Annotated in this window: 193 protein-coding genes, 1 tRNA gene, 3 other RNA genes and 43 pseudogenes (2 of these 240 running past the window's edge); 117 read left to right on the top strand and 123 right to left on the bottom strand. The window is 35.2% G+C overall.

Going from position 1 to position 230,686, the window contains the following annotated elements:
• From ltrA (NMD99_RS05835) to NMD99_RS08150, 8 genes and pseudogenes are all read left to right on the top strand, one after another.
• Positions 1–174 carry the final stretch of a group II intron reverse transcriptase/maturase gene (gene ltrA, locus NMD99_RS05835; RefSeq protein ID WP_265016383.1) on the top strand. The gene continues 1,062 nt to the left of window position 1, outside the view, so 174 of the gene's 1,236 nt are visible here — the last part of the coding sequence; its start codon lies off the left edge, out of view; it ends in the stop codon at positions 172–174.
• 474 nt (positions 175–648) lie between these two features.
• A complete protein-coding gene (locus NMD99_RS05830; protein WP_265016384.1) occupies positions 649–1,578 on the top strand; it encodes a hypothetical protein in 930 nt (309 codons plus the stop codon).
• A 12-nt stretch (positions 1,579–1,590) separates the two neighbouring features.
• Complete coding sequence (gene wmk / locus NMD99_RS05825) at positions 1,591–2,502, top strand: WO male-killing family protein Wmk (protein ID WP_265016385.1); 912 nt, start codon at positions 1,591–1,593, stop codon at positions 2,500–2,502.
• A gap of 161 nt (positions 2,503–2,663) precedes the next feature.
• The gene (locus tag NMD99_RS05820) at positions 2,664–3,344 is read left to right on the top strand and encodes a JAB domain-containing protein (protein ID WP_309165857.1); all 681 of its coding nucleotides are present in this window, start codon (positions 2,664–2,666) and stop codon (positions 3,342–3,344) included.
• Positions 3,345–3,550: 206 nt separating this feature from the next.
• Positions 3,551–4,861: a hypothetical protein gene (locus NMD99_RS05815; RefSeq protein ID WP_265016387.1), complete on the top strand. Its 1,311-nt coding sequence runs from the start codon at positions 3,551–3,553 to the stop codon at positions 4,859–4,861.
• 355 nt (positions 4,862–5,216) lie between these two features.
• Positions 5,217–6,048 (top strand): annotated as a pseudogene (gene wmk / locus NMD99_RS05810) (WO male-killing family protein Wmk).
• Between the two features lie 64 nt (positions 6,049–6,112).
• Positions 6,113–7,081 (top strand): WO male-killing family protein Wmk, encoded by a 969-nt coding sequence (gene wmk / locus NMD99_RS05805; RefSeq protein ID WP_265016388.1) that lies wholly within the window; start codon positions 6,113–6,115, stop codon positions 7,079–7,081.
• Positions 7,082–7,112: 31 nt separating this feature from the next.
• A pseudogene (locus NMD99_RS08150) lies at positions 7,113–7,244 on the top strand (WO male-killing family protein Wmk); the annotation flags it as partial.
• A 47-nt stretch (positions 7,245–7,291) separates the two neighbouring features.
• Here the strand turns inward: NMD99_RS08150 and ligA are convergent.
• Positions 7,292–9,358, bottom strand: a complete 2,067-nt coding sequence (gene ligA / locus NMD99_RS05800) for an NAD-dependent DNA ligase LigA (protein WP_309165855.1) — start codon at positions 9,356–9,358, stop codon at positions 7,292–7,294.
• 262 nt (positions 9,359–9,620) lie between these two features.
• Here ligA and NMD99_RS05795 point away from each other — a divergent pair, with 262 nt between their 5' ends.
• A complete protein-coding gene (locus NMD99_RS05795; protein WP_309165853.1) occupies positions 9,621–10,361 on the top strand; it encodes a helix-turn-helix domain-containing protein in 741 nt (246 codons plus the stop codon).
• Positions 10,362–10,784: 423 nt separating this feature from the next.
• On the opposite strand, the gene NMD99_RS05790 is transcribed toward NMD99_RS05795, so the two are convergent.
• The 37 genes and pseudogenes from NMD99_RS05790 to NMD99_RS05635 form a co-directional block, all read right to left on the bottom strand.
• Positions 10,785–11,135 (bottom strand): hypothetical protein, encoded by a 351-nt coding sequence (locus tag NMD99_RS05790; RefSeq protein WP_309165852.1) that lies wholly within the window; start codon positions 11,133–11,135, stop codon positions 10,785–10,787.
• A 5-nt stretch (positions 11,136–11,140) separates the two neighbouring features.
• Positions 11,141–11,950 (bottom strand): ankyrin repeat domain-containing protein, encoded by an 810-nt coding sequence (locus NMD99_RS05785; RefSeq protein WP_309165849.1) that lies wholly within the window; start codon positions 11,948–11,950, stop codon positions 11,141–11,143.
• Positions 11,951–12,251: 301 nt separating this feature from the next.
• On the bottom strand, positions 12,252–12,464 hold the full coding sequence (locus NMD99_RS05780) for a DNA adenine methylase (RefSeq protein WP_309165848.1): 213 nt from the start codon (positions 12,462–12,464) through the stop codon (positions 12,252–12,254).
• Between the two features lie 213 nt (positions 12,465–12,677).
• A complete protein-coding gene (locus tag NMD99_RS05775) occupies positions 12,678–13,001 on the bottom strand; it encodes a DNA adenine methylase (protein ID WP_309165846.1) in 324 nt (107 codons plus the stop codon).
• A 37-nt stretch (positions 13,002–13,038) separates the two neighbouring features.
• Positions 13,039–13,683: a hypothetical protein gene (locus tag NMD99_RS05770; protein ID WP_309165843.1), complete on the bottom strand. Its 645-nt coding sequence runs from the start codon at positions 13,681–13,683 to the stop codon at positions 13,039–13,041.
• Positions 13,665–14,585, bottom strand: coding sequence for a patatin-like phospholipase family protein (locus NMD99_RS05765; RefSeq protein ID WP_309165841.1), 921 nt, complete (start codon positions 14,583–14,585; stop codon positions 13,665–13,667). The genes NMD99_RS05770 and NMD99_RS05765 overlap by 19 nt, the downstream gene beginning before the upstream one ends.
• A 15-nt stretch (positions 14,586–14,600) precedes the next feature.
• Positions 14,601–14,822, bottom strand: a complete 222-nt coding sequence (locus tag NMD99_RS05760; protein WP_309165840.1) for a hypothetical protein — start codon at positions 14,820–14,822, stop codon at positions 14,601–14,603.
• Positions 14,823–14,882: 60 nt separating this feature from the next.
• Positions 14,883–15,440, bottom strand: coding sequence for an ankyrin repeat domain-containing protein (locus tag NMD99_RS05755; RefSeq protein ID WP_309165838.1), 558 nt, complete (start codon positions 15,438–15,440; stop codon positions 14,883–14,885).
• 105 nt (positions 15,441–15,545) lie between these two features.
• Positions 15,546–16,496 (bottom strand): contractile injection system protein, VgrG/Pvc8 family, encoded by a 951-nt coding sequence (locus tag NMD99_RS05750; protein WP_309165836.1) that lies wholly within the window; start codon positions 16,494–16,496, stop codon positions 15,546–15,548.
• A 1-nt stretch (position 16,497) separates the two neighbouring features.
• On the bottom strand, positions 16,498–16,707 hold the full coding sequence (locus tag NMD99_RS05745) for a tail protein X (RefSeq protein WP_309165835.1): 210 nt from the start codon (positions 16,705–16,707) through the stop codon (positions 16,498–16,500).
• Entirely contained in the window at positions 16,704–17,048 is a 345-nt protein-coding gene (locus NMD99_RS05740; RefSeq protein ID WP_309165833.1) for a phage tail protein, read from the bottom strand. Before NMD99_RS05740 ends, NMD99_RS05745 begins: the two co-directional genes overlap by 4 nt.
• A pseudogene (locus NMD99_RS05735) lies at positions 17,048–19,365 on the bottom strand (phage tail tape measure protein). The gene NMD99_RS05740 and the pseudogene NMD99_RS05735 overlap by 1 nt, the downstream one beginning before the upstream one ends.
• 115 nt (positions 19,366–19,480) lie before the next feature.
• Complete coding sequence (locus NMD99_RS05730) at positions 19,481–19,735, bottom strand: phage tail assembly protein (protein ID WP_309165832.1); 255 nt, start codon at positions 19,733–19,735, stop codon at positions 19,481–19,483.
• Between the two features lie 121 nt (positions 19,736–19,856).
• Entirely contained in the window at positions 19,857–20,141 is a 285-nt protein-coding gene (locus NMD99_RS05725) for a type II toxin-antitoxin system RelE family toxin (RefSeq protein ID WP_309165830.1), read from the bottom strand.
• Positions 20,142–20,144: 3 nt separating this feature from the next.
• Positions 20,145–20,393 carry a hypothetical protein gene (locus NMD99_RS05720; RefSeq protein ID WP_309165828.1) on the bottom strand — a complete coding sequence of 83 codons (249 nt, stop codon included), beginning with the start codon at positions 20,391–20,393 and terminating at the stop codon, positions 20,145–20,147.
• A gap of 96 nt (positions 20,394–20,489) precedes the next feature.
• Positions 20,490–20,995: pseudogene (locus tag NMD99_RS05715) on the bottom strand (phage major tail tube protein).
• Between the two features lie 31 nt (positions 20,996–21,026).
• Positions 21,027–22,174 (bottom strand): annotated as a pseudogene (locus tag NMD99_RS05710) (phage tail sheath subtilisin-like domain-containing protein).
• A 23-nt stretch (positions 22,175–22,197) separates the two neighbouring features.
• A pseudogene (locus NMD99_RS05705) lies at positions 22,198–22,572 on the bottom strand (hypothetical protein); the annotation flags it as partial.
• A 503-nt stretch (positions 22,573–23,075) separates the two neighbouring features.
• Positions 23,076–24,095: an IS110 family RNA-guided transposase gene (locus tag NMD99_RS05700; protein WP_309165827.1), complete on the bottom strand. Its 1,020-nt coding sequence runs from the start codon at positions 24,093–24,095 to the stop codon at positions 23,076–23,078.
• A gap of 120 nt (positions 24,096–24,215) precedes the next feature.
• Positions 24,216–24,410: pseudogene (locus NMD99_RS05695) on the bottom strand (hypothetical protein); the annotation flags it as partial.
• A gap of 20 nt (positions 24,411–24,430) precedes the next feature.
• Positions 24,431–25,870, bottom strand: a complete 1,440-nt coding sequence (locus tag NMD99_RS05690) for a hypothetical protein (RefSeq protein WP_309165826.1) — start codon at positions 25,868–25,870, stop codon at positions 24,431–24,433.
• Entirely contained in the window at positions 25,867–26,061 is a 195-nt protein-coding gene (locus NMD99_RS05685; protein ID WP_007301885.1) for a hypothetical protein, read from the bottom strand. Before NMD99_RS05685 ends, NMD99_RS05690 begins: the two co-directional genes overlap by 4 nt.
• A 222-nt stretch (positions 26,062–26,283) precedes the next feature.
• Positions 26,284–28,086, bottom strand: coding sequence for a reverse transcriptase domain-containing protein (locus NMD99_RS05680; protein ID WP_309165821.1), 1,803 nt, complete (start codon positions 28,084–28,086; stop codon positions 26,284–26,286).
• A gap of 508 nt (positions 28,087–28,594) precedes the next feature.
• Positions 28,595–29,780, bottom strand: a pseudogene (locus tag NMD99_RS05675) (hypothetical protein).
• Positions 29,781–29,791: 11 nt separating this feature from the next.
• Positions 29,792–29,920: a hypothetical protein gene (locus NMD99_RS08020; protein WP_373457544.1), complete on the bottom strand. Its 129-nt coding sequence runs from the start codon at positions 29,918–29,920 to the stop codon at positions 29,792–29,794.
• Between the two features lie 262 nt (positions 29,921–30,182).
• Positions 30,183–30,251 (bottom strand): annotated as a pseudogene (locus tag NMD99_RS08015) (hypothetical protein); the annotation flags it as partial.
• A 31-nt stretch (positions 30,252–30,282) separates the two neighbouring features.
• Positions 30,283–30,549, bottom strand: a complete 267-nt coding sequence (locus tag NMD99_RS08010; RefSeq protein WP_373457543.1) for a DUF4815 domain-containing protein — start codon at positions 30,547–30,549, stop codon at positions 30,283–30,285.
• Positions 30,550–30,653: 104 nt separating this feature from the next.
• Entirely contained in the window at positions 30,654–31,196 is a 543-nt protein-coding gene (locus NMD99_RS08005; protein ID WP_373457558.1) for a DUF4815 domain-containing protein, read from the bottom strand.
• A 13-nt stretch (positions 31,197–31,209) separates the two neighbouring features.
• Positions 31,210–31,335: a hypothetical protein gene (locus tag NMD99_RS08000; protein ID WP_373457557.1), complete on the bottom strand. Its 126-nt coding sequence runs from the start codon at positions 31,333–31,335 to the stop codon at positions 31,210–31,212.
• A 226-nt stretch (positions 31,336–31,561) separates the two neighbouring features.
• Positions 31,562–31,885 (bottom strand): hypothetical protein, encoded by a 324-nt coding sequence (locus NMD99_RS08145; RefSeq protein ID WP_482134907.1) that lies wholly within the window; start codon positions 31,883–31,885, stop codon positions 31,562–31,564.
• Positions 31,886–31,973: 88 nt separating this feature from the next.
• A complete protein-coding gene (locus NMD99_RS08140; protein ID WP_309165820.1) occupies positions 31,974–32,384 on the bottom strand; it encodes a hypothetical protein in 411 nt (136 codons plus the stop codon).
• 118 nt (positions 32,385–32,502) lie between these two features.
• A complete protein-coding gene (locus tag NMD99_RS05660; protein WP_309165819.1) occupies positions 32,503–32,703 on the bottom strand; it encodes a hypothetical protein in 201 nt (66 codons plus the stop codon).
• Entirely contained in the window at positions 32,700–33,191 is a 492-nt protein-coding gene (locus tag NMD99_RS05655; protein ID WP_309165818.1) for a hypothetical protein, read from the bottom strand. Before NMD99_RS05655 ends, NMD99_RS05660 begins: the two co-directional genes overlap by 4 nt.
• A gap of 40 nt (positions 33,192–33,231) precedes the next feature.
• Complete coding sequence (locus NMD99_RS05650; protein WP_309165817.1) at positions 33,232–34,038, bottom strand: AAA family ATPase; 807 nt, start codon at positions 34,036–34,038, stop codon at positions 33,232–33,234.
• Between the two features lie 22 nt (positions 34,039–34,060).
• Positions 34,061–34,870: an ATP-binding protein gene (locus NMD99_RS05645; RefSeq protein ID WP_309165816.1), complete on the bottom strand. Its 810-nt coding sequence runs from the start codon at positions 34,868–34,870 to the stop codon at positions 34,061–34,063.
• 17 nt (positions 34,871–34,887) lie between these two features.
• On the bottom strand, positions 34,888–35,388 hold the full coding sequence (locus NMD99_RS05640) for a sigma-70 RNA polymerase sigma factor region 4 domain-containing protein (protein ID WP_309165814.1): 501 nt from the start codon (positions 35,386–35,388) through the stop codon (positions 34,888–34,890).
• Between the two features lie 42 nt (positions 35,389–35,430).
• The gene (locus tag NMD99_RS05635; protein ID WP_309165813.1) at positions 35,431–37,488 is read right to left on the bottom strand and encodes an AAA family ATPase; all 2,058 of its coding nucleotides are present in this window, start codon (positions 37,486–37,488) and stop codon (positions 35,431–35,433) included.
• Between the two features lie 2,321 nt (positions 37,489–39,809).
• On the opposite strand from NMD99_RS05635, the gene NMD99_RS05630 reads away from it, so the two are divergent.
• The 12 genes and pseudogenes from NMD99_RS05630 (at position 39,810) to NMD99_RS05575 (ending at position 50,582) form a co-directional block, all read left to right on the top strand.
• Positions 39,810–40,277 carry a crossover junction endodeoxyribonuclease RuvC gene (locus tag NMD99_RS05630; RefSeq protein WP_309165812.1) on the top strand — a complete coding sequence of 156 codons (468 nt, stop codon included), beginning with the start codon at positions 39,810–39,812 and terminating at the stop codon, positions 40,275–40,277.
• Positions 40,278–40,389: 112 nt separating this feature from the next.
• A pseudogene (locus tag NMD99_RS05625) lies at positions 40,390–41,602 on the top strand (DNA modification methylase).
• Between the two features lie 13 nt (positions 41,603–41,615).
• Positions 41,616–42,094: pseudogene (locus NMD99_RS05620) on the top strand (hypothetical protein).
• 3 nt (positions 42,095–42,097) lie between these two features.
• Positions 42,098–42,769 (top strand): annotated as a pseudogene (locus tag NMD99_RS05615) (ankyrin repeat domain-containing protein); the annotation flags it as partial.
• Between the two features lie 75 nt (positions 42,770–42,844).
• Positions 42,845–43,933, top strand: a pseudogene (locus NMD99_RS05610) (IS481 family transposase).
• Positions 43,934–44,015: 82 nt separating this feature from the next.
• The gene (ltrA, locus tag NMD99_RS05605; RefSeq protein ID WP_309165811.1) at positions 44,016–45,506 is read left to right on the top strand and encodes a group II intron reverse transcriptase/maturase; all 1,491 of its coding nucleotides are present in this window, start codon (positions 44,016–44,018) and stop codon (positions 45,504–45,506) included.
• Positions 45,503–46,298, top strand: a pseudogene (locus tag NMD99_RS05600) (Rpn family recombination-promoting nuclease/putative transposase). Before ltrA (NMD99_RS05605) ends, NMD99_RS05600 begins: the two are co-directional and overlap by 4 nt.
• 224 nt (positions 46,299–46,522) lie before the next feature.
• Positions 46,523–46,984: a leucine-rich repeat domain-containing protein gene (locus NMD99_RS05595; protein WP_309165810.1), complete on the top strand. Its 462-nt coding sequence runs from the start codon at positions 46,523–46,525 to the stop codon at positions 46,982–46,984.
• Positions 46,985–47,155: 171 nt separating this feature from the next.
• Positions 47,156–47,572: a hypothetical protein gene (locus NMD99_RS05590; RefSeq protein ID WP_309165809.1), complete on the top strand. Its 417-nt coding sequence runs from the start codon at positions 47,156–47,158 to the stop codon at positions 47,570–47,572.
• A 4-nt stretch (positions 47,573–47,576) separates the two neighbouring features.
• A complete protein-coding gene (locus NMD99_RS05585) occupies positions 47,577–47,795 on the top strand; it encodes an ankyrin repeat domain-containing protein (RefSeq protein WP_309165808.1) in 219 nt (72 codons plus the stop codon).
• Positions 47,796–47,831: 36 nt separating this feature from the next.
• Positions 47,832–48,620: a hypothetical protein gene (locus tag NMD99_RS05580; RefSeq protein ID WP_309165807.1), complete on the top strand. Its 789-nt coding sequence runs from the start codon at positions 47,832–47,834 to the stop codon at positions 48,618–48,620.
• A 672-nt stretch (positions 48,621–49,292) separates the two neighbouring features.
• Positions 49,293–50,582 carry an ankyrin repeat domain-containing protein gene (locus tag NMD99_RS05575; RefSeq protein ID WP_309165806.1) on the top strand — a complete coding sequence of 430 codons (1,290 nt, stop codon included), beginning with the start codon at positions 49,293–49,295 and terminating at the stop codon, positions 50,580–50,582.
• 26 nt (positions 50,583–50,608) lie between these two features.
• On the opposite strand, the gene NMD99_RS05570 is transcribed toward NMD99_RS05575, so the two are convergent.
• Positions 50,609–50,803 (bottom strand): hypothetical protein, encoded by a 195-nt coding sequence (locus NMD99_RS05570; protein WP_309165805.1) that lies wholly within the window; start codon positions 50,801–50,803, stop codon positions 50,609–50,611.
• A 324-nt stretch (positions 50,804–51,127) separates the two neighbouring features.
• On the opposite strand from NMD99_RS05570, the gene NMD99_RS05565 reads away from it, so the two are divergent.
• Positions 51,128–53,413: an ankyrin repeat domain-containing protein gene (locus NMD99_RS05565; protein WP_309165804.1), complete on the top strand. Its 2,286-nt coding sequence runs from the start codon at positions 51,128–51,130 to the stop codon at positions 53,411–53,413.
• Between the two features lie 707 nt (positions 53,414–54,120).
• Positions 54,121–56,001 carry an ATP-binding protein gene (locus tag NMD99_RS05560; protein WP_309165802.1) on the top strand — a complete coding sequence of 627 codons (1,881 nt, stop codon included), beginning with the start codon at positions 54,121–54,123 and terminating at the stop codon, positions 55,999–56,001.
• 569 nt (positions 56,002–56,570) lie between these two features.
• On the opposite strand, the gene NMD99_RS05555 is transcribed toward NMD99_RS05560, so the two are convergent.
• From NMD99_RS05555 to NMD99_RS05430, 25 genes and pseudogenes are all read right to left on the bottom strand, one after another.
• Positions 56,571–56,969 (bottom strand): hypothetical protein, encoded by a 399-nt coding sequence (locus NMD99_RS05555; protein ID WP_309165800.1) that lies wholly within the window; start codon positions 56,967–56,969, stop codon positions 56,571–56,573.
• A 63-nt stretch (positions 56,970–57,032) separates the two neighbouring features.
• Positions 57,033–58,555 (bottom strand): annotated as a pseudogene (locus tag NMD99_RS05550) (recombinase family protein).
• Positions 58,556–58,564: 9 nt separating this feature from the next.
• The gene (locus NMD99_RS05545) at positions 58,565–58,993 is read right to left on the bottom strand and encodes a DUF2924 domain-containing protein (protein ID WP_309166955.1); all 429 of its coding nucleotides are present in this window, start codon (positions 58,991–58,993) and stop codon (positions 58,565–58,567) included.
• Positions 58,994–59,025: 32 nt separating this feature from the next.
• On the bottom strand, positions 59,026–59,607 hold the full coding sequence (locus NMD99_RS05540) for an ankyrin repeat domain-containing protein (protein ID WP_309165799.1): 582 nt from the start codon (positions 59,605–59,607) through the stop codon (positions 59,026–59,028).
• A gap of 185 nt (positions 59,608–59,792) precedes the next feature.
• On the bottom strand, positions 59,793–60,416 hold the full coding sequence (locus NMD99_RS05535; RefSeq protein ID WP_309165797.1) for an ankyrin repeat domain-containing protein: 624 nt from the start codon (positions 60,414–60,416) through the stop codon (positions 59,793–59,795).
• Positions 60,417–60,433: 17 nt separating this feature from the next.
• Entirely contained in the window at positions 60,434–61,171 is a 738-nt protein-coding gene (locus NMD99_RS05530; RefSeq protein ID WP_309165795.1) for an ankyrin repeat domain-containing protein, read from the bottom strand.
• Positions 61,172–61,338: 167 nt separating this feature from the next.
• Positions 61,339–62,492 (bottom strand): annotated as a pseudogene (locus tag NMD99_RS05525) (phage tail protein).
• Entirely contained in the window at positions 62,492–63,292 is an 801-nt protein-coding gene (locus tag NMD99_RS05520) for a baseplate assembly protein (protein WP_309165793.1), read from the bottom strand. The pseudogene NMD99_RS05525 and the gene NMD99_RS05520 overlap by 1 nt, the downstream one beginning before the upstream one ends.
• Positions 63,293–63,294: 2 nt before the next feature.
• The gene (locus NMD99_RS05515) at positions 63,295–63,630 is read right to left on the bottom strand and encodes a GPW/gp25 family protein (RefSeq protein ID WP_309166953.1); all 336 of its coding nucleotides are present in this window, start codon (positions 63,628–63,630) and stop codon (positions 63,295–63,297) included.
• 7 nt (positions 63,631–63,637) lie between these two features.
• Positions 63,638–64,675, bottom strand: a complete 1,038-nt coding sequence (locus NMD99_RS05510) for a PDDEXK nuclease domain-containing protein (RefSeq protein WP_309165791.1) — start codon at positions 64,673–64,675, stop codon at positions 63,638–63,640.
• A 29-nt stretch (positions 64,676–64,704) separates the two neighbouring features.
• Positions 64,705–64,959: a PAAR domain-containing protein gene (locus tag NMD99_RS05505; protein WP_309165789.1), complete on the bottom strand. Its 255-nt coding sequence runs from the start codon at positions 64,957–64,959 to the stop codon at positions 64,705–64,707.
• 11 nt (positions 64,960–64,970) lie between these two features.
• Positions 64,971–65,435: a phage baseplate assembly protein V gene (locus tag NMD99_RS05500; protein ID WP_309165788.1), complete on the bottom strand. Its 465-nt coding sequence runs from the start codon at positions 65,433–65,435 to the stop codon at positions 64,971–64,973.
• A pseudogene (locus NMD99_RS05495) lies at positions 65,422–65,901 on the bottom strand (hypothetical protein). The gene NMD99_RS05500 and the pseudogene NMD99_RS05495 overlap by 14 nt, the downstream one beginning before the upstream one ends.
• A pseudogene (locus NMD99_RS05490) lies at positions 65,898–66,403 on the bottom strand (phage tail protein). Before NMD99_RS05490 ends, NMD99_RS05495 begins: the two co-directional pseudogenes overlap by 4 nt.
• A 1-nt stretch (position 66,404) precedes the next feature.
• A pseudogene (locus NMD99_RS05485) lies at positions 66,405–66,709 on the bottom strand (head-tail joining protein).
• Positions 66,710–66,790: 81 nt separating this feature from the next.
• Positions 66,791–67,739: pseudogene (locus tag NMD99_RS08135) on the bottom strand (major capsid protein).
• 86 nt (positions 67,740–67,825) lie between these two features.
• The gene (locus NMD99_RS05470; RefSeq protein WP_265016608.1) at positions 67,826–68,194 is read right to left on the bottom strand and encodes a head decoration protein; all 369 of its coding nucleotides are present in this window, start codon (positions 68,192–68,194) and stop codon (positions 67,826–67,828) included.
• Positions 68,195–68,261: 67 nt separating this feature from the next.
• Positions 68,262–69,296, bottom strand: a complete 1,035-nt coding sequence (locus tag NMD99_RS05465) for a S49 family peptidase (RefSeq protein WP_309165785.1) — start codon at positions 69,294–69,296, stop codon at positions 68,262–68,264.
• Entirely contained in the window at positions 69,296–70,702 is a 1,407-nt protein-coding gene (locus tag NMD99_RS05460; protein WP_309165783.1) for a phage portal protein, read from the bottom strand. The genes NMD99_RS05465 and NMD99_RS05460 overlap by 1 nt, the downstream gene beginning before the upstream one ends.
• The gene (locus NMD99_RS05455) at positions 70,703–70,927 is read right to left on the bottom strand and encodes a gpW family head-tail joining protein (protein ID WP_174516715.1); all 225 of its coding nucleotides are present in this window, start codon (positions 70,925–70,927) and stop codon (positions 70,703–70,705) included.
• A pseudogene (locus tag NMD99_RS05450) lies at positions 70,917–72,750 on the bottom strand (phage terminase large subunit family protein). Before NMD99_RS05450 ends, NMD99_RS05455 begins: the two are co-directional and overlap by 11 nt.
• A pseudogene (locus NMD99_RS05445) lies at positions 72,747–74,229 on the bottom strand (ankyrin repeat domain-containing protein). The pseudogenes NMD99_RS05450 and NMD99_RS05445 overlap by 4 nt, the downstream one beginning before the upstream one ends.
• Before the next feature lie 19 nt (positions 74,230–74,248).
• Positions 74,249–74,698 carry a hypothetical protein gene (locus NMD99_RS05440; protein WP_309166952.1) on the bottom strand — a complete coding sequence of 150 codons (450 nt, stop codon included), beginning with the start codon at positions 74,696–74,698 and terminating at the stop codon, positions 74,249–74,251.
• Positions 74,699–74,761: 63 nt separating this feature from the next.
• Positions 74,762–75,968: pseudogene (locus NMD99_RS05435) on the bottom strand (DNA modification methylase).
• Positions 75,969–76,080: 112 nt separating this feature from the next.
• On the bottom strand, positions 76,081–76,548 hold the full coding sequence (locus tag NMD99_RS05430) for a crossover junction endodeoxyribonuclease RuvC (RefSeq protein WP_309165781.1): 468 nt from the start codon (positions 76,546–76,548) through the stop codon (positions 76,081–76,083).
• 858 nt (positions 76,549–77,406) lie between these two features.
• Here NMD99_RS05430 and rhuM (NMD99_RS05425) point away from each other — a divergent pair.
• Both rhuM (NMD99_RS05425) and rhuM (NMD99_RS05415) read left to right on the top strand, forming a co-directional pair.
• Positions 77,407–77,728, top strand: a pseudogene (gene rhuM, locus NMD99_RS05425) (RhuM family protein).
• An 8-nt stretch (positions 77,729–77,736) separates the two neighbouring features.
• On the top strand, positions 77,737–78,072 hold the full coding sequence (gene rhuM / locus NMD99_RS05415; RefSeq protein ID WP_309166950.1) for a RhuM family protein: 336 nt from the start codon (positions 77,737–77,739) through the stop codon (positions 78,070–78,072).
• A gap of 1,048 nt (positions 78,073–79,120) precedes the next feature.
• On the opposite strand, the gene NMD99_RS05410 is transcribed toward rhuM (NMD99_RS05415), so the two are convergent.
• Complete coding sequence (locus NMD99_RS05410) at positions 79,121–81,211, bottom strand: AAA family ATPase (RefSeq protein WP_309165776.1); 2,091 nt, start codon at positions 81,209–81,211, stop codon at positions 79,121–79,123.
• A gap of 231 nt (positions 81,212–81,442) precedes the next feature.
• Between NMD99_RS05410 and NMD99_RS05405 the strand changes: the two genes are divergently transcribed.
• The 5 genes and pseudogenes from NMD99_RS05405 (at position 81,443) to NMD99_RS05385 (ending at position 84,410) form a co-directional block, all read left to right on the top strand.
• On the top strand, positions 81,443–81,937 hold the full coding sequence (locus NMD99_RS05405) for an RNA polymerase sigma factor (protein WP_213864031.1): 495 nt from the start codon (positions 81,443–81,445) through the stop codon (positions 81,935–81,937).
• Positions 81,938–81,989: 52 nt separating this feature from the next.
• Positions 81,990–82,797: pseudogene (locus NMD99_RS05400) on the top strand (ATP-binding protein).
• Between the two features lie 21 nt (positions 82,798–82,818).
• Positions 82,819–83,625: an AAA family ATPase gene (locus tag NMD99_RS05395; protein ID WP_309165773.1), complete on the top strand. Its 807-nt coding sequence runs from the start codon at positions 82,819–82,821 to the stop codon at positions 83,623–83,625.
• 31 nt (positions 83,626–83,656) lie between these two features.
• Entirely contained in the window at positions 83,657–84,157 is a 501-nt protein-coding gene (locus NMD99_RS05390) for a hypothetical protein (RefSeq protein ID WP_309165771.1), read from the top strand.
• A gap of 103 nt (positions 84,158–84,260) precedes the next feature.
• Positions 84,261–84,410, top strand: coding sequence for a hypothetical protein (locus NMD99_RS05385; protein ID WP_265042263.1), 150 nt, complete (start codon positions 84,261–84,263; stop codon positions 84,408–84,410).
• Between the two features lie 618 nt (positions 84,411–85,028).
• Here NMD99_RS05385 and NMD99_RS05380 read toward each other — a convergent pair.
• The gene (locus NMD99_RS05380) at positions 85,029–85,847 is read right to left on the bottom strand and encodes a hypothetical protein (protein ID WP_309165768.1); all 819 of its coding nucleotides are present in this window, start codon (positions 85,845–85,847) and stop codon (positions 85,029–85,031) included.
• A 188-nt stretch (positions 85,848–86,035) separates the two neighbouring features.
• Between NMD99_RS05380 and NMD99_RS05375 the strand changes: the two genes are divergently transcribed.
• From NMD99_RS05375 to NMD99_RS05305, 15 genes and pseudogenes are all read left to right on the top strand, one after another.
• Positions 86,036–86,719, top strand: coding sequence for a hypothetical protein (locus NMD99_RS05375; RefSeq protein ID WP_309165767.1), 684 nt, complete (start codon positions 86,036–86,038; stop codon positions 86,717–86,719).
• A 6-nt stretch (positions 86,720–86,725) separates the two neighbouring features.
• Positions 86,726–88,657 (top strand): DUF4815 domain-containing protein, encoded by a 1,932-nt coding sequence (locus NMD99_RS05370; protein WP_309165765.1) that lies wholly within the window; start codon positions 86,726–86,728, stop codon positions 88,655–88,657.
• 7 nt (positions 88,658–88,664) lie between these two features.
• Positions 88,665–89,855: a hypothetical protein gene (locus tag NMD99_RS05365; protein ID WP_309165763.1), complete on the top strand. Its 1,191-nt coding sequence runs from the start codon at positions 88,665–88,667 to the stop codon at positions 89,853–89,855.
• Positions 89,855–90,048, top strand: a pseudogene (locus NMD99_RS05360) (hypothetical protein). The gene NMD99_RS05365 and the pseudogene NMD99_RS05360 overlap by 1 nt, the downstream one beginning before the upstream one ends.
• Positions 90,045–91,475, top strand: a complete 1,431-nt coding sequence (locus NMD99_RS05355) for a hypothetical protein (protein ID WP_309165762.1) — start codon at positions 90,045–90,047, stop codon at positions 91,473–91,475. Before NMD99_RS05360 ends, NMD99_RS05355 begins: the two are co-directional and overlap by 4 nt.
• Before the next feature lie 5 nt (positions 91,476–91,480).
• Positions 91,481–92,039 (top strand): annotated as a pseudogene (locus tag NMD99_RS05350) (hypothetical protein).
• Positions 92,032–93,217 (top strand): annotated as a pseudogene (locus tag NMD99_RS05345) (phage tail sheath subtilisin-like domain-containing protein). The pseudogenes NMD99_RS05350 and NMD99_RS05345 overlap by 8 nt, the downstream one beginning before the upstream one ends.
• 22 nt (positions 93,218–93,239) lie before the next feature.
• Positions 93,240–93,733, top strand: a pseudogene (locus NMD99_RS05340) (phage major tail tube protein).
• A 46-nt stretch (positions 93,734–93,779) separates the two neighbouring features.
• Positions 93,780–94,037: a phage tail assembly protein gene (locus tag NMD99_RS05335; RefSeq protein ID WP_264376465.1), complete on the top strand. Its 258-nt coding sequence runs from the start codon at positions 93,780–93,782 to the stop codon at positions 94,035–94,037.
• 109 nt (positions 94,038–94,146) lie between these two features.
• Positions 94,147–96,444: a phage tail tape measure protein gene (locus tag NMD99_RS05330; protein WP_309165758.1), complete on the top strand. Its 2,298-nt coding sequence runs from the start codon at positions 94,147–94,149 to the stop codon at positions 96,442–96,444.
• 29 nt (positions 96,445–96,473) lie between these two features.
• Positions 96,474–96,821 (top strand): phage tail protein, encoded by a 348-nt coding sequence (locus NMD99_RS05325; protein WP_309166947.1) that lies wholly within the window; start codon positions 96,474–96,476, stop codon positions 96,819–96,821.
• Positions 96,818–97,027 (top strand): tail protein X, encoded by a 210-nt coding sequence (locus NMD99_RS05320; protein ID WP_064085527.1) that lies wholly within the window; start codon positions 96,818–96,820, stop codon positions 97,025–97,027. Before NMD99_RS05325 ends, NMD99_RS05320 begins: the two co-directional genes overlap by 4 nt.
• On the top strand, positions 97,028–97,978 hold the full coding sequence (locus NMD99_RS05315; RefSeq protein ID WP_309165756.1) for a contractile injection system protein, VgrG/Pvc8 family: 951 nt from the start codon (positions 97,028–97,030) through the stop codon (positions 97,976–97,978).
• Between the two features lie 33 nt (positions 97,979–98,011).
• A complete protein-coding gene (locus tag NMD99_RS05310; protein WP_230609188.1) occupies positions 98,012–98,542 on the top strand; it encodes an ankyrin repeat domain-containing protein in 531 nt (176 codons plus the stop codon).
• A 66-nt stretch (positions 98,543–98,608) separates the two neighbouring features.
• Complete coding sequence (locus tag NMD99_RS05305; RefSeq protein WP_264735416.1) at positions 98,609–98,827, top strand: hypothetical protein; 219 nt, start codon at positions 98,609–98,611, stop codon at positions 98,825–98,827.
• Here NMD99_RS05305 and NMD99_RS05300 read toward each other — a convergent pair.
• Positions 98,818–99,336: pseudogene (locus NMD99_RS05300) on the bottom strand (phospholipase D family nuclease); the annotation flags it as partial. The gene NMD99_RS05305 and the pseudogene NMD99_RS05300 sit on opposite strands and share 10 nt — an antisense overlap.
• Here NMD99_RS05300 and NMD99_RS05295 point away from each other — a divergent pair.
• On the top strand, positions 99,323–100,249 hold the full coding sequence (locus tag NMD99_RS05295; RefSeq protein WP_309165752.1) for a patatin-like phospholipase family protein: 927 nt from the start codon (positions 99,323–99,325) through the stop codon (positions 100,247–100,249). The pseudogene NMD99_RS05300 and the gene NMD99_RS05295 sit on opposite strands and share 14 nt — an antisense overlap.
• 58 nt (positions 100,250–100,307) lie before the next feature.
• Here the strand turns inward: NMD99_RS05295 and wmk (NMD99_RS05290) are convergent, their stop codons facing one another.
• From wmk (NMD99_RS05290) to NMD99_RS05275, 4 genes and pseudogenes are all read right to left on the bottom strand, one after another.
• Positions 100,308–101,219 (bottom strand): WO male-killing family protein Wmk, encoded by a 912-nt coding sequence (gene wmk / locus NMD99_RS05290; RefSeq protein ID WP_264735347.1) that lies wholly within the window; start codon positions 101,217–101,219, stop codon positions 100,308–100,310.
• A gap of 25 nt (positions 101,220–101,244) precedes the next feature.
• A complete protein-coding gene (gene wmk / locus NMD99_RS05285; RefSeq protein WP_264735346.1) occupies positions 101,245–102,141 on the bottom strand; it encodes a WO male-killing family protein Wmk in 897 nt (298 codons plus the stop codon).
• An 85-nt stretch (positions 102,142–102,226) separates the two neighbouring features.
• Positions 102,227–102,691 (bottom strand): annotated as a pseudogene (locus NMD99_RS05280) (hypothetical protein); the annotation flags it as partial.
• Positions 102,692–102,711: 20 nt separating this feature from the next.
• Positions 102,712–104,037 carry an IS110 family RNA-guided transposase gene (locus tag NMD99_RS05275; protein WP_309165749.1) on the bottom strand — a complete coding sequence of 442 codons (1,326 nt, stop codon included), beginning with the start codon at positions 104,035–104,037 and terminating at the stop codon, positions 102,712–102,714.
• A gap of 493 nt (positions 104,038–104,530) precedes the next feature.
• Between NMD99_RS05275 and NMD99_RS05270 the strand changes: the two genes are divergently transcribed.
• Entirely contained in the window at positions 104,531–105,496 is a 966-nt protein-coding gene (locus NMD99_RS05270; RefSeq protein WP_309165561.1) for an IS110 family RNA-guided transposase, read from the top strand.
• Here the strand turns inward: NMD99_RS05270 and NMD99_RS05265 are convergent.
• Positions 105,437–106,942, bottom strand: a complete 1,506-nt coding sequence (locus NMD99_RS05265) for an ankyrin repeat domain-containing protein (protein WP_309165748.1) — start codon at positions 106,940–106,942, stop codon at positions 105,437–105,439. The two genes, NMD99_RS05270 and NMD99_RS05265, sit on opposite strands and share 60 nt — an antisense overlap.
• A gap of 322 nt (positions 106,943–107,264) precedes the next feature.
• On the opposite strand from NMD99_RS05265, the gene NMD99_RS05260 reads away from it, so the two are divergent.
• The 12 genes from NMD99_RS05260 (at position 107,265) to NMD99_RS05205 (ending at position 119,182) form a co-directional block, all read left to right on the top strand.
• Positions 107,265–108,494, top strand: coding sequence for a hypothetical protein (locus NMD99_RS05260; protein WP_265017582.1), 1,230 nt, complete (start codon positions 107,265–107,267; stop codon positions 108,492–108,494).
• A gap of 728 nt (positions 108,495–109,222) precedes the next feature.
• Complete coding sequence (locus NMD99_RS05255) at positions 109,223–110,077, top strand: IS982 family transposase (RefSeq protein WP_373457556.1); 855 nt, start codon at positions 109,223–109,225, stop codon at positions 110,075–110,077.
• A gap of 158 nt (positions 110,078–110,235) precedes the next feature.
• Positions 110,236–110,460 carry an acyl carrier protein gene (locus NMD99_RS05250; RefSeq protein WP_265042174.1) on the top strand — a complete coding sequence of 75 codons (225 nt, stop codon included), beginning with the start codon at positions 110,236–110,238 and terminating at the stop codon, positions 110,458–110,460.
• 2 nt (positions 110,461–110,462) lie between these two features.
• Positions 110,463–111,503 (top strand): ketoacyl-ACP synthase III, encoded by a 1,041-nt coding sequence (locus NMD99_RS05245; RefSeq protein ID WP_309165747.1) that lies wholly within the window; start codon positions 110,463–110,465, stop codon positions 111,501–111,503.
• A gap of 18 nt (positions 111,504–111,521) precedes the next feature.
• Entirely contained in the window at positions 111,522–112,289 is a 768-nt protein-coding gene (locus NMD99_RS05240; RefSeq protein WP_265042176.1) for an SDR family NAD(P)-dependent oxidoreductase, read from the top strand.
• Positions 112,290–112,723: 434 nt separating this feature from the next.
• Positions 112,724–113,218, top strand: coding sequence for an aromatic ring-hydroxylating oxygenase subunit alpha (locus tag NMD99_RS05235; protein ID WP_309165744.1), 495 nt, complete (start codon positions 112,724–112,726; stop codon positions 113,216–113,218).
• Between the two features lie 53 nt (positions 113,219–113,271).
• Complete coding sequence (locus NMD99_RS05230) at positions 113,272–113,856, top strand: RHO alpha subunit C-terminal catalytic domain-containing protein (protein ID WP_309165743.1); 585 nt, start codon at positions 113,272–113,274, stop codon at positions 113,854–113,856.
• A gap of 29 nt (positions 113,857–113,885) precedes the next feature.
• The gene (locus NMD99_RS05225) at positions 113,886–114,470 is read left to right on the top strand and encodes an LbetaH domain-containing protein (RefSeq protein WP_265032432.1); all 585 of its coding nucleotides are present in this window, start codon (positions 113,886–113,888) and stop codon (positions 114,468–114,470) included.
• Between the two features lie 3 nt (positions 114,471–114,473).
• Positions 114,474–116,228 (top strand): ABC transporter ATP-binding protein, encoded by a 1,755-nt coding sequence (locus NMD99_RS05220; protein ID WP_309165741.1) that lies wholly within the window; start codon positions 114,474–114,476, stop codon positions 116,226–116,228.
• A 232-nt stretch (positions 116,229–116,460) separates the two neighbouring features.
• Positions 116,461–116,907 (top strand): helix-turn-helix domain-containing protein, encoded by a 447-nt coding sequence (locus tag NMD99_RS05215; protein WP_309165740.1) that lies wholly within the window; start codon positions 116,461–116,463, stop codon positions 116,905–116,907.
• Between the two features lie 80 nt (positions 116,908–116,987).
• Positions 116,988–118,454 carry an IS4 family transposase gene (locus NMD99_RS05210; RefSeq protein ID WP_309166915.1) on the top strand — a complete coding sequence of 489 codons (1,467 nt, stop codon included), beginning with the start codon at positions 116,988–116,990 and terminating at the stop codon, positions 118,452–118,454.
• 494 nt (positions 118,455–118,948) lie between these two features.
• Entirely contained in the window at positions 118,949–119,182 is a 234-nt protein-coding gene (locus NMD99_RS05205) for a hypothetical protein (RefSeq protein ID WP_309165739.1), read from the top strand.
• Here NMD99_RS05205 and NMD99_RS05200 read toward each other — a convergent pair.
• Together NMD99_RS05200 and NMD99_RS05195 are read right to left on the bottom strand one after the other, a co-directional pair.
• A complete protein-coding gene (locus NMD99_RS05200) occupies positions 119,175–120,167 on the bottom strand; it encodes an ankyrin repeat domain-containing protein (protein ID WP_309165738.1) in 993 nt (330 codons plus the stop codon). The genes NMD99_RS05205 and NMD99_RS05200 overlap by 8 nt on opposite strands.
• Positions 120,168–121,632: 1,465 nt before the next feature.
• Positions 121,633–122,647 (bottom strand): annotated as a pseudogene (locus NMD99_RS05195) (IS110 family RNA-guided transposase).
• A gap of 384 nt (positions 122,648–123,031) precedes the next feature.
• On the opposite strand from NMD99_RS05195, the gene NMD99_RS07990 reads away from it, so the two are divergent.
• The 4 genes from NMD99_RS07990 to NMD99_RS05180 all read left to right on the top strand — a co-directional run bounded on the left by NMD99_RS07990 (position 123,032) and on the right by NMD99_RS05180 (position 127,934).
• Positions 123,032–123,478 (top strand): carbamoyl phosphate synthase preATP-grasp domain-containing protein, encoded by a 447-nt coding sequence (locus NMD99_RS07990; protein ID WP_373457542.1) that lies wholly within the window; start codon positions 123,032–123,034, stop codon positions 123,476–123,478.
• Between the two features lie 26 nt (positions 123,479–123,504).
• Positions 123,505–126,333 (top strand): carbamoyl-phosphate synthase large subunit, encoded by a 2,829-nt coding sequence (gene carB / locus NMD99_RS05190; RefSeq protein ID WP_373457541.1) that lies wholly within the window; start codon positions 123,505–123,507, stop codon positions 126,331–126,333.
• Between the two features lie 129 nt (positions 126,334–126,462).
• Complete coding sequence (locus NMD99_RS05185) at positions 126,463–126,624, top strand: hypothetical protein (RefSeq protein WP_264688451.1); 162 nt, start codon at positions 126,463–126,465, stop codon at positions 126,622–126,624.
• A 29-nt stretch (positions 126,625–126,653) separates the two neighbouring features.
• Positions 126,654–127,934 (top strand): hypothetical protein, encoded by a 1,281-nt coding sequence (locus tag NMD99_RS05180; protein ID WP_253309624.1) that lies wholly within the window; start codon positions 126,654–126,656, stop codon positions 127,932–127,934.
• A 291-nt stretch (positions 127,935–128,225) separates the two neighbouring features.
• On the opposite strand, the gene NMD99_RS05175 is transcribed toward NMD99_RS05180, so the two are convergent.
• Both NMD99_RS05175 and NMD99_RS05170 read right to left on the bottom strand, forming a co-directional pair.
• Positions 128,226–129,041 (bottom strand): SDR family oxidoreductase, encoded by an 816-nt coding sequence (locus NMD99_RS05175; RefSeq protein WP_253309623.1) that lies wholly within the window; start codon positions 129,039–129,041, stop codon positions 128,226–128,228.
• A gap of 5 nt (positions 129,042–129,046) precedes the next feature.
• On the bottom strand, positions 129,047–129,691 hold the full coding sequence (locus NMD99_RS05170; protein WP_309166945.1) for an alpha/beta hydrolase: 645 nt from the start codon (positions 129,689–129,691) through the stop codon (positions 129,047–129,049).
• A 253-nt stretch (positions 129,692–129,944) separates the two neighbouring features.
• On the opposite strand from NMD99_RS05170, the gene NMD99_RS05165 reads away from it, so the two are divergent.
• Complete coding sequence (locus tag NMD99_RS05165) at positions 129,945–130,100, top strand: hypothetical protein (protein ID WP_253309621.1); 156 nt, start codon at positions 129,945–129,947, stop codon at positions 130,098–130,100.
• Between the two features lie 501 nt (positions 130,101–130,601).
• Positions 130,602–131,832, top strand: a pseudogene (locus NMD99_RS05160) (IS256-like element ISWpi15 family transposase).
• Positions 131,833–131,876: 44 nt separating this feature from the next.
• Here the strand turns inward: NMD99_RS05160 and NMD99_RS05155 are convergent.
• From NMD99_RS05155 to nuoE, 4 genes are all read right to left on the bottom strand, one after another.
• Positions 131,877–132,224, bottom strand: a complete 348-nt coding sequence (locus tag NMD99_RS05155; protein ID WP_309165735.1) for a hypothetical protein — start codon at positions 132,222–132,224, stop codon at positions 131,877–131,879.
• 20 nt (positions 132,225–132,244) lie between these two features.
• A complete protein-coding gene (locus NMD99_RS05150; protein WP_309165733.1) occupies positions 132,245–133,720 on the bottom strand; it encodes a hypothetical protein in 1,476 nt (491 codons plus the stop codon).
• Positions 133,721–133,863: 143 nt separating this feature from the next.
• Positions 133,864–135,075 (bottom strand): tRNA guanosine(34) transglycosylase Tgt, encoded by a 1,212-nt coding sequence (tgt, locus tag NMD99_RS05145; RefSeq protein ID WP_253309318.1) that lies wholly within the window; start codon positions 135,073–135,075, stop codon positions 133,864–133,866.
• Positions 135,076–135,576, bottom strand: a complete 501-nt coding sequence (gene nuoE / locus NMD99_RS05140) for an NADH-quinone oxidoreductase subunit NuoE (RefSeq protein ID WP_253309317.1) — start codon at positions 135,574–135,576, stop codon at positions 135,076–135,078.
• Positions 135,577–135,918: 342 nt separating this feature from the next.
• On the opposite strand from nuoE, the gene NMD99_RS05135 reads away from it, so the two are divergent.
• The 3 genes from NMD99_RS05135 (at position 135,919) to rnpB (ending at position 139,405) form a co-directional block, all read left to right on the top strand.
• Positions 135,919–136,368: a hypothetical protein gene (locus NMD99_RS05135; protein WP_265016635.1), complete on the top strand. Its 450-nt coding sequence runs from the start codon at positions 135,919–135,921 to the stop codon at positions 136,366–136,368.
• A 261-nt stretch (positions 136,369–136,629) separates the two neighbouring features.
• On the top strand, positions 136,630–138,900 hold the full coding sequence (locus NMD99_RS05130) for a hypothetical protein (RefSeq protein WP_253309314.1): 2,271 nt from the start codon (positions 136,630–136,632) through the stop codon (positions 138,898–138,900).
• Positions 138,901–139,058: 158 nt separating this feature from the next.
• An RNA gene (gene rnpB / locus NMD99_RS05125) (RNase P RNA component class A) lies at positions 139,059–139,405 on the top strand.
• Between the two features lie 49 nt (positions 139,406–139,454).
• Here rnpB and NMD99_RS05120 read toward each other — a convergent pair.
• Entirely contained in the window at positions 139,455–140,225 is a 771-nt protein-coding gene (locus NMD99_RS05120; RefSeq protein WP_096616586.1) for a response regulator transcription factor, read from the bottom strand.
• Between the two features lie 325 nt (positions 140,226–140,550).
• Between NMD99_RS05120 and NMD99_RS05115 the strand changes: the two genes are divergently transcribed.
• The 4 genes and pseudogenes from NMD99_RS05115 (at position 140,551) to NMD99_RS05100 (ending at position 143,985) form a co-directional block, all read left to right on the top strand.
• Positions 140,551–141,534, top strand: coding sequence for an NAD(P)H-dependent glycerol-3-phosphate dehydrogenase (locus NMD99_RS05115; RefSeq protein ID WP_253309313.1), 984 nt, complete (start codon positions 140,551–140,553; stop codon positions 141,532–141,534).
• 19 nt (positions 141,535–141,553) lie between these two features.
• Positions 141,554–142,036 (top strand): phosphatidylglycerophosphatase A family protein, encoded by a 483-nt coding sequence (locus NMD99_RS05110; RefSeq protein ID WP_265016633.1) that lies wholly within the window; start codon positions 141,554–141,556, stop codon positions 142,034–142,036.
• Positions 142,026–142,806, top strand: a pseudogene (locus tag NMD99_RS05105) (GNAT family N-acetyltransferase). Before NMD99_RS05110 ends, NMD99_RS05105 begins: the two are co-directional and overlap by 11 nt.
• A 42-nt stretch (positions 142,807–142,848) precedes the next feature.
• Positions 142,849–143,985, top strand: coding sequence for a hypothetical protein (locus NMD99_RS05100; protein ID WP_187297077.1), 1,137 nt, complete (start codon positions 142,849–142,851; stop codon positions 143,983–143,985).
• Positions 143,986–143,988: 3 nt separating this feature from the next.
• On the opposite strand, the gene NMD99_RS05095 is transcribed toward NMD99_RS05100, so the two are convergent.
• The 6 genes from NMD99_RS05095 to NMD99_RS05070 form a co-directional block, all read right to left on the bottom strand.
• Positions 143,989–144,777 (bottom strand): succinate dehydrogenase iron-sulfur subunit, encoded by a 789-nt coding sequence (locus tag NMD99_RS05095; RefSeq protein WP_253309311.1) that lies wholly within the window; start codon positions 144,775–144,777, stop codon positions 143,989–143,991.
• Positions 144,778–144,863: 86 nt separating this feature from the next.
• Positions 144,864–145,316, bottom strand: a complete 453-nt coding sequence (gene ybeY, locus NMD99_RS05090) for an rRNA maturation RNase YbeY (protein ID WP_253309310.1) — start codon at positions 145,314–145,316, stop codon at positions 144,864–144,866.
• Positions 145,310–145,708 carry an EVE domain-containing protein gene (locus tag NMD99_RS05085; RefSeq protein WP_253309309.1) on the bottom strand — a complete coding sequence of 133 codons (399 nt, stop codon included), beginning with the start codon at positions 145,706–145,708 and terminating at the stop codon, positions 145,310–145,312. The genes ybeY and NMD99_RS05085 overlap by 7 nt, the downstream gene beginning before the upstream one ends.
• Positions 145,708–146,904 (bottom strand): cell division protein FtsZ, encoded by a 1,197-nt coding sequence (ftsZ, locus tag NMD99_RS05080; protein ID WP_253309308.1) that lies wholly within the window; start codon positions 146,902–146,904, stop codon positions 145,708–145,710. The genes NMD99_RS05085 and ftsZ overlap by 1 nt, the downstream gene beginning before the upstream one ends.
• Positions 146,905–147,142: 238 nt before the next feature.
• Positions 147,143–147,595, bottom strand: coding sequence for a hypothetical protein (locus NMD99_RS05075; protein ID WP_309165721.1), 453 nt, complete (start codon positions 147,593–147,595; stop codon positions 147,143–147,145).
• An 84-nt stretch (positions 147,596–147,679) separates the two neighbouring features.
• Positions 147,680–149,188, bottom strand: coding sequence for a YifB family Mg chelatase-like AAA ATPase (locus NMD99_RS05070; protein ID WP_264731608.1), 1,509 nt, complete (start codon positions 149,186–149,188; stop codon positions 147,680–147,682).
• Positions 149,189–149,313: 125 nt separating this feature from the next.
• On the opposite strand from NMD99_RS05070, the gene NMD99_RS05065 reads away from it, so the two are divergent.
• The 7 genes from NMD99_RS05065 (at position 149,314) to NMD99_RS05035 (ending at position 157,343) form a co-directional block, all read left to right on the top strand.
• Positions 149,314–150,153 (top strand): polysaccharide deacetylase family protein, encoded by an 840-nt coding sequence (locus tag NMD99_RS05065; protein WP_265016630.1) that lies wholly within the window; start codon positions 149,314–149,316, stop codon positions 150,151–150,153.
• Entirely contained in the window at positions 150,108–151,664 is a 1,557-nt protein-coding gene (locus NMD99_RS05060; RefSeq protein ID WP_264687761.1) for a penicillin-binding transpeptidase domain-containing protein, read from the top strand. Before NMD99_RS05065 ends, NMD99_RS05060 begins: the two co-directional genes overlap by 46 nt.
• A 126-nt stretch (positions 151,665–151,790) precedes the next feature.
• Positions 151,791–152,471: a hypothetical protein gene (locus NMD99_RS05055; RefSeq protein WP_309165719.1), complete on the top strand. Its 681-nt coding sequence runs from the start codon at positions 151,791–151,793 to the stop codon at positions 152,469–152,471.
• A 5-nt stretch (positions 152,472–152,476) separates the two neighbouring features.
• A complete protein-coding gene (locus tag NMD99_RS05050; protein WP_309165718.1) occupies positions 152,477–152,863 on the top strand; it encodes a hypothetical protein in 387 nt (128 codons plus the stop codon).
• Between the two features lie 1,295 nt (positions 152,864–154,158).
• Positions 154,159–154,584, top strand: a complete 426-nt coding sequence (locus NMD99_RS05045; protein ID WP_309165716.1) for an ankyrin repeat domain-containing protein — start codon at positions 154,159–154,161, stop codon at positions 154,582–154,584.
• Complete coding sequence (locus NMD99_RS05040) at positions 154,578–155,531, top strand: ankyrin repeat domain-containing protein (protein ID WP_373457555.1); 954 nt, start codon at positions 154,578–154,580, stop codon at positions 155,529–155,531. The genes NMD99_RS05045 and NMD99_RS05040 overlap by 7 nt, the downstream gene beginning before the upstream one ends.
• A gap of 297 nt (positions 155,532–155,828) precedes the next feature.
• Positions 155,829–157,343: a secretion system protein gene (locus NMD99_RS05035; RefSeq protein ID WP_253309243.1), complete on the top strand. Its 1,515-nt coding sequence runs from the start codon at positions 155,829–155,831 to the stop codon at positions 157,341–157,343.
• Positions 157,344–157,350: 7 nt separating this feature from the next.
• On the opposite strand, the gene NMD99_RS05030 is transcribed toward NMD99_RS05035, so the two are convergent.
• From NMD99_RS05030 to ffs, 7 genes and pseudogenes are all read right to left on the bottom strand, one after another.
• Positions 157,351–158,286 (bottom strand): outer membrane protein, encoded by a 936-nt coding sequence (locus tag NMD99_RS05030; RefSeq protein ID WP_253309242.1) that lies wholly within the window; start codon positions 158,284–158,286, stop codon positions 157,351–157,353.
• A gap of 66 nt (positions 158,287–158,352) precedes the next feature.
• Entirely contained in the window at positions 158,353–159,588 is a 1,236-nt protein-coding gene (gene mtaB, locus NMD99_RS05025; protein WP_309165712.1) for a tRNA (N(6)-L-threonylcarbamoyladenosine(37)-C(2))-methylthiotransferase MtaB, read from the bottom strand.
• 206 nt (positions 159,589–159,794) lie between these two features.
• Positions 159,795–160,018: pseudogene (locus NMD99_RS05020) on the bottom strand (transposase); the annotation flags it as partial.
• Between the two features lie 140 nt (positions 160,019–160,158).
• Entirely contained in the window at positions 160,159–160,830 is a 672-nt protein-coding gene (locus tag NMD99_RS05015) for a P44/Msp2 family outer membrane protein (protein WP_253309239.1), read from the bottom strand.
• 486 nt (positions 160,831–161,316) lie between these two features.
• Positions 161,317–161,630: pseudogene (locus tag NMD99_RS05010) on the bottom strand (YbaB/EbfC family nucleoid-associated protein).
• A gap of 21 nt (positions 161,631–161,651) precedes the next feature.
• A complete protein-coding gene (dnaX, locus tag NMD99_RS05005) occupies positions 161,652–163,136 on the bottom strand; it encodes a DNA polymerase III subunit gamma/tau (protein WP_265016627.1) in 1,485 nt (494 codons plus the stop codon).
• 19 nt (positions 163,137–163,155) lie between these two features.
• An RNA gene (gene ffs, locus NMD99_RS05000) (signal recognition particle sRNA small type) lies at positions 163,156–163,247 on the bottom strand.
• A 60-nt stretch (positions 163,248–163,307) separates the two neighbouring features.
• Here ffs and NMD99_RS04995 point away from each other — a divergent pair.
• Both NMD99_RS04995 and NMD99_RS04990 read left to right on the top strand, forming a co-directional pair.
• Positions 163,308–163,472: a hypothetical protein gene (locus tag NMD99_RS04995; RefSeq protein ID WP_187297265.1), complete on the top strand. Its 165-nt coding sequence runs from the start codon at positions 163,308–163,310 to the stop codon at positions 163,470–163,472.
• Positions 163,469–164,122 (top strand): glutathione S-transferase family protein, encoded by a 654-nt coding sequence (locus NMD99_RS04990; protein ID WP_064125276.1) that lies wholly within the window; start codon positions 163,469–163,471, stop codon positions 164,120–164,122. The genes NMD99_RS04995 and NMD99_RS04990 overlap by 4 nt, the downstream gene beginning before the upstream one ends.
• A gap of 1 nt (position 164,123) precedes the next feature.
• Here the strand turns inward: NMD99_RS04990 and NMD99_RS04985 are convergent, their stop codons facing one another.
• The gene (locus tag NMD99_RS04985) at positions 164,124–164,771 is read right to left on the bottom strand and encodes an O-methyltransferase (RefSeq protein ID WP_253309236.1); all 648 of its coding nucleotides are present in this window, start codon (positions 164,769–164,771) and stop codon (positions 164,124–164,126) included.
• A gap of 258 nt (positions 164,772–165,029) precedes the next feature.
• On the opposite strand from NMD99_RS04985, the pseudogene NMD99_RS04980 reads away from it, so the two are divergent.
• A pseudogene (locus NMD99_RS04980) lies at positions 165,030–165,307 on the top strand (DUF2671 domain-containing protein).
• A 29-nt stretch (positions 165,308–165,336) separates the two neighbouring features.
• Here the strand turns inward: NMD99_RS04980 and NMD99_RS04975 are convergent.
• The 3 genes from NMD99_RS04975 to ssrS form a co-directional block, all read right to left on the bottom strand.
• Positions 165,337–166,035, bottom strand: coding sequence for a DsbA family protein (locus NMD99_RS04975; protein WP_253309234.1), 699 nt, complete (start codon positions 166,033–166,035; stop codon positions 165,337–165,339).
• A 53-nt stretch (positions 166,036–166,088) separates the two neighbouring features.
• The gene (locus NMD99_RS04970; protein ID WP_253309233.1) at positions 166,089–166,550 is read right to left on the bottom strand and encodes a type II toxin-antitoxin system RatA family toxin; all 462 of its coding nucleotides are present in this window, start codon (positions 166,548–166,550) and stop codon (positions 166,089–166,091) included.
• Between the two features lie 19 nt (positions 166,551–166,569).
• A non-coding RNA gene (gene ssrS, locus NMD99_RS04965) (6S RNA) lies at positions 166,570–166,731 on the bottom strand.
• Positions 166,732–166,838: 107 nt separating this feature from the next.
• Here ssrS and NMD99_RS04960 point away from each other — a divergent pair.
• Together NMD99_RS04960 and NMD99_RS04955 are read left to right on the top strand one after the other, a co-directional pair.
• Positions 166,839–167,429, top strand: coding sequence for an MlaC/ttg2D family ABC transporter substrate-binding protein (locus NMD99_RS04960; protein ID WP_253309232.1), 591 nt, complete (start codon positions 166,839–166,841; stop codon positions 167,427–167,429).
• Positions 167,426–168,715, top strand: coding sequence for a bifunctional folylpolyglutamate synthase/dihydrofolate synthase (locus NMD99_RS04955; protein ID WP_309165704.1), 1,290 nt, complete (start codon positions 167,426–167,428; stop codon positions 168,713–168,715). The genes NMD99_RS04960 and NMD99_RS04955 overlap by 4 nt, the downstream gene beginning before the upstream one ends.
• An 812-nt stretch (positions 168,716–169,527) precedes the next feature.
• Here NMD99_RS04955 and NMD99_RS07985 read toward each other — a convergent pair.
• The 3 genes and pseudogenes from NMD99_RS07985 to ndk all read right to left on the bottom strand — a co-directional run.
• Positions 169,528–169,677, bottom strand: a pseudogene (locus NMD99_RS07985) (DnaJ domain-containing protein); the annotation flags it as partial.
• A 209-nt stretch (positions 169,678–169,886) separates the two neighbouring features.
• Positions 169,887–170,048 (bottom strand): hypothetical protein, encoded by a 162-nt coding sequence (locus tag NMD99_RS04945; protein WP_309165702.1) that lies wholly within the window; start codon positions 170,046–170,048, stop codon positions 169,887–169,889.
• Between the two features lie 560 nt (positions 170,049–170,608).
• On the bottom strand, positions 170,609–171,028 hold the full coding sequence (gene ndk / locus NMD99_RS04940; protein WP_253309229.1) for a nucleoside-diphosphate kinase: 420 nt from the start codon (positions 171,026–171,028) through the stop codon (positions 170,609–170,611).
• Between the two features lie 113 nt (positions 171,029–171,141).
• Here ndk and NMD99_RS04935 point away from each other — a divergent pair, with 113 nt between their 5' ends.
• From NMD99_RS04935 to NMD99_RS04925, 3 genes are all read left to right on the top strand, one after another.
• Positions 171,142–172,002 carry a hypothetical protein gene (locus NMD99_RS04935; protein ID WP_264687749.1) on the top strand — a complete coding sequence of 287 codons (861 nt, stop codon included), beginning with the start codon at positions 171,142–171,144 and terminating at the stop codon, positions 172,000–172,002.
• Complete coding sequence (gene hemH / locus NMD99_RS04930; RefSeq protein WP_253309227.1) at positions 172,003–172,950, top strand: ferrochelatase; 948 nt, start codon at positions 172,003–172,005, stop codon at positions 172,948–172,950.
• 78 nt (positions 172,951–173,028) lie between these two features.
• A complete protein-coding gene (locus NMD99_RS04925; protein WP_253309226.1) occupies positions 173,029–173,850 on the top strand; it encodes a hypothetical protein in 822 nt (273 codons plus the stop codon).
• Between the two features lie 3 nt (positions 173,851–173,853).
• Here NMD99_RS04925 and gshA read toward each other — a convergent pair.
• Positions 173,854–175,013, bottom strand: a pseudogene (gene gshA / locus NMD99_RS04920) (glutamate--cysteine ligase).
• 115 nt (positions 175,014–175,128) lie between these two features.
• Between gshA and hslV the strand changes: the two are divergent.
• Positions 175,129–175,683 (top strand): ATP-dependent protease subunit HslV, encoded by a 555-nt coding sequence (gene hslV / locus NMD99_RS04915; protein WP_096617344.1) that lies wholly within the window; start codon positions 175,129–175,131, stop codon positions 175,681–175,683.
• 1 nt (position 175,684) lies between these two features.
• Complete coding sequence (gene hslU, locus NMD99_RS04910) at positions 175,685–177,175, top strand: ATP-dependent protease ATPase subunit HslU (RefSeq protein WP_253309224.1); 1,491 nt, start codon at positions 175,685–175,687, stop codon at positions 177,173–177,175.
• Between the two features lie 68 nt (positions 177,176–177,243).
• Here hslU and NMD99_RS04905 read toward each other — a convergent pair whose 3' ends face one another.
• Both NMD99_RS04905 and NMD99_RS04900 read right to left on the bottom strand, forming a co-directional pair.
• The gene (locus NMD99_RS04905) at positions 177,244–178,185 is read right to left on the bottom strand and encodes an FKBP-type peptidyl-prolyl cis-trans isomerase (protein WP_264731576.1); all 942 of its coding nucleotides are present in this window, start codon (positions 178,183–178,185) and stop codon (positions 177,244–177,246) included.
• Positions 178,178–178,969 (bottom strand): polyprenyl synthetase family protein, encoded by a 792-nt coding sequence (locus NMD99_RS04900; RefSeq protein WP_253309222.1) that lies wholly within the window; start codon positions 178,967–178,969, stop codon positions 178,178–178,180. The genes NMD99_RS04905 and NMD99_RS04900 overlap by 8 nt, the downstream gene beginning before the upstream one ends.
• A 145-nt stretch (positions 178,970–179,114) precedes the next feature.
• Here NMD99_RS04900 and acpP point away from each other — a divergent pair, with 145 nt between their 5' ends.
• The 4 genes and pseudogenes from acpP to thyX all read left to right on the top strand — a co-directional run bounded on the left by acpP (position 179,115) and on the right by thyX (position 182,919).
• Positions 179,115–179,375 carry an acyl carrier protein gene (acpP, locus tag NMD99_RS04895; protein ID WP_341811841.1) on the top strand — a complete coding sequence of 87 codons (261 nt, stop codon included), beginning with the start codon at positions 179,115–179,117 and terminating at the stop codon, positions 179,373–179,375.
• Positions 179,376–179,388: 13 nt separating this feature from the next.
• Positions 179,389–180,655: pseudogene (fabF, locus tag NMD99_RS04890) on the top strand (beta-ketoacyl-ACP synthase II).
• Between the two features lie 122 nt (positions 180,656–180,777).
• A complete protein-coding gene (murA, locus tag NMD99_RS04885; RefSeq protein WP_264687745.1) occupies positions 180,778–182,055 on the top strand; it encodes a UDP-N-acetylglucosamine 1-carboxyvinyltransferase in 1,278 nt (425 codons plus the stop codon).
• A 9-nt stretch (positions 182,056–182,064) separates the two neighbouring features.
• On the top strand, positions 182,065–182,919 hold the full coding sequence (thyX, locus tag NMD99_RS04880) for an FAD-dependent thymidylate synthase (RefSeq protein ID WP_265017404.1): 855 nt from the start codon (positions 182,065–182,067) through the stop codon (positions 182,917–182,919).
• Between the two features lie 72 nt (positions 182,920–182,991).
• On the opposite strand, the gene NMD99_RS04875 is transcribed toward thyX, so the two are convergent.
• Positions 182,992–185,838 (bottom strand): ankyrin repeat domain-containing protein, encoded by a 2,847-nt coding sequence (locus tag NMD99_RS04875; protein WP_309165694.1) that lies wholly within the window; start codon positions 185,836–185,838, stop codon positions 182,992–182,994.
• Between the two features lie 742 nt (positions 185,839–186,580).
• Complete coding sequence (locus NMD99_RS04870; protein ID WP_253309217.1) at positions 186,581–187,402, bottom strand: hypothetical protein; 822 nt, start codon at positions 187,400–187,402, stop codon at positions 186,581–186,583.
• Between the two features lie 97 nt (positions 187,403–187,499).
• Between NMD99_RS04870 and NMD99_RS04865 the strand changes: the two genes are divergently transcribed.
• Together NMD99_RS04865 and NMD99_RS04860 are read left to right on the top strand one after the other, a co-directional pair.
• Complete coding sequence (locus tag NMD99_RS04865) at positions 187,500–187,721, top strand: hypothetical protein (protein WP_253309216.1); 222 nt, start codon at positions 187,500–187,502, stop codon at positions 187,719–187,721.
• Positions 187,712–187,987 carry a type II toxin-antitoxin system RelE family toxin gene (locus NMD99_RS04860; RefSeq protein ID WP_264687741.1) on the top strand — a complete coding sequence of 92 codons (276 nt, stop codon included), beginning with the start codon at positions 187,712–187,714 and terminating at the stop codon, positions 187,985–187,987. The genes NMD99_RS04865 and NMD99_RS04860 overlap by 10 nt, the downstream gene beginning before the upstream one ends.
• A 43-nt stretch (positions 187,988–188,030) precedes the next feature.
• Here NMD99_RS04860 and NMD99_RS04855 read toward each other — a convergent pair whose 3' ends face one another.
• Positions 188,031–188,534: a hypothetical protein gene (locus NMD99_RS04855; protein ID WP_309165689.1), complete on the bottom strand. Its 504-nt coding sequence runs from the start codon at positions 188,532–188,534 to the stop codon at positions 188,031–188,033.
• 75 nt (positions 188,535–188,609) lie between these two features.
• On the opposite strand from NMD99_RS04855, the pseudogene NMD99_RS04850 reads away from it, so the two are divergent.
• The 10 genes and pseudogenes from NMD99_RS04850 to NMD99_RS04800 all read left to right on the top strand — a co-directional run.
• Positions 188,610–188,887: pseudogene (locus NMD99_RS04850) on the top strand (IS630-like element ISWpi10 family transposase); the annotation flags it as partial.
• Positions 188,888–189,154: 267 nt separating this feature from the next.
• A pseudogene (locus tag NMD99_RS04845) lies at positions 189,155–189,599 on the top strand (IS110 family transposase); the annotation flags it as partial.
• Between the two features lie 215 nt (positions 189,600–189,814).
• Positions 189,815–190,780 carry an IS110 family RNA-guided transposase gene (locus tag NMD99_RS04840; protein ID WP_309165561.1) on the top strand — a complete coding sequence of 322 codons (966 nt, stop codon included), beginning with the start codon at positions 189,815–189,817 and terminating at the stop codon, positions 190,778–190,780.
• 83 nt (positions 190,781–190,863) lie between these two features.
• Positions 190,864–191,759 (top strand): annotated as a pseudogene (locus tag NMD99_RS04835) (transposase); the annotation flags it as partial.
• Between the two features lie 128 nt (positions 191,760–191,887).
• Positions 191,888–193,801, top strand: a complete 1,914-nt coding sequence (gene uvrB, locus NMD99_RS04830; RefSeq protein ID WP_309165688.1) for an excinuclease ABC subunit UvrB — start codon at positions 191,888–191,890, stop codon at positions 193,799–193,801.
• 195 nt (positions 193,802–193,996) lie between these two features.
• Positions 193,997–196,183: an ankyrin repeat domain-containing protein gene (locus tag NMD99_RS04825; RefSeq protein WP_265016692.1), complete on the top strand. Its 2,187-nt coding sequence runs from the start codon at positions 193,997–193,999 to the stop codon at positions 196,181–196,183.
• Positions 196,184–196,797: 614 nt separating this feature from the next.
• On the top strand, positions 196,798–198,378 hold the full coding sequence (locus NMD99_RS04815; protein WP_309165686.1) for a hypothetical protein: 1,581 nt from the start codon (positions 196,798–196,800) through the stop codon (positions 198,376–198,378).
• A gap of 141 nt (positions 198,379–198,519) precedes the next feature.
• Positions 198,520–198,699 (top strand): hypothetical protein, encoded by a 180-nt coding sequence (locus NMD99_RS04810; RefSeq protein ID WP_264687821.1) that lies wholly within the window; start codon positions 198,520–198,522, stop codon positions 198,697–198,699.
• Positions 198,700–199,038: 339 nt separating this feature from the next.
• Entirely contained in the window at positions 199,039–199,236 is a 198-nt protein-coding gene (locus tag NMD99_RS04805) for a hypothetical protein (protein ID WP_253309710.1), read from the top strand.
• 34 nt (positions 199,237–199,270) lie between these two features.
• Complete coding sequence (locus tag NMD99_RS04800; protein ID WP_309165684.1) at positions 199,271–201,466, top strand: hypothetical protein; 2,196 nt, start codon at positions 199,271–199,273, stop codon at positions 201,464–201,466.
• 10 nt (positions 201,467–201,476) lie between these two features.
• Here the strand turns inward: NMD99_RS04800 and terL are convergent, their stop codons facing one another.
• From terL to NMD99_RS04775, 5 genes are all read right to left on the bottom strand, one after another.
• The gene (gene terL / locus NMD99_RS04795; protein WP_265017484.1) at positions 201,477–203,018 is read right to left on the bottom strand and encodes a phage terminase large subunit; all 1,542 of its coding nucleotides are present in this window, start codon (positions 203,016–203,018) and stop codon (positions 201,477–201,479) included.
• Positions 203,019–203,194: 176 nt separating this feature from the next.
• Entirely contained in the window at positions 203,195–204,679 is a 1,485-nt protein-coding gene (locus NMD99_RS04790; protein ID WP_253309713.1) for a DegQ family serine endoprotease, read from the bottom strand.
• A gap of 3 nt (positions 204,680–204,682) precedes the next feature.
• The gene (gene hflC, locus NMD99_RS04785; protein WP_010962867.1) at positions 204,683–205,555 is read right to left on the bottom strand and encodes a protease modulator HflC; all 873 of its coding nucleotides are present in this window, start codon (positions 205,553–205,555) and stop codon (positions 204,683–204,685) included.
• Positions 205,556–205,557: 2 nt separating this feature from the next.
• On the bottom strand, positions 205,558–206,592 hold the full coding sequence (hflK, locus tag NMD99_RS04780; RefSeq protein ID WP_309165664.1) for an FtsH protease activity modulator HflK: 1,035 nt from the start codon (positions 206,590–206,592) through the stop codon (positions 205,558–205,560).
• A gap of 82 nt (positions 206,593–206,674) precedes the next feature.
• On the bottom strand, positions 206,675–206,890 hold the full coding sequence (locus NMD99_RS04775; RefSeq protein ID WP_264687826.1) for a hypothetical protein: 216 nt from the start codon (positions 206,888–206,890) through the stop codon (positions 206,675–206,677).
• 156 nt (positions 206,891–207,046) lie between these two features.
• On the opposite strand from NMD99_RS04775, the gene NMD99_RS04770 reads away from it, so the two are divergent.
• The 5 genes from NMD99_RS04770 to NMD99_RS04750 all read left to right on the top strand — a co-directional run bounded on the left by NMD99_RS04770 (position 207,047) and on the right by NMD99_RS04750 (position 210,427).
• A complete protein-coding gene (locus NMD99_RS04770) occupies positions 207,047–208,693 on the top strand; it encodes an actin-bundling T4SS effector WalE1 family protein (protein WP_309165663.1) in 1,647 nt (548 codons plus the stop codon).
• Positions 208,694–209,258: 565 nt separating this feature from the next.
• Positions 209,259–209,399, top strand: a complete 141-nt coding sequence (locus NMD99_RS04765; RefSeq protein ID WP_309165662.1) for a hypothetical protein — start codon at positions 209,259–209,261, stop codon at positions 209,397–209,399.
• Positions 209,400–209,441: 42 nt separating this feature from the next.
• A complete protein-coding gene (cutA, locus tag NMD99_RS04760; protein WP_253309717.1) occupies positions 209,442–209,777 on the top strand; it encodes a divalent-cation tolerance protein CutA in 336 nt (111 codons plus the stop codon).
• A tRNA-Gln gene (locus NMD99_RS04755) sits at positions 209,768–209,842 on the top strand. Before cutA ends, NMD99_RS04755 begins: the two co-directional genes overlap by 10 nt.
• 18 nt (positions 209,843–209,860) lie before the next feature.
• On the top strand, positions 209,861–210,427 hold the full coding sequence (locus tag NMD99_RS04750; RefSeq protein WP_309165660.1) for a hypothetical protein: 567 nt from the start codon (positions 209,861–209,863) through the stop codon (positions 210,425–210,427).
• 7 nt (positions 210,428–210,434) lie between these two features.
• On the opposite strand, the gene NMD99_RS04745 is transcribed toward NMD99_RS04750, so the two are convergent.
• The gene (locus NMD99_RS04745; RefSeq protein ID WP_264687830.1) at positions 210,435–210,722 is read right to left on the bottom strand and encodes a hypothetical protein; all 288 of its coding nucleotides are present in this window, start codon (positions 210,720–210,722) and stop codon (positions 210,435–210,437) included.
• Positions 210,723–211,542: 820 nt separating this feature from the next.
• Positions 211,543–212,190, bottom strand: a complete 648-nt coding sequence (locus NMD99_RS04740) for a heme exporter protein CcmB (protein WP_253309720.1) — start codon at positions 212,188–212,190, stop codon at positions 211,543–211,545.
• Positions 212,191–212,297: 107 nt separating this feature from the next.
• Between NMD99_RS04740 and NMD99_RS04735 the strand changes: the two genes are divergently transcribed.
• A complete protein-coding gene (locus NMD99_RS04735) occupies positions 212,298–212,690 on the top strand; it encodes a TraR/DksA family transcriptional regulator (protein ID WP_253302608.1) in 393 nt (130 codons plus the stop codon).
• 159 nt (positions 212,691–212,849) lie between these two features.
• Here NMD99_RS04735 and ubiB read toward each other — a convergent pair whose 3' ends face one another.
• Both ubiB and NMD99_RS04725 read right to left on the bottom strand, forming a co-directional pair.
• A complete protein-coding gene (ubiB, locus tag NMD99_RS04730; RefSeq protein ID WP_253309721.1) occupies positions 212,850–214,286 on the bottom strand; it encodes a 2-polyprenylphenol 6-hydroxylase in 1,437 nt (478 codons plus the stop codon).
• Positions 214,283–215,023 (bottom strand): metal ABC transporter ATP-binding protein, encoded by a 741-nt coding sequence (locus NMD99_RS04725; protein WP_064124826.1) that lies wholly within the window; start codon positions 215,021–215,023, stop codon positions 214,283–214,285. Before NMD99_RS04725 ends, ubiB begins: the two co-directional genes overlap by 4 nt.
• Here NMD99_RS04725 and NMD99_RS04720 point away from each other — a divergent pair.
• Complete coding sequence (locus NMD99_RS04720; protein ID WP_309165658.1) at positions 215,015–215,896, top strand: zinc ABC transporter substrate-binding protein; 882 nt, start codon at positions 215,015–215,017, stop codon at positions 215,894–215,896. The genes NMD99_RS04725 and NMD99_RS04720 overlap by 9 nt on opposite strands.
• 74 nt (positions 215,897–215,970) lie before the next feature.
• On the opposite strand, the gene NMD99_RS04715 is transcribed toward NMD99_RS04720, so the two are convergent.
• On the bottom strand, positions 215,971–216,246 hold the full coding sequence (locus tag NMD99_RS04715; protein WP_264687833.1) for a helix-turn-helix domain-containing protein: 276 nt from the start codon (positions 216,244–216,246) through the stop codon (positions 215,971–215,973).
• A gap of 25 nt (positions 216,247–216,271) precedes the next feature.
• Positions 216,272–216,472, bottom strand: coding sequence for a 50S ribosomal protein L33 (gene rpmG / locus NMD99_RS04710; RefSeq protein WP_064124823.1), 201 nt, complete (start codon positions 216,470–216,472; stop codon positions 216,272–216,274).
• A gap of 149 nt (positions 216,473–216,621) precedes the next feature.
• On the opposite strand from rpmG, the gene NMD99_RS04705 reads away from it, so the two are divergent.
• The 5 genes from NMD99_RS04705 to murE all read left to right on the top strand — a co-directional run bounded on the left by NMD99_RS04705 (position 216,622) and on the right by murE (position 223,560).
• Positions 216,622–218,385 (top strand): Rne/Rng family ribonuclease, encoded by a 1,764-nt coding sequence (locus NMD99_RS04705; RefSeq protein ID WP_264736208.1) that lies wholly within the window; start codon positions 216,622–216,624, stop codon positions 218,383–218,385.
• An 87-nt stretch (positions 218,386–218,472) separates the two neighbouring features.
• Positions 218,473–220,395, top strand: coding sequence for a molecular chaperone DnaK (gene dnaK / locus NMD99_RS04700; protein WP_264731144.1), 1,923 nt, complete (start codon positions 218,473–218,475; stop codon positions 220,393–220,395).
• Positions 220,396–220,483: 88 nt separating this feature from the next.
• Complete coding sequence (locus NMD99_RS04695) at positions 220,484–220,768, top strand: BolA family protein (protein WP_253309613.1); 285 nt, start codon at positions 220,484–220,486, stop codon at positions 220,766–220,768.
• Between the two features lie 7 nt (positions 220,769–220,775).
• A complete protein-coding gene (metC, locus tag NMD99_RS04690) occupies positions 220,776–222,017 on the top strand; it encodes a cystathionine beta-lyase (protein WP_264687837.1) in 1,242 nt (413 codons plus the stop codon).
• The gene (gene murE / locus NMD99_RS04685) at positions 221,992–223,560 is read left to right on the top strand and encodes a UDP-N-acetylmuramoyl-L-alanyl-D-glutamate--2,6-diaminopimelate ligase (RefSeq protein WP_253309615.1); all 1,569 of its coding nucleotides are present in this window, start codon (positions 221,992–221,994) and stop codon (positions 223,558–223,560) included. The genes metC and murE overlap by 26 nt, the downstream gene beginning before the upstream one ends.
• Positions 223,561–223,765: 205 nt before the next feature.
• On the opposite strand, the gene NMD99_RS04680 is transcribed toward murE, so the two are convergent.
• From NMD99_RS04680 to NMD99_RS04660, 5 genes are all read right to left on the bottom strand, one after another.
• A complete protein-coding gene (locus tag NMD99_RS04680; protein ID WP_253309616.1) occupies positions 223,766–224,497 on the bottom strand; it encodes a ComF family protein in 732 nt (243 codons plus the stop codon).
• Between the two features lie 121 nt (positions 224,498–224,618).
• The gene (locus NMD99_RS04675; RefSeq protein WP_253309617.1) at positions 224,619–225,221 is read right to left on the bottom strand and encodes a hypothetical protein; all 603 of its coding nucleotides are present in this window, start codon (positions 225,219–225,221) and stop codon (positions 224,619–224,621) included.
• A 54-nt stretch (positions 225,222–225,275) separates the two neighbouring features.
• On the bottom strand, positions 225,276–228,071 hold the full coding sequence (uvrA, locus tag NMD99_RS04670) for an excinuclease ABC subunit UvrA (protein ID WP_253309618.1): 2,796 nt from the start codon (positions 228,069–228,071) through the stop codon (positions 225,276–225,278).
• Positions 228,072–228,367: 296 nt separating this feature from the next.
• The gene (locus NMD99_RS04665) at positions 228,368–228,880 is read right to left on the bottom strand and encodes a hypothetical protein (RefSeq protein ID WP_253309619.1); all 513 of its coding nucleotides are present in this window, start codon (positions 228,878–228,880) and stop codon (positions 228,368–228,370) included.
• 203 nt (positions 228,881–229,083) lie between these two features.
• On the bottom strand, positions 229,084–230,686 hold the 3' portion of the coding sequence (locus NMD99_RS04660; RefSeq protein ID WP_309165652.1) for an AIR synthase-related protein. 1,520 nt of this gene lie beyond the right edge of the window; only the last 1,603 of its 3,123 coding nucleotides appear in the window; its start codon lies beyond the right edge, outside the window; the stop codon is at positions 229,084–229,086.

The following is a 230,686-nucleotide window of genomic DNA, read 5'->3' as shown; positions in this document are numbered from 1 at the left end:
TTAATGCGAGCCAGGAAAGCAAAGAAAGGGTTTGGGTGGAAGAAGTGGAGTAGCGAATGGATATACAAAACGCTGGGTCTATATTCAGACTACAGAATAAGGTATTACAAACCGAAAGCATCACCAGTACAATATGTTATAAACTTTGGTAAAGAATCTGCTAGGAAAGCGTAGTGCGGATGCTGCGTTTGACGAGGCGGGAGCTGGAAACGTTAACATGGGAATTTGGATTGAGGCCTATTGTGAAAACAATGGATCAGCCACCAAACCCTAAAGTAGGCGCGCCAGTTCTCGACCCTACAGATACGGCGAAAGGCGACATCATTCTTCGGATCGAGAAACTTAGAAAGAGCCATAACGAACTAACCTAAAAAGCATTAATAATTATACACAATTCTGAAGAAATGTTCAAGTTTTTTAAGTTTTGAATGCGTTAAAAACGGCTGTCAGAGATCATCTTAGAATAGCATTCTCTACTTTAGACGTCCCTTTTTTATCAACCCTTCTGTAAAGTATCTTAAAAGGCTAGTAAATGGATGCCATGAGTTTAGCAGTCTCAGAGATACCTATTTTAGATATGAGCCTACAAGTTTACTTTCAATTAAAAATTCTATAATATAGCGTGAGCATTTTCAACAAAACGCGCGTATGTTAGTACAACTTCTATCTAAAGCTTCCAAGCAACTAAAGGAGCATTGTGCATTATTAAGTAGCGAGGAAAAACAAAGTCTTTATAGCGAGGTGCTAAATGAAGTTAAAAATACACCTAGAAATTCAAGAGGCGGTATAGATCAGCTAAAGAAGTTGAGTAAAGTGGCTGTTGCGATAGAAGAAACTATTGATAGTAAGTTACTAGAAAAGTTTAACGATGGTCATCCATTAAGAGAAGTTAATATTGCAATCTATGCTCCTGAAGAAGCTAAGAACTACTTATTTAGCTTAAGTGATTCATCGGAACTGTATGATTTGAAAGAGGATAGAGAAAAAGCAATTTATCAGGCGATCAAATCAAACGATAGAGAGTTAGTGAAACATTTGCTGATGATCCTTACGTCAGGTGATATAGAGATTGAATTTTTTAAGGAATTAGAGACGTTGCTGTCGGAAATATATGAAGAATTAAAGGAAAAATTATCGCAGGATATGAAAAATTATCTAGAAAAAAATATAAGTTTAAAACGTTTTGTGTGTAATAATGTTGACGTATTAATAGCAAAGCCTGTTGATATAAGAGCAATGATAAACCTATTTATAGTTCAATCTGGAGTAAATTATAAAATAGATGAGTTATTGCTAATTAAAATAGCAGAAGGCTTAGAAGAAGGAGAATTACGCTCACAAATAAATCAGATGATAGAGACGCTAAAAAAACATGAAAGGTTTGTAGAATTGGAATATAAAGTAAGAAGATTAAAATCAGAACTTGCAAGTGGAGAAGAGCAAGCTGAAGCTATGAAGTCTAGCATAGAAGAACGAGAAAGAGAAATGAAAGAGATTGGGAACAAAAGCGACCAAGTAATAAGGGAAAGAGAGAAGTTATTATCAAGATTGAGCAATAATGCAAATAGAAGACATTAGTGGGCAAACGGTTTGAGGAGTGATGGCAGAGGCTACGGTTCTTTAGACTACAAAGTAGGGCAGAAAGTAAGGAGTTGTAGGCTAGCGAAGAAATATACTCAAGAGGATTTGGCAAGTAAAATTGGTACAAAATATCAGGTCATACTACAATATGAAAAAGGAACACGTAGAATTTCAATTAAGAAGTTATATGCATTGGCAGAAGCATTATCGACAAGTGCTAGAGATCTAGTTTCAACAGTATCAAAAAGGTATTTTGAAAATGAGGGAGAAGAGATATTAAATCTGGTAAGAAGACATAAAGAGATTAAGGATCAAGAATTACGCGAGATATTTTATTTATTAACCAAATTCATCCGTATTAGTGAGGAAAGAAGTGGAAAAGCGGTGAAAATAGAAGTAGCAAGGGGTTTAGTTAAAGAAGGAGTTTCTGTTGATGTTATCTCTCGAACAACCAATTTATCTATTGGTGAATATGAAGAGAAGAAGATTTTTATTCCGTACAAGGTAGGTCAAAGAATAAAAGAGTGGAGGTTGAGACGAGGATACACTCAGGAAGATTTAGCAAACAAAGTGGGCATAACAAATCAAAGAATATATGAATATGAACAAGGGCGAGCTGCTGTTTCACTTGAAATGTTGGATGAAATAGCAAAGGTGTTATCAATTAGTATCGTAGATTTACTTCCCGAAACAACAGAAAATGAAGATGGGGGAGAAAATGAGCTATCAAATTTGATAGAAGAATACAAAAAGATTGAGAGTCAGGAATTACGCCATGTACTAATCGAATCTTTATTTGAAGGCATACGTGTTTGTAGGGAAAAGGTTAGAAAAGCAAAGAAGATCGAAGTTGCAAAGAATCTAGTTAAAGAAGGAATTTCTGTTGATATTATCTTACAAACGACTGGCCATAAGTTTTAAATAAGATATTAATATCTTTTATATTTTCATAAAAAAAATAAACGAAAAAAATTGAAAAATTGATTTGACTTCACCCGGAACCTATGGCTTTATGCCAATACTGCTAAAAAAACAGCAGTAAATATTTAAAAAAAATTTATTATTAGTGAAGGATATATTATATGAATAACAAGAATAAAAGTAAAGATCGTAGAGAAGAAATAGAGTTTAGAGCATTGGTAAGCAAAGGAAATGCTTTACTAGATCATGAAATAATAGAAACGTTTCTGAGTGGAGCGCATGATGGGGTCGAAGCTCGTGTTATTGCTGAAAGGCTAATGGATCGTTTTAAAGGAATAGGAAAGATTTCAAGTCTGGAAATAGATGACCTGAAAACTATAGAAGGGGTAAACGACTCTACAGTTACAGCAATTTTATGTCTTAAGGAAGCTTTAAAGAGGGTGCCGAGAGAAGAATTAAAGAAAGGCCCTGTAATAGGTGGTAACTTAGAAAAGCTCGTAGAATATTTAAAGGCATGTATAGGGCACTTAGAAAAGGAATGTACAATAATAATATATTTGGATCAAAAGTTCCATTTAATAGGGGAAACAGTGTATGTTGGTAAAATGGATAGTGTACCTATTTGCATACATGAAGTGGCAAGAAAAGCAATAATAGAAAAAGCAAAGTTAATGATAATGTCGCACAACCACCCATGCGGAAGTGTAAAGCCATCTGATGAGGATCTAGCTGTAACTAAAAAATTGGCTAAAGCTTGTGAGACTATAGAGATTAGGTTATATGACCACATTATCATTACAAGTGCAAGTCATTTTAGTCTTAAGAAAGAAGGACTGTTATAGCATCCGAAAAGAAGAAATGAGCAGCTGTTCCAAAGCAAAAGATAGCTGCTCTGAATCTTAAAAGTCTTTTGTGATCAAGACTTGAATAATATTTGCAAGTACATTAATTACGCTTTATAATTAATGAGAAAGCATACATCTAGTTAACAATAAAGAAATAAAGCTCGGTGTAAACTTAGAAAGTATTTTAAATAGCGGAGGCTAATATGAGTAATAAAATAATTGTACCTTTTAATGATAAAGAGGGAAATACTTACGAATTAAACATTGATCTTGACGTATTGTCGAAGGATAATAGCATATCTAAAGCTATTGTAGGCATCTTTAAGAAAAACCAGCAGTCTATCCCTGCAGGCGATGATCTTAGCAAATTACCGGAGATATTAGATGCTATTGCTGGAAAGAAAAACCTGTTGTCCGCCTTTTCAAGTAAAACGACTAATAAGAAGGCTAAGAACCTTGAAAGTAAAAAGCCTTCTTCTCAAGATGGTCGTGACAAACCAAGCAACTCGGAAGAAGGACTTAATAATCATTATAGCAGACAAGGTCGTTCAAGGAAATCAAATCCATTTATCTCACCGCTGCAAAAAATAGAGCCAAGTTGGGATGAAAATGAGAAGTTGAACCGGTTTAAAAATGCAGTAATAAAAGCAGAAAACATAAATGAAGTGGTTGAAGCCTTAAAACAAGCAATAGGTAAAGGAGTAAGGATGAATGCATATTATGATGGACAGCGTAGTTTTGCTGATATCGTGATGTGTAAAATACTTTCGAACCAATTCACAAAAGATGAGCAGGAAAAGATTGTGGGTGCATTAATGCTGAGAGGCGCAACATTTAGTTACGATCTGTTAAAGGATAAACTCGCAAGTGAAATTTACAGCAAACTGCAACCAAATATTCAACCGCAGATAGATGGGCAACTTCAAAAACTGAAAGAAGCTGGTGAAAATGCTGTTCAAGGAGGAAGCGTAGAGGAGGTAGAAATAGATAATGATACATTTTATATGAAATTTTCTAAGAATAGCACAGTGGAGCCTGCAAAAGTAATAGAAGGTACAAGCAATTTAGGTCTAAACAAAGGATGGGTAGAATCTGGAGGTTACATCATAAAAATAGACAATGGAGAAATTGAAGTAAGAAGCGAGAAAGGAGGTGCAAGAAATTACATTGATGTATCAGATAATAGCGATTTTCAAATGACGCTTCATTCAAGCCTTGGAGAGCTAAAAATTAGATTGTGCCACGATGCAAAAAATTACGGTCAAGTGCAAGTAATAGTAGAAGACAAAGAAACGTGGGAGAAATTACAAGAAGAAGGAGGAGAAATAATGGAAAATTGTCTGTTAGGAGGAAAGACGGTCGAAAAGGCAATAAGAGAAGGAGGTTTCACACGGTGTGGCATATGGAGTGAAAAGAGGGCCACAGAAGAAATAAAGGCAGTTAGCAAGAATGAAACATTGTCGTGGGTGGATAGAGTACATGGGGGTAGTAAAGCAACCTCTGTGGAACGTTAAACAACTGAATTCCTTCTCCACTTACAACGATTACTTAAAAAGAGTGGAGAAGGAAGTTTTTAATTTTTATAAGATGTATACGTAGAAAAAAGTTTACAGTAGAATTTAAGGTGAGAGCTGTAGAACTAGCTAAAAAATCGGAGATGCCAATAACAGGGACAGCAAGAAAGCTAGGTTAGTGGATTAGGGCGATGGATAAAAGAGTATAAAAAAGCTCTAAGATTAGCTTCCGAGCGCTTACCTCTTTCTTGGCCGATTTGCATGTCTTAAGTTTTTGCAGTTAAAAGTTAAGGAAGAACTTTAATAAAATCTTAGAACAGGATATATATTTGTTTTAAAGTTCGTGTAAAAAAGAGTGGCTCCTGATTCTATAAACTACAGAGTAAGGCAAGAAGTAAGAAATTGTAGGTTAAAGCAAGGATATACTCAGAAGGATCTAGCGAATAAAATCGGTGTAAAGTACTGGCTAATATTGCAATACGAAAAAGGTGGACGTAGAATTCCAATTAAAAAATTATATGCCATAGCAGAAGCATTATCAGTTAGTGTTAAAGATCTAGTTTCCGGACAAGCAGTATCAAAAAGTTATCTTGAAGGAGAAGAGATAGCAAGAAGATATAAAGAGATTAAGAGTCAAGAATTACGCAAAATATTTTACTTATTAACAAAATTCATCCGGGTTAATGAAGAAAGTAGTGGAAAAGCAGTGAAAGTGGAAAAGGGGTTAGAAGGAGTTTCTGTTTCGCGCTTATCTATTGGTGAATATGAGGAGAAAAAAATTCCTATTCCATACAAGGTAGGGCAAAGGATAAAAAAGTGGAGGTTGAGACGAGGATACACCCAAGAAGATTTAGCGAATAAAATCGGGGTGATAACAAACCAAGGAATATACGAATATGAACAAGGACGAGCTGCTGTTTCACTTGAAACATTAGATGAAATAGCAAAGGCATTATCAATTAGTATCATAGATCTACTTCCCGAATCGACAGAAGATGAGGTAGAGCTATCAAATTTAATAGAAGAATACAAAAAGATTGAGAGTCAAGAATTACGCCGCATACTAATAGAATCTTTATTTGAAGGCATACGGGTTTGCGAAGAAAAGGTTAGAGAAGCAAAAAATTGCAAAGAGTCTAGTTAAAGAAGGGGTTTCTGATCTCGCAAACGGCTGGTTTATCTGTTAAAATTTTTATAGTAAAATAGTCTAGCGTGCTGTATATATAGGTTTGTTTCTGTAGATGAGGATATATGTTTACTTCTGTAAGAAAAAGCGATTTTAACCCGGTTGGTTCTATAAACTACGAGATAGGACAAAAAGTAGAAAGTTGCAGGTTAATACAAGGGTACAATCAGAGAGAGTTAGCAAGTAAGATTGGGTCAACGTACCAAGAAATAAACAACTATGAGCTGGGGTATAGCCCTATTCCAATTGAAGAATTATATAGAATAGCAGGGGCACTATCAGTTAGTGTTATAGATCTACTTCCAGGACCAACAGAACTGAAGGAAAACAGTTGGTATGAAGATGAGGATGAAGAAATAGTCTATCTAACAAAAATACATATAGAAATTAAGGATCAGGAATTACGCAAGAAGCTTTATCCATTAGTAAGATTTGTATATGTTAGCGAAAAAATTAGTCAAGAAGAAGTTAGAATAGAAGTAGCAAAGAATCTAGTTAAAGAAGGAGTTTCAGTTGATATTATTTCCCAAGCGACTCGCTTATCTAGTTACGAATATGATGATACAAAGAAAGAAATTTGTACTGATTCTGTACTCTACAAAGTGGGAAAAAGGATAAAAGAGCAGAGATTAATACGGAGATACACTCAAGAGGAGTTAGCAAATAAAGTCGGGTCAACATCTAAAGAAATACACGACTATGAACAAGGATACACCGACATTCCAATTGAAATATTAGATAAGATAGCAAAGGTATTATTAGTTAACATTAAAGTTCTATTTCTTGGACTAACAGAATATGAAAATGAGCTATTGAGGTTCATAGATGAATGCAAAAAAATTGAGGATCAAGAATCCCGGGATGTATTGAATACGGTAGTCAGATCCTTATCTGAAGGTATGAAGACTAGCAAAGAAAAGGTTAAAAAAGCAGAGAAAATCAAGGTTGCAAAAAGTCTACTTAAATTAGGCGTTTCTATCAATATTATCTCACGAACAACTGACTTAACTGCAGAGGAACTTGAAACCAAATAGGCATCCATAGCAAGAATTTCATATAGAGCTTATGGTTTCAAAAAAAGCTAACAATAACACAAAGTGTGCTACAAGGTATGAAATAGCACAAAAAGTAAGAAGCTGTAGGTTAAAGCGAGGATATACCCAAAAGGACCTAGCAAATAAAATCGGACTATTATTTGTGCAGAGGAAATGACGCAGTAGATACAAGAATTGATCGAGAAGGGTTTATTCTTCTCCCAAGATTAATTTATTAAATTTTTCCTCAGTTAAAATTTTAACACCCAGCTTTTTAGCCTTTTCGAGCTTTGACCCAGGTTTTTCGCCGACAACCAAGAAGTCCGTTTTATTTGATACACTTGAACTCACAATTCCGCCTAAAGATTCTGCCTTTGCTTGCGCTTCCTTTCTTTCCCTTGTCAACAGCTTGCCAGTAAAAACCACTATTTTACCGCTAAGAGGGGAATTACTAGTATTAGCACTTACAGGCTCAATCTTTAGTTGAGAAGCAAGGTCGTTTACCATTTTGATGTTGTCTTCCTCGCAAAAGAAATCTCTTAAAGACCCTGCCTTCTTTTCGCCAACACCACTAATTTCAGCTAACTCAAAGAAAGCTTTGCCATCGCTCACCACTCTTACGGTTAGCGATATCGTGATATCATCGTTAGCAGAATCTTTGGCAACAGGATTGAAGGAAATCTTACTTGTTCTAGATACACTAGACGATAATTGAGCCATGGCAGATTGCCAATTTTCATAAGATTTATAATGCTTTGCTAGTAATTTTGCTACATGTGGTCCGACGTATCGAATCCCTAGAGAAGATATAAATCTGTCAAGGGTTATGGTTTTTCTACTATTGATAGAATTCAATAAGTTAGATATTAATTTTTCACCCCACCCTTCTTGTTCACTTAAGTTGAAATTTTTTAGTTTTTCTTCCAGAGTAAAAATATCAGGGATCTGTTTTACTAAACCAAGATTATAGAGAGATTCCAGTTGTTTGTCACCAAAGCCAGTAATGTCAAAAGCATCATTGGAAACAAAATATTTTAACCTTTCTATGATTTGAGCTTTACAGGTAACCCTTGAACATCTTATTGCTGCTTCTTCTGGAACTTTGTATACTGAACTGCCACACTCTGGACAAATCTTAGGAAATTTAAATTTAGGTGTGTTTTCAGGGCGAGAACTTTTATCAACTTCTACAATCTTTGGAATGACGTCTCCTGCCCGCTCTACTACCACGATGTCGCCCTTGCGTATATCTTTGCGCTTGATTTCATCTTGATTATACAGGTTTGCTCTAGTAACGACCACACCACCTATGTTTATTGGCACTAATTCAGCGATTGGAGTGAGTACACCAGTTTTGCCCACTTGTACTGATATCTTCTTTATCTTGGTTTTTCCACGCGCTGCAGGGAATTTATGTGCCATTGCCCAACGTGGTGCTTTGTTGGTGTTTCCCAATTTATCATGTAGTTTCAAATCATTAACCTTGTAAACTATGCCATCGATATCATAGCCTAAAGTATGACGATTACTATAGATTCGATCATAGAACTCCAACATTTCGCCTACATTGTTTGCTAAAAATTTATATTCATTAACACAAAAGCCAAGTTCTTTCAGTCTATTTAATACTTCAAATTGGGTGTTTTCCTTTCCACCAATTAGGGAATATGCAAAATATTTCAGCGGTCTCCTAGCGGTAACTTCTGGGTCCAATTGTCTTAATGAACCGGATGCTGTGTTTCTTGGATTTGTAAATTTGTTATCCTTATTTAATTTTAAAAAATCGTCATTTCTTATGTATACTTCCCCTCTGATTTCCAATCTACCCTTTATGTCAGGTAAAACTTGGGGAAAATCCTTTATGGTTGAGATATTGTGAGTGATGTCTTCTCCCACAAAACCATCACCGCGCGTTGCAGCTTTAATGAGCACACCATCTTCATAAATTGCAGTGAAAGCTAAACCGTCTATTTTCAGCTCACAAACTATTTCCAGTTCATGTACATTTAGAAGTTTTCTAACCCTAGCAAGGAATTCTTCAACTTCTTTTTTGTCATAAGCGTTAGCCAATGAGAGCATAGGCACGACATGTTGTACTTCTGAAAACCTTTCATCAGGTGCAGCACCTACAACCTTTATACCTGCTTTTCTTACCAACTCATCGTACTCTGCATCGGTTATTTCTGACGTATTTTCCCGATAGTACAGATCGTTGTGGCGTTTTATTTCCTTTTGTAGTTTTAATGTATTTTCAGTCATAATTTTTACCTCAACCACTGTTTCAGTATACAGCGTCAATCGTGAATCAATTATTAACTTGCGCACTCGTTTTACTAGAGCTTTACAAGTAAAACTTTTAATTTACCGCTACTTTGTATTTAATATATAATATTTAAATAGAAAAAGAAAAATATTTAATTAGTAGAGATCTCTGCTCGCTTCAACATCAGCTACCCAAGAATGCGAATTGGTTAGTAGTAAAGTTTTAATAAAACTCAATAATACTGTATTATATATTTGTCCTGCAATTGTGTGAAAAATGACCACTACCGAAAAGAAAGTTGCTGCTGGCTCTCTAGGTTACCAAATAATTCAAGAGATAAAAAAATTGAGGGTATTAAGAGGATACTCTCAGGCAGAGCTAGCAAAGAAAGTTGGTATATCAAAGTCACAAATGGCAAAGTATGAGCAAGGGGTATACAACATTTCACCTGAAAAGGCAGAAGAGATGGCAAGAGTATTATCGGTTGAATTTGAGGATTTACTTCCTAAGTCAACAGATTATGTAAGTAGCGAAGATGAGAAGATGTTAAGCATAGTGCAAAACTTCAAAAAAATTAGGGACCAAGAATTTCGCAGTGTGTTTTGTTCATTAGTAAAACTTTTGTCAGAAGGAATTGAAATGGGCAAAACTGATACAAAGTCTATAAAATACAAAATGGGACAAAAGGCAAAAGATTGGCGGTTAGTAAGAGCATATACTCAGTTGGAGTTAGCAAACAAAGCCGAGCTATCAATTCAACAAATAAACAGGTATGAACGAGGTATAGATTATATGTCGTTTGAAAGGGTACCTGAAATGGCAAAAGCATTATCAGTAAACTATGGAGTGCTACTGCCAAAATCAAAAGAAGAGACTTATTATGAAGATGAAGATAGTAAAGGGGAAATGAAGGTATTAAATCTAATGAGAGAATGTAAAAAAATTGAAGATCAAAGATTAAAGGACTTATTGTGTGGGTTTTTGTCCGAGGTGGTAAAAATTAACGAAGAAGGTTGAGATAAAATTTTTATAGACAGGGTATATCTTTATAGACAGGGTATATCTTTATAGACATTTGTATATAATATTTTTTTTACGTATGGCTTTAATATCTAGGAGCTAAGAGTGGAAAAACTACAGAAAATAATAAGAGCTATAAAAGGTGTATCTATAGAGTGATACATTATCTGAATTGTATAAAGCTGTTTCAAGCAAAGATTTGGAAAAAATAAAGTCATTGGTAGAAAGTGGTTAATGAATGTAGCAGTAACACCTCTGCACAACGCTATAATGTTGGCTGTTGTAAAACTTTTTATAAAGAATAAAAAAGGCATACGATTTGTCTAAGGATAAAGCTTCAGTGCAAAGCCAGCGAAAGAGAAACAAACAGGGATCCCGCATGTAATTCAGGAAGCCAACAACAATGGGAAACTTTCGGAGCTACCGCCCTCTTCCCTTATACTTACCCTGGGTTGAAGATTGAGCTCTCACAAACAGCTCCCAATATCCCTTCTGATCGCCTTCTTCCTTTATCAATCGTGCCAAACGCTGCATCAATTCATTATTGAGTATAGCCATTTTTGTCCATTTGCCCACTGGTTTTGCAATAGCAACTATTTCCGGATTCTCTTTATAAACCTGGATGTCGTCAAAGTTATATTCTGTTTTCTTTTCACTCTCTCTCAATGGAGCCTTTCTGACGAGATTTTTGTATATTCTTCTGAAAAAGAGAAATATTTTAATAGCAATAATTAATATTATACCGTATATAACGATTTGCTCGTAGGACATCTTCTCTACTCTAAAATGATTCCATGAAGCAGAAACAATGCTACAATTTTTTTGTTTCGATTTGCTACAGCGTTTTCCAGTGCTGTATAACCTTCTTCAGAGTTATAAAAACATTTCAGATGAGCGTTTGCCTTCCTATCTAATAATAACTCGACAATTTCTTTATTGCCTTTCATAACAGCAAGGTGCAGAGGAGTACAACTATCTCTTCCGATTGCGTTAATATCTGCTCTATTTTGCAATAAAAGCTCCACATGATCTTTTTTATTCAATGAAACTGCAAGGTAAAGAGGGGTACTTCCTTCTATATTTTTAATTTCAAGAAAAGCGTCCCCTTTGATCAGCAATCCCAACGTTACTGTGTCAGCATATTTTACAGCCATGTGAAGAGGAGATTCACCAAGACGATTCTGGCAATTGATATCTGCACCGCATTGTAACAACTTTTGCATAACATCAAGGTGCTTATACTTTATTGAATAATGCAAAGGAGTGTCGCCATCGATATTCTGAGCATTAACATTTTTGCTCATAACTACAGCAACCTCTGCTATTGCTGTGGATTCATATTGAGAGGCAACGTGTAATACTGTATTGCCCTTTTTATTTACGGCATCAACGTTAGCATCATATTCCACAAGGAATAGAAATAAGTTGTAAAGATTGCGTTTTGCAGAGAAATGTAAAATTTTAGTACCAAATCTACTATTGATAATCTCTTTGAAGGCTGCACGAACTAATAAAGAAAGAATACTAGGATGTCTGAGGTGATAAATTTTCTTTGCAGCCTTTTGTAAAATTTTTTCTACTGTCATAGCAACTCCACAAAAAATGTGTTTGTATTAGAGTATGCAGCGATAAACGTTTTTAAATTATTAACTCGCGCACTCGTTTTGCTAGAACTTTACAAATAAAATCTTTAAATTGCCACTACTTTTATATTGAATAGATAATATTTAAATAAAAATAGGAAAGTATTTAATTAAATATGAAAGTCTATTCTTTAGAAATTCGTTTGGATTCTTTTTTCGCTGGCTACAGCTTCTCTGGCTCAGCCACTTCTGCCTCTTTGGATTTTGCTACTAATTTGCGTTGTTTAAACGCCTTTCCACTTAGTCACCTATAGTCTTTACTCAAGATTAAAACCTCATTTGATTTTTTAGAGTTGCCCATCCCATAAGTCCACTTGGGTGTAATAATACGATACCCTGTATACATATCCCGTATTTCTTCGCAATCATTGTACGACAAAATCCATCCATCACGAGTCGCTAAAAGTTTGGCAAGTCCTTTATGATCAACCTCTTTTTCCATATAGTTTTTGATCAATTAGATAGGGAGGATCACAATATATTTGCGTGTTTAGGAATACTTTTTTTAAAGTCAGCTAAATCCACAGTAAGATTTTTAATTGAAAATTTTGCCAATCTTTCTATTGAACTTGGTGTAAAACGTCTGGAGACATACCGCCCGACAATGTTGTAACGCTGAAAGATGAGCGATTTAATGCAAAAAATGCTGCAGCAATTTCAACTCTATCTTTCAAGGTGAAAAATGTTTTTTGTAAGTATGATAGATGTCATATTTTGATACTTCCGCACCACCTCTGCAAGGATCTTTTAAAAGCACCTGCCAAAATCTTACTAATGGTTCAAAGGCGTCATAACCATAAACTTTTGTTCCTCTGCTGGCTAACGCTAACTCTATTGATCCTCCGCCTATAAAAGGAGAGCAAAGCGTAGGTAACCCTCTTGGAATATATTCATTAACAATTTGAGAAACAGCACGACTCTTACCTCCAGGATAACGAAGTGGAGATTTTATGGGCAAAATTTGTTTCTTTTTCTTTAAAAAATCATTTGGCAACACTTAGGGAGCTAGTTGTAAAACATCTGCTGCAAGTCTATTCTCTGGAAATTTGTTGTTTTACTGGTTCAACCGATACATCTTGAATTTCTTCTGGCTTCTCTGGTTCATCTGACTCTTTAGTTTCTGCCTCTTTAGATTCTGCTGCTAATTTGCGTTGTTTGATAACTTTCTTCAATGTTTTGACTGCGATGAAGTTAATACTGAAAACACATGCCGAAGTTATGGCTAAGGCTGGAAAAGGGGCCAAATTGAACATCGGCAAAATTGCCACAATCGTGCCAGATGTCAGTAAAAGCGCTAACTTTTTGCTTCCAATGATCTTATTTTTCTTAACCTTTATCGGGTTTAATTTTTTTACTTTTCCTTTTAGCTTTTTGAAGCCCTTTTTGAACACGTTGCCCTTTTTCAGCTCTTTCTCTACGGGTTTCGTTTTTAAGCTTTTTATTTTTTCTTTTATTCCTTTTTTATCTTTTTTTACTTTAGAGGTTACTTCTGAGCATAGGCTAGGTTTCACCACAATTTCAGAGAGCGGTTTTGGCTTATCGTTTGAAATTTTAGCTTCTTGCCCCTTAGTATGTTTTTTGGGCGAAACTATGTTTTTTAAACCTTTCTTTGCTTTGTGGTATAATTTCTTTAGTTTGCTTGGCATTTTTATGTAAATTAAGATACGATATCGCAAAATTTATCGATTACTTTTTGATTACCTTCTATCATTGCATTTGCCTCCTGCTGCAGACATTTAATATTTTTAGGTGTTACATTATCCATCTCAGCCGACGCTATTGTCAGTTGTGATTGTATCCTTATATATCTGTCGTCCATTACATTACTCATCTGATAATTTACTACATCAAGGCTCGAAGCAAACATCACATTTAATAGAGGCTTTATCCATGCTATTTTCCCTAATTTCCTATACTTTATTGGGTTGGATAGTCTACCAGTGCCAATTGACACCAGCACTATTTCTTCATTAGGGAAAAGTTTTTTACTATTCGCATACGCACAAGCCGCTGGGTTATTGGCAAATACTCCTCCATCTACTAATACTCTATCTGCCTGGCTAATTTTTAGACGTTTTGGTATAAAATAGGTAGGTGCTGCTGTTGTGGCTCTGAGTGCATCTTTCAACTTGATAAAATTTTTATCTTTCTTCCAGCTCTTAAAGAAAAATGGGCAGTTATTGTGAATATCATAACTTGTTATCAGTACCTTGCTTAAAGTATTTTTTAGAATATCGTCACCAAAATACTTCTCCAATATCGACTCGATGTTTTCATATGGGTATTGTGCACAGTTAAACCAAGATAGTATTGATCGCCTAAAAAATGAAGACTTGAAAATATATGCCCCATACTCTTGGTAAAGCTCAACTAAATCATTTGCAGAGTATTGAGGATTTCCTCGTTCATCTTTCTTGCATAACCCAGCCACAACAATCCCACCGGTTGAGGTTCCTGCCATCAGATCAAAGATTTTAGCTATCGGTTTCCTTGCTCTCTTTTCTATTTCTGCTAGTATTATGGCTGGTATGATGCCCCTTATGCCTCCGCCGTCAACGGACAAGATATATCTAGTCATTGTGAAATTCAGTCGTTATTTGTGTTTGTGAATAGCTTCAAGTTCATTGACTTCTTCAGTGAGGTTTTTTACTCTCTCTTCAAGTCGATAAACTATTTCTGTTAGTCCTTGGTTTTGTTCTACAAATTTATCATGCATGTGAACCCGTAAATCTAGCTTGGCAAGCCACCATATCACTCCTATTGTTTGAATTAGCATAGTAACTATTACAGTGATTGGTATTTTTTGGTTTTGCATAATGTAATAATTTATTGTAGATAATTGTTGAAAATTTGTACTGTTTGTTGTACGTACGGTTTATTGTTCTGGCTTATACTGTTTTTCTGCTTTAGCAAGTAGATCTATAATTTCTTTATAAGGCTTATTGCTATTTTCGTTATTCAACGACATCGCAATTACTCGACCTCTAGCTAAGTCTCTTGGTTTCTTTTCCCTAAATTCTTTGGCATTTGGATTTGCCCCCTTTTGTAATAAGAATTTGACAACTTCTAAATTACCTTGCTCTGCAGCATAGTGCAAAACTGTTCTGTTATTTAAGTTACCGCCTGTAGAATTGATATCAACTTTTTCTTCTATCAAAAATTGAACAGCTTCTAAGCACCCTTGTTTTGTAGCATACTGTAATAACATTATCCCGGAATTTCGAGTATCATTAATATTTACTAAGTTTTTTACCAAGAATTTCTCAACCTCCACACTGCAATTTTTAGCAGCAATCCATAATATCGATTCATAATTCTTAGCAGCTTTAGCATTTGCTGACTTAACTTCCTCTTTATAACTATCAAAAAGACTGATAACCCAAAGAACAAAGCATATTATAAGCCCCACAACAATAGCCTTACCTGATGGCATAATACTTGGGCCTGAAGTTGCGCGAAGAAACCGTCTTAAATGCTTATTCATACACACCTATATCACTTCTACTTAGCATTAGACTATTATTAAATTAAGTTTCCCTTAATTGACTTTGTTTCTTGTTGCTTCTACTGTAGTTTGGTATCCCCTACTGTCTAGAGTATGTTCTGCTCTATCAATTACCCATTCACCATCTATATCTTGATTGAACCCTACAAGATTAAGTTTTGCCTCTGCAAATAACTTTGGATTACCTGGTATTGTCATTTCTAAAGTCTCATTATTACGCTGTAGTTGTTTAAATTTGGCATTTGCTGCACTAATTGCTGATTCTGCATTTGGGTAAATTGTTTGTATAGGGTAACTTGGTTCACCGCTACCTGCTGTTTCTGATATTGGTTCTCCCTTCTCATAGCTATGCCATTTTGCTATCACTGAATTATATTTATTACGTACAGTAAAATGCACTTTCCAATTGATTGTATCTTGAGGTCTGATAGTTGTCGTTCCTAAAGCTTCTCCTGTTGCTGATTTTGCTGCACCTTTTGGAATAAACAATATATATCCTCCTGCCAGTTTCGCCATAGCTTCGCGCTCTATAGCTATTCTAGTTAACAAATTTATATCACTTTCTTCAGTCTGATCAATGTGTGGTATCAATATATCTTTAAATTCTTCAGCAACTTTATATCCATACCCATGTTTATTTGCTATTTCTTTGACTAAATCACCTAGTGTAATCTGATGCCATTCCCTAGATACTTTTTCCTTTAGTGATATCATCAAATTTGTTGCATGACCTTTGATCATCAAGGTTTTTGGTGGACTTTGCACCGTAACTTCATTAACTGTATATACACCTATGGGTAGTACTCCTGTTTCTCTATATCCCAAAGCAATCTTTAACTCTTTTGGAACTTTTATGTTATCATCCCTGTAATCAACACATATTTCAACTACATCTTCTATAGTCCCTGATTCATCAGTAATATGCATTGACACTAAGCGGTCTTTTGTTAATTCATACCCTTCAATGACAAAGTCTGGTTGCATTTTATTCCCAAACCTTTAAAGTTGACTTTTGTAGAGGCTTTTCTATTACAGGCAATTTAATTTTTAGTCCTGCCGGTAAAAAACTTCCATGTTCTGCAAGTCCAGGGTTTTCCTCTAATACTATTTCTACTGCTCCTGAAGTAAATCCATAGTGCTTCCAGCAAATATAGTCCAATATATCATTTGCTTTTGTCGAATAATATATAGTCATGAATAAAGCTTCAAACTTAAATTAAATTCAACTTTCTTTGGTAACCCGCAAGGGAAAAATGACGTTCGCTTTTCTTCAAAACGAGTAATTACAAATTGTCCTAAAACATTTCCCATGCCATCAACTAAAGTGCGGGGTATTTGATTTGCTTCTGCTTCTTTCATATTCTTTAATTCACTTAAATTATTAAGATAAATAACCCCTTCTAGGTCTATATTTTCTGCCCCTTGGCCAATATTCTGTAGTAATTGCTTACCAATACACTCAACCACACTCCAACGCTTCTCTTTGCTATACTTTAAACTCGTTGGGGAAATTTTATATGGACCAAGGGATAGCATCAGTAAATGGGATCTACCGTATCGAACATAACATCTCGTGATTTTTCTCTTATTCTTTTTATTACTGTATCAGCAAGACTACGTACATCTTGGTTAGGTTCTGCTTTTATACTTATATTAAATGTGAAAGTTTGATTGAAAATTTTTGATTCTTTTTGTTCACACTTACATTTTTCACAGTCTTTTAAAACTTTCTCTAAGTCATCTGCTACAGAACTTTTTTCCTCAATAATGCTACCGATTTTAGTATTTCCAATAATACTCTTTCCGCTTTCAGAAATTTCCTTATTATTTAATAAAGGGTTTCCATTACTCAAAACATTACTTTCAGTAACTACCTTGCCAATTTTTGTTTCTACTGGTATCTCAAATGCTTTTAGCGGACTATCATTAAACAATTTTCCTATACCAATCCAATTGAAAAATTCTCCTATAGGTTTTACAATTGATTTCCAGATGCTAGAAAAAAGTCCTTCACCTTTTGCCAATTAGCGATTACAAGCGCTGCACCAACTGATAGTCCAGCAACAACAGCTCCTATAGGATTAGTAACCATGGCTAGCGTTAAAGCTTTCAGTCCCATAATTACTGCTGGAATTACTCGTGCTGATAATGAAGTTAATACTGGCAGAAGTGTTCCATGCAAAATAGCCTTAAAAGTTAGTATTCCACCTCCAGCTAATGCAAATGCATAACCAAAACCTACTACTGCAATCTTACCAATAATAAGAGCTGAAATTATGCTCATTATTCCTGTAGTAATAACTGGAAACTTTTCTGCAAACCAAGCTATGGGGTTAGTTATCTCTCTTAGAATATTACTTATCCACTTTAAAGGAGGTAGCATTACTGAGCCCAGGTTCATTCCTACTTCTGCTATCGCATTTCTCAGTAGTCGTAAATTATTTGCTGTAGTTGCTGCACGATTGTTAAACTCATCTTGCATTGAAGTTTCATATTTTTTCTCATCAGCTAAGTGACCTATTGCCTCTTTATATTTCTCCAAACTTCCTACTAATAGTGCTATATCATCTTGATATTCTTGACCAAATAGCTTGAGAAGGATTTGTGAACGTTCCTGTTTATCTACTTTCTCCAGAGTTTCAAAAAAATAAAGTAGTGCATCTTGGCCGTTTTCGCTAATCCTTTGTGTCATCTCTTCTGCAGTGATTCCCATATCTTCCAATGCTGCTTTAAACTCTTTGCTCTGTCCCTCAGCGGTCTGGAGTTTACTAAGTAGAGCGTTTATTGCAGTTGCTGCTTTTGCAGGTTGTTTGCCTAGGCTAATAAAGGCATTTACTAAACTACTTGTCTGTTTAATATCAAAACCAAACTGTTTTGCAGTACCACCAACTATAGCAAGTGCTTGGACCATATCCTTTGCTTTAGCAGCACTATTATCTGAAAGGTGATTTATAATATTACCTACTCTTTCCATGCCTGCTACCTCAATTCCATAAACATTGGCAAGCTTAGCTATAGAATCACCTGCTTCTTCTGCAGACATATCAAATGCTGTGGCCATTTTAGCTACTGTTGTTGTAAATCCAATTAACTTATCTTTTTGAATCCCAAGTTGTCCACCACTTGCAGCTATTTGTGCTAACTCTGCAGCCGATAATGGTATTGTACGGGATAATTCCTTTAATGTCTGACCAAATTCTGCTGCTCCTTGGTTATGGGCTGCATCATCCTTAGCAAATCTCACTACTTTTTTTACATCAGCCATGGCAGATTCAAAGTCAATCGCAACTTTAATTGGTGCTGCAAGTGAAAGCCCTAGCCCTATAGTCTCCATTACTTGTGATCTATAATGCGCTTTTTTTGCCAAGGCGTTTTGCTGTTTTTGTATTACAGATCCTAGTTTACTGTATTTCCCTTTTAGTACTTCAATGGATGAACCAAGTTTAGTTTGATCCCTCACTAAGAATTTAATATCTTTTCCACTTTTCCTTACTTCTTCATTTAATGTGTGAAGTGCATCTCTCTTTTTAATATAAGCCTCTTTTGCCTTTGATGCCGATGCTTTCAATTTTTCAAATTCATTTTTCAGTGCTTTGCTCGGTTCTTTTTTTTCCTTCTTCTCTTTAGCAATTGCTGTAGCTGATTCTTTCGCTTTCTTCTCCGCTTCCTTCCAATTCTTCATGGCTTCAAGGGCATCATGATTTAATCGCTTAAATTTGGAGACTGATTTCATTGACGAATCAAGCTGCCTTATACTATCACCCAGCTTAGAAAGCTTAGCTGTACTACCTATCATTGCGCTATTAAAGCTACCATCCAATGCAGCACCTATCTTTATTGAAAGCATTGACATTTATTTATTACTCCTTCACTTACTTCTAACCATTTTAGAAATTCTTTTATACCCATATTAATAATCTGCTCAATTCCACTTCCTGTTATTGAACTAAGCTTTAAAACATTGAATCTTAAGTCCTCTGTTCTAAAGGCGACAAAAAATCTCTGAGTAACTTTTGTATTTTTACGTAGTCTTTGATAAATAATTTCTCTATTACCTCCCTTGGCATAGATGTTAGGTTAGCAGCTAAAGCTACTTCTTTTCTGGCTTCACCTTCTACACATTCAATAGCCAGCAGATCTTCCACTGTAGGCTCACGCATAGATAATTCTGAAACAGAAATACCATCAACTGTTATTGGATTATCAAGTTTTACTGTTGTCATGTTTCCCCTAAAAATTAATTAAATAAAAGTCTGTATGGCTTTTACATAACTAATTTTTTTTACTTGAATTACAGAAGCTATGTTCAATTGGAAAGATAAATGGCTGTATAGAAAATGTTTATTACAACAAATCCAAGGGTGTCTTATCGTATACGTTTTTTCTGTATCCTACTGAAGCAGGAATTATCTTATGTTCTGCAATGTTTATGCGGTACACAATACGACAATCTCTAGTTCTTAGGCTTCTATACCCTTTCAATTTACCACTTAATGGCTTACCAACTTTGAATGGATTAGCTGCAATTTTGTCCTCTATGAGTTTTTTTATCTTTTTTCTTATTTCTGGTGATAAGGGGAGAAAATCTCTCTTAAGAATTTTTTTTGGGTAGTCAACCTCATACTTCACAATTTATAGTCTTGCTTCTGCAGATAATAGTGTATCCCAGTCTACATCCCCACTTCTAATCATCTCTGCATCAGAAGAATCAGTTTCTTTGATAATTCTAGAAAGCGCGATATTTTCAATTTCACACTCAATCCCATCTATGACTAACCTTTTTGCTAGTTTTTCAATGGACTCTTTATTAAATGCAGCTAGCTGAGTCAGATTATGTAAAGCTTTTGAATTAATAGTTATAACAACTTTTGAATCTGCCATATATTTTACCATAGTCTACTACTATAGCCATTTTATAACATCTTTCTAAATTTTTCAATAAAAAAAGATACACACACTTTATTTTTGTTAACTATATCAAATACCTAAAACTGCTTGTAACAAAGCCATCTGGTCAACACCATTAATCTTGCGAATCATGTTCTCAGCATCGATTTCGATAAGTTCTCTAGTACCGATAGTAAGTTTGTAATAATGCGCAGCTACGGTACACTTCAGCGTTGCTTTTTCAGCCGGCTTCCAACTGCCAAAATCAAACTCTTTAAATATTCCCCTAAGGTTGATAATTACTCCTTCAATATCATTACTTCCACTGCCTTGAAGACCACCCCTTAGCGTCAAAGAAACCGAATTTCCATCTATTAAACCAAACAGCCTAAAAGCTCTGAATCATATTCGGCAAAAGTAAAATCAGCTTCGAGCTTTTCCATGCCCATATCGATATTTATTGGAATATCCATACCACCAGCTCTATATTCTTCGGTTTTTATCGTAAGTTTTGGCAAGGTTACTTCATCTATTTTTCCTGCATATCCTCGGCCATCAACAAATACGTTAAAATTCTTTAAAATCTTTGGTAACATCTTTTTCCCCTTCTTTTCCCCTTTGTAAAATTTACAATATTTCGCTATTCACGAGATGCGAACGGAAAGTAATCTGTTCAGCCGGATATGGTGGTGTAAACTCAAAGTCAAAATACACTTTCCCGCTTGCAATATTTGCCGGTGTATTTAACTCTGGTGTCGCATAACATCTTCCATTGATAATTGCTCCTTGGGCTTTTAAATGGGCAAGATAAGAATTCACCCCCTCAATCACATCATCTATATAAGTTTTGGTGATATTTCGATCAACTGCCCATAAATGAGCTCGCAGTAGACTATCATTGATTAGATCTGCAGTACGCCTCACCGACAGAAAAGCCCATCTTTCATCGTTTGAACATGTCCTATTTCCCCAGAGTCTGTAGCCATTTTGATGGATTATCGTTGTTACTTCATTTTCATTTAAGTGGTTTGCTCGACAACTTGTATCACCGAGGGTAAAATCAATAGCCCTACTTGTCCCAACAATACCATTTATCTCTTTATTTGAAGGTGATTGCCAAAAGCCTTGCTCACTATCTACTTTGGCTATTAAACCAGCTACAAATGGGCTTGGCGGTTTTTCTTCCCCTTCAAACACTTTAACCCATGGATCAACTACGTAAACTCTTGAGCTACCTACACTTTTTCTCCACTTTATTGCTTCTTCATCATTGGTATTTGGCCCATCTGCTACTATTATTGCTCTTAGCTTTTCTGCTATAGGAATTAAAGCGCTAATCACTGGATTTACAGACCCTTCGCTATCTGTTTCGGGTAATTGATGAGTAAACTGAGGGGCAATCAGTATTCTTGGCGCAACATTGACTATACTTTCACTGCTGAGGAATGCTTGAATCCCTTGATATTCCCGGTTTCTTCATCAACTCCTCCAATGATGTTTTTCAGCGTCTCTTCTGATTCCTCAACTCGAATAACTACTACTGTTGCACCAGCTTGGGAAAATATTCCATTTACTGCAGACGGCAAAGTTCCTCTTTTTCCAAGTTTTGCTGCCTCTTTTAAGCTTCCCGCTATTAATACTGGACTATTGAGTGGAAACTTTTGCTCGTCAGCATCAGGCGCAGTACCAATTACACCTATCACTGATGATTTTGCTGTGCATACTGTTCTTGCTCCAGAGGTAACCTCTATAACATTTATCCCATGTAAAAACATCTTTCCCCCTTTTTCCCCTTACTTTACGAAGTGCCCTTTTCTAAAACCTTTTGCATTCTTTGTTTAAAATCGTCGAGCAAAGCCTGTAGCTCTACTTCACTTTTGACTTCTTCAATTTTCCTCTTGGCTATATCTTCCAATTCTTCACATTTGGCTATTGCTTTTTTTGCTTTTTCCTTAATTATTCTTGCCATTTCTACTACTGAAATTTCACGGACTTTTGCTAAAGGTTCTACGATTTCTGCATCTTTTTCGTCTATAGATTCTGGTGCTGCTAAAATGTTCTCTGCGGCTTTTGCTTGTATTTCATACGACTTAGACTTCTGATGAGAATATCCTGTGTATTGGTGAGTATAGTTATCATAATAAGCACGAAGACTAGAAAATGCAGAAAGTTCTCTAATTGCATAAAAGTCAATAATAATTTTTTATATCATTAAAAATATTTTCTGACATCAAGCCTGGCTATAGTACAAATTTTATCTGCTATTATATTATCTTACTCAACTACAAATCGCTTTATTGGCAAAAAAACACCTGTACTAAATTTTTAATGACCTTTCTAAATCAATATAGTTAATGAATATGTGGATAAGTACGTCCACACACATTAAAAGTACTTATTCACATATTCATTAAACTCATAAAAATTAAGGTGTCATACTTTCCTCATAATCCTAGTGATTTTACATAAGTTAAAGTAGCATGCTTCCAAAGTTCTCTCCGCGGTCCAATATGGCTAAAACTTTAGTTCGCCAAGCCGCACTATACTTGTTAGGCGGAAGTGGACGGCAACATGTTTCGCACGAAGTCTAAGCTTCACTTTCTGCTCTTGCTTGTCCCTTCCATCGGCATTACTATCTTCACTTTCAATAAAACTATTGTTCTATACTCCTCTTGTTTATTGATAACAAAATTCTGTTTTATCAACCAACATCCTGTGCATAATTACAGCTAATTTTCTCGCTACTGCTACAATTGCTTTTTTCATCCCTTTTTTCTTTGCTAGCTTTAATCCCCAGCTTTTTAACTTAAATTTCTTCTTATTGACTACAAGTAAGACTTGTGCAGCCTCATACAACATACTTCTGCACTCCACTGGTCCCATTTTTGATATACTGCCATGATGATTAACCTCCCCAGAAGCGTACTGCCTTGGTGTCAATCCTATATAGGCTCCAACTGTATAAGATGTTTCAAATCTATATGGATTATCTATTGCAGCTTTAAATGTCATTGCTACTATCATACCAACTCCTGGGGTAGTAGTTAACAATTTGCAATCTTCGTCTTTTTCGCCTTGTCCTGAAAGTATTTTGTCAAGTTTTCTTATTGATTCTTCTATTGTTTCCAAACTACAAACTAATGCTTCTATTGAACTCCTACTGATTTCATCCAAATTATTCATTGCATCTTGTATTCTTAAGGCAAAAATTTCAAATTTTGCTCCTTTACCGAGCTTTATTCCATATATCTTCAATAATCCTCTTATTGTTCCAATGATTTGCTGCTTGTTGCATATTAACTGCCTTCTGCTTCCAAGCGCTACCTTAATTTTGCAAGATTCGTCTGATTTTACCAATACTTCTTTGTATAACCCAGCTCTCATCATTTGTGCTATACCTCTTGCATCATTTTTATCATTCTTATTGATCCTTGCAGATAATGCTGCTGCCATATGTCTTGCATCTACACAAATTACTGGTAATCCAAAATTCCTTAATTCTTTGCACATTGATATTGATAGCTGTCCACTTTCTATCCCTATCACTTCATATTCTTTGTCTTGGCCAAGCAAGCACTTAGCTATTGCATCACTCTCACTTGCAACAACTTCTTCTTTAATAATTTTTCCTTTCTCATCAACGATACTGATAAAAGTTTCTTTGAGTGAGACATCTAATCCGCTATAATATTTCATGAGACTACTCCTACTATAAAAGTTTAAATTATTTTTGAAGAACTTATTCTACTGAATTTGTTACTTCGCGCCAAAATAATGGAGTATGTCTCTCCATTATTCAACAGCAATTACAGTATGTTTCGCATTTTCCAATAATTCCAGCTCAATATCTTCTTGACTCCTTTCAACAATTTTCCCTCCTTCTGTTAACCGATAACTCTTTTGCCAGTCGAAATTCTTTGGCGCTTCGTACCAATCATTCCCAGTTGGCTTGCTTTCAAGCGTTGTTGTTTCTACTTGTTTGTGATTTTTAAAGCGTATGTAAATGCTCACAGTTTTTCTCTCTATTTTATTCACTGCCAAATTTCATGTGTGCTAGATAACCCAGGACATTGCCAAGCTTTTAGCGTTCTCTCTACATCTATTTCAAGCCCCGTGGTTAGAAAATTGCTACGTATGTTATATATTCCCCACTGGATAAATTGACCATAAGTATATACATTACCTGAGAGCACACCTTGACTAACTTTTGTTCTGGAACATAGGTAAGATGATGTATAAAGTAATATTGCAACTGTTTTTCCTGCTGGAATCTCCACATTTCCAGATCCAGCTAACTTGCTATCAGAACTCGTGTATTGGTAAACATTTTTCCATACTATTTTTGAAATACTTGATTTATTAGAATTAGTGTTATCAGGAGTTCCCACAAATAATCCTGCTCCCCCATACTCCGTACTCGAATACGATGATCCAACAAATTCCATTGTTTTATTTATGTTCACATTGGTTGTATTTTTTACAAATACTACTCCAAGTGCAGCATATGGGTAATAGTATATCTCATCATAACTACCCGAAAAGCTTTTTGTGCATAACTCTCCGTAAATAAATGTTCCCTTGCTTCCCTCTATAAAACTTAGTTGTCTTGGCCGATAAAAACTAACGTAATCTGTATTGTACGTATGGCTACCTGCTAGTAGTTGTAACATATAGTCAGTTTTTGTTATATCACTACTCCACTTTCCAAGCTCTGTCGTAAAAGTTCCGTGGCCAAAGTAATTATTTTTTCTGCCAAGTACACCAAATAAGAAAGGTAATGACCCTGATTCAACCATGTTGCGCTTTCTTATTTCATTTATAAGAGACGCTTTTAACTGTTCATCCCGAGTTTTTACCTCATTTATCAGGGATGTTTTTAATTGGTTATCACGAGTTTCTATTTCCCTAATAATTGATGAGCCAGATGGTACATTATTAACAGCACGAAAATCTTCTACTAAACCTTTAAGACCATCTTTATGACTGTTGCTAATACTATTTATTGCTGCAATATTGACATTCTTTCTCGTATCAAGTAGTGATAAATTTGTTGTTCCTTTTTCATCAATTCTCTTTAATAACTGCTTCTCTGATTCAGAGATCACTGCTAAAGAACTAGCTTTTTTATTATCCAGATCAGTTAAGTGTTTTTTTGCACTATCAAGAAGTTCTTTTAGCTTACCATCTGTCATCTGCACAATTTCAGAAACAGCACTTTTGTCGACTATTGATTCCAATGCCTTAGCAAGATATGCAAGCTGATCTGGTGTACTATTTGCTGCTAAATCCTTAAGTCTTTTTTGTAGCGCATCAATTATTCCTTTTACTTCAATCATCTGCACAACGTTGGAAATTGCTTTTTTATCTATTATCAATTCCAGGGATTTTGCAAGATATGCCAGTTGATCAGGTGTGCTATTTGCTGCTAAATCCTTTATCCTTTGATGTAACGCTTCTATTGCTTCTTTCATTCCCAAAAATTCAAAAAAGTTTCAAATCTAAATCGTTTAAAATTATTTTTTAGTTGATTGTGCTCATCTTCTCTTTCGGTAATATCTTCATCTATTTTCTCAATTGTGGTACGGATACGAACAACATCCTGCACAGCAATATTTTCTGGATGAGGTAGTGAATATCCTCTGCTTGTTTTATCATCTGACATTCTGCTAGTTATCTAAGGAGAGAAAGTCGCCCTTTCCCTCGACTTCGAAACCTTACTATTACCCACAAATAAAAACATAGTATTGTATTTACTCAAATAATTTAATTTTATTAACCTGAAAGCTTATTGGATTAAAATTATTAAACTAAGAGTTATAATTTTAGCAACTAAAAGCTGTAAATTGCACCATATAAACAGTTATTTCAAGCAAAAGTTATGCCATTAAGAGCTATGCAACAAACATTTATATTTGTGGGTAATAGTAAGCTTCGAAACCGGACTTGATAGTTTTCCATCATCCGGCTTCTCTCTAATTTGGTGCTTGTCATGCATACTTTTGTGTAAATTATCGTGACAATGTCCATGTAACAAAGACAAGTTTTTGGTGATATTATTTCGTCTATTTCGGTCTTTATGATGTACTTCCAAAATATCATCATTCTTAAACCAAAGTTGACAATGATCACATTTGCCTTGTTGTAACTTCAGTAATTTTATTACTCGTGGTGATTTTCCTTGTATTTTACTTAAACGATTTCCCCAATATATCCAATCCCCATCATATGGAGATTTTGTTTCGAGGACCTTGACGTGTCGTTTAATAGCATGATCTCCATGTTTAATAAGATACACTCCATTATTAGACATAAACCTCCAATTATCGTTGTTGTACTTTTTGAAGTACTTTCTTTTGATCCAAATCTTTCCTTTGTTTTGGTGCCTAAAAACTGCCCATTTCCAAAGTTTTTTAAACATAATGTCATCTAATAAACTAAAGGTTGCTTTTGAAACCGCAGAATTGTAGTACTGACTCCAACCTCTCACAACTGGGTTGAGGTTTCTTATTACACCTTCTTGTGGTGCTCCACGCATTTTCCTCAGTTTTTGCTTAATGACTAATGTATGCTGTTTCATAGATTTACGACTTGGTTTTATCAATAATTTATATGGTCTCTTATTTCGTTTGATTGGAAATTGCCGTATTGTGAATCCAAGAAAATCAAAACCTGGCTTTTCCCCATTTAGGGGGTTTAATGTGTGTAGGATTCTTGTTTTTGATGGGTTTAATTCTAGTCCAACAGTTTTTAACCATTTTTCAGCTAGAGTCTTCGCCTTTAAAACAATTTCTTCACTCTCATGTAAAACCACAAAATCGTCAGCATATGTAATTATGCTTATTGTTTTTTGTGCGCTTTTGTACGATATAGAACCATATTTCTTCTTCGCATACTGAAAAAGTTCTTCCTTGAGTTTTTCTTTGATATTTTGTTCTAATCCATATAGTGCAACACATGCAAGCAAAGGTGAGATTGTTCCTCCTTGAATTGTGCCGTATTTAGTGGATTTAAACTTTCTGTCTTCCATAACACCTGCCCTCAACCATCCTTTTATAATTTTCTTTAAGGTTGGTGTGGTATTGAGTTTTTCTAACAATGCATTATGATCGATATTATCAAAGCATCCAGAAATATCAGCATCTAGAATAAATGCTGTTTTCCTTCCAAGTGCAATAAATAAGGCTGCTCTTACATCCTGACATGATCTACCAAGTCTGAACCCATAAGTGTTTGGCTCAAACTTTGCCTCCCATTCAGGTTCTAGTACCATTTTTACAAGTGTTTGTTTTGCTCTATCCGCTATTGTGGGTATCCCCAATGGTCTCTTCTCAGTTTTTCCAGATTTTGGGATCCAAACACGTCTTGATGGCTTTGCTTTTTTCCTTATATTCAAAGAATGTGCTAATAGCAATCTTTCTTTTTGATTAAGACTTGCTTTTCCATCAATACCTGCCGTCTTTTTTCCTCTGTTATCTTGAGTGATCCTCCTAACATCGAGCATTCTTGCACTTGTCGATTTGAGTAATAATCTCTGAAGATTGTGTGCCTTTCTGATATCATTACATTTAGAAGCTTGGTAAATTCGTTTTTGTAGCTTAAATGAAGATTTCTCCAGCTTGCGCCAAGGAATTTCATTCCATTCATACCTAACTTTTTGTTGGTCCATAACATATTCACTACTATTCACAACTTTACCTTCCAAACTACAGTGTCCACGTCTGCATATCCTAAGAATTACCTTAGGCATTAGCTTCTTAGACAATCCCTCCACAATAAAAGCCTGCGGCTGGCTACCTGCTTATTACCCTCGTAGAGAAGAATAATAAGAGCTTCTATGTGGTTACTCCGTTCCATGAAATCGTTTCACGATTAGACTTAGGTCCTTACTTTTTGCCGGAAACTGAGAACATCAATAATCAAGTATCACGAACTTGATTCCTCTTTTGTTTCGTACCATTTTGGTCTATGCGTATCAACCTTGTTTCGCATATTAATCGTGACGACAATTCAATCATAAGTTCCTCTCGTAACCATATCTAACTCTGTTTGCAGGGATTTACCATAAGGTTAGGTATTACCTGCTTTTATCTCATGCTTGCACCTCAGAGGTTGCAACTCTCTGAAATGTGAGACACACATTATCCCCGATGTCTAGGGAAGATGGAATTTAACCATCACAAAATCATGACTTCGGGTCACACCGTGACAATGATTCGTAGATTTTTGACTTTAGGGCGATAAACAACCGCTCCACTTAAAACCAATTTTACCCTCGTCTCATTAGCACTAAAATTTGATAGTACATGAGTTCTCTCCACCCAGCTTTCTCCAATTGGTTTTCCTGATGTTAAATTTACTAATTGCCAATCCACGTTTTTTTGTACATATGCTTTAACATCTGCAGTGCCAGGTATCAGCGCATCATATGTTATGGTAATCTTAGTGTTAGCTCCTGCTGTAATACTTCTTGTAACATAATCTCCTTTTTCCCCTATATTACCCATAACTAGCTGTAACCCAGGATATAGCACTGGACTTTTTTCTCGCCCTCCTTTTAGGCTTGCTTTTACCGTTAATTCCCCATTTATTCTTTCATGCAGTGCGAGCGGTAAGTTATCAGACAAAAAGTTTTCTCTTCCCTCTTCATCTGTCAGAATAAATTCTACATTGGTATCAAATGCTACTTTTTCAACATTCGTCAAAACAATTAAATCTGAAGTATTGTTTGCAGTAACTTTACCAAGATCAATAACGTAAGAATTTTCAGTGAACTTTGCAGCTAGTAATCGAAACGTTAAATCTAAATTTTGATGTGGAGTCCAGGTGCTTGCATTGCTTGATGACAGTAATACTCCTACTTGATAAGGTTGGCTTGTGACCCACCTGCTATTTACTGCATCATACTTGCCAAGTTCTGCTATTTTTACTGCAGTACCCGGATCATCAGTAAGCAGTACTATTGCATACTCTTCGTCCTGCATGGCAAAACACTGGTGACCAAGTTATACGTGTTGCTGTGCCATCTATCTTTATATCTTTTGGCTCAATATAACTTTCAGCAATGACAGTCTGCGAGGGCATTCCCACTGCTGTTCTCTAATCTGCACAACAACACGTTTTTTGCCGTTATTTACAAACCATAACTCTAGACCTCCTATGTGTCTGCTCTCATTTAAAGTAAATGTTTGCGCTAAAGGATCAACTTTTCTTGCTGCAATAACTCTTCTTCTTCTTCTATGGTAATTGTTTTTTTACCAGTATAGTTGCTTCTCCATAGCTTCCTTTATCCCCATAAAATTGTACTAATTTAGTACCTGCTGGAATATTTGCTGGTACTTTCACCTTTCCCTTTAATTTTCCATTGTTGTTAGCTGTGAGCATTTTTTTACCTTTTACGCAGTAGGCTGAATGAAGATACCATCAACTTCACTCCTTAGCTTTTCATTTGGCTCAAAACCTTCAATTTCAAAATTCTGTACTGCTTCTCTCATAAATTCAGCTTCATAAGAATTACTTGACATCAGCTCTGTTGTTTCTCTAGTATTAAATACTCTGGTTACTGGACTTTTCCAATTCGTGGTAACCTCTGTCCAGTGATCAATGTTTTTATTTATGGTAATTTTGCGGTTACTTTATCAAAAGCTTGATATGGATTAATTTTTTCACTTTTAGTCTGTAAAAGCTGTTCCAATACCGGCTCAAGTTCATATGGCAAAAATATCTTTCCCACCTTTTTCAATATCTGCAACTTCTACATCTATTGGCAGAACTAGCTCTTATTTACTATCGCTGCAGCTGCACAATTCCTTGATCACGCATATCATCATCAAAGAATGGATCAACAAATACTCCTTTTTTGCTGGTAGGTTCTCTTGAATTTGCATCACTGCGTAGACGTTCCTTGAAACCCTAATGCATAAAGATCATTTATTCCCCTTTTCATTGCTTCAAGCTCATTCATCGGTACAGCATGAATAGCACTATTCACTACTTTCACTTTTTCGCCTTCTTTCCATATCTGATGAATATAGCAAAGCAAAAGTTGTCCGTTAGGTGCTTTAGGCATTGATGGTCTCCAAGGGTGAGAAATTCCTTTTATTCTTCTTACCACCCCTTTGCCATCGATAGTAATTAAATCATAGCGGGGCATTTCCAGGTGTAATCAATCAGAACCAAGCTGTTATCAACTGCTCCCTTTTACTTTACACCCCTGTTCACTTATATCTTCAGGACTTACATGGTCGCAACGATAAGTTATTTGATAACTACTTCCAGGAGCTGGTCTTTGCCTGGTAATAACCAATCAACGTTTCCTGCGTTTAGTTTATAATCTACACTATTTTCATAAATAACATTGCCTTGTTTAGTTTGAATAATCTCAAGTACTGCAGAGTCAGGTATCGGATCAACAGCTCCTGAATATGAACCGTGAGTCACAGTAATAGTTTTCTGAACAGTTATATCTACTTTTTTAATTTCACTTATTGGAAAATCATTAACCTTCAGTTCCATTACTCTTTGGCTATTTGGCTGAAAAGTATGTGGTTCTGATTCAACTGATTTTATATCTGGATCTTCATCAAAAGAAATGCGAATACTGTGAGGTAACTCAATCTCATAGCCATCAACATGAGCTTTGCCCTCATTAATCACAAATACTTTTTTTCCTCTTCCCCTCTTCCTTTTGCAGAACATTACTTCAAGGCCATTTACAACATAGGAACCATTTGCTTCTTTGTCATAACGAGCAAGAGCAGTAGTTACTATATTTGCTTGTGGTGGCGGTGAATGTTCTATTAATACTCCATTTTCAATATTGTAAATTGGATAAAATCTCCTTCAGAAAAACGTGAGAAAGACCTTCATATTGATAACCCCAAATGGTGGAAACTTTAAGCCTTGCAGCTCCTACTTCCTGATAGTTTCTTGTACCAATAGCAGGATCACGAAGATTTTCATCCTCAAGTTCTGTAATCGTAGATTCTAGTAATAAACACCTATGCGAACTATAGTATTAAGAGGAATAACAAACTCTTCTTTTTCACTTTTCTAACTGCACCACGAAGATAGATTTTTCCTCTCAAGTGTAACTTTACCAGTTTCTCTATTTATAATACAATTGCTTCCTGTTATAACATCGCCATCACGAAATATTGCATCGCCTATGCCTTTAAGCTTAGAAGAGCATATTCTTGCGTCTCGTTTAATTCTGCTGACTGTAGACCTCTTCCAGCAAGAAACAAGCTTTTCTCATATTCTTTGTCAGGATTAAAGCGGTTATAATAGCTATTTAAGGTCATCTTTTTTTTTTCAAAAAGTACTACAAACGAAAAAGTTTCCCGAGTTGCAGTGTTCTGATAAGTGGCACAGTGTGTTCTAAAATCAGCAAGATTCCCGGATTTTCCACGTCTTTGGCTCAAAATATCTCTGCCCAGATGGCCTTTTTCTTTCCTTGTACCAACCATAACCCCGAGCTCCCTTATCACTTGATTTGCTGCGTCCGTGAAATCGAAAGTGAATTTGAGAAAAAGTTATTAGTTGGTACATTTGAGGGCCTAAATCTTCCAGAAGGAGTTACAAGTTCGCCGTTTTCATCACCTGTGCAAAAAGCACTTCGTCTGCAGTACGTCTGCCAAGTTCATTCAAGAGCTTTATAGAATTTATAGATTCAGGTGGTGTGCTTTGAGTATATTCTACAGTAACTGCACTATTTGCCGTGATAGAGCTATTTTCCGTAAGTTTTATTACACCAGTACTGCTATCAACTGTATAGTCAACACTTGACTGATACACTGTTTGCCCTGTAACAACCTTCACATCTTTAATAGGTTGATGATCAAATTTTATTTCACCCTTAACGAAAGTTTTTTCTACTTTATGGCTACTTCCAGAGCTTGAATCACCACTTCCCCAAGCAAGATGTAGAGACTGCTCTTTTATACTTGCTGCTATTGCTGCTCGACCTGATTGTGTGAGTATTGACATGTTTGCCCCTCTTACTATATATATACCGGATTTCTCACATGTTTTTCCGGAAAAAATGAAAATTTTTTTTGAAGTGCATTTTTATGCTTAAACATCCTTTTATCTTAAGAAACCAGAGCTACTTTTTTCTTTTGAGAATATCGAAACAATGCTTTTTGATATATTGAAAATCAAGGTTAGCTAGCTCACAAACAGTTTCAAAAGACTCCGAATTTAACCATTTTATCGCTTCTTCTTTCAGCTTTACGTTTTTTCCTACTGCATCTTTCATAGCTTTCTCAATTACAGCAATCCAGAGCTTCTCTTCATCGTATTTCAAAATGGTAACCAATCAACTTCAGATTGTTCTGGAGTAATAACAGTAGCAATCTTGTTTTTCTCTCCATATCGATCAGCTTCAATACCAACTTTTGCAGTAAACTCTAACCCGTTAAAATCAGCTATAGAGTTGACTTTTCTAGCAATAACTGCTTTTTCTGAAGTGTCATTTGAATGAATGTTCCGTGCTGATTCCAAAATACTTCTAAGCATAGAATGACCAGATTTTCCCCAAACATCTTCTCCTTCAATACTTGCTTTGCCACTTTTGACACCTATAATCTGAAAAATCTTGCGTTTTGCATATGGACCTTCAGTGACAGTAAATTCAGCGTTTAAATAGATGCTGCCAGTAGTATAGCTTTTCGTGAACCAATTTTCATAACCTCCAGGTTTAATGGCCATTTTGACTTTCACCGTTGTACCTTTTGGTATTAAATTACTTTGTGATTTTGCAGTATTAAAATCAGTTAAAAAATCTGATAGCATATTATCCTCCTATAAATTAATTGCAAAACGAAAAAAAGAATCAACTCCATTGGTCTACAAGTTTCCAACGACCATTTATCTTATCGACAAGCTTGCTTGCCACACGTTCACCATTTCGCAGCTCAAACACTATTTGACGGGTAGTACTTTCTTCATCATGAGCAAACATCACCATGCCAGTGCTATAAAATCCACGTAAAGATCCAGCACCGCTTAGGCCTTGAAATGGATCTTCTTCCAGCATCTTTTTGGACAGTTTTTTTGTGTGGTGGGTGAGGATTATACCTGCATCTGGATTAATAATGTTCCTCAGTCTTTCAAGCGTTTTTTGCAAAAAGAATAGCATAGCGCTGTTGTCATTTTCATTACCATATTCACTTGAGTTAAAAATGTTACGAAGAGGATCAATCGCAATAATATCAGGTTTGAAACGCTCTTTAACAACATTTTTAATTTCATCTATTTCTTCACTACTAAATGATAATTGCACTCTTGGCGTGATAATTAAGTTATTGGCAGCTACATTCAAAAGTTCGTTATCCAGTTGAAGTTGTTGCAACCGTTCTTTCATATATTCATACTCAATTTCAGTTTGCAGGTAGAAAATTTTCATAGGCTTACTTGGAGTCATACCCAAAAATGAAGCTCCAGCAGCCATGTGGACGAGCCAAGAGATCAAAAAGTCGCTTTTGCCAATTTTAGGTGGGCCACCCAGTACCAATAGACCTCTTTTCGTTAAAATTCTTGGTGAGATTATATCTTCTGGTATTGGCGATTGATCACTTAAATATTCCTTTACGCTATAAAAAGGGATTTTTTGACCGATGTTGAAAAAGCTTTGTTCCATATTACTCCTTTTAAAATTAAATTTAGGCAACAGAAGCCAAGGTTTTGGCTTTAATTTTCGCAAGTAATCTACCAAGATGCGGTTCTTCAACCATATTCAGGCAGCCACTTCGATCTTTAGCAGGGTATCCCCAAGTATTAATAGTCTGACAGACAAATGAACGTTTCTCTGTTCCATCATCTTTCTTGATTCCAACCATGCTGATTACCTCATCAACTATCCCTGGAATCTCACTAGCAGTTTTAGCCCCTTCACATTGAGGTAGCCAAATTGGACGATTGCAGTCATCGAGATATTGACCTAATGTTCCAACTATGATAGTGTCTTTGTCTCTGATATGTTGAAATTGATTGAGCCAAGCCATCATCTCTTGAGCAAGTAATCCATATGCAGCTCTCATATCCTGTTTTCCCGATCTCTCAGAAAAAGCTTCAGGTTGCATTTTTGCCCATAAAAGACATAAACGTGATGCAACAGTTATGCTATCAATAAAAATAGAGCGGTATTTAGAAACTTCAGAAAGAAGATCTTTATACTTACCAGATACATGTTCATAGTGCTTTTGACTATATGCATGATCAGATCTCAATGCAGGATTAGGACCACCTATGAGACATGCAATATCTCTTGCCTCATTCCAAGTACGAATACTTACAGAATCCCCTTGCCAATCTTGAACAGCAAGTAACCCTGCTTCAAAATCAAGACAAAGTGTTGTTGATTCATCAAGAGTTTTAAGTAGGCTAGTTTTACCGATTCCATAAGGTCCAAAGATTACTATCTTCACACCTGTGACAATTTTCGCTCTTTCTTTGCTGTTTATTATTTTCATATTTTCCCTCCTTATAGTTAGAAATCTCGTTTTAGGTATGTTTTAAGGTGGGAAAACTCTTTGCGTAACTTGTTGATTGTGTCGTAGAGAGTTGATTTTGGTATACCAGTTCTTCTGGAAATTTCACAAATGCTGTGATCTTCTGCCAATAGTTTACATATTTTTCTTAACTCTCTAGGTAATTTTGCAATTGCTTCATTTACGTCAATGCGTACTGCGGAGCTATATTCAAGACTTTCATCGCTCTCTTCGTATAAAGCTTCATCAACAAAATTAATGGTACGTTTTTTACATAGTTCTTTCTCTTTTAAATTAAGAGCACGGCATTTAACGTACTGTTTTATAAAATGTCCTTCAAGTTCATTAAGGCCAGGCAAACAGTCAAGTAAAAGATCTTGCTCAACATCTTCAATGTCTTTATAAGCAAAAGCTTTACCTCTTTTCAGAAGTTTAGCATAGTGTCGTATGTGTTTAACAACTTTTGGGTTAATACCAGTATAGGAATTTTTAGAATGCATATTTTCCCCCTCTAATTAAGAAATGATTAAAGTGTTAATAGTTTAATTGTGATAAACCCAAGTATTTGGATTTTCTACAGGAATTACGCTGCCATAATGCGGTGATTTGTAGTGTGTGGGTAGTAACCTGTGATAGACTGTAACCTTTTTGTTCTTCTCTGGATCAAGTATTTTTTGCCCAAATTCCATACCTTCAACGCAAAGTACTCCGTATTTGTTTCTTGCAGCGTTTTTGCCTTCTTTGTTGAATTTAACGTAGCCTTTGGTAGCAAGAACATCGAGACGATCACGAATAGAATGTGTACTGCCAAGACCTTCTTTATTTTCAAATACCTGACAAAATTGATTAATTGTATAAACATGACCCTTACGTCCTTCTGCAAATATTAAGTCCAAGATGATGTCATATCTACGAGAACGTTCGGCATCTAGTTTTTCACCATAATCTTTATTTATTAACCTTTGTGACTCAGTATCAACTTCGTACCAATGACCATTAATTTTATCAACAAATTTTGGCATAACAGAATTTCCATTACGCAACTCAAACATCAGTTGACGATAGCTGTTCTTCTCATCAGGCCTAAACATGATCATTCCAGTGGTATAGAATCCTCTTAAGCTGCTAGCGCCACTAAAACTTTGAAATGGATCTTCTTCTAATAGTTTCTTTTGCATTTTCTTTGTATGGTGCACAAGAATAACTCCAGCATCTGGATTGATTAGAGAACGCAGTTTTTCAACTCTCTCCTGGAGAAAGAAAATCATGGCATTATTATCATTTTCGTTACCGTATTCATCAGCATCAAAAACGTTACGCAATGGATCTACCGCTATGATATCAATGGTGTTTAGGTCAAAGTTTCTTTCTGCTTCAGTTACGATATCTTTAATGCCATTTTCATTTAAAAGCAGCTTAGTCTGTGGTGTAATAACTAAATTATTTGCAGCAAGTTTAATAAGCTCTTCACTAAGTTTCATCTGTTGCAGCCGTTCACGCATATAGTGGTAACCGATTTCAGTCTGAAGGTAGAAGATTCTTAAGGGCCTTTTTGGCACCATATCAAAAAATGGAATTCCAGATGCCATATGAAAAAGCCAAGAAATAAGAAAGTCACTTTTTCCCACTTTAGGCGCGCCAGCAAAAACTAAAAGACCACTAGGAGTTAAAACTCTAGGAGCAATTATGTCTTCTGGCATTGGTGATTTGTCATTTAGGTACTGCAATACAGGAAATGAAGTAACGTTTTTTGTATATGGGAGAGAAACAGTTGAGGTTAAAAATCTTTTGACGTCTACTCCTTCTTCAATACAATCAGCAGCATCCCAAGCTTTTGGTTTATCTTGTGGAATTTTAAGAATAGAAAGCGATGCAACGCCTATATCTAAAAGCTTCTTTGCAACATTTTCAGCATATTTCTGACCTGAACTATCGTTGTCTGGCCATATGGTTATGTGTTTACCTTTTAGCGGAGCCCAATCTGTTTTATTTACAGGTGAATTTGCTCCAAACATCATTGTTGTGGCTGTTATGCCCTTACTGATTAAACTTTCAGCACATTTTTCACCTTCAACGAAAACAATTTTATCGGATTTAATTATACCTGGAACATTGTACAAAGGCCTTGGATCTGGAGCAGTACTACTTGAGTTTTTTACATCAAAACAGCTATATCGTTTTTTCCCTGAAGTGCTATCATAACGGTAAATTTTAGCTATTACTTGATTATTTTCATCATGATAGCCCCAACATGCTATTAAACGTTCTGAAAATTCTTCTTTATGGTTTGTTGAGTGACCAAGCCATTTTTCTATATCTTCTATGGTATCAAGAAACTTAGTCTGACTAGTAACATCCCACCAGAGATTAAGTATATCTCCGCCTTCACCAGTAGCAAAATCGTGCCATAATCCGGCTCTTTCTCCTCTTGTTTCTACTACTAAACTTTTCCCTTTATCTCCTCTAATATTACCAACATAGAACTTACCGCCGTGGAAAGTACCATTTGGTAATAAGTAGGATAAAGATGATTCTATTCTTGAGAGTAGTTCTGCTTTTACTTCTGCTGCTCTTTCAAATAAAGCTTGCTTATCATGCATATTGTTTTCTCCTGTTAAAATAAGCTATGTTTGTTGACAAAATGTCTCTGCTACATAGCTCATGATGATGTTCTTAAAGGCTGGTAATTTAAAATACAGTCATAAATGGGTAGAGAGATGTCTCTGTACCTTTTACTATAGTAATACCGGATTTCTCATAGGTTTTTCCGGAAGGGTAGAGAAATTTTTTTTCAAGCATAAGTTGATACTGCCCATATTTACTCCAAATATTTGCAATTCAGAAGACCAGGTTTGCTAGGTCTTACTATAGTAAGTTCAACAAAATTACAAAAACTGTTCACTTTTTTTAAGAATTTTGCACAACTCCGCTTTCATACTCCACTAAATGACCTACTTTTCTAACGACTAAAAATGCAGTCCGAAATATGATTTGCTCTAAAAATTTTTCATTGAAATTACAAAAATGAACAGGTAACGCAAATTCTGTAAAGGACAATGGTGGTATTGAAAATTTAACTCTGCTCTCAACTTACACTCTTCAAAAAAATTACAAAATTTAATTTCATTTTAACTTTAAACAAAAAGGCCGCCTATAAGTTGCATCTGCATTATGTTGCAAAATATACTATACTTTGCTTATGAGATACTTGCATAACCAAATAAGCCATCCTTTCTTCTCCTCCATAACAGATATATACTGTAAATGTGGTTTGAAATATGAATTGCTCTAAAATTTTTTTCATTACGATTTTTCTATTAAACTTTAATAGAGCTTAACGTGTTTACAATATACCCAGGGAAGAGACTTTCCGTCTATAAGAAGTAGCCACAAAATGCTGTATTAGTAAAATTATTCATAATAATTATTTATGAATTAAGTACTTTAGATTCGAGATTACATAGATTTTTGGCAGTTTAAGCCATTTTAGATTGGGAAATGAAATCTCCTAAAAGGAAAAAACCCGGCTATATTAAAGGATTAAGAGTAATTTAAGTTTGAAATTCAAAAAAACTTCTTAATTGCTTTAAAAGCTAGGATTATAGCGGATTTTTGAGTGTAGCACAGTTTCAGGTAAAACCTTATATATTATATATATAATAAATAATAATATATAATAATAGAACATATAGGATATGTACCTTTCATAATACCTACCTAAATATTATTAACGCGCTTAAATGTTTAACTTATTACTTTTTTAACTTTTAAATAACAAGTTAAGCAAAAAAACATGAACTGTAATAAGTTTTAACCTGGTGCTCAACTGAAATGGTTTTCAAAAAGGCTGATATACCGTCCATTTTAATTTTTAACCGAAATATAAAAGTCGTTTTAACCGCGTTTTTAAAGCTACTCATGACTTAGATGAAGGAGAATACCCCTTAGTCGAAGAACGCTTGTAACATAGCTTAAAATTGAAATAAATGGCATTACTAAGTATCTCCTACCACAATAAATCTCTTCTTAGCAAAAATACACGTTTAATTCTATCATATCTTTTATTTATTGCAAAGATTTTTTTCACGTGGTAGGAGTGCTGTTGGTGTTCATAGAAATTAAGAGCTACTTAAAAAGATACAAAAAAAGGGAGGGACAAAAAAGCACTACCCTTTAAATGAGTTTAAATGCTATTTATAGAGTTGTTTGTAGTTAAAGCAATAGGAGGCTACCTGTCCTTGTAAAGATATTCTAGCAGGTTTCTTCTCCTTCCTTTCTCAATTCTTTTGCTTATCTCTATTTAAAGTTAAAATATAAAGAACTCTTATTATTATAACAACTATTTTAATGAATTTAATTAACTAATTTTGACAATTTTGAAATTTATTTAAACTTTTTTGAAAAATTTCCGGAAAAAGTAGTAAGAAATCCGGTATATATATATAATAGAAGGGCATTGTTTCAACGAGGTAGGTGCGCTTTAAGTACGAGAGCTTCAAGAAAATGTCAATCCTACCACTAACAAACAAACATTTAGTAGAAAGGAAATTTGGTAAGCTTGAGAATTTATATTTTTTTAGATGAGATAAAAACTTCGTTTTAAAGCTAGATGTGATTCTATGGGTATATACAACAGCACTTCACCAAAGAACGCATATAACACCCTTTAAAACTTAATTAAATGGCATTGTCAATAACCTTACTACTATAGAACAAACCTGTATATAAGTCTAATACGATTTTTGTACTTTGCAAATAAAAAAAAATTGAACAGTTTTCGTAATTTTGGTGAATATATATAACAAGAAAACAACTTTCTGCAGTAGCACATAATTCTCATTGTTGGACTACAAAAACCTATGAATTGCTGGTGTGCTTTGCAGGACCAAACAATATTTAGTGCTACTTGTAATTTTAAATAATGTCAATCCTAACACTAGACCTCGGCAAGCAAACGGGCTGGGCAATTTTAACAGGTGGAGTAATTGAAAGTGGAAGCGAAAGTTTTCATGGTAGTCGTTTCAGTGGAGGTGGCATGTGCTTCTTAAACTTTCGTAATTGGCTTAATTCTTTGAAACATGAGTTCACTGCAGTGTATTTTGAAGAAGTGAGAAGACACCTAGGAACTGATGCAGCGCATTGCTACGGTGGTTTTCTTGCAGTTCTATCTGCTTGGTGTGAAGAACATCATGTGCCATACAAAGGTGTTTCTGTAAAGACTATAAAACGCTTTATAGCTGGTAATGGCAATGCAAGTAAGAGTGAAGTTATTGAAGCGATACGTGAAAAAAGTTTTTCACCTCGAGATGATAATGAGGGGGATGCTTTGGCATTAATGTTCTACGTTATGGATTTTAGTAAAGATATTAATAAGCTGAAAAATCCATAAAAGTGGGTCCTTTCGGCCATACTGGCGGGTTTGGTGGGTCGGACCCCAGGCCTTCTTTAGCGTCAGAGATATTTTGAATATTAACTTTTTAATTATTAAGGATTTAAATTATATGAATTTAGCAATCCACTACTATCCTACTCGAAAATCTAGTCGAATATGAGCGTAATCCACGTAAAAATGACGATGTGGTCAACAGAATGTGTGCTTCTATTCGGGAATTTGGCTTTCGTATACCAATAGTTGCAAAAAGCGATGGAACTGTAGTTGATGGTCATTTAAGACTTAAAGCAGCAAGAAAACTTGGTATGGAAAGTATACCAGTGGTCTTAAGTGATAATCTAAATGAACCACAAACCAAAGCTTTTCGATTACTGGCAAATCAATCAGCTAATTGGGCAAAGTGGGATGATGATCTTTTAAAAGGTAGAAATTCAAGAGTTAGAAGATTTACAGTTTGATCTTAAAATGACTGGATTTGAATTAGAAAAAGTTCAACATTTCCTTGATGATTTAGATAGTGAAAAAGAAGATTTTTCTGACTTGGTTGGTGATGAAAGGTAGAAATAACAAAACCAGGGGATTTATGGATTTTAGGTGATCATAGAATCTATTGTGGTGATAGCTCTGTAGTTGAATCATATAAAGCGCTGTTAGATGATAAAATGGCAGACATTACTGTTTGTGATCCTCCATATAACGTTGATTATGGTAATAGCCAAGACAAAAAGATATTAAATGATAATCAAGGTGAAAAGTACGAACTTTTTCTCTATGACATCTGTTCCAATATTTTAGCATATACGAAAGGTGCAATTTACATCTGCATATCATCATCAGAGTTTTCAACGTTGCAAAAAGCATTTGAGGAGGCAGGAGGAAAATGGTCAACTTTTATCATTTGGGCAAAGAATCATTTTACGCTAGGCAGGTCTGATTATCAAAGACAATACGAAGCAATGCTCTATGGGTGGAAGAGGGGCAATAAACGTGAGTGGCATGGAGGTAGAAATCAAAGCGATCTATGGTTTTATGATAAGCCAATACATAACTCACTGCACCCAACAATGAAGCCAGTAGAGCTAATGGAGAAAGCAATAGTTAATAGCAGCAGACCTGGGGATACTGTACTTGATCCATTTAGTGGCTCTGGAAGTACGCTGATTGCATGTGAGAGAACAGGAAGAATTTGTAAAACAATAGAGCTAGATTCAAAATTTGTAGATGTAACCATAAAGCGTTGGCAAGTATACACAGGTAGGGAGGCAATTCTTTCTGGTACTGACAAAACTTTTGCACAAATTCAAGAAGAAAAACAGCAATAAAGGGGCAAAAAAAGTGGAAAAGATCACACAAACAGAATGGGCAGAGAGATAGGAGTTTCAAAGCAATATGTCTGTTATTTAGTAAAAAAAGGAATAATTGAGTTGGAGAATGGTTTGGTAAATAGAGAACAAGCAAATGAAGCAGTGGCAGCAATACGAGATCCAAGTCAGCCACTGAGGAGGAAAAATCCAGAAAACGAAAATACAAGTAACCTTTCCACGATGTTGCTAAAAACTAGAATAAAAAATGAAATGGAACGAGGTAAACTGCTTGAGGCAAAGGCAAAAGCTGAGATTGGTGAACTTGTAGCAGTAGAGGAAGTAAAGCGCGAAGCATTTAATGTAGCAAGAGTTGTCCGTAATAATTTGCTTAATATTCCAAATAGAGTTTCAGCACTACTTGCATCACTGAGTGACACTGAAAAGATTCATATGGCGCTAACCGAAGAGATTACAAACTCATTACAAGAATTATCTAATATTAAGTTTTAAATAATGTCTGCTAACTTAAGTTTAGAATTAATAAAGTGTCTCATTAATCAGCAAGGAGTGGATGTAAATGTTAGAGGATTAAATGGAAAGACACCGCTACATTATGCAGTAGAAATTAACGAGCTTAGTATGGTTGCGCTCTTACTAAATAGGAAAAATATTAATCCACTGATCACTGATGATGATGGTAAAAGTGCGCTCTCTTGTGCAAGAGAAGAGATATTACAAGCACTAATCAATCACAAATATGGATTGAGAAAGATAGCTTACTTCATTTAGCTGCGATGTTGAATGAAGCAAATGCTGTAAGGTTTTTACTCAACAAAGGAGTTAATGTTAATGAGCAGAATGCTTTACTACATACACCGTTACATTTAGCGGCAGGAGCTGGACATGAAGGGATAGTAGAAATTTTAATTAGAGAAGGAAATGCGGATAAAGATGTTCTTGACGTGAGAAATCATGCAGCAATGCATTATGCAGTTAACAACAAAAAATTGGAGATAGTAAAGTTATTACTGGAGCTAGGAGCAGATGTGAATAGCGCACGATGTAGGACAAAACTCGATGAAATTATCACCTGTGCATATAGCTGTAAGTAATACTAATTACGATGAAAGAGACTTATGTCTTGATATCCTCAAATGCTTAATAAAGGAGCCTAATGCTCAAGTGTAATAGTTTAGACTTGATCTGACATACGAACAAAGTAAGATAAAAATATGAACAAATTTAAAAGGAGTGTCAGATATGAGTACAACACAAGAAAAAATACTAAAACCAAAGTTGGGATTGCTAGAACTTGCAAAGCAATTAGGAAATGTATCACAAGCGTGTAAGGTAATGGGGTATTCAAGGGATACATTTTACCGCTTCAAAGAACTGTATGAAACAGGAGGAGAAGAAGCTTTACACGAGATAAGCAAAAGCAAGCCATTATATGCAAATAGAGTGTCAGAGGATATAGAAAAAGCAGTAATTGAAATAGCAATAGAATTTCCAGCATATGGACAAGAAAGAGCAGCAAACGAACTGAATAAAGAGAGGAATTCTCATCTCTGCAAGTGGAATAAGATCAGTGTGGCAAAGAAACGATCTTGAAAATTTCAAAAAGAGATTAAAGGCATTAGAAGCAAAAGTTGCACAAGATGGCATAGTTTTAACAGAAGGACAACTAACAGCTCTGGAAAAGGCTAAGGAAGAAAAAGAGGCCCATGGAGAAATTGAAACAGAGCATCCAGGATACTTAGGTAGCCAAGACAGTTATTATGTAGGTAATATCAAAGGTATTGGACGAATTTACCAGCAAACCTTTGTTGATACTATTCTAGAGTTGCTTTTGCTAAGCTTTACACGGAAAGGACTGCTATCACAGCTGCAGATCTTCTTAATGATAGGGTAGTACCGTTTTTTGATGAACAGAAAGTATCATTGCTACGCGTTTTGACTGATCGTGGTACAGAGTATTGTGGCAGACCTGAAAATCACGCTTACCAGCTGTATTTGGGGGTAGAAAATATTGATCATTCTCGAACCAAAGCTCGTTCTCCACAGACTAATGGCATATGTGAAAGGTTCCACAGAACTATGCAGGATGAATGTTACAATATTATCTTTAGAAAGAAAATTTACACCTCTTTGGCAGAACTTCAGTTAGATGTAGACCATTGGGTGCATTCTTACAATAGATCTAGACCGCATTCAGGTAAATATTGCTATGGTAAAACACCTATGCAAACCTTTTTTGATAGTATGCATATTGCTTATCAGAAAAATATTGATAGCATTAAACAGGATGCTGATTTTGGTTTTGACTTTGTCAATTCTTCTGTCAGTTAATTCACGCCCGTCAGATCAAGTCTAAACTATTACAGATAAAACTGTAAGTGCACCTACCGACAACTCCGAAGCATGGAAACAATTGCCATGGAGGAAGTGCCAAAAAGTTGTTATAAGGCTACAAAGACGTATTGTTAAGGCTGTCCAACAGGGAAGATGGGGTAAGGTAAAAGCTTTACAGCGTCTTCTCACACGCTCCTTTAGCAGCAAAGCTTTAGCTGTTAAAAGAGTAACTGAAAACCAAGGAAAAAACACGGCAGGTGTAGATCGTCAACTGTGGTTAACTTGCAATGCTAAATTTCAAGGAATAAAGCAGTTAAAGCAAAGAGGATATAAACCTTCTCCGCTAAAACGGATTTATATCAGTAAATCTAATGGCAAAAGAAGACCTCTTGGAATACCAACGATAAAAGATAGAGCCATGCAAGCATTATATCTGTTTGCCCTGGAGCCAGTATCTGAAACGATCAGCGACCGTCACTCCTATGGCTTTAGACCTAAAAGATCCTGCGTGGATGCTATTGCTGCTTGTCACTTATTACTGGCAAGACGCAATCGACCACAATGGATACTAGAAGGTGATATCAAAGGGTGCTTTGACAACATTAACCATGAATGGCTTATGAAGCATATTCCTATGGAGAAGAAAATTCTGCATAGTTGGTTAAAGGCTGGTTTCCTAGAGTCAAAAACCTTGTATCCCACAACTGCTGGCACTCCGCAAGGAGGTATAATTTCTCCAATACTAGCTAACTTTACCTTAGATGGTCTTGAACAGTTATTAGAAAGTCGCTTTGGTAAATTAGGTAGCAAAAGAAGAGGAAAAATCAGAAGTGGAGTGAATGTAATCAGGTATGCAGATGACTTTATTATTTCAGGTTTTACACATGAACTACTGGAAAATGAAGTTAAGCCATTAGTATCATCTTTCCTTCATGAGAGAGGTCTAGCTCTGTCAGAAGAGAAGACAAAGATTACATTTATTACAACAGGGTTTGACTTTCTTGGTTGTAATGTACGTAGATATAATAAGAAGTTAATTATTAAACCTTCGAAAGAAAGTATTAAAAAACTTCTTAATAAAGCACGTACATTGATAAAAGCAAATATAGCGAACACTCAGGCTATAGTAATTAAGTCACTTAACTCTCTACTGAGAGGATGGGGAAATTACTATCACCATGTGTGTGCTAAAAAAGCGTTTAGAAAAATCGACAATGAAATTTGGCATAGTTTATGGAAATGGGCAAAGAAAAGACATCCTCGTAAAGGATTACGTTGGATAAAGAATCGTTACTTCAAAGTAATGGGTCAACGACAATGGGTTTTTGCTGCACCCATATGCAAGAACAAACCAAAAGAGATACGGTATTTAAGACTGCTTAAGCTGATTGATATACCTATCAGACGACATGTTAAAATCAGAGCGGATGCAAATCCCCTTGACTTAAAATGGAAAAAGTATTTTGATGAGAGAGTGAAACGAACAAGAATGTTAGCAAGCTCCTTTTCAAGAGAAGGTTCTCTACTGTTAGTGTCACCACTAAAGTTGATGTATTCTGAGGATTTATGAAAGACAAGCCGGTTCGAGAAAAGAAGAACTTAGATAAGGGGCTCAAGCGTAGTGTGGGGAAACCTGCATGCTGCGTTTCTAAGGGAGGGAGTAGTAGTAATACTGCTTCCTTACCTGACCAGCTCGCTAAAACTAAGGGCTTTGAAAAACGTGCACAATACTATGCTGCCAAAGCTTATTCAAGACAGGCTGATAAAGGTGATCAATACCATGACCTTAAGGAAATTATCTTTATTGCTATAGCAGATTGTATTTTATTCCCTGATAAGTCTGAGTACAAATCAAAGCATACTATTCGCGATGAAGATACTAATGAACATGATCTAAAAGATTTTTACTTTATATTTATTGAGTTGCCTAAATTTCCAAAAACCAAAGAAGATCAGCTTTCAAGTATAGTTGAAAAATGGGTCTACTTCTTTAGATATGCAGATGAAACTAGTGAAGAAGAGCTAGAGAATAATAGGAAGTGATCTAATAATTAAAAGAGCATATGAAGAACTAAATAGGTTCAACTGGTCTGAAAAAGAATTTATAGCCTACGAGCAAGAGATCAAGCGTATTCGTGATGAACAGGCTGTCCTAGCTCAAAAACTTGATGATGCTACTGAAAAAGGTAGACAAGAAGGCATCCAAATCGGCCATCAAAAAGGTAAAATTGAAGGTAAAATTGAAGTTGCAAAAAACTTACTTAAAGCTGGCATCTCTATTGACGTCGTATCGCAAACTACAGGCCTTCCTCCTGATGAGATCAAGCAGTTACAAGCAGAAAAGATCCCCCTCGACTCATAGCTCTAACACACTGCTTATTCCTTTAACTACTGATGTTCCATTTAAGAAAGTATCAGGCTTTTTAGATAACTCTACTTTTCCTGAAACCTGCTGATCTAAGATCTTAGAAGGCTTTTCTACTTTCTGTTGTAACAGTGCAGTTTCTTTTTCCTCTTTTAAATTGCTTCTTAAATGAGCTAGAAACTTATCAGTTTGTTTAAATTCCGGACAAGCTTCTTTTGCAAATGAATATTAAAGGTACTGTAGTGAACATAAAAAGATTGGTAAGCTTTTTACAAAATAATACAGACATTAAAAAGCTTTCTCTAGTCGATTTAGATATTGGTGATGAAGGTGTAAGAGAATTAGCTAATGCTAATCTTTTAAATCTTACTTCTCTTCATCTGGAATGGAATAAAATTGGTAATGAAGGTGCAAAAGCTTTAGCTAACGGCAATCTTACAAAGCTTACTTCGCTTAATTTAAGGGGTAGCAAAATTGGTGCTGAAGGTGTAAAAGCTTTAAGTGAAGCATTAAAAGATGGTAAGCTTTCAAATTTTACTTCTCTTGATTTGGAATGGAATGAAAAAATTAGTAAAGAGAAGCAAAAGGATTCTAATGTAGGTAAATGGGCTATTGTTAAGAGTACACTTTCTGGTATATCTACTGCTAAGCATTCTACAACGTTGCAGGCTTCATCCAAATGATTAAGTATACACAACAAGCTCTTCTTTGTAGTAATCCAGCATAACGCAGAATTGGCCTACTTTTGCCATATGGACTGCTGATCTTCTATGAAAACTCAAACATTGCAAAATAATAAAAATATTATGTTGAAATTAGCTTGACACATATTATAATTGTGTATAATATATTATTTGTTTTGGCTGGGAGGTGGTACGGTTTCTACTACAAAGTTAAAAGAACATTTTTTAAAATTTAAGCAAAGGTTAGAAACAATAAAAGGAGGAGAGGAATTAAGTACTGAGCAAGAGTATTCTGAAAAAGATGAGTCATTTGATGATGGATATGAGCTCATTAAAGGAGAATATCTGTTACAAGTTTCATATAATGATCGGTTAGAAACCTTAAGGACTCTAGGATATTCAAAGAGTGAAATAGATGAAATATGTAATCAGGGTGATTCTTGGTGGACTCAAACAGTCATTTCGCCATTTGAAAGTTATAATATGGTGCCACCATCTTTGATGGATAGTCGAGATTCATTACGTAAACAAGTGTGTGTTTGGTTTGTTCAAGAGCACGATCTTACGGACAGTCGGTGCTGTTGGTAATAGTGTGGTAATACAAGCTCTAATAGGAGCAGGGGCTAATGTGAGAGCAGAAGTTACATATGGCCTAAGTCCCTTGCATTTTGCTGCTGGCAATGGTAATTTAGAGATAGTAAAATGTTTGGTAGAAGCAGGAGCTGGTATTAATTTTTGTGATTCTTGTGGAAGTACCCCATTACACCTTGCTGCTCAATATGGTAAAAAGGGATACTCGAATGTTACTTGATAGATTTGGAGATTTTTCGGTTTGGAGGTAAGTTAAGTGTTAAGTGTCAATACTAAAGAATACAACCTAGCATTGGGTGAAACTACAGTTAAACTTTTGATTGACGATAGTGGAACTGGTGGAATGAACTTTATTAATGTACATCAAAATGAGCAGACTTCAAAAAAGGCAGGCAAGCACATAATCCAACAAATTGGTGGAAGGATGTTGTATATTGCTCATGGAGGAGGTAATTCTCGTAATGTAGAATTTAGTTTAAGTGGTAAAAAATATGAATTCGATCCTAATCGTATGTTTAGTGATGTAGGTGCAAAAGCTAGTTTAAAAGATTTTGGTAATTTTTCAGAAGATGCTTTGAGAATCGTCAGAAACTTTGGAGAAAAAATTTTGGGCTTCTTGCTTCCCAATCAAGATCACATTATTGCTTTGCACAATAACTATAATTCTTCCAGTTATTCATTTAAAAGCTATTTTTCTCCGCCACTTTCTCATGATGTGCTAAAGATTTATCCAGAAGTATGTCCAGAAAGTGGAACAGGCGAGTTTTTCTACACTGCAGTTAAAGATTGGTTTAGCGCTTTAAAGCAGGAAAGAATTTTTAATATAGTGTTGCAAGATAGTAAAGCAGTAAAAGATGATGGATCCTTGTCTGTATATGCTGGAAAGAATAACATTCGATATTGCAATGTTGAAGCACAACATGGTAATTTAGATCAGCAAGTTAGTATGTTATCCTCTTTGCATAGTATTATTGTAGAGCGTGCTCGAACTGAACTGAGCGGGTGCTCACAAGTCCCATATGTTCAAGGAATACGGAAAGAGTAGAAATAAATAGTAAAGGATAACAGCTAGATCTCTTTTGAAACTCATATAGAGCTCAAGATTGCGATTTCCAGAAGGTATCATTACACCAGCACTCTGCATCAAGTAAATTTTTCAGTAGAGTTTGAGAAGGATAACGGGAGAAAAGCTTTATCTATTTAAAGTAGAAAATTATCATAAGTTTTATATTAATTTTAAATTAATTAGTATTAAAAATTTAAGTGATCTAGCTATTTTCAACAACCAAAACCAGCTAGCGTGAGAAGAAGTTTTTTTGGGATGCATTGGTCTACCACGTAATACATACGAACTTTTTTGTATGGTAATTTTGCTATACGCTAAAATCAGCTATATTAGCCTACTTTGTCCACATTTATATATGAACTCATTTGCTTAACTTTATCGCAAAAATTTAAAGTCTTTATTTTTACAAACACGTTTTCACGCAACTCGTTCTCACAAGAATATGTACTTTTTTTGTGTTTTTTAAAAAAGTAAATGATTAAATTTTTTGCTACGCTAATTTATAGTACGTTTCTATATTAATCAAGCTAAAGTGAGCTAAAGTAACTATTAGTAACTTTATATAAGGTACAAAAAACACATAAATATAGACTTTTTTAATTAAAGCATATAATAATTAGATTATATTGTTTTTTAATATGAGGAGATTATATGTTACAATCGAAGTGGAAAGAAGCATTAAGTGCAGTAGATGCTGATAATGATTTAAATGAGAGTAATGTAATTGACAAAATAAAAGAGAAGTTAAAAGCAGCAGATCAAAGCGAATATGAAAGGTGGAAAAAGTTTGATTTTGACCTAGCGTATCTATTACACAAGGCTGTTAGAGGTAACTTTATAGAGATAGTGAGTGCTCTAATAGAAAAGGGAGCTAATGTTAATGCTATAGATACAGTGGAAAATACTCCTTTACTTGTAGCCGTTGAACGGGGCTATATAGAGATAGTGAATACTCTAATAGAAAAAGGGGCTGACGTTAATGTTGAAGGAGGATTTCATTCATCCACTCCATTATATTGTGCTATTGAAAGAAATAATGCAGAAATAGTAAAATCTCTAGTGGAGAAAGGGGCTGATGTTAATGCTGCAGATTTATCTTCTCAATATGCTCCATTACATTGTGCTGCTAGATATGGTAATGCAGAAATAGTAAAATCTCTAGTGGAGAAAGGGGCTGATGTTAATGCTGTAGATTTATTTTCTCAATGTACTCCATTACATTATGCTGCTAGACATGGTAGTGCAGAAATAGTAAAATTTCTAGTGGAGAAAGGGGCTGATGTTACTCGTGCTGTATCTGAAAGAACTCTTTGTACATATCGTCTAAGTCTGGACGTAGGAGAAGTTCTAGTTAGGCATATTTTAATAAAAAATCCTAGAATGAAAAAGCCAAACTCTGTAATAGAAAAACTGTCAGAATATTGGGACAGGTGTCTAGATGAAGTCAAGAGACTTGAAGAAGAGGAAAATAAACCACTATATGATTTTCTGAAAGCAAGCAATACTAATACATTAATTAGTATGTGGAAAAAAGATGAAAGTGTACGCGGTAAGTTTGATAACCAAGAAAGCTTACAAGAGCAATACCCAGAATATGCTCATACCTTGATTGACCAAGCCAACAAAGTGAAAAAAGAAATTTTCCTGCACAGCCACAAACCATTGATTGATGCTTTATCAACATATTACGAGTATGATCTTAAAAAAATGACATTTGACGACATGAAGAAATTCTTTGAAATGCACAGAGATAAAATTGTAGTAGAATTTGGAGGTATAGAAAAATCTCTTATTGAGTTTGTTGATTTTAAAGATATTAAAGAGATATACGTTCCTAAACTAGAGCTACAAGCATTGGCAGCGCGAATAATCCATGTAAATAGCAACCTTAAGCATCCAGATTCCGAGCAACATCAAGGATTGTATCGATCTCGGTTCTAGTAAGTCCAGTTTGTTTGGTTATTATACTAATTTGTGTGATTTATAGAGGTTAATATAACTGACTTGTCTGGAGTATTTAACTGTACAGTCAAATTAAAGAAAAGTAGTAGGAAGAAGGGAAGACCACCTTTTTCCTTCCTTTCATGTTTTTTGTCTGTAGTTGTTGCAACAATTTTACGCTTTTGTTTATACAAAACTATTTTTACGCAGCTTGTTCTCACAAATATACGTACTATTTTTATATTTTTGAAAAAAGCAAACAATTAGATCTTTTATGACGCTAATTAACTTATGTTTTTGCTAAAATATTTTATGGTATAGGTTCAACTATTTCTTTAATATTAATTTGGGTAAGTCTGCTCTAACTGAAACTTTGGTATCTTCTTCAACTGCGTGTAAAAAATAACTGATCAATCGGAAGTGGTAGTAATATGTCAGCTATTTTCGCCATAGTAGTCGAGTCTAGAATCGTTTTGAGCTTTTTTTCTTGATTTTTGCGAGTTAATTTGTTAGACTAGCATTATGTAAATTTTTTTATTGAAGTGATGAATATACAGAAATTAACGGAGTTTTCTGAATTGCATAAAAGCTTTATGCGGAACAGAAGGCCAAGTAAATTGGAAAAGCAATTGTTCGAGATGGGTGAAGAATTTAAAGCGGAACACCCTGAAATCAGATTGAATGAACGCAGTAATGTGATTGATAGAAGAACTTTTGTTGCACACGGTACCAATGCCTGGACGCTTTTTTCAGCATTTGCTTTTACAAATGGCCAATTACTACCAAAAAATGAAGCGAAAGTAAGGGGAATACCTATTGTTGCAGGTGAGTTAATACCAGAGAAACAGAGAGCCAAGCTTTGTGGATACTCCTACCCCAATACAGTGAGTCAAAATAGTGTATCAACTATCCACCTAAACAGTCGAGGATCGTATTTGCTTGATGCATTAAGTTATGCAGAAAATGCAACAAATTATCACAGTTGCAGTTATAATGATTTTCGTGAAAAATGGCTAAAAAAGTACTGTAAACAAGGTGTAGATACAAGTGTGATAAAGAAAGCTGATAAGCTTTTGGCAGATCAATCTATGAAAGATGCATATTGCAAATTATCTAGTATTCCGGTAGTAGCTTTGGGAGATGGAATTGGACAAATCTATATAGGTAGAGGCAAGTATGGAATAGAAAACGAATGCTTGTATGAGAGATTTAACATCAGAGTTATCGTAGTAAGTCAAAAAGATAAAGAGTATATCAAAAATTTGATTGATCAAATCAACCCTAAAATAGCTAAAAGTGTAATGTATTTAACCCGAGAAGAAATTTGTGATTTTGAAGACAAAAGGAGTCCTGGTTCGAATAATTCTATGTTTAGAACAGTTGGGACTAAGTCCATTCCTTGCAGTTATAAAAACAGCTTCGTACATAACTTTTCAGAAGCATTTGAAGATAAACTAACTTTCAGTTTTTCTGATCAGTTTGATATAAAAAAAATAGAAAAGAAAGAACTACTAAAGCGAATAGTAGGAGGTAAACATGAAGAAAATAGTAGTACTCTATCTTATTATCACAATTCAAGCCAACCCTTAGAAGCAACAATTGATGATATAGATTATAGTGTAGTATTTACTAAATCATCTCAATCAGGCGATCATGTACTTGATGAGCAGCTAATAGATTCAGTTAAAAGTGGAGATATAGAAAAGGTGAAGTCCTTGTTAGATGGGGGAGCAAATCCTAATGCTACAAGTTTCAATCATGCTTTGTCTATAAAGCTCGGAGTATTGATTACAAAAGGCAATACTTTAGCTTTGGGGTATGCTATTTACTTTGGACATACAGAAATTGCTAAGTTGCTTATCAATAGAGGAGCATGTATTAATCGTTATAGTTGTTCTTCTGGTGAAAAATCGCACCTAGCTAATGCTGCTGAACATCTTTGCGCAGAGATAATTGAGCTACTTTTAAAGCAAGGAGCAGATGTTGATGTTCAGGATTCTCAAGGTAAGACGCCAATAAGTTTAGGACTTAGAAGTAACATCTTCTGTTATGACAAGGTCTCCAAGATCGACGTTCTCTTTATTTTTTTAGTTCACGGCGCAACTTTAACTGAGGATGATAGAAGAGAAATCAATAAAGATCCTAATTTGCAAGATTGTTTAACAGCGTTCAGAAAGATCAAATCATTGCCTCATTTTGGTAAGCTAATAGAATCAAATAAAAATGGAGATACAAGCGTCATTTTTCAATATATAGGTAATGAAAACAATGCACAGGAACTGATTGAAGAGTTCCAAAACATTAAAAAAGATTATGGTTTTCAGAAAGGACTATCATTTATACCAAAACGCTTGTTGGGTTTTTTAGAATGTGTAATCTCAAAACGTGATACAGGTGTTGCTAAAAATGGGTACGATGATTTAGAGATAGGGGAAGAAGCGGCAAATACATTACTAGGTAAGTTGAAAGAGGTTGTTAAAAAAGATAATTCACAATCAAAAACAAATTCTGTACGGCTTTTTTCTACAAGTGAGCAAGCGCAGGATGCTAAGGGTGAAAATGTAATACGGCTTCCGAAAAAGGCAAAAACTAAACCCAGTAAAGCAATAAAAACTGCTGTTATTTGTGGTGTTATAGCTGCATTGACAGTCGGTGTTGGGTTTGGTATTGCCAATGTCGGGTTATCAACGTTAGTTATAGCTGCTGCACTGGTAGTTGGAATTGTTGCTTTTGGTATTACGTATGCGGTATCAAGACCTAGTGACAAGCTAAATGAAACCTACTCAAAGGCGGCATTTGCCCAACCAACTAGATCACCTTTCTTCTCTTGATAATAGATGGATTAGGGTTATAGGTAAATTAAAGCTTTTAAAAAAGTAATACAGTGAATATAACAAAATAAATGTATAAGTTGCACGTGAGAGTTTATGACTATTGACCATTACGGAGTATTAGCAATGAGTAAGGATGTTAATAAGGAAGCTATTTTCTATGGAGCAGTGGGAGCAACTTTCTGTTTATTCTGCTGAAGTGGCTCCATGCAGCTTTGCTGTAAAAACTTCAGCAGCTTTTGCACTCCTTTAAAGCATAATCCATCATATTCTTATAATAGTGATATTAAATATAGATGGTGGTTCTCAATTTTGTTGATCTATAGTAAAATCAGTTCAAACTCGCAGTTGTAAGAAATTTTTTCACCTACAGCTAATCGACGAAAGATTTCTCTAGAAAGGATAAATGAAGTATAAAATGGCTTTAAAAAAGGTAGAAAAATGTCAAAGTCATATAGTGAAGATTTGAGAGAACGTGCTTTGAAAGTAGTAGACAAAAAATGACTATGAGCAAGATGTTCAAAATTGATAGAAAAACAATATATTGATGAAGGAAAAGAAACAAGAAACATAAAACCATCTTCAGGCTATCAAAAGGCACATAGTCTTAAAATCAAAGATTTATTCTGAAACCATACTCAATTTTACTTGATGTAATCGTTATTTAGTGATATACTAATTAAATAGGTTTGAGGTGAATAAACATCATGTTAGGAAACACAATTATTGATGGTGGTGGTCAACAAGCTAATTTTGATTTATCAAGGAATAGTCTAGCCTTTATTTCTTGCTCTAGCCAGGATGATAAATCGCTAGGACAAGTAGTACAGTCTATTATTGGCAAAGTTGACTCTAATAAAATCGCAGAAATTAGCGAGTTCTTCTCAGGAAGAGATGGCAAAGAAGGTTGGTATGATAATATAGGAATACGCTTCTCATTATTTGATTTATGTTCTGAGAATGATGATAGCGGTAACAGCAGAAATAAGCCTATAGTTAAGGTTCAAGATGAAGGTTCAGCATTTTCTAATGAATTAAAAGAAATGTTTGAATTAATAAGTAAAAAAAATAGAGATGTACTCTACATTAGAAGGCGTCCTGTAGAACAAGGGCAACATGAAAATCACTGGGTTGTTTTCTACTTTTTTGTAGATCAGAATAAAAAAAATATATTATTTGTAGATGCTCAGAATCCAGCTATAGGTGAGAAAAATAGCTTTAGAGATTGTATTAATGACTTCTTAACCCAACAAGATTGTAATCTATATGTTTCAAACACTCAATTTCAAAAGGATGACTACTCGTGCGGTCTTATAGCATCTGAAATAGCAAGAATGCTCTGGAATGATCATGAAGGAGTAAAAAAAGTTTTATCTCAATATACACCAATAAATAGAGAAAAAGTTGAACTTGCCTCTCTAATGGGTAATAAGTTTGAACAGTTAACTAATCTTTGTTCAACAAAGGGATCTATTAATTACGGTAAGATAAATAAAGAGTTTAATGCTGCTAGCATCAGAACAGCACACTTTGCAACGGCATTGTATATTGGTCTAGAAGGATTGTTTGACGGATTGTTCGACATAAGTATCCAAGATATAAAGGACTCGATTGAAAAAATTAGGTCATGTTTTATTAATAATCTCGATAATGTTGCTTCGTTTAATGAGCAAATAAAAAAAATATCTCAAAGAGAACGTAAAATGCCGAAAACTCAAAAACTTAAAAGTCCTCAAGAAACTACTACGGGTAGCTCTGATGTAAAAGCAAATGATACTATTCCCTGTCCTGTCCAGCAGAAAATAAGTAATGATATTCACACAGCTGAAAGCTCAGAGTATGAAAGTAATGATAATTTGGAGCAAAATACTTCATCTCTAGAACAGTTAAAAAATGCTCTTCAAAATCAAGATCTTGAAGATATATCATTTCTAAATGAAGAATTAAGAAACGCAAAGCTGCAGATATTTTACAAAGACATGAGTCTTACTATTTCTGATCGATTACTCCAATTTCATTCTGATCAATTACTCCAATGTAAGGCTCAGCTTGCTACTTCAGACAGTTATGCTCAAAAATTATCACAAGAGATTAAAAGTCTTACTGATGAACGAGATGAATTATCCGAAACTATTTCTATGCAAGAACAGAAGATTGAAAATCTTAATCATCAAAACGTTCAACTTGGAGAAGAAAGAGATTTGACTTTGGCTCAAAGGGTGGAACAAGAGGATGAACTTCAAAGGACAAAAGCTCAGCTTGAGCGGAAAGAAGGGGAGCTGAATAGAGCACAGCAAAACTTGGCTAGACTACAAGAAAATGAGGATGAAAATACAAAACTCCCAGTAGCAAGTGATCAGAGTAGAAAACAGAGTAACTATGCTTCTGCTGCTTTTGTAATAGCTGGAGTGTTTGCTGTTGGTGCAAGTTTAACAATACCTTATTTAGCAATATGTCTCACACTTGCTGTAGCTGCATCAATTTTTCTTATAGCAGGGGGTTGCTGTTTATATAAAGCAAACACAGCACTTAGCGATGTTAAAGCTGATCAAATTGCAAGCGTTGTAGGTGCACTTAATAATTTTTAGAGTTTTCAACTTGTATTGGTTTTTAGCAAGTTTAAAAGTATGTGCTGTGAGCCCTAAGCTCAAGTTAGGGAAGTAAGTTAATATTACAGGAAGCCTTCTAAAGAAGTTATCTTATAAAGTAAGGAGAAGCTCCTCCACAATATCCTGACTATGACGATGAGTAATAGAGTTTAGGTGTTACTTCCTATCAAATTCTTCTTAAATCTTATTCTTTTAAACTTTGTAGTACGTTAAAGAAAAAAATAACCCTCAGAGGTGACCTTACAATCGCATTTTAGGCTTTAGATGTACTTTTTAGGTCATCTCTTACAACTATTTCTGTAAACCCCATAAAAACCCTAGCAAATGAATCTGTGGATTTAACGGCGTAAAGGACTTCAAAAATGCCAATTGTTTTGTTAGCAAGTAGTAAAATTTTCATATTTTTCGAGTATACACATTTTATGCCAGATTCAAAAAAGGCTGAGTGGTGAGTTGTTCTACATCTTCAACTTTTTCGAGTTTAGTATTGGGCTTTATAAAGATTGTACAGCGCAAAACCTACATAAGCCAATCCCCGCCAATTACCGCTATAACGTGCATTTCCAGGATATAGCAACACTACTCACTAATAACGCTGTACCAACAAAACCAGTTAAGATTGTTTGTCTTTGCTGCGTTGTTTTTATTGATGGGTTGTCTTTTTTGTCTGTTGCATCGCCATCAAAACATACAGCTAAAGAGGGGCTGTCAGTGGCATTTGGCGTTTCTATTGAGGAGTTTTGGGCTTTTTCGCTGGTTTCACATGTAGGTTGAAGTATATTAAGATCATCACTATTTTCGTTGATATTTTCACACAATTGAGCTGTAGCTTTTTCAGCATTAGTTTGTTCTTTTACCTCAACATCTTTTGGTACATCAGAGGTCCTTGATTCCTCTGTATCAACTGCAGTAGCGGCAATTTGGCTACCTTTCTTATTTCTCAGCAATACCTTTCAATAGTTTTGGTGTTCATAGTTTCTCTCCTTTTGTTGTTTTTATAAATGGTGTAATTACGCCGCTAATCCATAAAATTTCTCTAGTTGCTCACTCCATAACATCGGTATTTCCCTCAAGTCAGCTAACTTCAAACCCCTTGGCTGTCTCCCATTTATTATGTCTTCCTTTATTTTTGGAGCTAAATAATTTAATCTTAAAATTTGTTGTATACGTCTTGTACCTATATTAATTTTAACGCTCAGCTCTTTCACACTTCCATATTTGCCCTCTTCTAGCTGACGTTTCCAAAGGTGTGCTCTCACCACTGCTTTCAGTAGCGCATTATTTGTTTTTCCTTCTGGTTCTACTACTGTGCATTTGTTTCCTTTCTTCTTTAAATTCATTGGTATAAATATCTCTCCTGATTCAGAACTTACTACTATTCCATCGTCTCTTACCATTACCCCACTTATTAAGTTCTTTACTACTTCCTTCTGTTTTCCGAAGCTTAACTCTTCCCATTCTTCCGCTTTTTCTTGCCAATTTTTGTATAGGTGCTCTGCTCTCTTCATTACTTCTTTTTCTACTTCTCCGGCTACTATATTCCGACTCTTTGACGCACAGCTTTTTCCAACTAAATGATTGTTGCATACGTAATATCTATACCTTTTATTCTCTTTTTTGCGTACGTCAGCGTCATATTTGCATTACAGCTCTTGCACTTTATTATTCCCTTTAGCAATGCTTCTTCATATTTTGCTTTTCTATATGGCTGATTCTTTATCAATTCTTGCGCTTTTTTCCATTTTTCTTCTTCTACTATTGATTCATGCTTTCCTCCGTACTGTTTATCATAATGCCTTATTTTTCCCATGTATACTGGATTTGTTATTATTCTCCTTACTGTCGCTTTCTTAAATATCTCTCCTCCATACACTTTTCCCGATTTTGCTTCAAATCTCTTTGTTCTGTGCCCTTCGCTGTTTAACTCCCTTGCCAATTCTGCCATTGATCTCAGCTCCAAATATCTTTCAAATATATGTTTCACCGTCTTTGCTTCTTTCTCATTTATTATTAATTCTTTATCTTTTACATCATACCCTAGCGGCAAAGTTCCTCCCATCCACAACCCTTGCTCTTTTGATGATGCTATTTTATTTTTTACCCTTTCTACGATCATTTCTCTTTCTAGTTGTGCTGCTCCTGATAACACTGTTTGTACAAAATTTCCCATTGGCGTATTATTGTCAAATATTTGTGTTACTGCTATAAAATTTACTCGGTGCCTTCTAAAAAATGATGTAACTTCTATACTATCTTTTGTTTCCCTTGATAGTCTATCTAATGTATATACTACTACACAATCTACTTCTCCTGCCTTTACATCTTCAAATAATTCCTTTATCGCTGGTCTTTCTAAATTTTTCCCTGAATATCCTCCATCATCGTACCTTCTTGCCAATGCTACCCAGCCCTCTCTGCTCTTTATGTACTTTTCACATGCTACTCGCTGTGCATCAAGACTGTTAAACTTTTGTTCTAGTCCATCCTCATTTGATTTTCTTGTATATATCGCACACCTTACCTCTTTTAGCATTCTCTCTCCTCAATTTCCACTTTTATCACGCATCCCGAATAATAAAGGTCCGTTGTAGCTCATTCCCATTATTTTTCCTGCCACTGCTGATAATGACGTATAAAACTCTTCTCTGTAGATTAAACCCTTATCTGTTACCATTACCGCGTGAGTCTCTTCCCCTCTCTCTAGTATTAATTCTGTCCCTTCTACTGGTAATTTATCGCTACTTATTCTTTTTCCCTTCTCTAGCCGATCTGTCAGATACTCTAGTCTTTTTGCTACTTTTCTTGACATTTCTCCATACGCTTTTTCTTGCATTCTATAAGCTAATCTTGGTATCAGATATTTCTTTGAGTATCTAGGCGCTTCTTTCCCATATACCTTCTTCCATATTTTTCTCAGCTCTTCCAACGCTTTTTTCTCTAAATTCATTACTTTCTTTTCTATTTCTTCCATCCTAGCTTCTGAATTTAAAAAAAAGTTACGGCTCATAGCACTTTTTCATCCATAGTTTCTACCTCTTCTTTTGCCACTATCACACCTGCTGCTGTACTTTCCGATATAACCCTTATTCTTTCTATAAACTCCCTCTGTTTATTTGCCATTTTTACGTTCTCTAACACTTCTTTTATCTCTTTATTATTTCTCGCATAATCCATTGGGGTTTTGCCAGATTTATCCTTTTGCTCTACATTCGCTCCCGCCTTTACTAGCTCTTCTACTACTTTTATCTCTGCTACCATGCATGCCAGATGTAACGCGGCAAATTTGCTACTTCGTTCCACTGCGTTTACATCGGCTCCTGCCTTTATCAGCTCCTTTGTATTTTCTAGACGTTGTCCCATTACTGCTAAGTGCAGTGGTCTATATTTCCCGGCATCTGCTGCATCTACATCTGCTCCCTTTTTGATTAATAACCTAACTTTTTTTGGATCTGGCATTCCCACCGCGTAATGCAATATCGTCCTTCCTTTTGTGTCTTTTTTATTAATATCTTCTATTGAGTTATCTAATACTTCTTTCCATGAATTATTAAATTCTTCTCTTTCTTTCTTACTAAATTTTACCATAACGTTCCTCAGCTATTAATGCAATATAAAGTGGCTCCAATTTGGCTCACTTTAGCGCTTGATAATTCTTGTTTGTTTACCAGCTACTTTTTCACTTATGGCTGTTTTGGCATAAAAAGCAAGTTTTTTTTTACAAAATATACACATTTTTTCCACATATTATATTAAGATATAAATCTATATGCTTAATCTATTAAATCCGCCTCCTTTAGTTGTAATTCATTCACGTTTCGTTTCTCTATTATCTCCTCTATTGCCTCTTTTGCCCTATCGTACATTTCTGGTATTTCTTTCATATTTACACCTTTCTTTTCTAGAAAACTTGCTACCCTTTTATAAACTTTAGCATAGTGTAGTGGGCTACATCCAAATTTATCTACTGTATCAAGATCTCCTCCTGCATTTATCAGCTCTTCTATTGTTCCTATTCTTCTTGCTAAACAGGCTAAGTGTAGTGGTACTGCTTTATTGTTTGATTTTGCATTTACTGTAGCTCCTCCTTCTATCAGCACTTTCACATTTTTTCTTCTTCCTAAAAACGCTGCTAGGTGCAACGGTGTCTCGCCTCTATTGTTTCTATCGTTTGTACCTGCACCTTTTTCTATTAATAACTTTATTACTTCTGGCTCTGACACCTGTGCTGCTCGGTGCAATATTGTGCAACCTGCTGCGTCTTTTTCATTTATTTGTTGAAACCTGTTTTCTGATAATGCTTTCAATAACCTATCAAAAACATTCCTTGCTTCTTTCCTTGACATAACATACCTCACTTTCCCTTTGAAATTTTCGCAACCAAACTCTTTGCTCATCTTTTTGAGCTCCCTTCTCACCACATCTTGCTTAAGTCTGCCTCCACCACTTCATCAATCATTTCATTCACTTGGCTGATTATCTTGCTTGCTAAATTTTTACATTCTTCCTTTATTAGTGATTTGTCTCTCTTCCTTATTTCTCCTATCTCTATTATTTTTAACTCAGGTAAATAGCTCCTATCCAACATATCTGCTATTTCTCCCACTAGACCCTCTATTCCATAGCACGTCAGTTTTCTACTTTTTGTTATTCCACCTTGCTTTCCCAGAAATTTCCTCGCCTTTTCATTCTCTCCATTATCCCATAGGCCATACCTTTCACTCTCCCATATATAATACATTGGTGTTGCACCATATTTATCCAGTTGATTAACTCCAGCTCCTGCTTTTACTAGCTCTTTTATTATTGCAATTCCTGCCCCTAGCCTACATGCAGAGTGCAGTGGCGTACATCCGTTGATATATTTAGTGGCATTTATTTCTCCTCCTCCCCTGATCAGCACTTTTACATTTTCTAAACTTCTCGCAAATACTGCGCAGTGCAGTGGTGTATAACCCTTTTTATCTCTTGCATTGATGTCCGCTCCTTTTGTTATTAATAACTTCACTGTTTTGCAATCGGAGATTTCTACTGCATGGTGCAATACTGTTTCCCCTTTTTCATCTTTTTCATTAATATTCTTAAACGAGTTCTCTAATAATTCATAAAATGACTTATTAAAAGCTTCTCCCTTTTCCTCACTGAACTTCATACTTACCTCACAAAATTAGCTTTTCTAGCGCCAGACAAATTTCTTATATTTACCTGCTGCTATTCAAGTCATGTCCTTTTTAGCATGAGAAAGCAAGTCCTTTTCTTTTTATTTCATACACTTTTACCTATTATTAATATAATATATGAGGATCTAAATATAAGTATTTAACTTATTACACATATTGCTTGATTATCTTTCCAACTTCTGTGCAAATGTCGATGTTCGTGCCATTTCAGTACTCCTGGATAAAACACTAAAATGTGATTTTCTAATTCGTGTATTGAGTCTTTCTGCTCTAAATCATTTTTATAGTAAACGTTGTGTTCTGCTAAACCATATCTTGTGATCTGCTGATTGGTATAATTTTCTACTTTGTAATCATGGATAACGCTAAACCTTCCTAAAATTGGTTTATATTTTAAATTCCAACGTTGACCTGAAAGTTTATCGCTTTCCAATACAAATTTATTCCCTTTTTCCTCTACACTACCAACTGGAAAGCATGCGTTTATTTCTCCTAATCTCCAACTATCAGATAATACTATCTGTGCTTTCGCAAACTTTATTTCTGGTAATAAATTCTGTGGTAATGGATATAGTGCTTTTAAGTTATACCACTGATGATTTCTTTCATAGATGCCTTTGTAATCCTTCGTATGAGGCTCTGTTTCTCCAAGTACTGCTACATCTAACCGATATATATCATTACTAAGCGCTTGTTCATAATGGTTGCGTAGATAACTCTCTATAACCTTAATTGATTCACCACTGAACCTGAAAAAATTTACTCTTCCAAACGATAATACTGGTCCGTCTTTTTCAATTTTTATCCCTGAGTAATCCGATAACAAACTTCCAAAAAAGCTTTCATCTAAAATAAATCTGCTAATATTATAGTGATCATTGAAAATCCTCATTAGCCGCGATCTTGCTGGTAGTGATAGTTTTGCAAGTTCTACTACTGCATCTACAAAAAAGTCATTTGGAACATCTTTTATTCCTATTTGCAGTTCAAAAAAATGTTTACCAGATGGTTCTTCGATAATTGTAATATCTTCTATATTTGCCCATTTTAGTGCTATTTTAAGTGATGCAGGCGTTCCACGTAGTCTTTGAAACTTTACTCCTTCTACTATCGCTCTTCTTTTATCTTTTACCCAGCGTAGTATCTCCCCAATTCATATTCCTCAATCAACCACGGCAATGTTTCTTCTTTAAGACTAAACTTAAACCCTCTGATGCAACTTGGATCAACTTTATAATCCGTTGCATCTACTAGCGCTTTTTCCTGTTTTGTTGCATTTGGTGGCAATAACATTAATTCAACCCAATCTCTAAGTTTCTTAAAGCAGCACACTCATTACCTAGCACCACAACATCTTCTTTTGGCTCGATTAATTCCACATTTTCTACACCATCTACAAATAAATTCGCTATTATCCATGATCTTGTCACACTCCACCCCAATCTCTTTGCTAACTCAAATTTTTCGATAAATTGTTTCTTTGCTATTTCAATAATTTCTGGTAGTGCCTGTGAATTAACACTGATCCTGCTGTGAATATCTATTTCCGTAATATTGCAACCTACCACTGTTACTGTATCGGTTAAAACCCTTATATCATCTCTAGTAACCTGCTTTTTTACAATTTCAAGTAGTTCTTCTGACACCATGCCAGTTGTGGATAATTGTGTTGATAAGATTGAAATTTGTACTTTCCCTGGTATAGGCGATTCTACTAGCGCATCCTTTACTCTTCTATCTGCCGAAAGTGCATGATAACGATAATATTCTTTGCTTCCTCCCTTGCTTGAGCCTACTATCTTTGCTTTAATTCTTTTTCTAAATCGTTCATCCTCTTCTTCTTTCTGCCTCTCCACTCCATAAAACTCAGCTAAATTATCAAGATCTTCTCCCGTTGCAAACTTAAGTAAATTACTTTTTATTGCTTCATTTATTCTTTCTCTGAGTAGTAATTCCCTCCATGCTGCAACTTCCAAAACCTTCATCGCTGGGTCACTTTCTACTAATGCTGTAAAACTTTTCACTAACTCTTCCTTCATCCGAGAAAAAATCTCTTCAAAGTTCAGTGGTTCGATAATGTTTGGCTGCTGCATTTTTAAACAACTACTCCATTAATATTTATGAACTTACCTTCTGAAAGATAGACACCTTCTAAATTCAATGTTACTCTCCCTTCTTTTATTCCTTCAACTTTTACTTTTTCCAATTTAAACCTCTTTTCCCATTTTTCCAAAGCTTCTGCAGTTGCTGCGTAAATTTCCAAAGTTAAATCCCTATTTATTGGCTTATCTACTAACTCAAATAATCTTGATCCATAATCTCTTCTCATTATTCTACTGTTAATAGGAGTGGTCAGTATATCAATTATCGACTGCTTTAAGTGCTCTATTCCTTCTAACGTTTTTCCTGTTTTAGCATCCATTCCTCGCATATATTTTTCATGGCTCTGACTTAATACTTGCATGTTTTTCACGTGCTATAGAGATAGCCTTTCTCAACTTCTTCTCAAGAATTTCTTTAGAAGGAAGCTGTGTTAAATACTGTGCAACATGAATATTAGAGCCTTCAAGTTCAAGATATTCTATATCTTCTTGATCCTTATCAGCACATAAAATAATCCCTAACGGCTTTTCTTCACCTGCTTTTCGTTCATTTTTATTCAACCAATTTAAATACCATTCCATCTGTCCTTTATAAGCTGGTTCAAAACGACCTATTTTTAGTTCTATTGCTATAAGGCGTTTTAATCCTCTGTGAAAAAATAGCAGGTCCAAATACCTGTCAGTTGCTTTAGTACTCATCCTTTTTTGACGTGTTACAAAACAAAAATCATTTCCAAACTCTTGTAAAAATTTTGTCAGTTCATCCAAGATTGTATTTTCTAGATCAGTCTCACTATAACTTGATGGCAATTCCATGAAGCTAAGGAAGTATGGGTCATGAAAAATGAATTCTGGTGCTAACATATTTTCTTCACGTAAATTTTTTATACTCCTTCTTATGAAATCTTCAGGTTTTTTTGCTAGTGCTGTACGTTCATACAACATAGTATCGATTTTACTACGTAGTGCCCTAACACTCCACCTTTCAATACGACACATTTCTATATAATAATTACGCTTCAGCTCATCAGAAATTGCAATAATTTCTACAAAATGTGACCAACTCAATTGTTGTGACAGTGTCGCGACAATCTCTTGATCAGGAAAGAATTTAGAAAATTGTACCATACGAAATAATGACGTTCTATCAAATCCACGTCCATATTTAATCTGAAGTTCTTTTGCAAGTTGAGAGATGATTTGCTTCCCATAATCTGCACGTTTGTGCTTTAGGATATCTTGATCAATTCTGGAGCCAATTTCCCAGTTTAACAATACTAGAGTAGAGTTGAATTGAACAGAAAGATGATTCTTTGCTCTATCTATTAAATTACTAATGTCTCCTAATAGACTAGTAGTTATATCGATATTCATAACTTTATTTTTGATAAGTATAGCATATTTTATCCTGAAAAAATGTTACTGCTACCACTGATCACCTTGGAACCACAAGAAACCATATCACCAACTCTTCCCACTCCAAACCCATTTGCAAACACTGTTTTTGATCCTTCAGTTAATATTCTACCTTCTGTAAAATTATCTCTTTTCCGGCAAACTGGCTTACCATTTACAAAAACATTGTTACTCCCACTAATGCAAAAATGCAGTGTTGTTTCTATACAATAATCCCCTAACCGCACAACTGATTTATTCATTCCTTTTCCGTTTAATTTAGATTTATTCTTTTTGCTTTTAGGTTTATTTCGCTCTTTGTCATTTCTATACTCGATCCTCCAGCCTTCAGTGTTATTTTGTCTGCTACTTCAATCTCTAAATGATGCTTACCTTTATCATATGTAAACTTTGTTCCATCTTGAAACTTCACACTATTTATTTCTTTTTTATTCTCTGGTGCAGCGTATTTTTCCTGATATATTCCTCCTAATATCACTCCTAATGATAGTTCACCAAGAGGAGAAAATACCATTACTTGTTCATCAATATCTGGCGGAGACCAATCTCTATCTTTTCCTGCTTTGCTTGTTATCCATGGCAGATAATCTGTTACAATACCTCCTATTTTTACTCTTACTTTTGCTTTTTCATAACCTATTTCTTTTACCACTCCTATACGAATGATGTTCGCTAATTTTCTATTTAGCTCTGAAATTGCAAAACTATGATCCAACATTTATATTTCCTACGTTTATTGTATGTGGCTTAATTTTTCCCTCTAACCAGACTGATTCTCCCACATGCAGATAGTGGACCCATTCAATCAACCACACTAAATACGCATCTAACTCTGGCCTAAATCCGTCATTTCCCAGATATAAATTCTCCTGGTGAAACATTTTCCACGTTCCAAGTATTTTTATTTACTACTCTTGCTACTTCTGCTGCTAATATTCTGACAACTACCGAGGAATCCTCGACTGTTCCATCAACTACAATCCTTGCTTCAAACCTGGCTTTCAAGGCTAATTCTTCTGTTCCAGGATCTTTCCCCGATTCTAAACTCAAGCTTCTACAAATACCGCTGGCGCTAATAATTCTTTTCTTATCGATGGATAAATTTCACATGTCTGTATAGCCGATATTTCTTCCTTCAGTGTGCTGCAAATTGCTTGATGTAAATCTGTCCAGAACTTTGTCATATCTTTAAAATATAGTTTAGCTCATGCTTAAAGTATTTCTCAAACTCTCTCTCACTCTCATAATTAACAAGGTCTTTTATTATTCTTGAGCCTTCAGGTTCCAGCGGTAGTTTTACTTCCTTTATTGGCAATGCTGCTCTTCCTTCACGTTTAAACATACCGCTATTTCCTTTTGGCATAACTGCTGCAAATCCTCCTATAAACTCATGCTTTCCTACTTTCGATCCTCTTCTTGTTTTTTGTATTTTGCCAATTGCCGATGCTCTAATGTCATAGAGATTTGCTCTAATTAACACTTCTAATCTGCTAGTTTTCGCCTTAAAAATTCTTAATCTCTTTCTTATCAAACTTAATTTTATCTTCTTTTCCTCACTGATTTCCTTAGCTGCTTGCGCTTTTAACCATAGTGCCGTTCTGTTTAATGCCTCACTATTGCTAATTCTACTTTTCTTCTTTTAGCTTTAATACTTTCTATTACCTCAACTTCTATATGAACAGACATTTTACACCCCATACGCTTCGATTCGCCAGACCATTCCAGATTTATCTCTAAGTGGTGGTGTGTGTATTTTGTATTTGCGATCACCTATAACAAAAATATCTCCTACAATTGGCCTCAGTATATCAAAAATGCTTACCTCAAGAAAAAGCATCTCTCCCACAAATTGTCCTTACCAATCTCGTATAATTTATCTGGCTGTTGCTTTAATACCTGTACCATATATGACTTATCCTTTGATTTATATAAAGCCACTTCTCCTAAATGGGCAAAACAATCTTTTAGTAATCTCTTAATATTCTCTTGCATTCTTTCATAAGTATGCTAACAAGGTATATACTAGTAGAGTCTTCTTATGCCTTACCAACTTGTAATTACTCTACCAGTATGTTAAGCTATGGCGACTTTTACTAATACGCCAGGTCTATGGCACATTGGCAATGGATTCGACTGCGTATGCAAATCAGTTCCTCTATCAAACCTCCTTGGTTCTTGTTTTGCATAGAGTGGCTGTCCAAGAGTATTTACTGTCTCATTAAAGTCTGCTGGTGCAAAATATGTTGTAAATGTGCTCGCTGTTCCTAGTGGAAAACAGTGCCCTGTATCTCTTTCTATAAATCTTCTCACTGTTCCTTCAGGGTCAGTTGCTTGCCCTCTATATTCCTCAAATGTTATTCCGCAAAATGTAAATCCTGATCTCATGTCGTTCCTTAGCGCTGCTCCTTCTTGCCATCTTTCATATGCTTCTTTCACTTTACTATGCGAAGTTAATGCATCAAAAAATTCAGGGCTTACCAAGGCATGTACTCCTGTCATATATTCACCACTTAATTATCTTCTATATGCCGGAGTACTTCCATACACTTACGCTTTACATCTGTTGTTGCTGTTCCAAGGGCAAAATTTACTACTTTTGGCGTGATTTCAAATTCGTTGTACAAATTTAATAATTCTGACCCATCTGCATCTAAAATTATTCCTTTCAGCGCTCCCATTCGCAAATGCTCTAATGTTATTGCATGTTTGTTCCTCATCAATTGCAAATGATCGGTTATTACATCTGCCAGCGCTTTAAGTTCACTCTCTGATCCAAATGCCCTTATTCCCTGTACTTCCTCTGGTAACACTACATCATCATGCGGAATATGTGGAATCGTAAATGTTCTTACCTTTCTTTTTCCTCTTTTCCTACTGTTGCTGGCGCCCCTGGTACTTGCGTTGGTAATAAACTTAATACTCCGTTGTGTTCTTCTATGGTAATATGTCTAAATCTTACTGACCTACTTGGAAACAAATTTAGATTTTCAACTCGTCCATAATTTATCGGCAATATATTCATCGCATTTGTTAGTGCCGTCATGCTAAATGCTGTATTTGTAAATGGATTTTGCATTTTTTCTCTCCTTTTTTTCCTATTAATTTTAGTTAAATTCCCTTGCGGACAATGATCCCTCGTGCTTCAAGTTGCTTTATTGCTGCAGCTTTCTGCTCTTCAGTGATATTTGCTGGCCACACAATTGCATGATCTGCTAGTATTGCACCACGAGTAATAATTACTGCTTTAGCATTTTCTGTCGCATTTACATCACTTACTACTGCACCTATCGCTGTTTGTGTACCATCTGTGGCAGTTGGATTTATTATCTTAACCATGCTATCTTTATCGAGAGCCACTACTGTACCAAGCTTTAGGTTCTGCCCTTTTGCTACTGTTATCTGATCTCTTGAATATAGACTTGATGTCTCATACTTTAATAAGTCACCCAGATTATTTTGTTCGCTTATACAACTCATAAATTTCTCTCCTTAACTGCTTACCGCCGCTTTTATCAATGCTATATACGGCGGTTATAAAAATACTTTAACTCCTACGACTTTTCGCTACCTGCATCATCAATTCTTCTCCTGAATTCTGTGGTATTGCACTCAGTATCTCTGTCTTCTTTGTTCTCTCTGCAAGTAATTCCATTAAAACTTCCCTAGCTTGCTCAACACTTACACTTTGCTCAATAAATTCTCCTATCTTTTCTGGCATCTTCGATAAATTACATAAACGTATTAATTCAAGAACTTCAGTACGATACTTGGTTAAATTATCAGTTTCTAGGTCATTTGTAGTTTGTTCATTCATAGTAATACTCCTGTTTTTATTAATAGATGAAAGAATTGTCATTCCGTCTGCAAGGCCTATTTCTACTGCTTTCTCCCCAAAATATAGCCCTGCCTCTGTTAATCGAATCTTTTCAATTGAAAGACCTCTGTTCCTTGCTATTAGCTGCAAAAACATTTCATATAGTCGGTCTACTTCTTTTTGTAAGCTTTCCAGACTTTCAGACGTCATTGGCTCATGCGGATTTAAATCATTCTTTCGACTGCCAGCAAAGATTGTGGTGTATTTTATTCCCTGTTTTTCATCAAACCCACTTTGATCTATATGACTTGCTATTACTCCAATACTGCCAACACCAGAAGTGCGGGTGAGAAAAATCTTCTCAGCGCTAGAGGCTATAGCGTACGCAGCAGAATATGCATCATCATTTGCTAATGCCACAATTCTCTTTTTTGCTCTTGATTCATAAATAAAATCAGCCAGGTCAAATATACCGTTTACCTCTCCTCCTGGGCTGTCTATTTCCAGTATAATTGTCTCTATGCTACTATCTGCTAATGCTTGTGTAATTTGCTCTTCTATTTGCTCATATGATGTCATTCCCAGAAAGACGTCAAAAGCTCCTGGTTTTTTAGTCAGAATTCCATGAATTGGTATTATTGCAGTTCTTTCTACGTTACTTTTGATGGAGTGCTTTATGTTTTTAAACGTGGGATGTTTTTGATTGTTCAATGACAATAGCTCAAAACTTCTTGGCTCAAGCATTAATGGTTTTCCTAAGAGCATCATAACCCTTTACAATCAGAGTCAAACATTAAATTGAGACTATTTGCACGCTTTTGATCTTCTGCTATTTCTTGATCAATTTCTTCAACATCGTAACCCATTTCTGATACTACTTCTGCTCGACTCTTAAATCCATTTCTTACTGCCATTTGCTGTGCTTGCTGATCTTTCAGTGGATCCACCCAATCAAATCCCTGTGGTATCCATTTTACTTCTTCTTTCGCTGCTTTTACTACTTTTTCATCTATACTCAGTTCTCCACAAAGCACTGCTAATTCTAGCCATCTATTCCAAATAGGTCTACAAAACTGGAACACTATCACGTTATGCTGTAACATTTCACACCTTCTGCGAAACTCTATCAGCCCTGCTCGAATGGATGAATAATTAACACCTGTTAAATCTCCTGTTAGCTGCTCATATGTTATTCCCGTACCTATTGCTATTGCCCTCAGTTGCTGTCTCATGAATGCTTCATAACTTCCTCCAACATCTGATGGCTCTGAAAATTTTATGTCCTCTCCTGGGTCTAAAAGCTGCATTGTTCCAGGTTCCAGGCCAGATAGTGCTACTCCTTGCTCACTTGCTTCACCTTCTCCCATGATATTTGCTTCTGGATCGAGTCTCGTAATAAATCCAGCAAACATTGCTGCAGTTTTCTTTCTCACCAGCTCTGCATCATCATATTGATCAAGCTCATAAAGCTTCAGCAGTATATTAGAAAGCCAAGGCTCCCCTCTAACTTGCCCAGGTCTTAGTGGTCTGTAAATATGTAAAACATCATTTGCTGGCACTCTCACTGATTCTCCAAACATACTTTCACCAGGGTGTTCTTTAAATAGGTAGTATGCTTCTCTTTGCCCAAGCCTGTTAAACTCAATCCCGTTTCTTATTACATTACCATTTCCTAAAGTTTGATTTGTTTTATTATCTAAATGTTCAGACTCAAGTACTTGCAGTTGTAATGGTACAGAAAATCTATCTTCCAGCTTTCTCGTTCTTAAACGTACAAAACATTCTCCTCCCTCTATCATACTTCTGCACACTAGAGCTTGTAATCCATAAAAATCACTTACTCCGTTACTGTCTGCTTCATCTGTCCATTTTAGCCATAATTCTTGTACTTTCTTTCGAAATTCTCCATCTCTTGCTTTTGATTGTGGTTTTATTCCTGTTCCAATAGAGTTACTTACTATCGTATCAATTATATTTGCAGCGTAAGGATTTTTTCTCACCATATCACGTGATCTACTACGTAAAGCTTCAAGGTTTTGAGACAGCAAATTGTTTATACTTCCTAACTCTGGTTGAAAGTGAAAAAATCTTCTTCCTGAGCCTGCTGCATCCCAGGCTGAACTTTTGATTTTTGGCTTGTTGAATAATTGTTTGAAGGTTTTTAATAGCATTTATAAAATTCCTTTACTCGTTGAAAAAACAATTTTCCTCTTTGGCCTCATGCCTGCAACTTTTAACCCCGCTTTTATTCGTTGCCTGAGCTCCAATAAATCCTTTATTTGAACTTCCCCGTACCGCACAACATGGTCACCATATGCAATTGAGACAACTCTTTCTCCGCTTTGCAGTTTTTGAATTGCTTTCTCAACTTGAGTTAAATATTTTTCACTGTACATTTTGATTACCAAGCCACTTACTCTGTCTTACTTTTTTAGGCTTTTTGCTTTCCATTTTTCCACTCAAACTATTCCATTTACTCTCTGGCCAACGATCAATTCCAAGCGCAATAGATGCTGCTCTCGCATAAATTCGGCAATCCAGTACTTCATTTCTTTCTCTTACCTTTTGCCACTCTTGTTTAGTGTATCCTTTTACTACCTTGCTGACTAATTGCTCTGCCGTTAGCTGCTTAAAATATTCAGGTGCATACTCAGGAAAATGACAATATCCTGCTGGAGCTTCTTCACCTTCTTTCAAAATATTAAGTAATTGAAAAAGCTCTGACTTTAATATCGATACTCCAACTGGCCAGAGCTTTATTCCTCTTTTCAGCTTTTGACCACCAACTGTTATATCTACTCTACTTGGGCTGCTAAGTGGCACTAGAGCTTTATTTACACCTTTTACTGCCATTACTCTTCCAGAGCCTTGATGACTCCTTACCCAATTATACACTTCCTGCGTTGCATACCCTGCATCAACCGCCATCATGCTTATCATGTATTCAAGCCCATTTTCACCAATAAAATGATGATTTAAGAGCTCAGAGAGTTTTCCCCATACTTCCCTACCTCCTGTATCTCCTTCAAATACTCGGTAGTCTATTGACCAACTTTCACGGCTTTTTCCCCATGCTACAACTTCTACTTCTAAACGATCTTTTTGGACATCAACACCTGCAGTAAGTACCACTTCTCTCCTTGGTACTGTGCCAATCTGAAAAAATTCTCTCCTGTTAAATAATTGCTTCCAATCAGGTACTTCTCCTTTATCTACCCAAGTTTCTCCTAAAGTGGTATTTATCCAAACTTTAGTAATTGTTCACTTTCCTTTGCATGGAGAAAATCCTCTACTGCTTGTTGCCAACTATACCAGCCAACTGGACTATAAAGACTTGAAAGATGAAATCCTTTTTTCTCACCTTTTACTCTATTAGTAGGCCTCCATTCTCCACGCTCAAGCATCTCTGTCTTTTGATGATTTTCTATCTTTTTACCACATTCTATACATATATAGTGTGCTGTATTTGGATTTTTATCTTCCCATTTTATTTGTGACCATTTTAATATTTGGTAATAATTACAATGCGGACATGGTACAAAAAAATATCTCTTATCTGTTGCTTCAAATTCTTTCTCAATTCTGCTTATTCCATGAATCGTTGGTGTTGATACTAAAAAAATCTTTCGCCGTGCAAATGTATTGGTACGAGCTATGCTGAGTAAAACTGGATCTCCTTCACCTCCTGAATCTCCTGGATAGGCATCAATCTCATCAAGAAAGAGATATTTTACTGGCATAGAACGAAGTCCTACACTGCTATTTGCTCCAGTTATTACTACTATTCCACCTGGAAACTCCTTACTTTGCACAGTATTGCCCGAATCTCTTGACCTTGGGTCTTTTACTTTACTTTTTAAACATGGTGTACTCTCTATTAACGGTGCAAATCTTCCCTTTGACCAACGCTTTCCCATTTCAACTGTTGGCTGTACTACCAGCATTGGACCAGGAGTCTGATCTATGATGTAGCCAATCCAATTGTTACCAGCTTCTGTTCCCCAATCTGCGCTCCTTTCATGAATACTATTTTCTCTGCTGGTGAAGATGGAGATAGTGAATCCATGATTTCTTTTAAATAAGGAGTTCTTTCCGTTCTCCATTTACCTGGCTCTGATGCTGCAGTTGGAGCTAAAACTCGATACTCATTCGCCCACTCTGACACTTTAAGCTGCGGATCTGGTCTTAAACCTTCAGAAAAAGCTCTAGCGTATATCATTGTCTGCATCTACTCATAACTGGTTCTATCTCAACATCATTAACAGTAGAACTACACTCCTCCAATTCCATAAACATCTTTTTCTGAAATTCGTTTCTATATATCTTTTGCTCATCTCACTTATCATTATTGCTATAACAAGCGCAAATACCCCTGTTATTGTTGCAAAAATGATTGCACTGCTTATTGTTGTTGTTATCAACCCTATATATACTGCTACTGCTATTGCGCTGACTGTAGTATAGATGCAGATAATATTATTATGTTTTTTCGTCCTTTTATCTGCTATTTCTCTCTGTGCTATATATTTATTATGAAGGGTTGGAAAATTAACAACGGTATCTCTGCAGAGCAAAGACCCATTTTTTTCAGTAAACAAAACTTTAAGTAACTCTAAATTGTTTGATTTGATTGCTAAGTGAAAAACAGGTGTATAATTTGCCCCTTTTTTCAGCAATAACTTTACTACATGTAAATGCCCTTTTTCCGCAGCAAGGTAAATCGGTGATAAACCTTTATTATTTACAATATCAATATCGATTTCTTCTTTTAAAATTGCATCTACAAGCTCAATTTCTCCCATTTGTGCAGCTAAATGGAGTAGACTATTCTTTTCAGAACCGTATTTATTACTCATCAAAGCCTTCTTTATCTCAGGTTTAGCGTAATCAAATGGTGTTTTACCGCTATCGTCTTTTACCAGAGGGTCTATATCTTCTCGCGTTAGTAAAACTTCTATTGTTTTCAGTCTTTCAGCATAATGTAGTGGTGTTTTATTTTCGTAGTCCTGCAAATTTACTTGAGCATTAGGCTCCTTTATTAAGGATTTGAGGATATCAAGACATAAGTCTCTTTCATCGTAATTAGCATTACTTACAGCTATATGCACAGGTGACAATTTCATTGAGTTTTGTCCCATGCGTGCACTATTCACATCTGCTCCAAGCTTCAGCAGTAACTTTACTATCTCCAACTTTTTATTATTAACTGCATAGTGCATTGGTGTCTGATTTCGTGCATCAAAGACATCTATTTCAGCTTTTCCTTCTCTTATCAAAATCTTTACAACTTCTGCATGTCCTATGCCTGCTGCTAGATGTAATGGAGTATGGTGCAAAGCATTTCGTACATTAACGTCAATACCTTTTCCTATCAAATATCTAACTGCATTAACTTCACCTATCATTGCAGCTAAATGAAGTAAACTATCTTGTTCTGACCCGTACTTGTTATTAATTAGCGCTTGTAATATTTCTGCTTTTTCCCTTCTTTGGCGTAATCAAGAGATGTTTTACCTTCATTATCCTCCACAAAAGGATTAATATTCTTTTTTGTGAGTAACAAATCCACCATGCTTAATTCGTCAAATTCTATAGCGCAATGTAGTGGGGTTTTTCCATTTAATCCTCTAACATTAACATCTAATCCAGGTTGATTAATGAGACACTTTATTAACTCTAAACTTAAGTTATCAGCCATTTTATATTCAAAATCTTTCTTATATTTGAAATTTAGTATTAGATAATTCTTGTAATGAGTTTGTAATCTCTTCAGTTAGCGCCATATGAATCTTTTCAGTGTCACTTAGTGATGCAAGCAATGCTGAAACTCTATTTGGAATATTAAGTAAATTATTACGGACAACTCTTGCTACATTAAATGCATCGCGCTTTACTTCTTCTACTGCTACAAGTTCTCCTATCTCAGCCCTAGCTTTTGCCTCAAGAAGTTTACCTCGTTCCATTTCATTTTTTATTCGAGTTTTTAGCAACATCGTGGAAAGGTTACTTGTATTTTCGTTTTCTGGATTTTTCCTCCTCAGTGGCTGACTTGGATCTCTTATTGCCGCTACTGCTTCATTTGCTTGTTCTCTATTGATCAAACTATCCTCCAACTTAACTATTCCTTTTTTTACTAAATAACAGACATATTGCTTTGATACTCCTATCTCTCTTGCCCATTCCGTCTGCTGATTTTTTCCACTCTTTTCCTCCTCTCTTTTTGCTCCTTTTTACGAATTTTCTTCTTGAATTTCTGCAAAAGTTTTACCAGTACTGGCTAAAAGGGCATCTCTTCCTGTATATATTTGCCAACGTTTTATGGTTACATCTACAAATTTTGAATCTAGCTCTATTGTCCTACAAATTCTTCCTGTTCTCTCACATGCAATCAGTGTACTTCCAGAACCGCTAAATGGATCAAGTACTATGTCTCCTGATCTGCTGCTGTTTACTATTGCTCTCTCCATTAGCTCTACTGGCTTCATTGTTGGATGTAATGAGTTATGTGTTGGCTTATCATAAAACCACAGATCACTTTGATTTCTACCACCATGCCACTCACGTTTATTGCCGCTTTTCCATCCATAGAGCATTGCTTCATATTGTCTCTGATAATCAGATCTGCCTAGTGTAAAATGATTCTTTGCCCAAATGATAAATGTTGACCATTTTCCTCCTGCCTCCTCAAATGCTTTTTGCAACGTTGAAAACTCTGATGATGATATGCAAATGTAAATTGCACCTTTCGTATATGCTAAAATATGGGAACAGATATCGTAGAGAAAAAGTTCGTACTTTTCACCTTGATTATCGTTTAATATTTTTTTATCTTGGCTACCACCATAATCAACATTATATGGAGGATCACAAACAGTAATGTCTGCCATTTTATCATCTAACAGCGCTTTATATGATTCAACTACAGAGCTATCACCACAATAGATTCTATGATCACCTAAAATCCATAGATCACCTGGTTTTGTTACTTGTTTGTCATCAATAGCTAAGTCAGAAAGATCTTCTTTTTCACTATCTAAATCATCAAGGAAATGTTGAACTTTTTCTAATTCAAATCCAGTCATTTTAAGATCAAACTGTAAATCTTCTAACTCTTGAATTTCCACTTTTAAAAGCTCATCATCCCACTTTGCCCAATTAGCTGATTGATTTGCCAGTAATCGAAAAGCTTTGGTTTGTGGTTCATTTAGATTATCACTTAAGACCACTGGAATACTTTCCATACCAAGTTTTCTTGCCGCTTTGAGTCTTAAATGACCATCAACCACAGTACCATCGCTTTTTGCAACTATTGGTATACGAAAGCCGAATTCCCTGATTGAAGCACACATTCTATTTACTACATCGTCATTTTTACGTGGATTACGCTCATATTCGACTAGATTTTCGAGTAGGATAGTAGTGGATTGCTAAATTCATATAATTTAAATTCTTAATAATTAAAAAGTTAATATTTAAAATATCTCTGACACTAAAGAAGGCCTGGGGTCTGACCCACCAAACCCGCCAGTATGGCCGAAAGGACCCACTTTTATGGTATTTTTAATGTGTTAAAATCTTTACTAAAATTCATAGCGTAGAACATTAATGCCAAAGCATCTGCCTCATTATCATCTCTAGGTGAAAAACTTTTTTCACGTATCGCTTCAATAACTTCACTCTTACTTGCATTGCCCTTGCCTGCTATAAAGCGTTTTATAGTTTTAACATTAACACCTTGATAGGGAATATTGTTCTCCTCACACCAAGCAGAGAGAACTGCAAGAAAACCACCGTAGCAATGCGCTGCATCAGTTCCTAGATGTCTTCTCACTTCTTCAAAATACACTGCAGTGAACTCATGTTTCAAAGAATTAAGCCAATTACGAAAGTTTAAGAAACACATTCCACCTCCACTGAAACGGCTACCATGAAAACTTTTGCTCCCACTTTCAATTATTCCATCTGTTAGAATTGCCCAGCCCGTTTGTTTGCCGAGGTCGAGTGTTAGGATTGACATTTGCTATTATTAAAATTACAAGTAGCACTTACTCTAAAATATCGTCTGGTTTCTGCAAAATACACTAGAAATTCATAGGTTTTTGTAGACCAACAACGGAAATTCGAGAATTATGTGCTACTGCAGAAAGTTGTTTTCTTATTATATATTCACCAAAATTACGAAAACTGTTCAATTTTTTTTGCAAAGGATAAAAACCGTTGCTCGCAAGTTCGTTTTGTAACAGTAAGATTACTAAGAATACCATTTAATTAAGTTTTAAAGGGTACTACGTGCATTCTTTGATGAAGTGCTAAGATTTGACTATAAAATTACATCTAGCTTTAAAATGAAGTTTTTACCTCATCTAAAAAAATACAAGTATACTCAATGTTTGTTTGCCGAGTTTTGAATTGACACTTAAAGCTTTTGTATTTGAAGCGCATCCACAAACTATATCAATACCCTTCTATTATATATATATACCGGATTTCTTACTACTTTTTCCGGGGATTTTCTAAAAAAAAGTTAAAATAATTTTAAAACTGCTTATCAGCTAAAGAATAAAGCAGATAGTCCTCTATTTTTAGAGTTTTACAGTTGCTTGTCTTTTTTACAAATAACCTATATGCTACTTGAAGTAAGGTAGAGCAGATATGATAATAAATGGAAACGAAATTTTATTATATACAACTCCAGATGGAGACGTAAGAATTGATGTTTTGTATCGAGATGAAAACATTTGACTTACACAAAAAAGAATGGCGGAGTTATTTGGTGTTAACATTAGAACAATTAGTGAGCACTTACAGAACATATTTGCTAGTCAAGAGTTAGATAAAGATTCAGTTATCCGGATTTTCCGGAATACTGCTGAAGATGGTAAACAGTACCCTACACAATTTTATAATTTGGATAGCTATTGGTTATCGAGTTAATTCTAAAAAGGCTACATCTTTTAGAGTATGGGCTACGAAAATTTTAAAGATCAAAGGATTTGCATTAGATAGCGAACGGCTAAAAAACGGCCCAAAGTTTGGCAAAGACTACTTCAATGAATTACTTGAAAAAATCAGGAGCATCCGAACGTAGGTTTTACCAGAAGATTACTGACATTTATGCTGAATGCTCTGCAGACTATGATCCAAATTCAGAAATAACAAAACAATTTTATGCAAAAGTACAGAATAAATTATATTGATGGCCTAACTGCAGCAGAGCTCTCGAGTTGACCACAAAAAACCAAATATTGGGCTAACTACATGGAAAGATGGTTCTGGCAACAAAATTCATAAGAGTGATGTGAGTACTGCAAAAAACTACTTGACTGAAAAAGAGTTGAGTGCATATTGTTTCCTAGATTATGCGGAACTTCAAGCAAGAAAGCATCGGCTAATGAAAATGCAGAATTGGGTTGAAAAGTTGGATGCATTTCTATTGTTCAATGATTATGAAGTACTTAAAGATGCTGGTAAAGTTAGTGCTGAAGTTGCAAAAGCTCTAGCTGAAGGAGAATACGAAAAGTATAGAGTTATACAAACATGAATCTGACTTTGATGAATTAAGTAAAGAAAGTGAGAAAATAACTACAACAAAAACCAGCTTGTAGTTGAGCTATCTGTGTTTGACATCTTGTCTATCACCTTTTGTTTTAATTTCAAGGGGGGTGAAAAATTGTCCCCACCCTTTAGAAAGCCCCGTATCTCTGCTTTTTATCTACCAATAATATAGTAGAAATTTTGTCTCCATTATACTAGATAAACCTGGAGACGTAAATAAATAAATTTTGATCTTTGTCTCCATCTTGAACTATTGAGAGGGTTTTGTAGCTTATGTTTGCAGCAATTTCAAACTTTTTTCTTTATCTTCACCTACAATTTGTTTATAGAGATTATCTGAAATATTTCCTTAAGAGTTTTAAATAAAAGTCGTTATCTTTCAATAAGACCTCCAAAATAACCAGCTCTTGTTTCACCGAAATTACACAAACCGTTCACTTTTTTGAAAAAATATTTTACAATAAATAAAAAATATGATAAAATAAAACAAGGTTTTTTGTAGCAAGTCAAAGTTTAAGGTAAGAAATAATTTAAAAATGGCTCTTAATCGAGTTTTAAGCTACCTCACATGAGTAACTTGGGTCCTAGTTGTACAATTGTACCCTGAAGTCGTAGAATCTTTTTAAAACGCTATTATCAGCCATCTTGTTTTTTGTAAGCATTTATCTTTCATCTTTTTTTAGGTTATCCAAAATGCAATAGTAGGTTTTTCATATTTTTGTCTATTGAGATTTTGTAGTAAGCTAAAAGCTAAAGGTAGTATGTGTTAATTCATACTACTTAATATTATTATTTATAATAATAGGAGTTATTTTGAAAACTGAAAATCGGACAAAACCCTCTATATTTCTAGCCTTTTATCTCTTTTTTCAGTCTACGATTTCACAGTCTGACGATTTCTTAAACTATTGAAAATCTAGTACTTTTTAATTATTAACAAATTCTGACTTCGTAGACTGAACACATTCTGACAAAAACTGGCCAAGACTGAAAACTGAAATATTTAAGTAATAAAGAATTTTAGTGAAAAAGTTCTAGATATCTAAAATTTGATCGTTATAAACCCAAATATTTGGATTTTCTTCTGGAACAACATCCTCACTTTCCGATGATTTGTAATCAGTAGGTAAAATCTTTTCATAGACTATAACATTCTTGTTTAGTTGATTTGTTACTCTTTTTTCCATACCTTCAACACAAAGTATTCCATATTTTGTTCTTGCAGCATTTTTACCTTCTCTGTTGAATTTTATATAACCTTTTGCAGCAAGCACATCGATACGGTTACGAATAGAATGCTGACTACCAAGACCTGCTTTACCTTCAAATATCTGACAGAATGAATTAATTGTATATACTTTTCCTTTTTCTCGTGCTTCTTCATAAATCAACTGCAAAATAACATCATGTCTACGAGAACGTTCTGCATCTAACTTTTGACCATAACCTTTATTTATAAGCCTCTGTGATTCATAATCAATCATATGCCAGCAGTTATTAATTTTATCTATATATTTTGATGGAATAGCATGACCATTACGTAATTCAAACATCAGTTGACGACTACTTTGCCGTTCATCTGGCTTAAACATTATCATTCCCGTAGTATAAAAGCTTCTTAATGAACCAGCACCACTGAAACTCTGAAAAGGATCTTCTTCTAATGATTTCTTTTGCATCTTCTTCGTGTGATGTACTAAAATGACTCCTGCATTCGGATTAACTAACGCTCTCAATTTTTCAACTCTTTCTTGCAGGAAAAATAGCATAGCATTGTTATCATTTTCACTACTGTTCTCGCCAGCATCAAAAACGTTACGTAGTGGATCAATAGCTATAACATCAACGATATTTGAACCAAATGATTTCTTTATTTCACCAAGAACTTCATCTATACTATCATCATTTAAGAGTAGCTTTGTTTGAGGTGTAATGACTAAGTTATCCAAAGCAATCTCAAGCAGTTCTTCATTGATTTTTAGTTGCTGTAGACGTTCACGCATATAGTGATAGCCAATTTCAGTTTGAAGATAAAAGATCCTCAAAGGCCTTTTAGGTACCATATCAAGAAATTGAACTCCTGCTGCCATGTAAATTAGCCAAGAAATTAAAAAGTCACTTTTTCCTACTTTAGGTGCTCCAGCAAACACTAAAAGTCCACTTGGAGTTAAAATTCGAGGAGCAACTATATCTTCTGGCATCGGTGATTTATCGTTAAAGTATTGCCTTGCAGAAAATGAAATCAAACTTTTTGTACTTAGAGTATTAGTAGTAAGTGCAGTTGAAGCTAAAAATTCTTTAACATTTATTCCTTCCTCTACACAATCAGCAGCATCCCAGCCTTTTGTTTTATTTTGTGGAATATTAAGAACAACAAGTGATTCAACTCCGATTTCTAAAAGCTTTTTTTCAGCATTTTTAGCATATTTCTTACCTGCTTCATCATTATCTGGCCATATAATAATGTGTTTACCTTTTAGCGGAGTCCAATCAGTTTTCTCAATAGGTGCATTTGCTCCAGACATCGCTGTTGTTGCAGTTATTCCCTTCTCTATCAGCGCTTCTGCACATTTTTCCCCTTCCACCAGAACAATTTTATCAGACTTTAAGATTCCTGGAATATTATATAGAGGCCTTATTTCTGGTGATGCAAACTTAGATTGTTTGATATCAAAAGGCTTGTATACTTTTTTCTTTCCAGGAGGATCAGAACGATAAACTTTTACAATCACCTGACCATTTTCATCATAATAATTCCAACTTTGGGTAATGAATTTCTCAAAGTCTTCATCAACATATTGTTTCTCTCTGTATTTTTTATTATTTCCGAGCCATTCACTTATTGAAGCTATTACCTCAGGAAACTCTGTCCTTGCATTCTTTCTATGTACAGCTGCCCAAAGGTCGATAATGTCACCACCTTCTCCAGTTGCAAAATCATTCCATAACCCGGCTCTACTGCCACTTAGTTCTACTCTTAAACTTTTTCCTTTATTACCCCATATATCACCTACTTGAAACTCATTTTTGTGAAAAGTTCCGTTAGGTAGCAAGTACAAAAGACAAGATCTTAAGTTTAATAGAAGTTGTGCTTTAAGTTCTTGAACATTGTATGAATCACTCATGAAATTACCTGTAAGTTGAAAGTCTTGTTCTATATATTCACCGGATTTACAAAAACTGTTCAGTTCGTAGGTGCATTGTCTGATCAAAGTTTTGAGTGTCTGAGGTTTGAAAAAAGATTCCAGGTTTTCAGAGGGTAAAAAACTCACGATTGTCTGAGGTATTTTTTTCATGTCCTACAATATTTACTAAGAAAGTTTCATCCTTAAGTCTTTCATTTAAGGACACATCTTATGAAATCTCGAAACTCTTATTCAGGTATTGATCCTAAAGTTGTTAATTTAATAAAATTTTACGCAAAATATTATAAATCGCTTACTGATCAAGATATTGAAGACATAGAACAAGACCTCTTCTGTGAGTTTCTTTCATGCATAGATCAGTATGATAAAACTAAGGGCAGTCTTTCAACCTTTGCTAAGCAAGTTGTTAAAAATCGTATTAATAATCTAGTCCGTAAACACTCACGTACTACTCCTAAGCTTGAAAATAATGTGCAACAAGAAAGTTACTGCTTTGAAGATGAAACGATACTACGTATTGATGTTGAGCAAATTATTTCAAAATTACCAAAGAAGTGGCAAGTTTTATGTGAACAACTTAAACATCACAGCATTGCTGAAGTTGCAGACATGAACAATATGTCACGGACTACTTTGTACAACATTTTCAAGAAAATGCGATCTAAATTTGCACCTGTTTACGGAAAAAAGCATAAGAAAAATTGAACAGTTTTTTGAAATTTGGTGAATTTATATATGAGTGCATATAGGTAAAAACATGAAAATAATAAACAGCGAAGAAAGAGCAAAAATGGTCACAGGTGTGAAGATAGTAATCTTTGGCCCTTATGGAATTGGTAAAACTAGCTACTCAAAACTCTCGATGAATCAACAACACTTTGCCTTGATTTTGAAGCAGGACTTCTAGCTGTACAAGACTGGAAAGGAGATTCAACTGAGATTCGCACTTGGAATGAGGCCAGAGACATTGCTTGTCTTATTGGTGGTCCTAATCCTGCATTAAGGTCTGATCAAGCGTATAGTCAAAAACACTATGAACATGTATCTGGAAAGTATAAAGATCTTCTTTCTAAGTTTCTAAATACCGATGCATCTTTGTGGATAGTATAACCGTTGCCTCACGTTTATGTCTATTATGGGCAAGAATGCAACCGGAAGCTTTTTCAGATAGATCAGGAAAAGAAGATAAAAGAGCTGCTTATGGGTTACTTGCTCAAGAAATGATGGCTTGGCTCAATCAGTTTCAACATATCAGAGACAAAGACATTATCATAGTTGGCACATTAGGTCAATATCTTGATGACTGCAATCGTTCAACATGGCTGCCTCAATGTGAAGGAGCTAAAACTGCTAGTGAAATTCCTGGGATAGTTGATGAAGTAATCAGTATGGTTGGAATCAAGAAAGATGATGGAACGGAGAAACGTTCATTTGTCTGTCAGACTATTAATACTTGGGGATATCCAGCTAAAGACCGCAGTGGCTGCCTGAATATGGTTGAAGAACCGCATCTGGGTAAATTACTTGCGAAAATTAAAGCCAAAACCTTGGCTTCTATTATTTAATTAAAAATTGGAGAAATTATTATGGAACAAAGCTTTTTCAATATCGGTCAAAAAATTCCTTTTTTCAGCGTAAAGGAGTATTTAAGTGATCAAACGCCAATACCAGAAGATATAATCTCACCAAGGATTCTGACAAAAAGAGGTCTATTAGTACTGGGTGGCCCTCCTAAAATTGGCAAAAGCGATTTTCTAATTTCATGGCTCGTCCACATGGCTGCTGGTAGATCATTTCTTGGTATGACACCAAATAGACCTTTGAAAATCTTCTACATGCAAACTGAAATTGAATATGAATATATGAAAGAACGGTTGCAACAACTTCAACTGGATAACGAACTTTTGAATGTAGCTGCCAATAACTTAATTATCACGCCAAGAGTGCAATTATCATTTAGTAGTGAAGAAATAGATGAAATTAAAAATGTTGTCAAAGAGCGTTTCAAACCTGATATTATTGCGATTGATCCTCTTCGTAACATTTTTAACTCAAGTGAATATGGCAATGAAAACGACAATAGCGCTATGCTATTCTTTTTGCAAAAAACACTTGAAAGACTGAGAAATGTTATTAACCCAGATTCGGGCATAATACTAACCCACCATACAAAAAAACTATCCAAAAAAATGTTAGAAGAAGATCCATTTCAGGGTTTAAGCGGTGCTGGATCTTTAAGAGGATTCTACAGTACAGGCATGGTAATGTTTGCTCATGATGAAGAAAGCAGTGTACGCCAGGTAGTATTTGAGCTTCGTAATGGTGAACGTGTGCCAAACAAACTTGTTGATAAGATAAATGGTCATTGGAAGATTGTAGACCAATGGAGTTGATTCTTTTTTTACTTAATTTATAGGAGACAATATGTTATCAGATTTTTTAACTGATTTTAATAATGCGAAACTGCAAAGCAGTTTAATACCGAAAGGTACAATAGTCAAGGTAAAAATAGCAATAAAGCCTGGAGGTTATGAGAATTGGTTCACGAAAAGCTACACTACTGGTAGCATCTATTTAAACGCTGAATTTACGGTCACTGAAGGTCCATATACAAAACGTAAGATTTATCAAGTAATTGGTATTAAAAGTGGCAAAGCAAGCGTTGAAGGAGAAGATACTTGGGGAGAAATGGGTCGTTCTATGCTTAGAAGTATTTTAGAGTCAGCACGGAACATTCATTCAAATGACACTTCAGAAAAAGCAGTTATTGCTAGAAAAGTCAACTCTATAGCTGATTTTAATGGGTTAGAGTTTACTGCAAAAGTTGGTATTGAGGCTGATCGATATGGAGAGAAAAACAAGATTGCTACGGTTATTACTCAAGAGCAACATCAAAATACTGAGCGTGATTGGATACCTTTCTAAAGCTGCTGTGTTTATTTGAAACAATTTTTATAGATGAATAAATCCCAAAAAACACTATTGATTTAAAGAATGTCTGTCTTATTTATCGCCTGGTATTAGTGATATGAATGCTGAACAACAGGTTTCTAAAGATAAAAACGGGGATATAGCTGAATTTTTGAGTTCAATTATAAGTGACATAAACCTTGTTAAATTACTAAACATAAAGGAACCATACGCTGGAAGAGAGAATATGATACTGTTTTACAGTTAATTAATGAGGAAGGGACGCTTTTTTACTAAAACCCAATTTTGCTATTTTTTTGAATGGTCTTAAGAGTCATCATTCTATTCTTAGATATATTAATGCCTTAGTTACTGAAGGTTATATAAAATTTCGTGAAAAACAAGAAATAACAGACGCGTTAAAGTTATGTTACCATTAGACTGTTTTTAGCAATAGGGCTAGCTAGCACTTAAGTTAATGGTAGATGGATTAAGCCGTGCTTTTGACAAAGGTAATCCATACGTATTCCTAAAAAAACTTAAAATCTTCACGTTCTTTTTTATCAAGTACATTCTGAGTAGTTAATTGCTATATAGCTTGAGTCCTGTACTCGAAAGGATAAAGTAACCTTTTTGTTTTTAAATATCACCTTCACATATTGAATAAGGGAAACCTCATGTAACACACTACCAACTGAAGGTTCTAATATGTTCAACCACTTTTCAACTTCATTTGTATTTAATGTAATAAGGTCTGTGGTTTAGCTAAAGTAAGTTTAAGTTCACATATGCTAATATCATTAAGTCCTGTTTTTGGTATACATGAACATAGGAAGGTACTACTTGTGCCACTGTGTTTTGGCTATGTAAACTGACAAAAGAGCATTCAAGAGCAAAATAAAGGCTGACATCTATTTGCTATTTTTAAACCGTGTTTAATATTTTTAGTGGATAAATGTACTTGATTAGCATTAGAAGAAAAATCAAAAATGATCCAATCAGGCTTATAACCATGTATTACTTTATTTAAACTTATCACAAAATCTTTATCTTTACTAGCACGTCGTATAAATAAGTAAATACTATTTTGGTAGTAAAAGAGTTCTTGAAACTGACTTTCAAAACTATCATTTTCTGAGAGATCATGCTGTTTTAATATTTCCTGTATTGTACTTTCTGATAAAAAATTCTTAAATGAAGTGGACTTTTGTCTTGGAGGATTTTTTAATACGAAAGGTAAAAACCCTTTTTTCTGTACTTGATTAAAGCAGAAAATTTGTTTTAGTAAGTTACGATTAGTTATAAAGAGAGTGAACAACAAGGACTTTTTGTCATATTTGTTATTTTGTAGCAGAAATGACTTCAGAAGATCTTGGCCTAATACAGACTGTGCTACTTCAGCTATAGTTGTTTCTGATTTTGCACGACTAAAACGATTGACTAAATAATAATCAAACAGAGATTCAGAAATTTTAATAAGCATCTTGCGTTTTTGCTGAGTTGAAATATCATCGCATTTTTCGTGGTCTTTAAATAATTGCCTATTTTGCTTATTCTGAAAATAATGGTTAAAGATCACACTTAATTGTCTACCAGAAAGAGAATCAAGCCAACTTTCACGTAAACTTGGATTTTGAAAGTCCTTAAGCAAAAAGGATACTGGCATTTCTAAACTACTTTCCCAAAATTCTCTATTAGTTATCATATATCTAAAAGTAAGTATATTATGTCTAAAGTAGATTAAAGATTAGTCAATAAAAACTTATTATGAAAAAAAGAATTGCAAAAAAAAGTGAACACATTTCTGAAAAAAGTTGAACTTATATATATAAGGGGGCTTGAGTTAACAATTGGTATTTGAAGCAATTGCTTTGCTATGAAATAAGGTAATTAATGTCAATACTCACACAATCAGGTCGAGCAGCAATAGCCGCAAGTATAAAAGAGCAATCTCTACATCTTGCTTGGGGAAGTGGTGATGGAAGCTCTGGAAGTAGCCATAAAGTAGAAAAAACTTTCGTTAAGGGTGAAATAAAACTTGATCATCAACCTATTAAAGATGTGAAGGTTGTTACAGGACAAACAATGCATCAGCCAAGTGTTGACTATACAGTTGATAGCAGTACTGGTGTAATTAAACGTACGGAAAATAGCTCCATTGCGGCAGGTAGTACAGTTACCATAGAGTATACTGAAAGCACACCACCGGAGCCTATTACTTCTCAAAAACTACTCAATGAACTTGGCAGACGTACTGCGGATGAAGTGCTTTTCTGCACAGGTGATGAAAACGGCGAACTTGTAACTCCTTCTGGAAGGTTTAGGCCCTCAAATGTACCAACCAATAACTTGTACCTTAAATTTACTTTCGATTTCACGGACGCAGCAAATCAAGTAATCAGAGAGCTAGGAGTTATGGTTGGTACTAAAATAAAAGAAGGATTACCTGAAGGACAGAGATATTTTGAACCTCAAGATATAGAAGACCCAGGGATCTTATTAGTTTTAGAACATACCGTACCACTTATCAGAACATCTGCAACTCGGGAAACTTTTTCATTTGTTGTAACTTTTTGAAACAAAATGACCTTAAATAGTTATTATAATCGCTTTAATCCTGACAAAGAATACGAAAAAAGCTTGTTTCTAGCAGGAAGAGGTCTACAGTCAGCAGAATTAAACGAGACGCAAGAATATGCTCTCTCTAAGCTTAAAGGCATAGGCGATGCAATATTTCGTGATGGCGATGTTATAACAGGAAGCAATTGTATTATAGATAGAGAAACTGGTAAAGTTACACTTGAGTCAGGAAAAATCTATCTTCGTGGAGCGGTGAGAAAAGTAGAGGCAAAAGAGTTTGTTATTCCACTGAGTACCACAGTTCGTATAGGTATTTATTACCTAGAATCTACCATTACAGAACTTGAGGACGAAAATCTTCGTGATCCTGCTGTTGGTACAAGAAACTATCAGGAAGTAGGAGCTGCAAGGCTTAAAGTTTCCACCATTTGGGGATACCAAGTAGAAAGTGTTACTGTTAACTCTACAAATGGCGAATTTTACCCAATTTACAATATTGAAAATGGAGTATTGATAGAACATTCACCGCCACCACAAGCAAATATAGTAACTACTGCGCTTGCTCGTTATGACAAAGAGGCAAATGGTTCCTACGTTGTAAATGGTCTAGAAGTAATGTGTTTGCAGAGAGAAGAGGGAGACGAAAAGGGAAAAAAAATATTTGTGATTAATGAGGGCAAAGCTCATGTTGATGGTTATGAAATTGAGTTACCTCATAGTATTCGTGTTTCTTTTGATCAAGATCCGAATATAAAATCAGTTGAATCAGAACCACATACTTTTCAGCCAAATAGCCAAAGAGTAATGGAACTTAAAGTTAATGATTTTCCAATAAGTGAAATTAAAAAAGTAGATATAACTGTTCAGAAAACCACTACTGTTACTCATGGTTCATACTCAGGAGCTGTTGATCCGATACCTGATTCTGCAGTACTTGAGATTATTCAAGTTAAACAAGGCAATGTTATTTATGAAAATAGTACAGACTATAAGTTAAATGCAGGAAACGTTGATTGGTCATTACCAGGTAAAGAGCCAGCTCCTGGAAGTAGTTATCAAATAACTTACCGCTGTCGCACTCATATAAGTCCTGAAGATATAAATGAAGAGGGATGTAAAGTAAGGGGAGCAGTTGATAACAGCTTGGTTCTGATTGATTACACCTGGAAGATGCCCCGCTATGATTTAATTACTATCGATAGCAAAGGGGTGGTAAGAAGAATAAAAGGAATTTCTCACCCTTGGCGACCATCAATGCCTAGAGCTCCTAGTGGACAACTTTTACTCTGCTACATTCATCAGACGTGGAAAAAAGGCGAAGGGGTAAAAATAGTGAATAATGCTATTCATGCTGTACCGATGAATGAACTTGAAGCAATGAAAAAAGGAATAAATGATCTTTATGCGCTGGTTGCACAGGAACGTCTACGCAGTGATGCAAATTCAAGAGAACCTACCACCAAAAAAGGAGTATTTGTTGACCCATTCTTTGATGATGATATGCGTGATCAAGGAATTTCGCAGTCTGCAGCAATAGTAAATAAGGAACTAATTTTACCAATAGATGTAACGATTGCTGATATTGATGGAGGAGAAAAAACTTATTTGTTGCCGTATAAACTTGAACCGGTACTGGAGCAGCTTTTACAGACTAAAGGAGAAAAGATTAATCCATATCAAGCTTTTGACCCAGTACCGGTTCAAATTACTCTAAATAAAAACATTGATCACTGGACGGAGGTTACCACGAATTGGAAAAGTCCAATAACCAGGGTATTTAATGTTAAAGAAACAACAGAATTGCTGTCAAGTACTTCATACGAAGCTGAATTTATGAGAGAAGCAGTACAAGATTTTGAAATTGAAGGTTTTGAGCTAGGTGAAAAGCTTAAGGAAATAAAATTTGATGGCATCAGTATTCAACCCATAGCATAGAAGGCAAATGGAAAAAAGAGCTAACAACCAGGGAAAATTAAAGGGAAAAATAAAAATCCCAGCAAATATTCCAGCAGGTACTAAATTAGTACAGTTTTACGGTGATAAAGGCAGTTATGGAGAAGCAACTTATACTGGTAAAAAAACTATTACCATAGAAGAAAGAAGAAGAGTTATTACAGCAAGAAGAATTGATCCTTTAGCCCAGACATTTACACTAAATGAAAGCAGACACATAGGAGGTGTAGAGATATGGTTCACAAATAGCGGCAAAAAACGTGTTGTTGTGCAGATTAGAGCAACAGCAGTGGGAATGCCCTCGCAGACTGTCATTGCTGAAAGCTATATTGAGCCAAAAGATATAAAGATAGATGGCACAGCAACACGTATCACTTGGTCACCAGTGTTTTGCCATGCAGGAGAGGAGTATGCAATAGTTTTGCTAACCGATGATGCAGATACAGCAGTAAAAATAGCAGAGCTTGGCAAATATGATGTAGTAAATAGCCGTTGGGTAACAAGCCAGCCATATCAAGTAGGAGTATTACTATCATCAAGTAATGCAAGTACCTGGACTCCGCATCAAAATTTAGATTTAACGTTTCGACTACTAGCTGCAAAATTTAGTGAAAATTCTTATGTTATTGATCTTGGGAAAGTTACTGTAAACAACGTATCAGATTTAATAGTTTTAACAAATGTTGAAAAAGTAGCATTTGATACCAATGTAGAATTTATCTTAACAGATGAAGAGGGAAAAGAAAACTTTCTGTCTGATAATTTACCACTCGCACTGCGTGAAAGATTATCTGGAGAGCTAACGGTAAAAGCAAGCCTAAAAGGAGGGCGAGAAAAAAGTCCTGTTCTCTATCCTGGGTTACAGCTAGTTCTAGGTAATCTTTCAGAGTCCGGAGATTATGTAACGAGAAGCATTACAGCAGGAGCTAACACCAAGATCACCATAACATATGATGCGCTAATACCTGGCACTGCAGATGTTAAAGCATATGTGGAACAAAGCGTCAAAGGATGGCAATTAGTAAATTTAACATCAGGAAAACCAATTGGAGAAAATTGGGTAGAGAGAACTCATGTGCTGACAAACTTTAATGGCAATGAGACTAGGGTAAAATTAGTTTTAAGTGGAACAGTTGTTTATCGCCCTAAGGTAAAAAATCTCAGAGTGATTGTCACATAATGACTGTTGACCAAACCAAACGAGGATATCCACTGCCTCATCCAGAAAATATTGCAGTTAAGATGTGGTACGTATTCGAAGAGCTATAGAAAAAATAGATGAAGATATTACCGAAAGAGAAGATGAGCATAATCAACTAAAAAATAATTTTAAACGATTTAGATTTGAAACTTTTTTGAATTTTTGGGAATGAAAGAAGCAATAGAAGTGTTACGTCAAAGGATAAAGGATTTAGCAGTAAGTAGCACAGCTGATCAACTGGCATATCTTGCAAAATCACTGGAATTGATAGCAGATAAAAAAGCTATTTCTGATATTGTGCAAATGGCTAAAATAAAAGAAATAATTGATGCACTACAAAAAAGACTTAAGGATTTAGTAGCAAACAGTACTCCAGATCAATTAGCATATCTTGCTAAAGCATTGGAATCAATAATCGACAAAAGTGCGGTTTCTGAAATTGTGCAGATGACAGATGGTAAGCTAAAAGAACTTCTTGATAGTGCAAAAAAACACTTAACTGATCTGGATAATAAAAAAGCTAGTTCTTTAGCAGTGATCTCTGAATCAGAGAAGCAGTTATTAAAGAGAATTGATGAAAAAAGGACAACAAATTTATCGCTACTTGATACGAGAAAGAATGCCAGTATTGCAGCAATAAATAGCATTAGTAATAGTCATAAAGATGGTCTTAAAGGTTTAGTAGAAGATTTTCGTGCTGTTAATAATGTACCATCTGGCTCATCAATTATAGGAGAAATAGAAACTCGAATTGAAAACATCTCTAATGAGGTAAAAACTCGGGATGAACAGTTAAAAGCGTCTCTTATAAATGAAATAAGAAAGCGCAACATGGTTGAATCAGGGTCATTACCTTTCTTATTTGGTGTACTTGGAAGAAAAAATAATTACTTTGGCCACGGAACTTTTACAACAGAGCTTGGAAAGTGGAGTAGTGATATAACAAAAACCGACTATATGTTGCAATTACTAGCAGGTAGCCATACATACGATACAGATTACGTTAGTTTTTATCGGCCAAGACAACTAAGTTTTATAGAGGGAAGTAAAGGAACATTTATTTACGGAGAGTTATGCACAAAAAGTTTTTCGGGTAGTTATGATGAGATATACTATTACCCATATGCTGCACTTGGAGTAGTATTTATAAAAAATACAACGAATGTGAACATAAATAAAACAATAGAATTTGTTGGATCATCGTACTCTAGTACGGAGTATGGGGGTGCAGGACTATTTGTGGGAACACCAGATAATACCAATTCTAATAAATCAAGAATTTCAAGAATAATATGGAAAAATGTTTACCAATACACGAGTTCTGATAGCAAATTAGCTGGATCTGGTAATGTGGAGATTCCAGCAGGAAAAACAGTTGCAATATTACTTTACACATCATCTTACCTGTATTCCAGAACACAAGTTAGTCAAGGTATGCTTGCATCAAATTATGTACACAACTATGGTCAATTTATTCAGTGGGGGATTTATAACATACGTAGCAATGTTCTAACTACAGGACTTGAAGTGGATGTGGAGAGAACGCTAAAAGCTTGGCAATGTCCAGGATTATCTAACACGTATGAGATTTGGAGGTAAAAACAATGTCTATCTACATTAGATTTGAAAATGATAAACAAGTAGAAACAACAACACTTGAAAGCAAGCCAACTGAAAATGATTGGTATGAAGCACCAGAAGATTTTGATTGGCAAAAAAGCTATTGTTTAACAGAAGGAGGAAAAATTGCTCAGCGTACTAAAGAAGATATACAAAAGGAGTTACTGGATAATGCGAAGCTTTATGCATTTGATAGTATGCGTTTCTATTATGATAATCATACTCACCAATATGCAGGTCATTCTCACCAAAAAGCTAAATCTTATGAGATTCAAGCGGAAGCCGCAAAAAGCATTCTAGCAGCACCAGAATCTATAGATGAAAAGGATAAAGAAATTATAGAACCTTAGCAAAAGTCCGTGGTATTACGGTTATTGAAATGGCAAGAATAATTGAGGAAAAAGTGAAAAAAGCAGTAAAAGCAATAATTAAATGTGAAGAGCTTGAAGATTTAGCCAAAAGAAAGTTGAAGAAGCCAAAAGTGAAAATGAGCTACAGACTTTGCTAGATGATTTCAGGAAAAAAATACAAAGAAATGGCTGAAGAATTTTTACATGGCGTAAATGTTATTGAGGTAACCTCAGGAGCAAAGACAGTACGTACAGCTAAATCATCAGTGATAGGTGTAATTGGTACTGCACCTGAAGCAGATGAGCAAAAATTTCCGCTAAATAAACCAGTGTTAGTTGCAGGAAGCTTAAAGGAAGCAGCAAAGCTCGGAAAGAGTGGCAGTTTACCTTCTGCAATAAATGGAATATTTTCCCAGATTGGTGCAACAGTAGTAGTTATTCGAGTTAAAGAAAGTGAAAACAGCGATCCAAAGCTCAAAGAAAGTGAAACTATTCAAAGTATAATCGGTGGAGTTGATAAAGAGACTGGAGAATATCAAGGGATAGAGGCATTCCTCAGTAGTGAAAGTATAGTTCATGTTGCTCCAAGAATATTAATTGCACCTCAGTTTACTCATCAGTTACCTGAAATAGATGGAGTAAATCCAGTAGTGAGTGCTTTAATTTCCATAGCAGAAAAATTAAGAGCAATTATTGTTGCAGGGACCAAATACTAATGATGAAGAAGCAATAAATGGAGAAAAAGTGTAGGCAGCTCAAGAGTTTACGTAGTTGACCCATGGATTAAGTTATTTATTGAAGGAAAAGAAAAAATCTTGCCATCGAGTCCATTTGTAGCTGGTTTAATAGCTAAAATAGACAGCGAACAAGGCTTCTGGCATTCACCTTCAAATAAAGAGATAAATGGTATTGTTGGGGAAAAAGCAGGCCTATTGATTTTACGCTCGGTAATACAAATTGTAGAGCAAACCATTTAAATGAAAATGAAGTAACAACGGTAATTCATCAAAATGGCTATAGGCTTTGGGGCAATAGAACATGTTCAAATGACTCGAAATGGGCTTTTCTATCAGTGAGGCGCACTGCAGATTTAATCAATGATAGTCTACTTCGAGCTCATTTATGGGCAGTTGATCGCAATATCACCAAAACTTATATAGATGATGTGATTGAGAGGGGAATTCTTATTTGGCCAATTTAAAAGTACAAGGAGCGATTATTAGCGGAAAATGTTATGCAACTCCAGAGCTCAATACACCAACAAATATTGCAAGCGGGAAAGTATATTTTGATTTCGAATTTACACCACCATATCCGGCTGAGCAAATAATATTCAGGTCTCATCTTGTAAATAATAGTATAATAAGTTAGGAGAAAGTAAAGTGTTACCAAAATACTGAGAAATTTTAACGTATTTGTTGATGGCCGGGGTTATGCAGGAAAATAGATGAAATAACCTTGCCGAAGCTTACCATAAAAACCGAAGAGTACAGAGCTGGTGGTATGGATATTCCAATAAATATTGATATGGGCATGGAAAAGCTTGAAGCAGATTTCACTTTTTCTGAATACGATACAGAACTCTTTAGGCTATTTGGTCTAATAAATGGGAATTCAGTTTCTTTGACACTCAGAGGTGGAATGCAAGGGAGTGGTAGTAATGATATTGAAGCAGTAATAATCAATTTAAGAGGCATTTTTAAAGAGTTTGATTTTGGTAACTGGAAACCTGCTGAAAAAGCAACGCTGAAGTGTACTGTAGCTGCTCATTACTATAAACTTACTATAGGTGGTAATGAATTAATAGAAATCGATGCTGAAAATATGATTAGAAAGATAAATGGTGTTGATCAAATGGCCTTGCTGCAAACGGTTTTAGGTATTTAGGTTTAGTTTTAAAAAGATTTTAGAATTTTATTTTTTAGGAGAAAGTATGACAACAGTAAAACTTGATAATCCAATAACAGTTGATGGTATTTCTATCTCAGAGCTTACCATTAGACGTCCAAAAGTTAGAGATTATCTAGCTATTGAGAGACTTAATGGTAGTGATCTAAGTAAGGAAGTAACTTTGACTGCCAATTTGACATCAGTTGCAAAAGAAGCGATTGAAGAGTTAGATATTGCTGATTATGTGAAAGTTCAAGAGGTATTAAAGGATTTTTTTTCACCGATTATCCAAAAAACTTGAGATTAGAAATACTAGTGCTTGGCTCTATCATAGGTGGTGGAGTTGAGCACATTCTTGATATGGAGATTAGTGAGTTTATTTTATGGAGCAAATTAGCTAGGAAGTTCAAATGTCAGTATTATCGATAAAAATAGGTGCGGTACTTGATGGCAGTTTTAATACTGTAATAAAGGGAAGTAGTAGTCAACTCTCTAATCTTGGTGAGAATATAAGAAAGCTTGATTCATCTTTAAAGTCAGTATCAAAGTTTAAACAGTTAGGTCATGATGTTTTGACCAGCAGGAGGTCGTGGAAGGGCTTTGAAGATCAAGTAAAATCTTTAGCTAAACAAATGAAAGCGGTGGAGAAACCAAGCAAAACTTTAAAAGCAGAGTTTGACAAGGCCAAAACCTCCGCAACAAAAGCAAAAGAAGCATACTTAAAAAAGAGAGATGCTTTACATTCATTTAATGAAGAAGTAAGAAAAAGTGGAAGAAATATTAAGTCATTAGTAAGTGATCAATATAAACTTGGTTCTTCTATTGAAGTGCTAAAAGGTAAGTATGGTAAGCTTGGGTCTGCAATACGTAGTCACCAAAGTTTTTTAGCAAGTAAAGCACATTTTAAGTCACAAATTATAGAGACTATTGGGCTAGGTCTTTCGCTTGCAGCTCCAGTTAAAGTTGCGATTGATTTTGAATCGGCTATGGCTGATGTTAAGAAGGTAGTAAAGTTTGATAATAAAAAAGATGAAGTAACTAAATTTGCTGAAGGGTTAAAGGAAATGTCAAGAACAATACCATTATCAGCCGCAGAATTAGCACAAATAGCTGCAAGCGGTGGTCAACTTGGTATCAAGAAAGAAGATCTTTTTAAGTTTACAGAAACAGTAGCAAAAATGTCTACAGCATTTGATATGTCTGCAGAGCAAGCAGGTGATTCCATAGCTAAACTTTCTAACGTTTATGGAATTGATGTTAGTGAAATGGAGCATGTTGGTAATGTAATCAACCACTTATCAGATAACACTGCTGCTAAAGCAAAAGATATGGTTGAAGCTCTAGCAATAGTTGGTGGTACTGCAAAGCAGTTTGGATTAAAGTTTGAACAAACAAGCAGCTTAGTAAATGCTTTTATTAGTTTAGGTAAACAACCAGCAAAAGCTGCAACTGCTATAAATGCACTGCTTAGCAAACTTCAAACTGCTGAAGGTCAAGGAAAAGAATTCAAAGCAGCACTAGAAGAAATGGGCATAACCGCGGAAGAAATGGTACAAAGGATCAGTGAAAGCGGAGAAGAAGCACTACTTCACTTTTTTCAAACTCTAAAGAAAATGGATAATCAGGAACGTTCTACAATCCTGATGAAACTTTTCGGTCAGGAATATCAAGATGATATTGCATTATTAGCTGGAAGTTTTAATAAGTATGAGGATGCAATAAAGTTACTGGCTAATACAGAAAAGTACGGAAGCTCTCTGCAAGAAGAATTCAAAAATCGTGCAGACACTACAGCTAATAAATTACAATTACTTAAAAATGCAATAGTTGAAGCTGGCATGAATCTAGGGTCAGTAATGTTACCTACCTTGAATTATGTAGCTGGAAGTTTGAAAACAATAACAGAGCATATAGCTTCTTTTGCAGAAAAATATCCAACTTTAACCACGACGATCATGGGTACTGTAGCAGCTTTGATAAGTTTAAAAATTGCAGCAGTAGGACTAGGATACGGATTTACATTGCTAGGAAGTACGATTTTTGGTCTGAAAGCAAACCTACTTGGAGTATTTTCATTTTTATCAGCTACAGTTTTTCCTGCAGTAGTAACAGGACTAAGAGCAATAACGCTTGCTGTAATGAGTAATCCTATAGGGCTTTTAATTGCTGGACTTGTTACTGGCGCAGCTCTTGTTATCACTAACTGGCAAAAGGTGAAAGACTTTTTCTCTAGCTTTTGGAAATCGATAATAAAACCCATAGAAGAAGCTTTTTCATGGATAGGGGAAAGTGTATTTGGAAAAGTATTAGGGAATAGCCCACTGAAAGAGTTTGAAAAAAGAAAAACTGAAGTAAAAGCAGTACATAGTCCCCTAAAGAGTAATATTCTCAACAGTGGAAATCCTTTGCTAAGTAACAGTATAATTAAAGAATTTTCCAAGAGAAATCAGAATAATTTCAGAATCAAAAGCCTTATTGAGGAGAAAAAGTTTACAGAGAGCGATAATGATAAGATATTTGCAGATTTTGGAAGGAGTAAATTTGAAAATAAAGAACAAAATAAAACTCAGAACATCACTAATAATTACACTATCAGCATTAAAGCAGAGCCAAATCAAGATGTTCGTAGTCTTGCAGATGAAGTAATAAAAAGGATAAGAGAAAAATCACGTGATGTTTTATTTGATACAGTAGAGACGTTTTATTGATCAACTATGTTTTTAAAAATTTTTTATTTGTGTTATCTCTTGGTCCATATAAATTTACTCCGATAAGTTTGAAGTATAGTAAAGAAAATCGTTGGAGTGTAATTGAATGTATCGATAAAATGCCGTCACTACAAAATATTGGTCGAGGAGTGGAAAATGTAGATATAGAAGGAGTTATTTACCTTAATATTCTCAACAGAGTAAATCAATTAAAGAATACGAAAGAAGCTGAAAAACCGCATGTTTTAGTAGATAGTCTAGGTAATATTTTAGGACAATTCGTAATTACTAGGTTAGAAGAAAAGCAGATGTATTTTTTACCTAATGGACTACCAAGAAAAGTTGAATTTAGTTTGAGTTTGAAGAGCTATAGATGACTATATATTACTTAACTAAAGAAGGAGAAATGCTAGATCTGATTTGCTGGAAACATTATGGATTTACCGATGGAATAGTGGAGGAAGTATTGCTTAAAAATCCAGGCCTTGCAGAACATGGAAGTTTTTTACCGGTAGGACTAAAAATTAAATTGCCTGTAACAGAAAAACCTCTACAAAAGTCAAAATTAAAAGTATGGGAATAAATGCAGCCAGATTTTATAATAGATAAATGTGAATCAATTAGAGATAGAGTTATATCATTGCGCCTTACAGATGAATCTGGAACTATAGATGATGTAGTTGAAGTACATGTTGATTATAGGGATGAAAACACAGATGTTCCGAATGAATTAAATATCGCTCTAGGTTACAGAGAAACTGGAGTCTTACCAATGGGCATATATACAGTCAACGAAGTTACAATACAAAGTCCACCTAAGACTCTACTAATCAAAGCTCATGCAACAAATTTAAGACTATCATTAAAGGAGAAAGCATCTAAAGAATGGCATCAAATTACTCTAGGTAGCTTGGTTAAGGAAATAGCAGAAAAGCACGGATATGGGTGCAGAGTTGCAGAAGAATTTGAAAATGTGTTGATTCCACATATTAACCAAACAGAAGAAAGTGATATAAGTTTACTAACAAAAATAGCAATAGAACGCGAGGCAATGGCAAAGTTAGCTGGCGGATACATACTTTTTATTCCAAAAGGCAAAGCAAAGTCGGCAACTGGAAAAGCTTTAGGAACAACAGCTATTAGACCTCAAGACACAATAAATTGGAAGGTTCACTTTACCGTGAGTAGGTACAACTCAGTAATTGCAAAATGGCATAGCTATGAAAAAGGTGAAACTATATTAGAAATAGCTGGTTCTGGTAGTCCAAGTTATACTATACAAACGCTTTACTCTAATGTAGAATCAGCATTAAGTGCAGCAAATGCTAAGTTAAAACAATTAAAGCGAAATAATGCAGTATTGGATGTCACTATGCCTGGTAATCCAGAACTATTTGCAGAGGCAAAACTTAGCTTGTTAGGATTTCATCAAGACATAGATGGTGAATGGGTAATCGACAGAGCAGAACATGTGTTAGATAGTTCAGGTTATCGCACTGTGTTATCAGCATCAACGTTAAAGAAAAATCAGTAAAACAAATGTTTAATATTGAAAAAGGTATTGAATATGAATAGAGACTCAAGAAATAAGCTACATTTTTGGTGGTTTATAGTAACAGTAGTATGTGTTATTATTACTTATTGCTATATGAAAGCAAAAGCTACAGATAATTATAAAACAATATTACAAATTGCATCTGAAAATTGTAACTTAGAGATTGTTAAATTCTCAGTAGAAAATTTGTTAGATACTAGCGTACAGATTAATAAGTTAACAGCATTACATCATGCATCTGATTCTGGGTGTCTAAGAATTGTTGAGTTTTTAGTGAAAGAAAAAGCAAATATAAATGCTACAGGTGGGTATATGGGATGGACAGCTTTGCACCATGCAGCAGATAAGGGACATTTGGAAATCGTTGAGTTTTTACTAAGCAAAGGAGCAAATCCTACAGCTACAGCCCAAGACGGAAGAAGACCTAGAAATATGGCTGTAGTGGAATCGCGACACAATAAAAATAACAAACATTACGATAAAATCATAAAGCTACTTGCTAAAGCAGAGGATCAATACGAATCAACAAAAAGTAATCACTAAAGCTGTAAGTTTTCTATGATCTCTATATAAATCCTCAAACTATCCATAATAGATTAATACTTTCACATGAAAAAGCAAAAAATCCCAATAGCGTTAATAATAACAATAGTTCTACAGACTGTAGGATTCATATGGTGGTTGTCCAAGCTAGACTCAAGGGTACAGCTTCACGATAAACTTATTGAATATGGTTTAATGGAAAAAGTGTTAGTACTTGAGGAAAGGGTAAAAAATCTTTCTGAGGAATTAGATGAATTCAAAGATAACTTAAAGTCTGGTGTATAATGCTTAGACTGCGATTGGCGATTTTTCCAATTTTTGACGTATTGTTCAACTAGTGGAGAATCTCCTGTTATGATCAGTAGGTTTTCAGCATTTCTTTGCTGAGCGGCATCTGAAAAGTTAAATGATCCGGTTATGATTTTTTGCTCATCAATAATAATTACCTTGCTATGAGCAATAGCGGGTTTAAAATCAATCCATATCGGGATTTTGTGCTCAAATAATTCGTTAATTACACTATGTTTTGAACTAGTTTGTGATTCATCTAGAATAACCTTAATATCAACTCCACGCTTTTTAGCTTGAACCAAGGATTCAGCAATAGGCTTTGAGGTAAATTGGTATGCCTGAACCAACACGGATTTTTTAGCATGATCCACAGAATCAATTATTAGATTGGTGCAATTTTCCCCAGGAGTGAAATATACAGTAGTAGTTGGACAAGAAACACAACCTGATAAAAGTGAGCAAGTTAATAGAACTAATAAATATCTAATCATGACTAAATACATCCTTTCAGTTGACGGAGGAGGCATAAGGGGCATAATACCAGCCATTATTCTAGCAGAAATAGAAAAAAGAACAAGAAGAACTATAGCTGAAATCTTTCACTTAATGGCAGGAACCTCAACCGGTGGAATTGTTGTAGCAGGATTATGTAAAAAAGATAAACCTCAATATTCTGCTAATGATTTAGTCGAGTTCTATCGGGAATATGGACCATATATTTTTAAGTCTTCATTTTTGAGAAGATCAATATTTTCTTGGCTTAATTGCGCACAATACCCACATAAAAATATTGAATCTGTATTGGATAAATATTTTGGTGATAATACTTTACAAAGCACCTTAAGTAATGTACTGCTTACCAGTTATGATATTCATAACAACCGTCCTTTCTTTTTCAAGAGCTGGAAAGAAGATAGAAATTTTATCAAATTGAAAGATGCATTACGAGCTACAACTGCAGCACCTACTTACTTTACACCTAAATATCTTAAAATCAACCACAAGGAAATGGTATTAGTGGATGGAGGGGTGTTTGCCAATAATCCAGCGGCTTGTGCATATGCAAGTGGTAAGAGGTTATTTCCAAATGATGATATTGTACTGTTATCGATAGGTACTGGAAGAACAGATAGAAGCATAGAGTATGCCAATTCAAAGAGATTTGGAAAAATAGGCTGGATAAAACCACTAATACATGTGATGTTTGCTTCAAGTTTAGATGCAGTAAACTATCAACTTAATCAAGTTATAGCTGATAAATATATACGCATACAATCGCAATTAAAAATAGGATCACCTGACATGGATAATATTACATCAAAAAATATCAAATCTCTTCAGCAAGAAGCAAATGCAATGATAGAGGACAACCAGAAAATGATAGAGAAATTCTGTATAGAAGTATTAAATATATAACTATTTTTACTTATATCTTAATATGTTATTTAACACTATTAACTGTCTTTAACACAATTTAATTTTCACAATCACCCAACTCATCAGCAGTTAGGCCACTTGCTCGCACAATAATATCAATTGCAACACCTTCCTTTGCTAGATTTTTCGCAACTTTGATTTTTTCTATTTTTTTAACCTTTTCTTTACTATCCTTCATATCCCTAGATAAAAATTTCTTCACTAATTCCTGCTCTTCAGTTTTTCTTAGTAAATTGAGTAGTTCACTATCTTCATTTGTTTTAGGTAGCAGAACTTTAATATTCACTGATAATTCCCCTGCTATTTCATATAATTTATCAAATGATATGGCAGTATATCCTTTTTCATATTCGTGTATTTCCTTGAGTGTTACACCAACTTTGTTTGCTAAATCTTCCTGAGTATACCTTTTTATCAATCTCCATTCTCTTATTCTTTGCCCTATTTTGTAATATATAGAATCAGTGCAGATTTCTCTCTCTGTATTATCATACTCGTAAATAGATAAGCCGGTTGCCTGGGAAATTATGTCAACTGAAACTCCTTCTTTTACTAGATTTTTTGCTATTTCCAACTTTGCTTCTTCTTGATTAATTTTCTCGCTAATATGAACAAACCTGACTAATGAAGGTACTATTTTGCCTAACTTTTGATCCTCGTATATTTTCGTTAGATAGAGTATTTCTTCGTCTTCATCTTTATACTCTCTTACTACTACTGATTCAGGTAGCAGATCTATAGTATTAACCGATAGTTCTTCTGCTATTGTATATAATACTTTAATTGGAATAGCAGTATATCCCTGTTCATAGCTGTTCACCTTTTGGTATGTTAAACCTATTTTACTTGCTAATCCTATTTGAGTGTGACCTCGCATTAATCTGCTATTTTCTATTTTTTGTCCTATTTTGTAGCTTATAGAACTAATATCTCTTACAGAAACAAACATATATACCTTACTTAGAAACAAATTTTCATGCAATTTGATCAGCAGATAAGCCGACTATTTGCAAAATAATATCAATAGAAATTCCCCCTTTTACTAGATCTCTTGCAACTTTAATCCTTTCCGCTTTTCTCACTTTTTCTTCACAAATCCTTATACCTTCAAATAGAAACTCTCTTAATGCACTACGTAGTTCTTGGCTCTCAATTTCTTTGTATTCTTTAATCAAATCAGGCAGCTCATTTTCTATCTTATCTCCTGTTAGTTCAAGTAGGTCCATAATGTTAATTGATAACACCTTTGCTATTCCATATAATTTATCAAGTGGAATAGAAGTCCTTCCTTGTTCATAGTTGCTTATTTCGTGACGTGTTGTACTCATTTTCTCTCCTAAATCTTTTTGAGTATACTCTCTCACTAGCCTCCATTCTTTTATCTTCTTTCCTATTTTGTAGTAGATAGAACCTGTTTTTTCTTCAACACATTCATCAGCAGAAAGGCCAATTGTTTTTGCAACAATATCAACAGAAACTCCTGCTTCAACCAAACCCTTTGCAATTTTTATTTTTTCCGATTTTCTACTACTTTTCTCACTAACTTGGACAAATTTGGTTAGCAAACAAAACATTCTACGTAACTCCTGATCGTTAATCTTTTTATATCTTCTTACTAGATTTAGTATTTCTTCTCCCTCATCTTCAAGACAGCTTTTTGATACAGGAATAAGATCGGTAATACTGATTGATAGTGCCTCAGCTATAGCATACAACCTTTCGATCGAAATTCTACGGTTCCCTTTCTCATATTGCAGTATTACCCAGTACTTTACACCAATTTTCTCTGCTAAGTCCTTCTGAGTATAACCTCGCTCTAACCTCCAATTTTTTACTTTTTGTCCTACCTCATAGTCTAGATTTCCTTTCACGAAAAGAACCGCACATATAATATTTTCTACTATAGCTCAATTTTGTTAAGGCTCCAATAAACTCTGGAACCTTAAAATAAATGAACTAAATTTTCCGAAAGGTTTCTTTACTACCTCCATATATTCTATTTACCCACGAAGGTGGAGAGAGTACTTCATCATTGCTAATCTCTTTTATAGCATATTTTTCACTCCATATGCCACATCTAGTGAAATTACCTTTCTCTACTGCTTCTTGAAGTTTCACTCCCCCAAAAAGGCAATTTTTTCCAATTTCTTCTCCTCTTTGTTGTAATTTAGCCCACAGTTCCTTATCTGCTACTTTTACTTGTATTTGATCGTAGTTTTTTACATCCTGGTACAATACAATATTTAGCTTACCAATGCTCGTAGGAAATTCTAATACAATAGAGCTTCCATCTGACATATCAGTATAGTTTCTTATACCTCCCTTCTCACTTTTAACTTCAACTGCATTATTGCCAATTTTTAAAATATTACTTCCTAACTCTCTGTTTGCTTTCAGTACTTTGGCAACTTCTACCTTGCTTCTAAGAAACTTCCCATTAGTTATTCCTGTTGAACTAAGATATAACCGAATTCCTGTGCCTTTTTGATTAAATTTTTTACAACTTTCTCTTTGTAACGTGTTTCATAATAATCTATTCCTCTTTCTACATATTCTTGTCCATACTTCAACATACTATAAAAGATACATGCTAATTTCCTTGCCGTAGCAGTAATCGCTTTTGGTGCACCTAGTCGTTTTTTTAACCTTCTACAATATGCACCTATTCCGCTATTGCTTCTTGATACACAGTGAGCAGCCATTCGAAATGCATTCGCGGCACGATTAATGACTTTACGTGTTCTTGTGCTAAACACTTTTTCCCCTGTAATTTTATTAGCAGGGCTTAGCCCCAACCACGAAGTAAAATGCTTTTCTGATCGCCATTTATTATAGTTAATACCAACTTCCGAAATGATAGTTTGTACAGTTAGTATATCCAATCCAGGAATTTTGGTAAAATCTATACCAGTTACTCGATATAATTCTTCATGCAAAGCAAAGTTTGGTTTACTTTTTCTGTGCTTATTTTTCTCTTCACCTAACTTTTTACTCTCATCAGACTTTGTCTCAAATGTTTTATAATATTCTTCAATGCTCCTGTCACATTCTGCTACTTTTTCCTGATAAATATTATATAGCTCAAATTCTTGCTTTAATGTAAATAGGTGTTCTTTTCTATAGTTTCCTGCTAATGCTTTTGCAATAACAGATTTATCACTTTTTATTCGTCCATCTCTTAGTTCAGCCAATTTTTCAGGATTATTCTCACCATCTATTATTGCTTTAATAATTTGCATTCCAGTTACACCAGTTGTATCGCTTATAACTTTATGTAGTTGAATATTCATTTGTGTTAGCGCTTTTTGCATACGCAAAGTATGTGTAGAAGCATTTTCAATTAAATTTTTACGTTGCCGAACATAACTACGCAATACACACATTTGATCATCTGGCCTAAATGACCCTTGGAGTAACCCGTAACTGTGTAGTTGTTGAATCCATTGACAATCTTGCACATCTGATTTTCTCCCAGGTACATTTTTAACATGTTTTGCGTTTACCAGTTTTACTTCAAATCCGTGTGATTCAAGTACTTGAAACAAAGGAATCCAGTACACTCCTGTTGACTCCATGGCTACTGTATTAACTTTACATTTTTTCAACCATTTTGCTATGTTGTAGAGATCTTCCGTAAAGCAGCTAAATTTTTGTATACGTTGTTCATCGCTTCCTTCGGGTACACATACATAATGTACAGCCGAGCCAACATCGATTCCTGCTGCATTAGGATTCGTTATCTCTAATTTACTTTTGAACTTTGCCATTTTTAATCTCCATTATATAATAATCCATAATTGAGAAGTGCTTAAGCTTGGGACGATTGAGTTATACATTCTTCTAATCGAGGTAGCCCAAAAGGCTCCATCAGTGGTTCGACCGTTCCTCCAAAGCCACGCTGTCCTACGGGCACTTAAGGCACCATTGCACAGTTCGGCTATAACTGCAAAAAGCTCTTCTCTACAAAATTATACATAAAATTTGCCATACACTCAGCTAGGAAGTTTCTTTTTGGTTTGACAGGTTTTATCTGTCCGGCGCTCTTATATGTTAAAAACAAGTCTTTATAAATGTTACGAAATAGCGGTATAAAGACACGCAGAGAGGAGGAACCGTACATATTCTTGGTCATAAGGACCGTTTTGCAGCAAGGTTCTCCTCTCTGGTTTATTATACTGAAAGTTCCGAACAACTGGTTGAGCTTTTAGGCTCGTATATAAGGGTGGAAAATGCAGTATACACATTATTTATGGAGGGATTATGAATTTATCAAATATTATTACTGGCATTGATATTAGCAAAAATAAACTAGATATCCATATTCATCCACTTGGACATCATAAAGTATTTGAAAATAACGTTCAAGCTATTGATCAAATACTTGACTTTTTGCGTTTACATAACGTAACCAAAGTTGGACTTGAAGCAACGGGTGGATACGAAAAATTATGTGCTTATACTTTATTAAGACATGGTTTTGAAGTATATGTCATTCAACCAAGATGGGTAAGAGACTATGCAAAAAGCCTTGGTATTGCTACTAAAACTGATAAAATAGACTGTAGCATCATCTCACGTTATGTTAGTAATACAGACATGCGTGTCACTCCTTTAAAAGTTAGTAGTATTGACTGTTTGAAGCAAAAATTATCTCGCAGGAATCAACTAGTAGAAATAGCAAAAATACAAAAAACCCAAGCTCATCAAGTAACCGATTTATCTATAATCAAACAAATGGAAGAGCTACTTGCAGTTTTACAAAATCAAATTCAAGTCTTAGAAGATGAGATAATGGAATTAGTCGATAAAAATCAAGAGCTTAAAAAAAAGTATATGTCAATAACTAGTATACCTGGTGTAGGTGCAATAACAGCTATTACTTTTATTTGTTATCTACCCGAGCTTGGAACTCTCCAACATAAAGAAATATCCAGCCTTTCCGGAGTTGCACCTTTTAATCGAGATAGTGGTTTTAGTAAGGGAAAAAGGTGTATTCAGGGTGGTAGATCACAAATTAGAAAGGTTTTACATATGTGCATTCTTAGTGCGCAAAGGTACAATTCTTATATAAAAATCTTCTTTGATAGGCTATACAATCAATATAAAAAACCATATAAAGTTACCTCTACTGCTGCAATGAGAAAATTACTTATCCTTGCTAACTCTTTAGTAAGAGACGGTAGACTGTTTACTGAGGAGTATAGCCCTAAAACTGCTTCTATATAGCAATAGCATAGCTGTGAATAAGTACGCCCACACAAATTTTAAGTACTTATTCACAGCTACATCAATTTTTCTATTGACTTTTAACACAACTGCTGTTAAATTATATTCAGGTCCACATCTAAGTACATGATACCCCAATACATATTTCCCAGTAGCCTCATCTTGCAAAATTTTTTGTTGAGGGAAATTAAACCTTACCCCAAATTTTATGGCTTCATCTACAACTTCTTCTAGTTTACCCATATTTTGAACTTGAGACACCATATCAAAGAATTTACCTAGCATTTTCTGTTGGTATGGTGTTAAATTATTCCATAAAGTCTTAGATTCGTGCAAACATCCTTCGCTACTACCACATCCTTTAATATGACATATATCCCTTTCATAGTTAGTTGCTCCTGCTTCTAAAAGTAAGTTTTCTATTTCGCTGCCATCACCAAAATGATCTCTGGCACGTCTAAGTACTTCCGACTGTCCGTGTGGATTTCGAGTATTTAAGGCCACCTTTAGATCTTGATTATTTCTGTGCTTGTCTAAGAACTCTTTCAGGTTTTTAGTAACTTCAATATTGTAATCTGACCAATCAATACTACGAACGCCACGTCCTTTAATTATCCCATGCAACTCGTTTGTTAACCGATATTGATTGTCAGTGATAAGGTGCAGTTCACCATCGTTTTTACGATTATCAACCGCAATTAGCAGTGGGATTTTTCCTTGTTTATCAAGTATATCGCGTTTAGCTCCGTTTTCTAGGAGCAAATCTATATTTTTGCTATTACCAGAATGAGCAGCATAATGCAAAGGTGTCTTCCCCTTAATATCCTGTGTGTTAGGATCAACTCCTGCTTTTATGAGAGAAGATATGCAATCAGACCAAATAGCAGCATAATGTAAGGGTGTCTTCCCTCTATTATCCCTTATACTATGATTAGCCCCTGCTTTTAAGAGTAAACCCATTAATGCGTCATCACCTATACCTGATACCATATGAAACATCGTTGTTCCAGACTCTCCTCTTTTCAAGTTAAGAACAGTTTTTAGATCTTGATTATTCTTATTATCTCGTAAAAATTTCTCAAGTCTTTCAAAGCTTGCATCATGAAGCTTTAACTTTTCTTCATAAGAGCGATATTCGTCAGGATGCAAATAATCTTCTTCACAACAAAAATAACTTTCTATATCACTGTAAATGTAATCGCAATAGTGATGAAGAAATAGACAGTCGCTAAGAATAGTTAATAATTCTTCATCTAACTTCTTTTGATTTTCTGTTAAATCAGATACTTTAACAAATAATAGACGTACTAAATTATTTAAGTTACTTGCATATGAACTTTGAGTACCAACTGTTAAAACGTCACTACGGGACAGCTGTAAACATTCTTTTATTAACTCATATTTACTATCCAAGTGTAGCTTTTTAGATTCCTGAGTACCTATCATTGATGCATTTACCTCTCTAACAACTATAAGGACATTATATGATACACATAAAAAACTAATGCAAGCATAATTTTTATAACTTTAGTATTTTTTAGAGAATTTATATTTTTTTCTTTCTATACCCATTTTACTTCAATAAACTTCACTGGCATTGGTACGCTTTCTTTTGAATTTGCTACATGGATTTCTTTTACCTATCTACTCTATAAATGGTTGTGCAACAAAGCTGAATTTACATAAACAAAATCTTTGGTTTACTTTTATTATAGGAATAGTTAATTTAAAGGACGGTTCGTAAGAAATTTGTGGAAGGGCAATATCTATGAAAAGATTTAATCTCAGCAAAAATCAGAGACATTATATAGGGTTTAAAGTACAAACTAGGAGTTTATTAATCTTATCACTTTTGATACTAAATAGTAGTTTCACATATGCTGACAGAACAGTTATATCTTCATGTGATAAAGTACCTTCAGGTTATAATGGTAAGGTTTTTAGGATTAAGACTGATTACCCAACTGAAATTAGTAATGCAAAAAACCCGTGGGAATATATATCATTTAAAGAGGAACCACAAAAATACGCTTACACAATTTTAAAATACATATATGACGGAAATATTAACTGTGATTTTGATTTACATTGTAATAAGGTCGCTAATTGGTATCATGCACCATGGATGCATTATGGGATAACTGGTAGAGAATTTGTTAATGGTTTAACAAGAGAAAGATCCTTTAAGTCTGGTGAATTACACAGCAATCAAAAATCTATGCTACAGAATTGGGCAATTTCTATTGTTAATGAGCGAGGAGCTTATACATATGGACGGGTATGGCAAGATATAAACAATCCTGATATTACTAAAGGTAAATTCTTAGATGGTACAGTAAGTGCAAAATTAGTATTTACAGAAGCAACACAGAACGATATTCCAACTCTTAAAAACAGTATCTCTTGGACTAGCTATATTAATCAATCTGAAAAAGGAACTCCAAAGGTATTTAAGCAACTGAGATTATTTCAAATTGACTTTTTAGTCAAAGATAAGAGATCAGAAGAAACAGGATGGGTTGCAGGTACGTTTATTTATGATTGTACCATAAATAATAAAAATCCATGGTTGAATATGAAGTTAATGGGTATTGCTTGGGGTAACGACACTAATTATTTTACGGCAGATTATATAATCGGAAAAAGGTTATTAGAATGTTGGATAAATCCCGATGTGATGAAAAGTTCTTTAGGATATTTAGGTAGACTTAATGGTCCAATAGATAATAAAAAATCTTCATGTTTGTCATGCCATAGTACAGCACAACATCCTGAGAAATCTTCATCAGTACCACCAGAGCATGCAAAGGAACAAGAAATAAAACATTGGTTTAGGAATCTAAAGGAAGAATCATTTGATGATGGAGCATTTAATTTTGATTATTCCAAGCAGTTAAGCCATGGCATTAGAAACTACTATAGTGCTAAAAAAGAAAATGATCCTATTGGGTGTAATGCCTTTAATTATAAAGATATCACTCAAACTCCAATCAACTAATACAGTTTATGGCTTATTTATAATGGTCTTTTAAACGTGTGAGGGTGAAACTGTCAGATGGAAAACACAACAAGGCAATATCTTCTTGTGGATAGAATACCTTTGAAAGAAACACCTAACTTTAGCGTCACAAAAAATTTCATTATTTACTTTCTTCAAAAACACGAAAAAAGTACGTATATTTGTGAGAACAATTTAAACAAAAGCGGCGTTGTGAAAATAAAAACGTAAAATTATTGCAACAAAGCTAGGCAAATTAATTCGTATATAAATGTGGCTAAAGTAGGCTAATATAGCTGGTTTTACGATATAGTAGAATTATTATATAGAAAAGTTCGCACGGATCTAGCGGTAGACCATGCCATCCCAAGAAAAACACTTCTCACCGCCCTTGGTTTTGAATGCTGGAAATGGTTATATTATTTAGGTTATTAGTGAAATATGTTATTAAATTAATACCAATTCATTTGGTAATTGAAAAAATTTTAAGGCAAGTTTATAGTCAAAGTAGAGTTAAAATCCTTTTTTATTAGTGTAATTAACTTTAATCAAATTCTTTCATTTAGAAGCTCGTGCAACTTTATTTAACGCCTTTATTTTTGTACGTAATTTTTCCTTTACAACCCCAGTTATGGATTAGAAAATAGATAAAAGTAGAAGTAACAAAGAGTGAAATAGGGTAAACTTAAGTATTTTAGCAATAATTAAGAGGTTACCCATGAAAAAAGATATTTTACTGTTTTATAGAAGATTTTTGTTGCGTTGCTGATGAAAAGTTTTCAGAAAGGCTTCTATCAAGTAGCAAAAAAACAACAAGAATACCTGAAATTACTGTACCAGAAATACTTACTATAATCTTACTTTACCACAAATCGCCGTGCAAAAATTTCAAGTTTTTTTACTTGAATTATCTTAAATTATTGTACAGTTCTGAGTTTTCTAAACTCCCTTCATATCATAGGTTTGTTGCTCTAAAATCGCGGGTTTTATGGTATTTAGCAATGCTTTTGCAGTGGTTCTGCAAGCAAGCGAAAATTACTGAAATTTCCTATATTGATACAACTGCAATCGCTGTTTGCCACACAAAAAGGATCTCAAAAAATAAAGTTTTCAAAGAGTTGGCAAATATAGGAAAGACTACCTATGGGTGGTTTTTTGGTTTTAAATTGCATCTGGTAATCAATGAAATATGCGAAATTCAAGGTATTACGCTAACTAAAGGCAGCGTTGATGACAGAAAACCTGTACCAAATTTGACTAAAAAATTGACAGGACTTTTGTTTGGAGATAAAGGTTATATCAAGAAGGAGCTCTTTGAGAAACTCTTTGATAGAGGTCTAAAACTCATCACTAAAGTGAAAAAAGGTATGAAAAATGCACTAATTTCACTAAAAGAGAAGATTTTATTGAGAAAAAGGTCGATTATTGAAACAGTTTTTGGTTGTTTGAAAAATAAGTTTGAGATTGAGCATACTCGGCACAGGTCGCCAATAAATTTTATGGTACATATTTTTTCAACATTAATTTCATATTCCATGCAGCAAAAAAAGCCTTCTATTTCTAAGTTTTATTGCCTTGGATAATCCGTAACTGGGGTTTCTACAATTAATAAAGTTGCGTTTCATTATTATTTTTTGTAAAGCTAGTTCTGCTCATACGCAAATCAAATATCTTTATGCTATCAATCCTCAAAATACTATGATATTATCTGCTGTGAACTATTTTTTAGTAATTTAGTAATATGAATAAGGAAAAATTCATTGAGAATTTTCTATCTGTGACAGATTTTCAAAACCCTGTAGAAGTTACCATGGATACATTGCTTGATGATTTGCCAGAGTGGGATTCGCTTGCTGCACTTGGCGTTATCGTTATGTTTGATACAGAGTACGGCAAGAATATAACCGGTGATGATCTATATAAGGCAAAATCCGTAGGTGACTTTTATCAGATGCTCATGTCCTGATTATGCCTATTTCTACTCTTAATAAAGTACGTTTTGCTGGAGTATCAACTTGTGTTCCAAAGAACATTGTCTCTAATCTGACAGATTGCGAGCCCCATCTGCGCTCTGAGCGTGAGCGTCTAGTGCGTAATATTGGCATCGAGACTCGCCGTATGGCACCGAATTGGCAGTGTTTTTCTGACCTTGCTTTTGACGCTGCCAACCTCCTAATTGAAACCTTAGAATGGAAGCGCGAGGAGATCGATGCACTGATCGTTGTTACCCAATCCCCGGATTACCTAGCTCCTGCAACTGCGATTATACTACAAGATCGGCTGAGGCTTTCCCTAACAACAGTAGCATTTGACGTTAACCTAGGCTGCTCAGCCTATCCATTTGGTATCAATCTTTTAGGTTCAATGATCACTGCAGGCGGCGTGAAAAAAGGGCTACTACTAGTTGGCGACCGTAGTTCCAGCGTGAACGATCCTATTTTCTCTGATGCGGGTACTGCAACGGCACTGGAGTTTTGCAACAGTGCTCCACCTATGTACTTCGACCTAAACAGCGATGGTAGCGGCTATAAGGCTATCATTCTGCCAGTCGGAGGACACCGTGAACCGATCAATATCCAGCATTTGATTCCTTTCCGCAAGGGTGAGGATACGCGTTGGCATCGCGCTGTAGATTTGCAGTTGGATGGTGCAGCAGTGCTTACCTTTTCCACGCAAAATGTGCCTATAGCAGTTGAGAAGTTGCTCAACTATGCCGGTGCTACTAAGAAAAACGTAGATTATTTCGTCTTTCACCAGGCCAACCGCATGATTAACGAAACTATACGTAAAAAACTTCAACTATCTGAGGAAAAGGTACCTTCTTCTTTGCGCGAATTCGGCAATACCAGCAGTGCTTCATTACCATTGACCATGACCGTCTGTATCAACAAAAAGCTCGAGGAAAAAGATAATTTTGTACTCCTCTCCAGCTTCGGTATAGGCCTATCGTGGGGGACCTGCTTGATAAATATTCAAGGAGCGAAATTTCCTGACCTAATTGAATCCTAAAACATGGAGTAATAGCAAGTGAAAGATAAAAACGTATTTAATCCTTTTAGTCTTTTTGGAAAGCGCATATTGGTTACCGGTGCCACTTCAGGGTTAGGTAAAGCAATAGCCCAGAGTTGTGCTCGAATGGGAGCAGAGATGATAGTTACCGGTCGCGACCAGAATCGCCTCGCTCATAGTTTGGAAGCGTTATTCTTGATTTCAGACCTGCCACATATGTCTATACAAGCAGATCTGACTGTTACAGAACAACGTGCCGAACTGGTAGCCGCTCTTGACAAGGAGATCGATGGCCTCGTTCATAGTGCAGGCATTTCACAACTGTGTCCGGTGCGAATGATTACCACTGAACATCTCTACAAAGTTCAGGCGATCAATGTAGAGGCTCCTGTAATGTTGACTCAGGCGTTGCTGAAGAAAAACCTGGTCAATGTTGGCGGATCGATTCTGTTCATCTCCTCTATTGCTGCACACATCGGTGTAGCAGGGGTCAGTGCTTATTCTGGTACCAAGGCTGCTTTGATCGCAATATCTCGTTGTTTAGCCATGGAGGTTGTGAAACGAAGGATTAGGGTCAATTGTCTATCTCCGGCTCTAGTAGAAACATCTATGCTTGAGCGCATTTCTGTGGTTGTTGGATCCAGAAAGTACGACGATAGCAATTATCCACTTGGGTTTGGCAAGCCAGATGATGTCGCTAATGCTGCTATCTTCATGCTATCTGATGCTAGTCTCTGGATTACTGGAACAACACTAGTAATGGATGGTGGCCTGACAATCAGCTGATAAAGATAGCAAATTCTTTATTCTAGTAGTGGTCAAATACCAATCTAAATACAATAGTACTAGGCATTGATTTTAAAAGGAAATCTAGGTTTGTAGATTACAATTAGGGTCTTAAGACATTTTAATAGCCCGTTTGGTTGCTTTTGTAACATCCAGACGTGACCAGAAAATTATTTACACCACAGATGCTCTTGAAGTGTTAAGTATCTAATTGAGCAAAGTCACCAATAAAAAATCAGTTGATAAGGATATTTTAAAACTTTTTATTTGACAATAAATTACATTACGCGAGAATGAAGTATTTCTGATTAGGCAAGTAACTTTTAAGTGGAACTAACGATAAAATTTAATACCTAAAATAAACTTAATTAGTGATATGGAACAGACATATCCTTTACTTGGGTGATTTGGTAATAGTTTATAAGGATTTATATATGACGCGTCATGCCCTTAATGCAGAGCACTACATTAGCCCGCGTACCTTCTTACTAGAAAATGACAGGATCTTCAGTAAATTGTGGATATTTGTTGGCTTCAGCTCAATGGTACGCCGTCGAAACCAGTTCTTCACGCGTAAGGTGGCCGGTATTCCTATCCTAGTACAGCGTACTAGAGCTGGTGTGAGAGCCTTCGTTAATCAGTGTCCACACCGGCTGTCAGCGATTCAGACTGAATACGTAGGGCAGCGCCCTCTTGTTTGTCCATATCATGCCTGGTCTTTCGGTCCTGAAGGTGAGCTAAGAGCTATACCGAATTCTGCTCTCTACAACTTTACAGCTGAGGAGCAGCGTGAAATCTGTCTACAAAAACTTCATCTCGAAGAAGTGGGGCAATTGCTGTTTGTAAACTTAGCAGTAAAGCCAATTCCTCTACGTGAGCAGTTTACTGATGATTATCTAGACATCTTAGAGAAGTTTCATTCCACCTAGACTCTAGGTTGATTTATAGCTGTCATCGAGTCCGTTACAACTGGAAGCTAAATATGGAAAATGTACAAGACTCCAATCACGTACCATTTATTCATCCCAAAACTCTCCTACCATTCATAACTTCACCAATCAAAATGATTAAGCACGAACCAAAAGCACCGTCAAAATTGGTTGGCCTGCTGCAGCTTGGTAAAGTTCCTGATCTGAGTTCGCTCAGCTATTCCGCGCAGACGCCTTTACAACATCTCAACAAGAGCTGGTTTGCTAACCTCTGTTACGTTTATGGGGATAAATATGTCTACTATAGTTGGTATATCTACCCGAACGTCAACTTCTGTAGTGTACTCGGTGAGTATTTCCTATTGCAGCAATACGATCCAATTTCACCAGGAGAAACCGACTACCATCTGTGGATGATGACAGCGCGTCGCAAGGATGAATGCACAGATTTCACTGCTTTACTGAATATGTTAATTAAGAAGGAACGCATGGTCATCGCCGAAGACACGATAGTTCTCGAACGTTTGCAGGAGGGGATCAGTAATCGCTCTCAGCATTTTACTCATGGCGATTACGAGGCACACTTGGTATGGCAGCATCTATGGTATCGATCCCAGGTAGTTAGAGAGGCAGAATGAGGCATTCAATAATCATCGGTGCAGGAAGGATGCTAGAGCAAGTATATGAAACAGCTCAGAACAGTGGTTTAGGCTGCGTTAGGCTTGAACTCAACTCCTCTGATCAATACAACTTTGATACAGCTCCTCTATTTGAAAACTATACCGCAGATGAAACCGAGGTCTTTGTAGCTTTGGATGAGCGAGCCATTAACTATGCACGCTACAAACTGATAGCAAGAGTTCGTCTGGCCGGTTACCAAATATTTAACATTGTCTCATCTAGAGCCATTGTTAGCACCAGTGTAAGGTTGCTAGGTAACGTATACATTGGACCCGGATGCAATCTGGCTGGACGCTGCAGCATAGGAACGGGAAGCTGGCTGGATCAGCAGGTTATTGTTGAGAATGGAAGCAGTCTGGGTTCTTGCACAACATTACTGTCTGGTGTCCAGATTGGATTGGAGGTCAAGATTGGACGAGGCAGCACGTTGGGAAGTGGCTGTATAGCAGGTGCTAAGACAGAAGTGGGACGTCATTGCGAGTGGTTGTTGCCGGGTATGCTCCCAGAAAAGATTCCAGATTACTCGTTTTACAACCAAGTCATGCCACAAGGAGCTCATATATTGGGCTAGAATATGGGTAATATTACAAAAAAGCAAGTACTGGGTTTTAGTATCAGAATGCTTTATCCATTTAAATGGGAAATTATTCTTATGTGCGTTATAGCATTAGTCTGGGCAATTGATGTTTCTTTGAGTCCTTATCTGGTAAAAATGATAATTGATCGTGTTTCTACGCCAGATACAAAAGAACTTTTTCATAGTGTTACAGCTACAGCTATATTTTATATGCTAATATTATTTTTAATTGCATGTATTCATAGAGTATATGATTATCTTGTTAATATTAGACTGATTCCAAATCTGCACAAAAAAGTTAATGATTTTATTTTTAAAATGCTACTTAGCAAAAGTCATTCCTATTATCAGAATGAATTCCCAGGTAGTCTTGCTTGCAAAGTAAACCAAATAGTAGATAGTATCCCTCATATTATACAAATTGTAGTAGGGGTATTTCTTTATCAAATACTAGCGCTTAGTATTGCTTTTTATGCACTATGGATGTTGAATGCTAATTTTACCATTACAATGTTAACTTGGGCTCTAACATTCATAATCTTGTCTGCTCTTCTCTTAAAGAGGTTAGTACACCTTTCAACTAAATGTTCAGAATACGAATCAATCATTACGGGTAAAATGGTAGACGTATTTTTCAATATTTTATCTGTGAGATTATTCTCAAGAAATAATACTGAAAGGTTGTATTTAAAAACTACTCGTGAAGAAGCTAGTTTGGTAGAACAAAAGACAGGTTGGATTTATTTTTTGATTTTTTATGTTTATGGATTCTCATACGTAATTGTACAAGGGTTCAATTTCTATTTTTTAATCAGAGGTAGACAAGAAGGTGCTATGACAGTAGGAGATTTCGTTCTTGTAATGGCAATCAATAGTACCATAGTGAGCTTTCTTTGGGTTTTGACGAGACATTTCTCACAATTCATCATATTATGGGGAAAGGTTACTGATGGCTTACAGACAATTTTATTGATTTCTGAAATTCAAGATCAACCAGATGCACCAAATTTGGTTGTTATGAAAGGGGAAATTAGCTTTGATAAAGTTTATTTTAACTATAAAGGTACAGAGTCGATATTCCAAAATAAATCAGTTACTATTAGTGCTGGTCAAAAAGTAGGATTAGTTGGTTATTCAGGTAGTGGTAAATCAACCTTTGTTAATCTGATCCTTCGGCTTTATGATGTAACATCAGGAAGAATTTTAATTGATAATCAAGATATCCGTAATGTAACACAAAATTCTTTACATGAAAATATTGCCATGATTCCTCAAGACCCATGTCTTTTTCACAGAACAATCATGGAAAACATTCGCTATGGAAAAATGAATGCAAATGACGAAGAAGTAATTGAAGCAGCAAAAAAGGCATGTTGTCATGAATTTATTTCAAAATTGCCTCAAGGTTATGATTCACTTGTAGGAAACAGAGGTATAAAACTTTCAGGTGGGGAACGTCAACGCATTATAATTGCAAGAGCTATTTTAAAAAATGCACCTATTTTGATTCTAGATGAAGCAACATCTCAGCTAGATTCTATTACTGAAAACTATATACAAGGATCTCTATGTGAATTAATGCAAGGTAAAACTACAATAGTAATAGCACATCGCTTGTCTACAATTTTAAATATGGACAGAATTTTAGTATTTGATCGAGGCAAGATTGTTGAAGATGGTAACCATAAAGAACTTCTTGATAAAGATGGTTTATATCAAATACTGTGGAACACACAAGTAAGTGAATTTTAAAATAATCCTAAAAAAGTGTTATAGTAAATCTCTAGATATTGAATAAACAGGTATTAATACCAACCATCACAAATAAAATGGTAAATAATTCACAGAGCAAATGGTTCTAATTAAACTTTCGGTAATATTGCAAATAAACTCAGATACAGCATCTTCTAATATCAAATATTATAAATAACAAGATAGCAAAAATGATATACTTTACTTAGAAATTAATAATAAGGAAGGAGTTATGAGTAGGACAACAAAAGCAATAACAGAGGAAATGGTAGCTGCATGCAAAGCTGAATTAAAAAAATACGGAATAAGAGGAGAAATAGGCAGAAGGTTGCAAGCAATAATTTCAGGAAAAAAGTATGGAATTTCTCAAGTTTCAAAAATATATAACATAAGTAGGGAAACATTGATGAGGTGGATAAGAAAGTTTAAACATGGTGGAAGTAAAGCTTTTGCAGTGCAAGCTGGACGTGGAGTAAAACCGAAGCTGAACTGTGAACAGCAAGAACAAATAAGAAATTTGATAGTAAAAGAAGGTGCAAATCTAACAGCAAAAAAATTGCAGGCTAGAATAAAAAAAATGTTTGCTATCAAGGTAAGTGAATCAACAGCACGAAGGCTTATGAAAAAGCTAGGATTTGCGTACATCACGCCCCGTCCAGTCCCTTACTATTACCCATAAATCTATAAATGATGAAAAGCTGCTATTTTACTAATTTAACTTTCTACTATAAATAGATCTATGGTCTAAAAATGGAATATATTATGAAAGGAAATATAAGCACCTCAACTGGTGAATGGGCAGAAAGTGAATTTGGAATTGTTGATTTTGGTGATATAAGATTAAGTAGGAGGCTTTTAAAAATAGTTAATAGTCTTGCTGAATCGCCTGAACGTTCAATAAATCAAGCTTGTGAAGATTGGCATCAAAGTAAAGCAGCTTATAGATTTTTCCAAAATGATGCCGTTTCTGAAAGAAAGATATTATACAGTCATATAATTAAAACTGTTGAAAGAGCTAAAGAATATTCAACTATTTTAGCTATCCAAGATACGAGTTATATTTCATATAAAAATCATAAAAAGACCAAAGGATTAGGGATTATAGCAGCAAGGTTAAAATCTGAAACAACTAATTTTAAAACCCATGGATTAGTGACGCATACAACATTTGCAGTTACAACAGAAGGATTACCTATAGAGTTATTGGGTCAAAAAATTAGTACTAGACCTCCCTTAGCTGAAGATCTAAAAGAGTTGAAAAAAAGATGCCATAATACCGCTCTTCCCATAGAAGAGAAAGAAAGCATACGGTGGATAGAATCACTTAAAGACTCTACTAAACATCCTGGATTAAAAGATGTTAAGGTAGTTACCGTTTGTGATAGAGAAGCAGATATTTATGATTTATTTGAAGTTGCTTCCACTAATCAATCTCTTTTTGTAGTAAGAGGAAATCAAAACAGAACAGTAAACAAGAAATCAACTTATTCTGAAAAAGGTGGTGAAAGATTGTGGGATTTGATGAATCGCCTGTCTTGTCAAGGAGAAATTCAAGTGAATATTCCTGCTCGCAATGATAAACCTCAAAGAACAGCAGTTTTAGAAGTAAAGTTTAGTAACTTTGTGATGAATGCATCAAAAAATAACGCTAGACGTAAAATCCAAAAACTTCCTAATTTAAATTTACATGCTGTTTATGTTATAGAAAAATACCCACCATTTGGTGAAGAGCCTATGAACTGGGTTTTGTTGACAAATATAAATATTAATAATTTTGAAGAAGCAGTAGAAAAAATACAATGGTATTGCTTAAGATGGAGAATAGAGGTTTTTCATAAAATTTTGAAATCTGGTCTTAAAGTTGAAGAATGCAGGCTACAAACAGCAGATAGATTGATCCGCTTTCTTACAATTATGAGTATAATTGCATGGAGGATATTTTTTATCACATTGGTAGCTAGAACAAATCCAAATCTTCCTTGCACTACCATACTAACTGATGATGAATGGAAGGTTTTGTATACCAAAATGCTTAAGACAAAAAACTATCCTGAGACCCCACCACCTATAAGAGAAATCGTGAGGTGGGTAGCAAAATTAGGAGGGTTTTTAGCTCGCAAAAATGACTTAGAACCAGGCCCTATAGCTTTATGGAAGGGATGGAAACGTCTCTTTGATTTAGCAGAAGGATGGAGACTTGCTCACGAACTTTATATTTGTGGGTAATAGTAAGGTTCTTTTGGGGAGACTATGGTTATGAGACCAAATCGCTGATTTCAAGGTCATAAGTCTCTACCAGACCTTACAACTGCGAGTTTTAACTGATTTTACTATAGATCAACAAAATTGAGAACCACCATCTATATTTAATATCACTATTATAAGAATATGATGGATTATGCTTTAAAGGAGTGCAAAAGCTGCTGAAGTTTTTACAGCAAACCTGCATGGAGCCACTTCAGCAGAATAAACAGAAAGTTGCTCCCACTGCTCCATAGAAAATAGCTTCCTTATTAACATCCTTACTCATTGCTAATACTCCGTAATGGTCAATAGTCATAAACTCTCACGTGCAACTTATACATTTATTTTATTATATTCACTGTATTACTTTTTTAAAAGCTTTAATTTACCTATAACCCTAATCCATCTATTATCAAGAGAAGAAAGGTAATCTAGTTGGTTGGGCAAATGCCGCCTTTGAGTAGGTTTCATTTAGTTTGTCACTAGGTCTTGATACCGCACACGTAATACCAAAAGCAACAATTCCAACTACCAGTGCAGCAGCTATGCCAGCTATAACTAACGCTGATAACCCGACATTTGCAATACCAAACCCAACACCGACTGTCAATGCAGCTATAACACCACGAATAACAGCAGTTTTTATTGCTTTACCTGTTATGTTTCCTCCCTTTTCTTGGGAGATGTATCATATTTTCTTTCTTAGCTAGGTCTCCTGAAGGCTGAAGCACTGTCATTTAGTTTCTGTATGTCAGTATTGCTAAGATATTTAGCTACTTTTCTACAAATTTCTTCAGGCAATTTACCTCCGATATCAGAGTTTTGAATGCGTACTGTACCCTCATTCAATAAATTCTCTCTTTTGATTCCTTTCTGATATTGATTTTCTATTTCACCAGCATACATAGGAAACTCACTTTTGTAGTCACTTTCTTCCAATACTTCTACTATATTTTTGTTCCGTATATAACGCGCTAATTTGTTGTCATCCTTGCTTGTCAAAATATTATAAAATGTAATATTACCATCGATCTTTTCTTTTTGCATTTTTTTTACTTCATCTTGGCAATTATCCCAAAACTCAGACATCTCACCATGACCATCAACATAGCGCGGTTTTATTGCTTCAGGATCATACAATAAAATGTGCTTAATGAGAGTTTTGCTACACTCTGTGTAACGAGAACGAATAGCACAAGATAAAGGAGTAGATACCCCTTCATAATAAAAGCTCTCATTGACATCAATTTCTCTTATATTTTCTAGTAGAGCAGAAACTACTTCTACTTGATTGCTTTGAACAGCATAACCCAAAGGAGTATAGCCATTAGCCTCTCTTTTATGAACCCCTCCATTTTTTATAAGAATTTTTATAATTTCTATGTTACCAAATCTAGTGGCGTCATATAAAGGAGTTGATCTGCCACAACTTGCATTAACATCTGCCCCTCTTTCCATTAAGGCATTTACTACTTTTACACAGCCAAATTCAACAGCAGAAGTCAATAATGTATCATCTTCATGATCGCCAAAAATAGCAGAATCTATATTAAAACCATTTTCTTCCCACTTTTTGTACAAAAGAGGATTTCCTTCCTGCAGGCTACCCTTCACTTTTTCAATTACATTGTTTTTATTCAAAGTAGAAGAAGCATCTACTCGCTTCATTAAATTCCGTAACTCAAAATAATCCATAATTACCTCAACTTTCAACATATAATTTAATTATTGCATATTTTAATGAGAAAGTCAATATTTATAAACTTCCTTGTGTTTTATATAAGATTATTAGCAATTGCTTTAGTTCACTGTAGCTTCAGAAACATACCTTATCTTCAGCACCACAAAATTTTCAATTATTTACTCCTCCAAAAATCACAAAAAACTACGTATATTCGTGAGAACGCGTTGTGTAAAAATAGGGTTGTGCAAATAAAGGTGTGAAATTTTTGCAATAAAGCTAGGTACGTTAGTTCGCACCTAAATATCACAAAAATAGGCTAATATAGCTGGTTTTGCGGTATAGTAGAATTACTATATTAAAGGTTCGAACAGAACGAGCGGTAGCTCACAGAAATGCAAAACTTACTTGACAAACTCCGTCAGCCCCCTTATCATGAAACTGAAGGTATTCAGTTATCTTCATCTGTGCAGATTAAACAGCAAAAAAACAACGTAGTTGGCGTCTTATTTTTAATTTTTTGCACTATGTGCACCTTATGTCTTCACAACATTTCTGGGTTTTTACCCACACAAGCTGAAACGCGCTTATAAGTCGTTTAAGACAGTATAGTACGCCAATTTGCAGGATTAGAGAGTGACAACTAGCTAACACGGGATTTCTTTTGCCTTTTTTTCTGCTTAGTAAATTTCTTAAACATTTGAACTAAGGTGAGTTGCACTTAAAAGCAGCTAAATTGCAGTGTTTAAGACTTAAAAAAACGCCAATACAGAAAATAGACAATGACCAGGGCTTCTTTTGCCTTTTTTTTCGTTTAGTAAATTTCTTAACGTTTGTAGCTAAACGACAATCGTCATCCCGCTGCTTGTTAGCGGGATCTCTTGTTAGCGGCTGAGATACCGCGAATGAATCGCGGTATGACGGTTAAGTATCCCGCTACGTGTTAGCGGCTAAGAGATACCGCGGCGGTATGACGGTGTAGATAGTAATTCGTCATCCCGCTACGTGTTAGCGGCTAAGAGATACCGCGGCGGTATGACGGTGTAGATAGTAATTCGTCATCCCGCTACGTGTTAGCGGGATCTCTTGTTAGCGGCTGAGATACCGCGAATGAATCGCGGTATGACGGTTAAGTAGGGTGTCATTCCAGTCTGGGATCCAGTCTTTATTATGCAGCCACTTGGTTAAAATTAAGTTTTCTGGATCCCAGTGTCAGCTACTCGGATGACAGGAGATACCGTCTTGTTAGTCAACAAAAAAATTATAAAAATTTCCCAAGTTGCATCATAAAATCAAAAAATACTTCCAATTGTGTAACAGTACACAGATTATAGTTAGTGGATATGTTGATAAGTAAACTTCATCTGTTTTGTGCGTATAAAACTAATTTACTTATCAACATATCCACTAACCAACAACATTCAATAAATTTGTGTAAGATACCACTTTACATAAGATAGATAGGAAGCATTTTTGATTTTAAAGTACTAAACCTTCAGTCAACCTCCTAGCCCTGTAGTTTTTGATATGGTTAGGATCAAAAGCACTTTTGGATGTCAGAATACCGAAAATGATATGGAGTAGCTTACGCATTGCAGCACCAACGATGGCCATATTATGCTTACCCTTTTCCTTTAATCTTTGGCAAAAGCTCATAATGATAGGATTGTGATTCTTAGCTACTATGGCAGGAAAGAAAAGTGCCTTACGTAATGTTTGTGAACCGGATTTACTTAATCTGGGTTTGGCATATACAGAGGAACCTGACGTCATATTTCGTGGTATAACTCCTGTATATGCTGCCAATTGCCTGGCATCTCTAAAAACCTCTATATCAGAAACTTCAGCTAAAATAGCTATTGCTGATTCTTCTCCTATGCCTGGAATAGTCAATAGAAGTTGAAAATTTTCCAACAATTCTTTGTGTTGATTTAATAGTTCACGTACGGAGTTTTTTATTGTTTCTATTTTTTGAGCTATATTCATTGCAAGGTCTTCCCAAGCATTTGCAACTTCTTTAGGCAGTCTCTCTTTTTTTCTAAGTGGTTATTTACTAATGTTAACTCATCTTTTAACGCAACTGAGCAACGATAAAGATGTTTTAATTTTTTCATTTCAGGAGAAGGTGGTGTCCAACTAGAAGGTTCCTGTCTTTGGCAATAATCAGCAATAACTTCTGCATCGGTCTGATCATTCTTTTGTCGTATCAGCTTACTCCTTGCATAAGATTTTATGCAATAAGGATTTACAACACTTACAAAATGTCCAGCATTGTGTAGAAATTCAGCCAGTGCTTCGCTATAACAACCAGTAGATTCCATGCAGGTTTTTACTTTTTCTACATTATGTTTGTGTAGAAAATTCAGTAGACTTTGAAACCATCGTTCTTAAAGCTTCTTTTTCTAGTTTCACGCTTTCCTTTTTTGCTTATAAATGAGAGAAAAACATCAAAGCGATCTTTTGATATATCTATGCCCAAAAAGTTGTTGATCATATATAACCCCATACGTTACCATTAAAAATGAAAAGTAAGGCTAGTCTTGTGAATACAGAATTAGAACCATTCAGGTCTTTCTACGATACCGTCCAGCCTATACTTTTGAGAAGGGAATTCTTATCTCCTCTACAGATTTTATATCTAAGAAGAAGCACAGAGTTCCTCCCTTCTCCACCTAATGCTTAAGCTTAAAACATTAGATGCTTTTGACAAGATACAAGAAGAAGGCTACTTGGATGACGCCCTCCTAGTGGACTCAAATCACAATGTTCGTACAGTTATGCGTCAAGCCTAAAAACAGTTAGCTAATAGGTTTAATAAAAATTCACATATACAGGAAAGATTGGTAACATTATTTGAACAGAAATCGTTATTGTAATTATGCCAAAACGCACAGATATAGAATCTATATTAGTAATAGGAGCAGGCCCAATAGTTATAGGTCAGGCATGCGAGTTTGATTATTCCGGAACGCAAAGCTGTAAAGTATTAAAAAGTGAAGGTTATAAAGTCATTTTGGTTAACTCCAACCCCGCAACTATAATGACAGATCCTGAGTTTTCTGATGCAACTTATATTGAGCCGGTACTGCCTGAAATCATAGAGAAAATTATAATTAAGGAGATGCCAAATGCAATATTGCCAACAATGGGCGGGCAAACAGCACTCAATTGCGCAATAAAACTTGCAGATGATGGAGTGTTAGACAAATACAATGTAGAATTAATAGGGGTAAATAGAGAAGCAATAAAAAAAGCAGAGGATAGAGAGTTATTCCGTCAGTCCATGGATAAAATAGGGCTAAAATACCCAAAAGTATCATTATAAAAAATCAAGAACAAATAAGAAAGGCTTTGGATTACATTGGATTACCAGCAATCATCCGCTCGTCATTCACCCTTGGTGGTGCAGGTAGCGGCATAGCATACAATAAAGAGGAGTTTTTCAATATTGCAGAAAGTGCTCTCAAAATTTCGCCAATAAATGAAGTTCAGATAGATGAATCAATTATCGGCTGGAAAGAATATGAAATGGAAGTTATCCGTGATTGTAAAGATAACTGCATAATAGTCTGTTCGATAGAAAATATTGATCCAATGGGAGTGCACACCGGAGATAGTATCACGGTTGCTCCTGCTTTGACTCTGCGTGACGTAGAATACCAACAGATGAGAAATGCATCTATAGCAGTGCTAAGAGAAATTGATGTTAGTGCCGGTGGTGCAAATGTTCAGTTTGCAGTGAATCCTAAAGAAGATGGAAGCCTCGTTGTGATTGAAATGAATCCAAGGGTTTCTCGCTCTTCTGCACTTGCTTCAAAAGCAACAGGTTATCCTATTGCAAAAGTTGTAACTAAACTTGCTATCGGCTATTCACTCGATGAGATACGTAATGATTGCGCTCCAGTTATACCTGCTGCATTTGAACCAGTGATTGATTACATCGTCACTAAAATTCCTCGTTTTGAATTTGAGAAGTTTAAGGGGACGAATTGTGAACTATCAACTTCCATGAAATCAGTGGGGGAAGTGATGTCGATCGGCCGCACTTTTAATGAGTCGCTGCAGAAAGCTTTTCGCTCGCTTGAAACTGGGCTTACGGGACTTAATGAAGTATTTCCTGAAAATACTGATATTGATCACATCAGATCTCAATTAGCAAAATTGCTGCCAAACAGATTACTGATTGCTGCTGACGCAATGCGTCATGGAATAAGCATAGAAGAAATAAATTCGATTACAGGATATGACTTATGGTTTTTGCAGAATATACAGCAAATTATATTAGCTGAACAAAAAATCAAGGAAAACGGCCTTCCTGAGACTGCATATGAAATGTTAGAGCTGAAAAAAATGGGGTTTTCAGATGCAAGATTGGCAAAATTAAGCAATAAGAAAGTAGAGCAAATTGAAGAAATAAGAAAAAAATTTGGCATTAAACAAGTTTATAAGCGTGTAGACACCTGTGCAGCTGAATTTGAATCGAGCACTGCTTATATGTATGGCTGTTATGAGGGTAACACAATGATGTCATTCCAGCGCGTGACGCTGGAATCCAGAGATAAGGAAGAATGGATCCCAGTGTCAGCTACTCGGATGACAGAGGGAATGGAGTGCGAAGCAGATGTTTCTGACCGAGAAAAGGTTGTCATTTTAGGAAGTGGTCCAAATCGCATTGGTCAAGGTATTGAGTTTGATTATGCATGCGTACATGCAGCTTCTGCCGCCAAAGAAATGGGGTATGAAACAATAATGATCAACTGTAATCCAGAAACCGTTTCAACTGATTATGATACCGCTGATCGTTTATATTTCGCCCCACTGATTGCAGAGGATGTGCTTGAAATACTAAGTAAAGAGCAAGAAAATGGCACACTGGTTGGTGTAATAGTTCAAATAGGTGGTCAAACACCTTTAAAGTTAGCCAAAGTGCTTAACGAGAGAGGTTTCAAAATTCTGGGAACTTCGTTTGATTCTATTGACCTTGCAGAAGATCGCATGAGGTTTAAAAACCTTGCTTTGCAACTTAATTTAAAACAACCTGAAAGTTCTATCTGCCATTCAGTAAAAGAAGCGTTAACCAACGCAGAAAAGGTGGGGTTTCCACTAGTAGTCAGGCCATCATATGTCCTCGGCGGTCAGTCTATGTCGATTAGACACGATACTCAGAGCTTTAAAGAGTATGTCTTGAATCAAACCAAAATTTTTGAACACGGATCGCTGCTTCTTGATAAATTTTTAGTCAATGCAGTTGAGGTTGACGTTGATGCTGTGTGTGATGGGAAAAAAGTTTTCATTGCAGCGGTCATGGAGCATATTGAAGAAGCTGGTATCCACTCTGGCGATTCAACATGCTCAATACCGACAAATACATTGAGTGACGAAGTAATAAAAGAGATCGAGCTCCAAACTGAAAGAATAGCTCTTGCACTAGAAGTGAAAGGTCTGATAAACATTCAGTTTGCTGTTCAAGAGAGTTATGTATACATACTTGAAGTAAATTTACGAGCTAGTCGAACCGTTCCTTTTATTTCCAAGGTAATCAATATTCCTATTGCAAAGCTTGCCACTCAGGTTATTTTGGGTAAAAAATTGAATCAGGAAAACAAGCCTTTCAATCATTTTGCAGTTAAAGCTGCTGTTTTTCCATTCACGCGCTTTTCGGGAATTGACACTCTACTTGGTCCTGAAATGAAATCAACAGGAGAAGTAATGGGAATTGACTCATCGTTTGAAGCTGCACTTGCAAAAACGCACATGGCTGCAGGATACAAGTTACCAATAGAAGGAACAGCTCTGGTTTCAGTAAAAGATGATGATAAAGAGTATATATTGCCTGTTGCACGAATGTTGAAAGAACTGAGTTTTGAAATATATGCAACCAAAGGCACAGCTTTATATCTGAATAATAACGGCATTGCTGCAAAAGCTGTAAATAAAGTGAGAGAAGGCAGACCCCACATAGTTGATATGCTCAAAGATGGAAAAATAAATCTAGTAATCAATACTTCAAAAGGTGTGAAATCAGTCTCAGATAGCAAAGATATCAGGAGAACTGCTATTTTGCAAAATATAGCTTATAGCACCACAGCTTCTGGGAGTAAAGCGTTAGTGCTTGCAATTCAATATGTAAAGAATAGCAAATTGGAAGTGAAATCATTACAGCAGATACAAAACGTTTAAATGCCAAACGAAAATAATTCATTACTCTATCTCAAAATTGTGGTAGAGTAATGTAAGTCAAATTTTTTTACTGACTTGCCTATGTATTATGGTATTTGTTAAAGAATTATTGAATAACGGTTATGCAACATGAATAAGGTAAAAAGGAAACGAACTCAATTTTATCAGCCTTATCCATTACGTAAGACGAGGAAAACAGAAGCAAAAAATACCCAAGAATTATATGATCCAACACTAACTGATATTAGGTTAGGCGAAAGTGATAATCAACAAAGTTTGGAAGTAATATAAAAGATCCGATGGAGTTCTCTCGCAGTGATTTGTCAAACAAAACAGATGAACACGAAAGTGATAATCGACTACAGAACTTTAGTGATTATGATTCATATGATAGTTCTGCTGATGGTAATCAGACGCCTTGTACTGAACCAAGTGATTGGGACTCAAATTCGAGCTGTAGTTCAGATTATTCTTATTTTCCGGAAGGTGGCTCACTTTTAATGGATCTAGAAATACCATTAACTGAAAATGAAGAGAAGCTGATTGATGAATTTTGTAAGGAGATGAAAAAGGTGGAAGAAGAAAATAACAAAGGAAGTGCTTTAAGGCTTGTTCGAGACATAACAAATAAATATTTAGGGAAAGGGATAAGACTAAATTCATGTTATGGTGATCGTTATAGAACTGTAACAAATTTGATATTTGAAGAAATAATAGATGTTATCAATAATGAAGGCCTATGCCCTAGCAGTAAAGCGCATGCATTTAGAGGTCAGGATGTTTCCTGTAACAATGAAGATCAAGATGATGACAACACGAATGAAGCACTGGAAGATGGTAATTTAGACATCATAAGAAACACCATTAGGGATTTATTGTTAAAAGGTGGGAAAGTAGAAAGAGGTCTTTTCGATGGTGGTGAGCTAGGACATGTAACTTCTGATTCTGATTATGTAAATGATCTCTTTGCACAATGTAAGGAAATTGAAAACGATCTAAAAAATGCAGCATATGAAAGTATTGTAAACAAAAATGAGCAAGCTCAAAAGGACAAATTAGAATTAAAAGTAGAGATAGATAATGAGTGCTTTTGTATAAAATATCCACAAGATAGTACTGTTGAAGTTGCAAAAATCCTAAGCAATGAAAAGAATAAAGGTTTAAACTTAAGAGTTGGTATACTGCAAATTGGGAAAAGTATAGTAAGAGTTGAAAGCTACAACGGAAAAAGAAATTATCTGGATGTTTGTAAGCAAGGTGTAACATTATCTTTTGATAGTGAAGCAGGAAAAATCAGTATTCATCTAAATCCTAAGGAAAATAGTAATGAAATAGAAGTAAAGATTGATAAGGAGAGCGAAGCAAGGCTTAACGAGTTAGAAGATAAGGGGAAAAGTTTAGGAGAAAACTGTCTTTTAGGAGGAAAAAGCGTTCTGGAAGCTATACGAGATGGAAATTTTGAAAGAAATAGAAGTATTATACCAACTAGCGTAATTGAACAGCCAAATGCTGCAACGAATACTCCACAATCTTACCTAGAGAACATTAGTCTGAGCGGACACAATTACAGAACTAAACGTATTGATTCAAGGCATGGCTAATGTGCAAATATTGAAGCAAAAGTGATCAGTGCTTGACACTGCTCTCCTTTGTCATCCCAGTGCCCAGACACTGGGATCCAGGAATTTTATTAAGTTGGTGAGCATAAAAATAGCTGTTTTACGTTAAAATACAATGTTTTGATGATTATGGAAAGGCTGGATTCCAGTGTCAAGCACTGGAATGACACCATTTGTTGTAAACTTACTTTTTTCTTGATTTTTTGGTTTATCTCGCCTACCTATTTTGCCACTTTGCTGAACGGATACAACTAAACAATAGGTCTATCTACTTCATTCTAATGTGATTTCAGTTTTTTTTACATGCAAACTCTCTAATCCCACCTTATAGTTAGGATAAATTAGAGAGACATTAAGATCTTTTTTAATTTTAACATTACTTACTTTTTTTGACCCTAAATAAAAACTCTGTGCATAATCTGGTAAGGAAGAAACCTCAATTGGCTCTGGAGGACTAACATTGAGGAGTTTGGCTGCATACATTATCACTTCAGATTGTGTAGTGGGTAAATCATCTGCACAATTGTATACTTCACCAGGTTTTATGTTTTGCATGGAAGAAAATAGAATGTTCGATATATCTTCAACGTGAATACGAGAAAAAAAATGCCCTTCTTTTTTCACATTTTTTGCTTTGCCAAGCTGCAAGTCAATTAACACGTTCCTACCAGGACCGTATATTCCAGCTAAACGAAAAATATGTACAGGCAGTTTGCTATTCAGCCACTTCTTTTCAGATCTAAGGCGCTTTTCTCCTCTGATTTCTATAGGTTTTGTTTCAGATTCCTCATTCACCCAATTACCAGAGTAATCACCATAAACGCTAGTTGCAGACAAATAACCAAACCATTTAACATTTTGCAGGCAATCACCATATCTCTCCATAACATCATCACCATCTGGAGGAATAGAAATTAAAACGTGCGTTGCGCTTTTAAGCAGATCTTGACTAACTTTCTCATAATTAAAGAGGATTACATTTTGTATATTTTTACTTCTTGATGTGCCACTGACTTTCCAACCTAAGTTCAGCAGTTTTTTCGATAAAAATTTAGCCACATATCCATAACCAAAGCAAAACAAGTGCATGAAAATTAATTTTTAAAATTCTTCTTGATAAATTCTACTCCTAATTTTATCCCCTCTTCATTAATAATATGCCCTAATGCATGAATTGGGTGCCCTTCAACATTTATTCCATTTTCTTTCAAAGCTTTAACCGCTAAGTCGAGGGACGAAAAAGGTACCACGTCGTCAGCATCACCATGGATAACACATATGTTAGGTTTTGACTTGATCTCTGGTGCAGTTTTTGAAGGTGAAAGAAACCTACCAGAGTATGCAACAACTGATGCACAGGATTGAGAGCGGGTGAGAGCTGTATGTATTGCAAGCATTGCTCCTTGAGAAAATCCAACCAAAGAAAGTTGCGTATCTTTTAAATTAAGCTCCTTTAATTTTGTATCAATGAAATGATTTACAATTGATGTAGCATTTTTTACTCCATTATATAGCGCTTCCTCACTACGATCTTCCAAGCTGAACCACTGATAACCATCACCTATTTCTCTTTCAAACGGAGCATTGGGTGCTACAAAATATGACTCGGGTAAAAACTTGCTCATAACTTTAGCAAGGTGAATGAAATTATCGCCACTTGAGCCCCAACCATGTAAAAAAATAATCAAATTTTTCTTATTTCCGCCTGCACAAATTTCTTGGCCTTTAAGTTCAATCATTTCTTTTCCTTTTGCATTTATATTTTTATTTAACACTAATTTTCAAATTTGTAAAAACATACTGTGATTGCTGTTGAATGATGGAGAGACATACTCCATTATTTTATACCTATAGCTAACTGAAAAAAGGTTACCTCAGAAGGGATAAAAAGGTATAAAATGGCTTTGGATAAGGTAGAATGATGCCAAAGTGAGGATCTGAGGGAACGTGTTTTGAAAGTAGTAGACGAGAAAAAAATGACTATGGAGGAAGATGTTCAAAATTGATAGAAAAACAATATATTGGTGGAGGAAAAGAAGAGAAGAAACAGGAAGCATAAAACCATCTTCAGGCTATCAAAAGGGGCATAGTCATAAAATTAAAGACTTAGATAGCTTTGTCGAATTTCTAGATGAAAATCAGAGTTGAAAAGATAATTGAAAAATTTGGCAATATGTGCAAAGACAAAGTATATAACTACCTTAAAAAAGTGAACTATATGTATAAAAAAAACTTTTCTCTACCAGGAAAGGGATGAAGGAAAACGAAAGGAAGTCATACAAAAGGTAGCAGAAATAAATGAAGAAAATTTAGTATTCATAGATGAATCAGGTATAGAAGACAACGAATTTTATGAATATGGATGGTCTCGAAGAGGAAAAGGGCTATTTGCGGAGAAACCAGGATACAAAGGAAGAAATAATTGGAGCCCTAAGTGAAGAGGCACCATGAGGAATATTGCAACAGTGAGCTTTTTGAAGCGTATGTTGAAAATAGGCTTATGCCAATATTAAAACCTGGCTAGGTTTGACAATGCGAGTTTTCATAAGTCTGACAAGACGAAAGAATTAATAGAAAGGGAGTGTTAAATAAACTGTGTCAAACCGAAAAAAAAGTAATAAATTGATATAAAAAAATGGAGGTTTGACAATGAGTCAGAAAGTAGTAAACAGAACTACCGGTTTGGTAGATTATAAAGAATTAGAAACAAATATCCTGTCGTCTATACGAGAAGGAAGACCGTTGACAGGAAGAGATGGAGCATTAACACCGTTTATAAAAAAGTTGCTGGAGGTAAGCCTGGAAGGTGAAATAGAAAACCACTTGTCGGCTGAAAGCGAAGAGAATAATCGAAGAAATGGGAGGAATGCAAAGACTTTACGTACAAGCGCAGGGTCATTTGAGCTTTTGACGCCAAGAGATAGGGAAGGAAGTTTCGAACCACAAATAGTCAAAAAAAGGCAAACAAACTTACATCCAGAGCTTGAAACGAAGATTTTGAGCACATTTGCCAGTGGTATGGGCTATAGAGATATAGTGTCACATGTTGAGGAAATTTATGATCACAAAATATCGGTGGCAGAGATATCAAGTATTACTGACAAATTGCTACCAGTAATCAACGAATGGCGTAGTCGCCCGCTGCAGTCTGTATATCCGATAGTTTTCATGGTTTTTTAAAGTCAAAGAGGACGGGCATTGCGTAAGTAAATGCATGTATAACATATTAGGCATAGATCAAAATGGCAAAAAAGAAGTATTAGGTTTTTATTTGGCTGAAAGTGAAGGAGCTAACTTCTGGTTGGGAGTGCTAAATGACCTCAAAGAAAGAGGAGTAGAAGATATCCTTATTGCCTGCGTTGATGGGCTGAAAAGCTTTCCTGCAGCTATAAACAGTGTCTTTCCTAATGCGGAAGTGCAGATGTGTATAGTGCATCAGATACGCAACTCACTGAAGTATGTGGCCAGTAAAGATGCGAAGAGTTTTTTGAGCGATTTAAAGAAGGTATATCAAGCTTCAAGCAAGGAAATTGCCGAGAATTATCTGTTGGAATTGGATGAAAAATGGGGCACAAAGTACCCTATGGTTATAAAATCTTGGCAGAATAATTGGGAAAACTTGTCTGGTTATTTTAAGTATTCTGGTCCAGTTAGGAGGATAATCTACACCACCAATCCCATAGAGGGGCTACATAGGCAAATTAGGAAATTCACTAAGACCAAAGGCTCATTTACCAGCATAAATGCCTTGTATAAGCAGGTATATTGTGCTATAAAGAAGGCAGAGGAAAAGTGGACGATGCCTGTACATGATTGGGCATTAACTATCTCTCAACTTGATGTTTTCTTTCCTGGCAGATTGAAAATTGAGTTGAACTAAAAATGCGGTTTGACACAGTTTATTTAACACTCCCTGCTTAAAGCTTAGTGTATTCTGTTATATTGATTTGGCTGCTTTACAATTGAAGCAATGTGCTGTGAACTACACGCTTCTTTTATATTGCTTCTAGGAGGAGATGATGATGCTTGACCTTGAGGTGTAGTGCTGCTTGCAGGATTCAAGTTTTTATTTTTCTTTTGCTGATGATAGTTCCATGCTTCTTGAACGGTTTGATGTGTAGGTTCTCCATCATTATAGTTTCCTCTCACAGAGTTTGAGTTTATGTCTTTCTTTTGCGGAGGATAATTCGATGCCTCTTCACGAGTCTGGAATATAGGCTCTCCATCATTATAGTTTGAGTTTATATTTTCCTTTTGCAAACCAGCGTTCAATAATTTCGATATCTCTCGCCCTAGCTGATCACCTTTATAATTATTGTTAAGATCTTTGATTTTCTCTTTTTCTCGATTATTTGAGCTAAGGACTCGACAATAATATCTTTGTTTATTCTTGAAGCATCTATTGGCTTACTTCCTTTGACAGTAATTTCACTACTTCCTTGCTTACTACTTACATTATAGCCCTGCCCTTCAATTTTTGTTGCCACTTCTCTTCTAAATAAATTGCAAATAGCATTTATTACCTCTTGAATACAATCTTTAAAAAAAGCTTTGATTGCTTTAAATTCCTGTGCTAAGGAGATAGTCTCAGTGTATACTTGTTTTTTATTCTCACCATCAGTAACCATACCATCACTTGATTTCCTTTTTTGAGGAAGTGATGGTGATGCACTCTTATGTATAGGCTTTGCTTGCACTTTTAATGCACTCTTAATATCTTCAAAATTTTGGTATATACTTTCCTCTGGCACTATTTTTGATGCCTTAAATCCCTCTATTACTCGATCCGAAGCATCTTTTATTATCTCCTGAACCTTTTGAATATCTATTTGCTTACTCCCTTTGACAACAATTTCTTTTCTGTCCTTATTGCTCACACCATAGCCTTGCTCTTTGAGTGCCCTTATCGCCTCCTCTTTAAACAAGTCTTGAACACTATGTACTTCTTTCCTTAATTTATAACCATTGTTAATAAGAACAGACTTAATTGTCTCCATTTCTTTCTCTAAGGAAACAGTGCTTTTATTAATCTTAGCATATAGCGATTCTTGTTCCCTTGAGTTTTCATAATTTGGTTCTTGTATCAAACTGGTATTGATAAACTTTTGTACCTTTCCTAGATAACCAACATTTTTATCCTCTTTAGGTACTCGCACACCTTCAAATTTGATTTTTTGTATCTCTTCAATACTCAGCCCATTTTTTTCAAGCCATTCCTCTCTTTTACTCATTGATGCAACAAACTCATTAATCTTTTGAATATTTTTTACATCATCATCAACTAGCATGACAGTTTTTGGCAACTCACCATGTTTATCCTTATACTCCACAATTGCCTTACAGATGTGTAAATTTTTTCCAACTTGATTTTTTTGTTCTTTGAGACCTTTTGGAAGCTCATTATCATAATCTCCTGGAAACCCACCAAATACAGAAATACCGCCTGCTTGTTCTTTAGATAAACCCAAATGATTCTCTACAACCCTTCTCACAGCGTCTGAATATCCTGTATACGATGCGATATTAACTTTCACTCCATTTGAAAGTGCAGATTGCAACACAGATTTTAATGTCTCCTTATTTTTTACTCCGCCTGTATTCTTTAGAAAATTTCCTATATCAGTATCGTTCACTGCATATTCTGCACCAGAATTGAAATCACTTTTTTTGAACCCGGAGTGTTTACCGGAGAAAATATTATGCATGTGTCCATTAGTAATAGTGTTATCAAAATCAAATATTAATAGGGTATTATTTCCTTTAGCCATATCTTCACCTCTAATCCTTACAAATCATATGGGTAGAGACTAACATTAATAGATTAATTATTTATTATAACCTTTCTAATTAATAGTGTGATAAATAAAGTAAATATAACAAGAAGTAAAAATCAACGGCATAAAGAAAAGACTTAAAGAGAGGCCAAATCAAAGTGCAATGGTATTTCACTAATCCAATTATTTTTCTCTTGATCTAGCCTATCATCCAATATTGCCTGCCTTATAGATGCCATTAACTTATTCATGAAGAAAACGTTATGAATGGTAACGAGTGTGTAAGCCAGGAGCTCTTTAGCTTTCAGTAAATGGTGTATATAAGCTCTTGAATGCTTTCTGCAGGTAAAACATAAGCAGTCACTTTCAATTGGGTTATTGTCCAGCTCGAATTGTTGATTTCGCAAATTAATATGCTCTTTGCACTTTGAAGAAATAGAATCTCTATTTTTTACTTTAATAAGCGCACCACCATGCCTTGCTAAACGGGTTGGATGCACGCAATCAAACGTATCAATTCCAAGACTAACTCCGCGAAAGATGTCCACAATTCCACCAATACCAAGCAAATGAGTAGGCCTATCTTTTTTCAGATGGTCCATAGTGAAAGAAACTACATCGTACATCTGCTCTTTACTTTGACCAAGTGATCCACCTATTGCTTGACCAAAAAATGGCAAATCGTTAATAAAATTACAACTTTCTCTACGTAAATCTTGATATACTCCGCCTTGACTAATTCCATACAGTGCCTGCTTGCCATTATTGTTTTTTTCAAATTCATTTAAAGAACGTTCAGCCCATTTGTGGCTCATGAGCATTGATTTTGCTGTGTATTCTTTGCTTATGTGAAATGGAGTACATTCATCTAAGACTAAATCTGCACCTAGTTTCTGTTGAATTTGTATAGACTTTTCAGGAGTCAAGCAATAAGTTTTACCATTAATGTAAGAACGAAAAATTGCCCCATCCTCATTAATTTTGATCAGAGTTTTTTGTTTTTTTCTTATTCCTTTTATCTCTTCCGAAACTGATCCGTGCCCTAAGCTAAATATCTGGTATCCACCAGAATCAGTGAGCATTGGTCCACTCCATCCCATCATCTTGTGCAAACCACCAAGTTTTGCTACGGTATCTTCCCCTGGTTGGAGCATTAGGTGATAGGTGTTGGAAAGTATTATCTGAGTACCTGCTTCACTAATTCTCTCGATATCTGCAGCTTTAATTGCAGCTTTTGTTGCACAGAATATAAAAGCTGGTGTTTCTACGCTTCCATTTGGAGTTTTAATTGTTCCAACTTTTGCAGAACCTGATTGCTTGATTATCTTGAATGCAAATTCTTCTTTCATCTATTTGCCTGAAAGTTCTGTTATGATGTTTTCTACTTTCTCAGGAGTAAGATTTTCATAGAAGTCATTATTGATCTGCACAACGGGAGCATTAACGCATGCACCTAGGCATTCAACTTCTTTTAAAGTGAACAAATTATCTTTAGTAGTCTCACCGATATTGATTCCAAGTTTTTTTTTAAAGGTATTTAAAACTTCTTCACTATTGCACAACCAGCAAGGAGTTGTTCTACAAATTTGTATTAGATATTTGCCTACTGGTTTTAAATTATACATGGTGTAAAAATTTGCCACTTCATATACACGAATATGTGGAATATGCAGCATATCAGCAACATAACGCATAGCAGATTCAGAAACCCATCCGCATTGCTCTTGAACCAGGTATAGTAAAGGCATGACAGCACTACCTTCTCTACCTTTGGGATACATCTCTATAAACTTTTCCGCTTTCTTAAGGTTTTCTGATGTAAAACTAAACTGCTCTTTTTTTTCTATCATTCATGAGACTCGTGTAAACTTTACAGATTATACCTGTAGAACCAATGATTGCAATTGTTGGTTTTTTGAGAAATAGCATTTTGCAGTATCATACTACCCATACTGCCCAACTTGTAAATTCTTTTGGCTTGGCCATAGGATCCAGTTAAAAAATCTGATCATGCGCTAACTTCAATTGTTTCATAAGTTTGTTTTAGTAAATCTCAATTATTTTAGCTACAGCTAACTACTTTAAAAAAATGCTTAAGAAATTATAGTATATTATTTATAAATACACTATCCTTGACATTTATTATAAATGTTGTGTATGATAAACTATATTTATTAATATGAGGTTAAACTATGAGTAAACAATTAAATTTATGGATAAAAGAAACTGGTGAAGAGAAATTTAAAAATTTTCTCACATCACTAGATAAAGAAAATCTTCAAAAGCATGCCACAACTATTTACAGAAATTACGAACAAAGTTACAATGAAAAGTATTTCATGTACAACAAAATTGGTTCTGGTGCAGTAGTAATAGGATCTTGTGCTCTCATTCTGCTATCTCGATATTTCGATCTAAGAGAAAAAGTGCAAAAACCACTTGAATACATGGCACTTGCAGCAATTGTTATCTTTGGAGTTGGATTTCTATACTCACTTTATCAAGAACATGAATATAAAGCCTCCAACAAAAAGGGAGAATATGTATCAGATCACGAAAAACATAAGGAGCTTCCTGAGGTTCAAACAATTATAGATGAGCTAAAGGCAGAAGCCCTATTAGGGAGTAAAAAAGAAATTTAGCCAAAACTTAAGATTCCGCTACTTGTTAGCGGAATCTGCATAAGACATAACGAATAAAAATTTACCTTTAAATATAGATTATAGGGTTTTGAGAACTCTACCTTCCTTTCATCTATAAAACTTCTTAGCCATTTTCGAGCCTATACTTACTTTTTAGTATAAAATAAAGACGTTAATTTTTTAATTTTAGTTAAAATTTTCATTGACATTAACACACAGGAGTAATCATAATAGCATTTTATTAATATTTTAAATAAGATTATGTCTATATTAGGAAGATTGCTCGGGATCAACTCAAATACACCGGAAGTTAAAGAAGCGGTAGGTTTTAACCCAGCAAACGTAGGGTTGATTGAAGGAGATGGAGTCGCTTATGGACTTAGCTATCAAGATAATGGTAATGGGAGCAGTAAAGTAAAATTACTTATTAGTCCATTATATCAATCAAAAACATACGAATGGGGTACAAATGTCAGCGTAGTAAATGAATTCAAAGATCAATTGTCTCTCACATTAATAGAAGATTCAGCTGAAACAGATAAAGTTGGAGTTATCTTTCCTACAGAAGAAATTAACAAAAAAGAAAAATGCATCAAAGGCTTAACATTCAACACTTACGAAATCAAGCATTCAATTAATGTTCCCTTAGTTGAATACGTAGGAAAAGTAAAATTATACAAGAACATTAATAGAGATAGTCTTGCAAATGAAGACAATAGCTACTTTCAACCAAAAGCAGTAAAAGTTGGTAATGGTAATGTTATTGTAATTGCTCATAACTTAAAGGATCAAACTTTAGTTTCTTGGTATTTACAATCAGACACAAATGGAAAATTTAAGGTTTTGCGTGAAAAAAACGGTCTTATAGAAAGAAAATTATTCAAATTTGATAATCCAGGGCAATTAGTACTAGATGAAAATACGATACTTTATTCGCAAGTGAGAAAAAATAGTATTGAAAATCAAGAAGTAAGAACAAATATTTTTAAGTTCGATATGGCTAAAGTGGTTAAGGATCTAAAAAGTGGCAAGAAAGATGAATGTTTGCTTAGTAAGAGATGTCAGATAGATAATAAAGCACTATCTCTTTCCAGAGAATATGAAATAAGCTTTTTACAGTATGTGAAACGAACTGAAGGCAATGATCTAGTTGCCTTTCTTGCAGAAGACCGGTTGTCTGATAAACAAACGTTACATTTAACAAGTCTTGTTAAGAATGGATCAAAATCGAACTTTACTATTTGCGAATTTGCAGATTCTATAGAGCAATTGTACGTTAAAGACAATGGTCAAGACAGTTTTATTGTAACTGCAATAAGTGAAGAAAACATCGCAATTTTCAATCATCAAAGATTTGAAAAACCTTCTAAGGTAACAATAATACCGGCAAGTAGTATCAAAACTCTCAGTGATTTTGTTGATATCATTAACGGTCGATTGACACCTGATATCATTTCTAGTAGTACCGTGGCTCCTGTAACTATTACAGAAACGGTTGTGACTTCTAAGAAAACGCTGACTGCTGCAATTACTAGCACAACAGAAACCGACACTGTAAAGACTACCAAATTAACAACAGAAGCATCAACTACCGTTGCACCTACTTCTACAATAAGTAAACCTTCAACAGAGTCAACGACTCAAACAAGTACAGTAACAGTGGAGCCAACAACAGAAGCCGTTGCACCTACTTCTACAATGAATAAACCTTCAACGGAGTCAACGACTCAAACAAGTACAGTAACAGTGGAGCCAACAACAGAAGCCGTTACACCTACTTCTACAATGAGTAAACCTTCAACGACTCGAACAAGTACAGTAACAATGGAGCCAACAACAGAAGCCGTTACACCTACTTCTACAATGAGTAAACCTTCAACGACTCGAACAAGTACAGTAACAATGGAGCCAACAACAGAAGCCGTTACACCTACTTCTACAATGAATAAACCTTCAACGGAGTCAACGACTCAAACAAGTACAGTAACAGTGAAGCCAACAACAGTAGCAAAAACAACTACTACTTCACAAGTGACCACGGTTGCTACAACGTCAACTAGTGTGCCAATAATAAACTCAGAGAAAACTATACAAACAGTATTTAGTATACCAAGTACTAGAACAAAAGAGTCAACAACTCCTATATTTACCACGACTTTACTTCCTCAACCTACTTCTTCACCACAGCCTACTCAACTTGCTATAGGGTCTAATAGGGCAGGAATGATAGGAGGATCTTTGATTGGAACAATAGGTATTGCTGGAATTATAGGATTTATAGCATATAAATGTATTAAGAAATATCACGGTTATTATAATGCTGCTCATGTGTTAGAATTAGCTGATTTGGAATCGCATTCAAATAGCAGCAATGAAGAAATTTTTTTCACCCATAGCAGAACAAGCAGTGATAATAACATATCTATACAAACTACGTATCAATCTGAAACAATGCTAGACAGTATATCGGTAGAAAGTAGTAGTAGGTCAAGAAGTAGCTCATCGTCTTCAGGCGGTGGACCAAGCTCTTGACTGACTGAAGCGGAGTCTAAAAGTGAAAAAAGCTTATCTTGGGATAGCGATGATGTGCCGGAATATCACCTTTAGCTATTTGTCTGAATGTTTTTAATATGTAGACTGTTAGGAAATTGTCTTTTGCTTTTGTGATTTTCATGTTAAAGTATAATTCCTGGGTGAAATAAGTAGCTGCTGTTGTGTGATAAACATAGCAGAGGAAAGTCCGGGCTCCAAGGAAAAATAGTGACGGGTAACGCCCGCCGGAGGTAACTCCAGTTATAGGGCTACAGAAAATTACCGCCTAAAATATTTTAGGTAAGGGTGAAAAGGTGTGGTAAGAGCACACCATGGCAATGGCAACATTGGTAGTCGAGTAACCAACACTAGGAGCAAGATTAAATAGAAGTAGATTTTATGTTTTTCTCATATCTACTCGGGTAAATCGCATGAGGTAAATGGTAACATTTACTCCAGATAAATAGCTACATAAACAGAACTCGGCTTATATTTCACCTAGGCGTCACATGATACGTGCGATATAAGCCATGCTATATTTAAGTGTAGGCATTTCATGCGTTGTCCTTCACTTGTTCTGCTTGATAGCCATCACTACTTTCGCCTACATTAACATTAGAATATTCTTCATCATCAATATACTCTTTCAGAACATACCCTCTGCCCCAAACGGTTTCTATGTGGCTTTTTCCATCATTTGCACTTTCAAGTTTCTTACGTAATTTGCACATAAAAACATCAACTATCTTGTTATCTGAAGGTTCATCCAAGCCATTGTAAAGATGATTTAAGAACATTTCTTTTGTTAGTACTGTTCCTTTACGCAGTGCTAGCAATTCTATCATAGAATACTCTTTATTAGTAAGGTGAACCGTTTTACCTTTCACCTCAACAATCCTGTGATCAAAATTGATATTTATATTACCAATCTTTATCACCGATTCAGGATGGCCTTTAGTACGACGCACTATGGCCTTAATTCGAGCTAATAACTCGCTTTTATGAAATGGCTTGGTTAAGTAATCATCTGCACCATACCCAAGCCCTTTAGCTTTGTGATTGACAGCGGATATACATGAAAGTATTAAGACAGGAACTTTGATTTTTGCACTTCTTAGTCTTAACAATATATCATATCCGTCAATATCACCAGGCAAGTGTATATCTAAAATAACTAGGTCATAGTAATCTCCGTTTGAGGAAACCATATTATTGTTATAATCTTGTGCAGAAGTAACAACGTCACAGAAGTGTCCATCAGAAGTTAAGGCATTAACCACAGTCTTTGCACTTACTTGATCATCTTCGATTAATAATATACGCATATTTTACACCCCATAAATAATTTATAATTTTAGTAATATATATAACTAAGGAAAGTAATAAATCAAATCTTTATTAACAAATGATCAAAATTACACTTATTAATTAATAATAAATATATTGTTCCAAAGTTATATAAATAGATCTAAAATATAATAGATATACCATGGTAGTAATAATATTTTTAGTAAATATTGAATTAAAGTTACTATTATTAAAAGAATACTTCGGTTAATAAATATTTAACTATTCTATATGTCTGTGTTATATTTTTAATTTACTTATCCTACTGTTTTAAAGTATAAGTAATACTTTCAGGAATATTGTGTGGCAATATCAATTTTAGGTGCTGGTGCATGGGGTACAGCAATCGCAATTTCACTCAGTAGTAAGAAAGATGTGATTTTGTGGACTCGCAATGAAACTACATTTGAATCAATCAACGGGAAAAGAGAAAGTGACAAGCTACCCGGTTGTCGAATTTCTGATAATGTGTCAGTAAAATTGGCTATTGAAGACACAATTAATGCTTCAGTAACAATCCTCGCTGTTCCCACTCAATCTCTGAGGGAGGTATGTCAGCAATTGCATAATTGTAATCTGAAAAAAGATGTAGCAATAATTTTAGCTTGTAAGGGAATAGAAAAGTCTACATTAAAATTACCTAGTGAAATAGTAAATGAAGTTTTACCTAACAATCCTATTGCTATTTTTTCAGGCCCTAGTTTTGCTGTAGAAGTTGCAAGAAAATTGCCCTATTCAATGGTTCTTGCATGCCGAAATAACATATTGGGTTCAAAGCTAGTATCAGAACTACAGCAAGAAAATGTTAAATTACGCCTTAGTAGCGATGTTATAGGGATACAGGTTTGTGCAGCGTTAAAGAACGTTTTTGCTATAGCGTGTGGGATTGTTCTAGGTAGTAAACTTGGGTTTAATGCTCATGCAGCATTGATTACGAAAAGTGTAAGCGAAATTAAGGCTTTATACTCAGCAAAAGTTGGTAACGGTAATGTGGATATAAATACACTACTTGGACCGGCATGTCTGGGTGACCTAATTATGACATGCACATCCTTGAATTCAAGAAACCTATCTTTTGGGTTTAAAATAGGTAATAGTGACAATGGCTTTAATGTTCAGCAGATTTTGTCAGAAGGCAAGTCAGTGATTGAAGGTTTTAGCACTGCTGAGCCCATATTTAATTTAGCAAGAAAGCTAAAGATAAAAATGCCTATATGTGAAGCGGTCTATAGATTATTGTATGAAAGCGCCTCTATAGAGGATACTATTTCTGTTCTTGTAAATTAGTTTTGTACTTTGGTGTATTGTGAAATTTTTATATAAATTGATATCAACATGGTGGCTGTCTGGCACAGTAAAAAAAATGCCAGGTACCATAGGCAGCTTAGCTTCTTATCCAATTGTTCCTGTGATACTGAGTGACAGAATTTTAGGTGCAGCAATTATTTTTTTTTTATTTTTGATTGGACTATGGTCTATAGGCAATTATATAAAACACTACAAGACTTCATGTGATCCAAAAGAGGTAGTAATTGACGAAGTAGTTGGTCAATTGCTGACAATACTTTTAGTTTCGATATTGTTAAGCCAAGAGATGAATTGCTCTTCATTGTTGTTGTGCTTTTTTTCTTTTAGGTTTTTTGATATAATAAAAACGTGGCCTATAAATTTGATCGATAAAAATACCAAAGGTCCTTTAGGTGTTATGCTAGATGACATTATAGCTGCAATTTTAGCCTGTGTTCTTATAGGAGCCTTTTATTGTTTATTGTTGATGTATGCAGGATAAAAAAATTTATTATTCAAGCTTAATTGTTCAAAATTTAAAGGATTATATACTGTACACAGCGAATTTATCTGAGTGGGAAGTACACGATGAATTTGATAACGTTACATTTACAATAAATGGTACTAGGGAGTCATTATTTAATTTTGTGTTCTGTGGAGATCAATGTACCGAGCTTTCTATACAAAAAAACTCTAGATTATCTCAGAACAAGAGATATAGAAGCAACATGGGTAATAAATTCACATATGAAAATAAGAGATATTTTAGAAAAGTGTGAAATAAAACACGTTAGCACACCAAAAAAAGCTTTACTTAATATGAAAAATTACTTTTTACCTGCTGATGTTATTCCAAACTTGAGGTTAAATGCTGTAAATGGTAGCGACCTCTTAGAACAGTTAGATTTACACACTTCTAAAATTTTTTATCATGGCGTTGGAATTGTCAGCACATTTTTTCGCGGATTATCAAATTATGATGATAAAAACTCAAGATTAAGATTTTTTCTTGTAACACTAAATAGTGAAATTATTGGGACATGCGGTCTTTATGTTCAAGACAGTGTAGCTGGTTTTTATAGTGATGGAGTTTTACCAATTTACAGGAATCGTGGAATAGGTACCCAAATGGTTTTAGAAAGAATAAAGATAGCTAAACAGCTTGAATGCAAATATATAGTAGCACATTGTATGAAACCTTCTGTAAACCTTTATAAGAGATTGGGCTTTCAGATGTTAGGCAATCTTTACTTATATAACTCTTCAGCATAATTCTGAGCGGTTACAAGTTTTTACATCTGTTTTAGAAGTGCTATGTTTTTTTTGTATGAAGTGGTTTTAATATTGATTCTAATATTATTCTTTCTCTCTTATTCTAAATTAAAAATTAGTAATAAGATTAAGAACTTACAACATCGAAATGTTATCATAAATAATTTAATTGATACTGTGAATGATGGGTTTTATATTTGGGATGCAAAAAAGCGTATAGAAAAGTTCTCTCCCAACTTACTAATTTTGCTTAATACTGTTTTTTACTCATTTAATGAGTTTGTGAATTTTTTTGAGCAATCAGAAAGTTTAATTAAAAATTTTGCTGAGGCAAAGGAAATAAATAAATCTTTTACTCTAGATTTAAAGTCAAAAGACAGTGAGGTTTATTGCATATGTTATGGTAGAAGCATAATAGATGATTCTAACAATGTGATTGGTGTGCTGTTATGGATAAGGAATGTCTCAGACTGTAAAATAAAAGCTCACGGACTTGAGCTAGAAAATAGTAAGCTTACACAAGAAGTGGAGAGCTATAAAAATGTTTTCAACTCTTTACCATTTCCAATACTAAAATATAACAAGAATAGAAAGGTAGAATTTTATAATTTGTTTTATGATAAATATGTAGATGGCTCTAAGAAATTTGCTATTACCAGTAGCGCTCATAGCACAAAACCAGGAAGGCATGTCGTAACTTACAAGAACGAACCTAAGGTTTTCGATTTTGTTAAAATTCCAATACAAGGTTCTGGTAGCATAGTAATGTATGGGAAAGATGTTAGTGATGCAGAGAAATTATATACTGAATTAAACAGTTATTTAGCTACACAGAAAAATTTGCTTGAGAGGTTGCCGGTTGCTATAGTAATATATAGTAAGAATCAAAAGCTAAAATTTTATAATAATGCTTTCATAAAAACCTTTCAATTTGACCCAAAATTTTTGGCATCTTACCCAACTTATCATGAAGTTATGCTTTACCTCTTCGAATCTAAAAAGCTTTTAGAAAAAGAGGATTTTCAAACTATTAGTAACCAAAGACATGAGTTATTCAAAAAATTATTTGCATCGTATGATGATACGATGCATTTCACGAATGGAAAAGCGTTCAGGGTATTAACAATACCCTACGCTTCGGAAGGTTTGCTGTTCTCTTACGAAGAATGCAAAAGATGATACTTAAACTCCTTCTTTCTCTACCATGAGCTGTTTTACTTTCGCTATTGCTCTTGCTGGATTAAGTCCTTTAGGACAAGTTTTTGTGCAATTCATTATTGTATGACAACGATACAACTTGAATGGGTCGTTTAAAACATCAAGTCTTTCACCTGTCTTATTATCACGGCTGTCAGCAATCCATCTGTAGGCTTGTAATAGTATTGCTGGTCCTAAAAATTTATCACTATTCCACCAGTAGCTTGGGCAACCAGTCGAACAGCAAGCACATAATATACAGTCGGACAAGCCATCTAATTTTTTTCTATCTTCAGGAGATTGAGAGTATTCTTTATTTGGTAGGGCAGGCTTATCTGCTTGTAACCAAGGTTTAATTGATTTGTATTGCTCATAAAATTGGCTCAAGTCCGAGACTAGGTCCTTTATCACATACATGTGAGGTAATGGATATATTTTTACATCACCTTTTATATCGTGTATAGATCTAGTACATGCAAGAGTATTGGTTCCGTCAATATTCATGGCACAAGATCCACATATGCCTTCTCTACAAGAACGTCTGAAAGTTAAAGTCGAATCTATTTCATCCTTTATTTTTATTAATGCATCAAGTACCATAGGGCCACAACTATCCATATCAATAAAAAATGTGTCTATTCTAGGGTTTTTCTCGTCATCAGCAGACCAACGGTAAATTTGAAATCTTCTGATGTTTTTTGCTCTAGCAGGAATAGGATAAATTTTGCCCTTTTGATTAATTTTAGAATTCTTTGGCAAAGAAAACTGAACCATATCACTTACCTTTTATTGTTTATAGCTAAAACCCTTTGTAGATAACATATTTTATTATCATCTACTATATTTTTATTAAATTCCTTTTAAATCGCGCACATATTGTAGCCAAGCGAAGCTAAAATTTCTCTTTCTAGATTTTTCATTATAATTTCTTCATCTTTTTTTTGGTGATCATGACCAAGTAAATGCAGTAATCCATGCACTAACATGTGTGCAATGTGAGCAAGAATAGGTATACAATACTCATGCGATTCTCTTTTTATTGTGTCTATTGAAATTGCTATGTCTCCTAAATCGCACTCATTAGACAATTGTTCACACGGAAATGATAGTACGTTAGTTGGCTTATCCATTTCTCTAAATTTTAAATTAAGTTGATGTAGCAAATCATCATCAGCCAGAGCTATTGATATATTTGGTTTATAGTGGTCTATTTTTAATTCTTTTAGAGAAGCATTGATGACACCTAATACAAAATTTTTAGGATTTTCTATAATGCTGCACCATTTCTTGTCAAGAATATTTACTTCTAACATTCACTCATCCTTATTACTTCATTCCATTCAATTTCCGAAACTGGGGCAATTGATAAACGTGGTTGTTTTAATATAGACATATTTTTCAAAAGTGGGTTTTGTTTTATATTATTTAACGTTACTTGGTTATTTAAAGGTTTCAAAAACTTTACATTCACTAATCCGAACTTGGGATCATTAATATGATAATACTCTTTAAATACTTCAACGATTCCAAGTATTGCTTTCTCTTTACCTGTATGATAAAAAAACGCAAGATCGCTTACTTTCATAATTTTCATGTAATTTTGAGCTTGATAATTGCGCACGCCATCCCACTCAACTACCTGCTCCTTTTCCATTTTTTGCCATGAATATTCACTTGGCTCTGACTTGAGTAGCCAAAGTTGCATTATTTTTTTCTTCTTAAATAAGCCGGTATATCATAAACATTGCTGCCCCATTTAGCTCCTTCGCTTACCTGTTCAGTTGGTTTTGTTTCCAGTGTTTTGTCTTGCGTACTTTCACTGTGACTATAGGGCCACTTAAATTTCTCTTTCTCTGAGTCTTCGCTCTGACTTATAGGTGAAGTTTCTGACTTATTATTGCGACCATCAATGCCAGTTGCAAGAACAGAAACTCTAACTCTTCCCTCCATCGCTTGATCAAAAGTAGCACCAAATATTATATTTGCATTTTCATCTACTTCTTCACGCACTCTATTGGCTGCAGCATCAACTTCAAACAGAGTCATATCTCCGCCACCAGTAATGTTAATTAATATTCCTTGCGCACCTTTCATTGATACATTGTCAAGCAATGGATTGGATATTGCAGCTTCCGCAGCACTAATTGCTCTATCTTCTCCTTCTGCCTCTCCGGTGCCGATCATCGCTTTGCCCATCTCGCTCATTACTGTTTCTATATCAGCGAAGTCAAGATTAATAAGCCCTGGCATGACCATCAAGTCAGTTACTCCTCTGATGCCAATATGCAGAACATTATCAGCAAGTTTAAATGCATCAGAAAATGTAGTTTTTTCATTTGCAATTCTAAATAAATTCTGATTTGGAATGACAATAAGTGTATCCACGTATTTTTGCAGTTCTTCAAGTCCAAGCTCTGCAATGCGCATGCGGCGCACACCTTCAAAACCGAACGGTTTAGTTACAACTCCAACAGTCAATATCTTTTTTTCTTTTGGCGCTCTATCCTTAACTGCAGCTCTTGCTTCTCTGGCTGCTTTTGCAATTACCGGTGCTGCACCGGTTCCGGTACCACCGCCCATTCCTGCTGTGATGAAAAGCATATGACTATCTTTTATATGCTCCATAATTTCATCGATTGATTCTTCTGCTGCACCTTTCCCAACATCAGGCAAAGCACCAGCACCAAGACCCTTAGTTAAATTAATGCCAAGCTGAATTTTTTTATCACATAACGACTTTTCTAGTGCTTGAGCGTCGGTATTTGCGACAACAAAATTCACTCCTTGCAAATTAGATTGGATCATGTTATTCACAGCATTTCCACCAGCACCACCCACTCCCACAACGGTAATCCTTGGGTGTAATATAGGTAACTCCGGCAGACTAAGATCAATAGACATTTAAATTACTCAAATTTAGCGAATTCACTTGATAGTAAGTTACCGCTTTTTTAATAATATGCAAATACTTTTCACTTCTATAGGCGTAAACAGTAAACGGGATTTACTTATTCTTAATATTTATACTAATAAGTGCTATTTTATAATTACTAGATTTTTGGATGATATTACTTCAAAAAAATAAAAAATGTTTATAAAAAGGGACAGAGACCTATCCCTTTTTGTTTTGTTGAAGTTATTATACACCTTTTTCTGCTTTGTTCGATGCTTCAACCACAACATCTTTTAATTTTGAGGCAACTTGATATGTTCCATAAAGAACAGCAGCTGCAGCAATTGTCATTATGGCACCTGCAACTATCTGACCAGCAACACCTGTTCCGATAAATCCAGGTAATGAAGCAGCTATTGCTTGATTTGTCCCAACAAAGTAGCTGGCAGTCTTAGCAAGAAACCCAGAAGCTTCTGCTGCACTAACAAAGCCTGCTTTCATATGCATTGCTGTAAAGACAACACTTGCAACTGCAACCGGAAATAATGCTGTTCTTAACTTATTATCCTTAATATACTGACCAAGCCCACCAGCAGCACCTGTAACTCCCCAGTGTCCATTATCAGGGTTTTTATATTCCTCTGGAATAGCGTAAAAAACACTATGTTCTTGTTCGTAATTATATTCTGTTAATGCCATAACTCTACTCCTTAAATAGAATGTTAAAATTTCATTAAGGGCAGTATATAATGAAACAAATTGTCTGTCAAGTAAACTAATTTTTTAATATATCCTTATTCTGTAATTCAGCGCTTCAGCAATGTGTGCTCTTTTTACTTCTTCACTTTTTGCAAGATCTGCAATGGTTCTTGCAACTTTTAATACGCGTGTGTAGCCTCGATTGGAAATGTAATTTTCTTTCAGTACGTATTTTAGCAATTCTAACCCTGCCTGATCTGGTTCAGTAAATTTATTAAATGCTTCACCGCTTACTTCTGCGTTACAACGAACATTCAATTTACTATAACGCTCAGTTTGAACTTTTCTTGCTGCTATCACTCTTTCTCTTATGATTTTAGTACTTTCTCCCTCCACAGAGATTTCAGGAGAGAGTATGCTAACGTTTGGCATTTCAATGCATATGTCTATTCTATCAAGCAATGGTCCTGATATTTTGTTTTTGTAATCTGTGCCACACTTTGGAGCTTTGTTGCACGATCTACTTGCATCCCCCAAGTAACCACATCTGCAGGGGTTCATCGCAGCAATCAGTTGAAAATTTGCAGGGTAGGTTATGTGAGCATTTGCCCTTGCAACGGTAACTTTTCTATCTTCAAGTGGTTGGCGCAGAGAATCAAGCACAAGTCTTGGAAATTCAGGTAGCTCATCAAGGAATAACACGCCATTGTGAGCCATAGTGATTTCTCCAGGTTTTGCATTCTTTCCTCCCCCTATCATTGCTGGCATAGAGCATGAATGATGAGGTTCACGAAAGGGGCGAGTTACTTTGAATATTTCATTACCAGTTTTTGTTATGCTGGAAATAATATTAACATCAATCATCTCCTGTTCGGTCAAATCAGGCAGCAATCCTATAAAGCGCTTAGCAAGCATTGATTTTCCAGTACCAGGAGGGCCAACAAGAAGCATATTATGCCCACCTGCTGCTGCAATTTCAGCTGCTCTTTTTGCAACAACTTGGCCTTTGATATCCTTCATATCGGGAACCAATCTTTTTTCTTTGGGTGCATCACTATAATTAAAAATTACTGGCTGAATTAATTGCTCACCCTTAAAGTGTCTGATAATATCAGTTAATTTCTCTATAGCTAGAATTGAAACATTCTTTACCCATGAAGCCTCTACTCCATTTCCCCTTGGGCAAATTACTCCTTTATTTGCCTTTTTTGCATTAATTGCTGTTGGCAGCACTCCTGAAACTGGAATAACTCTGCCATCAAGAGCCAGTTCACCCATGATTATATAAGACTGAACTTTTTCAACTGGTATCACATTCATTACAACAAGTAGTCCAATAGCGATAGCCAAGTCATAATGACTGCCTTCTTTCAGCAAATCCGCAGGGGAGAGATTAACTGTAATTCTTTTTGGAGGTAGTAGTAGATTGATTGAATTTAACGCTGCTCTGATGCGCTCTTTGGATTCCGCAACAGTTTTATCCGGCAATCCAACAATATTAAAAGCTGGAATACCATTTGCCATATGAATTTGTGCATTGACATTTACTGTGCTAATTCCCTGAAGCGCAACGGTATTTATATTTGCAATCATAATATATTATATAAAATTGTTAATATAATATATTAAAGAAGTGATGAAGTAAAGGCTACAGCAATTAAAGATGGCTTAACTTAGCAAAAAAGTGCATAGTATCCTATCACTTTGCTGATTACAAAATGTTTATAAGGATAATAACTTTTCTTTTGCTATACTCAAGCGCGGTTTTCTGTGGTGATTGTAATTTTAATTTACCATACTGTGGGCTCAGTTGTAATCTGGATCTATCATATAGAAATTTAAGTAATATAAAAAAATTGTTGAATAACGACGATAAGTTTGTTGCGCTTACGTTTGATGATGGGCCTTCCAACAATAGAGTAAACGATATTATTAATGTTCTGGAAAGCTATGAAGCAAAAGCAACGTTTTTTGTGCTTGGTGAACGTATAAATAAAAAAACATATGAGATAGTAAAGAAAATCCATGAAGCAGGTCATGAGTTAGGCAATCACTCTTGGTCGCATAGGAAGTTGACATCACTTTCAAGTGAGGAACAATTGCAAGAATTGGAAAAGACAAATACAGCAATTAAAAATGCAATAAAACAAGATGTAAAATGGTTTCGCCCGCCATATGGATGTCATGACGATAATCTGATTGAAAATACTGATCAATTAAATATGTATTCAATATTATGGACAGTTGATTCGCTAGATTGGCAAGGTGATAAACCAGAAGCTTTAGTTGAAAGAGTTTTAAGTAATGTACATAATGGAGCAGTTATACTGTTTCATGATCACAATAACAGATCAAACACAATTGAAGCTTTACCTCATATTATTAAAATACTAAAAAAATCGGGTTACAAGTTTGTTACCTTAAGTGAGTGGGAGGAAAGGGTTTGTAATACGGTAAAAGCCAGAAGTGTAACAATAAAAGAGGGGGAAAAAGTGCGTTTTGAAGGAATGTTATGTGGACAAAAAACAAAGTCTTTAACCGCAGAGCATTCATATTAGGTGGTATTCAGCTTACCATTTCCGCTATTTTTAGCTATAGGTTATATAATTTACAAATACGAAACAGACAAAAGTACGAAGCACTATCTAATAGTAATAGAATAAGAGTCGCTACTATTATGCCTCAGCGGGGCAAAATTTTAGATAGGAATAGCACTGAACTTGCGGTAAACAAAATTTCGTATGTTGTTCTGTTTGATGGGCAAAAAACTTCTGGTGAGGAGGTCGATTTGCAAACATTATCAGAAGTCGAGTCTAAAATAGCAAGATCGTCAGAAACAAAAGTAACTGCTCTTTATAAACGTTATTACCCGTTTGGTTCAATATGTTCTCATGTAATTGGATATACAAAAAGACAGCAAGGCATAAACGAAGTAGGAATCAGCGGTATTGAATATACATATGATCATATATTGAAAGGCAAGTCAGGAAAATCTGAGCAGGAAATAAATTCTAAAAAACGCGTCATAAAAGAATTATCAAGCATACCACAACAAGACGGACAAGATATACAGCTAACAATTGATATTAATCTGCAAGAGAAAATCGCAAAGGTATTTAAAGATCACCAAGGCTCCGCAGTGGTAATTGATGTAAGTAACGGAGAAATTTTAGCACTATATAATTCACCTTCTTACGATAATAATCTTTTTGCTAGCAGACTATCAAATGAGACTTGGGAAAGCTTGAATACTCCTTCATTACCACTTGTGAATCGTGCATTGTCGTATCAAATTCCACCTGGTTCAATATTTAAAGTAATAGTTGCGCTTGCGGGTTTAAAAGACGGGATAATAATACCAGAAGAGAAATTCTCGTGTAAGGGCTATATGAAAATAGGTGAGCGGAAATTTCGTTGCCTGAAAAGCAAAGTCCATGGGTATGTATCTTTAAATGAGGCAATGGCATTATCATGCAACACTTACTTTTATAACATAGGAAAAAAAATAAGTGTAGACTCTCTGGTGGAAATGGCCAGAAAATTTGGTATTGGCGGTGGGTCGCTGATTGGAACGTTTAAGGAAGAAGCTCCGGGATTGTTGCCCGATAGAGATTGGCGCGCACGAAAACTATATTCGCAGTGGTATTTAGGTGACACTATCAACTTAGTTATAGGACAAGGGTATTTGCTTACAACACCACTGCAGCTTGCAGTTCTTGCAGCGAGGATTGCAACAGGAAAAGAGGTAATTCCCCACATTGAAATGAGTAATACAGTGCAAAATTTCCCTGACATTGATGTAGATTATGAGCATTTTAGCATAATTCGAAAAGCTATGTTTGACGTGGTGAATTCTAACTATAGAAAAGGGCTAAGCAGCATACAAATTGCCGGCAAAACCGGTACACCAGAGATAAACTCTAAGGGTGAAAGTCATAAGTTATTTATCGCTTATGGTCCTTACCATAACCCGCGCTACGCAATCTCTGTGTTTATAGAACACGGCAAAGCCCCGCGCCAAGATGTTGCTATGGCTAATGAGATATTTCAATACATGCTTGAAAAGTAACTATAAATATTATGGCTATTACTTGTCGTGTATTATCTTAATATAAACATTAATTTAGTCATAAACTATTGACGAATGATGATAATCTAGTTATTATTAAATTATCATTAACAAGTGAAGTAAAAAATGCGTACATCAAATCTTGGTCCTTTAATTGCTGTTTTATCATTATCTGCATTTAGTTTCACAGCTGGTCAATATCTTCCTTATGTTATTACAGCAATTTCTGGTTCTGGTGCCATTGCAGCAGTTCCTTTAGCAATTTTTGCTGTTTCTACGGTTGTTGCATTGGCTTCAGTGATATATCTTATTAAACGGGCCATTTCTATAGCTGGTAATGAGAAAAAAATAGATCTGAGTGGAAAAGAATTTGATCAGTCTGACCAACAACATACTGAATTTCCAGAACCAACAAAAAAATCTGTGTGTGAAAATGGTACTGATCTGAAGAATAAGTCAAGTACGCCTACTCTTTCACAACATCAGCTAACACTTGGTGTAGCAATTCCTCCATTAACTGGTACTCCACCACCACCACCTCCTCCTATGCCAACTCCTGAGCAATTGAATCAAGCAAGTGGTGCACCAGCTCCCAAGCTTACGATGCAAACCAAGGATGATGATATGTTCGCAGGGATAAAGAATGTAAAACTAAAGGAAACTGGTGGTCCTAGTATGCCTAAAGCTAATAATGATTTGCTTAAGGCAATAAAAAAAGGAACAAAACTCACGAACAAGAAAGAGTCTGACAAGAGGGAGAAAGAGAGGTTAAATAAACTGGAAGATGTGCAACCAAAAATCTTATAGATGTTTTGTCCAAAAAGCTTCAGTCTCGATTTAAAGCAAATTATTCGAGTGATAGTGATGACGAAGATGACGATCAAAATCGTACACTTAATAGTGAATGGGAAGATGAACATCAAACACCTCCAAACCACCAATCAGACGATGAAAAAGGAACAAGCACTCCCGAGAGTGGTTATAGATCTGATGATGTGGATCAACAATATCCTAAAATTGCAGCTTTGCCAAGCCACCAACCAAATACAGAAAAGCCACCAATACCTCCTAAGCCTGCTAATTTACAAACAGGACCTCAAGCTCCTCCTGCAACAACAGTGACTGAGGTGAATAGTGAGGTGAAAGATCCATCTACTCTTCCTTTTAAGGATCGCAAGGCACAGTTTGAGGGCAAATGAATTTCTTCCATTTGCCCTCTTCATAAGTAGCTATACAACAAAGCCCACTGGGATCCAGAAAAAAGGATGGTGTCATCCAAGTAGCTGACACTGGTTCCTTTATGACGGCAGTGCCCAGACACTGGTTCACTCTATAATAGTATCATTCCAGTGCCCCTTTCTCCTGTCATCCGAGTAGCTCCTTTCTTGTCATTCCAGTGCTCCTTTTTTGTCATTCCAGTGCGTGACACTGGAATCCAGCCTTTTCATAATCATCAAAACGTTGTATTTTAACATAAAACGGCTACTTTTATACTCACCAACTTAGCTAGATCCCAGTGCCCTCTTCTTGTCATTCCAGTGCGTGACACTGGAATCCAGCCTTTTCATAATCATCAAAACGTTGTATTTTAACATAAAACGGCTACTTTTCACTCACTAACTTAGCTAGATCCCAGTGCCCTCTTCTTGTCATTCCAGTGCGTGACACTGGAATCCAGCCTTTTCATAATCATCAAAACGTTGTATTTTAACATAAAACGGCTACTTTTATACTCACCAACTTAGCTAGATCCCAATGTCTGGGCACTGGGATGACAAAAAAGGAGCACTGGAATGACACCTCTCTTGGGCTCTTTTAGCTACAAATATTTAAGAAATTTACCAAATGAAAAAAAAGGCAAAAGAAGCCCCGAGTAGCGAGTTTTGACTCTATATTACTGTAAGTGGCGCTGTAATAATGTGCTGACGCTTAGTTTAAGCGCGGTTTGGCTGAATGTAGAAAAAATTTAAAAGACATGCAGCCGCTATAATTTTATGTAATCCGCCAAAAAATACCCTAAGTTTTTTACTGAATTTTGTCATTGAGCCTGCAGGTCAAAAACAAGTTTTGAGTCATAAATACCCTTATTGTCATAATAAGCTTACTATTACCCACAAATAAAAACATAGTATTGTATTTACTCAAATAATTTAATTTTATTAACCTGAAAGCTTATTGGATTAAAATTATTAAACTAAGAGTTATAATTTTAGCAACTAAAAGCTGTAAATTGCACCATATAAACAGTTATTTCAAGCAAAAGTTATGCCATTAAGAGCTATGCAACAAACATTTATATTTGTGGGTAATAGTAAGCATAATAAGGGGGCTGGAGGAGTTTGTCAAGTGGTTTTTTTGTTTCATCCAACGCGCTGCCAAAAGTTTGTTATGCAAGAATGCATAGTATCCTAGCCATTTCTCACAGATTCATTTAAACTTAATCAAGTAGGAGTATTATTAACGCGAAAAGGGTTCAATTAGAGACTTAAGTGATATGGCGCGTGAGGAAGATATAAACCAATTAGTAGAAAATGGATTTGATATTAACTCAAAAGATGCAAGTGGAATCACTCTCTTGCATAAGTTCACAAAAGAAGGCGATTTAGTTGGAGTAAAATCATTGCTAGAGCACGAAGCTGATTTTAATGTCGTAGACAACGAAAATAGAAACCCACTGCATTACGCCATTATGCATGGACACAAGAAAATTGCTAAACTTTTTGTTAATCAACTGACAATCAATTCCAAGGATAAAAATGGATTCACTCCACTGCACCTTGCTGCACTACAAGATGACACGGAATTAATAGATTTTTTGATAACAAAAGGCGCAAAAATTAATGAAAAAGACGCCAAAGAGGGCTATACTCCTCTTCATATAGCTTCACTATACGGTTCTAAAAAAGCGTCCAAATTTTAATTGATAGCGGAGCAAATCTCGAATGTGAAGATAACAATTTTCGCACTCCTTTGTTTTTAACTATCTATCAATGCACTGCACATTATGACAGCAGAGCAGAAATTATAGAATATCTGATAAAGAAAGGTGCAAATATAGAAGCCAAAGATGCAGAAAATAACACTACGCTTTTCCTAGCAGCGTATAACAACAAAATGCAAATAGTTAAACTTATTGCAAAAAGACAGCAAGCAAGTAACGATGAAATTAAACTTAAAGAGTTTTTTTGCACAAAAAACAACCATGGTTTTGATGCATTAGATTGCGCTATTGAGCATAATAATAGAAAAATGGTAACATTTCTTGTATCAAAAGGAATAGATGCAAATGATCAAGATTTTAATGGCAACGCCAGGCTGCATAAAGCTAGCCATAATGGTAACACTAAAACAGTTAAGCTCTTATTGAAGCTTAAGGTAAACATTAATGCTGTTACTAAATGTAACAGAACTCCCTTGCTACTGGCAGTTAAAAAAGGCCATACAAAAATTGTGAAAATGTTATTGGAAGTTAGAGCCAATATGAACATTTGTGAGCAACAAGGTTTTGCACCTCTACATCTTGCTGTTCAAAAGGATTATTTTGATATAGCTCAGCTGTTAACAGAAAAAGGTGCAGACCTTAACATTAAGTGTAATAACGGTCATACCGCAATAGATATATTCATTAGCAAGGCTCATAGCAAAAAAAACATCGAAGAAAATTACAAAAAATTTTGTAGATTTTTGATGCTTTACCTGAAAGAGCTACATAGTAAACACAAAGCCTGTTGTATACTTTCAACCCTAGCTCTAAGCTTAACAATTATAGGCTTACCATTTATTTTTAAGCCTATTATTAAATATAGAGAAAGAAGTAAAATATATAAAAAAACTAAGGCTATGCTGGAAAACTTACTCTACATTTAAGTACAAGAGGGGCGTACAAAAAAACATATATAGCTATACCGCCACGGCGCTAACGAGTAGCGGAATGACGAGTTACTATACCGCCGCGAACCGTCATACCGTCACGGTATCTCTAGATCCCGCTAACACGTAGCGGGATGACGGTTTTTCAAATCGTCGGTAAATCTAAGTCAGTTTAGCTATAGCCAGTGTAGGTCAAGCTAATATATGACAATTATCTGCTCGATGAAAACGAAATTAAATACATTTTTAATATTTTTATAGAAATCTATTAGTATAGATCTATATGCTGTTCTAATGGCTATTTTTAAATGCTTAATACTCCTCTTCATTATTTCTTGCACACACCTGCCTACTAAGCAACATCTCACTAATATAGGCAACGAAGATCATCATGATATAGGTGAGCACGATTATTCGTTGCAGCAATACAACACCTCTTTGGAGATTAATGAACCGGCAATACCAGAAATTATGCCTTTACCAATAGAGTTTCCCGATCTCACAATCAGTAATCAGCTTATTTCTATTAATGTTAGTGAAGAAGTATCAGTAAAAGATTTGCTGATTGAGATAGGAAAACTTTCTGACGTTAACTTGGATATAGACCCAAAAATATCAGGTAATATTATTTTAAAGCTAAAAGATAAGAATATAAATGAAGTAATTCAGAGTATAGCAAATAGCGCCAAATTGCGTTACTCAACAAGCAATGGTGTAATTAGAATTGAGCAGGACTTGCCATACGCGCAAAATTATTACGCAGACTTCATTAATATTCAACATTCTGCTCAAAGCAGTTTCGTCATTAGTAACAATATTACTAACAGTGATGGAAGTCACACTGATAGGGACTATAACAATGTTATGAAGTCTCAATACAGTAGTGACTTATGGAATTCATTAGAAAAAGGCTTGAATGCAATAATGGATGTTAACGGGGTGGATGATGGCGAATTCCTTTCATCCAACAGAGAAGCTGGTGTTATTATTTTGAATGCTAGAAAAGATATCCATAAAGCTGTTGAAGAATATATTAATAAGGTTAAGAAATTAGCGTCTTCTCAAGTAATGATAGAGGCAAAAATAGTTGAAGTTGTGTTAGATGACAAATATCTTTCTGGTATAAACTTAAATGACTTACGCGATGGAACTAAGTCTATAATAAATCAAGATAACTCCATTATTAACCTAGCAATGAACTTTGGTGCGAGTGATCTAGGAGATTTAGTAAGAAATTTAGACAAATTTGGCACTTCAACTGTAATTTCAAGCCCCAGAGTACATGCTATAAATAATCAGCAAGCGATGATTTCATTTACTAAAAACCATATTTATTTTACTTCCGACATACAAAAAGATACTAGAAATTCTAATCAGACCTTAATTACCAAGATGAATAGTGTTCCAATAGGTGTTGTGCTAATAATCCACCCAAGCATTAACATTGATACTAGTGAAATATTCATGGATATACATCCAACTTTATCAAGAATTAACGGCTACATTAAAGATCCAGATATAGAGTACATCGCACAGCAGAGTAAAATGAAATTAAATAGCGACATTCCAATTGTTGAAATCAGAGAAATGAACTCTATGTTAAAAATTAAGAGCGGTGAAATTATGGTAATCGGCGGGCTTATAGAACATAGGGAAGATAAGCAAAGCTTTAAAGCTACATTACATCAGAAGTCAAAAAGGCTAGCGAATAACATTAGAACAGTAGAAACTGTCATTTTTTTAAAAGCAACAATCGTACCAACATTTGGTTTGTTAGATAGAAAAGATAAGAATTTATATATATATTAAATCACTACTAAAAATTAAATATCAAACCAACTTCAATATTATGAGTGGATATGTCATCTGCAACAGGTATCGGAACGCTAAAGTAACGATAGCCGAGAAAGGTTTTGACTTCTGGGATTATTGAATAGTTAATACCAAGCTTTATTTGATAAGCAAACCAAGGAACATTAAGTGGCATTGAACTTTGGGGTGATCCATTAATTCTTTTTAATCTAAAAACTGTTGGTCCTATACCAAGGCCGATGTATGGAGCAAATTGCGTATCCTGAAAGCTGGGATTATAATATAAGTTTAACAAAAACGCAAATATACTTGCTGATTTATCAAATACCAGAGGAGAATTACTATTTTCAATATTGGCTCTAGAATACATGGCTTCAAAATCAACTCGGCCATTTTCTCCAGCATAGTAACCTAAAGATATGCTGTTAACCCATTGGAAATCAATTTTACCATTAAATTCTTTTATGCTTTTAATTTCATTTGCCACTATATTTTTTATCATAAAACCATAATGACTTTCAACTAAAGTTAGGACTCTCTCCCCTATTGCCTTTATACCCTTTACAAATGTTTCTGAATTATCATGGTATACCTTACCACCGTTAGCACTAACATAAAAATCAAGTTTTTTTGATTTTTCTTTTGTAGGCTGCTCATTATCAGCTTGATCTGCAATACGTGACCACATATTTTTCTGATCAGCTACTTGGAGAATAGAAGGTTGTTCAGTAGGACTACTTTCAAGTTCTTGATATTTTAAATCATTTATTAGTATTTTTTTCTCAGTAACCTCTTCAGAATGCATTACATCTTCATTATTGTCCGTTTCTAGTTTTAAGAGTTGTACTTGCTCAATGTGTGTATTACTAATATAAGTAATAAAAAAATAGACACATGGAATGAAAATCAAAAATAAAGTAATAGATATTTTAGTTATCACAAATGAACCCATAATTATCATTTATAGTATAACTACTATATCATATATTTCTTTAATGTACAAAAATTAAGAAAGAATATTTCCAATTAGATAATTATTTTCCACTCCTTTAACATTAACTTTCACAATACTCTTGGCTTGAGCTTTTGATTCAAGCTTTACTAATGCAAAATTTTCTGTTCTACCGACATTATTTTGCTCAACCAGAACACTTTGTTCAGTGCCTATCAAAGATTGATAAAAGCTACTCATCATTTCTCTATTCATTTCTCTTAAATTTTTTACTCGTTCTTTACGCACATTCTCTGGTACTTGTGGCATTCGTGCAGCAGGTGTATTCTTCCGCTCTGAATATGGAAAAGCATGTAGGTAAACTATATTTGTTTTTTTCAGTAAATCAACTGTATCCTGAAACATTTCATCAGTTTCTGTTGGAAATCCAGCAATAATATCAGCGCCAAATGCTATACTAGGCCTCAAACTCTTCATTTTATGACAAAATTCTATTACTTGTTCTCTGTTGTGACGACGCTTCATTCTCTTTAGTATTAAATTATTACCAGATTGTAGACTCAAATGTAAATGAGGCATAAGTCTTGACTCATTAGCTATTAAATCCATTAATTCGTCGTCAACTTCAGCAACATCGATAGAGGAAAGTCTTAGCCTCTTCAACTCTGGTATATCTTTTAAAACTCTCCTAATCATTGAACCAAGTGATGGCTTGGCAAACAAATCTGTACCAAAGTCAGTAATATCAACACCTGTAAACACTACTTCTTGATATCCATTTTCTACAAAGATCCTAATTTGCTCTATAATACTGTTTATTGGCACAGATTGATTATTCCCTCTTGCCTCAGTAATTGAGCAAAATGTGCAGCTATGATTACAACCATTTTGAATTTCAATAAATGCCCTTGATTTATCTTCAAATCCATTAATTAGAACAGGTTCTGATTTGTTTACTTGGTTATCACTGACTAAGATTTTATCGTCATTTAGTAAGTAATTTTCAGCTTTTAGCTTATCTTGATTACCGAGCACTTTACTTACACCAGGAATGCTACTGTAAACTTCTGGATCCAACTGAACAGCACAACCAACTACGATAATTTCTTTACTTGGGTCGTTTTTATAGATCTTACGTATTTTTTGCTTTACTTGGCGTTCTGCTTCGTTTGTCACTGCACAGCTATGTACCACAACAACATTTTTTCTTTCTGCTTTTTTTAATGCTTCTTTGATTAACTCACTCTCGTAAAAATTTAGACGACAACCAAATGTTATCACTTCATTCATGCTAGTATTTTTTAGACCTTACAATTTAAATTATATCACACATCCAAGCAAAGTCTCTTGCATGACCATTGTTTTGGTAGATAAATGCTATGCAAGCAGCAGACACTGGGATGGCTTTGTTGCATAGCAACGTAAGTTTTTTCCAGAGTAAATAATTTTATGCGACTATTTCAAATTTAGGCATACCAATTACGTTGCAAATATCATTTTATAAACCCGACTGTTTGTCTCAAACCTATTCTGAACAGATGGGTTATTATATGTATCAAAATTACCACTTTGTTGCTGTAAATATTGTTGCCACCCTGCATTTTGGCCCAATTTCATACCAATTTTCTATGGCTTCGTTGATATCATGAAAAATATTTCCTCTTTTTTCTAGAAACTTGTTATATTCGTTTTGGTTACTGACTCTCATTTTTTGTGGCATATTTATCCTTAAATCGTCATTTTATAATGAATTTAGTCAGTAATCACTAGTTTTTCTGAACGCTATGCAACAAAGCCACCCCAGTGTCATGCTACTTGAATGACAAGAAAAACCCACTGGGATAACAAGATTGAGATAGACTAGAAATTAAACGCTACTCCAGCTTCTGCACCAACAGTGCTGTAAAGAACTTTGAGTTCCCCTTTGCCGTCTTTGTCAGTTTTATCAAAGTTAGCACCATAAGAACCGAAATAGCGAGCTCCAGCGTAAAGTTTGACTTCTGGAGTTACATCGTAACTAACACCAGCTCTTGCTTGACCAGCAAAAGCAAATTTACCATTTTGACTACTCACAGCAGTTGCCAAAGGTGTGCTAATATACGCTGCACCAACACCAACACCAACATATGGAGTGATAGGCATGTCTTCAATCGCTACATCGTAATAAACGTTAACTAATCCTGAAATTGCTGTTAAGCTTTCTGCAACTGTATCACCTACTACATCTGCATCTTTATTCAACCATGAGTAAAGTCCTTCAACGTCAACCCTGATGTCGTCCATTTTATAACCAAACGCACCACCGCCAGCTATAAAAGATGCTTTTAAGGGACTATTATTGTCTTTGCCTGATTTATGTGCAATACCATCAACTTTTGTGAAAAGAGGTAAAATTTCACCGTTGTATTGCAAACGAACGTAGTAGCTAGTTTCTTCATCACTTATTGGACCAACAGGATCTGAGAAAGCAGAGTTTGATAAACTTAGCAACGTTGCTAAAGCGGCTGCTGAAAAAAACTTTTTATAATGCATAATTGTCCTCGTAAAAAAAAATTAAAATTCCACTTTAGCAGTCTAAGTAACAACTAAAGTTAAGTCAAGTGCTAACTTAATAACACAAAATATTCTACATTTTAACTAATTTTTAGGAGAAGACAAAGATTTTATTAATGAATAAATAGAGTTACACGACTTTTGATTTTTTGGTATAGCTAACATAGGTAAGATTTACTATCGAAAGACCTCGTCATTCCGCTGCTTGTTAGCGGATGAGATACCGTGACGGTATGACGTAGGACTGCTGTCATTCCGCCACGTGTTAGCGGGATCTAGAGATACCGTGACGGTATGACGTAGGACTTGCTGTCATTCCGCTACGTGTTAGCGGCTGAGATACCGCGAATGAATCGCGGTATGACGTAGGGCTGTGCTAGCTATAGGTGCATTATATGAAGAAGTACTGGCGTTAGAAATATTAAAAAAGAAATACTTACACTAAAAGAAACTTCAGTAGTAAATTCAAAAAGGAAGTTTAAACCCAGGTGGTAAACCCATCATACCTGCAAGATCAGAAGTTGCATTTGCCATATCTTCTTCTGCTTTTTTAACGGCATCATTAAACGCTGCTGTTACTAAATCCTCTACTATATCTTTTTCCTCATTTCTCATAAGTTCTAAGTCTATGTTCACCTTTTTAGCTTTATAGCTACCTATTTTTATGACTTCCACTAATACAGAAACTTTGCCACCACCAGAAATACCTTGAAACTCTTTCCCAACATATTTTTCTTGAGCTTCTGCAAGCTTTTTTGTATCTCTTGCGCTTGTTTCATTATTTGACTAAAATCCACAACTTACTCCTTATTTTCTATATTAACTACTTTTGCACCTTTAAATGTATCAAGTATATCCTTAACTGCAGGTGCATAATTTAAATTACTCACTTCCCTATTTATATAACCCGTATCAACTGTAATAACCCACTCCTGCTGAGTCACCTGGTTTAAGTAATTTTTTAAATCATTGCAAAAATTACTATCCAACTTAGATACAGCTTTTAATTTTAAATATCCAGGTTTACAATCTATTAATTGTAGATTATTACACAGTTGTTTGTAAAGATAAATTTGGTTACTCCGCCTTAATAGTTGCAAAACTTTGTCAAAATCATAATTTTGTTGCTGTTCATTTCCTATACTATGCGTATTTCCCTGCTGTGCATTCTGCGAAAGAATTTTTTTGACCACTTGTTCCGGAGAAGGCAGATCAGAAAGATAACAGAGGCTAATTAACATCATTTCAGCAGCAACATCGTTGCATGTTGAAGTTTTTATATCTTGAATACCTTTAAGCAACACCTTCCACAATCTCGAAAAAAATATTAAAGACTTCTTTATACTTAAATCTTTTATCCTGTTCTTTTCATACTCTGTAACTGCATTATCAATTTCTTTTGTAATCAAAAAACGGCATACTAACTGAATTGTTTGCAATAGACCTTCAAAAATACTAAGTGGGTTTGCTGTTTTTATCGCCTTGTCAAACACTGATAGAGCTTTCTGTAAATCACCTTCTAATATTGCTCCTAATAGATCGAATATAATATCTTTATCCACTAGGCCAAGTATGTCTATCACATTTTTAGTGGATATTGCACCATCTTTGCTATATAGCACTGCTTGATTCATCAAAAACAAGGCGTTACGCATTGAATTTCCAGAATGTCGTGCAATTAACTCTAATGCCCCCTTTTCAATGGAATAACTCTCTTTTTGTGCAACATCATTTAAACGTTCTACTATTTTAGCTACAGGAATGTTGTGTAAATCAAATCTTTGACAACGTGCAATAATAGTTATTGGTATCTTTTTTATTTCTGTAGTTGCTAAAATGAATTTTACACTAGAGGGTGGCTCTTCTAGGGTTTTAAGTAATGCGTTAAATGCACTGCTGGATAACATGTGTACTTCATCTATAATGTAGACTTTGAATTTAGAGCTTATAGGTGAATAGCAAATATCTCCCAGGATTACTTTAACATCGTCAATGCTAGTGTGACTTGCTGCATCAATTTCAATCACATCTGGATGGCTTGAATTTTTTATTGCTAGACAATTTTCACATGATCCGCAAGGTTCAAAAATTGGCCCCAGGGAACAATTCAAACATAAAGCTATTATCCTTGCAGTGGTGGTTTTACCAACTCCACTACTACCAGAGAGCAGTATAGACTGTGGGATTTTGTTTAAAATAAAAGCATTTTCTAATACACGCACTAATATATCTTGACCTACTAGATCTTTAAAGCTACTAGGACGATGTTTTAATGCTATATTCATAGCCTCTGATAAAACAAATAAGAAATAGGTATGCAACCCAAAAAGGTTCTGATATGGCTGCTTCATTTCTGATCTGACCAAATTACAGAGTTTTTGCCTGCATACCTTATAAAATATTATACTTTTTTTTTTATTTAGCAAGGTATATCCTATATTAGTCTTATAATTTATATGTTAGACCTTTTGCAACATTACTTTGGAGTAAACAACTGTTACCTAAAATACTCTTCTCTTGTCATTCCAACTTGGATCCAGAGAAAAAAGATGTGGATTTCAGTGTCACACACTGGAATAACAACCTATAGGTACTGGGATAACAAAAGAGGAATATTATGATTTTATATCATTTTCCTCTTTGTCCATTTTCACGAAAAGTTAGAACTTTTCTAAAAGAAAAAAAATTAGGCTGCGATCTAGTGTATGAAAATCCGTGGGAAAAACGGAATGAATTTATGGAGATCAATCCAACTGGGCAAGTACCAGTATTAATAGATAATAACTTTGTAATAGCGGATAGTAATGCCATTTGTGAATATATAGAAGAGACTTACAATAGCGACGTCAAATTACTTGGTTCATCCACTATTATTAAGTCTAAAATACGCGCTCTAATCAATTGGTTCGACAACAAATTTTACAATGAAGTTACTAAGTATATTATGAATGAAAAAGTAATTACTAACCGCAGCCCTGACTCTAGATTTCTTCATGCAGCTCAGCATAACCTGCCTTGCCATATGGAATACATCGAACACTTAATTAACAAGAACGTTTGGCTTGCAACTGATAAGTTCACTTTGGCTGATATTGCTTTAGCATCGCATATTTCCGTAATGGATTATGTAAGTAGTTTTCCATGGGAAAAAAGTAAAATTTTAAAAGAATGGTACTCCATTGTTAAATCAAAGCCTTGTTTTCGTGAGATATTATTAGAGAGAGTTTCCGGTTTAACCCCTCCTAAACATTACGCTGACCTTGATTTTTAACTTATGTTAGCTTTAAAGCTACAGTCATTCCTTCATCAGTTGGAATCAATATAGAGAAATATTTCTTTTCATCTGATAATCTATTATTAAACTCCCTCATAGCATGCCATGATTTTTCTGATACTTCTTTTGGAGGCGATTCTAAAAATACTGTATTAAATAATAGAGTGTTATCTGCAACGATTAGCCCATCTTGTTTAATGTATGACTCTGCCCAATCTAAATACTTAGGATAACTACTTTTGTCAGCATCGATGAATATCATGTCAAATGGTGCCTTTGCTGATAATTCATTAATTTTTTCCAGTGCATCACCTTCTATTAGAGTAATTTTATCACTTAGATTAAAAGCACTAAAATTTTTTTTTGCTATTCTTGAGTGTTGAGGATTATTTTCTATTGTATATATATGACCGTCTTTCAGTAGAGCTTTTGCCATGCAAATCGACGAATAACCGTATAACGTGCCAATCTCAACAATACTTTTGATTTTATGGATTTTTATAAATAAACTTAATAGCTTTCCTTCTTCAGGGCCAATCTGAATATGTTGCTTTTTTTCAAGAATACAATATTCTTCTATTTTTTTATATTCTTTTGCAAATAGATTTCTTATATATGATAATTTTATACTAAAATTATTACGCATTACGTTTTATATTATAAATTAGGGAAGCTTAATTCATACACAGTTTATAAATATAATAATATAGTTTAAAATAACAAAAACATTTATTTTAAGTTATTATTTCATAGTATAAAATTTTAAGTGACAAAAATTATTATATATCGTACTATGGTTAACTAGTATAATAAACAATCGATTATTATACTAGAATTAAAGGGATTGTTTATGCGCATTTCTCTTTTTAAAATATAATTTTTATAATCAATTAGAGGGGGTTATATGTCTTATACTATTGCTAGTGAAGTTGAAACGTTAAACAAAAAATCTAACAAGAATGAAGGGGTTATGTTACTACATAATCCAGCTTATCGTGAAAAGTATAAAGAACGTTTTAATGAAGCTCAGAGAAAAGTTATGGATATGGTTCAGTTTTATGATGGGACAATAGTATTAATAGAGAATAAAATCGCTATGTATTACTACACTTGGCACAGTAAAAAAGAGAGTTTGAGCGTAAAAAACAACAAACAGTAGTGAAAAACAATGACTCAGCATAGAGTCTTTTATATGGTAAGCTACAGTGGTATTACTTCACTATAGCTTTTCCATATAATTTATCTATCACATCAGTAAGATATTTCAGCTCTTTATACCCTTCATGTTTAACTTTATTATGCTCTATATATGACTTACCATCATCGTTAAGCTTGATGAAAAATATTGGAGTGGCTGTGATACCAAGTTTATTGATTGCCAGTGATTTATCATTTACGATTTTATCCATAATTTTCTTATCATTAATGCATTGGTTAAATGCATCTTGCTTTAAGTTGCTTAGTGCAGCAATTCTTTGTAGTAAAGTCAAATCACTTAAATTGTAGTAATTCCACGAATCTATTGAGTTAAAAACAGCTTTGTTAAAATTAAAGTAGTCTTCTTGTTTTTCGTAGCAATGACTTAGCATTGCAGCCTTTAGCCCTCTGTAATCCAAAGGAAAATGACGAAATATATATAACATCTTACCTGTGTCTATATATTTCTCTTTAATTTTAGGAAAAACATTCTTATGAAAAAGAGAGCAGTGATAGCAAGTTAATGAAGCATATTCTATCATTAGAATTGGTGCTTTTGGATCTCCTAATAATTTATCATCAGGTAATAGTGATAGTAACTCCTTTGATGTTATTTCATTAGTTTCTTTTTGAATATGTTGGTTACTGGATTTAACAACTGCATAAGAATTAACACTCATAAGAATTAGTAAAAACAATAGTCTGAAAATCATTACAATACAAACACTTAACTTACTAAAAAAATTACATATTTATATTAATAATGTCAAGATAACTTTTGTTTAGCAAGGCTTTCAGCCCTATCTTTAAATGCAGCAATTATTTTACTCTGTGTATATTTATATACTGAGTTTAATAAAGTGGAAAATGAGTTGGACTTAAACTTAAACTCTATATAAAACTTTACCATAGTTTTATTTTCATCTATGGGAATGAATTGCCATTCATTGTATAGATGTTTAAATATTCCATTTGATGATACAGCTTTTATCCAACCTTCATTTGTTCCACTTGGAGAAAGAAAGGTTACTTCTGATGTGTACTTTCCTTTAATTCCATGAAAAACTGCGAGAAGATCCACAACCATTTGGTTGTCAATTTTTTCTTTTATATAAACGGCTTTGCACCAAGGAACAAAATCAGGATACCTTTCAACATCAATTACAATTTGGAATACTTCATTAGGCGAACATAGGAAGGTACCTTGTTCTCTGCATTGATGAAGCATAAATTTAGTACCAATCAAAAAAGGATCCGTATCTACCGTCAGCCTTAGTAGATTCCTGAGACCTGAAGTTAAGGTGGGCATCGCATATTAGTTTCAACGAAACCAGCAGAGGCAATTCCCTTCTCTAGAAATTATCGCTCGGGAAATTTAACTTAACTCATAACGCATAGCACAGACCCTTACTTGAATTATAGATGATTTACACAGGGCATGTCTATAGGTATTAAAGTCAGCGATTATTATTTAATCTTTATTAAATTTTGCATTTTAAGTATTATAGTTTATCTTATGAACATTACTAAAGTTTTAATCATTATTGTTTTTATTGCAATTTCTTCAAGAGCTTACACTAGTTGTACAGATCACAAAATTTTTGTGCATACTATGAAGCAACAAGTGGATGGTATATCTACAAAAGGAAATAGAAAAAACCTAGGGCATGTACACGAAAAGCTTCAGGAGGTCATTCAGAATAATGTTAACCTCAAAGGAATATCGCAATTCGTTATAGGAAAACATTGGGCTTTAGTTAAACAAAAAGAAAAAGAAGATTTTTTAAGAGAGTATGAAGTGTATCTTACGCGTTTGTGCGTTAAAATTTTATATAAATACATGCATGATAGTGAAATGATCATAATGAGTACAAAAGCAGTTGACGATGAAACTTGCTTAATTGGTACAAGATTTTCTTACGGTGATGAAGAATTTACAAATATTGATTTTAAAGTTACTAAAAATAACAGTTCTTTCTTGATAAGTGATGTTGTAATGAGTGGAATAAGTATTGCTATTAATCAACGTTCTCAATTTAGTGAAAAAATCGACACGCATGGCATAGCAAGCGTTATAGCTGAATTAAAATGCAATAACAATCCATGATATATATGCCTCATTGGCCTAAACCGCTTGGTAGTAGACCAAAGGATTTTTCTCTTGATCGCATAAAAAGCTTTCTAAATAAATTGGACAATCCTGAGAAAAAAATGTCTCCCGTAATTTATATAGCTGGGACTAACGGGAAAGGCTCAACACTAGCATTTATAAGATATATAATGCAAGCAGCAGGGTATAAGGTCCATGCATACACTTCTCCACATTTGGTGAATTTTAATGAAAGAATAGTTATTGCAGGCAGTTATATCGACGATAATGAATTATATAGCTTATTAGAAGAATGCCGTGCCGTGATTGCAGAACAACCTATCACTCTGTTTGAAGCTGCAACTATTGCAGCTTTTTTAGCTTTTTCTCGTCATAAAGCCGATATTACTTTAGTTGAAGTAGGTATGGGCGGAAGACTTGATGCAACAAATGTTATAGATAGTCCGATTTTAACAATAATTACTTCCATTGCCCTTGATCATACAGAATATCTTGGCCCTACTGTAGAAATTATAGCAGGTGAAAAGGCTGGAATAATGAAACCTAATGTTCCTTGCGTAATAGCACCACAAGAAAAGTCTGTGATGAGTACACTAGAATTCCATGCAATAAATAAGAAATCTCCTCTATATAGAGGAGGTCTTGAATGGAATTGCAAAAAAAAGAACAACAAAATGGTTTTCCAATCAGCTATTCAATCAATAGAATTTCCTTTGCCATCTCTGAAGGGTGAACACCAAATAATCAATGCAGGAAACGCCATTGCAGCATGTAGTATTTTAAGTGGAAAATATGGATTTGATATTGGAGAAGAGGATATCACTTCAGGTTTACAGCGTACCTACTGGCCTGCACGACTAGAGCTAATAAAAGAGGGTAATTTAATTTCCCTACTACCGAAAGATTGGCAATTATTTTTAGATGGTGCGCACAATAATGACGGTGCTAGAGTGCTATCTCAGTGGGTAAAAGATAATTTTGCTGAAGGTATCTATATAATTTTTGGTGTTACTCGTAACAGAAATGTGGCAGAGTTCTTAGAGCACTTAAAGCCATATATCAAGCTACTATGTGCGGTTTGTGTTAAGTCTGAACCTAAAGCAACAAATACAAATTTGATTAGGGAAAAAGCCAATAACATAGGAATAAAAGCAGTTGAATGTGAATCAATTGGCGATGCAATATCAAATCACATATTAAAAGCCTCTATCCAAAACATCAAAACCATACTAATCTGTGGCTCATTGTTCCTAGCTAGAGACTTCGCTATGGAGAATAACTAACTTTGATGATATGTGAGCATTAACTGACCGATGGGGAAATAACTTTGATTGCTCATAGTACTGCTTGGTTGTTCGTCATCAACTTCTACAAGTGGACCATCACCTTTAAATTGCTCCTCAATTGAATTTATAGTCGTCTTTTTGAGAATATAATTACTTGCAGCATTGAAAACAGGTGAAGTAACAATTAAAAGCTTGAATGGTAATGAAAGTAATAAGCCGGATAACATCATAGAGTTAGTTATACCAAAGCCGTTGGCAACTAAATCTAATCCCACACCGAAAAACATTAAAGATGTACAGATTATGTTGCTCAAAATAAATGAATTTTTTAGCCACTTTAATTTAGTCCTATCACTCTTTGAAAAATTTTCGCATTCTTGGTCAAAGTAAAACAATAATAAAATATTAGTCTGATTATTAAACTCTTTTCCATTTCTAGTATAAATGCTCTTGATAGCTGAACTCAAAATAAATCCTGCTAACAAGGGAGCAAGAAAACCTACTGCTATTGGTACATTACAAGAAATACCATTAATGATTAAAAATGCAATTGATGTGAAGAATACTAAAAGACTTCCTAAGAGATGTGAATAAGAAGAATATTTTGAATAAGCAGTTACATTATTGTTAATTGACTGCTGCTTATTATAGAGTTTATTTCTGTGCTTATCATCTAAGTATTTTTGCAATTCTTCATAACTGCGACTCCACAACTTACCGCGTAATTCTTTTATTAAATTATTTCTTTTATTGAGACCTTTCTCCAACGGCTCTATTATAAATTCTTCAAAAAATGGCTTATTTAATGCAATAACCTTAAATTTCTCCTCCGCTTCTTTATTGTTTGGGTTTTTATCTGGGTGATATTTTAACGATAATTTACGATATTGTTCACTAAACTTTTTATTAATATTCTCAATGCCAGAATTTACCACATCCTTCTTCTGAATACCAAACATTAAAAACAACCGCTTAAAAGCGTGATACTCATTTTCATTCAAAATCTTTCTAGCCATATTACACCTACAAATTAACTAACTATTAATGTTCTATAATATACATATTTCCAAACTATGTCAATTATTTCATAAATATCTCTGGTAAAAATTATTTCTGTTATGACTAGCATGATAAGTGTATGAAGCGACTAAAATTGTCATTACAGCGCTTAGTGTACGACAGTGCTCCAACATTTAGGGTTGCAGTTTACTTGTAAGCAAGCAAACTGAGTTGGTGAGTATAAAAGTATAGCTTCTACGTCATAACGCCGCGGTATCTCAGATCCCGCTAACAAGTAGCGGGATGACGAGATGCCACCGCGAACCGTCATACCGCGATTCATTCGCGGTATCTCTTAGCCGCTAACAAGCAGCGGAATGACGAATTTGTCGTCATGCTGCCGCGAACCGTCATACCGCCGCGGTATCTCAGCCGCTAACAAGTAGCGGGATGACGGTTGTCGTTTAGCTATAAATATTTAAGAAATTTACCAAACGAAAAAAAAGGCAAAGAAATCCCGTGGTAATTAGTGTTCACTCCCTAATCCTGCAAATTGGCGTACTATACTGTCTTAAACGACTTATAAGCGCGTTTCAGCTTATATAGGCAAAAACCTAGAAATGTTGTGAAGACATAGGATGCACATAGTGCAAAAAATTAAAAATAAGACGCCAACTACGTTGTTTTTTTGCTGTTTAATCTGCACAGATGAAGATAACTGAATACCTTCAGTACCATGATAAGAGGGCTGGCGGAGTTTGTCAAGGAATTTTTTCGTTTCTATGTTGTCAGCTACTTGGATTTGCCACCTGTTAATTACAACGTTCGTACAGATGTATGCTTGACATAGGATCCAGAAAATTTAGTTATATATAGGAAAATCTGATTTGACTACACCAACTCACGTTCAGCAAAAAAGAAAGCTATCTCCTTACGAGCATTTTCTAGACTATCCGAGCCGTGAACTCTATTTTCACTAATGTCATCAGCAAAATCACCCCTGATTGTACCTTTATCTGCCTGCTTTGGATCGGTAGCTCCCATGATTTGTCTGTATTTACTTACTGCATTTTCACCAACTAAAACTTGAACTATCACAGGACCAGAAGTCATAAACTCTACCAATTCCCCAAAAAAAGACCTATCTTTATGAATTTCATAAAACAGCTCTGCTTGTTTTTTTGTCAGTAACATCATTTTTTGTGCTATAATTTTGAGCCCAGAGCTTTCAATGTATGAATTTATCTTGCCTGTAATATTATTTTTTACTGCATCAGGTTTTAATATCGAAAGTGTTCTCTCAATTGCCATATTATCTCCTTATATAAAATAGTATATTTATAGATTTATTTTATTGTAAATTTTGATTTGATAAAAGCAGTTTTTTATTTATAGTTAAGAATAAACCATCAAGGGAGTATTGTATGCATACTTGTTGTAAAAAAACTAATGAAAAACCTGAATCTACTACCAAACAACTGGTTGAAACTGAATCTACTGCTAAAAAATTGGTCAATAACTTGAAATCGTCAATTTTTTGTGGAGCAAAAGGGTTTTTAACTTTTAATTTGGCTTTTTTAAGTTATTTAGAATATGGTATGTGTGACCATATTCTACAAAAGCAAGGAAAAAGTAATAATCAATACACGGAGCTAAAAAAAGGCGCTGCCTTTGCAATGAAAAGAAACACTATTCCATTTCTTGAAATGGCTATCATAGTGCCATTTGTTTGTTTTGCGCTGCCAGCTATGGTAGGTAGTATAAGTCTTATGCAGTGTGCGCTTATATGTGCTGCATTGATGGTTACAACATGCTTTTTTGTAAGAACTTTTCACGTGCGTGAGTGGTCACTAGAAAAATGGACCAAACATAGTACACAAGAAATAGATGGGCAATTTAAGAAAGATACTATAAAATTTCCTATCTTTGATCAAAATAGAAAGCATATTGAGTATAATTCGCCTAACTCAGGGCGACCACTGGATGAAACAAGTAGCACCTCTCTTTTCGTTAAAGTTTTACTTTTTCCCCTCAAGGTTCTTCTGAATGTCCTGCAAAGTTGTATAATGCTATCTTTAGCTGCTGTTGAACTTCTTGAAACGGTACCAAGTCTTTTTGTCGATACATTTTTCGATTGGAACTTCACATCCACCAAGAGTAACCTGAAGAGATCAGGCCACTTATTGTATGCCAGTGTAAGAAATTTAGTGCCTATAACTAAATTTGATGAGTGTGTAGCTAATTTTATAGGCACCCCAGAAGTAACTTGTTGTAGTAGTGCGTAGGTGAAAAAGGCAGTTATCTTATTTAATCTTGGCGGGCCTGATTCACTAAATGCGGTCCGTCCTTTTTTATTCAACCTTTTTTATGACAGGAGAATAATCAATCTACCGAATCCCTTTCGGTTTCTTTTAGCAAAGTTTATATCTGCGAAACGAGAAAATACTGCACGAAAAATATACGAGGAAATCGGAGGTAAATCGCCAATTCTGGAGAATACAAAAATGCAAGCTAATGCTTTAGAACTAAAATTAAATGAAGATAGAAACCATGTACACAAGGTATTCATTTGCATGCGCTATTGGCATCCATTTGCTGACGAAGTTGTTAAAAGTGTAAAACAGTTTGATCCTGATGAAGTAATTTTGCTGCCACTATACCCTCAATATTCAACTACCACAACTTTGTCATCCATCGAAAATTGGCAAAAAAATGCTAAAAAGCATGGCCTAAAATGCAATACAAAAATAATTCATCATTATTATGACAATGAAAACTTTATTGAGGCTCATACTAACTTGATAGCCAAGTACTACAAATTAGCCAGCAGGATTGGTAAGCCAAGAGTCCTATTTTCAGCTCATAGCTTGCCCCTTAGCGTTATTAAAAAAGGCGACCCTTACGCTTCACAGGTAGAAAGAAGCGTAGAGTTAATAGTAGAAAAGTTAGCTATCAATAACTTAGATTGGTCAATATGTTATCAGAGTAAGATTGGTCCTGTAAAATGGCTAGAGCCAAGCACTGAAAGTGAGCTATCACGTACAAAAGCTGATGGTGTACCTGTAGTTTTATCACCTATATCTTTTGTTTCTGAGCATTCAGAAACTCTAGTTGAACTTGATATAGAATATAAAGCAATTATCAAGGATGGATATTATTTTCGCGTACCAACTCTCAGTATTGATTCCTTGTTTATAAAATGCTTAGCCGATTTATGCATAAATCACCCTTAAAGTCCTGATTTATAGGGCTTTTCTTCAAGGCTTTTATGTGATAGAATAAAAGGGAGTTATTATTTTGTTAACTATTTCATGCCAAACAAGCTAAAAAAGAAATCTAACATACTCGCACAAAAGGTGCATGATATTTATGATCATGATTTCAGGAAGGTAATCTGCATCACAACAGGTTTAACAGCCCTATTGTGTAAGATTTCACTGCAATTTTGCTGCGAGTTCATTGACAATAATAGATCCAATATCTTTCTTATACGGAATGTTGCTCGACTAGTAAAGTTTCCGACATCTATTCTATATATTGCCCATTCTGCATTTACTCTACAGGATCTAATTAAGGATTACAGAAACCCTGAGAGTAAAAAAGAGCTGGCAAAAGTTGTGGGTAAATCGGCTAATCTTGCAAGCAGCATCATAGAAGCATTGATGATGTTGAAAGTCATCCATTTTTTTACTAGGGGTAATGGAGACGTAATAAGTCACATTCACTTAACATCAACGATCCTATTTCTGTTTATTTCAGAACCTATAAGCTACTATTATTCATGGAGAAAATACCTAGATAATAAGGATCCTGAAAAGTCTGCTAAGTGTAAGAAGGACCTTATTATCAGCACATTAACTTTGTCATTAGGTTTGTTAAACTTCATATTAAAAAGAATGGAGACTGCAACCATACCAATAAACTTAGGTAATGGTATAATCTATAATTTCAACTTAAGCGTAACAGTTAGCATAATATATAGTGCAGTATTTCTGGCAGTTCAGCTTGACAAATTGTTTCAACAACCTGTCAATGATGATCCTTCCACTGAACTTGATAATGCTGGCCATAACCATATTCAGCCCGGTAATGATGATAATGATCTGCCCGATGGCAACGCTGTGGGAATGTAAGGGTTAGAGGTGAAAAGATTTTATTTCTACTGCCAACGCTAGTACTGCTAATTTGCCAACAATACTCCAAAGTGACAGAATTTTACCTTCCACAACCTGGCTAACATCATGAAACTCACAGTCAGTGGCATTCAAGCTAGAATATACATCTTTCCTGCTATTACATCGGTATAAGTAACATGTTGGAGTATCTCCTATATAGTATATCAGCGGTTCTGCAGAACTGCTTTTAAATATGTCAATGGTTGGTACACCTTCTTGTATAATAACGCTATTGATTGCTATTCCTTCTTTTATCTTTTTCATTTTATGACGCTTTTTTTATTGAGATTTAATATTTCCTCTCCACTTGTTGCTGTTATAATGCCCATCCCATATGTGCCATTGCTTGCTTTGATAAAAACGTAAGGTTGTGTTTTTATTTCATATTCCTCATACTTTTTTTGCACTAGAGATAATATTTGGTCAACTTTAGTCGCTACTGCTCCTAGTGATGAATCATCATTAAAGTCAACTCCATTACAGCTTTCTGTAAGCACAGAAATAAGCCATGGGTCCATTTTAAATTCGCTACAAAATTCGGACGCTAATTCTTGATAGATTTCAAAATACTTAAATTTCTGTCTGCTATGCCAACCGTATAGTGGGCTTGGTACTATATCTTGCTTTACGTCTTTTAGCGTGTCTGGAATGTGGCTCGTCATATCACGATTCAGTATAATAACATCAGGCACAAATCCTGAAGTTGTCTTTAGCAGAGAGTTTTCTTTCACGATAGTTTCATATGGTTCTATTAAATTATATGCTTCGTTGTGAAAGAGGCCAATTCTAGTTTCAAAACCTGCGAGCTGCAGTACTTTCTCTATAACAAATACGTTTTCTATATACATTTTATTTCGTGTGTAATTCTCCGGTATTATAAGAGTCTTTTTATATTGTTTTGTTTCAAAATAACTTTTTATTAGTTTTGCTGCTGTTGCTCTTGATGTCTCACTTAGATTGTTGAACCCTGCAGGAAATAAATTAGCGTCCACTGGGGCAATTTTGTAGCTGGAGTTTCTAAGATCTATAGAGCTATAAAATGGCAATGTAAGGCCGTTAAATTTTGCCTCAAACCAATTATTTATACTTTTTTCCAAATCTGGGTGAATTATGTTTTGCATCTACACTTTAAATGTTATAAGGAAGGTATTATATTATAAGCTATAATTAAACATATTTAGCAAATTTGACTAAAGATTAAAGTATAATGAGATTCTTATTTAAAGTAATAGAAAAATGATTCAACACGATAACAATAAAATGTATGGAACTACTATACTGTCAATTAGAAAAGATAAAAGCGTAGTAGTAATAGGTGATGGACAGGTTTCACTGGGCCACACTGTTATAAAATCCGGAGCAAAAAAAGTTAGGCGTCTTTCTGGTGATTCTGTAATTGCCGGTTTTGCTGGAGCAACAGCCGATGCATTTACTCTCTTTGAAAGACTAGAATCTAAACTTGACAAGCACCCAGGGCAATTAATGAGAGCATGTGTTGAACTTGCAAAAGACTGGAGAATGGATAAATATCTAAGAAAATTAGAGGCTATGATGATTGTTGCAGATAAATCTATTTCATTAGTAATTACGGGAACAGGTGATGTTCTTGAACCTGAAGATGGAATCGCAGCTATTGGCTCTGGGGGAAATTTTGCTCTATCTGCAGCAAGAGCTTTAATTGACATTAAAGGAATATCAATAGAAGAGATTGCAAAAAAGGCTATGAAGATAGCTGGCGATATATGTGTTTATACAAATCATAATGTAGTTATTGAAAAGATAGAGGAGTGATATGTCTTCCAAGCAAAAAACTTTGTGCACTAATTTTTCCAATCAGCCTATAACCCTTTCAGAAGGGCGGCCTTGTAGTAGTGACACCTATGATGAAAAAAATGACCTCTATAAAGATACTAAGAGTGGTTTTGATTCAAATGACAGCGATATTCAAGTTAATGACAGTACTCAAGTTTTGTTAGATGACCTGCCACCACAGAAGATAGTTAAAGAATTAGATAGATTCATAATCGGACAGGATGATGCAAAGCGTGCTGTTGCTATTGCGCTCAGAAATCGTTGGCGTCGCAATCAGGTTCCATTTCCATTGCGTGATGAAATCATACCTAAGAATATATTGATGATCGGTCATACAGGGGTTGGTAAAACTGAAATAGCTCGCCGCTTAGCAAAACTTGCCGGTGCACCGTTCATAAAAATTGAGGCAACGAAGTTTACTGAAATAGGATACGTTGGACGTGACGTTGATTCGATAATACGCGATTTAGTTGATGCAGCAATAGTTTTAGTTAAAGAGAAAGCCCGTAAAGCCTTAGCTAACAAGGCTTTAATTTTAGCTGAGAAAACAATAGTAAACTCTATGGTAGGCGAAAATGCAACCGAAGAGAGTAAAAAAATTTTTAGAGAAAGGTTGAGGAATAAAGAGTTTGAGGACGGAGAAGTTTCTATTAACGTCAGAGAGAGCAAGAGTATGTTACCTACTTTCGATATACCAGGCATGCCAGGTGGGCAAGTTGGTGTGATGAATGTAACAGAAATAGTGGGCAAGATGTTTAACGGGAGCAAAAAAACAAAAACTATTACGGTGAAGGTAAAAGAAGCGCGTGAAATATTAATTAATGAAGAAAGTGAAAGGCTAATCGATGAAGATAAGATAATCAAAGAAGCCATTGATCTTGTTAGTAATGACGGTATAGTATTTTTGGATGAAATAGACAAAATTGCAGCGCGTACAGAAGTAAAAGGTGAAGTAAACAGAGAAGGAGTGCAACGCGATCTGTTACCACTACTTGAAGGAACAACTGTTACAACTAAGTATGGCCATGTAAAAACAGACTATATATTATTTATTGCATCTGGTGCTTTTCATCAGTCTAAACCATCTGACCTCTTACCGGAATTACAGGGCAGATTACCGATCAGGGTAGAACTTAAGGCACTTACTCAAGAGGATTTAATAAGAATATTAAAGGAACCAGAATCTAGTTTGTTAAAGCAGTACATAGCTTTAATGAAAACAGAAAATGTGATGCTTGAGTTCACTGATGATGGTATAAAAACCATAGCTGAAATAGCGTTTACAGTTAATAGGCAAGTGGAAAATATAGGCGCAAGAAGGCTTCACACTATCATGGAGAAGCTTTTAGATGAAATAAGTTTCATTGCTTCTGAGAAAAATAGCGAAAAATTCATTATAGACAGCAAGTATGTAAAAGATAAACTTGAGTCAATTTCGAAGCAGCTTGATTTATCTAAGTTTATACTTTAGGAAAAACAAAAAGCCTACTTTAAGTAGTATAGAGAGTGTTCAGAAGGTCAGCCAGTAAGCCTAAAATTTCAGCTATATTCTTTAGGCTGTTTTTCAACAGTAGAATGGTGTGCTGCGACCTCTTGCTTAATATCTAAGCTTAAGTCAATTATTGAGATATTTTCTTCATCATAATCTATGTCTTTTATTAACATATCGTCAGTAATAGTCAAAAGGTCAGGCGGAGAAAGAATAGTTCTTTTATTACCAGCTCTCATTCCCACAACTCCAAGCTCTATAGCAAGTGGTATTTTTTTATCGCCAACCCTAAATTGCACTGTTTGATCTTTGACTATATATTCCCCATTATGCTCCTTTACGCTATATTTAACTGATATCTCATCACCGCACCTTACTTGTTTTCCAGTCTTGTTAATTAAGTCATTAAAAACCATCAGATTATTCACTGAGTCGGGATATTTATCCTTTACTTCGATCAGTTTGACGTAATAAGAATTAAAATTCATTTTGTTATCATTGGCAATAGTAACTACACGCTCTCCGCCTTCTTTCATACCTATCACCCCTAAACCCACTTCTTTTAGGTCATCTTGACCTATTTTCAAAGTAACATCAGAAACTTTGCTAGGGAGTGTTGCTGAGTTATTATTAGAAATTTTATATATTTGCAATAGGACTTCCATGCCACAGAAAGCCTTGCTGCCACTGCCTTCAGTAATTTCATAAAAATTTATCGAATCTTCTTCCTTTTGCTGCGTCATTTCTTCTAAATATTCTGTTAGCCCATGCTTTTCAATATAGCGGTCGAGTGCTGATTCAAGTATTGGCTTCACTAGATAATGTGCTATTGTCTGTATCAAACCACCATGCGTGGCACTTATCTCATAAAGCTTGTCCTTTTTTCCCGGTTTACCTTTGTTTATATAGACAATAGTAAACATAAAAGCAGAGGTTAAAGTGAGAATCATTACTATGGAAATAAGCATTTGTAATATAATTTTTCTAACCATCTTTCTTTACTTGATTCAATAAATCATATAAATAATTAGTATCCCCTGAAAGCGCACTCAAATTATCCAAGCCTTGTTTAAAGAGGGCGTCTATATAGTCCTCTACTTCACTTTTACCAAGTACAGACATTAGATTATTTGTTTTATCTTGTTCGTAATCTTCAATATCATCCTTAGCTTGAAAGATAAGCCCTAGGTTTATCCCGTAGTTATATAAAGCTTTACGTTGCTTATCTGTAGCATTCCCTATTATAGCACCTATTTCACATGAAGCTGCAAATAGTTTTGCGGTTTTCATCAAATGAATTTCTTTTATTTTGTTAAAATCTGCACCAATATCTAAAATCTGTCCTCCTACCATTCCCCTAATTCCTATTGCCTGAGAAAGAACTTTCATGATTTCACAGCATTTCTCATTTAACGAAGATAATACCTCAAAAGCCAGAGTAAGTAGTGCATCTCCGGCAAGCACTGCTGTTGCTTCATCAAATTTTTTATGGCAGCTTAGCTGGCTTCTGCGAGTATCACTGTTGTCCATGCACGGTAAATCATCGTGAATTAGAGAGTAAGCATGAACAAATTCAATTGCTGCAGCAACTGATATTACTTTTTTAGCTTCCGCGTTAAACACTCGCGATGAAGCTACGACTAAAAAGGAGCGTATATGTTTTGCAGGAGCAAGGAGTATATAACGCATAGCTGATATAAGCTTATTCTCGCTATTTTCTGGTAAAAGTTTATTTACTTCTACAATAAGCAAATTTTTTGTTGTTTCGTCTAGCATTTTTGAATTGTTAATTGTTTAGCACGTAACGCTAGCCAGCTAGGGCAGTAGAAAACTTTGCTGTAGTTTACCAGTTATAAAAGATATTGCAAACATAAAAATTTTTTATAACATCAAAGAATAGGTTATTTTTTTGGTAAGAAATGTGAATAGCGAACTAGCAAAGAGCACTAGAGAAGACATAGAAGAGAAAGTGAAAAAGATTATACTAGAGCACATTAGTAAGGATGTAGAGAAATTCAACAGCTCTTCAAAGCTTTCGGAGCATGGTGCAGACAGTTTAGATGCAGTTGAAATCATCATGGCAGCAGAAGAAGAGTTCGGAATAGAAATTCCAGATGAAGACGCACAAAAAATGGAAACTATGGAGCAAATAGTTGAGTACATTAATAGTAAAAAAGGCTAATAGTTAGTGTTAAATGAGCAGAAGAGTAGTAGTCACTGGTGTTGGTTTAATCACTCCACTAGCGGCAGATGTTGACAACACTTGGTCAAGGCTGATAAAAGGCGAGTCTGGCATAAAAGCAATCAATACAGATAGATTTGACTCTTCTGATCTTGCTTGCAAGGTTGCAGGGCAGGTGCCTGTGCAATCCGATAACATTGAGAATTACTTTAATCCTGTAGGTTATATTTTTGAAAAAGATCTAAAAAGAACGGATCGTTTTATTCATTACGGCATTGCAGCAGCGATTCAAGCTGTGGAAGATTCATCTTTAGAAGATTCAAAAGTAGATAGAGAACGTGTTGGCGTAACTATTGGCTCTGGTATAGGTGGTCTTCCGTCAATTCAGGAAAATGTTATTACCATGCAGGAAAAAGGGCCCAGACGTGTCAGTCCATTTTTTGTCCCTGCAAGTCTAATAAATTTGATATCTGGCCATATTTCTATTAAATACGAATTTACAGGTCCAAACGATTCAGCAGTAACCGCATGTGCAACAGGTGCGCATGCAATCATAAATTCAGCAAGAACTATAAAACTTGGTGAAGCGGATATTATGATTGCAGGTGGAGCAGAAAGTGCACTGTGTAGAGTTGGAATTGCAGGTTTTGCGTCTATGAAGGCATTATCAACTAAATTCAATGATAAACCGGAAGAAGCTTCAAGGCCATGGGATGCAGAACGCGATGGTTTTGTTATGGGTGAAGGAGCAGGTATATTGGTGCTGGAGGAATACGAACATGCAAAAAAAGGGGGCAAAAATACATGCAGAACTGGTTGGGTACGGACTCACAGGAGATGCGCACCACATTACAGCACCACATCCAGAAGGAAGAGGCGCATTTAAGGCAATGCAGCTTGCCTTAAAAAGTGCGCAAATTAATCCAAATCAAGTAGGATATATCAATGCACATGGAACTTCAACGCCACTTGGAGATAAAATTGAAGTAATAGCAATGAAACAGTTATTTGGTGACTACGTTTATAAAATACCTGTTTCTTCAACTAAATCTTCTATAGGACATTTACTTGGTGCTGCAGGGAGCGTTGAAGCAATATTCAGTATTCTTGCGTTAAATAATGGAATTATTCCGCCAACCTTAAATTTACATAAACCTTCAGAAGGATGTGATTTAAATTTTGTACCGTTTAAAGCTCAGGAGCATAAAATTCAATATGCACTTTCTAATTCGTTTGGTTTTGGTGGCACTAATGCATCGCTCATCTTTGGACAAGTGTAATCAATTTTGCTGCTAAATAGCTAAAATGTACGAACATTATGATCTGTGATAGCTATATTATCTGTAATTTGCCTTTTACTGTCGATTTACTATACTTATTTGGTAAGATCTAGCTTAATTAAATGCACAAAATATTAGTAAGTAGTAACCATAAACCTCTGGTCGGAAAAATCAAGATTAATGGCTCAAAAAATGCTGTTTTACCAATAATGGCAGCAAGTCTATTGAGTAGCTTCTCGGTAATTTTGCATAATGTACCTGATTTAATTGATGTGCATCTAATGTCTAAGCTGCTTGAGAGTCTTGGAGCGAAAGTGAATTTTACACGCAATAAAGATTATAAAGCAAATCATACTTTGGAAATTGATTGCAGTAATATCAACAATCACGTAATGTCACACGAAACTGCAAGTAAGCTGCGAGCATCTCTTTTAATGCTAGGTCCAATTCTCAGTAGATTTGGTAAAATCACAACAGTCTTTCCTGGTGGATGCAATATCGGAAAGCGTCCCGTTGATATGCATATCAAAGCATTAGAAGAAATGGGAGCTAAAATTGAAGTTGAAGGCTGTAATATAATTGCAACAGTGAAAGGAAAGCTACAAGGAAAAGAAGTTATACTTGAGAAAATAAGCGTTGGTGCAACAGAAAATGTAATAATGGCAGCAACACTTGCAGAAGGAGTGACAATAATAAACAATGCTGCAACGGAGCCGGAAGTTCTTGATTTAATAGAGTTCCTAAAGAAAATGGGTGCTAATATTGAGATTAGTGATACAAGGATCACAATAACAGGAGTTGAAGAATTAAATGGATGTGTTCATAAAATAATACCAGATCGCATAGAAGCAGGCACCTATGCACTAGCTGCTATAATAACCGGTGGTAAGTTGGAGTTAGAAGGAATAAGTCTATCTGATATAAGATGTATTGTGAATGAATTGAAGGCTATAGGGGCTAATGTTGAACTATATAATGAGGGGGTTATGATTTCCAGAAAAAATTGCTCTATTAGGTCTGCTAACATTGCAACAGATCCATACCCCAACTTTCCCAGTGATATGCAACCACAACTGATGTCTGCAATGTGCATCGCTGATGGGATATCAGTAATTGAAGAGAACATTTTTGAAAACAGATTTGCACATGCAGATGAATTGAGAAAGTTAGGCGCTAATATCAGCATCGAGAAAAGCAAAGCTACTATAAGTGGAATAAAAAGCTTATCTGGAGCTAATCTGTGTGCCACTGACTTAAGGTCAACAGCAGCTTTGGTACTTGCTTCTTTGGTAGCTGGTGGAGAAACTACAATAAATAATTCGCATCATTTATGGAGAGGATATGAAGCAATGCACGAAAAACTCAATTCATGTGGAGCTGATATTTCCATTTCATCTTGAGGATATTTTATGAATGAAGCAACTAAACGAACTACAGTAAAAGAAATAGATGAAATCTTATATGAAGAACATAAGGTATTAGACCATGGATTTATTCGAGTAGTGGATTATATGGGCTCTGATAGCGCTATAGTTCAAGCTGCTCGTGTTTCTTATGGCAAGGGAACAAAACAGATAAGTCAGGATGAAGCACTTATAAAGTATTTAATGAGACATCATCATACAACTCCATTTGAAATGTGTGAAATTAAGTTTCACGTGAAACTTCCAATTTTTGTTGCAAGGCAATGGATAAGGCATAGAACTGCAAATGTGAATGAATATTCGGCAAGATATTCAATACTTGACAATGAATTTTATATACCAAAACCAGAACAGATTGCAAAACAATCTGATAATAATAAACAAGGTAGCGGTGAAGCTTTTGATCCGGATACCTCAAAGGAAATAATAGATTCTCTAACAAACGACTCTAATTTAGTATATTCTCATTATGAAAAATTTATTGAGCAGGGGCTTGCAAGAGAAATTGCCCGAACTAATCTAACGCTTAATTACTACACGCAATTTTATTGGAAAATAGATCTGCATAACCTCCTTCATTTTTTGAAGCTTAGAGCTGATAAGCATGCCCAATATGAAATCAGAGTTTATGCAGAAGTTATGCTGGATATAATAAAAAAATGGGTCCCATTGGCCTACAATGCCTTTGTTGAATATTGCCTAGAATCAGCTTGTATTTCAAGAACTGGTCTAGAAATAATTCGCAAATTAATTAAAGGGGAAAACGTTACTAGAGAAGAAAGTAATATTGGTAAAAGAGAATGGGACGAGCTGATGTCTATACTTGATAAACAATCTTAAAGATAAAGGCATACGTGTCAATCTCCTCTGTCAGTTAACTCTCGTTCACCAAATTGAATCTTGCTTTTTACATCACATTAACTCATCACTTCTATAGAACATCTCATTAAAATCATCCAAAGTTCCAAAATCTTTATTTTGAACAAATAGATGACCATCTGTTATGTATGCCTTAGGCAGGGTAAATGGTTTATCATAATGCTGCGATGCTGGCCTAACAATTTCATTATATAAAACCATTACTTGCTCGTAGTTATATCCATCACCAGCATGATATTTACCACGTACGGTATCATAAAAATTCTTTATATCATCATATGTCACTTGCAGCTCCACCTCATACTTTCCCACCTCAAGAGGACTTCCTGTCCTTATTTTTAAGGGATGTTGTGCATTTGCAATACTGTTAGAATCTTCTGCTTCACTATCAGAATTTTTATCCATATTTTCTATCACACTTGCCATAACAGTTTCTTGTTCGTCTTCTATTGGTTTTGCTTGTTTTTCAATTTTATTATTGCTACTGTCAGTTTCCACAGTGACTTTTCTTGTTTCCATATCTTTTTGAGCTTTCTCATTACTTTGCTTGCGTATTTCATCTCCATGCAATTTCTCCTGCAGAGCTTTTTCCATGTCAGCATAACCGTCACGATTGCTTTGCAAAGCTGGTTGATCTTCAACATAACTGCTGCTATCATCTGCTTGCATTTGATCTATATAGTTAGATTCTTCTTCCTGTATAGTATTTTTTGTAACTCCCTTAAGGTAATCAAGCATATCTTTTCCAGTCTTTTCCCAACTTGCAGCATCTGCATATTTTCTATCATTATTGATTACATCCTTTAATATTCTTCTATCATCTATCCATTGTTCAGCATGCTCAAATAGCGTCCATCCTTCATTACCACAAATATCAACATCAGCTCCATTCTCTATCAGGTACTTTACTTTGTCCAATTGCCCATGCCTTACTGCATGAATAAGTGGTGTCCAGCCTTCACTATCTCGAACCTCAATATTTGCATTATTCTTTATTAAATATTCTAATATCTCTTGATTTCCTAAATTAACAGCAAAGTGTAAAGGTGCTAAACCGTAACTATCTTTAACATTAACATCTGCACCATGCTTTATTAGATATTTAGCCACTTCCATGTTTTTTATACTCATAGCAAAATGTAATGGAGATTTACCAGAACTAATATCTCGAGTATTAATATCTACATTGTGATCTATTAAGTATTTAGCTATCTCTGTATGTTTGAGTTCAATAGCATAATGTAGTAGTGTTTGAGCAGAGGTGTTTTTGACATTAAGATCTGCACCATGTTGAGCTAAATATTCCACCATATCCAGGTCACCTAGCTTAACAAAATGGAATATCGGATTACGTACATTAATATCTGCACCATTGTCCACAAGATATTTTACTAAAGCTGTGTTCTTTATAGCATAGTCGAGCGGCCTGAGATTGTGAGCATCTGGAATATTAGGATTTGCACCATGTTCCACTAAGTATTCAACTATTTCCATGTTTCCCGATTTTATGGCATAGTGCAAAGGTGTCTTAAAACAAGAGTAATCAGTTCCTTCGTAATAAATATCTTGAGAATTGAGATTTGCACCTTGATCGATAAGATATTTTGCTATTTCTGTATTTCCTGATTTAATAGCATGATGTAGCGGTGTTTGTCCGGCTTTATCTTTCGCGTCAATATTTGCGCTATGTTCTACAAGTTCGATAACTTCATTCAAATCCCCTGATAAAGAAGCAGAGTGCAAACGCGTCGCACCGGTTACCTCATTTGTTTCATTTATGTTTCCTATAGTATCTTCTGCATTATCTTCTTCAACTGCCCTTTTCTTTCTAGATTTGACTTCACTTTTCACTGTAACTTCTTCGTTCATAGGTTGATCACTAAACATAACTTCTGCATCTATCTGGTTACTATCTTTCTCCAACTCATGAGATAATTTTTCAGATAGCTGATCACCACTCAAATATGGTTCCTTTGAATATTTAGCGTAATTATAGGGATCAGTGCTGTCTGCTGAATAAAACCCACTTTCAAAGTCTGAGTAGAAGCTTTGATTGAGCGCGAAAAATAAATTTTCATAATCAAGTAGCATGTCATAATCAGAGCTAACACAATGCAAGAATTCACTATCTTCATAATCTGCTATATAGAATTTTTCGGAATCAAGGGTAATTTCATTTGTCCCCTTACCTTCTGCAGTAAACTGTAAAACTACTTCTGAACGCCCGTTACCTACGTCATTACCTTTTACCACTTTAAACAAGGTAATTTCACCTTTTTCTATGAACTCCTTTAATTTCTCATTCTTTTGATCTAATTCTTCTTCTGCTTGTCTTTTCTCTCTTATCAATTTCTCCTCTTTTTCAGTAGCTCCATTTTGCAACTGTAAAAACATCTCTTGTGTGGTTAAGCTATTTGTGTTGCTTAAAAAATTATCTAACATATTTGATGCAATTGGTGACAATTCACCGTGATCATCAAATACTTTTTCCTTTGCCTTATCATAGTGATTTGGGTTATAGATTGCATAAAGAGGATAAAAGCCATAATCTGCTATTGACGCCCCATCAGATGATAGTTCCATTGAGAATCCATAGTGATTAAGTGGAAGATTGGAAGTTAAATATCTACCGTTATCATCCCTAACGTATAGCTCACTTCTACCATTGTGCTCACTATATTTATTGTAGTAGATATAAAAATTCTCATGGTTAAGATTGAAGTGATCATCTAGGTTATCGAATTGAATTGTACTGCCAAGCTTCTCACGCAAAAGATTTTTGCTTTCATCTGTAAGCCTCATACGTGCAGAAAAGTAGTATCGATCTATAGGTTCGCCTTTTTCTATCTCAAAGTTCAAAGTAATCTTGTCGTTGACCATTGGTAGCCTCCAAACATTATGTAAATCTATTCATTATTTTATTTATCAATCATACGGTGTGTACTATGAAAAATGTGTTAAGTATTAAGATTTTTTTTTCTGTATCTAGATAAGGTAACAGTAATCTGTCATTTCAGCGCGTGAAGCTGGAATCCAGCTTTTTAAGTCATGAGAGCTACGAAAAATTACTTTACAAACTCCGCCAGCCCCCTTATCATGAAACTGAAGCTATTTATTTATCTTCGCAATCTGTGCAGGTTAATGACAAAAAACTTAGGGTATTTGGCGTCTCATGTTTAATTTTTCGCACTACGTGCATCGCATGTCTTTAAAAATTTCTGGGTTTTTACCTATAAAAGCCGAAACGCGCTTACAAAGCGTTTAAGACAGCAAAAAACGTCAAATTGACAAGGGAGAATTTGAATGCTAGCTACTACGGGGTTTCTTTGCCTTTTTTTCCGCTCAGTAAATTTCTTAACGTTTATAATTTAGGTTAGTTGCAAGTTAAAAGCAGCTAAATCGCTCTTAATCAAGCGTTTTAGAATAAAAAAACGCCGATATTTTAGTACATAGTAAATAGCCAACCACCAACGGGGTTTCTTTTGCCTTTTTTCTTCGTTTAGTAAATTTCTTAATGTTTATAGCTAAAGTAACTTAGGTTCATCGACAATCGTCATCCCGCTACGTGTTAGCGGGATCTATGCTAAGAGATACCGCGAATGAATCGCGGTATGACGGTTAATTATTCCGTGACGGTATCTGCTTTTTCCTTGATCCTAAGTTCCTGCATTGGCAATCTATTCTCATCAATACTCGTGCCATCTTCAAGTACTGCAGGTATTATGATCTTCTCAAACTGTCGCTCTGATTTTTTCTCTAAATAACCAAATATGTCGTAAACACTGATCCTTTGACCAATCACTAAAAATGGCGTATCAGCAGTATTACGCCTTGAAGTTATGCATTGTTCAAACTTTTGACAGGCACTGATCAGCGATACCCGACTATAAGCGCAGCTTGCATCATGTAAATCATCAAGGATAATGCAACCACCGTACTTTCGACCTTCATCAAAATCAAGAGAACTATCCCCAGCTCCTGTACCTGTTACATGCCCTGATATTGAAAAGCCATTAACAAAACCTCCTTCTTTAGTTCTAATTACTCGCGTACTTTTGCGACCAACTACTTTTACGTTTGGAAAGACTTGACGGTAAAATGGAGACTCAAGGACAATGTGCAGTTCATTGATTTTTTCACGCATCAAATCTCTTTGGTGCGTAATATACATAAACTTTGCCCTTGGATTATTACCGAGGGCAAACGCCACATGAAATATAAAACCCAGTGTTGTCTTAGCACAGCGTGGTGGTATGTTCCACCATTGACTGTGTGCTTTTTCAAACACCAAGCGATTAATGCTGCTGAACAGCACCCACAAATAGTTTTTGCTGCCATCTTTTCTTTTTAAATTTAATCTGATATTAAACACTCGCAGCATGCCTTGAAACGCAAAGAAACCAAAATCTTTGCGGCATAAAATAATATCCTCCTGAGATAGCATTTTTCATCCTTTAAACTAATTCCAGCATACACTAATTTATTGAAAAATTAAAAAAAATGTTGTAAAATTGTTACAGTAGTAGATTTTGGTAAAACTTATGGCAGACTTAAACGCTAATATAGTTCTCAGTAAAGAAACTTTACTGCACCTTGCCGAGCTAGCTGAGCTCACTAAGCAGCCTGCTCAAGAATTAGCAGAGAAACTACTCAAAGAAGCAATTGAGCTTGAAATCGAGGATTTTTTAGTGTCTAAAATTTCTGATGAGCGTGATGTTGAAGGCGCAGAAACAGTTGATTTTGAAGATATTAAGTGGGACTAGAACGTTATAAAATTAAGTCTCTAAAGAGCGTTACTGAAAGGGATTTACCAAATCTTCCAAAGACAATAAGGCTAAGAGTTCAAAAGGCTATAAAAGAACGACTTACAGTCGATCCAATAAATCTTGGTGAACCACTACATCATAGCTTAAAAGGGCTCAGAAGGTTAAGAGTAGGTGACTATCGCGTGGTCTACAGGGTAGATCAATCAGAACGTACAGTGGTTATCACAGAGATAGGACATAGAGATACTATTTACAAGAGATAAGTACATTCTTTTCTTTATTGAAAAAATAAAATGCTGTAGTTGGCTATATTGCAGCCTTACCCGCAACCTGACCAAAATTATCTAACATTTGATTCATAGCTATCCAACGATCATTTAAAGATTTTCCGTAAGAAGTGTAACCACCACCTAGATTTTGACCAATTTGTGCACCAAGTCCATGTGCTCCGATAAGACTTTGCAGCCCTCCTAAAGATGAACCGATAAAGTCATTCAAGCCACGCGACGCAAGTTCAGAGTTTAAACTTGCAACTTTAGATAGACCATAGCTTGATTGATCAAGCCTACTTGCTCTTAATTGGTTGCCAATCATTTGATTGCTAATAAACTGCTGGTAAGGATTGCCTTGATATTGCGATGCTATTTGATTAATAAATCCTCCTGGACCATCTTTTCCTAAGCCCCCAGGACTATCCATGAATTTATTGTACCGACCATACAATTCTTTTTGTACTCCGATATTATTTTCAAATTGGCGATTAGCTTTAGAACTACCAAAAAGAAAGTCAAATAAATCTCCTAATACCAATTCCCGCTATACAAGTAACGGATAGACAACAATGGAAAAAAGCCATACTGGAGTAAGTAAAATAGCGAGGTTTAAATGGCATTAAGATCAAAATTATTGGATGAAAAAGTGAGCAAAAGAAATGCTGAAGAAAGTAAGAAATAATGCATATGTTGCAAAAAAACTAAATGCTGTAATTGCAGCAAAAAAGCATAGTATAACAGCCGTAGCAAAAATATGTTGCATTTCAAGAAAGGCACTTACTGCATGACCTAAAATTTGGCAGAGAAGAAAAATTATTTGCTCCACCTCAACGCCGTAGAAAAACTATATTGAACCAAAGCCAACTTGAACAAGTTGAAGCATGGATACAAGCATCGAACAGACGAAATCTGTCAAATCAGAAAGAAACACACAAATTTAAGTTTTTAGTAGTTTTCAAGTATAGTTGTACAGGGAGCGCCTCTGCAGTTATGACCGACATTTTCAATGGTGCCTAAGTGCCCGTATGCAAGCATGGTTTTGGAAGGAACGGTCAAATCATTGATGGAGTCATTTAGACTACCTCGGTTAGGAGATTGTACTATCAACCGTTCCAAGCTGAAGCGTTTCCCTATTACAAATTATATGTAGGAGTTACCATGAAAAAAGCAAAAAGTAAATTAGAAATAGTGAATCCTAATGCAGCAGGAATAGACATTGGTTCAGCTGTACACTATGTGTGTGTACCTGAAGGAAGAGATGAACAACGCGTTCAGAAATTTGGCTGCTTTACTGAAGACCTTCATAACTTAGCACAGTGGTTGAAAAAGTGTAAAGTTACAACAGTAGCTATGGAATCAACAGGAGTATACTGGATTCCTTTATTTCAAATACTTGAGTCATACAAATTCGAGGTAAAATGCACGGCATGTAAAGAATGTACCTGGTAGGAAGTCTGACGTTCAAGATTGCCAATGGCTCCAACAACTGCATAGCTACGGACTGCTTCATGGATCGTTTAGGCCAGATAATCAGATGTGTGTATTGCGCAGTTACGTGCGGCAACGCAAAAATCTCACTGAAAGTGCATCTACACATATTCTTATATGTTAAAAACAAGTCTTTATAAATGTTACGAAATAGCGGTATAAAGACACGCAGAGAGGAGGAACCGTACATATTCTTGGTCATAAGGACCGTTTTGCAGCAAGGTTCTCCTCTCTGGTTTATTATACTGAAAGTTCCGAACAACTGGTTGAGCTTTTAGGCTCGTATATAAGGGTGGAAAATGCAGTATACACATTATTTATGGAGGGATTATGAATTTATCAAATATTATTACTGGCATTGATATTAGCAAAAATAAACTAGATATCCATATTCATCCACTTGGACATCATAAAGTATTTGAAAATAACGTTCAAGCTATTGATCAAATACTTGACTTTTTGCGTTTACATAACGTAACCAAAGTTGGACTTGAAGCAACGGGTGGATACGAAAAATTATGTGCTTATACTTTATTAAGACATGGTTTTGAAGTATATGTCATTCAACCAAGATGGGTAAGAGACTATGCAAAAAGCCTTGGTATTGCTACTAAAACTGATAAAATAGACTGTAGCATCATCTCACGTTATGTTAGTAATACAGACATGCGTGTCACTCCTTTAAAAGTTAGTAGTATTGACTGTTTGAAGCAAAAATTATCTCGCAGGAATCAACTAGTAGAAATAGCAAAAATACAAAAAACCCAAGCTCATCAAGTAACCGATTTATCTATAATCAAACAAATGGAAGAGCTACTTGCAGTTTTACAAAATCAAATTCAAGTCTTAGAAGATGAGATAATGGAATTAGTCGATAAAAATCAAGAGCTTAAAAAAAAGTATATGTCAATAACTAGTATACCTGGTGTAGGTGCAATAACAGCTATTACTTTTATTTGTTATCTACCCGAGCTTGGAACTCTCCAACATAAAGAAATATCCAGCCTTTCCGGAGTTGCACCTTTTAATCGAGATAGTGGTTTTAGTAAGGGAAAAAGGTGTATTCAGGGTGGTAGATCACAAATTAGAAAGGTTTTACATATGTGCATTCTTAGTGCGCAAAGGTACAATTCTTATATAAAAATCTTCTTTGATAGGCTATACAATCAATATAAAAAACCATATAAAGTTACCTCTACTGCTGCAATGAGAAAATTACTTATCCTTGCTAACTCTTTAGTAAGAGACGGTAGACTGTTTACTGAGGAGTATAGCCCTAAAACTGCTTCTATATAGCAATAGCATAGCTGTGAATAAGTACGCCCACACAAATTTTAAGTACTTATTCACAGCTACATCAATTTTTCTATTGACTTTTAACACAACTGCTGCGTATGCAGAAGGCATTAATTCAAATGAATATACAATTCACAAGGTTATTAGTCATATTACTGGGATAACTGGTATGAAAATCATTGAAGCTATAATTGAAGGCGAAAGAGATTCTGAAAAATTAGCAGAATTCAGGGACGTGCGAATGAAAAATGATCAGTCTACTATTGCAAAAGCGTTAGCTGGTGACTATAGAGAGGAACACTTATTCACGCTAAAGCAAGAATTTGAATTATATAATATTTATCAAGAAAAAATAGCAGAATGTGATAGAAATATTGAAGCCTATTATAAAACGTTTGAAACAAAGTCTTGTGAAAGCAAACAGCTAAGTAAGCAAAAGAATAAAAATAGCAAAAGTAAGCCAAGCTTTGCTTTGTATGAGGAACTGCACCGAATAACTGGTATGGATTTCACTAAAATTCCTGGATTTGATGTATTAAGTATACAAACCATAATTTCAGAAGTTGGTATAAACCATAGTAAATGGCCAACAGAAAAGCACTTTTCGTCGTGGTTGGGACTCAGTCCTGCTAATAAAGTTACAGGGGAAAAAGTGTTTAACACAAGAACACGTAAAGTCATTAACCGTGCTGCGAATGCTTTGCGAATAGCTGCTCATTCTGTAGGAAATAGTAAAAGTGCGTTGGGTGCATACTACAGAAGATTGAAAAAACGACTAGGAGCACCAAAAGCAATAACAGCTACTGCAAGAAAAATGGCATGCATATTTTATAGTATGCTCAAATACGGACAGGAATATGTAGAAAAAGGAATGGAATACTATGAAACACGCTATAAAGATAGAACTGTAAAAAATTTGATCAAAAAAGCGAGCGAATTTGGCTACATATTAGTTCAACAAGAAGAGTTAGTTGAGTGAGTTTCTTAGGAGAAGTCTATTGTTGGTTAATGTTTTATGGCTTTACGGAAAGTTTATAGCTATACAACTTATCTTAAAAGCAATATAGTGTTCACTATGCAATGAATCAAAGATAGTAAGTAAAGTCTATGAAATTTCAAATCACTACACATTTTCAACCCGCTGGAGATCAACCGCAGGCAATCGATAGTTTAATTGCGGGGCTAAATAGCAATAAAAGAGACCAAATTTTACTTGGGGTTACTGGTTCTGGGAAAACTTTCACTATGGCAAATGTTATAGCAAGGACAAACAGACCTGCGCTGATCATGGCACACAATAAAACCTTAGCAGCACAACTTTATGAGGAAATGAAAGGATTATTTCCCAATAATGCTGTTGGATATTTCATTTCTTATTATGATTACTATCAGCCCGAAGCTTATTTGCCGCAAACTGATACTTATATCGAAAAAGACTCTGCAATCAACGACAGAATTGACATGCTGCGTTATTCTGCCGTCTGCTCCCTCTTGGAGCGCAGGGACACGATCGTAGTTGCCAGTGTTTCTTGCATATACGGTCTTGGTTCGCCTGAAAGCTACCGCAGCATGACTATATCTTTAAGTGTTGGAGATAAAATTCATGTTAATGATTTCTTGAGTAACTTAGCTGATCTCCAATACAAGCGCTCTGATACCAGGTTTGAGAGAGGATATTTCAGAGTGCGTGGCGATATTATCGATATATTTCCTGCCTATTATGAAAATAAAGCTTGGCGTTTATCGCTGCTTGGTGATGAAATAGAAGAAATTTCTGAAATTGATGCTATAACGAGTAATATTACCAAAAGCCTAAATACAATCACCATTTTTCCAAACAGCTATCACATTACATCACGTGAGACTCTGTTGCAGACAGTTGAGCTAATCAAAAAAGAGCTGCATGAATGCTTGGATTATTACTACTTGCAAAACAAGATTGTTGAAGCAAAGCGCCTCGAGCAACGCACTAATTTTGATATTGAAATGATGAGGACAACAGGAATATGTAAAGGTATTGAAAATTATTCGCGTTATCTCTATGGAATGGAAGCTGGGGATCCACCGCCTACTTTGTTTGAATATTTACCCAAAGACGTAATTTTATTTGTTGATGAGAGTCATGTCACCGTTCCTCAGATTGGTGCAATGTACAGTGGTAATGAGGCGCGTAAAAAGAAATTGATTGACTATGGCTTCAGGCTCCCTTCCGCTTTTGATAATCGTCCATTAAAATTTGAAGAATGGGAGAAAGTTAGGCCGCAGACTATTTACATTTCAGCTACTCCTGGAAAGTATGAGTTGGCAAAGACCAATAATGTATTTATAGAGCAAGTTATCCGTCCAACAGGGCTTACAGACCCAATCTGCATTGTGAAACCAATAGAGAGTCAAATTGATGATGTAATTCATGAGGCACAAGTGACAATAGGAAAGGGATTTTGTGTTTTAATCACTACACTGACAAAAAAAATGGCTGAAAATTTAGCTGAATATATGAGTGAATTAAATATGAGAGTGAGTTATTTGCATTCTGATATTGGTGCGCTGGAGAGAATAGAAATTATATGTAAATTAAGATCTAAAGAAATTGACGTTTTAGTAGGTGTTAACTTGCTTAGGGAAGGTCTTGATATTCCAGAGTGTGGTTTGGTTGCAATTTTAGATGCTGATAAAGAAGGATTTTTGCGATCAGAAACATCGCTCATTCAAACGATCGGTCGTGCTGCACGTAATGCTGAAGGTAGAGTAATTTTGTATGCAGATAAAATCACTGGTTCTTTAGATCGTGCATTAAGAGAGACTGAAAGAAGAAGAAAAAAACAAGAAGAACATAATATATTGCACAATATTGTCCCGAAGACTATAATAAAACCTATATCAAACACCTTACAGGAGAGGGCAATAGCAGAACCAAAAGTAAATACTAATAAGGATGAATTGAGAAAGCAAATGATAGAGCATGCTGAAAATTTAGAGTTTGAAGAAGCAGCAAGAATAAAAAAATTATTGCAAGGTTAAGTAATATATGATGCTATGGGCATAGCATGAAAGTGTAAACAACTAAACTTCCACTATTCTTCTTTTTATTTTAACTCATCTTTTTGAGACTTTTGACAATTTCTTAGAACTGAAGAAGGAAAGGTGTATTTTTTTATTGACTTACCTATGTATTACGGTAATCACTAAAGAATTAGTGAGTAATGGTTATAGAATATGAATGGTGGGGTACCAAGCAAGGGATTAAATGAACAATTACGTGACATTTTAGATAAGTTAGAACAGGATATCAATCTATTAGATAATCCCGGTTATATTCAACATATAATGTTTCTTCTAGGAGCAGGAGCTGATCCAAATACAACAGGAACCCAAGGTGAAAAAACTCTGTCAGATTACTCAAGTGAAAAATTACGTGACATTTTAAATGAGTTAGCAAGCAATAGCGATCTATTAGATAATTCCAATTATACTCGATATATAATGTTTCTTCTACAAGCAGGAGCTGATCCAAATACAACAGGAACCCAAGGTGAAAAAACTCTGTCAGATTACTCAAGTGAAAAATTACGTGACATTTTAAATGAGTTAGCAATCGATAGAAGTCTATTAGATAATTATGCTCAACATATAATATTTCTTCTAGGAGCAGGAGCTAATCGAGATACACAAAACCGATATGGAAAAACTCTGTCACATTACTTAGATAAAAGATTATCTGATATTTTAGGTTGGTTAGCAATCGATAGAGGTATATTAAATGATTATATTCAACGTATAATGTTTCTTCTACAAGCAGGAGCTAATCCAAATGTACAAAACCAAGATGGAAAAACTCTGTTACATTACGTTGCTGAACGTAACGATACTGACGGTATAGGATTTCTTTTAAAAGCAGGAGCTGATCGAAATGTGCAAGATCAAAGTGGAAAGACTCCATTTGAATATGTTACTGAACATAACTGCCTTCAAGCTTTGAAGGATTTAGGTTGTAGTTCTAATGATGAAACAACTTGTACTAAATTAAGTGATCCGGATCCAGACAAGGATCAGGGCTATTATTCAGATGATTCTCGTAAAAATGAAGGGAATGGCTCCGGTGATGATAATAAAACAGTTCCTACTAAAGATAAAGGGAATTTGACAAATAACTCTAGTAATTACCCTAACAAGCACAATGATGATCAGACACTTCGTGATGATCCAGGGTATAGCTCCGGTGACGATAATAAAACAATTTCTACTGAACCGAGTGATTGTGACCGGAAAGACGAGGATTCGAGCTGTAGTTCAAGTGATCATCTTTTTCTAGAAGACTTACTTTCGATGAAGCTAGAAATACCATTAACTACAAGCGAAGAGGGGCTAATTAAAGATTTTTGTGAGAAGATAAGAGGTATAACAGCACAAAATAAACAAGAATCTGAAGAAAGTATTCTAGAAAGTATTGAGAAAATAGTAAATGAGTACTTGAAGAAAGGAATAAGGTTGAATTCAAGTTGTAATAATGGTAATGAAAATGACAATGGTGATAAAGAAACTGTAACAAGTTTAATACTTGAAGAAATAGAAGGTGTTCTTAATAATCGTGTGAAACCACGCGATGAAACCAGAGCGCGTGAAAGGCAGTCTGATGGTATCGCCGACCAAGACGACGGCAACGAAGATAAAGTTTCAGGCATCATAGAAAGCATCACTAACAAGTTATTGTTAAAAGGTGGGAAAGCAAGACAAAAATTTTTCTCCGGTAATACTGAGCTAGCACAAAATTATGGATCTAATTATATAAATGATCTCTCTAAGAAATATAAAGAAACTAAAGACAAGCTAAAGAGTATAGCATATGAAAGTATTGTAGGCAGAGATAGACAAGCTCAAAAGGGGGAGCCAGAAGAGGTAGACATAGATAATGTATGTTTTTATGTGAAATATTCACAAGATAGTATTATTGAACCTGTGAAAATCTTTAACAAAGCTGAAGATTTAAATTTAAAAGTCGGCATACTTCAAGTTGGGGAGAGTATAGTAAGAGTTGAAGGTACAAAAGATGGAAAAAGAAATTACACAGATGTCTTAGAAAGTAGCATTAAAATGTCTTTTACCACTGAGGCAGGAGAGATTAATATTTATCTAAGTCCTAGTGAGAAAGATAGTAATAAAATAGAAGTAGAAATTGATGATGAGAGTGAAGAAAGGCTTAACAAGTTAAAAGCTGAGAAGAAAAGTTTAGGAGAAAACTGTCTTTTGGGAGGAAAAAGTGTTCTGGAAGCTATAGAAGAGAAAGGTTTTAAGAAAAATGGTAATGTACCTACAGAGTCAATCGAGACTATTAAGGATGTTCCACGTACTGATGTTACGCAAGCTTGTTCGCAGCAAATTAACACAAGAGCTAAAGGCAAATAGCGATCTACCCATTATTGAAATTGTGCCACACAATAATAAGCTCACTCAAAATTGTTCCGATTTGGCAGGGTTATTTTGCCGCACCAAGCGGTATGGCTTTGAGTACGAAATTTTAATGTTCCCAGAAGCCCGTTATGATGATCAGGTGGACAGTACGGTACAATATTTACAATGGATGAGAAAAACTAACACCAGTGCTTTCAGGGTCAGGCCCAACCCTACTTAAGTGGCTAAGATATATCTAACGTAGCTTTATCTTTGCTTTCTGACAGTCTTTGTTGATACTCGTTTATCAGCCTTTCAGGCTCGTTCAATACACTCTGAATACAATATGTTGCACAAGTTATGCTAGAGAGTATAATAAAACTTATATCAAATACTTTACAAGAAAAAGTGGTGGTAGAGGCAAAAGTGAACATTAATAAGAAGGAAAGCGCATGCTAGAGCTTGAAAAAGCAGCAAGAATAAAAAATATTATTGAAAGGTTAAATGGCGTATGATATAATATACATAGTGTAAAAATATAAATAATTTTATTGACATCTTTACGTTAACACTTCTTAAATGTTTAGTACTGTAGAATTAAATTATTAAGTTTTATGAAGGGAGTAAAAATGATGGAAAGCTTTTCAGGTAACAATAAAGACAGTAATTTTATTGAGGGGACAAAAATAATGGAAAATTTTTCAGATAATAACGAAAACGGTAGCTCAATCTTCCAAGGAAAAATCAGGGAGCAAGATTTCTCTGCGGAGCAGAAGTTAAATGAACTGAAAGCAGCCATAGAGAAGCTTGACAGACAAGATTTGCTCAGAAGGCTCGAGTGTGAGCGTCAGGCTTCTAGTTGTATCGATGAAATATCATCTCAAGCAGAGCTACATATCGAAGATGGTGACGTGGGCTACTTCGATTGTGAAAAACCACTCGGAGATTTCTGGAGTTTCTTTGAACCTCTCTTCAACCTCTTTGAAGTAGATGTAGATGATCCGAAAATCTACCAAATGCTCAAGGAGAAGAAAGAAAAAAACCTGATTGCTGCGATAATGAAGTTTTTGCGTGAGAAGCTTAAGGAGTTAATCAAGAAGATTTTTGCACGCGATTTAAGTTTCGATCAGAGGTTGGACAAAGAGATAAAAGAATTGCAGGAGAAATTGGGCAGTGGTGAGTTATCAGAAGAGGAGCTTGCAAGGGTGCTCGAACGTCTACAATTTTTGCAGGATCTGAAACTCAAGTTACAGCTCGCCGTTACCGGATGGATTATTACAATGTTCGCAGAGATTTTTGGAGTTGAGCTAGCAGCTATAGTAGAGGCATCTACAGAAGAAACAACTAAAGCAGAAGATAAAAAAGCAGAAAAAACATCATTAAAGGAAGAAAATAAAGAAGTTCGTGAAGAAATAAAAGTGGATGAAAGAGAAAAACCTAAAGTGCCAGTTTCCCTTTTTGAAGTTTCACCCGGATTTGTAAGGCCGGTTGTTCTGAGCAAGCCAGAACTTGAAATTGTGTCAGATCCTTTGAAACATCTATTGCGTATTACTGAGCTTGAAAGAAAATCTCATGAAAATTCACAAAAACCAGAAAAAGTGGACAAAGAAAAGGAAAAAGCGGAACCGAAGAAAGAGGTGTGTCCACCGAAAGTTCCAGAGAAGAAGCCTGTGGCAAGTGGGATAAAACTTGATTCTAAGCCAAGCGAGTATGTTAATTTTGAAGAAAGGCGTCCAAATACTAGTGTTAATGGAAGAGGAACCACGCCGCCCACTAATGGACAAGGAAACAAGCTTGATAATGGAAAGGAAAACAAGTCTGCTAGACGGCCCGCTGATGAACAAGGAAACAATAATAAAGAGAAGAAAAGCGGGTCTGCTAGTTGCGCAGAAAGCCGTCTAAATGGTAATGTTAATAGTGTTAACAAGGAAGGAATCAAATCTACTAATAAGCAGGAAACGTATGACCCTTACGCTAAGCTTGCAAAAAAAGTTGCTGAAAGGAACACTCAAAGAAAAGAATCTGCCACTATTAAACACGATTATCCAATTGATACTTGGCAAGCTCCATCAGGAACTACTGATAATGGAAAATCTAGTGCTGCTCAGCGTAGTTCTGCAAGTGATGCTAAAGAAAATCCTAAGTCAAAAGTTACTGATGTATTGAATGAACGTGCAGCAAGAGGAAATGGTAATACACTATCGAGATAGCTAGTGCTAGCTACTTATGTGATAAAGAACACCGGATCCCAGTACTGGATGACACCTATGGGTTATTTGTGATGACAAAGGAGGGTAGCCCGTGACGCTGGAATCCAGGATGTACATTAGGTTTGATAAGTGTATGGTTTTATGTTAGAAGGGAGTGTTTTTGATGGAAAAAAAACTGGATCCCAGTGTCTGGGCACTGGGATGACACCCTCTTGGATGGAACCAGCATCAGCTACTTGGATGACGCCTCACCATGTCATTCCAGTGCGTGACACTGGAATCCAGGAGCCAGTGCTTCCTTTTTGTCATTCCAGCGCGTGACACTGGAATCCAGGGGCATATAGATAGATGTCGACAGTTCGTCATTCCGCTACGTGTTAGCGGAATCTATGCTTGAGATACCGCGAATGAATCGCGGTATGACGTAGGGAACTTAGGGTTGCCAATGACTTGTCATTCCAGTGCGTGACACTGGAATCCAGGGGTATATAGATAGATGTCGACAGCTCGTCATTCCGCTACGTGTTAGCGGAATCTCGAAAACTTAAGTTTTATGAAAAAAGAGTGAATAAAATTTATACTAAAAAATATAAAAAAAGTACTTGCACTACAATTTATTTTTAGTATATTAGTTACATAATATTTTTACTGGAGGGTAATATGCCAAATGATAAAAAAAGCAAATCAGGACCTCAACCTGATGGTTCGTGGATTCCAAGTGAAAGGTTAGAATGGATTGGTCCTGATAAGTATAAAAACTACGAGCGGCAACGTGAAAGCAGTAAGCCTAACACACAACTGGGTAGTAGCAGTGCTACTAGTGCCGGTAGTAGTAAAGATAAAGGCAAAAGCAAGTAGTGTTGTTTCTTAACAATTTTTAATAGAGGTAGTTATGGATATAAAAGAGCTGGTTAAAGCGTTTAATTTAAATAATTATACTTGTAATAAGATCAATACTAATTTTACTGTAGAAGGTAAAAAGATTGTTGGTTTATTTGCTAGTAATACTGATACAAAAGAATATCTGCGAGGAATAGGAGAGGAGATAATAAAGCGGCACTATCTTGGTGGAACTGAGGTAGCAAGTAGATATTATAACTTAAACTGTTTCCCATTTGTTCTAGGTGCTAATCCTGATAAAGAGGATTTAGGTAATGGCATAGTGAAAGTGAAGCTTGCAGGCTCTACAAATAATGAAGTGATTCGTAACTTGAAGGTTCATTTTGCTAATGAGTTTGAGAGGGCTGTGGGAGCGAAAGTGGTTGCATGTCTACAAAAAGAAGTAGGGATAACTAAGGAAGAAGCATATGAATGGATGGAAGGAACTGTTAAAACAGGAGCAATAGGTAAGCCTTATTTGTACTGTATAGCTTTTAGCGATGAATACCTTGAGAGGGAATATGATTTAGAGACTTTTGAATTTTTTAAGCAGGCATATATTAAAGAATTTAACTCAAGGTTAGAAAACTGTGGCCTGAAGAGCTCGGACTTTTACGAATATAAAGATGATATGTTATACGTCAAAAACGTTAGCGATAAGGTAATCAAGAGTGTAACAGAATATGTTAAAAAGGAAGTAGCATTTGATTTTAGAACTCCAGGCACAGAAGATTCTAAAGTCGAAAATTTTAAAGATGTTCTTGGCGATTTTATTTTTAAATTGACAGGGAAATCAATTAACGCTTATGATTATGATATTTTTACAGACAAAAAGAAAATAGAGAATGGTAATGATTTTGTCCTTGTACCTTTAACAGAAAGATATAGTGGTCAGCTTGAATTTTTAAAGCATAAGGATGTGTACAAAATTAATATAAAATATCAAAATCTTATAAGTGATATCAGAGGCAAGACTGCAGATCCAGATATTACTAATTCTGAAAACCCAATTTATGCTATCTCTAATGAAAGAATTGCTCAGTTACTTCCTGAAATTATGCAGTCTCCAATTGCATATAGTGAAAGAAACGGACGTTTTGAATTTGCAGTGGATCCTGAAAATTTTAAGAGACGTGGCTCGAGTCGATTCTCCTCAACAGTAAATTCTCCTATACATGCAGGACCGAGTGGACTAAGAACACCGCCCAACCAAAGGAAAAAAGATACAGACAGTGGTTATGATAGTAATTCACCTCCGAAACCTAAGGATTCTGTTGCACATTCTTCAAGTAGCGATCCAAGATCATCCTTTGAAGAGATACAGGAGCCACAGTCGTGTTTTCCCAGGCGAGGGGTGCTGCCGCATAATGTAGGCGCTGCTGAGGTAGGTGCTGCTGAAAGTGGATCAGCAGGGACTAGTGATTGGACTCAGCAAACGAACCCTTGTTTATCACAAGGCACGTCCGAAAATAAATGGATATCGTCAATGCAATTTACTGAACCAGGATTTAGTGGTTTATCATGGAAAGGTGCTAATGAAAGCACGTCAATAGGGAATAGTACTTGGTGGTTGCCATCATCGACTTCTTTTCTTACGACAAGGAATGATTCAATGTCCTCAAGTCTTGGGGTTTTTGCAGATTCTCCAAGTGTTAAAGGTAAGGAGAGCATTTTTAGTGTGGAACCTGAAAAACAGCAAGTTACTGATAAAAGTGATCTTGTGTATCATGTAACTGAAAAATCATCTGTGTCTAAGCCATTTTTTTCATTCCCAACTAGAATAAAAGCAAAAAGTAATCCACCCTCAGGGGTGACTTCTCCTACGCATGAAGGTGCGTCAGGTGGACTAAAACCTCTTACTAGTGACGAGAGGAAGGAACTACGCCCATTTCTTTCTCCTGAGCTGCAGAAGAAGCTAGACTCCAACTCTTTCTCCCCTGGGGAGGAGCAGCATTTATATTTGACGCATACTCCTTCGGGGAAATGCGAGATAACAAAATCTTTCGAGAGTCCAGAAGAGAACTTAATGCGATGTGTAAACGCACAATTACCGTCATCTGATAACCTTAGTTCTGAAAAAGTTAATAGAGATAGTGGCTTTTGTTCTATTGGATCGGCTTCTCCTGCTGTGCCACATAAGGGAAGTGTCTCTTCAGAGCTTAAACATCCGCAACAGGTAAAGCATATGTCAGAAGCTTTGGGGAAATAAATTTAGGTTTTTAGATATACCTTAACCATCTAAGCGTTTTATTAGGGTTGGGGCCAAAGTCCCTGACCCTGAAAGCACTGGTGTTAATTTTTCTCATCCATTGTAAATATTGTACCGTACTGTCCACCTGATCATCATAACGGGCTTCTGGGAACATTAAAATTTCGTACTCGAAATCGCTGAGCCATACTGCTTGATGCGGCAGAAAAATCCTGCCAGACTCTATAGTCGGAACAATTTGATAAAATCGAGTGAGTTTGTCATTGTGTGGCACTATTTCAATAATCGGTAGATCGCTATTTGCCTTTAGCTCTTGTGTTAATTGCTGACCACTTGTTTTTGCTTCGATCAAAATTGCATGTGGTGCCCATCTTGCAGCTAGTGACAGAACTTGCTCTTTAAGCTTTGGATACTCAAGCTTTGCTCGATATACATCAAGTAAATAGAATTTATTATCTATTTTTGCCCAGGTGGTGCAGACGCTAAAGTCGCTGGAATCGTTTGTTGAAACTGCAGTGTCCCAGCTTTGTGTTACATGTGAGAGATTATCAGGGAAATTTTTATAGCGCTTTAGCCACTCTTGTTTAATTATACCGCTTGAAAGCGGCAGGGGGTTTTGTTGATATTGAGCAGCAAAAGCGTAACTCCCGAGTTCAACTTTTATCATCTCAACTTCTTCTCTTCCTCCCTCCAGGGGATATAATAACTCATTCTCTTCTCTTGAGTATAATACTCTTGCAGGTAGTGTCATTCCAGCACTTGATGCTGGAATCCAGTCTTTTGCGGTTGAATTTTCTGGATCCCAGTGTCTGGGCACTGGGATGACAGGAGGGGGGGTTGGAATGACACCAGTATGGTTATTAATTGAATAAATAACCTCCTTATTTTCAGAAATCATTGGCAAACAAATGTGATGCCATATGTTTTTTGGCTTGGATAAGAGGTGCCCAGTTAAGTCTTCCAGGTGGAGCCTATGCATCACAAGCACAATTACTCCTTTTTTTCTATCGTTGAGTCTCGTTACTAAAGTCTGATCGAACCAGTTTGTAACACGCTTTCTAAACGTTTCACTCAAAGCTTGAGCAGGGTTAAGCGGATCATCCACAATAATAAGATCACCACCTTCACCTGTTAACGTCCCTCCAACTGATGTTGCGATTCTGTATCCTCTCTGCACTGTTTGGAATTTATATTTAGTGTTCTGGTCTTTGGATAATTTTACCTCTGGAAACAGCTCTTTATACCAATCCGATTGCATTACGCACCTGGTGTCAAGCGAGTGCTTTTCGCTGAGCAGCCGAGAATAACTTGCAACTATTATTCTTGCGGTTGGCTGATTTCCCAGTATCCATGCGGGCCACGCAACGCTTATGCACATGGACTTCATTGAACGCGGAGGCATATTGAATATTATGCGCCTTACTTCGCCAGCATTCGCTGCTTTCAGCCTGTCTTCTATGACTTTTATGTACTGATAATCATTATACTCACATCCCGGCACCACCGTTTGAAAGCACAGTTCAATGAATTTTAGGAAGTTGATTTTGTTCATGTGTATATTTTAGTAAATGTTCTTACAAGTAGCTGACACTGGAATGACATCCTTTGGTTTTTATATATGGTTATGCAATAAATCTAATGTAGATTTGATTTATTTGATAAGATTGAAGTAGCTATAATGGCAAACGCTACTGCTTTGTGAATTTAGTAAATAACCTACGAAAAGTGCTATTTCTTTAACTTTATTGAAGTAAAAAACTGATTTCCATTGCGGTAAATGAGCAACATTATTGAATCTTTACCGTTTTTCTTTACTGCTGAATCAACTTGTTTTTGAAAATCATTAGTATTTTCTATATCGGTTCCATCTAATTGGATAATAATGTCTCCTTTTTTAATACCACGCAGCGTGGCATTACTGTTACTATCTACATTAATAACTATCACACCTTTTGTAGGATTACTTTCTTTTGATTCTTTTGGCAGGTTTGAAACAGTTAAACCAGTTATGTAATCGGATGTTGATTTATTTTCTTCTTGATTATTACCTTGACCATCATTTGCAGATTCTTCAATCACAACCTTAATATTGACCTCTTTGCCCTTTCTAAGTAACTTAATTTGTACTTTTTTTCCAGGTTCAGTTCTTGAAACCATTTGAGGCAGTTGTGTCATTCTATCAATTTTTTTATCATCAAATTCTAATAATATGTCACCCACCTTAATTCCACCTTTTTCTGCAGGGCTATCCTTTACTATACTTGCAACCAGTGCACCTTTTGTATCTTTTAAACCCAAAGACTCAGCAAATTCTTTCGTTATAGGCTGAACTTGCACACCAAGCCAACCATGTTTTATTTTTTTGCCACTTTTTAATGTGTCAATAATTGACATAGCTAAATTAGATGGTATAGCAAAGCCTATACCCACGTTACCGCCAGACTCAGATGGGGAATAGATAGCGGTGTTAATGCCTATAACTTTTCCATTTAAATCAAATAATGGCCCTCCAGAGTTGCCTCTATTAATTGCAGCATCAGTTTGAATAAATTCATTCATAGTGCCGATACTAATGTCTCTGGACCTTGCAGATATAATTCCTGTGCTTACAGAGCTACCCAAACCAAATGGGTTACCTATTGCAATAACTGTATCGCCAACCCTTGCTGTATCAGAATTACTAAATGCAACAAAAGGAAGATCTTTATTAGAATGAACCTTAAGCACAGCAAGATCAGTTCTTGCATCATAGCCTAAAACTTCTGCTTTGAAATAAGTATTATCGTTCATAGTAACTGTGATATCTTGGGCGTTTTTAATAACGTGATAATTGGTTACTATAGTTCCACCTTTATCTATAATAAACCCAGAACCAAGCAGCACCACCTCTCTGTTAACACTAGGGCCCCTATCCATAAAAAACTGATCAAAATGCTCAAAAAATTCTCTAAAATCATCAAAGAAATTATTTCTTGGCATAAAAGGGATTTTAGTTCTATTGTTACTTTCTTGTTTGATTATTTGTTCGCTTGAAATATTTACAACCGCAGGAATGAGTTCTTCCACTAAATCGGCAAGTCCTTGATTACAGTTACATGCAGTAGTGCTAGCATCAACGACCTTTTTTGCATTCCAATCAAACATATTAGCGTATGAAGAAAACGCAATTAGAAAATATGCAAATATAGATAAAATAAATGCCTTACTTTTCATAAATTATTTCCATCCTTTGTTTAAAATATCTAAAAAGTTATTGTTTGGTGAAAGTACAAATTTAGTATTATTTTCGGCAAATGATTTACTGTAAGCGCTCATAGAGCGATAAAAGTTAAAAAACTCTTCATCAACCTTAAATGCCTCATTATAAATTCTAGTTGCTTCAGCATAACCACGGCCCCTTATTTCATATGATTCTTTTACTGCACTGGAGATAATTTCCCTTTTTAATTTATCAGCTTTTGATCTAACTTCCTGCCCAGCTTGCTCTCCTTCTGCTCTAATTTCTTTTGCTTCTTTTTCCCTTTCAGTTTGCATACGGCGAAATATTGCAGAACTATTTTCTTCTGGTAAATCTGCTCTCTTAATTCTTACGTCTATTATTTCTATGCCAAATTTTTCAGCTTCAGAATAAACTCCACGCTGAATCAATTGCATAACCTCTGATCTTTTTTCGTTCAACAAACTAATCAACGAAAATCTGCCTATATTTTCTCTTATGTGTGCTTCTATAACCGGATACAATCTTCTAACCAGCCCTGATTCATTCCTCACAGCCTGGTAAAAAGTAACAGGATTTGTTATTTTATATTTTGCATACGCATCTACTATAATACGTTTTTGATCCGCTGTTATCACTTCCCTTGGGATCTTATCAGGACTTAAATCTAAAACTCTTTTATCAAGAAACTCTACACTGTTTATGAATGGTAACTTAAAATATAAGCCACTTTCCCTAACATCTCTTACAACTTTACCGAGTTGTATAACTATCGCTTGCTTTGTTTCTTGCACAACAAATATTGAATTAAATAAAACAATCAATAAAACAACAAATACAGAAACAAAAACAATTTTAATATTACTACTCATGGTTATTTCCCTAAATTTTTAAGAGGTAAATAAGAAAACATACCTTTCAGATCATCAGTTACAACAACTTTGTCTACCTTACTGAAAATATTTTCCATAGTTTCAAGATAAATACGATTCTTAACGAGAGAAGGATTCTGTCTATATTCCTCATAAAGAGATAAAAAGCGATTTGCATTACCTTTTGCTTCATTTATTACTTCATTCTCATATGCCTCTGCATCTAATTTTATCTTTATCGCTTCACCCTTTGCTCGAGGTATAATATCATTATTATAAGCGTATGCTTCGTTTATAGTACGCTCTTTGTCTGCACGAGCACTTTGTACATCTCTAAACGAACTGATTACTTTTTCTGGTGGATCAATTTTTTTCATTTGAACAGATAAAATCTCTATGCCCATTTGGTATCCATCAAGAATCTGCTGCAATAGAATTCTAGTATCTCTAGAAATTTCTGGTCTGCCTTGACCAAGTGCAAAAGAGATCGTGTTTTTACCTATTATTTCTCTCATGGCACTTTCAGCAGCATTTTTAACACTGAAACCGGGTTTGTAATCCCGCACTTTGAATAAATAGTCCTTAGCATCTCTAACGCGCCACTGAACCTCGAAGTTAACGTTGACTATATTTTCATCTCCAGTTAGCATCACACCTTCACCGCGATCTGTGTCTCGCCCATAAGAATTACTTACCCCAATTTCTTCACGATTTACTTCCTTAACATTCACTTTAAAAACCTTGCCAATAGGGTAGGGGAAGTGATAACGCAAACCAGGTGTTTCTGTATTAGAATATTTACCAAAGGTAAGTTCTATACTTTCCTCACTAGGATGGACAATATAAAAGCCAGTGCAAGCATAGAACAGTAAAATAATGAAAATGATGAAATAAGGTTTTTTGCCCCTGTTTCTGGTTAATCCATTAAGAAAGAACCTTACATCAGATACAGCTTTACTTAAAATATCTTCATTATTAGGAGTTTTGTTCCCTACCGGTTTCTTTCCCAGATTCCAAGGATTATTCTCATCAAACATAATGATTGATTCTATAATTAATACGCTAATATTACTTCTTTAATAAGAAAATGCAAACATAAATTGCTATTTTATTTACAAATTAATCATCAGGATGGAAAACATGATCGTACACTTCCTTTTCTCTATGTAGTATGGTCGACTCTATAGAATTTTCTGGCTTTTTTTTGAATTCTTTGTTGTCACTCTTTAAGTGCACTACGTCTTCGTGAAAATGGGAATTATACCTAAATAGTAAAGCTATTATTATTAAAGTTATAACAGCCAAAAAGATGAGTGCCCTTTTTATGCACCTCATAAATACTCCGGCTTCTTGACCTAATTTTCTACGCTTCCAAAAAACACGTCAAGCAGAATTATTCAAAGACAAATGAACATTAACAGCCAAATTAACACTAACTTAAGAATCGAGGGTGTACAATATGAATATATTTAATTAATAGTGAGGTTTAAAATGTTACCTAATAATGAAACAAATTCAAATGTTGTTGAAATACAACAACTTCAACAACAAAATAATTCTACGCCTTCTTCAGAGGATTTATTAAAACAAAAAATAGAATCATTGGGGAAAGAAATAAAATCATTACAAAAGCAGGGTCGATTGGACCGTGGTATTTTTAGGTTGGGAGCAATTGGCTTCATATCTTATCTTGTTGCAACCAACTGGTCAGCAATTGCTTCTGCTTTTTCAACTACAGGAACAGCTACAGTCGCTGCAGGAACAGCTGCTGTACCAATAGCTGGAATTGTAATTGGAGCAGTAGTAGGAGCTATTGTTTTGGTTGGTGCTTCTTATGCAATGTGGAAATATAGAGCACAAATAAAAGAAGGCTTCAAATATGCTGCAGAAAAGACAGTTGATGGGGCGAAGTATATTGGCGGAAAAATTAGAGATGGTGCTGTATATTCCAAAAACAAGGTAAAAGAGGGTTATGAATATTCGGCAGCTTCACTAGAAAGAGGTGTTAGCTTCGTAGGTGAAAAAGTAAAGAAAGGAGCAAGTCGTGTGACTGAGGCAGCGGCAAATAAGTTATATAATGCGGCTGGTAGCGAGAATTATTCAGACAGAATAAATGATGAGCTTGTTCCTGATTCATCACAAAAGAAGAAAATTCAAGAAATAAAAGGGGATCTCAAGGCAATTTTTGCTGACAAAGGAAATAATTCTGGGTTAGTAAAAAATATACTTTCTGGAATATCGTCAAAAATTGATTTAAAAATGGCAGAGGAAGCAAAATTAGGATGGAAAGAGTATACTCCTAAGTGGCAAGTACAGAAAGAATTCATTCATAATTTAAATGAAAAAAGTTTGTATAGCTTGTTAACAAAAAGGTCATTGCCTAAGTATAGGTATTTCATCGACAGTGTTTTCTCTGACCATTATGATGAAATTAAGGAGGTTATTAAAGAATGTAAAGAAAGTCATTTGTATTCAAGCGTAAGCAATATGTTCAACAAAGCTGAGAAAAGAGCTAACAGGCCTTCTTTCAAAAGTTTAACTAGGTCTATATCGTCATCATTGTCTTCACTAGGAAGAAAAGACTCTACACAATCAACTAGCAGTTTATCAGAAAGCAGTTCAATGAGTTCACTAGATTCTGTAAGGACTGACAGTACTATTAGCAGCGAAGCGGAATTGTTCAATCCTGCGAAGCATAAAGAAGTGAAAACAACTGCTCCATTTAAATTGCCATTATGGTTGGGGGGTAAAAAAGCACCAGAAGAAACTACTAATGTTAAATATCAAGTTCTTTCTGAATCAGACACGTTGTCTAGACAAGTAGGAAAGAGCACTTTTTACGTTGATACTCCTATTCCCATTGAAAATACTGGTAAAACTGCAACAGCAGGAGGAAGACTTTCTGGTAAGCAGCCTATTCCAGTTACTCCACCAAAGGTATCAAGAAGCTCTTCTACTGATAGTAGAATGGGTTCTGGTTCTTCTACGCCAAAAAGTCCTTCTCTAGAAGACTTAAGTAAAGCTCGTGCAGAACTGAAAAAAACAGGTTATCTGGGCAAAATGGTGGAACAGCCTTCTACGTGTAAGTCTGAAGTTTACATTGAACCACAGCAGCCAGGAGTTACATCTGGTAAGTAGCATAAACAAAACCACTCACTTTCTCCAAAGGATGTTACTCAATGAGTAACATCCTTTTTTTGTTTTTAAACTATAGAAAAATCCCAGCGTTATGCGCACAAACGTATGAACATTGTGATTTCTCCACTAGGGAAGGTGTCATCCCAGTGCCTTGACTACTTGGATCCAGGAATTTTGTTAAGTTGGGAAGCATAAAAGTAGCCGTTTTATGTTAAAATACAACATTTTGATGATTATGAAAAGGCTGGATTCCAGCGTCAAGCGCTGGAATGACATGGTGAGGCGTCATCCTGCTGCTCCTTTCTTGCCATCCCAGTAGCCTCCTTTCTTGCCATCCCAGTAGCCTCCTTTTTTGTCATCCCAATACCCCCTCTGTCATCCCAGCGCCCTCTCTTGTCATCCCAGCGCCCTCTCTTGTCATCCCAGCGCCCTCTCTTGTCATCCCAGTGCGTGACACTGGGATCTAGCCATTTCACGCAATCCCATCGAAAACGCTGTGTTTTAAAAAATGTTAGCCACTTTCATGTTTACCAACTTAGTGCTCAATCAAAATTCCTAGATCCCAGTGTCACGCACTGGGATGACAAGAGAGGGCGCTGGGATGACAGAAGAGAGCACTCGGATGACAGGGGAAGGAGGCACTGGAATGACAGAAGAGAGTGCTGGAATGACAGAAAAATCTAATCTATTTTCTCTTGATGAATAAACCTAAGTGGAGTATAGTAGAAATGCATTTACGTAGATTCTAATGAATAATTTAGTTTTGATTTATACAACTTTTTCAAGTTTGAAGGAGGCTAAAACTGTTTCTGAGGAATTGTTAAACGAGAAATTAATTGTATGTGTAAATATATTTCCTGAAGTGAATTCTCTGTATTTATGGGAAGGTAAAATTAGTAATAGTTGTGAAGTAGTAGCAATTATGAAGAGCAAAAATGATCAAGTTGATAAAATTGTAGAAAAAATCGAAGCAATGCATTCTTATGATCAGCCAGCTATTGCTGTGATGTCCATAGAAAAAGCAAATAAATCTTTTACTAATTGGGCTAATAGTGTTATTGATGTAAGTAGTATTGGGGTGTAGCCAAGTGGTAAGGCAGCGGTTTTTGATACCGTCACGCGAAGGTTCGAATCCTTCCACCCCAGCCATATTGAAGTGGGTGTGAAATGATATCACTTTTCTATAAATTAAGATTATTGAATTATATATTAGGTAGTCTAAAAGATATAATTGTGAAACTGTTTCTCTTCACAATGTATCTTTACACATCCAGCATTGTGCTCATGTTTCTCAGCAATGGTTTTTGGTATGCTGTAGAATTTGGTTCTTTCAAAAATGCGTTTTACCATTTATTTCAATATTGCAAGTGGTATTATGAAAATAGGGAAGACCTCGGTTACGGAATTTCTATTCGAATATTAGTAGCATTCCTTACTCCGCATTTTCTCTATAAGTTGTTCCTTAGCACAGGCTGGAAGTCTTTTTTAAAGGAAAAGATAGTGCAGATACTCAGCACAAGAAGAAAAAAGGGTAGTGAGTTCAGTAACAGTAGTAAACCAAGTGGCAGTAGTTATAGTGATAAGAATAATTACAGCAATAACAGTGAGCATCACGCTCAAGATGCAAAGCGAAAAGTAAACATAATAAAGCAGCTATTAATCAAAGATATAGAGGCAACTATAGATAGGAGATTGAATGATATTTTTTCCGGTAAAAGGAGTAAACCTCATTAAAAAGGCTTTATCTAGTAAGGCTTTTTAAGATTGGCTGTATTTTGTTTTTTACGTATACCGGATCACAATCAGCCAATATACATGTGTGTGCAAAATCTTGACTAAAGTCCGATAACCAAGAAATCGCCTTACGTTTCTCTACCAAGCTTTCTGTTTTTTTACAGTGACTTGCTGCATCAGTCATTGCCTGCGCTATTACTGATTTCCACAGCAAATAATACCTTTGTATATCATCTGACGTACTATTTGTTTCATAGTGGTTAAAAAATTCTTTAAAATTGAAGTTGTTTGACATAATGATACCTCTTTGGATTGAAATTTGAAATGATTTGAGTTTATGTCGCCACAGCAGATCCCGCTAACAAGTAGCGGGATGACGATTGTCAGGGTGTCATCCCAGTGCCTCTCTATAATGTCATCCCAGTAGCCCCTATAATGTCATCCGAGTAGCTGACACTGGGATCTCATTTCACTCTATAATAGCAGTGCTCCTTTCTTGTCATCCCAGTACTGATTAGCTATAAAATTTAAGAAATTTACCAAATAAAAAAAAAGGCAAAAGAAGCCCCGTGGTTGGCTAATTACTTACATTATACTTTCAAGTATGGCGTTTTTTTATTCTAAACGCTTAATAACCGCGATTTAGCTGCTTTTTAATGCAACTAACCTTTAGTCATAAATGTTTAAGAAATTTACTAAACAGAAAAAAAGGCAAAAGAAACCCTAGGGTAGCTAGTTATTCACTATCCATTTTTTAAGTTGGCGTTTTTTGATGTTTTAAATGCTTTATAAGCGTATTTCAGCTTGTATAGGTAAAAACCTAGAAATTTGATAAAGACATAGAGTGCACATAGTGCAAAAAATTAAACATGAGACGCCAAATACGTTGAGTTTTTTTGTCATTTAATCTGTACAGAGAAGATAAATAAATAGCTTCAGTTTCATAATAAGGGGCTGGCGGAGTTTGTCAAGTAAGTTTTTTCGTTTCTATGTTGTCAGCTACTTGCATGACACCATTTGTTGTAAACTCACTTTTTCTTGATTTTTTGGTTTATCTTGTCTACCTATTTTGCCACTCTGCTAAACGGATACCTACTGAATAACAGTAAGATTTTTCAATCCTGTTCCACAGCAAATTTTAGTGCCATGTGAGTAGTTATAGTGCTGTTAACAATCAAAACGACAAAAATTAACATGGTGATTAGTAGTGTATAAATATTCAAGGACAAATTTTCAAATTGAGTTAGCATTTTAAAATACACAAAGGTTGGCATTATCATTGGCAAAACAAGAATTTGCGATACTCCTGATGCTAAGTTGTTTCGACCAATCATCAATGCATTTCCAGTAGCTGAAATATTAATGATTATCAGCGTATTAAATAATAAAGACACTCCAACTGCTATTGAGTGTTCAATACTATTGCCTAGAACTGCAAAGCTGAATATGGAAGAAACCACTGAAATCGGTAGCCCAAATAATAACCAGTGAGCGAAAATTTTATAAGCAACTATAAGCCTAGAAGAGAGTGGCTGTACAAAGATTTGCTCTAATATTCCATCATGATAATCAGATGTAAACAAATTATTTGTAGAGATCTGCAAAACAAATGTAGCACATATCCATGTTAATGTTAACATAACTTCTTGTTTATTGTTGTTTTCAAGTGTAAATGAAGATAAACTTAACATTATAATAAAAATACATACTATATAGGTAAGGTTCTTACCATCTATTACTAATTTTTTTACTAAGTCGATCATACTAGGCTTTTAAATGTTTATTATAAATTATAGTGTTTACTTTGAGGGTAGTATAATTTTTTGTTCATAAGTTATATAGGTTTTATTATTTTTTTGATAATGCAATTATGGAAAAGTTACCGAAAATAAAGTCACCAGAGGATTATACTCCTTCAGAAGATGAAGAATATATGAGCGTAAAACAACTGGAATACTTCAGCTTAAAGTTACAATCAATACTCGCTGAGTTGGAGAAACAAGAACTAGAAGATAATAGTATTGATACATACTATTCTGATGGAGATAGTGGAAATGAGGAATTAATCAAGCGCCGAAAAGATAGAAAAGAAAAGATTAAGGAGGCGTTAGAAAAAATAAAATTAGGCACTTATGGTTACTGCGATGGAACAGGAGAAGAAATAGGAGTCGAAAGACTTAAAGCTAATCCGCTTGCTATATATTGTATTGAAGAGCAAGAGAGAGTAGAAAAAGAAAAGAACGTGTACAACATTAACGATTAATTTACACATAAGTGGTGAGCCATTGGGCTTCAAGAGGAGCAAGAGGCGGATCAGGACTGAAGTATGTTATGCTATAAAGAAAGTGGAAAATTGGACATTCTCAACTCGACTCCTGCAGATTAAAAATTAAGTTGAATTAAAAATTGGGTTTGACACAGTTTATTTAACACTCCCTAAAAATTTAACGATTAGAATTATAATTACAAACCACAGTAAAAAATAGACTTTTCCATTTGATTTATTTTTAACTTGGATGTTTTCTAATTTTTTATCAGCTATTAGGTTTAATTTTTCTATAAGGCTAAATATCCCTTGGATTGTTTTTACAGGATAAGAATTTCTAATTTTTTCCCTATACCCTATTTTACTTTCATGTTGACTGCTTATCCACGCTTCAACTACTTTCCACATATTGATTTCTGGGTAGATCTTTCTACATGTCCCTTCCAGTAAAATCATAGTTTTCTGCAGCAATAACAATTGTGTTTGAACTTTCATATCAAAATCACCAGTTATTTTTAATAGCTGAGCAAGTAAACTAGCAAATGAAATCTTCTGTATAGGCTGCCCAATAATGGGTTCACCTATTGCCCTGCAAGCTGTGACAAAATTTCTATGCTGTGATGAAACGTAACCAGCTTTAAAGTGCATTTTTGCAACGTGGTCATAATCCCGATTTAAAAAGCCTTTGAGTATCTCTATAACGTAATAGCATGTCTCACGATCTATTCTACCCATGATTCCACAATCCAGGGCAATAATATTGTTATTACTATCAACCATTAGATTTCCAGGATGCATATCAGCATGAAAAAAACAATCCCTGTATACCTGACTACAAAACGATTCTATAAGATTGATAGCTATTTGCTTACGATTATTCAGTTTTTCAACTTCGTATATTGGTGTTGCTTCTATCCATTCTAATGTTAAAACCTTTTTTGCAGTTCTATTCCAATCTATTTCAGGTACATAAAAACCTCTGTCATTTTTTGTGTTTTCCTTTAGTTCTGAAGAGTGAGCAGCTTCAAAACGTAGATCTAACTCTAATCGGCAAATTTCAGCAAAAGTTTTGACTAATTCAATTGGCCTCAGCCTTTTTGATTGTTCGCTAAATTTTTCTGCAATTTCTGCAAGCCAAGAAAGCATTTTTATATCCCTTGAGAATGTTTTCTCAATATTTGGCCTTAAAACCTTCACAGCAACTTCCTTACCCTCAGTTGTAACCGCTCTATGCACCTGAGAAATCGATGCTGCTGCAATTGGCTTTTCAGAAAAGCTTGAAAAAATGTCGCTCAATTTACAATTAAACTCACTTTCTATAGTTTTAACTGCTATTTTATGTGAAAATGATGGCAATCTATCACATATCAATAACAAGTTATTTGTTATATCCTCATTTAAAACATCAGTACGTGATGAGATAGACTGCCCAAACTTAATGAACACCGGACCTAATTTTTCAAGAGCACACTTTAGCTTATGGCCTTGTATTTTATTTATTGATTTCTTTGATGGTGGAAGTAAATAAGGTAATATATTGTAACGTGTCAGCACTGTAGTTATGTGCAGAAGACGCAAAATATTTTGAATCATTTTGCTGCGTAACTGCTAAATATTTCATTTAGGGTTCTATTTTTCATAATCTCATCAGGCTTGCCTTGGCAATAGATAGTATTATTTATACAAATTACGTAATCTGAGGATGGTAGAGCAGAGTTAAGATCATGAGAAGTCATAAGAATCGATACCAATCGTTTTTTTGCTATTTTATTTATAATATCATAAAATTTAGCCCGCGCGTTAATATCCATTGCACTGACTGGTTCATCTAGAATGATCAAGTCAGGTTCTGCAATTAAACAACGTGCAAGCAGCAATAATTGTGTTTGCCCTGCAGAAATTTCTAACACTTGATTCTTCAAAATGTTACCGATACCAACCAACTCTATCGCTTCTGTAATAATGGATTGATTTTTCTTTAGTCTTTTCAAGGAGCTATTTAAAAGGAAATATTCAACTGTTATTGGCATCAAATTACTAATACTAAAATTTTGCGGCATATAGCCAATTTTTATGTTGTCAGCAAATACGATACTACCGGTACAGCTTTTATTTATGCCAGCAATTGCTTTCACTAAAGAGGTTTTACCTCCACCATTTGGACCAAGTATTGTAATTACGTCTCCTCTTTCCATGAACATATTGATATTGTCAAGGATTCTTTTACCATCATATGTGAGAGCAAGATTTTCTATTTTTAGAACACGATTATTGACATTATTTAACTTTTTGGCAAAATTTAACTTCTTCTCAACGTTTATATGAGACATTTACTGCCTTTTTTTCTATTACTTTCATTTACACTATACTATAATATTGCCTTTTCATCCAATTTAAAAGTTGTAGCTACAATCAAACCTATCCTCTCACTTGTAGCTTCTGTGACAGAAGGAATTTTAGAACCGGAATTGCTTGGCTATGCAACATCTGCGCATAATTATATATTAAAGCCGTCTGATGCGAGTAATTTGGAATCAAGTGATGTCATATTTTACACTGACGATAACTTAGAGACGTTTGTTCAAACTTTCGCCAAAAATAATAAAGAACTAGTGCAATTGTCAAAGGTAATCAACCTACTTCCTGCTCGGCCACATTCATTTTCTAGAAAAATTACCAATACTCAAGATGAAAAAGACCTACACATTTGGCTGAGTCCCGAAAATGCAAAGAGCATGGTACTTTTTATAAGTGCAACATTGTCTAACATAGATAAAGAAAATTTCCATCGATACAACTCTAATGCAACAAAAGCCATAAAAAAAATAGACCAAGAAGTAAAAGAAATCGTGAAAGAACTGAATGATTTTAAAAATCAAAAATACATCGTCACTCACGATGCTTATCAATATTTTGAAAAATATTTTGGTTTAAATCACCCAAGCGCCATTCTTTCTATAGAAGAGGATTCGTACATAGGTATGAAGAGTTTAATGAAGCTAAAAAAGATAATGAAGGAAGAAAACGTTAAATGTATATTTGCTCATTCACAAGAAGATAGCATAAAGCCTAATGCTCTTTCTAATGACGCAAAAATGGTAGTTCTTGATCCTATTGGATCAGACATAGACCCTGGAAAAGATGCATATCTAGCTATAATCAATAGCATTGCACAAAATTTCAAATCTTGTTTTGTTGAGTAACAAGTTCTTTTTAAAATGCCTCTGACTTACTGTTTTATTGTTCTGCATTTAAATCACCATTTGTCCTTTACATATTATACAGGTTTAGAATTATGCTTTATTCTTACGTTTATGTCTTGGTCCAATGCAATCAATAAGTTAAGCAAGTATTCTAAGGAAAACCCTTCGATTTTTGACCTATTGATTTGAGATACTTTAGGTTGATCAATCTTTAGAGCGCTTGCTGCTTTTTTCTGTGTTTTGTACCTCTTACTTATTAATTGTGCAATGACCTTTATTAATTTCAGTTTTGTATCTTTTACATCCCCCAACTCTACTATTATAGGATAACTTAATTGTAAATTTTGCATAATAATAAAATTCCTTATAAAAAAACTACTTTAATTTTTCTTCTTTAAATAATACGTGCCTTCTGACTACTGGGTCATACTTCCTAAACTCCAGTTTTCTGGTGAGCTTTTTTGGATTACGCTTTTTTACATAAAAATAGCCAGTTGATTTTTCTTCACCAGTTTTTGTTATCTTGATTGCAGTGCTGACTAACTTAACGAGCAAAGAAGCATTTTTTTTCGCCATACTTATAATGATATAATAAATTCTATGCGAGTTTATTACGCAAAACACTAAAAGTCAACCGAATAATGCAGATCGTAAAATTCTTGACAATCAACAGTGCATTAAGTAGCATGAAGTTAACTTCAGAATGAAAAGCAAACGGTAAATAAGTGGCAAATAGTGGCAAAAGGTTATTATTGATAGAAAATTCTGCCTGTTCTAATGAGGTAAGAGTTGCCTTATCAGTTAATAATAAGGTTGTAGAATTTGAACAAGAATTCAAGGAAAAAAAACAATTAAGAGGTAATATATACGTTGCTTATGTAAAGCGTATAGAGCCTTCTTTGCAAGCCGTATTTATTGAATATGGAAAAAACAAGCAAGGTTTTTTATCTTTTTCCGAGATATCTCTAGATTACTTCAATATTCCAGAAAAAGAAAAGGAAATTATCTTTGAGGGCTACTCAAATGACGATTGTACAGAAGAAGCTTCAGCAAATGTTTCTTCAGATTCTGCAGCTAGTAAGAATGTCAACGAGTTAGGTAGTGGTTTTGTAAGAGAGGTACCTTTATATAAAAAATACAAATTACAAGATGTTATTTCAGTAAATCAAAAAGTATTGGTCCAGCTAACTAAAGAGGAACGAGGCAATAAAGGAGCTTCATTTACAACATACATAACTTTAGTGGGTAGATACTGTGTTTTCATGCCAAATTCCATGAGTAAAGGTGGAGTGTCTCGCAGAATTGAAGATGCTAATGTCAGAAAGCAGTTAAAGGATATACTGAGTTCAATAAACTTGCCAAAAAGATCAGGTTTAATAGTAAGAACTGTTGGTTCAGGAAAAGATAAGAAAGAAATTGAGCAGGATTACAATTACTTATCCTCATTATGGCAGAGCATTCAAAAAAATGCCTTCTCTGTAAATGCTCCATCATTAATTTACAACGAAGCAGATGTAATTATGAGATCTGTTCGTGATTTTTGTAGCGATGGTATAGAAGTCATAGTATCTGGGAAGGAAGCTTTTGAAGCAGTGAGACAATATACTAAAAATGCATTAAAAGGTAGTAAGTTGCGTTACAGATTGTATAGAGGTTCTATCCCAATCTTTACTTACTATGGAATCGAAGATCAAATTTCTGAGTTATATAGCAATAGGGTAGAGTTGCCATCTGGTGGGTCTTTGGTAATAACTTTAACTGAGGCGTTTGTTTCAATAGACGTAAATTCAGGAAAGATGACAGGAGAAGATAGCATAGAAGAAACAGCTTATAGAACCAATATGGAAGCAGTACCTGAAATATCAAGACAGGTGAATCTTAGGGGCCTATCAGGATTAATAGTAGTCGATTTTATTGACATGTTGAAATATCAGTATTGCAGAGCTGTTGAGTCTGCTATAAAGCAAGCGTTTAAAGACGATAAAGCTAAAGTTCAATTTAGCTACATAAATGACTTTGGTTTAATGGTATTTTCAAGACAAAGAATTAAACCAAACATACAAGAAATTAATACTACAGAGTGTTTACACTGCAAGGGTATTGGAAGAGTAAAATCGAACGAAGTAATTGTTGCATCGATACTAAGGGATTTACAACACATTGCTCATAGGAACCAAAATAAGTCTTTTGATTTAGTAGCGCATAGTGCGGTTATAGCGCATATTTTTAATAATAAAAGGAATACAGTTTCTACAATCGAAAAAGAGTTTAATATTACATTGAACATTAGTATTGATAACAGTTTAGATGTAAATACATTTGTTTTAAAACAAGGAGATGATGTTAATTCAAACGGTTATAAGCCATTACAGAACTCTGGATACCAAATTGAGGATAGCAGCAATGAAGAAGTTGATAATTCAAATAAACTACGAGGCAATTTTTGGCTGACTAAATGGCTTTCGCGCTTTTTAAGTTCTAATAACTAATTAGAAACCCTAAATTGGGCTTGTAATTAATAAGTCCTATACTTATATATTCTTATATCAGATAATATTTACAATGGGGTACTCATTATGGGAAGAGCAATAGGCATAGATCTCGGAACAACAAATTCTTGTGTTGCAATAATGCAGGGCAAGGATACAAAGGTAATAGAAAATAAAGAAGGGGCAAGAACTACTCCATCTATAGTTGCATTTACTTCGTCAGGAGAAAGGTTGATTGGCGCTCCTGCAAAAAGACAAGCAACCACCAATGCAAGTAATACTTTTTTTGCTACTAAGAGATTAATAGGCCGTCAATACGGTGATTCTGAAATGAAAAATCTAAACGTGCCGTATAAAGTGTTTGCAGCAAAAAATGGTGACGCATGGGTTAAAACCACTGATAATAAAGAATACTCTCCTAGTCAAATTGGTGCATTCATACTACAAAACATGAAAGAAGCAGCAGAAGCTTATCTTGGAGAGGAAGTAAAAGATGCTGTGATAACAGTGCCAGCATACTTCAACGACTCTCAACGTCAAGCAACAAAAGATGCAGGAAAAATCGCCGGATTAAATGTGCTCAGAATAGTAAATGAACCGACTGCTGCAGCGCTTGCTTATGGTCTTGATAAGAAACATGGGCACACAATAGTGGTATATGACCTTGGTGGTGGTACATTTGATGTCTCAATACTTGAAATAGGTGAAGGGGTTTTTGAAGTAAAGGCTACAAATGGTGACACTCATCTTGGAGGTGAAGACTTTGATAACGCAATAGTGAGTTATTTACTAGATGAATTCAAGAAAAGTAATGGCATTGATTTGAAAAATGATCCAATGGCTATGCAAAGAATCAAAGAAGCTGCTGAAAAAGCGAAAATTGAATTATCAAGTGCAATGGAAACGGAAATAAATCTACCGTTTATTACAGCTGATGCAAGTGGTCCAAAACACTTAAATATGAAATTAACGAGAGCAAAACTTGAAAGCTTAGTGAATGGTTTAATCGAAAGAACTATGGCTCCTTGTAAAAAAGCTCTTGAGGATGCTGGTTTGTCTGCTAGTCAAATTGGCGAAGTGGTTCTCGTTGGTGGCATGACTCGTATGCCAAAAGTCATAGAGAAAGTTAAAGAATTCTTTGGCAAAGATCCACATAGAGGAGTAAATCCTGATGAAGTTGTAGCAATTGGAGCTGCAATACAGGCGGGAATCATTCAAGGTGATGTAAGAGATGTGTTACTACTTGACGTGACTCCACTTTCTCTTGGTATTGAGACTCTAGGAGGAGTATTCACTCCACTTATTGAACGTAATACTACTATTCCTACTAAAAAATCTCAGGTGTTTTCAACTGCAGAAGATAACCAAACAGCCGTTACAATTAAGGTACATCAAGGTGAAAGAAAATTGGCGGTTGATAACAAGCTACTTGGTCAGTTTAGTTTGGAAGGGATACCTCCTGCTCCTCGTGGAGTTCCTCAGATCGAAGTAACATTTGACATAGATGCAAATGGAATAGCACACGTTTCTGCAAAAGATAAAGCTACTGGAAAAGAGCAAAAAATACGCATTCAATCTTCAGGTGGTCTATCTGATGATGAAATAAATCGCATGGTAAAAGAAGCTGAAGAAAAAGCGCAAGAAGATGAAAAGCGCAAAAAGTTTATTGAAGTGAAGAATCAAGCGGATAGTTTAGTTCATTCTACAGAAAAGTCTCTGACAGAGTATGGTGATAAAGTTTCACCAGAAGATAAATCTGCTATTGAAAATGCAGTTAACGAATTAAAAGAAGTTAGTAAATCTGATAACATTGATGACGCTGATTCAATCCAGCAGAAAGTTACTAATCTTTCTCAATTATCTATGAAACTTGGAGAAGCTATGTATAATGCCTCACAACAAAATAGTGCTGGAAATGGCTTTTCATCAGAAGGGAATCCAAATGATAAAGAAGAAAAAGTAGTAGATTCTGATTATCAAGACATAGATAATAAGGAAGAGAATAAATAAGGGTGTATTGTTATATCACTTTTCCTGTCATCCCAGTGTCAGCTACTTGGATGACAAGAGGAGCATGTTGTTGCTTAAAGAAACCATTATGGATATTATTAAAACAATAGAAGAAAAGATACGCGATTCGATAGATGTAATTGATATCAACATTGTCGATGAATCAGCAAAGCATGCTGATCATTATTTTGCTTCATCTTCAACATTACCTTCGCACATTAAATTAATATTAATATCTGACGGCTTTATTGGAATGAGTATTCTAAAAAGACATAAGTTGATTTATGAGTTATTGAAGGGTGAGATAGAGCTAATACATGCAATTTCTCTTCACTTGTATACGCAAAACGAGTACAATTTAAAAAATAAATAATAAAAATGTGAAGGAAGAGTCTATATTAGTTAAAGCAGGAAGAAAATTTAATGACTATAAAGGTTCTATGAACCCGCCAGTTTATCATTCTTCTACCATATTATTTCCTACTTACAAGGACTACTTAAATGCAGCAAATGGAGAAAGTATATACGATGTAATCAACGATGGTGTTGCAAGGGATTATAGCTACAGTAATGTTGGTACTCCTACTGTCCATTATCTTTCAAATGCACTGGCTGAAATTGAAGGGAGTGGACAAGCGCTTATTTATCCTTCCGGACTATTTGCACTTACTTTTGCTATTTTGACTTTCACTAAAGCAGGCTCGCACGTTTTAATTCAAGATAATAGTTATTATAGGCTTAGGAGGTTTGCAGAAAATGAGCTACCAAAAAGAGGAACAGAAGTAACTTTTTATGATCCAACGCAGGATATAACTGATTTAATTCAGAGTAATACTTCATTGATAATGATCGAGACTCCTGGTTCTATAATGTTTGAGATTTCGAATATAGAGCATATAGTAAAAGTTGCTAAAGAACATGGAATCGTAACCGTTTGCGACAATTCATGGGCCACTCCTTTGTTATTTAAGCCGCTTGATTATGGAATTGATGTTGCACTATATTCAGTGACAAAGTATCTAGCCGGTCACTCAGATTTAGTTATGGGAGCTATTATTGCTGAAGGTGAAATTTTTAAATTGCTTTATGAGAGCTATAAAAATTATGGAGTAACCATTCAATCGCACGACTGCTACCTTGCACACAGGGGACTAAGAACACTGCACACACGTATGAAAAGGCACCAAAATACAGCAATGGAAGTGGCAAAGTGGCTAGAAGCACAGCAAAAAGTTAGAAAGGTTTTATATCCAGCACTTCCCTCCCATCCTCAACACGAATTATGGAAAAGTTACTTCAAAGGAGCAAGCGGCACATTCAGTATAGCACTGGATAGAGAATATTCATGTGAAGAACTAAGCTGCATGGTTGATCATATGAAAATTTTTAGTATTGGTGCTTCTTGGGGAGGGTGCGACAGTTTGATATTACCAGTAGATCGTAGATCTATGTCAAGATCTGTAATGAATTCAGATTGTGGTGGAAGTTTCGTGCGAATATTTTGTGGACTGGAAGATCCTGAAGATTTAATCTTTGACCTTAATGACGCACTAAAAAGGTTACCATGTTTAGACTTTCAAAACGATGAAGTAGGACATGAAACTGAGAGAATTACTGCATGATATTGTTGATGTTAACTTTGACGTTGAAATCAAGGGCGTTACATGTAATCCCAAGAGAGTCAAGGAAGGTTATCTTTTCGTTTGTGTGTCTGCGGTGTCATTCCAGCGCGTGACGCTGGAATCTAGAAAACCAGCATGTATCCAGATTTTTCCTACTGAATCCCAGTATCACGCACACGACTGTGTAGACGTTGTCATACAAGGAACCAAAAAAGATGTCATCCCAGTGCTTGACTACTTGGATCCAGAAAATTTAATTGCAAATGAGCACACTAGGCAATTGTATAATAAAAACTGGATTCCAGTGTCACGCACTGGAATGACAGATACTTCGAGCTTTGCAGTGCTTGAACACCCAAATCCTCAAGAAATATACAGCGAAATAGTCAGCAGGTTTTATCAATTCAAACAGCCCAAATATGTTGCTGCTGTAACGGGTACGAATGGTAAAACTTCAGTAGTAGAATTTTGCCGCCAGATCTGGCAAAACTCTGGCTATAATGCTGCGTCTATTGGAACACTTGGAACATGCATCAATAATGGTAGAAAAGGTAATAGCAACAGTCTTACCACTCCAGATGCAGATGACCTTTACGCAACATTGCGTGGTATAAATGTAGAACACTTAGTGTTAGAAGCATCAAGTCATGGGATTGATCAATATAGAATCCATGGATTAAAGTTGAGTGCTGCAGCTTTTACTAATTTCTCGCAAGATCATTTAGATTACCATAAAAATCTTGGTGAATATTTAGAAACTAAAAAAAGGTTATTTTACGAGGTATTACCAGAAGGAAAAACAGCGATTTTAAATGCGGATATAGATGAATACTACGCGTTGCTTAAGATAGCTGAAAAACGCAGCAACAAAATTATCACCTATGGAAAAACAGGCTCTGATATTACTTTATTGGAGCAAACACCAACCCCTAATGGTCAACACCTTACAATAAAAATTGGTGGTGAAATTTATGATACGTTTTTTCCGGTTCTGGGGCAATTTCAAGCATATAATCTGTTGTGTGCAATGGGTATAGTTACCTCGTCTGGACTGAATTACAGAGAAATATGCGTAGAAAAACTCGTTTCTCCACCAGGAAGAATGGAAAAAGTGAAACCTTTTGCATTTGTGGATTACGCTCATACTCCAAGTGCGCTTAAACAAGCCCTATTGTCTTTAAAATGGCACTTCAATAAAAAAATAATTCTAGTTTTTGGTTGTGGTGGCAATCGTGATCAAACAAAACGCGCAGAAATGGGTAAAGTAGCACAAATATATGCAGACAAAGTGATAATCACGGATGACAATCCGCGTGATGGGAATCCTGCAGAAATTCGTCGTGGTATTTTACTACATTGCCCTAATGCGCTAGAGATAGAAGATAGAAGAGAAGCTATAGAGAAAGGAGTAGATATTGCCTATAACGAGGGTATGATTCTGCTAGTTGCAGGAAAAGGACATGAGAAATTCCAAATTGTAGGAAGCCAAACTTTTGAGTTCAGTGATGTTGAGGTTATTAAAAATCATGCCTTAACATACTGATTTTCACAATGGGCTTACCTCCGTATCTGTTCAGGGACGTGGCTAATGTGCGAATATTGAAGCAAAAGTGATGTCATCCCAGTGCTTGACACTGGGATGACATCCTCCTGGTAGACAATGTTCGTACAGCTATGTGCGTAACGCTGGCACTGGAATCTAGAAAAAATAGATCCAAGTAGTCAAGCTACTTGGATGACACTGACTGCTAATTTTTTATGCAAGAGGTCCAATCATTCACCGTTCTTGCAAGTGATAGCACTCTCACTTCTCTTGCACCGGAGTTTAAAATTTCTTGAGAGCAAGATCTTACAGTTGCTCCGGTTGTTACCACATCATCAACTAATATCACGATTTTATTTTCGATAATTTTCTTGTTGGTTATGCTAAAAGCCTTTTTCAAATTTTTTTCACGCTGTTTAAGTGAAAGACCAGCTTGAGGCGCAGTATGGCGAAGACGTTTTATTGCAAATGGCGTATAGGATAAATTGGACAACTTACTCAACTCTTTTGCAAGCAATGCTGCTTGATTATATTTACGTTTAAACAAGCGCATTTTATGTAACGGTATAGGAATTATGACCTCTGCGTTCTGAAACGTATCCTGATTAGCTTGGTGTATCCACTTTGCATAGATTTTTACGTAATTCAAATTATCAAAAAATTTGAAATTTATAATCATGTTTTTACTATGTTGATCATAAGCAAAAACTGATCTTAATACTTTAAACGGTGGAGGATTGATGATGCACTTACCACACGTATGAATATTGTCTGAGATTACTACGCCACAAACATTGCAGTAATGCTTAGTTAGAAAATTGATTTTTTTGTTGCATTCACTACATAGATTAAGATTTTCATCAATGATATATTCGCAACTTACGCATACGTTCGGAAATATAAGATTTGTAGCTTTTTTTAGTAAGAGAAGGTTCACAATTCATTAAATATATTATAAAATTTATATAGTATAGCTAAAGTAACTTGTGCTTACACTCTTTCACTTTTTATTTCATTTCAATGTAATTCAAACTGAGCCACTGCTGAAAAAGCAGAACTTATAACTTATTAGATAAAAGCTGATGTTTTTCTGGCTCCTGTATTTCACTTAACTTACTTTGCACTTTGTTGCAAGCCCACACAAGTGGCGTTATCATTGACGCGGCAGCCCAAATGATAGCAGCGCAAGCATAACTTACAATCTTGTTAAATACTTCAGCTACTGCACTAGCACAATCTTGCCCAGCACTTAAAAATGCATTTGAATGATCAACTAATGACTTTGTACTTGCTTTTAAACAATAGTCCCCTGTTATTTTTGATAATAACTTAATTGGGAAGTATGACAAATATGCTAGTATCAAACATAAAGGTTGCAATATTATGCTAGCTACTAGAAAAGCACCCCGTTCACAAAGTGGAAACACTTCCTCTGCCCTGTAACCCACGTATTCACATTTATCATTGTTTTTATAATACTTGTTATAATTGTCTTTACTCTCAACTCCACAAATTACATCTTTCACAGGTCCTAGCACATTATCAACGTAATGTACGGACTTATAGAAACTATTTTCTGGAACTAGTGTGCAATCTTCTGCTCTCTTAGCAGGTACAATTCCATGTTTAGCATACCTTTTAAAATATTGATATATTGACATTACCCTCTCCAAATCATAAATATGCAACCTAGCCTAATATAATTAAGAAATAGTTTATAATAAATACGTTTTAAGATACCTGCCTGTAACACTTTCTGGAATTTTTACCACTTCTTCTGGAGTTCCAGTGGCAATCACTTCTCCGCCTTTTATTCCGCCCTCTGGTCCGATGTCTATTATATAATCTGCAGTTTTTATAACGTGCAAATTGTGCTCGATAACTATAACAGTGTTTCCCAGATCGACTAATCTATGGAGTATTTTTAGTAAGTTATTTATATCTTCAAAGTGTAATCCAGTTGTTGGCTCATCAAGAATATACAATGTTCTTCCGGTAAATCTTTTTGATAGCTCTTTGGACAGCTTTATTCGTTGTGCTTCACCCCCAGACAACGTTGTTGACGACTGTCCGAGTTTTATATAGCCAAGCCCCACTTCCTGCAAAGAAACCAACTTTTCTTTTACCATTGGAAGGTTTTCAAAAAAATCACAAGCCTGATCTATCGTCATATCAAGCACATCAGAGATTGATTTTCCTTTATAAGTAACTTCCAATGTTTCACGATTATACCTTCGCCCTTTACACTGCTCACACTTCACATAAACGTCCGGTAGAAAATGCATCTCTATCTTTAAGTGCCCATCACCTTTACAAGCCTCACACCTTCCCCCTCTGGTATTAAATGAAAACCGGCCTATATTATATCCCCTTGCTTTTGACTCCGAAAGACCTGCAAACCAATTTCTTATATGAGTAAACATACCGACATATGTTGCTGGATTTGACGCAGGAGTTCTACCAATTGGCGACTGATCAACTTCTATAACTTTATCTATATATTCAAGGCCTTCTATTCTATCACACCGACCATACCGTGCAGACGAATGATATATCTTATGTGCTGAATATTTATATAACGTTTCTATGACTAAACTTGATTTTCCCCCTCCTGATATTCCAGTAACACAAATAAGATTCCCTATAGGAAATTTAACGTTCACATTTTTTAAGTTATTTTCACATGCATTTATTACTTTTATGAACTGAGTTGCTTGCTTTCTTCTCCTTGGAATTAAAATTTTTTTCTCTCCACTCAAATATTGCCCTGTTATGCTCCCTGAATTTCTTTGCACCTGGTCTGGTGTTCCTTCTGCAATAACTTTTCCACCATTTACGCCAGCTCCAGGACCAATATCAATCGCATAATCAGCAGCCATTATTGTATCTTCATCATGCTCAACAACGATTACAGTGTTACCCATGTCTCTCAAGTCTTTCAGTGTAGCAATTAACCGATCATTATCGCATTGATGAAGGCCTATCGAGGGTTCATCAAGCACATACAGCACTCCTGTTAAACCAGAGCCAATTTGCGAAGCAAGTCTGATCCTCTGACTCTCACCGCCAGAGAGAGTGCTAGATTCTCGATCGAGCGTTAGGTAATTCAACCCTACATTCTTTAGAAATGCTAGCCTCTTGATTATTTCATTTAATATTTTACTTGAGATTTGCTTCTGTTGTTCTGTGAGCTTGTCTGGCAAATTTTCAAACCACTTAAGGGATTTATCGATGCTGAGCCCTGATATTTCACCTATATGTCTGCTATCAATTTTCACTGTGAGTGCTTCTTTTCTCAATCTATGGCCAGTACATTCCTTACAATGAATAACAGAGCAGTATCGCTCAACAAGCGTTTCATCATAATCCATCTGGTTCTCCAAGATACTGATCAAACCTTGAAATTTATTAGAGCCAAAGAGTATCATATCTTTTACTTCTTGATCTATGTTCTTCCACGGAACATCAAGGCTAAATTTACAATTTTCAGCCAGTGATAGAATTGCACTTTTTAGAAATCCATAACTTGTGTGCACTTGACGGAACATTGGTCCTACTGGCTTTAAAGCACCCTCAGATATTGAAAGAGTTTCATCTGGCACTATCAGCTTTACATCAACAGCCAGCTTTTTACCAAGCCCATTACACGAACCACATGCACCGTAAGGGCTGTTAAAAGAAAATAATCTTGGTTCTATTTCCTCAAGAGTGAAACCAGACTCGGGGCATGCAAAATTCTCTGAAAAAGTCAGAATTTGACCATTTTTATACTCGGAATTATGGTTGTCAGGTAGGTTTACTACTTCTACATACATTAGACCATTACCAAGTTTTAGTGCGGATTCTATACTACTTGGCAGTCGATTTCCTATATCGCCCAATATTGATATTCTATCTGCAACCACAAAAATGTCGTGTTTCTTGTTCTTATCAAGTTTAGGCAAGTCATCTACATTGTACACTTCACCATCTATTTTGAACCTTACGTAACCTTGTCTTTTAATTTCCAATATCTCTTTGAGATGTTCTCCCTTTCTACCACGCACAACAGGGGCAAGTATATATATTTTAGTTTCTAAAGGTAACGCAATTATAGTATCTACAATTTGAGATACAGTTTGCTTTGTTATCGGTAATCCAGTTGCAGGTGAATAAGGAACCCCTATTCGTGCATATACTAAGCGCAAGTAATCGTAAATTTCGGTAACAGTTCCAACTGTTGACCTTGGATTTTTTGAGATCGATTTCTGGTTGATAGATATTGCAGGGGAAAGACCTGTAATCGACTCAACATCTGGTTTATCCTGAATGTTGAGAAATTGACGCGCGTAAGCTGATAGGCTTTCAACGTATCGGCGTTGGCCTTCTGCATAAATCGTATCAAATGCGAGACTAGATTTACCAGAACCACTTAGCCCAGTTATAACAACTAGCTTATTTTTCGGTATATTGACATCTATACCTTGCAGATTATGTTCCCTTGCACCCTTAACTCTTATAAAATCGTCCATATTATACTATATAACGTATTTTAACCATTATAGCCTTAAAATACATGAATTTACAGTGATATGTTGATTTTCTATTGATTTTTTCAACTGTTACGGAAAATTAGGCAGCGTTTGGTAAATCGTCATTCCGCTACTTGTTAGCGGAATCTATGCTGAGATACCGGGCGGTATGACGTAGGGCTGTACAACTTGTGTTAGAGTCTTAGGGCAAATCTACTACCTAAATTCTAAACTGTTGTTACGCACCAAATACATCCCCAGGACCCAAAGTCAGTTTAGCTATATCAGAAAACAGGTTATGTGGAAATCTTAAAATACTTCTTGTTTGCCAAGCAAAATAAATACATTCCTACAAACAAGCAGATGCTTAATACTGACGCATAAGAAAACTTAAAAATTAAATCTCTAATATATATTGCTAAGCATTTACCTGCAGAAAATTTGTATAGTAATCCAACACATACAACGGCACTATCAATTACTGATGCCATAATTAAAGTAATGAAATTTGCCATATGAAAATTCAACTTGGACTTCAATTTTTCAAAAACAATTATGCTCGAGAGAAGAGATACTAAAATTGCAGCATATGAAGTCAATATCATCAAACTAAAACTTTGCCATTTTAAAATACAGCATAGCGCTGTACACACTATTAAGCTATACGTAGCTTTTTCTTTGCCATAAAATTCAACCATTGAATTTACAACTAAAGCAGCTCCTATAAATAAAGCAGCACATATCATCAATTTATTTGAAGCGTTGAGTAAAGAAAGACTGATAAATAAGAGTGTCAGTAAAATAGACATAACTACCTACCCAAATTTAATGACATACATTTATTTTAAGTAAATATTGCACATAGTGAAAGAGTTATTTAACCTAATGGAAAAAAAACATTTTAAACTGACATGCTATAGCTACCCAAGAAAGGTTTTCCTACGTCATACCGCCGCGGCCGCTAACAAGCAGCGGGATGACGAGTTTGTCGTTTATCAAATCGTCTGTAAACCTAAGTTACTTTAGCTATATAATAACTATTTCCCAAATCTTTCAGATTTACTTTTAAAACATCCTTTATGTTTAGCACCTTTTTCTCTGTTACTTTGCCAATACATGAATAAGCCGCATCTTCAAACAACGCTTCAAACCTCTGCTGATTTTGTGGTGCAATAGTAACCAAAATTCTACTTTGCGATTCAGAAAACATTATTATCTTGTTTATTATGTCTGTATTTTGTGTTTTTCCTATTGGTACTAGTGAAAGATCGATTTCAGCACCAAGGTCTCCTGCAATTAGCGATTTTGCCAGAGCAATAATTAAGCCGCCTAAGTTTGGTGCAATTGCAGAGGCAATTATGCCATCTTTTATTGCCTGGTTGTAACGCTCATACAACTTCCTAGCGCTCTTTGCATCAACTTTTGGCACGTTGTTATTATCTATTCCACTATATAACTGATATTCAGATCTACCAAGCTCATCGTGGGTTGTACCAAGCACATATATCAAGTCCCCTGGCATTTTCACATCAAGCGATACCGCATTTTCAATATTTTCTATAACTCCAATTGCTGAAATGAGTAATGAAGGTGGTGCAGATATCATCACTTTCTCGCCATTTTCGTCATATCCCTTGAAGTCATTGAACATACTGTCTTTTCCGGATATGAATGGCGTTTTAAATGCAGTTGCAAAGTCGTAACAAGCCTCTGCAGCTCTCTTTAGCTGCCATAGCCTTTCTGGATTATAAGCATCGCACCAGCAAAAATTGTCGAGCAACGCTAGATGATTTATATTTCCTCCTGCAGCTACGTAGTTGCGTATTGCAGTGTCAATCGCACATGCTGCCATGTGATAAGTGTCAATTTCTCCATAACTTGAGCCAAATCCCTGCGATTTTACAACACCTTTGTTTGAAGAAAGGACTGGCCTCGAGACAACAGCTTCACTGCATACTCTTCCCTTGCCTTGCAGTGGTTTCAGTATTGACGACCCCTGAACCTCATGGTCATATTGCACCACTATGAACTCTTTGCTGCATATGTTTGGTCTGCTTAGCATTTTTTTTAATGCAAAGGTGTCATTCCAGTGCTTGACACTGGAATCCATTTCACATTCAATTCCACCGTTGGATGGGTTTTTGCATAAAATGTTTGCAGGCTCAGCCTGCTGGATCCCAGTGTCAAGCACTGGGATGACAGGGAAGAGTGTTGGGATGACAGGAGAGGGTTCCGGAATGACAGCAGGCTCCTTAGACCATGGCTTTGTTTGTAAATGCACTTTGGGATTACCGTCATGCAAAAATTCAGTTTCCATATCCATTATTACTGTCCCTTCAGGACATTTAACAACAGCTTTACCACTCTCATTAAACTCTCCAATCACACAAACCTCCACATCATGTTTTTTCATGATTTGCTTAAACGCAGGAAAATTTTCTTCTGGCACTGCTAAAGTCATTCTCTCTTGTGATTCTGATATCCATATTTCCCACGGAGCCATACCATCGTTTTTAAGGAGAACCTTGCTCAAATCAACTTCAAATCCGTCTTTTCCCATTTCACCAATAGACGATGATAGACCGCCTGCTCCATTATCCGTTATTGCATTATAA

It is taken from the genome of Wolbachia endosymbiont of Listronotus oregonensis (assembly GCF_031205055.1).
Classification (GTDB): Bacteria; Pseudomonadota; Alphaproteobacteria; order Rickettsiales; family Anaplasmataceae; genus Wolbachia.
The sequence above is the reverse complement of the archived record's forward strand: the minus strand, read 5'-3'. Positions and strand labels throughout refer to the sequence as shown.

Coding starts and splice junctions, on each gene's coding strand:
- NMD99_RS05830 (WP_265016384.1), top strand. CDS start 649: ATGTTAGTACAACTTCTATCTAAAGCTTCCAAGCAACTAAAGGAGCAT.
- NMD99_RS05820 (WP_309165857.1), top strand. CDS start 2,664: ATGAATAACAAGAATAAAAGTAAAGATCGTAGAGAAGAAATAGAGTTT.
- NMD99_RS05815 (WP_265016387.1), top strand. CDS start 3,551: ATGAGTAATAAAATAATTGTACCTTTTAATGATAAAGAGGGAAATACT.
- wmk (WP_265016388.1), top strand. CDS start 6,113: ATGTTTACTTCTGTAAGAAAAAGCGATTTTAACCCGGTTGGTTCTATA.
- NMD99_RS05795 (WP_309165853.1), top strand. CDS start 9,621: ATGACCACTACCGAAAAGAAAGTTGCTGCTGGCTCTCTAGGTTACCAA.
- NMD99_RS05790 (WP_309165852.1), bottom strand. CDS start 11,135: ATGTCCTACGAGCAAATCGTTATATACGGTATAATATTAATTATTGCT.
- NMD99_RS05785 (WP_309165849.1), bottom strand. CDS start 11,950: ATGACAGTAGAAAAAATTTTACAAAAGGCTGCAAAGAAAATTTATCAC.
- NMD99_RS05765 (WP_309165841.1), bottom strand. CDS start 14,585: ATGACTAGATATATCTTGTCCGTTGACGGCGGAGGCATAAGGGGCATC.
- NMD99_RS05760 (WP_309165840.1), bottom strand. CDS start 14,822: ATGCAAAACCAAAAAATACCAATCACTGTAATAGTTACTATGCTAATT.
- NMD99_RS05755 (WP_309165838.1), bottom strand. CDS start 15,440: ATGCCATCAGGTAAGGCTATTGTTGTGGGGCTTATAATATGCTTTGTT.
- NMD99_RS05750 (WP_309165836.1), bottom strand. CDS start 16,496: ATGCAACCAGACTTTGTCATTGAAGGGTATGAATTAACAAAAGACCGC.
- NMD99_RS05745 (WP_309165835.1), bottom strand. CDS start 16,707: ATGACTATATATTATTCGACAAAAGCAAATGATATATTGGACTATATT.
- NMD99_RS05740 (WP_309165833.1), bottom strand. CDS start 17,048: ATGCTATCCCTTGGTCCATATAAAATTTCCCCAACGAGTTTAAAGTAT.
- NMD99_RS05730 (WP_309165832.1), bottom strand. CDS start 19,735: ATGACAACAGTAAAACTTGATAATCCAATAACAGTTGATGGTATTTCT.
- NMD99_RS05720 (WP_309165828.1), bottom strand. CDS start 20,393: ATGGCAGATTCAAAAGTTGTTATAACTATTAATTCAAAAGCTTTACAT.
- NMD99_RS05700 (WP_309165827.1), bottom strand. CDS start 24,095: ATGAAATATTATAGCGGATTAGATGTCTCACTCAAAGAAACTTTTATC.
- NMD99_RS05690 (WP_309165826.1), bottom strand. CDS start 25,870: ATGAAAGAAGCAATAGAAGCGTTACATCAAAGGATAAAGGATTTAGCA.
- NMD99_RS05685 (WP_007301885.1), bottom strand. CDS start 26,061: ATGTCAGATGATAAAACAAGCAGAGGATATTCACTACCTCATCCAGAA.
- NMD99_RS08020 (WP_373457544.1), bottom strand. CDS start 29,920: ATGTCAAGTAATTCTTATGAAGCTGAATTTATGAGAGAAGCAGTACAG.
- NMD99_RS08010 (WP_373457543.1), bottom strand. CDS start 30,549: ATGCCCCGCTATGATTTAATTACTATCGATGGCAAAGGGGTGGTAAGA.
- NMD99_RS08140 (WP_309165820.1), bottom strand. CDS start 32,384: ATGTCAATACTCACACAATCAGGTCGAGCAGCAATAGCAGCAAGTATA.
- NMD99_RS05655 (WP_309165818.1), bottom strand. CDS start 33,191: ATGCTATCAGATTTTTTAACTGATTTTAATACTGCAAAATCACAAAGT.
- NMD99_RS05650 (WP_309165817.1), bottom strand. CDS start 34,038: ATGGAACAAAGCTTTTTCAACATCGGTCAAAAAATCCCTTTTTATAGC.
- NMD99_RS05645 (WP_309165816.1), bottom strand. CDS start 34,870: ATGAAAATAATAAACAGCAAAGAAAGAGCGAAAATTGTCACAGGTGTG.
- NMD99_RS05640 (WP_309165814.1), bottom strand. CDS start 35,388: ATGCATTCTAAAAATTCCTATACTGGTATTAACCCAAAAGTTGTTAAA.
- NMD99_RS05635 (WP_309165813.1), bottom strand. CDS start 37,488: ATGCATGATAAGCAAGCTTTATTTGAAAGAGCAGCAGAAGTAAAAGCA.
- NMD99_RS05630 (WP_309165812.1), top strand. CDS start 39,810: ATGTCAATCCTAACACTAGACCTCGGCAAGCAAACGGGCTGGGCAATT.
- NMD99_RS05595 (WP_309165810.1), top strand. CDS start 46,523: ATGAATATTAAAGGTACTGTAGTGAACATAAAAAGATTGGTAAGCTTT.
- NMD99_RS05575 (WP_309165806.1), top strand. CDS start 49,293: ATGTTACAATCGAAGTGGAAAGAAGCATTAAGTGCAGTAGATGCTGAT.
- NMD99_RS05565 (WP_309165804.1), top strand. CDS start 51,128: ATGAATATACAGAAATTAACGGAGTTTTCTGAATTGCATAAAAGCTTT.
- NMD99_RS05560 (WP_309165802.1), top strand. CDS start 54,121: ATGTTAGGAAACACAATTATTGATGGTGGTGGTCAACAAGCTAATTTT.
- NMD99_RS05545 (WP_309166955.1), bottom strand. CDS start 58,993: ATGGAAGAAATAGAAAAGAAAGTAATGAATTTAGAGAAAAAAGCGTTG.
- NMD99_RS05540 (WP_309165799.1), bottom strand. CDS start 59,607: ATGGTAAAATTTAGTAAGAAAGAAAGAGAAGAATTTAATAATTCATGG.
- NMD99_RS05535 (WP_309165797.1), bottom strand. CDS start 60,416: ATGAGCAAAGAGTTTGGTTGCGAAAATTTCAAAGGGAAAGTGAGGTAT.
- NMD99_RS05530 (WP_309165795.1), bottom strand. CDS start 61,171: ATGAAGTTCAGTGAGGAAAAGGGAGAAGCTTTTAATAAGTCATTTTAT.
- NMD99_RS05520 (WP_309165793.1), bottom strand. CDS start 63,292: ATGCAGCAGCCAAACATTATCGAACCACTGAACTTTGAAGAGATTTTT.
- NMD99_RS05515 (WP_309166953.1), bottom strand. CDS start 63,630: ATGCGAGGAATGGATGCTAAAACAGGAAAAACGTTAGAAGGAATAGAG.
- NMD99_RS05510 (WP_309165791.1), bottom strand. CDS start 64,675: ATGAATATCGATATAACTACTAGTCTATTAGGAGACATTAGTAATTTA.
- NMD99_RS05505 (WP_309165789.1), bottom strand. CDS start 64,959: ATGAATAAATCAGTTGTGCGGTTAGGGGATTATTGTATAGAAACAACA.
- NMD99_RS05500 (WP_309165788.1), bottom strand. CDS start 65,435: ATGTTGGATCATAGTTTTGCAATTTCAGAGCTAAATAGAAAATTAGCG.
- NMD99_RS05470 (WP_265016608.1), bottom strand. CDS start 68,194: ATGAGTTGTATAAGCGAACAAAATAATCTGGGTGACTTATTAAAGTAT.
- NMD99_RS05465 (WP_309165785.1), bottom strand. CDS start 69,296: ATGCTCTTAGGAAAACCATTAATGCTTGAGCCAAGAAGTTTTGAGCTA.
- NMD99_RS05460 (WP_309165783.1), bottom strand. CDS start 70,702: ATGCTATTAAAAACCTTCAAACAATTATTCAACAAGCCAAAAATCAAA.
- NMD99_RS05455 (WP_174516715.1), bottom strand. CDS start 70,927: ATGTACAGTGAAAAATATTTAACTCAAGTTGAGAAAGCAATTCAAAAA.
- NMD99_RS05430 (WP_309165781.1), bottom strand. CDS start 76,548: ATGTCAATCCTAACACTCGACCTCGGCAAACAAACGGGCTGGGCAATT.
- NMD99_RS05410 (WP_309165776.1), bottom strand. CDS start 81,211: ATGAGTGATTCATACAATGTTCAAGAACTTAAAGCACAACTTCTATTA.
- NMD99_RS05405 (WP_213864031.1), top strand. CDS start 81,443: ATGAAATCTCGAAACTCTTATTCAGGTATTGATCCTAAAGTTGTTAAT.
- NMD99_RS05395 (WP_309165773.1), top strand. CDS start 82,819: ATGGAACAAAGCTTTTTCAATATCGGTCAAAAAATTCCTTTTTTCAGC.
- NMD99_RS05390 (WP_309165771.1), top strand. CDS start 83,657: ATGTTATCAGATTTTTTAACTGATTTTAATAATGCGAAACTGCAAAGC.
- NMD99_RS05385 (WP_265042263.1), top strand. CDS start 84,261: ATGAATGCTGAACAACAGGTTTCTAAAGATAAAAACGGGGATATAGCT.
- NMD99_RS05380 (WP_309165768.1), bottom strand. CDS start 85,847: ATGATAACTAATAGAGAATTTTGGGAAAGTAGTTTAGAAATGCCAGTA.
- NMD99_RS05375 (WP_309165767.1), top strand. CDS start 86,036: ATGTCAATACTCACACAATCAGGTCGAGCAGCAATAGCCGCAAGTATA.
- NMD99_RS05370 (WP_309165765.1), top strand. CDS start 86,726: ATGACCTTAAATAGTTATTATAATCGCTTTAATCCTGACAAAGAATAC.
- NMD99_RS05365 (WP_309165763.1), top strand. CDS start 88,665: ATGGAAAAAAGAGCTAACAACCAGGGAAAATTAAAGGGAAAAATAAAA.
- NMD99_RS05355 (WP_309165762.1), top strand. CDS start 90,045: ATGAAAGAAGCAATAGAAGTGTTACGTCAAAGGATAAAGGATTTAGCA.
- NMD99_RS05335 (WP_264376465.1), top strand. CDS start 93,780: ATGACAACAGTAAAACTTGATAATCCAATAACAGTTGATGGTATTTCT.
- NMD99_RS05330 (WP_309165758.1), top strand. CDS start 94,147: ATGTCAGTATTATCGATAAAAATAGGTGCGGTACTTGATGGCAGTTTT.
- NMD99_RS05320 (WP_064085527.1), top strand. CDS start 96,818: ATGACTATATATTACTTAACTAAAGAAGGAGAAATGCTAGATCTGATT.
- NMD99_RS05315 (WP_309165756.1), top strand. CDS start 97,028: ATGCAGCCAGATTTTATAATAGATAAATGTGAATCAATTAGAGATAGA.
- NMD99_RS05310 (WP_230609188.1), top strand. CDS start 98,012: ATGAATAGAGACTCAAGAAATAAGCTACATTTTTGGTGGTTTATAGTA.
- NMD99_RS05305 (WP_264735416.1), top strand. CDS start 98,609: ATGAAAAAGCAAAAAATCCCAATAGCGTTAATAATAACAATAGTTCTA.
- NMD99_RS05295 (WP_309165752.1), top strand. CDS start 99,323: ATGACTAAATACATCCTTTCAGTTGACGGAGGAGGCATAAGGGGCATA.
- wmk (WP_264735347.1), bottom strand. CDS start 101,219: ATGTTTGTTTCTGTAAGAGATATTAGTTCTATAAGCTACAAAATAGGA.
- NMD99_RS05275 (WP_309165749.1), bottom strand. CDS start 104,037: ATGGCAAAGTTCAAAAGTAAATTAGAGATAACGAATCCTAATGCAGCA.
- NMD99_RS05270 (WP_309165561.1), top strand. CDS start 104,531: ATGAATTTATCAAATATTATTACTGGCATTGATATTAGCAAAAATAAA.
- NMD99_RS05265 (WP_309165748.1), bottom strand. CDS start 106,942: ATGATAGGTACTCAGGAATCTAAAAAGCTACACTTGGATAGTAAATAT.
- NMD99_RS05260 (WP_265017582.1), top strand. CDS start 107,265: ATGAAAAGATTTAATCTCAGCAAAAATCAGAGACATTATATAGGGTTT.
- NMD99_RS05250 (WP_265042174.1), top strand. CDS start 110,236: ATGAATAAGGAAAAATTCATTGAGAATTTTCTATCTGTGACAGATTTT.
- NMD99_RS05245 (WP_309165747.1), top strand. CDS start 110,463: ATGCCTATTTCTACTCTTAATAAAGTACGTTTTGCTGGAGTATCAACT.
- NMD99_RS05235 (WP_309165744.1), top strand. CDS start 112,724: ATGACGCGTCATGCCCTTAATGCAGAGCACTACATTAGCCCGCGTACC.
- NMD99_RS05230 (WP_309165743.1), top strand. CDS start 113,272: ATGGAAAATGTACAAGACTCCAATCACGTACCATTTATTCATCCCAAA.
- NMD99_RS05225 (WP_265032432.1), top strand. CDS start 113,886: ATGCTAGAGCAAGTATATGAAACAGCTCAGAACAGTGGTTTAGGCTGC.
- NMD99_RS05220 (WP_309165741.1), top strand. CDS start 114,474: ATGGGTAATATTACAAAAAAGCAAGTACTGGGTTTTAGTATCAGAATG.
- NMD99_RS05215 (WP_309165740.1), top strand. CDS start 116,461: ATGAGTAGGACAACAAAAGCAATAACAGAGGAAATGGTAGCTGCATGC.
- NMD99_RS05200 (WP_309165738.1), bottom strand. CDS start 120,167: ATGGATTATTTTGAGTTACGGAATTTAATGAAGCGAGTAGATGCTTCT.
- NMD99_RS07990 (WP_373457542.1), top strand. CDS start 123,032: ATGCCAAAACGCACAGATATAGAATCTATATTAGTAATAGGAGCAGGC.
- NMD99_RS05185 (WP_264688451.1), top strand. CDS start 126,463: ATGAATAAGGTAAAAAGGAAACGAACTCAATTTTATCAGCCTTATCCA.
- NMD99_RS05175 (WP_253309623.1), bottom strand. CDS start 129,041: ATGCACTTGTTTTGCTTTGGTTATGGATATGTGGCTAAATTTTTATCG.
- NMD99_RS05170 (WP_309166945.1), bottom strand. CDS start 129,691: ATGATTGAACTTAAAGGCCAAGAAATTTGTGCAGGCGGAAATAAGAAA.
- NMD99_RS05165 (WP_253309621.1), top strand. CDS start 129,945: ATGTTCAAAATTGATAGAAAAACAATATATTGGTGGAGGAAAAGAAGA.
- NMD99_RS05150 (WP_309165733.1), bottom strand. CDS start 133,720: ATGGCTAAAGGAAATAATACCCTATTAATATTTGATTTTGATAACACT.
- tgt (WP_253309318.1), bottom strand. CDS start 135,075: ATGAAAGAAGAATTTGCATTCAAGATAATCAAGCAATCAGGTTCTGCA.
- nuoE (WP_253309317.1), bottom strand. CDS start 135,576: ATGATAGAAAAAAAAGAGCAGTTTAGTTTTACATCAGAAAACCTTAAG.
- NMD99_RS05135 (WP_265016635.1), top strand. CDS start 135,919: ATGAGTAAACAATTAAATTTATGGATAAAAGAAACTGGTGAAGAGAAA.
- NMD99_RS05130 (WP_253309314.1), top strand. CDS start 136,630: ATGTCTATATTAGGAAGATTGCTCGGGATCAACTCAAATACACCGGAA.
- NMD99_RS05120 (WP_096616586.1), bottom strand. CDS start 140,225: ATGCGTATATTATTAATCGAAGATGATCAAGTAAGTGCAAAGACTGTG.
- NMD99_RS05100 (WP_187297077.1), top strand. CDS start 142,849: ATGTTTTTTTTGTATGAAGTGGTTTTAATATTGATTCTAATATTATTC.
- NMD99_RS05095 (WP_253309311.1), bottom strand. CDS start 144,777: ATGGTTCAGTTTTCTTTGCCAAAGAATTCTAAAATTAATCAAAAGGGC.
- ybeY (WP_253309310.1), bottom strand. CDS start 145,316: ATGTTAGAAGTAAATATTCTTGACAAGAAATGGTGCAGCATTATAGAA.
- NMD99_RS05085 (WP_253309309.1), bottom strand. CDS start 145,708: ATGCAACTTTGGCTACTCAAGTCAGAGCCAAGTGAATATTCATGGCAA.
- ftsZ (WP_253309308.1), bottom strand. CDS start 146,904: ATGTCTATTGATCTTAGTCTGCCGGAGTTACCTATATTACACCCAAGG.
- NMD99_RS05075 (WP_309165721.1), bottom strand. CDS start 147,595: ATGGCATTAACAGAATATAATTACGAACAAGAACATAGTGTTTTTTAC.
- NMD99_RS05070 (WP_264731608.1), bottom strand. CDS start 149,188: ATGATTGCAAATATAAATACCGTTGCGCTTCAGGGAATTAGCACAGTA.
- NMD99_RS05065 (WP_265016630.1), top strand. CDS start 149,314: ATGTTTATAAGGATAATAACTTTTCTTTTGCTATACTCAAGCGCGGTT.
- NMD99_RS05060 (WP_264687761.1), top strand. CDS start 150,108: ATGTGGACAAAAAACAAAGTCTTTAACCGCAGAGCATTCATATTAGGT.
- NMD99_RS05055 (WP_309165719.1), top strand. CDS start 151,791: ATGCGTACATCAAATCTTGGTCCTTTAATTGCTGTTTTATCATTATCT.
- NMD99_RS05045 (WP_309165716.1), top strand. CDS start 154,159: ATGGCGCGTGAGGAAGATATAAACCAATTAGTAGAAAATGGATTTGAT.
- NMD99_RS05035 (WP_253309243.1), top strand. CDS start 155,829: ATGGCTATTTTTAAATGCTTAATACTCCTCTTCATTATTTCTTGCACA.
- mtaB (WP_309165712.1), bottom strand. CDS start 159,588: ATGAATGAAGTGATAACATTTGGTTGTCGTCTAAATTTTTACGAGAGT.
- NMD99_RS05015 (WP_253309239.1), bottom strand. CDS start 160,830: ATGCATTATAAAAAGTTTTTTTCAGCAGCCGCTTTAGCAACGTTGCTA.
- dnaX (WP_265016627.1), bottom strand. CDS start 163,136: ATGAATATAGCATTAAAACATCGTCCTAGTAGCTTTAAAGATCTAGTA.
- NMD99_RS04995 (WP_187297265.1), top strand. CDS start 163,308: ATGTTAGACCTTTTGCAACATTACTTTGGAGTAAACAACTGTTACCTA.
- NMD99_RS04990 (WP_064125276.1), top strand. CDS start 163,469: ATGATTTTATATCATTTTCCTCTTTGTCCATTTTCACGAAAAGTTAGA.
- NMD99_RS04985 (WP_253309236.1), bottom strand. CDS start 164,771: ATGCGTAATAATTTTAGTATAAAATTATCATATATAAGAAATCTATTT.
- NMD99_RS04975 (WP_253309234.1), bottom strand. CDS start 166,035: ATGATTTTCAGACTATTGTTTTTACTAATTCTTATGAGTGTTAATTCT.
- NMD99_RS04970 (WP_253309233.1), bottom strand. CDS start 166,550: ATGCTTCATCAATGCAGAGAACAAGGTACCTTCCTATGTTCGCCTAAT.
- NMD99_RS04960 (WP_253309232.1), top strand. CDS start 166,839: ATGAACATTACTAAAGTTTTAATCATTATTGTTTTTATTGCAATTTCT.
- NMD99_RS04955 (WP_309165704.1), top strand. CDS start 167,426: ATGATATATATGCCTCATTGGCCTAAACCGCTTGGTAGTAGACCAAAG.
- NMD99_RS04945 (WP_309165702.1), bottom strand. CDS start 170,048: ATGACGGTTCGCGGTGGCATCTCGTCATCCCGCTACTTGTTAGCGGGA.
- ndk (WP_253309229.1), bottom strand. CDS start 171,028: ATGGCAATTGAGAGAACACTTTCGATATTAAAACCTGATGCAGTAAAA.
- NMD99_RS04935 (WP_264687749.1), top strand. CDS start 171,142: ATGCATACTTGTTGTAAAAAAACTAATGAAAAACCTGAATCTACTACC.
- NMD99_RS04925 (WP_253309226.1), top strand. CDS start 173,029: ATGCCAAACAAGCTAAAAAAGAAATCTAACATACTCGCACAAAAGGTG.
- hslV (WP_096617344.1), top strand. CDS start 175,129: ATGATTCAACACGATAACAATAAAATGTATGGAACTACTATACTGTCA.
- hslU (WP_253309224.1), top strand. CDS start 175,685: ATGTCTTCCAAGCAAAAAACTTTGTGCACTAATTTTTCCAATCAGCCT.
- NMD99_RS04905 (WP_264731576.1), bottom strand. CDS start 178,185: ATGGTTAGAAAAATTATATTACAAATGCTTATTTCCATAGTAATGATT.
- NMD99_RS04900 (WP_253309222.1), bottom strand. CDS start 178,969: ATGCTAGACGAAACAACAAAAAATTTGCTTATTGTAGAAGTAAATAAA.
- murA (WP_264687745.1), top strand. CDS start 180,778: ATGCACAAAATATTAGTAAGTAGTAACCATAAACCTCTGGTCGGAAAA.
- thyX (WP_265017404.1), top strand. CDS start 182,065: ATGAATGAAGCAACTAAACGAACTACAGTAAAAGAAATAGATGAAATC.
- NMD99_RS04875 (WP_309165694.1), bottom strand. CDS start 185,838: ATGGTCAACGACAAGATTACTTTGAACTTTGAGATAGAAAAAGGCGAA.
- NMD99_RS04870 (WP_253309217.1), bottom strand. CDS start 187,402: ATGCTATCTCAGGAGGATATTATTTTATGCCGCAAAGATTTTGGTTTC.
- NMD99_RS04865 (WP_253309216.1), top strand. CDS start 187,500: ATGGCAGACTTAAACGCTAATATAGTTCTCAGTAAAGAAACTTTACTG.
- NMD99_RS04840 (WP_309165561.1), top strand. CDS start 189,815: ATGAATTTATCAAATATTATTACTGGCATTGATATTAGCAAAAATAAA.
- uvrB (WP_309165688.1), top strand. CDS start 191,888: ATGAAATTTCAAATCACTACACATTTTCAACCCGCTGGAGATCAACCG.
- NMD99_RS04825 (WP_265016692.1), top strand. CDS start 193,997: ATGAATGGTGGGGTACCAAGCAAGGGATTAAATGAACAATTACGTGAC.
- NMD99_RS04815 (WP_309165686.1), top strand. CDS start 196,798: ATGATGGAAAGCTTTTCAGGTAACAATAAAGACAGTAATTTTATTGAG.
- NMD99_RS04810 (WP_264687821.1), top strand. CDS start 198,520: ATGTTAGAAGGGAGTGTTTTTGATGGAAAAAAAACTGGATCCCAGTGT.
- NMD99_RS04805 (WP_253309710.1), top strand. CDS start 199,039: ATGCCAAATGATAAAAAAAGCAAATCAGGACCTCAACCTGATGGTTCG.
- NMD99_RS04800 (WP_309165684.1), top strand. CDS start 199,271: ATGGATATAAAAGAGCTGGTTAAAGCGTTTAATTTAAATAATTATACT.
- terL (WP_265017484.1), bottom strand. CDS start 203,018: ATGAACAAAATCAACTTCCTAAAATTCATTGAACTGTGCTTTCAAACG.
- NMD99_RS04790 (WP_253309713.1), bottom strand. CDS start 204,679: ATGAAAAGTAAGGCATTTATTTTATCTATATTTGCATATTTTCTAATT.
- hflC (WP_010962867.1), bottom strand. CDS start 205,555: ATGAGTAGTAATATTAAAATTGTTTTTGTTTCTGTATTTGTTGTTTTA.
- hflK (WP_309165664.1), bottom strand. CDS start 206,592: ATGTTTGATGAGAATAATCCTTGGAATCTGGGAAAGAAACCGGTAGGG.
- NMD99_RS04775 (WP_264687826.1), bottom strand. CDS start 206,890: ATGAGGTGCATAAAAAGGGCACTCATCTTTTTGGCTGTTATAACTTTA.
- NMD99_RS04770 (WP_309165663.1), top strand. CDS start 207,047: ATGTTACCTAATAATGAAACAAATTCAAATGTTGTTGAAATACAACAA.
- cutA (WP_253309717.1), top strand. CDS start 209,442: ATGAATAATTTAGTTTTGATTTATACAACTTTTTCAAGTTTGAAGGAG.
- NMD99_RS04750 (WP_309165660.1), top strand. CDS start 209,861: ATGATATCACTTTTCTATAAATTAAGATTATTGAATTATATATTAGGT.
- NMD99_RS04745 (WP_264687830.1), bottom strand. CDS start 210,722: ATGTCAAACAACTTCAATTTTAAAGAATTTTTTAACCACTATGAAACA.
- NMD99_RS04740 (WP_253309720.1), bottom strand. CDS start 212,190: ATGATCGACTTAGTAAAAAAATTAGTAATAGATGGTAAGAACCTTACC.
- NMD99_RS04735 (WP_253302608.1), top strand. CDS start 212,298: ATGGAAAAGTTACCGAAAATAAAGTCACCAGAGGATTATACTCCTTCA.
- ubiB (WP_253309721.1), bottom strand. CDS start 214,286: ATGATTCAAAATATTTTGCGTCTTCTGCACATAACTACAGTGCTGACA.
- NMD99_RS04720 (WP_309165658.1), top strand. CDS start 215,015: ATGAGACATTTACTGCCTTTTTTTCTATTACTTTCATTTACACTATAC.
- NMD99_RS04725 (WP_064124826.1), bottom strand. CDS start 215,023: ATGTCTCATATAAACGTTGAGAAGAAGTTAAATTTTGCCAAAAAGTTA.
- NMD99_RS04715 (WP_264687833.1), bottom strand. CDS start 216,246: ATGCAAAATTTACAATTAAGTTATCCTATAATAGTAGAGTTGGGGGAT.
- rpmG (WP_064124823.1), bottom strand. CDS start 216,472: ATGGCGAAAAAAAATGCTTCTTTGCTCGTTAAGTTAGTCAGCACTGCA.
- dnaK (WP_264731144.1), top strand. CDS start 218,473: ATGGGAAGAGCAATAGGCATAGATCTCGGAACAACAAATTCTTGTGTT.
- NMD99_RS04695 (WP_253309613.1), top strand. CDS start 220,484: ATGGATATTATTAAAACAATAGAAGAAAAGATACGCGATTCGATAGAT.
- murE (WP_253309615.1), top strand. CDS start 221,992: ATGAAACTGAGAGAATTACTGCATGATATTGTTGATGTTAACTTTGAC.
- NMD99_RS04675 (WP_253309617.1), bottom strand. CDS start 225,221: ATGTCAATATATCAATATTTTAAAAGGTATGCTAAACATGGAATTGTA.
- uvrA (WP_253309618.1), bottom strand. CDS start 228,071: ATGGACGATTTTATAAGAGTTAAGGGTGCAAGGGAACATAATCTGCAA.
- NMD99_RS04665 (WP_253309619.1), bottom strand. CDS start 228,880: ATGTCTATTTTACTGACACTCTTATTTATCAGTCTTTCTTTACTCAAC.